This is a genomic window from Sulfolobus sp. E5-1-F (assembly GCF_009601705.1).
Classification (GTDB): domain Archaea; phylum Thermoproteota; class Thermoprotei_A; order Sulfolobales; family Sulfolobaceae; genus Saccharolobus.
Genome location: NZ_CP045687.1, coordinates 229,617 through 460,302 on the forward strand (window position 1 = coordinate 229,617; position 230,686 = coordinate 460,302).

Genomic DNA, 230,686 nt, shown 5'->3' on the forward strand with positions numbered 1-230,686 from the left:
ATCTCACTAACCTTAACATTATACCTTATTAATAACGAAATTAGAGATATTACTTCCTCAGCATCCTTCATAAAAGCTTGAGCTCCCACAATCTTATCGTCTTTAACGCAAACCTTGAGGAACCCATCAGTCTCTTTTTCTGTAATCGCGCGACCTACTTCAGCTAAATTAATTTTAATACATTTTCCCTCCATGTTACCAACATACGCTATTGTTGGATAAGTGTATACGACTTTAGGTATACCTTGTTTATTAAATACTTTCTTACCACCCGTAATGTTGAGTGCAGCTATTTTCCCTGCATACATTGCCTCATGAGCAGTATGAGTACCAATTATATCACCAGCAGCAAAAATGTTACTTACACTAGTCCTTAAATACTCATCAACAATCACAAAAGGATTATGATTAACTTCCTCAAATCCTTGGATAGATGGTTTCCTACCGAAAGTCATATATACAACATCTGCAGTCAGTTTCTCCCCGTTCTCTAGAACTACTTCTTTTTCTTTCATCTCCTTAACTGAACGATTTAGATACAATTTCACACCTATCTTGGAGAAGTAGTTGGTAATAGCACTACTAACCTCATTATCCAGATATGGTAGTAATGATGGCTGCTTATCAATTAAAACTACTTCCTTACCAAGCTTTCTTAGCATCCATCCAAATTCGACTCCTCCCACATCTCCTCCTACGATAATAACGCTTTGAAAGTCCTTATTTAAGTAAGGTAAATCCTCTGAATATATTATACCTTTAACCACTTCTCTATAAGTTCCAGTAGCTAAAACAATATAATCTGTCTTAATGGTCTCATTATTTACGTTCAACAATCCAGATCTGAGTGATGCAACCCCATGAATAACTTCTACTCCATTATCTTCCAACATGTATTCAACTCCCTTAGATAACCTAAATGAGGCCTCTTGGCCTAGCTTTCTTAACTCTTCTAAATCAAATATTACTTTTTTACCTATCTTTTCGAGCTCTGAAGCCAAATGTATGGGATGTAACATAGCCTTAGATGGAATACAGCCATATAATACGCATGTTCCTCCGAGTCTTTCCTCTTTTTCGACTAATATTACCTTATTATTACTTTTAGCTAATTCTAATGAAGCATATACTCCAGCTGGGCCGGAACCTATAACTGCGACTTTCATAAGAAAAAATAAGTGACTCGGCATTTAAAAACAAATTATCGTTCTAGACTTATCTTATATGTTTCTGGTCCGGCAATAAGTCCAATTATGGCTATAGCAAAGCCAATGAGTGCTATAGTTGTAGCTGCGTTAAATGGGCTCATGAAAGTCGAAAGAATGGAAACATAAATTGGAGCGAAGCCCGCTATTATATATGCTCCATTGTATGCAGTACCAACTCCCAAAGCTCTTGCGAACGTCTTAAATCTCTCCGATAGAAATGCAGGGGTTATAGAAAAGGGTAAGTTTACCAGAAAACCGAAAAGTAATATAGGATATAATAGGTTAATATTATGTATTTGAATAAAGTGGTAAAAAGTAAATGAGCCTATTGCAGCAATTATTGAACCTATTATACCCACCATTCTTCTCCCTATATAATCTGAGAGTAATCCTGCAATTATCATTGATGGTATTCCTATTAGATTCATATAGAGAACTAGGGGGCCATAGTATGAGGGGGGCAACTTCATAACCTGGCCAAATAGTGTAGGTACTAATTGAGGTCCAGCATATATTGCTAACCAGAAGCCTACCATAACCAGAAAAGGTTGCGGAAGTTCTCTTAAACCTTTCAAGGGATTTGCTGAATGCCTCAGTTTGATCCAAATACTTGGCTCTGCCATCTTAAATCTGATTAATACTGCTAACACTGCTGGTATTACTCCGATTGCGAAAATGAGTCTCCAATAAAATGATATAAACTCCGCTCCAGTAACAGAAGCCAGATAAGTGAATAGGGAGTCTACTCCAACAAAACCCACTAGTACTCCAGATTGCATTATACCAGAAAATATACCTCTATAATTGTTTAGGCTCTCCATAACTATTGTAAAACTTCCAGCAACATCTCCACCAATAAAAATGCCCTGTATGAATCTGAGTATCGAAATTGTAATAGCTGCCAAGATTCCTATCTGAGCGTAAGTAGGTAATATAGAAGTTAGGCCTACGGACAGAGAATAACCTAAGACTGTAATTAACAAGCTAACTCTTCTACCGTATTTATCTCCAACATAACCAAATACGAAACCACCTAAGGGCCTTGAGATTACAGTGAATACTATAGGCAATACTGCACCTAGTAAACCTATTCCGGGATAGAATAATTTACCTAGTATAGTTGACGTAATAACAACAGCACCTAAATCGTAACCATCCATTATCCACGAAATATAACCTCCAACTACATTACTCCAATTTTCAGCCTTCATGGACTCTAACTCTTAAAATCATACTAAAAAATTATCTTCTAAAACTAGAAACAGCTAAACATAAACAGTATTGACTAAATATGTTTATCGAATCCAACTGTTATGCTTGAAAATAGTATATAGCAACTAATATCTTTTTTTAAAAAATCTGAAGAACAAATCTATCTCATCGTTATTAAGTATTTTTTTATTAATAAAATGACTTAATACTTGGCTCTTACTTTCTCCCCATTATATACAAAGATTAAGTTCTTTTTTAAGCCAATGATTTTCCTATCCGTTATCACAACCAATGGAAATCTCTTCAGATCTCTCTCTAATCTTATCACACTAGTAACTCTTAATCTATTAGATTTAACTTCTGAAAGTTTCTTTAATACCCTATAGGTTTCTAACAAATCATTCACAGTATAGAATGTTAAAACTAAATTTCCATCTAATTCCACTATACTATCGTCATCTATGATGAAAACTACGTCTAAAGCCCCAAATGTTTCAAAGAGCTTTTTGACTGAGCTTTCTAATTGAGAAATAGTCATATTGGAATTTAGATCTATGGCTATTAAAGGTTCCATAGTCACACACTTTTAATTATACTTATAAACTTTTTGCCTAATCACTTGGATAATCTTTTATTAATTTTTGCCAAAAAATACTAATATCCTCGAGAGAGTGTCCCGATTGCAAATAATTCAATAAAGCTTGAAGGGGAGAAATATAATATTATATAAAATAAAGCGTTAAATACAATTATATCTTTCAATACAGCAGAAGATTAATTTTATATTGTAATAGAAAATAATAGGTTGTGGAGAAAAACAGAATTTCAAACATAGCCTACACTACTCTCGTTTCTCAACGTCTTAACTCTCTGGAACTCGTGACAATACAGACGTGTAGATCATGGCGTTGTAGATCAACGCTATTACATAAACGAAGAGTTCAGCCATCTCCCGGTTTGTCGCGTAGGGTCTCCAATACCTCCTCAAGAAGATCCCGAAAAACTCCACGTACCTTCTGAAACTTGGGAAACCGATCAACCAAGTTGACGACTTACCTAGAAACCCCCTATCAACCACCTTGTAACCGCTGACAGAGAAGCCGACCTTGTTGTCGGGGAAGTTAGCCATTTCCACTTGAATCTCGTGAACGATCATTGTTGGTGACATGAGAGTGAATACCTTGAAGCCGAAGTAACTTCTGTTCCTCTTCTTAGCGAATTCTCCCTTAAACCTCCTCCTCACCTTACTATTCAGGTAATGGTAAAGCAGTTTAGCAGCTTGCTTGTAGTTCCTCCTCCTTAATTCAAGTTCGAATTTCTTCTTAAAAGTCTCCTTGTTAGTCTTGCCGAACGGCACTTCAATGAGGAAGGAGTCTACGGCCCAAAGCTTCCCTACCCTACCGTATAGTGCGCTGCTGGGTAAGTAATTGTTCAGCATGTTCATTCTTGTCTCCAACTCCTTTACGTACTTCTTGAACACGTCCTTTATCTCCATCCTGAGCCTTTTGGCTCTTCTATGGATTTCTGATTTCGATTTTGGTTCTCCTAGGAACCATCTGACTACGATATCGGTATGGTAGTAGCACCATACGTCCCTGTAGGAGCACGTCCATACTACCATTACTATTAATGCTCTCAGTACGTAGAGGTCGGAGAGACCAGAGAAGGCAGTGAACGTGGTAAGCACGTAGTTCATTTTCACAAGAGTTTTATGCTTTGCCGATAAGTATTCTTTGGGAACCGGGACGGTGCAATAATTTATCCGTTCGATCATGGGAATCAGTATTACACCCTCCCGGTTCCCTTTAAGTATTACTCTACTTTTAGCTTCAAGAGAAAATTCAGAATTTCTCAGCAGTTTATCTTGTCTTTTGAATAATTCTCTAAAAACTTGTACATAGATTTATTGAATTATTTGCGTTTGGGACACTCTCTCGATGTCACGATTTATCACATCTATCTTAAAGACTTAACTTAAGTTTCTTCCTCGACCATGTTCCCCAGATGAGGGAGTACTATTCCCCTAAGCTAACTAACCTAATAGGGTTTATATTGAGGTTAAACCAAATAACTATTATGACAGTAACTAAGGAACAACTACTGAATAGGGCGATAGAAGTAATAGATAAGGCTGATAATGAAGGAATAACTTTAAGAGCTATTGGAGGTGCAGCAATCGCGTTAATAGCCAAAAACGGATCAGAATTATATCCAAGAGTATACAAGGATATAGATTATTTTGGACTTTCGTCTCAAAGTAATAAGATATCTAAATTCTTAGAAGGCATGGGATTAATCCCAAATAAGAGGTTTAATGCATTGCATGGACATACTAGATTAATGTTCTTTGACCCCATAATTAACTCAACTGTAGATGTCTTTTTGGACGAATTCGTGATGTGTCACAAACTTGTATTAAAGGATAGATTAAGAATAATGAAATATACTATTCCGACTTCAGACCTATATCTGACAAAAATGCAAATAATACAACTTACCGAAAATGATAAGAAGGATATAGCTGCACTACTTTACGATATCGAGTTAGGAGAAAGAGATAACGAGAAGACTATGGACTATAATTATATTGCGAAAATCCTATCTGAGGATTGGGGATTCTATAAAACTTATACAATAAATCATGATAAAATATTAGACTTCATAAAAAACGATAAAAACAGGGAAATAATAGAACCCAAACTATTAAAATTAAGGGAAATAATAGAGAAACATCCTAAGAGTATTAAATGGAAAATGAGGGCAAAAATTGGAGAAAAAGTAAAGTGGTATGAAGAACCAGAAGAAGTAAATACTAACTTCACTCAACAATAATAATTAATAACCTAGTAAGTTTATTTTATCATTAAATGAACATAGAAAAAGAACTTAGAGAAAAGGGTGTGGAAATTTTAAGATTCACTTGGGTAGGGTTAGATGGTTATATTAGAGCAAAGGGAGCATATATTGACCACATAGATGAGTTATTAAAAACGGGTATAGGCTTAACAATGGCAATGATGAGCTTTACCCCAATGGATTATATAAGTCCCCATGGGACATTTGGACCACAAGATGAGGACGTATTCCTTACTCCAGACCTTAGCACACTCTCAATTTTTCCACCATCGGCCATTGTATTATGTAACTTATATAAGAGTGGGAGTCCATGGAATTATGATCCTAGAAGTACATTAATTAGAGCAATAGAAAAGGCGAAAGAACAATACGATTTCGACTTCAAGTCAGCCTTCGAAATAGAGTTCTATTTGACAAAGGATAGAAAACCAGTAGATGACGCTAGGTGTTTCGATCCTTCTGCATTTTATAATAATCAAATAATCCCAGAAATTGCTAAAACGTTAAGACAAATTAACATAGAACCAATAAGAATAATAAAGGAATATGGACCAGGGCAGTATGAATTTGATATATTGCACAAGGATGCGTTAAGAAGCGCTGATGAGGTTGTTATATTTAAGGAAGTGGCAAGACAAGTAGCAAGTAAACATGGGGTTGAGGCAAACTTTATGCCAAAACCATTTAATAAAATGGCTGGATCTGGTTTACATTTGAACATTAGCGTATGGAAAGATAATCAGAATTTGTTTTATAGCCCAAATGATAAGTATGGACTCAGTGACTTAGCTTATAACTTCATAGCTGGTTTATTGGAACATGCTAAAGCGTTAACTGCAATAGCAGCGCCTACTATCAACTCCTACAAGAGACTAGTTCCAGGCTCTTGGGCGCCAACTAAAATAACCTATGGATATAACAATAAGTCTGCCATGATAAGAATACCAACACCATATCCCGGAATGTCACAATTAGATAGAAGAATAGAATATAGAGTTCCAGATCCCTCAACAAATCCGTATCTTCTCTTAGTCGCGGTAATAGAGGCAGGATTAGATGGGATAGAAAAAGGATTAAAGCCTTCAGAAGCTGTTAATGAAAATGCGTACTATAGAAAAGATATTGATGACATACCAAGAAATCTTAGAGAGGCACTGAATGAACTAAGAAAAGATACCAGATTAGTGGAAAGAATAGGCAAAGAGATTATTGATGAATTCATAAAGGTTAAGCTAGCCGAAGTAGAGGAATATGAAAGCTTAGTAACTGATTGGGAATACGAGGTGTATAGAAGATTATAATAGATTCCCATGCCCACTGGTTCTCTGCTGAGGTAATGAGTGAAAAGGAGTTTATAATGGCTTCAGCTGAATCTTGGCTCGAAAACGAAATAAGTGCAGATACGTTTACGATGAATCAATTGAGGCCATTCTACCTATATTTAAGGAATGAACTTAAAGTATTATTAGGTAAGAATTTCATAGAAGAAAGAAATAAGTTGATCAAGAATGATCCAGTAAGCTACATGCGATTTCTATTTGATGATGCTGGAATTGAGGGATTTGTAATAGATACTGGATTTGGAAATAAGGAAATGGAAATACCTGCAAAATTAAAGTTACTATTCAGAATAGAGAGTATTATTAACGATAGCATCTTCCAAATGCCGTTCGATAAAGCCTTAGAGTACTTTGAGGAAACCTTAAGGGAAAAAATAAGAAAAGAAGGATATAATGGTTTTAAGAGTATAATAGCTTATAGAACTGGATTACAAGTGAACTGCAATATAGAACAAGCTAGAAGAGATTTTTATAGTAACGAGAGGGAGTGGTTTGGCAAGGTCGCAAAGGGATTTAGAGATTATCTACTTTGCGAAACCTTGAGAATAGCTAGAGAGTTAAAAGTTCCCGTACAAATTCACACAGGAGCTGGAGATAGAGATATTAAGCTAGAACTATCAAGACCTTCATACCTAACTAATGTTGTTAGGAAGTATGAAGGAAAGGTGATTTTCGTGCACGCTGGTTATCCTTATCACAGGGAGGCAGCTTGGATGTCCTATCTTTTTCCCTCAGTTTACCTAGACACCTCGCAAGTAATACCATTTGCACCCTTAGCAGCTTATACTATACTAAATGAAATTTTTGAGGTAGCCCCATTAAACAAGGTGATGCATGGCTCTGACGCGTTTCATATTCCAGAAATAGCTTGGCTTGCAGCTAAACTAGCTAAAAAGGCTATACATAAAACCACAGAAATTATGATTGAAAAAAATATATTAAATGAAAAAGAGGGTAAAGAAATGGTTGAGAGATTCTTATACTATAATCCTAAGGAAATGTTTGGGTTCGATTAAAAACTCGCTGTGGGCATTAGGAGGATCGGCATTGGTGATTGGAATAAATTGGACTTTGTAATATACATAATATCCTGCAAAGTAAGAAGTGGAATTCTGCAGACCCTCAGCAGAAAATATCTCCTTGTAACCATTCCCATTAAGGAGTATATAATTAATTAAGTTCTTAGCAGTTACAGCATTGTTAGAAGTTGTTGAGACGAGAACTGCACCACCATAACGATTTATAACCTCTATGATTCCACTAGACCCCCCAACTGCACTAACGTTTTCCATAGTCCTAATAGTCAAATTCTGCTTATCAAATATGTTAGTATAGTTATAGTATATCCATAAATCTAAAGTACCATTCTCGGCATAAGATAAGTTGAAAGGTATAACGTGAGGATTAGATATAGGAGCCTCAAATACAGACAATTGCATAAATATAGGATAATATACATCATAATATAGCGTGGCATTATATAGAGAACCACTTTCACTTGCGTATTCGATGAATTTCTCACCTAAATATGCCTTTTCGTAAAGCTGGTTAAATGTTTGATAAGCGTAAAATCTTCCTTCTTGAACAACATCACAGTATTCGATTCCATCTTTAAACTGTAATATCGCAGAGTAGTTAAGTAAATATGATCCTCCTTCTTGATAATATTCTCCAACAAAACCTGGATTGAAAATCGGTGAAGAATCCATAAATCTACTATATGCCGTTAGCAATTTAACTGAAATTAATGGATTTGACACATTAACCCATAACATTAATACTCCTGCTATATCCCAATCATAAGCTGTAGTACCAGTTAATTGCAAAGCTGTCTCTAGGTTAGTTACTGTAACTGCTATAGTATTATTTAGCGAACTTATTGCTAATAGTGGCGTTAGGTCTATAATATAAGGAGTATGGAAAGATAAGGTATTTATTGACGTTACTGGCTTCCACCAGAGTGGATCTATCCCACCAGTATATATTGTCTGATAAGGATTAACAATACCAACTAGTCTATTATTGTAAAATACTTGAGTCTCCCTAGTTGCTGGCTCATTGGCATACCATAACTCATCTAGTCCTCCACCCTCTTCATATAATAATAAGGCCATTCTATAAGTACCATTTGGTATTGTTAAATTTTGTGAAATATAATCGTTCAATGGATTCAATATTACGTAAGAGTAATTGTACTTATTTAAAAATAGTGGTATAAAGTAATTAGGTAACCCTTTAGGCGGATTACCGGGATATAAGTAAAGTGTTACATTCATCTTATATATTCCAGTTATCCCAATCTTAGCGTCGTAGAAGTTCTCTAAAACTAATTGAAAAGTCACATTACCGCTCAATAAATTTTCAAACATTGTGAGATCAGCCTCTGCCGTTGAATTTAGAAACTCTTGAGTCGAACCCCAGAATATGGGAACACCATTTGCAAATATATAAACTGGCCTATCATACTGAGCTCCGTTAGACTCGTTTATGCTAACATTTAAAATTAACATGCTATAATTACCCTTCGGTATATTGACGTGCACAATATAAGGGGTTAAGCCACTGTTGTTAAAAATAGCGTTAGTTGCTATTCTTATCACTACTGGAGTAACGTTAGGAGGATGAATCTGATAAGCCTCGAATGAATAATATGGAGGATCATACGGTATTTTTCCACTGTTTAAGATAGTAATATTCCCTAATATTAATGGACGTGCATTACCATAGGTTATTTGCGAACTAGCTATAGGCATTATAATAGTTATAGCTAAAATTGAAAATAATAGAATTAGAGCAACACTCTTCCTCATTATTTTCACCTCCTCCTCATGAATACAAACAATAGAATAATAGCTATTATTGCTATTATTAAGGAAATTATTGCTACTACAGTTAATAAATTCACTGTTCCTTGTAATGTTGTAATACGGCCTTGTACAGTTATGAGATGGTAATTATTTAAGATGTTAAACGTCAAATTGTATGGCAACCCATCAGATACGCTTACCGTAAATACGTATTGACCATCAGAAAGTTGAGAAGCATTAAATGGTATGCTTAGACTTATTGATGAAGGTGTAGATGAAACTATACTATAACCTACTGGCTTGTTATTCATCAAAACTCCTAGAAGTCTTAGATATTCCCCAGTTATGTTAACAATTATTGATTCTTTAGATACAGTAACATTTGTTGTTGATAAGTACGTTATCTTAGGGGCAGGTGTTGCAGATAAGTCAGTTACGTTATACATACTAACACCACTTAGGCTAATTACTGAATTTGGTTGCAAGAATGCATACTTTGAATTCTGTATTACCGATGAGGTTATTGTGACATTGGAATCATTAGCAACTATCGCAATATCATTCCCTCCTATTTTAGATCCTATAATTGAGACTGAAGAGTTCTTTAGCACTAACTGGTTAATATTCGATGATGTTATCATCACGTTTGAGTTCTTAACAGTTATCGTATTAGCTATAACGTTATCTAGAATAACATTCATTCCGTTAATTGTTATATTATTTGACTTAACATTAGATAGCAGATATGTTGTGGAGTTGATTCTTGACAATAATAGTGAATCAAGAGATTTACTGCTTATTACAATATTATTGATGAAAGTATAAGGCATTACATTAATGAAGTTAAAGGAACTTGGAGTAGAATATAAATTGTAACCATTCCAAGATACGCCAGAAACTATGACATTCCAAGGACCAGCTAACGAATATACAGAAGATCCTTGAAAAATAGAACCATAAAATATGGATGGAACATTATAAATACCAACCCATTCTCCCAAAGTAGAATTATATTGTAATGGTATCCCAGCCTCAGATCCTATGATTAACTGTTCATAATTAAGGGAAGTCGGTAATATTGTCGCAGTGAACATTCCATATCTAACCGGAGTACCATTAGGATAAGTTATGTTGGCGTAGATTTTCAGAATTTCACCTTCATAGACTACGCTATCCACCTTTACATTTAGTGTCAAGTTAGCTGGGGAAACGTAAAATGATGTAACAAAGTTGGCTTTGACTAACCCAGTAGAAGTGTTACTCACAGATTGTATTACGACATTATAGAATCCAGGAGAAGCATCAAAAGGTATTGTAAAGTTAGCGTAATAGAGCAAGAAGAGTAAGTAAACGCCGAATTGTATTATATCTGGAGCTGGATTGAGTTTAACCTGCCCTACAAGGTTACCATGTTGATTATAAATATATGCAGTGACGTTAGACGTAAATATACCTGTAAGTTCTGGTGTCAGCACTTCATCAATTATAGTTATGTTTTGCCCAGGAGAAGCTGCTGGAAAACCATCGTTAATTGGAGTTAAAATTGCACCAAAACTATACTCACCAAAGTATATATAAGAGAAAGCACTACCGTATGAGTTATTTACTATTAGTAAATAAGTACCTTGTGGTAATGGAGGAAGTAGGGCGTAACTACCCTCATATAATCCTGGAGCCATCATCATTAAGGGTACAGAAGCCAATAGCTTACCACTACTACTAACTAGATATGCTGTAACGCTTTGATTAACAACTGGACTACCATTAGGATAGTATATCCAAGCCTCAATGCCGAATGGTGAGTTATATGGAATAGGAAAGCTATAAGGATAAGGAATTGGAGATATAATATTGATCGACTCGCCAACATCAACTTCTACAGTTCCTACTCCAGTAAACTGATCAGAACTACCGTTAACTACTATTTCCCAGACATTTGGTGGATCATTAGAAGTTATAGTATAATTTCCAACCCAATAGGTACCATTAAAGGATAAGGGTACTGTTCCCAGATATCCCTCACTAGTATAGATATAAGCGTTAAAACTACCTTGACTAACAATTGTGTTATTAGGATAAGTTATATACGCAGTTATTGTAAAAGTAGAGCCATAGAAGTACCAAGGTTGAAAAACTCCAGGCTCAAAAGTACTTACTGATATCGCTAAACTCTTGGATAGTAAATGCTTTATGATAAATCCTAACATCCCGGCATTTGGACTTCCCAAGCCAGTAACTAGATTGTATGAGGAATTAGCATAATAATAACCATTATATCCCAAACTTATTTGATGGAAGGCCTCATGATATAAAGTAGCATTTTGATAGATCTCATAAAGTATTGGATTTACCAAACCTAATGGATGACCAATAATTCCATCTATATCAGCAATAATTCCAGCCCACAATGGAGCAGATAAACTTGTTCCTCCAATTACCGCCTCTTGACCTAAGGCATAGATTGTAAACCCAGTATATGGATTGGCGTCTGCTGCAACGTCTGGAATAGCCCTATAGTTTGAGTGGGTAATATAGCGCTGATACCAAGGAGCTGGGAATAACTGACTATATCCACCTCCAGAGCTCACGCTACCTTGGACTACACCAAAATACAATGGATTAACACTCCATGCGATCTCAGCACCATAATTCCCTGAAGCATTATAAGTGGAAATATATCCGCTAGTAATATTAGCAAATAGTGTAGTACCACCTACAGCTGTAACGAAAGGAGATGATGCAGGATAATTAGCTGAAGCGTAAACAGTTGGTAAATCATTGTATGCACCTAAATCTCCCGATGAAGCTAAAAATGTAATTCCCTCTGCCGACCCCAACTCAAAGTAATAGTCGTAATAAGGATAGTTAGGAAATAGTATACCATTGAATACTGCATAAAAGCCTGAAGCACCAAATAGTATCCCGGGAAGGCCCCAACTCATTGAAACTACTTGCGCTAGATCCTCGCTTACTACAACATCAATTGCTGAAAACAATCCTTCTAAGGTTTCCGATGGGGCAACTACTAGTAAAATATTTGCATATGGAGCAGCCGTATGAGCTGCTTCAACATCTAACGCAACTTCTTCGTACCAACCAGTAAACAACCCATTTTCTGGATTATAAGGACCTACTGGTAATACGGTCAAGTTTATCGATGGCAAACCGAATTTAGCATCAAACAGATTTATATCTTGATATATTTCTGGGTCACCATAGGCATCTATTATCGCAATTGTAACTTTTTTATCAGCAGTCGAGTTTAGTAGCGGAGTTATATTGTAAGCCCCCTCAATGACTTTTGGAGTGTACCAGCTTGCTGAGAATTGGAAAGTATAGACAAATGATGAATAAACTTGTTTATTAGGTATTAAATTGCCATTTTCAAATTTACCTAACTGAATTAAAGGTAGTGATACGTTAGTGAAGTTTGTTAAACCACCTATTAGTATGTTATCAAGAACAGATGGTATTTTAACGTTACTAGCAGGCTTATAGTATATCTGGCCACTAGCTGATTTGGCTAATACGAAACTAGTCCCAAAAATTGATGAAACAAGGGAAACTGGTGCCTCAGCCATAATTTCAAAAGGACTCTTGTACACTATTGCGAAACCCTTACTCTCAAGATATCTTATAGTTTCGTTAACCTTCTCTTGATTACTAAACATCGAGATAAGCTGAGCGTTACTTAGTGGCTTAATTTGATGGTTAGCAACTTCTTGTGCTACAAGATAAAGTTCATTAAGATTCTTTGGAGGGATAAAGAAGTAAAGAATAATGTTAGTATTTGACGGTAGAGATGAGATAATGTTAGACTGGGGATAGCTAGGGTTTATAGAGGTTGTGGAATATGCTATAGATATTAAGGGGAATAAAACGGATATTAACAAAAAAGTAGATATAACTATAACTTGTATTATTCTACTTTCCATATAATTAATAAACCTTCACGCATATAAAAGAATTACTTCAAAGTAAAATCATAAAAAGATTCTTTCACAAAAAAGGAATTATCCAATGAAGAGAAAAACAAAAATAAAAAGCTTCTCACTTTCTATTTTAACCTTGTCCGTTTATTTCTTTTGTTTCTCTAACATTTGTAATAGCTCTTTTGGAGCGTCTTTCTCGCTTACTGCTCCTCTACCAGTCTTTCCTCCACCCTCATCATAGGTGAAGCTTATCATCTTGCCGACTCTCCACACCTTCTTTATCTTACTTATATCTACTTCCTTCTCTTCTCCCTTATATTTGAACTTTACTGTTACCATTGCTATCTCCAAGCTATTCTTAAAGGTTTCACATAAATAAGCTTTACGCTATTAACAAGAGTAAGACTTAAAGGAAATCCTTAGCGCAATCTAAAGTTATTACCTTAGCCCATACAAAAAACAAAGCTATCTTTGACGTTAAGCATACTCCGCATAAACATAATATATTTACTTACCATTTTATAGCGAAATCATTTATATTATCTAAATCTAAAAGATTGTGTCCTAAGAAAACATTACATGTCATTTTGTAGAAAAAAATATAAGTCATTTAAAAAACACTTATTCTAGTGAAAAATATGACAATGGCAGAAGCACTAAACAAGATTATGAAAAACAGAACAACTACTCTAAAACTATCCTATTATCCCTTCCTATTAGCAGTAAAGGACAATATACCAGAACTAGATATAATGCTGAAAAGAAAAAGAGAACTAAACTATTACTTAGACAAATTATATAACGAAAGCAAAAAATACTTACTAAAATACGCTAAAGATAAGTACTATTGCGTGTGCGGAAGAACATTCCCTTCAGCGTATGACTTTTACACTCACGTTTTCAGAGAGCATAAATTAAGCATTAGGAATTAATCCGGTGGTATCTCCTTATATACTAACCTTAAATCTATACCCTTACTCTTCCTATAAAGATAAGATGATATATAAATAATAGCGCCTAAGCCTATTAAGCTAACTATGTAAGCTATTCCCGGCCAATAGGGTGCGCCGTTATCAGTTATAACGCCAAAGTAAGGATTAGTAAATGCCTCATAACCCATAAAACCCAAAAACGCAATCGAAAGTACAGCCGATATTATCATACCTAAATTTCTCTCACTTAAAGCTTGTCTAACACCAGCAATCGATACTAATATTAAGTAAGCAATAGCTAAAGGAGTATAACTGTATAAAGCCTCATATCCGTTAGGACTTATTATCGGAAATGCTAAAAATACTAAGGTCACTGCAAAATCCAAGAGATGAGCATAAGCAGGAGAACCTTGCTTATTCAGTCTTGAAAATATCTCTGGAAATAACCTATCGAAAGAGAAGGCAAAAACATATCTAGCGAAAACCACAACACCAAAAGCCATAACAAAGAACTCCCAAGCTATTAAGCTTATCCCTATAAACCACTCCAAAGCATAGTTATTAGCTAAAGCAATACTGACTGTCCAGAAATTATAAGTATACGTTGGATATAAGGAAAAGTTGAACCCATAGCCTCCTGCAAAATCCATCAAAAAGAATGGAATTGTTATAAAGATAAGCGTTAATAAGCTGCCCAAAATTAGATTATATCTTATCCCATTCTTACTCCTTATTTCCGAGGCAACAGCTGGTCCAGCATATAACCAAATATAGGCAAATGATGCGAAATAAGGAATCATGTAAAACGTAGCAGGCAAACTAAATGTTGGGCCAGAATAAGGTTGAGCAGTTAAATTAAAGTCCTTTAAGAAAGGTTGAATTGCAACGTGAAAGTTTGAAATGTTGAAAACTAATACTAAGATTGCAACGAATATACCTAAAAGTGAAAACACACCTAGGGCAGAAGTCAAAGTATAGCCCCACTTAGGTCTAAGAATATTAATAAGAATTATTATTAGAAATGCAAATGCAGCCAAACCATAAGCCAAGAACGCATTATTCGTAGTAAACACGCTATTTGCGAGACCAATTAAATAGGGCTGAGAATTTAAAGTACCTATAGTTAATAATACAGCATTAATTGCTGATACAGAAAAGAAAGCTGATAGTGCGAAGTATGGAGGCATATTGAACGCTAATGCAATACCCATTATCGCACCTAAAGGACCATTAAGCTTTCTAGATAACCATACGTAATCACCACCAGTCCTAGGAATCTTGGAAATAAAGTACGTATAAAGGAAGACTAAGGGAAGAGTAAATAAGAAAGTTAATATGGAAGCTATCCATAATACAGCACCCTTAACTATGTAAGGACTTATCCCAATGAAAGTAGCTAATCCTGCACCCATGTTAGCAACATTCAACATTGTAGCGTCCAACAAGGAGACCTTCTTAACAAGGCCAGAAGTTTCCCTAACGAACAGCTTTGCCATAATCTTACTTATGTCGAAATATTTTTAAATTTATCTTACGAAAATATGTTCGGTCATGTTTCAGAGAAACAAATAAAATTATAAAGATTAGAAGAGTAACTAAATTGATTATTATCGAAAAATACACAACATCAGCATCATTATAAGCATAACCGAAACTCCTGCCTAGTTGCGGAGAAGGATAAGAGGAAATACTATCTCCATTAAATTCATGCAAAGTCGTCATATTGTAAGGAATGAACATTACAGCTAAAAGATAAGACAAAGAATCTCCATTAAAGAATAACTTTGTACTATTATTAGATACTAGGATATTACCTAAATAGGAAAATTCTACAGAAATATTTGGAGAGGAGGTAGAAACTGAAAGCGAGTAAGACCCATTGCTAATGCCGAAAACGCCTCCGCCTGGTATAGAAATATAAATCAGAATCACCTTGTAAAGACCAGATTTTACATTTAAGTTTAAAGAAGAGGTATTGCTAACTGAAATAAATGAAATATCAGGAAATTCTGATAAAATCTCTTCATCATATACATTCACGTTTATTGTATTTGTAAAATTGGTAGGATATGGTAAGTGTTTCAAATTAAGTTCAACTGGGTAAATACCTTGTTTATATGAGGATAAGGCTAAGAGCTCAGCATATGTGACATTACCTACATAACCACCTATATACCTTGGAGGAATCTCAAACATCAAATACGAGGGAATTACATTAAGAGAACGGTTAGTTAAAGGTACTTCCGGGTATTCGAAATTCACGTAAATTGGAGAATATATATTATAAGTAAAGTCATTATTTCTAAATACTAAAAAGTAAGAATTATTATAAACTAAACTAAAGACGTCCCTATGAGAGTTAATTATGCTTAAAGTGTAATTATCGTTAACACTTGTAACAACATATTGTACCCCAAAATCGTTCAAAATAATCCCTATATTAGATGTATTTAGTAAGGGAACAGAAGTGACATTGGGTAATACTCCAATAAACGTAGACCAATTTGCAGGAACTACAGCACTAACTACAACATTACCAATAGTGTGATTCTCTAAAAATTGAGCTAAACTTAGCAATAATGGAGTAGGATTCACAGGATTGTATTCCCCCAGATAGTTTCCACTAATAACCATAGAAGACGAAAAAGCAAATTGAGATAGCACTATGAGAATAACTAATGGAATTAAGTAGTGTTTAGACAGAAGAATCTTAGCCATCACGAGAGATACGAGAAGAAATAGTGGTGCTATTATCATCTCAGTTAAATAAGTTGGCAAGAAAATCCATAAATAATTGTACACAAAAGTTTGAGCCAAGAAATTTAGCAAAGGATAGGTTAAGTTTAATGTAAAGCTATACCCTAATATGTTTACATTTGAAGATACTAGTAATACTAAAAACACGTAAATTGCTAAGAAATAATTAGCCACTGAACCTTTTTTCTTTAGAAAAATATAACCCAAAATTCCAGTTTCGACAAATGCGAAAGACATCACGTATATAAGAAAGGGATTTCCAAATGACAAATAAGATACTAAGGGCCTAAATAACGATAAGCCCCTCAACGAATCTAATAGTGGAAACGTTAAGTAATTTAACCATAGTTGTTGATTAGATATTGAGAAACTTATTGAAGAGTATGAGTGAAAGTTATAAAATAAAATTATAAAAAGCCTAGAATTTAATAGGAGATAAAGAGATATCGAGTAGAGGAAAACCTTTAAATCACTTAATTTATGCCTATAAATAAGAACTGAAAATATTATGAAAAGTGTGTAAACAAAACCCCTAGGGTCGGTTGTAGTTAGAGAAGCAAAAACTGAAAGAAGCAAAGCACCGAGAAATTCACCTTTTTCAAACGCATAAAAAGCACCAGCAATTAAAGCTGGTAAAAGCGCGTAAAAAGCAGCATAATCAGACCAATGACTATAGTAATAAGCAGTTGGGGTTATCGCGTAAAGGAAAGCAATTACAGCTGAAACACCAATCCTCACTTCATTTTTGGTCTCTTTAGCGTATCTATTAAGAAAATATCTAGAGGCAAAGTACATTGATGGAATAGATAAGGCGAATGGGTATAGGAAATAAGATACACAATCAGCAATAACTGGCGATATTAAATTAAAATATAACATAACCACTATAGGCATCCAAACATTATCCATTATTGCAGGGAAACCAAGGGAAAGTATTGCTGATTGTCTAGAATCAAGATAGAAATAGGGATAGGAGTCTCTCTGATAAATATAGCCTACGTGAGGGAAAACCTTCCATAAAGCTATAATAGGCGTTGCTATCGATAGAACCAATACTAATACTAGCTCAATTAGCAAACCTCTTTTTACGTCTATTCTCATACATTCCCACACCTATCAAAAGTGGGATTATAATCAAATCCGCAAAAAGTATGTACCCACCCGCACTGTTATTAAAGGAATCATTTAAGTTTTCTGAAATAGGTGCTTGAGAACCTTTAGCTAGTTTGAAATCTTTAGGAATAATTGGGATTTCTTCACTATTTACAATATTTGATTTGATAAGCGTATAAGTGGAAACTGAAACAATTTCACCGTATTCATTTTTCTGAACCAATATAATCTTATAAGGAATACCAGAAGAATTGACGAAGTAATACCAATCAAATTCATTATAGCCTATATAAGAAATACCATTATATATATATAATAACCATTACTGTAATTAACTAATACTAGAACTACTTGTCTATCAATAACAGGTTTACTAACGTTAGGAATATAGAAGAATGTTTTAGGGTAAGATAAGTTATCGTAATTCACTCCAGGCGGAAACATCTCACTGAAATTCATAACGTAGACAATTACACTATATTGAAAAGTTCCATTTGGATATGTATCATTCACTTCCTCCAAAAGAATCTCGTTTAGAAACTGGTTAGAAGAAAGTATATGAACATTTACACTATATTCTACAAAAGCGTGAGGAAATAGTAAGAGTAATAATACTAAGCTAAACATTATGAAGCTCCCCTCTTCCTAAACAGTAATATAACGATTATTGAAATAGCACCTATTCCTATAGTTACCTCTATTAACCTTCCAGCACTACTGAAGATAAATATATCACCAACATATAAAGGAACAGATCTACCTTGTTCTAAAGTAACATTCGAAGGAAAGTAAATAGATGCATGAGGATTTATCAAATTTGAAGATAACAGTACATAAGTTGTGTTACTAATCAACTCTTCTCCTATATATTGATACAAGAAAATCCTAGAAGGAACGCCAGATGAATTAACGTAGATAATCCAAACTATATAGTCACCAACTGTTAAATTCTGAACACCCCTATAGACGTATACCCCATTGGTAATATTGTAAAGCTCTAGTTCCACAGACCTATTCAAACTCGCAGAACCCACATTTGGAATATAAAGAAAGTCCTTAGGGAATTCTATGGAGTCGTAATTTATGCCAGGTGGATAATAATATGAGTAATTTAAATTTATATACCATACCAAATATTCAAACGTGTCGTTCTCAAAAATTTTAGTAACATTCTCTATCTCTAAAGCAGTAAGTGAAGAATTTGACTGATAATTAACATAATGCACTTTATACTCTACAAACAGACCTAAGAATATTGAAGACTGCACAAGCATTGTAATTATGGAAAAAGAAAAAATCGCTAGAAGAACGGAATAGACAAAAAATTTCTTCACTTAATTCCCCATCAGCTGCTTAGTACTGTTGCTACACCAGTAACTGATTCACCAGTATTAGTAACAACTTGAAAAGTAACTTGTTCACCAGGGGTCAGGCTCGAAATACCATTACTACCCGTTATAGTCACTGATATTGTTGTAGTGCTACCTGCAGTAATAGTAACTGTTGTACCTATGGAAGACACGCTACCTCCCGCTTGCACTATTACTCCTAGTATTTGTCCATTTGCTGAACCAGTATTACTTAGCGTAATATATAACACACCACCTTTTATGTATGCGCTTACTAGGTGTATGTTTGGTGATGATGAGAAGGCTCCGAATAGTCCGAAGGCAAATCCCACAACTACTAGTGCTATTATTACTGATGCTATTACAAGTATTAGTGCAGTTACAGCACCAGATAAAGCCTTAGTGTTTTTCCTCTTACTAACCATTGAACCTCTGATAACTTTATAAAAATAATTCTATATAAATCTTTCGGTGACATTTGCGAGTGTGGTCAACAATTTCATGCATTTGAAATATTTGCATTTATTATCACTCCCCTATCCACTAAATATACTTGAGTGTAAAGAATGTTGTAGATTAGGAAGAAGGTAGAGAGCCAACTCGTAATCGTTAACCTATTTGAACTTTAGGTGAAGCGAAAGCCCATAGAGGAGAGCCTATGCTTTAATGTCCTAAACCCTTGCTCAGCGTAATCCCTCCTACCAAACGTAACCCACTTGTGCCCAACATTAAACCAGTCAAAAGCACTATAAGCTGGTAGCCCGTCATGCAAGTAAACTACTCGATCAATCCTCTTAAAGTACCTACTCGCAATTCCCTCAATCCCCCTCATGTTAACTAGGACAATTAACACGTGAAAACCACTCCTCAAGCTAGTGACCATGAAGAAAGGAATAGCCTTAGTCACAACATCCCTAACGATCCAAACGTAATAATAATTACCCCTAACGCAAACAACCTTAGTCTCGTCAATAGCGTAAAGACCACTCAAGGACACAACGTACTTAACCCTACCAAGCCTCTTGTAATAGTAAAGCAAGGTGGAGTGTGGTAACGTAGTCCTCCAAGAGGATAAGCCAGCTAGATAGCTCGCTAAGCCTAACGCGACCTCCTCCCTAACGTGAAATCTTGGCTTAAGATTAATATACTCCATTAGGATTAAAATAACTTGGGTGAGCACGGGAATACTCCACTTGTTAGGCATGTGCTCACCAATAAAAATCCCGTGCTCACCCAAAAAGGTATTACGCTAAATAAAAACAATTTATTTCTATAATAGAAATAACTTATACGATTAATTTCAAATTAATTAAATTGTTGACCACACTCATGTTTAACATAGTAATTGTGATATTCAATATAATCAAACCTAAATAATCCTTATATTTATTTGTGATATTTTATTTAAAAGATAGATAATTAAGTTTTTAACTCCGTTGAGCGAAGAGACTAAATTCCATCTTCCTAAAAACAGATACTCTCTCTACGGGAAGTTTTTTGTAATTTACTTGAAATAGAAACGATTATTCAATACAAATCGAACACAGAATCACATATCGCTTACGCGGGAGTGTTCTCATGCAGTCATCTTATTCGATATATTATTGTAAAAATATATCAGATTAGAAATTTTTATAATTACTCAACTTGATCTAGAGGTAACCGCGAAACTAGAACGTACAAAATAGTCTAAGAAGCTTTATGTGCGAGAGCCGCGAGTTTTTTGAGCGGGCGAATAGCATGAACCTCACGGCTCTCGCACAACTAATACTTTTGATTTTAAGAAATTTAAATCTTAAAAGAAAGTACGAGCTAAAGGATATTGCACTAGCATTAGCCTACTCCTTGGGAGTTCAGATCACGAAAATAGGAATCCCGCCATCAACACTATACTACTACGTGAAGAAAGTGGGAATAAGGAGGAGAAGGGAGAAGAGACCAACATGCCCATCATGCAACTCCAACAGAGTAGTCAAGAACGGCTCATCTAGAGGGAAGGCAAAGTATAGATGCAAAGTGTGTGGAAGAACGTTTTACAACACGTTGAAGCACAGAATGAATAAGGAACAAAGGGAGAGAATCTTAAAGGAGTACTTGAACAGGATGAGCATGAGGGCAATATCAAGAGTTGAGGGAAAGCCATTAACTACGATCTACAGCCTAATGAAGAGGATTGGAGCAAAGGCCTTCACGAGCTTGGTAATATTGAGGGGTCAACTCAAGGGTTTCATGGCTAAGTCTACAGTGTTTGACGAGTTCTGGACTTATCTTCGTGTTAGGCATGGGAAGGTTAGAGCGGATCTCTGGATTTGGACTGCTCTTTCTGATGGGATACCTTTCTACGAGTCTGGGGACAGAAGTTATGGAACTTTCCGTCTCCTCTTGAGCTGGTTACCTAGGAGTGGGGTAAATTATACTGATCACTACTGTGTTTATCAAGTTCTTGATAAACGCGTAGCTAGTAAGAAGTACACTTACATTGTGGAGAGCCATAATTCTTGGTGTAGGTCTCATCTTGCTAGGTTAGCTAGGGATACTAGGGCTGTTAATAGGAGTCAGAGGATGGTGGATTACAGTTTAGCCTTGTTGAACGTTATGTATCCTCACGTGTTCTCAAGGGAGATAACTCCCTTAAACGAGACTTACTTGAGGACAGTACAGTATATTAGAGACTGTCTGATATAATTTTACTAACAGTTCTCGAATAAGATGACTGCATGAGAACACTCCCGCTATGTTTAGTATTAACTTTGCTTCTTTTACTATTAATGGAAATTCTTTGATATTAGTCTCACTCATCATTTGCAGACTATCTCAACTTAATGCGGTTTATATCAAAAGATAGTTAGTGGTATGAAATCCACTGCGTAGGGCCCGAAGTTGTCCCACGATTAGCAGTTGAGGTTAAGTCCTATTACCTAATATAGAGATTAAATGAGAGTATAGTAACAAACGGTAATCAACTATTGCGTAAAATATTTTAGAAATAGTTAGACTATTCTACATTGGCTATTTATACAACTCTTTTTTACTTTTAAAATTTTAATTATCATATATGGAAATAGATATAAAAACTCCCTTTTCATCTGTCAAAATTAATAATTATAGGAAGGAGATTGAGATAATTAGTGTAAAGGACAGGATAATTATAGGAAGGATTTACTATTATCTGACAAAGACAATTTTCTTACTCCCAAGACTTTACGGAATAATGGCAAAGGATCCGTTATTGGATTGGAAGAGGGAGCTGGAAATGCAATTCACACAAATTTTGACAAATGAGCTATCATTAGCTAGATTAGTTAATGTTAATGCGAACTTTAAAATGTATACCCCAAAATTATTAATTGAAGGAAACCTTAATGACGGTAAGGTAGATGCAAGAGTTGAATTAAAGGTTCTACCTGAATTAGGACAAGAAAACATTGTTAGAAGTTTAGTTAAGATAGATTCGTTTTATTTCTCAGATATTAACAAAAAGAGGCCATATATCATACCGGCAATTAGGGCTGGTTTAGTTGCTTCATTTTACAGATTTCTTCCAATTAAGTTTGAACAATCACCCGGTATTCCGAAAACTCTAGGAATAATATCAGACTTCATAAATTCTTTAGTTTTACCCCAGGGATATTCTGAGGTGATTTTAGGACATAAAATCTACATTAAAGACGATGACGTTTATTGTGATAATGATATAATATATAATGCAAATCCGGAAATATTGAGCTTATTCCCGATTATGTTTTTTATTAAGAATACAAGTGATAATGATATAATAATAATCGAGGAACCAGAGGCTCATCTAAAGGAATTTAAGGATACTTTAAAAGAATTAATAAGCAAATCTAAGGCAAAGATAGTACTAGTTAATAGTGAAGGTCTCTAGAGAGAGTGTCCCAAACGCAAATAATTCAATAAATCTATGTACAGATTTATAGAGAATTATTCAAAAGACAAGATAAACTGCTGAGAAATTATGAATTTTCTCTTGAAGCTAAAAGTGGAGTAATACTTAAAGGGAACCGGGAGGGTGTAATACTGATTCCCATGATCCAACAGGAAAGGTCCTACACCCCACCGGTTCCCAAAGAATACTTATCGGCAAAGCATAAAACTCTTGTGAAAATGAACTACGTACTAACCACGTTCACTGCATTCTCTGGTCTCTCCGACCTCTACGTACTAAGAGCATTAATAGTAATGGTAGTATGGACATGCTCCTACAGGGACGTATGGTGCTACTACCATACCGATATCGTAGTCAGATGGTTCCTAGGAGAACCTAAATCGAAATCAGAAATCCATAGGAGAGCTAAGAGGCTAAAGATGGAGATAAAGGACGTGTTCAAGAAGTACGTAAAGGAATTGGAGACAAGAATGAACATGCTGAACAATTACCTACCGAGCAGCGCACTATACGGTAGAGTAGGGAAGCTCTGGGCCGTAGACTCCTTCCTCATTGAAGTCCCCTTCGGCAAGACTAACAAGGAGACTTTTAAGAAGAAATTCGAACTTGAATTGAGGAGGAGGAACTACAAGCAAGCTGCTAAACTGCTTTACCATTACTTGAATAGTAAGGTGAGGAGGAGGTTCAAGGGGGAGTTCGCTAAGAAGAGGAACAGAAGTTACTTCGGCTTCAAGGTATTCACTCTCATGTCACCAACAATGATCGTTCACGAGATTCAAGTCAGTATGGGGATTTCTTTTATCTTGATATAAACTAAAAAATACTAAGATAGTATTAAACTAACATTAACCCCATTAAAATATATTATATTGTGCTAAAGTAGAAGAAAAATAGCACTTTTCCTAATCAAGTGAAGAGGAATATAGAATTTATTGCACGTGAGATAAAGGGAAAGCGAGAGTGAGTCAATTCAAGTAAACAAGTAAACGAGTATACAAACAAACTGGGTAGTCCAAGTAAGATTTAGAACTCGTTTGAGATCCCTCTCCCCTCATCTCAGTCGAGGAAAGAGAGATCATCTCGTCTGCAAACTCCCTCAACTTGATCCTCCGACGAGATGAGAGAATAAACCAAGCATTAACTATGAGATACGAGATGAGGACGATAACCAACTCCTTCCTCACGTCACAAGTCCTCGTCCTTATCCTAAAGCTCTCAAGGGAACGAAATGCAGTCTCTATTCCCCACCTCCTCCTATACATCTCAGCCAAGAAAATGGCCTCGTACTCCGAAACCCTACTCCTCACCAAAAACGAGACTAACCTATCTCCCTCCCTCAAGATAACCAAATAAGCTCCAGAACGATGCCTCTTAACCAAGAAACCCGTATAGGTTACCCCAGCGTAGGTTACATTAATCTCCTCCAACTCCTTGAGGTAATTCTTATACATGTTCAACCTAGCTGCTATGACGAAGTCAACTCCCCTCTCCACGAGGAACGAGAGTACCTCGTTCACGGCGAACTCCCTATCGGCGAAGATAATTGTTAGCTTGAATCCCAGCTCCTTGACTTGTCTCTCGAGGTTTGTGAAGATTTCCTTGAAGTTCTTTGTTACGTTCTTCTCGGTAACGGGTTGGACGCTTATGAATCCCTTAACTCTTCCCATGAGGTAGATCGCTATTTGGACTAGTCCATAGGTTGTGCCCTTGGTTGGTTTTATTCTCGCTAGTAAGTTCTTTGATTTGTGGTATTGTGGTATTGCGTGGAAGTCCACTGCTACCCTCTTGTCCCTGACCTTGAGGAGTTTTTTAGCCTGTTCCTCTATTGCGCTTATCACGTTTTCAGCTTTCACCGAGTTTAGGGCGTTGAGCGCGTATTTTCCCTCGTTTCCAAGCTCGCTTAAGTATCTTCCTCTAGCTTTCAAGAGTGCTCTCAAGATCTTTTTTACCTTCTCATCTGGGAGAGAAAGGAATATTAGGGAGAAAAGGGATAATAAATTCTTGAAGGCGGACCTAACGTAAGTTCTATTATGGTCTGTTGTACTGGTCATACGTTAGGTTCGCCTTCCTTATATACAAACTTTTCTCCTATTTTACATTTTGAAATTTAGCCTTATTGTATTTTATTTAATGCGTAATTTTCGCTAAAAACGAAATCCCCATACTGAAGTGGAAATGGCTAACTTCCCCGACAACAAGGTTTTCTCGGTCAGCGGTTACAAGGTGGTGGATAGGGGGTTTCTAGGCAAATCGTCGACTTGGTTGATCGGTTTTCCAAGTTTCAGAAGGTACGTGGAGTTTTTCGGGATCTTCTTGAGGAGGTATTGGAGACCCTACGCGACAAACCGGGAGATGAACTCTTCGTTTATGTAATAGCGTTGATCTACAACGCCATGATCTACACGTCTGTATTGTCACGAGTTCCAGAGAGTTAAGACGTTGAGAAACGAGAGCAGTGTAGGCTATGTTTGAAATTCTGTTTTTCTCCACAACCTATTATTTTCTATTACAATATAAAATTAATCTTCTGCTGTATTGAAAGATATAATTGTATTTAACGCTTTATTTTATATAATATTATATTTCTCCCCTTCAAGCTTTATTGAATTATTTGTAATCGGGACACTCTCTCTAGGCCAAAAATTGTTATAGTGAGAAAATAAACGTTAAGATTCATTGTGAAATTATAAAGAATTTATGTTTGATACTAAATTGCGATAAATTTCATTTTTACTTAGAATAGAAACATTCAAAATATTTCTTTTTATCTCAAGGTATTAGTGGATTGTTAAGTTTTTTAAGACAAAATTAGTATAGAGATAAGCTAATTTATTACCAGTATTATTATATATCTCTTTATTAAATCTAAAAGTCCTACTTCCGTGAATGACAGAGAAGATAATTTTATTTTCCTATAACTAAAATATTACTAGAATTTATTGTTTAAAGACCGAATGTCACCGAAAGATTTATATAGAATTATTTTTATAAAGTTATCAGAGGTTCAATGGTTAGTAAGAGGAAAAACACTAAGGCTTTATCTGGTGCTGTAACTGCACTAATACTTGTAATAGCATCAGTAATAATAGCACTAGTAGTTGTGGGATTTGCCTTCGGACTATTCGGAGCCTTCTCATCATCACCAAACATACACCTAGTAAGCGCATACATAAAAGGTGGTGTGTTATATATTACGCTAAGTAATACTGGTTCAGCAAGCGGTCAAGTACTTGGAGTAATAGCGCAAGCAGGAGGTAGCGTGGCTTCCATATCTACAACAATTATTATTCCTGCAGGTGGCATTACAAATATATCAGTGACTATAACGGGTAGTAATGGTATTTCGAGCCTGACTCCTGGTGAGACAGTAACTTTTCAAGTTGTTACTAATACTGGTGAATCAGTTTCTGGTGTAGCAACAGTACTAAGCAGCTGATGGGGAATTAAGTGAAGAAATTTTTTGTCTATTCCGTTCTTCTAGCGATTTTTCTCTTATCCTATACCCTCTTAGCCCCCATATAAACATTATTATTTAAACTTTCGTACTTACTTATAATTGTGGAATATCCCTACTTTGACTTGGAGACTGCTAGAGAACTATTACCATGGCTTAGAAATCGCTTGATACAGCTAAGGAAGATAAAGAACGAGATTGAACTTCTATTAGTTAATGGCGATAAGTACGCTTTGCAACAATATGCAAGCGAGACAAAAAAGATTATTGATGAAATTATCTCTAAAGGTATTATATTAAGGGATATTGATTTAGGCTTGGTGGATTTTCCTGCAATTATAAACAATAAACCCGCATTTTTCTGCTGGAAACTGGATGAGGATGACATATTATATTGGCATTACGTTGATGAAGGATTTAGGGGAAGGAAGCGACTGAGTGGTTATGAAGATGTTCTTAGTTTACGTTAATTTTATTTATTTTAACTTATTAACAATCCCTAATGTTCGTTGGACAAAGTATCAAAAGAAAGGAGGATTTAAAGTTCATAACTGGTTCTGGTAGATATATTGACGACATTGAGTATCCGGGATCCTTATATCTTTATATAGTTAGAAGTCAAATTGCACATGCTAGGATTAAGAAGATTGATGTTAGCGATGCGTTAAAAGTTAGTGGGGTTATCGGGGTCATTACCGGCTTAACTATTCCTTTTGAAAATAGACCTAATAATTGGCCAATGGCAAAGGATGAGATATTATATGTTGGACATCCTATTGCTGCAATTTTAGCTACTGATAAATACGTTGCGGCTGATGCTTCTGATTTGATTCAAGTAGATTACGAGGAATTACCAGCAGTTATTGATCCTGAGAAGGCTTTGAAGGATGATATTAAGGCAGTTGAAGGTAGGAGTAATATTGCTTATAAGAAGGTTTATAGTGCTGGTGACCCAGAAAAGGCACTTTCCAATTCAGATATTGTATTAGAGGAGAGGTTTGAGATATCCAGGGTTTATCCCTCACCGATGGAAACTAGAGGTTTACTTTCAGTGTATCAAGAAGGTAGTTTATTAGTTTATGCCTCTACCCAATCCGCTCACTATATGAGGAGGTATTTGTTGTCGGTTTTTGGCAATAAGGTTAGGGATATAAGAGTTATTCAGGCTGATGTTGGAGGTGCCTTTGGGGCTAAGCTATTTCCATATGCGGAGGATTTCATAACCGTTTATGCTAGTTTACAATACAAGAGGCCCGTAAAGTGGTTTGCTTTAAGGAGTGAGGATATAAGGAGTATGTATCATGGTAGGGGGCAGATACATAAGGTTAAGTTTGGAGCTAAAAAGGATGGTACTTTAACTGGGATAATAGATGATGCGATTATTGACTTAGGCGCTGCTTCTCATGGAACTTACCTAGTGGATATAGCAGCCACAATGTTACCTGGGCCTTATAGGGTTAGAGATTTGAGAGTTAACGCTTATGGTGTTTACACTAATAAGACTCCTTTAGATCAATATAGGGGTGCTGGCAGACCGGAAGCAGCTTTCGTATACGAAAGAATAATGGATATTATTGCTGACGAACTGAAATTAGACCCCATAGCGGTTAGGAAAAGGAACATAATAACTGAATTACCTTATATTAATCCTCTTGGTTTAAAGTATGATTCTGGTAATTACTTAAAATTGCTGGAAAGAGCTGAGAAGGTCTATAGGGAGTTTGAGGAAAGAGCTAATGAATTAAGAAAACAAGGTAGGAGAGTTGGCGCCGGTTTATCGTTCTATCTAGAGCAGAATAACTTTGGTCCTTGGGAGAGCGCTTCAGTTAGAATTAAGGCTGATGGTAAGGTTCAAGTGATTATAGGTGCTAGCCCACATGGTCAAGGTGCTGAAACTGGTATTGCTCAAATCGTTGCTGACGAATTGGGAGTAAGCGTTGACGATGTTGAAGTAATCTGGGGGGATACTGCTCTAATAGGTGAGGGTTTTGGTACTTACGGTAGTAGGAGTTTAACCTTAGCTGGTAATGCTGCGTTATTAGCTGCTAGAAGGGTAAAAGACAAGGCTTTAAGGTTAGCTGCACAATTTATGAAGTCTGATGTTCAAGAGCTCGAATATAAGGATGGTAAGGTTATTAATCCTAAAAGCGGTAAGGCAATGAGCTTGAAGGAAATTGCTGCTCGTAATATGGCTAGTTTAGGTGGTATTTGGGAGTATAAGGAAGAACCTGGACTAGAAGCTACTGGATATTTCGGATTCGATAATCTAACTTACCCCTATGGTTCACATGTTGTTTTAGCAGAGGTCGATGAATCTGGAAAGGTAAAGGTAATAGATTATTACGCTATTGATGATATAGGTACTGTTGTGAATCCAATGTTAGCTGAGGCTCAAGTTATAGGAGGAGTAATTCAAGGATTTGGCGAGAGCGTATTGGAGGAGATTGTGTATGACGAGAATGGCAATTTGATAACTGGTAATTTATCTGATTACGCTATACCTACTGCAGTTGAAGCGTTCAATATTAAATGGGAGTACATGGAAGAGGGGAAGTCTGAGGCTCCATTGCCAGCAAAGGGAATTGGTGAGGGAGCAACTATTGGTACTCCACCAGCATTAATAAGGGCTATAGAGAAGGCAATAGGTAAGAGGTTGACTAGATTACCAAGTAGGTTAGAAGATTTGATATGAAATTTTTCTTTTTTATAAAATAACTTAAAATTCTTTTGACAATAGTATAGATAGAAAGCTATTTAAGTAAAAATAAACACTGTTAAAGTAGTATGACTCAGGTAATAGAATCCTATTCCTCACCATTTTATAAGAATATAATTGATCTACCTCCATCAGTAGTGAGAAAACTTTGGAAAAGTAAAAAGATAATGATACTCGATGTCAGAACGCCACAAGAATATGAGGATCATCATATACCTGGAGCAATTTTAGCACCCTTAGACTATTTGGAACATCTAACTGAACTTTTCGAAGATAAGGAGGTAGCGGTAGTATGTGAGCATGGAAATAGGGCGAGATACGCTACATATGGATTACCTCATCTCTACAAGAAAAGAGCTTACTACATGATCGGAGGAATGGCATTATGGATGGCGATGGGTTATGAGGTGGAAAGTGGAGTTGATAAGAATGGAGTACTATGGCAAAAGATCATAGAAAAGAAGTTTAACTATTAACTACTTGAGCAGTTACTGGAACGTAAATAGTGTTTTGGTTAGTTACTACTACTAAAGTTAAGCTAACCGTTTGTATTCCGTTAGGAAAGACAAATCGAGTGTTTATACTATAGATATGTTGACCTACTAACAATTCGTAGCTAACATTATGCAAAGTAGTGTTGTAAATTACTCCTACTATCTTAGCATTACTAAAGGAGTTTTCAAGTGTTATATTAAGTATCCCATAACTTGTTATAAGAGCTGGGCCAAACTGTCTTACTTCTCCATAACTACTCCCAAAATACCCTAAATATGAAAATAATATTGAAACTAATGCTATTGCTAAGATCACTGAGGCTAATAGTACTATCATCATAGTCACGGAATCACTTAAACCTCTTCTCATATACGTATTTTGATTCTTGATATATATAAATTAAACTGTTTTATATAGATTTTTATAGCGATTTTTATATACATTTATACGTGTTCAGTTAAAAAGGTTTATATAGAATTGAAGACGTTTATTGTCTGTCCTTCAGTATACAATAACGCATTAGGCATAAAGATATAGCACAACGTATTCGAAATCTATGAATCAAGTTTTAATAGAAAACACTTTAAGCTTCATTATATCATAAAAACACATGATAAAGGTTAGTAGGTACGAGATTTTTCTTGATTTTAACTTTCAAGGTGGAGATTATAAAGGATATGAGAAAATTGAAATAGAAACCAATGAAGATACAGTAACGTTAGATGCCGTGGGTTTGAAAATAACCAAGGTGAAAGTGAACGGAAAAGAGACAGAATTCTCGCAAGATGAGAATAAGGTGATCATAAAGAGTGGAGCGTTTTCTGGAAATTTAGAAGTAGAGTTTGATGGAAGGATTACGGAAAAGAAATTAGTTGGTATTTACAAAGCTTCCTATAAAGATGGATACGTTATTAGTACGCAGTTTGAGGCTACTCACGCTAGAGACTTTATACCTTGCTTTGATCATCCTGCCATGAAGGCTAAGTTTAAGTTAACTGTTAGAGTTGATAAAGGGCTAAAGGTAATATCCAATATGCCAATAGTGAGAGAAAAGGAAGATAATGGGAAAGTAATATACGAATTTGACGAAACTCCTAAAATGTCAACTTATTTGTTATACCTAGGAATAGGGAACTTTGAGGAAATTAGAGATGAAACCAAAACTCCCACAATTATAGTAGCCACAATACCGGGTAAAGTACAAAAAGGAAGATTCCCCATGGCGATCTCAAGAAATGTAATAGAGTTTTATGGAAAGTATTTTGAGATTCCTTACCAATTGCCTAAACTACATTTAATAGCAATACCAGAATTCGCATATGGCGCTATGGAGAATTGGGGTGCTATTACTTTTAGGGAGACTGCTTTGCTGGCTGACGATTCTTCTTCAATTTCTCAAAAGTTCAGGGTTGCTGAGGTTGTTGCTCATGAATTGGCTCATCAGTGGTTGGTAATTTGGTAACTTTGAAGTGGTGGGATGATTTATGGCTAAACGAGAGCTTCGCAACATTCATGAGTCATAAGGCTATTTCACAATTATTCCCTTCATGGAAATTCTGGGACTATTTCGTTTTAAACCAGACTTCTAAAGCCTTAGAAAAGGACTCTGTATCGACTACACATCCAATAGAGGCACATGTAAAAGACCCTAATGAAGTAGAACAAATGTTTGACGATATTAGTTATGGTAAGGGGGCTAGTATTTTGAGGATGATCGAGGCTTATGTTGGTGAGGAGAATTTTAGGAGAGGGGTTGTTAATTACTTAAAGAAGTTCTCGTATTCGAACGCTCAAGGTTCTGATTTATGGAATTCGATTTCTGAAGTTTATGGTTCCGATATTTCCCCAATAATGGCTGATTGGATAACTAAACCTGGTTATCCAATGGTTAGAGTTAGCGTCTCTGGAAAACACGTGAGCCTGGAGCAAGAGAGATTTTCATTAACAAGTAATGTCGAGAACCTAATTTATAAGATCCCTCTTACTATGGAGGTTAACGGCAAGGTTGTAACTCATTTATTAGATAAGGAGAGAGATACTATAGTATTTGAGGAAGATGTAAGGAGCTTAAAGGTTAATGTAAATAGGACTGGGTTTTACAGAGTGTTTTATTATAACAACTCCGATCTAGTATTTAATAGTAATTTATCAGAACTTGACAAGTGGGGTATTATAAACGATTATTGGGCTTTCCTATTGGCTGGTAAAATAGGTTTCAAGGAATATGATAAGGTAATATCTAGATTCTTTAACGATAAGGATTTCTTACCGGTTAATGAGCTTTCTAATGAATTATTTACACTTTACGCAATAAATCCAGATAAATATCAAGATATTGCAAAGGAATTTCATAGAATTCAGCTAAAAAACTGGAGAAATTCAAAGGATGAATTAGGAAGATTGACGTACTCAAACATTCTCTATAGACTTGCCGCAATGGATGATGAGTTCTCTTTAGGCCTTTCAGAGCTATTCAGATTTTACGATTCTCTAGATTCTGATACTAAACAAGGAGTGGCTGTAGCATATGCTATAACCTATGAAGATAATTCCGTTGACGAGTTGTTAGAGAGGTTTAGGAAGGAAACCTTTGATGAGGAGAAGCTTAGATATTTAACCGCAATGTTACTTTTCAAGAAGCCTTACCTTGTGGGAAACACCTTAAGTTTAATACTAAGTGGTGAGATTAAGAAGCAAGATATTCCTTTAACTTTAAGCACAGCTGCTTACAATCCTTACGCTAAGAGCGCAGTACGAAGCTGGATTAAGATGCATATTAACTTCATGAGAGAGGCCTATAAGGGTACTGGAATACTTGGGAGAAGACTTGCTGAGGTTATTCCATTGATAGGAATAGGGGCGGAAAAAGAAATTGAGCAGTTCTTTAGCAATCTTAATATGCCAGAAGCGGAGAGGGGAATAAGGACAGGATTAGAGCTACTTAAAGCGTATTCGAGGTTAAAGTAATAAAGGTTTTTTAACATCTACCTTTTAACTTTTAACAGAAGTAGACGATATGGATAAGTATAAACTAGCTCTATTAGGCGAAGCTGGTGCAGCTGGATTAGATAGGGGATTTTCAATCAGATATAAGATATTTTGTGAGTCCTACTCAAATGAGGTATCCCACTGGAAGTATTTTCAGAAATATAGGAGATCATTCCTAGAGAAACCAGTATATTATGCTTTTTCAGTCTTAGGTTTTATAATCTCGTTATTTGGGATAAAGGCTGTTAAAAAGGTTAATGAGATTGTGGAAAGAAACGCTATTGAGTTTTACAAGAATAACTTTAATCAGAATGACGAGGATATAAAGAGAATTTTGGAGGATGAGGAAAAACACTTCGTAATGTCGACTGATACTTAAATAAGCTTTTGTATAAGAAGTTTAAATTGATGGCAAAAATATATTTAGGTCCAGCTGGGGTTCCTCATTCAGCTAAAAAGAAGAATACAATTGAGGGTATAAGGACTGTTAAGGAGTTAGGTTTAAACGCAATGGAAGTTGAGTTCGTTCAAGGCGTGAGAATGAGTAGGGAAACTGCAGAGGAAACTGGGCAGGTTGCGAAGGAATTGGGAGTTAGGTTATCAGTTCACGCTCCTTATTTCATCAATTTATGTTCAGAAGAAAAGGAAAAAATTGAGTCTTCGAAGCAGAGAATTTTAGATACTGCAGATAGGGCTGAGTTGATGGGGGCTGACGCTATAGCTATTCATATTGCATTTTATGGAAAGATGACTCCTGAGGAATGCTATCAGAAAGTTAAAGAAGGATTAGGAGAGGTAATAGATAAGGCTAGAGAAATGGGAATAAAGAACGTTAAGTTTGGTGTTGAAACTATGGCTAAGGAAACTGCCTTTGGTACTTTAGATGAGGTTATTTCGATATCTAAGGAACTAAAGGGTGTGATACCTTACATAGATTGGGCTCATACTTTTGCTAGACAAGGTGGAGAAATAGATTATGGGAAGATCATAGATAGGTTAGTTAAGGAATTGAGTTTAACCCACATAAATTCCCACTTCGAATCACTGGTTTCCAGAAAAGGAAAATATGTAGATGAGCATATCCCTATAGATGCTAACGCTCCGCCGTTTGAACCATTAGCAAAGGAGTTGCTTAAAAGGGACATTTCAATAACATTAATATGTGAAAGTCCGGAATTAGAAAGAGATGCGTTAAAAATGAAGGAGGTATTGGAGAGACTTGGATACAGACTCGACTGAAATATTAATAGCTTCAGATTACGATAGAACACTAGCCAATGAAGAGAATAATTTTGTAATATCACCAATTGTTGCACAAAAGATAAATGAATTTTCAAAAAAATATAAGTTTGTTGTAGTGACTGGTAGAGAAAAGAAATTTATAGAGAAATTAGCTCTTGGTTTAAGACCTACTGCGTGGATATTGGAGAATGGTTCCCTAATACTTTTCAATAATAAGGAGTTTATACTTTGTGAAAAGAGTTGGTTTGAAAGAGATAGGAAGAAGATAATTGAAATATTAGATAGTCTCAAGATTAGGTATTCTATAGGTAGGGTTATAATATATGTTGATGGTTATGGATCTAAATTAGATATGCTGAGTGAAATAGAAAAGTATGGAAGAATAGAAGTGAACAGAAACGACGCTATGATTTTACCTAAAGGTGTGGACAAGGGTACAGGAGTTTTAAAGTTTAAGGAATTAATTGGGTTTAAGGGAAAGATAATAGCCTTAGGAGATAGTGAAAACGATTATGCGTTATTTAGAGTTGCAGACATTAAAGTAGCAGTTGCAAATGCAATACCTAAAATAAAGGAAATTGCTGATATAGTAACTAAAAATCCTAATGGTTTAGGAGTATTGGAGATTTTAGATAAGATATTATCTGAGAATTTTAGAAAAGAAATAGATATCTACTAAGAACTCGTGAACTCTTTTAACATGCCAAGGATAATACGGTTTTAATCTATATTTCTCAGATAATATTTCAGCAGAAAATCCGTACTCTTTAGCAGTATTGAGGATAATTTCCCTTGATTTTTCATTAGACTTATGTATAGAGTAGACTACATCAGCAATGTTAAATGCTGTTCGCAAAAACTTAATATCAATTCCTTTATTAACTACTCCGAATGGCGGATTTTGAATTACAGTATTGAATCTACCATAAAACTGAGTTACATCAGCGTTTAATAATTCTATATCTAGGTTTAATTCCCTTTTTGTACTTCTTGTGATCTCTAATGATTCCAGATCAATCTCCACACAAGTGCAATACGCACCTAAAAGTGAAGCCGCATAGCAGAAAACGCCAGTTCCACAACCTAAATCAGCAACCTTCTTATTGCTTATATGCCCAGATATATATGCGTGCCAAACTATTTGAGCTACTATTGGTGAAGGTGTCACGTACTGTTCTAGTTCGTATTTAGGATTTGGATGCGGTCTTGAATACTTTTCTAGGAATTTTTCAATTTCCCTTTTACTAATTCTAATGCTTCCAATAAATTGGTCACCTTATTTTCCTTTATTTCGGGGTAGAACCCCAATCTATCCAAAAGTATTGCCTCAAGACCAGCTCTTTTCGCACCAACTACATCTATTTCATAAATGTCACCTATATGAATTCCGTTACTTTTGGCTATTTCCATGGCATAGGAAAAGATCTTTGGATGAGGTTTCATAACGTTCAAATCACAAGAGGCCACTATACCATCAAAGTACTTCTTAATCCCCAGATCTTCTACTATTTTATAAATACTCCTAGTTGCATTACTTACTAAGACCAGTTTGAATCCTAGTTTTTTAGCTTCTTCTAGAAACGTAATTGAATCGTCATAGAGCTCATATTCCCCAGATAATAGATTTTTTTTATTTAATCTGGCTATTAATTCTTGATCTGGATATATATTAAGTTCATAAAATAGTTCCCTAAAATCAAAAGCTGAAAGACCTCCATATTCTGGACTAGGATAGTGATGTTTTCCTAGAATCTTCGCAACTGCCTTAAAAACCCTCTTTTCGTCAACATTATAGCCCATTTCTTGAAGAGCATAAGCAATATTCTCGTGATATCTTGGTTTAAAGTGCACTAGCGTTTCTCCTAAGTCTACGAATATTGCCTTCATATATACTCGCTTTACTTGTTCCTAATTAAAAATTTTGGCATTTCAATTTTCTCAGACTTGCAAATTGGGCATCTGCTAGGCCTTTTAATTTTCTCAGAATTAAATATGTAACCACAGCTCTTGCACCTAGCCGGTATCATTATGAGTATATAACCTTTCCTTTTACTTGACCTTGCTAGATGCTCTAGATGATCGTAAATCTCTTTTTCCTTCCTAATATCTAATCTTCTCATTATCTCCTTAGCAGTTAACGGTTCATCTGAATAAGATAGCAAGAGGAATATTTTTTCTCTAGTTGTTAAGAAGTCTGTATTCAATTAAGCTCAATATACTCTCTTTTGCATCAATTTTAATATTATATGCTCTTAAAAGCCAATCATCTAGTGAAAAATCTCTCTGTCGATTATCAATTTCAATAACTTGATTTCCAAAGATATCCGAAAGATAACTACATATGTCAAAAAGAGATACTCTATTACTCCCTACGTTTATTACTCCTTATATAGGTTAATTAGCTGGGGAGAGTAATACTTTCCTCAGCTGGGGAAATATGGTCGATTTTACTCCTGAAGCCAAGTCTTCGGGCAAGGGCGTGACAAGCCCCTACCATCGGACTGAACATTGTGAAAACATTCACGAATATAGGAGTGATAATAAGGTAGGGGTAATTGGAATAGACGTATCAAAAGAACACTTGATAACAAGTAAGGGGAGGGTGAGAAAATTCACGAACAACGAGGAAGGTTACGAGAAAATACTAAGCATGAAACCAAACATCATCATAATAGAACCAACTGGAGTATACTCAACAAGACCTTCTCAATACTTCAAGGAGAGAGGAGTAAAGGTATTACAAGTAAGCCCAAACTTGTTGTGGAAGCAAAAGGACGTAAGGGGGAAGAAAACAGATTTTTACGACGCCGAGAAACTTGAAAACATGGTTAATAATGCTAGAGAATACACCCACAACCCATTGAAGGAGCTAGTCTCACTCTACCTCTTCATGAAAGATATACAGATAAAACAAGAGAACAGATTGAAGAGAACACTCTTCCTCGTTACAGACGATGAGAAGATAAGTGAGGAGAGGTTGGAGAAGTTCTCAAAGGGTGACTTCTCAGACGTAAAGCTGTACCAACTAGAATACACTAACACGGTACTGCGAGAGATCCAAGTATTAGCTAAAACATTACTTCAAACTAGAGAAGAGTTAGAAAGGGTGAGGGGAATGATCGAGGAACAAGTGCCTGAAGACCACGTTCTACTCACAATTCCAGGGGTAGGGAGACTAGCAGCTGGGATAATAATTGGGGTTGTGGGGGATATTAAGCGTTTTCCAAGTCCAGAGTCCTTCGTAGCATATTGTGGTCTTGATCCAGTGGTGGAGAGGAGTGGTAGGGTTGAGATCAGAAAGGGGATTTCTAAGAGGGGTAATAAGTACTTGCGTAGCTTGTTCTACTTCCTTGCCTTGACTCAGTACTCTCGTAATCCAACGCTTCTCAAGTTTCACGAGTCGCATAAGGATAGGCTTAAGGGTAGGAAGTTGTATACTGCTTTGGCTAGGAAGTTGGCTAGGATAGTGTGGAGTGTTTGGTATAATAATAAGCCTTATGAGGTGAAGTGATCCTCCCCTAATCACCACGCGGATTGAAAGAAGTCCGCGTGGCAATCGTAGCTGACACTATGCTTAGAATTCAACCGAAATGTTTATTACTGAACTGCCCTTGCCTCCTTTTCAATAAGTGATTTAATTACTTTAGCTAATGTATTCAGATCTATAATTGAGATATAAAAGTTTTTATTACACTTTAGTACTTTTCCCATCATGGAAGCTTTAATAAACGGAAATAGAAAACCCTTGTACGATAACGAAAATAGTGCTCCAACTCTTAAAACTAAGTAATTACCTAACGATATAATACTACTCTCTCCTACTAGTTTAGTTAATCCGTAATAATTTAGTGGATTAGGAGTATTATGTTCCTTGTAGAAACCTTTCTTCCCATCGTAAATTAAAAAAGAAGAAAGAAATACATTTAAGCTTCCCACTTTAGACCCAGCTCTAGCTATGTTAATTGCGTACCAAGTGTTAAATGACCAGGCTAAAGGAGGATTTGCGTTGCTTTCGAAAATTGGTATTTCAAAAGTATGTATTATGACATCTGGTTTTTCTCTTAAAACCTTTGAGGAACTATCAACTATTACAATCTCATTATCTTTACTACCGAGAAATTTAGCAATTGCTTTAGCAATATCTCCTTCATCAGTAACTCCAATTTTCAATATCTACCATCATGCAGAACTACAATTAAAAAGTTTTCCGATAATTAGATAACATTAATACGAGAGTGTTAAAAATTACCCTAACTTAAAGTTTTGCTTATCTCAGTTGTAATAACGCTTTTCAATTGATCAGTATGATCCCTTAATAACTGTATGATAGCTGAGATAACTACATTCTCATCATATTCCTCCGTTACCCTACTTTTCAATAATGAGGCAAACGGCTGTATAATCTTGTCTAATTCAATGGATGATAAAGTGTTAGATATTTCTTTCACATACTCAGCTAATATAATTGCTTTATCTATAGAAGATTCGGAAGACTTTTGCTTTATATTACCAGATAATTTAGATGCAATCGTCTTACCTACATTATCAACTACTTGAACTATAATAGGTTCAATAATCTTCTTATACTCATCAACACCAGAAGTGGAAAATGCTGCTGTATCGGCTATTAGGTTTACTTGAGAGTTAAGAGACGATAATATACTCGCAACTAGCTCTCTCTTTATGTATTCTTTACTATTCTCATCTAGCTGGAAAGATACTACTTGATATTGCACACTTTGTATTCCTAGTTTCTCCGCTAAGAATTCTATTAACGTTACGGCATTTATCCCAACACTTCTGAACTTAGCCGCAGCTAATGGGCATAGTGTAACTACTTTCCCATATCTTTCTCCTATAGCTCTAGCCATTAGGTCAGCTCTCTTCCCCAAACTCTTTTCTAAGATTGCACCGGAACAACCTTCGATCTTCTTAACTCTAAATCCTTTCTCGCTCAACCTTTTAATTACCTCATCGGAATACTCAGAGGAGAAACAAGCTACATGTAAGTTTATATTCTCATTACTCCCATCGATAACTATAGACTTTAGTAGTCTAAGTTCTAAAGGCACTACTTCGAAATATACTTCTGCTCCTGCTAATTTAGAGTAGTCTTTATATGCAGTTGAAAATGTTCTATAATCTTCAGGAGTAATAGTAATTATTTCTAATGAGTTGTTAACTGTATCCAAATTTTGCTTCATTTTCTCTAAGAACCTATTTCCATTTCCGCTTATATAATCTAGAAATCCACTATCTGCAGATGTACCTACTACTTTAACCTTTAGTCCCATCTTTTTAAGTATTTTTAATGCTGTGATGGCTACTGCAGGATTACTTACAGCATTCTTACCAATCCATAACACAAATTGACTACCTGGATCATTTACTGAGGCTAACTCTGGATCAGAAAAGAGAGATAGCTCAACTGTTGGTTCCTCTGGTAATTTCTTTGCAACTAGACTGTTTAATTTGATCAATAGTGTGGAAATCGGAATTCGTGCTGGGCATACTCCATCACAAAGACCACACTTATGACAGCCTGAAATCTCAGCTATTACACTGTCTGGTATGTCAATGGAACCGTTTAATTCATAATAAGCTATTGCACCCCTAACGAAATCAAACATACCCTTTGGAGCGTAAGGCCATTGAGGAATCAGCCTATATTGTGGACAGACAGTAACACACATAGAACAATCTATACACATAAGACTATAGTCAGCAAAATCCTCCAAATATCTCCTCACATGCTTGAAACCCTCAACTTCACCACCTGGAGATAATCTTTTAACAAAGCCAATCGCAAACCTAAAGTTTAAGGCTTCTTGCTGCCTTCTTGGAATTTCTAGAACAGCCTTAGCCCTAATCTTAGGATCAAAAAGCTTACCGGGATTAAAAATTTCATCCGGATCAGTCTCTTCCTTATACTTACTTATAACTTCGTATCTATCAACTCCTAAATCACTAAATGTTTTCCCCATGCTGTTCAATCTATTTTTAGTATATTTGTGAGCAAAGATACCTACCGATAAAAGAGAACCATCAACTTTTACGAATTCATCCATCATTAGTGTGTTCTTAGCTAAATCATACAATATCTTCCTATCGACTGGACTCACTGAAATCTGAGTGAACGCATTAACTAAAAGAACTTCCCTTCTCTCTAAAGCTATATCTACATCAAATCCGCCATCAGGAGATAGCTCACCTAATTTACCTATAGATTTTTCTAGATTCTTTAACAAATCTAAAAGTCTAGTATAATGTATTAAGCCATGTTGGTGTATCAGAAGACCTTGTGTCCTCAATGCTGCTGCAACACCATGATTAAATGACCACCAGCCAGTCCATTCCCCTTCAAAGACCTTACCGCCATAGGCTTGAGCAATCTTATAGATTTTAGGTTCGACTAGAGAGAGTGTCCCAAACGCAAATAATTCAATAAATCTATGTACAAGTTTTTAGAGAATTATTCAAAAGACAAGATAAACTGCTGAGAAATTCTGAATTTTCTCTTGAAGCTAAAAGTAGAGTAATACTTAAAGGGAACCGGGAGGGTGTAATACTGATTCCCATGATCGAACGGATAAATTATTGCACCGTCCCGGTTCCCAAAGAATACTTATCGGCAAAGCATAAAACTCTTGTGAAAATGAACTACGTACTAACCACGTTCACTGCATTCTCTGGTCTCTCCGACCTCTACGTACTGAGAGCATTAATAGTAATGGTAGTATGGACATGCTCCTACAGGGACGTATGGTGTTACTATCATACCGATATCGTAGTCAGATGGTTCCTAGGAGAACCAAAATCGAAATCAGAAATCCATAGAAGAGCCAAAAGGCTCAGGATGGAGATAAAGGACGTGTTCAAGAAGTACGTAAAGGAGTTGGAGACAAGAATGAACATGCTGAACAATTACTTACCCAGCAGCGCACTATACGGTAGGGTAGGGAAGCTTTGGGCCGTAGACTCCTTCCTCATTGAAGTGCCGTTCGGCAAGACTAACAAGGAGACTTTTAAGAAGAAATTCGAACTTGAATTAAGGAGGAGGAACTACAAGCAAGCAGCTAAACTGCTTTACCATTACCTGAATAGTAAGGTGAGGAGGAGGTTCAAGGGAGAGTTCGCTAAGAAGAGGAACAGGAGTTACTTCGGCTTCAAGGTATTCACTCTCATGTCACCAACAATGATCGTTCACGAGATTCAAGTGGAAATGGCTAACTTCCCCGACAACAAGGTCGGCTTCTCTGTCAGCGGTTACAAGGTGGTTGATAGGGGGTTTCTAGGTAAGTCGTCAACTTGGTTGATCGGTTTCCCAAGTTTCAGAAGGTACGTGGAGTTTTTCGGGATCTTCTTGAGGAGGTATTGGAGACCCTACGCGACAAACCGGGAGATGAACTCTTCGTTTATGTAATAGCGTTAATCTACAACGCCATGATCTACACGTCTGTATTGTCACGAGTTCCAGAGAGTTAAGACGTTGGGAAACGAGAGTAGTGTAGGCTATGTTTGAAATTCTGTTTTTCTCTATAACCTATTATTTTCTATTACAATATAAAATTAATCTTCTGCTGTATTGAAAGATATAATTGTATTTAACGCTTTATTTTATATAATATTATATTTCTCCCCTTCAAGCTTTATTGAATTATTTGCAATCGGGACACTCTCTAGAGGTGATCTAGGAGATGGGTATAATATTACCATATTCCATTTTTGAGGTTCTAATGGTGCCTTATACTTCTCAGCCATGTATGTGGAAATATATGGACCTCTAACTTGAACGTGCCAGGCCGGAATCACTTCCCTATAAAATTCTCCAACAGCGTGCATCATCTGGTCCAAATTATCAAAGGAAATGACCATAGCTTCGGTTGGAGCGAAATTCCTGAGCTTTAACCCAGCTTTAACTATTATACCAGTAGTACCTTCTGCTCCACAAACCAATGCTAAATCCTTGCCCTCTAGTCTAACTAAGTCCCCTTTTGGATTTACCATTTCGACGAAACTAACAGTATCAGAAATAAAACCGTATTCATATGAACCTATTCCTAAAGAGTCACTGGCAATCCCTCCTCCTACAGTTGAATCGTATGAAGATGGAAAAGTCCTTAATTGCAGTCCTTTCTGCTGGGCATAAATATCAACAAGTTTCCATGTAGCACCGGGCTCAACTATTGCCATCTTATTAGCCTCATCTATAGTCACGTTCGTCATCTTTGAAAAGTCTAGTAATATTCCTCCATCCGCTGGTATTGCATTACCATATCTATTTGTACCTCTACCATAAGGCACTATTGGTATTTTATATTTGAGTGCTAATCTAACTACGTTAATAACATCTTCAACCGACTTAGGATAAACGACGTAATCTGGCACAATGTTAATCCTTATCCCAGACCAGACTAGTTCTGGAACGAAGCCGAAATCTACTGAATGAGATAATCTCTCTACTAATTCATCATGGAAATTTTCGCCAAGTAAACTTTTCAATTCCTCCGCCAAACCCATATTACTACCCTTAAATGTTATATATCATTCTAGCATTTATATATTCTTTAAAGTCTCTATTATTGCTTTCTGTACGTAATCGTAATACTCTCTTGACTGCTCTTTTCTTGGCACGAAATTTTTCATTATATCCGGATCTCGGGACCATGTCGGAACTACATGAAAATGAGAGTGAAATACTACTTGTCCTGCACTCTTTCCAATATTGGTTAATATTCTTATACCATCAGCGTTCAAAGCTTTCTTTACTGCAATAGAAATCTTTCTTACAGCCGTACATAAATATGGTATGACATCTTCAGAAATCTCTAAAAAATTCTCATAGTGAGTTTTAGGTACTACCAAAGTATGTCCAGGCGTAATAGGAAACTTATCTAAAAACGCAACTACCTTATCATCACTATATACAATATATCCATGATCTCTTCCTTCAATAATATTACAGAAGATACACATCTGTATTTACCCTCATTATCACAGAATTATAAATTTATTTGCAAAAAATCCCTTACTATCCAACTGAATTCTTTATAGTGAAGTTTCAATTTCTGATTTAAGTTTTTGTCAATTGCTTTAGAACATATTATGAATATCCCTTAATAAATTACGTAGGCTTCAAGGTTTAAAAACAAAGATATCTCTGATTTACCTTAAGTCTTTATATAAAATTAAAAACGAGTTAAATGCTAAACTTCGCTTTAATATAATCGCCTTTTTCAGTTATTAATTCTATAATATGATCTCCCTTTATAGGGATAAAATCGCTTATCTCTATAGCTATATTTTTAACTCCATAGGGTATGTACTCTGGATTATATTTATATGCCATCTTACCGTCAATTCTAATTGCCACAATTTTACCTGAAATCTTATCAGTTTGCAACCAAACTTTCATATCTATAAACTTCATTGCACAATGTTTAAAAATAATAGAGCTATGATATAGAGTAATGTTAACAACCCAAGAACTAATAGTAATATTCGTCATCTCGTTCATAACAAATGCAACTCCATTCTTTGGAGCTCCTTACACCCTAATAACTACATCAATATTAATAAAGAGTGGAGTCTCACCCTTATCGCTAATATTGGCCATAATACTAAGCGGGCTTGGAGCTTCATTATCTAAGTTAGTAATGTACGCATTGGGAATAGCCATAAGAAAACCTCTAAAAAACAATAAGAATATCCTCTTTATAGAAAAGATTAGCAAGAGTTATGGATTTTATGTTGCGTTATTAATACTATCCATATTACCAATTTTACCATTAGACGACTATATATTCCTCGCGGGGGGAATAGCTAAGCTTTCGGTTTTTAAGATGGTAATGGTTTCAATAATAAGTAAGATTATAAAAAGTGGAATTGAAATAGGCATAGAACTAACTGGAATATCTTTAGTAGCCTCACTACTTGACATAAACGCATTTGAACTTTCCATAATTTCGGCCGTAGTATTCGCTTTGTTAGGAGTCTTATTCTTCAAATTAGATTGGGAGAAACTTCTGAAGAAAGGAGAAAAATTCTTAAGAGAAAAACTAAAAAATAATTTATGAAAATTTTTAGCGGTAAAAAATTTGAAGTATTTATAGATAAGGTGAAGTTGCCTAATGGATATGAAAGGGAATTAGAATTCGTAAAACATAGGGGTTCTGTCGTAATAATACCTAGAATAAACAATAATGAAATAATAATGATAAGGCAATTTAGACCTGTAATAGGTAAATGGATATATGAGTTACCAGCAGGGACGATCGAGGAAGGAGAAGATCCATTAAATACTGCTAAAAGGGAATTAGTTGAGGAAATAGGATATGAAGCTGGGAAGATGACAGAAATAATAAGTTTCTACGCCTCCCCTGGCATAACTACTGAATATATGAGGTTATACCTAGCTGAAGATCTTAAATACGTTGGAGCTAAACCGGAACCATATGAGATCATAGAACCCATTAGAGTAAGTATAGATGAGGCTATAAAAATGGTAAGAGAAAGAAAAATAGAAGATGCAAAAACGATAATAGGAGTATTTGCGTTAAATGAACTCTTGGAATAAAAAAGATGAATATAGATAAATCTAAAATTGTTTAATATTGCAAAATATTATAATAAAGTTCCTAATTGTTGTTAAATCCCAAGATGAGTTAAACATAAATACTGAATCTAACCTGGCAAATGAACTATAGATGATGAGCGTACAGAATGCGAAGATTGTTTCTAGAATGAAATATAAATTGAACTCAATAGTAAAAAATATTCTTAGGAGATGGTTTAGGGGAAAGTATTAATTCTTTTAGGAAAAATTCTATCAAAGTTTTTACATGTAAAATTAGCATTGAAAAATTCAATGTAAGTAAAGATACTCTATTACATGTAGATAGGGTAAGTATGGGTGTTGATGTTATAATAAAAATGGCTATCGAAGAATATGAAATACTAAACATTTTAAATTAGAAATAGATCTAGGCCCTTTAGCTCTCCCACAAGTATTGGTTCTTCTTTTGTTATCCATTTTCTTGCCTTGACTTCTCTAAGAGCCTCTACAACTTCAACCCAACTCTCTATATCTGGAATCTCATAAACTACAACGAACTCGTAATCGCCAACCCCAAAAGAGTAAGTAGTATATGACCTAATTCCCTTGTTTTTTGGATGAGTTCGAGCAGTTTCAATATGCTCTTTCATTATTTTTTCCCTTTCTTCAAATGGAAGAAGATACCATTCTACATCCTTTTTCATGGGATATGCTACAAAATACCTTAAAGGCTCTAATGAGAGAACCTTCTTAATGTCAAAATTTCCTCTTGTATATGGAGACGACCTATAAATGGAAAACAAAGATAATGATTCATAACCTAAATCCCTTAGTTTGGAAAGTAAAGTATATTTAAATTCTATCAATTTTGACGTTTCGGAGGAAGTTACCCAATAGATAATATCACTATCATTCCTAAGAGAAATGTATTTTTTTAGTGAAATTAGATTATTCTTAAACTGCGATTCCACAGATTCTATCTCATTTATTATATTTCTTCTCTCCTCTCTACTACTACTCCACCATCTATTTGAAAGTTTTATTGATGAAATGTAAAAGTAAGCTGAACTACTTTGGCTCATTATCCTCTAAGTCTTGAATAATGTCATTATACAATATTAATACTTCTTCCAAATTTGCCAAATAAGCTATTAAGTTGTTAGATAAATTCTGTCTAATGTATTCGTCAAGTAAATCTAATCCATCTGCTGTAGGACCATTCATTATTCTTTCAACATACTCTTCGAATTTTTTCTTTGAATCGGCAAGTATTATAAAAGCTATAGGTATAATACTCAATATATCCTTGGATGTAGAATTAACATCCTTAACTACATCAGAACTTACTCCGCTATAATGAATAGAACTCAATCCATATTTCTTAGTTACTCTACTTTCAACTTTATTTTTTAACTTATCCATAGATAAAGCTAGGTTAAAAATAGAAGACGGATTGCCAATAATAATATCTACCCCAACACTATTGGAAATTCTATCCAAGTACATTATTGCCCTAAGTAATCTAGCTAATTTGTGTTTTTTGACTGAAGTAGGCTTCTTTCCTACGTTAAATCCTATCAAGTACTTGAAGATACATCCTGCGTAAATAGTTTTACCATTTTGTATAGGATTTTCGGCTGGTAATAGATTATATTCTACAAATTCTCTATAAATCAAAGTATATTCCTCTTCATTTATCAAAGACTTTAAGTAGTCCTCAAAATTCTCTATGTTTTCTCTCCTCGATTCAACAACTTGACCCAACTCATTGTATTTCTTAATTATTGGGGGATTGTACGACATATCAATAAATATTTGAAGTATAGGAAAGGAATCCTCACTCCTTAATACAGTTGCTGCATAAGCATTATTAGGAAATTTAACAACACCCACTATTACTCTAGAATTTACATCACTAGATAGCGCTACGTGTTTTGAAGAAGCTAAGGCTAATCTTTCCATATCAAACCATTCTTTGCTTAATCGTAGAGTCTCTGAATTAGTATCGATATTTCCGTAATTGTAAACTATCGAATCTACCTTTAATTCTTCTGCTACTTCCTCTATCACGTCCTTAATAAGAGAATCTATTTGAGGTACAGGCGGCAATATATAGTGCTCCTCAGTCTTATATATATGTACTCCATTATCTTGAAGCTTTATTAACATTATCTCCTTTCTGTTACCCTTATCGTCAATTAAAGAGCATAGAATCTCTGGTTTTTCAGGGTTTGAGTATACTTCTAATAATCCCACTTATCCCATCCTACTTAAATTTGTTAATACAGATACTTTTATTAGGGTTATGGTAGAAAAACCTTTTCCAAGCTCAATAGAAATAACTGCCCCCACAATTATTTACAAGTTCTTCCTATCCCTTAAGTAAGTTTTACTCTAAACTTCAATTATAATAGCGATATCGTTCGAAAGCCGTTCTCTGGTATATACGGAGAGGAATTTAATTCAGATTTCCTCCATTTCCTTAAGGGATTTCGAGCATAAATTCTGTCTCATAGAATTGAGAGCGTTATATGCTAGAATTCGTCTAGATCTAAATTTTTATTGTATTACCTAGTTATAACTAGTTCTGGATTACGAATGTCCAAAATAAGTGATAAATAAAGATAAATCAGTAGAGTCATTGATATACTTAATGTCAGCAGAATCAAATAAGGCCTTAAGAATATTTATAACTGGTAATCCTGGTGTCGGAAAAACTACAATATTACTCTTTTTAATTAATAAATTAATTGAAAGCAATTATAAGGTTGCAGGATTCTATTGCCCAGAGGTGAGAGAAAATGGAAGAAGAATAGGTTTTAGAATAGTAGATATATCCACTAATGAAGGAGACTGGTTAGCTAAGGAAAATGCAATTGGGAGAATAAAAATAGGGAAGTATACCGTGTTAGAAGATAATGCTAAAAGAATAGCTGAAATTACACTATCTAACATTAGCAAGGCAGACATTTTGGCAATAGACGAAATTGGACCAATGGAGCTAAAAATACCTATAGTAAAGAAACTAATTGAGACTACCCTAAATAGTCAAAAGCCTTTAATTGCAGTATTGCATAAAACACAAAAACCCATGGGAGGAAGAACATACGTAATTACTGTTGAAAATAGAGATTCTATAAAGTATGAGATTTTGAATTATATATTAAGTAGTCTAGATTAACTTCCTCCACGACTTTTTCTGAATTCTTTAATATCAGATTTCATTATACGTTAAATATTGCCTCAACAAATATTCTCATCATGGTGATGCACGAATACATTAGAAGATCACTTACAATAGATTGTGAAGCTGTAACTAATTATATTGTAGAAAGGATAAGAGAGTATCTTGAATTTAGCAAGAAGAAAGGTGGGGTGATAGGAGTAAGTGGAGGAATAGATTCAGCAGTAACAGCAACGTTACTTGCTAAAGCTACCGATAATTTCTTTATACTTCTCATGCCTTCATCTTCAACGCCAAAGATAGATTTGGAAGACTCTTTCGAAATGATAAGACTCCTCAACGCACAAAATAAGTATAAATTGATTAATATAGATGAAATTGTGAACTTATTCTCAAATAAAATAGAAACAGATAACAAATACATAATAGGTAACATAAAAGCTAGAGTTAGGATGATAATACTTTACGCGTATGCGCAAATGTTAGATTACCTAGTAGTAGGAACCGGGGATAAGAGTGAGCTACTATTGGGATATTTCACAAAGTATGGAGATGGAGGTGCTGATATTTTACCAATAGGTGATTTGTATAAGACACAAGTTAGGATGCTAGGAAAATGTTTAGGAATACCGGAAAGGATAATTACAAAACCAAGCTCCCCAGCCTTATGGGAAGGACAAACTGCTGAAGGCGAATTAGGAATCGATTACGAAACAATAGATTCAATATTATACTTAAGATTTGACGAAATGAGAAGTGAAGATGAGATAGTGAAAATGCTAGGAATCCCTTTAGATACTATTAAAAAAGTTGATAGACTAGTTAAAATCTCTCAGCACAAAAGACTACCTCCAGAGATATTTAGATTAAGTGGTAGAGCCATAAACTCAGATTGGAGGTTTCCTAGAAGATGGGCATAAAAGTCGAATTAGCTCAAATAAGATCTTATCCTGGAGATGTATATAGAAACTATAAGAAACATTTAGAGATCATAGAGACCAGCACTGCAGACTGTGTAATCTTTCCTGAACTCTCCTTAACTGGTTACATTATTAAAGATCTGACATATGAGATATATAAGGATGCAGAGGAGGCTACACATAAAATAGCAGAGAGAGTTAATAAGTGTGTAGTATTTGGAACAATAAAGGAAGTTAGGAAAGGAATATTAAGGAATTCAGCGGCAGTTATCATTAATGGGAAATTAGATTATATATTTAAGTTTTATCTCCCAACATATGGATTATTTGAAGAAAGAAGGTACTTCCAAAGAGGAGATCCACTAAAGGATTTGAAAATCTTTGAGTATAGGGATTTAAAATTCGGAGTAGTAATTTGTGAAGATGCATGGCACCCAGAGCCAATAGAGGCTCTATCACTTATGGGAGCTGACGCAATTTTCGTACCTTCTGCTTCGCCAATGCGAAAACTAAGTGAAAAGTTGGCAATAGAAGAGAGTTGGGATTCACTTTTGAAGGCTCACTCATTAATGAATACTGTTTGGACTGTTTTCACAAACGTTGTAGGTAGTCAAGAGGAAGAGTACTTTTGGGGAGGATCTAGAGTGGTTTCACCATTAGGAGATGTAAAACTTAAACTAAAACTATTTTATGAGGATAGGGGAGTTACGGAGCTTACTGAGAATGAGTTGCTTAGGGCTAGGTTCTTTAGTAGCTATAGAGATCATATAAGGGAGTTTCATTCAATTCTTGATAAGCTATAACTTTTATAACTGTATAAATGATATACATAATTGGGTATGATTTCTCAAAGATTTAACTTAAATCTCTTACTCTTACTTATAATTATAATTCTACTCATTGTAGCTATATTCTATCCAGTAGCGCTTATTCCCGCAGCCATAGCAGGTGTGTTCATAGATGGATATCCTTTTGCAAGAATTTTTATACCGATACCATTACTAATATTATTTCTTTTAGGTATTCATAGTGATTTTTATGCATTTGGTGCGTTAGCAATGATACTATTATTAGTTCTATTATTTATTAGAAGTATTACCAGGCATCTTAGTTTTAAATTTTAAATTTATTAATCACTATGACGCTATTTTACATATGAACAGTTTAATAAAGGCCTTACTTATATTAAATCTAATATTATCTATCACTTTATCAGAACTTTTTGTAATTCCTCTCGTTTTACTTACAGCAAAATTCATTTTATCTGGTGTAAAAAGAGATTAGAACAGCTGTTCTAAGGCGTAGGGTTTTATCACTCCCTTCAATTTTTAATTTATGCTACTAAGATTGGATGAGATCTTCCAAAACAAGGGATGGGATACAAGAAAAAAGATATTAAATGAATTGAAAAATAAACCGCAGACAGCTTATGAATTGTCTAAAAAGTTAGGATTGAATTATTCTACAGTGAAGTATCATTTAGAAATTTTAGAAAAAGTTGGACTAATAAACGTAAATAGATACAAGACAAAATATTTTTATGTAATTTCAAAGAACTATAAAATAGTTGAAAAGTATTTAGAGGAGGAAATAGCAAAAAGATAGCTGAAAAACTTGAACAGTATCTCAATATTTTTCATAATACTATATCTAATATTTTTAGTTATAGGTAAGATAAAATATGTAAAAAGAGTTGAGAAAATCGTAGACATTGTAGTTATCCTTCTCATACTATCAATCTCGTATTGGGCAGGGGAAGAAATTGCGAGTAATCAAATATTTGGTTTGCTTATAAACTCATTAATACTAGGCACATTATCAATAATTATTACATACTTTTCCGGAGTGGCAATAAGGCACTTCAGTAATACGAAACCATTAATGAAGGCTAAAAGAGAAAAGATGATTATCAGCAACAGTAATAAACAGACGATAATAAAATACATGCTACCTTTTGTGATTGGATGGATACTCGGATTATTGTTTCATATTAGCAACACTATTATCGTGAGCTTAGTAGATTACGAGTTATATGCTTTAGCCTCAGTATTGGGCTATATTATGGGAAAGGACGTTAGCCGTAAAGTAATCCTAAGGAGTAGCAAAGATTCCTTAATCTCATTATTTATAACAATTCTTGGTGATATAATACTAGCTTTAGTTATGTACATGCTACACGTAACTACCTTTACAATTTCGCTTGCTATTGCATTGGCTAGTGGATGGTACAGCTATGTTGGACCACTGGTAGCAGTAAACTCTGATCCATACTTAGGTACCTTAGCTTTTCTTGTAAATTTCCTAAGAGAACAACTAACTTATGTTTTAGTTCCTCTTCTTCTTAAATTGAAATTTGAACCTAGATCTGCAATTGCAGTGGGAGGTGCAACATCAATGGATACTACGCTCCCACTTTATGTAGAAGTTTTGGGAAAAGATTATGCCTTGTCTGCAATGATCTCAGGGGTAATATTAACGATCGTAATACCAATTATTTTACCACTAATAGTCTAAATCTTTCCTATTTTTATCAAAATGAGTACTGCAATAACTATTACAATAAAAAGGATAATTAGTGGCAAGTAACTATATATTGTTGGAGATTGTGATACATTATCAGAATTTGTCTGAAAGATATATATTTGTACATTTTGACTCGTACCATTAGCCTGATAAAGAATATTATCATGATATGTGAGAGTCAATGTAATTTCTTCTCCAAATAGTTTTAAAAATCCCTTATATACGGAGACATTGACATTATTTTGTATTTTACTCATATATAAGCTCATATTCTCAATTGTGTTCCCATTTATGAGAAATTGTGGAGGAAATAGGGAATAATTATAGATTGTGAAGATCTTATTATAAACTATGCTTCCATTAGAATTATAGATTGTAAAATTATAGGTTAAAGGAGATACTGATAATATAGTATAATTATATGTGTATACATATAAAGTGTTATTATAAATTATTTGGACATTATAAGAGAAGGATTGATGAGGGGAAAGAGGTATTGAAATTAATAATATAAGAAATATGAATACCAGTTGATAAACCATACATTAATAACTCTCTTTTAACTTTATAAAAACTATGAGCGATGAATGGATTAAGATCTTTGAGTCTGATTTTTACGTTCGTGAAATGATAAAGGTATGGGACGAGGGAGAAAAGTGGGCCAACTGGATAGATGAAGTAGTAAGTAAATACAAGCTTGAAAAGAAGGTTCTTGATGTACCTTGTGGAATTGGTAGGGTTTCATATTTCCTCGCAAATAGGGGCTATAAGATTACTGGAATAGATATTTCAGAAAAAATGATATCGATGGCGAGAACTAATATTCAAAACGGAAAATTCATAATAGGTGATATGAGAAAAATAAAGGAAATAATTGGTGACGAAAAATATGATCTTGTCATAAATATCTATAATAGTCTTGGATATTATTCCGAAGAAGATGACCTAAAAATTTTAGAATCTTTAAGAAATAGTACAAAGAAGATATTAGTAATTAACCTAGATAATAGAGACTATATAATATATAATAGACCAAATGAGTACTATACTTATATACCACCGTATTTAGTGTACTCTAAAGTGGACTTTGAGCAAGAAACTTCCAGGCTAATAATATATAGAAAATACTACATAAATGACAAGGAAGTAGGAGAGATAACTTACAAGCAAAGGTTATATAGCATCCATGAGATTTTAGCCCTACTCAAAAAGGCTGGATTAAATCCAGTGGAAGTGGTATCAGGATATTCTTGGAAAAAATTCAGCATAATGGATCCGGAAATGACAATAATAGCTACGCCAGCTTAGACAACTGATTTCCTTTGAAAAGTGAAGCTTTCAGCTCTAATTACCTTCATGATTCAATATTTTTAACTAGATGTAGGGACAATTTGAAGTATTCTTGATTCCACTTATCTACATGGTTATATGCATAAAATGAAAATAATATTTGAAGCTACCTTACTCAGACAATAGGAATAATAAAATATCGGAAAGGAGTGAAAAAGCTGGATATTTGCGACTTTCTAATTATTTGAATGTACAACGGTTAATGATCTTAAGATATATACAATATTTCTTAAAAAACAAAAGCAAAAATGAATGTCTCAAAACCTTAAAAATAATGTAATTTTACAAGAACTTCTGAACTCTCTCCAGATTCCTTGAGTGGTTTAAAAACGTGACACATCATATAGATTAAGGGGGAGTTAGACGAGGTTAAGGGTTTAAATACAATTTAATCTGTAGTGTTATAAATCCTTTTCATTAATTTTTAATAGCTTATACTTTTAGTACTTTAAGTATACTACTCAATCACTTCGATAAAATTTGGAATTTATCCCCTGAATTCACTATCGAAGTTATATAGTTGTTTTAGATCAGCATTTATTTTATTATATAATTAGCTACAAAATCCTATGGCTTATACTTTTAAAATACGCTTATATTCCAGTAACTCTATATTTCATATGAGTAAAGAGTGTGGTCAACAATTTTATGCATTTGAGATATTTGCATTTATTATCACTCCCCTATCCACTAAATATACTTGAGTGTAAAGAATGTTGTAGATTAGGAAGAAGGTCGAGAGCCAACTCGTAATCGTTAACCTATTGGAACTCCAGGGGGAATGGAGGTCCATAGAGGAGAGCCTATGCTTCAATGTCCTTGCTCAGCGTAATCCCTCCTACCAAACGTAACCCTTTTGTGCTTAACATTAAACCAGTCAAATGCATTATAAGCTGGTAGCCCGTCATGAAAGTAAATCACTCGATCAACCCTCTTAAAGTACCTACTCGCAATTTCCTCAATCCCCCTCATGTTAACTATTAACACGTGAAACCACTCCTCAAGCCATGAAGAAGGGAATAGCCTTAGTCACAACATCCCTAACGATCCAAACGTAATAATAATTACCCCCTAACGCAAACAACCTTAGTCTCGTCAATAGCGTAAAGACTCAAGGACACAACGTACTTAACCCTACCAAGCCTCTTATAATAGTAAAGCAAGGTGGAGTGTGGTATACTCCAAGAGGATAAGCCAGCTAGATAACTCGCTAAGCCTAACGCGATCTCCTCCCTAACGTGAAATCTTGGCTTAAGATTAATATTATACTCCATTAGGATTAAAATAACTTGGGTTAGACGGGGATATTCCATCTATTAGGCATGTGCTCACCAATAAAAATCCCGTGCTCACCCAAAAAGGTATTACGCTAAATAAAAACAATTTATTTCTATAATAGAAGCAACTTATACGATTAATTTCAAATTAATTAAATTGTTGACCACACTCTGAGTAAAAATGAGAAGAACACTTAAGGCAGCAATCTTGGGGTCAACCGGGTTAGTTGGGATAGAATACGTTAGAATGTTAACGAATCATCCATATATTAAAGTGGGATATCTAGCCGGAAAAGGTTCGGTAGGTAAACCTTATGAAGAAGTTGTAAGATGGCAAACTGTAGGTCAAGTTCCAAAGGAAATAGCTGACATGGAAGTAAAACCAACTGACCCTAAATTAATGGATGATGTGGATATTGTATTCTCCCCCTTGCCGCAAGGTGCTGCTGGTCCAGTAGAAGAGGAATTCGCTAAACATGGATTCCCCGTAATTAGCAATTCTCCAGATCATAGATTTGATCCTGACGTACCATTGCTGATACCAGAAATAAATCCACACACGATATCGCTTATTGATAAGCAAAGGGAAAGTCGTGATTGGAGGGGTTTTATAGTCACTACACCATTATGTACTGCTCAAGGAGCTGCGATTCCGTTAGCACCGATATACATGAACTTTAGAATAGATAGTAGCTTGATAACAACCATTCAATCGTTGTCAGGAGCAGGTTATCCTGGAATACCTTCACTAGATGTCGTAGATAATGTATTGCCCCTTGGTGACAATTACGATAATAAAACGGTTAAGGAGATTAGTAGGATATTAAGTGAGGCGAGAAGGATGGTCAATGATGATAATGATCTGTCATTAGGTGCGACAACTCATAGAATAGCAACCATTCATGGTCACTATGAGGTAATTTACGTCACTTTTAAAGAAGATATTAGTGTAGAAAAGATCAGAGAGACCCTAGATTCTTTTAGAGGAGAACCGCAGAAATTAAAATTACCCACGGCCCCAGAAAAACCCATCCTTTTAACTAATCAAGATGCGAGACCTCAAGTGTATTTCGATAGATGGGCAGGAGATCCACCTGGAATGAGCGTAGTTGTAGGGAGATTAAGCCAGATAAATAGGAGAACTATTAGATTAGTCTCAGTAATTCATAACACTGTAAGAGGTGCTGCTGGAGGAGGTATATTAACAGCCGAACTCTTGGTCGAGAAAGGTTATATTGATAAGAGGTAACTCTTTTTACTTATCCTTTCCTATTCTACTATATGAATTTTATTACATTTGCTGAGAAGTTAGGAATTGATCGTGAAGCTGCGATAAAAGTTTATAGGCTATTTAATGGTGGTTACTTTGAAAGTTTATACTATTCGAAGCCTCCTATTCTTCATAAGCTTAGAGAATGGCCTAGAAAATATCTAAGTAAAAAACTTGTATTGATAAGAAATATTCAATTAAATCAGGCGTTTGAAGCCTTAATATGGGGAGACATAATAGCAATCTATGGGATGTCTTCGACATTAATCAATAAGCCAATTAAATATGATATTTTGGAGAAAAACGTGGAGTACGTATATGAAGAAATTAAAAAGTTCTCCCTCTCCAACAATTTTACAGACTATCCAACCGCGTTAAGTTTAGATTTTGTTAAGGTAGATTTTTCGCCATTCGTAAATGACTTAACTAGTAAGAGAAAAGAGGAAATAGAAGCTAGTGATTCAGAAATAATTAATGATATTGCATATGATAGTAAATTAATGGAAGAGATAAAAGTTAGATATCCCTGGGCTAAGAACGTTAAAAGAGAGAACGCTATAAGGGCTTTTCAGTTATCTGAAAGAGTGAATGAATTCGTAGACTATGTTATACCATTTATATATTATTTAGCAGCATCGAAAACACTTCATTTCGATTATACTCTAATAAGCAATACAATTTCAGATACAGTAAAAATAGTCGAAGAAGAAGGAAGTAAGGCAATAAAAGAACAGGAAGTAAGTAGTGAATACCAACGAAAAGTAAAAGAACTTTTTCAACTTATTATTACTACCCTTAATTACTTTTAGGTTTATATACCATTTCGGCATAAAGATAATACGTGACAACAAGAGGAAAAGAACAACAGAAAAAAAGAAGATATAGTGAAAGCATCACTGCATTTAAAAAAGAATTAAAAGCGTTAAGCTTTGAGCCAATTTATGGAGAGTCCATAAAAGATATTATAACTAGATTAACGGTAAAAATTGAGGAGATTGCTAACCAATATAAATATACAGTTGAATTTCCAGAGAAAGCCGAAATAGAGGCTGAAGGAGATATTTACTATTTCATATATCCTATAACCTTAAAGACTAAGACAGGGAAGAAAAAAATCTATCTTCACGTTCAATATCTAATGTATGATCAAAGTCAATGGGCCGGAATGATAACTGGAGTTAAATAAATTTCTTTCTTCTTATCCTTATGAGAATTAAAATGATAATTGTTACAATGTCTAACGCCACACCTATAATAATCAAAATTGGATTGCCCACGCTTAAATATCCTGATTTGATATAATTACTACCAATTGTTGTGATATAATTTACATTATTACCTATAGTACTATTTATCTTTATTATTTGAGAATTAATTAAACTCACATTCAATGCCCTAGAATTTATCAAGGTTACTGAACCGTTTTCAACTATTAGATTACGTATTATACTATTAACAAACGTAGCGTTATGACCAACTATTATAGCATTATCTATAAATTCATTGAAGGCTATAGTACCATTGAATGCACGCACATACACATATGGTAAGACTACGAATTGGCTCGAAGGCGATAGTGGATTTATGGATAAGGTATTCACGTCTAGCGTAGCAGGGAAACTCGTAGGAATTCCATCCGCTGATATCCCTTCCACGTAAACATACCAATAACCAGATATACCATAAGTAGAATATCCTAAGGAGTTAGAAGATGATCCACTGGGGATTTGTAATTTACCGATCCAACTGCCGTTAAAGTATGTTAGAGGTACACTATATTGTAGTTGTAAGTTGTCAAACTGGCTAGAAAGATAAGAAGGAACAATAATAGCGGAAAATGAGCCACATTTGACCTCAGTACCATTAGGATAAGTAATATTAGCTATTATGTAAATCTGTTGGTTTTGGTATACGATACTGGTATTGGGTATTATTCTAACCTTAACATTAAGTGAATAAGGAGACACGTAAATTTGAGTTACACCTATGCCTTTCGCAGTAAAGTTAGAAGCGTTGTAAATTGCCTTAGCTACAACATAATAGTATCCGGGCTTCAATTTTGGCAAGGTAATTTGGGTTATATATATTAAAGTATTTTGATAAGTGATTGCATTTACGGGTATAGAGTAAACTTCGGCACCGGATATGTTATAGAAACTTACCGTAACGTTTGGCGATCCCGTTGCTAAGGCTTCGGCAAGTATAGTAACGTTTTGACCAGGAGAGACTACAACTGGGTTTGTGAAGATTGGAGGATATACTGCATCAAGAATATATATTCCGCTAACGAATTCATCGAAACCAAATACATTCGGTATTTTAATAAAGTAGACACCACTTACAATAGTACTTGGCAACTGATAGACCCCAGTAAGGTAACCAAATTGTATTTGTATACCTAAAACGGAAAGGTTTATCACTGGAGTTCTTTGCAATAGAACACTTGAAACAATTGACATCTTGTTGTCTATCTGATCATATTTATATATTATAGCTGTAAGATTTGGAGGATTCTTTACCAGAGAACCGTTAGGATATATAAGTTGAACCACTATAGGAACGGATTCAGGTTGTGGGAATAATGCAATAGGGGGAAAGATGAATTGGGCCTGATAGCCAATAGTAACGTAAGTATCACCTTCCAAATTATCAGCTTTTACTATTACCTCTTGTATACCACTTCCACTTGCAATAAACTTGCCAACCCAATAAGTTCCATTAAATGATAATGGGAACTGCTGAATAACAGAACTGCCATTAAAAACCATTCCAATTACGCTTGATGGCATTATTCCGGAAATATTAGCGACTACTTTTACGACTTGTCCATCTAAATATGTACTATTATAGACTGCAACAGCAATAGTAGGGGAATGCATTACTTTAGGTAGTAATTGATACAGATATCCAGCATTTATTGACCCTAAACCAGTTACAGGATTTAACTCAGAGGAGTTAACATAATAAGGTGTATTATATCCAAACCTTATAGGCGTTAATGCGCTTGTATTTCTCAGCTCATAAAGGTAAGGATTTACAAATCCCAACCTACCATATTCTTGAGTCATTAAGTCAATAATCCCGCTAACTACTGGTGTAGCTAACGATGTACCTCCAACTAGGTAAGTTTGATTGTAGTAATATAAGATAAAAACACCAGTATATGGATTGGCATCAGCTACAACATCCGGAACTAATCTAAAACCATTACTGCCTTGATACGAAGGTGCTGGGAACAGTGTACTATATCCTCCAGTGGTAGCCCCTAGAACACTTTCCCCGCTCCACGCTGTCTCAATAGTCTTATTTCCTGAGATGTAAACAGATGAACCACCTACTGCTAAAACATAAGGTATCGAAGCTGGGAATATTACGGAACCTTGTGGAGCTAAGAAGTAATTATAACCATTTCCGCCTGCGTCACCAGATGCTGCGGTGAAAGTAATTCCCTCTACTTCACCTAGCCAGTATTCATACATTAACGAGTTGACATATGAAAGAGGAATTAGCCCTAAATCTACGTAAAGTTCAGGGATACCAAAGCTCTGTGATAGGACATTTACCTCATTTTGCTGAACTATATATGCTATAATTGCAGGAAGAGGAATATTTGGATTAGCGACGTATAAAACAATTCCAGCATCGGGAGCTATAATATGTGCATACTCGATATCTAACGAGATCTCCATTGCCCAGCCTGTTGTTATACCATCATTAGGATTATAAGCCCCTATAGGAACGATTTTAAAGAACGGAGGATTAGAAATATTGTATTGTTTATCAAATTCTTCTAATTGTTGCTGAATGTATGGGTCACCGTAAAAATCCAATACTCCTATAACAGTGCCTTTTCCAGTTATATTATGGGCATGTAGCCAAGTAATATTATAGGCATCAAGTAATTGACTAGGCGCTAAAGCATTATATGCTACTGCTTGTGTAATGTTATAGAGCGTCGTAGGTTTATTTAGAATTAATGAAGTAATATTGGTACCTATTACAATAGCGTTTGGAATAACTGGAGATCCGGAAAACTCATAGAATTTCTTCCCATCAAATTCATAAACATAGAATTTTCCATTTAACACTTTTTCTAACTTGGAAACGGTTCCGCTAGCTAATATCACATTCATATAGCTAGCTGCAGATATATTTAATTGCCTTAACTGAGATAAGGTTCTTGAAATTTCCTCAGTTGGAATGAAAAGCTTCTCCACTTGACTCTGATTTAATACAATATGTTGCTGAACATACTGTTGTAAAAGTGTTAAATTATTAGGTGGAAAAACTATAGCTACAGTTAAGTAATAGTTTGGAGATAATGTAGAGATGGATTGGTTATTTATATTTGTCATAATCAATGGTAGAACGATACCACTTAAGGTTAAAATCAATAAAAATGTACTCCATATCATTAAAGTAAGATGTATTTTCTGAGTGTATATAATTTTTCCCAAGCTTCTTATGCTATTTAACTCCCCAGTTAAAACCAAGAATGAGGAAAGGACCTCATAAACCTACACATTTGGTAATACATCTAATAAATTCAATGTCAGTATGGGGATTTCTTTTATCTTGATATAAACTAAAAAATACTAAGATAGTATTAAACTAACATTAACCCCATTAAAATATATTATATTGTGCTAAAGTAGAAGAAAAATAGCACTTTTCCTAATCAAGTGAAGAGGAATATAGAATTTATTGCACGTGAGATAAAGGGAAAGCGAGAGTGAGTCAATTCAAGTAAACAAGTAAACGAGTATACAAACAAACTGGGTAGTCCAAGTAAGATTTAGAACTCGTTTGAGATCCCTCTCCCCTCATCTCAGTCGAGGAAAGAGAGATCATCTCGTCTGCAAACTCCCTCAACTTGATCCTCCGACGAGATGAGAGAATAAACCAAGCATTAACTATGAGATACGAGATGAGGACGATAACCAACTCCTTCCTCACGTCACAAGTCCTCGTCCTTATCCTAAAGCTCTCAAGGGAACGAAATGCAGTCTCTATTCCCCACCTCCTCCTATACATCTCAGCCAAGAAAATGGCCTCGTACTCCGAAACCCTACTCCTCACCAAAAACGAGACTAACCTATCTCCCTCCCTCAAGATAACCAAATAAGCTCCAGAACGATGCCTCTTAACCAAGAAACCCGTATAGGTTACCCCAGCGTAGGTTACATTAATCTCCTCCAACTCCTTGAGGTAATTCTTATACATGTTCAACCTAGCTGCTATGACGAAGTCAACTCCCCTCTCCACGAGGAACGAGAGTACCTCGTTCACGGCGAACTCCCTATCGGCGAAGATAATTGTTAGCTTGAATCCCAGCTCCTTGACTTGTCTCTCGAGGTTTGTGAAGATTTCCTTGAAGTTCTTTGTTACGTTCTTCTCGGTAACGGGTTGGACGCTTATGAATCCCTTAACTCTTCCCATGAGGTAGATCGCTATTTGGACTAGTCCATAGGTTGTGCCCTTGGTTGGTTTTATTCTCGCTAGTAAGTTCTTTGATTTGTGGTATTGTGGTATTGCGTGGAAGTCCACTGCTACCCTCTTGTCCCTGACCTTGAGGAGTTTTTTAGCCTGTTCCTCTATTGCGCTTATCACGTTTTCAGCTTTCACCGAGTTTAGGGCGTTGAGCGCGTATTTTCCCTCGTTTCCAAGCTCGCTTAAGTATCTTCCTCTAGCTTTCAAGAGTGCTCTCAAGATCTTTTTTACCTTCTCATCTGGGAGAGAAAGGAATATTAGGGAGAAAAGGGATAATAAATTCTTGAAGGCGGACCTAACGTAAGTTCTATTATGGTCTGTTGTACTGGTCATACGTTAGGTTCGCCTTCCTTATATACAAACTTTTCTCCTATTTTACATTTTGAAATTTAGCCTTATTGTATTTTATTTAATGCGTAATTTTCGCTAAAAACGAAATCCCCATACTGATGTAACGACTTAATATAACTTAATAAGTTATGTGAAGCACTTGTCCACTAAAGTAAATTATCGTTTTAGGAAGCTCGGTAACTGTTTATAAAAGATCATCAACAAAATAAACTTCATTTTTTAATGCTAAAATGTGAACAGTGATTTTAAAACTCCATATTAGAGATAGATTTTATGCAAAAGATACCAGAAGATGGAGAAGTAATTAAATTTGAAAATGGAAAATGGATTGTACCTAACAACCCAATAATTCTATACGTTGAAGGGGATGGGATAGGACCAGAAATAACACACGCTGCAATGAAGGTCATAGATAAAGCAGTTGAAAAAGCTTATGGATCTAGTAGAAAAATTAAATGGGTAGAAGCTCTAGCTGGAGACAAGGCAGAAAAACTAACCGGAAATAGATTCCCTAAAGAGACAGAGGAATTGATAGAGAAGTATAGGGTCTTATTAAAAGGACCTTTGGAAACACCAATAGGCAAAGGATGGAAATCTATTAACGTTGCAATCAGATTAATGTTGGATCTTTACGCAAATATTAGGCCAGTAAAATACATTCCGGGTATAGAGAGTCCCATTAAGAACGCTGATAAGATTGATATGATAATATTTAGGGAAAATACTGATGATTTATACAGAGGAATAGAGTATCCTTATGATAGTGAACAAGCTAAAAAAATTAGAGATTTCCTCGAAAAAGAGTTAGGGGTGGAGATAGAGGACGACACTGGCATTGGTATAAAAGTTATTAGTAAGTTTAAGACGCAAAGGATTGCAAGAATGGCCATAAAATACGCTATAGAACATAAACGAAAGAAAGTTACGATAATGCACAAAGGTAATGTGATGAAATACACTGAAGGGGCATTTAGAGAATGGTCATATGAGGTTGCAACAAAAGAGTTCAGAGATTACGTTGTTACTGAAGAAGAGATTACGAAGAACTACAATGGAGTACCTCCATCTGGGAAAGTTATAATAAATGATAGAATAGCCGATAATATGTTCCAACAGATAATTACTAGACCAGACGAATATGATATAATATTAGCGCCTAATGTAAATGGGGATTACATATCAGATGCAGCAGGCGCATTGGTAGGAAATATTGGAATGTTAGGTGGTGCAAACATAGGTGATACTGGAGGCATGTTCGAGGCGATACATGGTACCGCACCTAAATACGCTGGTAAGAATGTTGCAAATCCTACGGGAATAATAAAAGGTGGAGAGTTAATGTTAAGGTTTATGGGATGGGATAAGGCAGCTGATTTAATAGATTCAGCAATTATGGAGTCCATAAAGCAAAAGAAGGTTACCCAAGATCTCGCTAGGTTTATGGGTGTAAGAGCATTATCGACCACTGAATATACTGATGAATTAATATCAATAATCGATACGATATCTTAATTTTTACAGTAAATTTCCTCTGTTACTACAGCATCAATATACCCTAAATTGTTTTTTGTCTCTCAGTGAATTTCCTCTGTTTCCGATGAAAGCTGTTCTTTTTTACTTGGTCTAAATTATACAAACAATTTTCTTTTTTAATTTACTAATATAATGTTTCAGAGGAAATTAGCTGTGTGTTCCTTTAAAAATAATATTACTTTATACAAAGGTATTACTTTAGGTTAATGATAGGGTATTTTAACCTTCAACAACGTCAGAAATTTACTGTATAACTGGGGAGTTAAAAGCTATCTATTCTGAAAATTTTACAAAAAACTACTCAATAATTATGCTAATAATGTCTATACGGTCATGTTACCTATTTGTAAGGGCAAATTATTTTTAGATTTTATACAGTTAAGAGTCTAACAATTTTGAAAAGATTAATAAGTAACTTTTTTAACCTAGCTATGTGGCAATGGTTATTAGGCGTACGTTTATAAAGTCTACCTTAGCGGTGTCTTTTTCAATATCTTATTTATTGTACCTTATTGCTAGGGTCTCTTTCGGATCTGGTAAACTCGCCTTTATTATAGCATTATTGCAATTGTATCCCTATTTCCTAATCGAATATTTACCTACAGTACAAGTTGTTTCGTTATTCTTTCAGTCGCTTTTATTACTTCTTTTTGCTATTTTGATTTTACTGATTACTTACATGTTATTTTCATTCTATAAATTATACAAAATTGTTAAAACCTCAATTTTGAAGTAATATTGATATAACCTGTGGTCTAGATATTACCAACAGAGTCATAGGAAACAGGTTTAACAGTAGAAACATTAGAAGCTAGTGTGATAAGGGAGACATTGAAAGGTGGTAAGGGTGAAGTCATAAAAAACCCTAAGGTCTTTATCGATCCGTTATCTGTATTTAAGGAGATACCGTTCAGAGAGGATATATTAAGGGACGCTGCAATAGCTATTAGGTATTTTGTCAAGAATGAGGTCAAGTTTTCGAACTTATTTCTTGGATTAACCGGTACTGGAAAGACTTTCGTGAGTAAATACATCTATAACGAGATTGAGGAGGTTAAGAATGAGGATGAGGAATATAAGGATGTAAAACAAGCTTATGTTAATTGCAGAGAAGTTGGTGGAACACCACAAGCAGTGTTGTCATCATTAGCTGGTAAGCTGACTGGTTTTTCAGTGCCTAAGCACGGTATTAATCTAGGCGAGTACATTGATAAGATAAAGAATGGTACTAAGAACACAAAGGCCATAATATATCTTGATGAAGTTGACACATTGGTTAAGAGGAGAGGGGGAGATATAGTACTTTATCAACTGCTAAGGTCAGATGCTAATATATCAGTTATTATGATTAGCAATGACATAAATGTTCGTGACTATATGGAACCTAGAGTTTTATCATCCTTAGGTCCTTCAGTTATTTTTAAACCTTATGATGCAGAGCAACTTAAATTTATCCTTTCAAAGTATGCAGAATATGGTTTAATAAAAGGTACCTATGATGATGAAATACTAAGTTATATTGCAGCTATCTCTGCTAAAGAACACGGTGATGCAAGAAAGGCAGTCAATTTGCTTTTCAGAGCAGCTCAGCTAGCTTCTGGTGGGGGCATGATTAAAAAGGAGCATGTAGATAAGGCGATAGTGGATTATGAACAAGAGAGACTCATAGAGGCCGTCAAAGCCCTTCCTTTTCACTATAAATTGGCTTTAAGGAGTCTAATAGAATCAGAGGATGTGATGTCTGCTCATAAAATGTATACTGATCTTTGTAATAAATTCAAGCAAAAGCCTTTATCGTATAGAAGATTTTCAGATATAATATCGGAACTGGATATGTTTGGGATAGTTAAGATAAGGATAGTTAATAGGGGTAGAGCCGGTGGAGTTAAGAAGTATGCTTTAGTGGAAGATAAGGAGAAGGTGTTGAGGGCACTTAATGAGACTTTTGAAGATAGTATTGGTATTGGTGATTTTGATGATGTGGGAGAAAATTAAGAGGCTAGAAGAGAGACTATATGAACTAAGAAGGGAAATTGAGGAAGTTGAAAAGGAATTAGAAGGATTACCAAGCGGACATCTTGAGGTAAAGGTAATTAATGGAAACATTTACTATTACTTAAGGTATTGGGAAGATGGTAAATTAAAGAGCAAATATGTTGGCAAATTTGCTAGTGATATTAAAGAAAAACTTACAAGAAGCGAGCAATTAAGAAGAAGATTAACACAATTAAAAGAGGAAGAAAAGAAGTTATCCAATATTATTAACAAAGTAGAAAAGATTATTACTGATTATTAAACATGTCTCTATATGTATGTTTTACTTTAAGATAGTCTTAAATAACCTATTCTCTATAGATATAGAATAGTGATGCCTGTGATAATAGTATCGGCTCAGACATCGATTTCCCAAGCGTTATCTGGTATAGCTACTAGTATTATCGATGCAATACCTTCTATAATACTATTTGTAATAATACTATTAATAGGTTATATAATAGGTAATATAGTAGCGTATTCTATTAGGGCGTTCTTAGGTAGGATTTTTAGAGAGGAACACGTTAGAGCTAGTGTTGACATAATAGCAGGTACGGTAAAGGCGTTAATCATATTAATTGCATTGTCAATAGCTCTTTCTTTTCTACAGTTGGGAGCAGCTTCTGGATATGTTCAACAGATAGCTAATTATTTACCTAAATTAGCTGGGGCTATAGTACTCCTTACCATAGGCTTAACTCTAGTCAATATTCTGGTTGATTACATGCAGAGGCAAATAGGAGCTAGATCTCAAGATGACTTGATAACTGCGATATTTAACGTTCTGAGGTTTGGTCTTTATGCTGCTATCTTAACTGTTGCCGCATCCTTAGCAATTTTCAGTGTTATACCATATGTTGATCCTTATGTATTTTATGCGATAATATTAGGTGCCGTAATACTATATGCCGCATATGCCTTAATTGATAAAGTACTAGTTCCTTTTGCGAACTCTAATCCAGATTTAGCCTATGTCGCAAATTACGGTAGATTAATATTATATATTATTGTACTATTAATTGCAATCGCTATAATAGTTGAACCCTTCGGAAATGTTACATCAATAATATACGCTATATCGTGGGGTCTGGCAATAGCTTTTGCCATAGCATTAATTCCTCTGGTTATAAGTTTGGTAAAGAAATTCTTGGCAGAAATTAAATAAGTCTTTATAACAAGCCTTTTTTAAACTCTAGTTACCCTATTATTTTTATGAGTGGAATTTCCTCGAAGGAATTAGAGGAACTTAAAAATAGTGGTTGGCTGATATTAGAAGATGGAAAGAAGGTTAAAAAGGAATTTAAGTTTAAGGATTTTAAGCAATCAATAGATTTCTTGAAAGATATTCAACCGTCAGCAGATGCTTTGGATCATCATCCTGATGTTTGTGTTTATTATAATAGAGTAATAGTGGAATTAACAACTCATGATGTAGGCGGATTAACAGATCTTGACTACAAATTAGCTATAAAAATTGATGAACTTTACAAATTGAAAACTAGCAATTTGCAATAAGAATTGACGTGTAAAATAATGATAGTGTTTTTGTAAGTTAAGTCTAGTACTCCGTTTATTAAAATTTTAAGAAGTTAGAAGGAACTCAATACGTTCTCTTCCACCAACTTTAATTCCTTTATTTACTTTAATTTTTAGGAAGTTTTCTAATATAGTGATCTCTCCTTTCATTTTAACGTTCAGTATTTTTCCGGGAAATCTCCATATTGCCTCATATGGATATTCTGTGATCTCCTCCTCGTAGAAGTTTTCGTAGACGTTTACTCCTTTCCTTAATTTTCCCCTAAACACTATTATAAATTCAATAACGGGATGGGTAATATCTAAAAGGAAAATGTCTGTACTAACTACTTTAGCTCTTGTAGATCTATCATTTATTATTATCTTCTCCTCATCTAAAAAATTCTGCATGTTTCCCTTAACTATCTCCATTTCTTTATCTAGCATTTCTCTTGTTAGACTTGCATAGTAATTTTCAGGATCATAATAATAGAAAAAAGTGTATTGTGTAACGTTACCCACTTTATCCATAACGAAATTTCCTAAGCCGAATATTGGAGTTACTTTTTCACTCATCTTTTCCTCCTTTTCTTTCCTATCTCTGCTTGTAAATAGGGCTGTAACACTTCTTTTAGTGCTGGACATTCATTTAACTTTCGTTTTAACTCAGTTAGGAAACAACATAGTGCTCCTAATCTCTCCATACTTGTAAACTTTATCGAGTTTTGTGGCCTTTCAGTGGATATCGTTAAGAATCTGGCTTGGCCAGATAATGCCTTTAAATAGAGTCTGTCAGTTGAAGCTAATTCCGTAGTTGTCCACTTTCCCTCAGTGGATTCTGGTAATTTTATTTCATTCCAAGATACGTTATTACATTCAGTTTGACATTCAAATTCCTCATCTGTACTAATTAAGTCTACGACCTCCGCCTCTGTAATCTGTGCTGTAGGTGATAAAAAGTTTGACATTGAAGTTTTTAATTCCTCCCTTTGATATGCACAACACGCTAGAGTTTGTAATTCGTCCACCATTTCGAAATCTCTTAGATTTATGTTATTTGTCCCTCTTACAGTAGATATTGTAAGCAATGTAAGTGAATTAGGAAGCATGAGTACTTCGAATTTAAAATAATTTGAATCAGCTATTCTTATAATATAGGTTTTATTTTCTTCATTAGATAATTTTCTAAAACTTTCAAATTTTTCCCGAAGGAGATTAGAATCGCAGTTAGGTACAAGAAATGAGAAACCTCTTATTTCCCTTATTGACTTCGTTGAACACTTCATCGTATATATTATACACTATTAAGGTATTTAACTTTAAGAGCTATTAAGTTCGTTTGCTTTTTGAATATCAGTATAGGCTTCATCTTCTCTCCCTAATTTCATTAGAGATTTAGCTCTCCTTACGTACGCATTTCTATATAATGGGTTGGCATTGATAGCTTTCGTATACATATTTACTGCTTCCTCTAATAATCCCCTACCTTCCTTTAATTCTCCTAAACTGAAGTATACTTCTGCATAATATGGGTTTAGATTAATTGCTATTTCCAAATCACTTTCAGCTTCCTTATAGTTTCCTAATTCTTTTTGAGCCATAGCTCTATAAAAGTACAACTCAGCGTCAGTAGGATATTTCTCGATTGCAATACTTAAGTCAATTATAGCATCATTATATCTGCCTAATTTAAATTCTGAGATACCCCTTATCTTATATACTAAAGGATCCTCATCTTCTATAATCTTAATCTCATTTAGGGCGTTCTCGTAATTTTCCAATTTTAAATAAATCAATCCTCTTAGTTTACTAGACTCCTTAGAATTATCATCTAAATACGCTAGTGCGTCTCTATAAAGTCCTTGAATTATAAGTACTTTAGCCATTCCAATTTTATCTTGAGCTTTCTGAAAATTCTCGTAAGCTTCTTGTAGTTTTCCTAGCTCAAAGAGTATTTTTCCTTTAAGGGAGTAGGCTTCCTTGAGGTCTGGATTCTGAGCGATTATTTCATCTAATAATCTTAATGCGTAATTTAAGTTCTTGTTCTTATATTGAGTATAAGCTTCTTTCAGGCTCAAACTCTCACTTAATATATCAATTAATCTTTTTGGTAAAATAAGCATTTTATATGATCTACACTTTGTTAAGGTTAGTCATTTATGAAAAATCGTGTGATAAGATAAGTTTAGTTTATTTTAATAAAACTGAATTTTCTCTTGAGTTAGAGAGAATCAAAGGTATTATGTGTATTCACTCTCACGTCTGCGTTTTACTTAAGAAGTTGAATAAAAAGGTCAACGTATTAGTGACTTACATATTGTAAAGTTTCGGTATTGAATTCAAGATTTAGCCTTTGTACGAAAATGTTTTGAATTCAGATATTTCCCTCCATTACATGCATCACATGAGGCAATAAGAATATTCAAGTCAACACATTATTAGAGTTTTGAAGGAAAACATTTTTTGATCATTTTGAGTTATGTGGGCATTTAATCTTCTCTACTTCATCTTGAGTCAAGGGAAAACCATTTTGTCTGAAAGTAATCATCAGAACCGAGTTCGTTCTTCATCAATCAAGGCATGCCAGGTTCATCATATAATCCAGTGCTTATACACTCATTTCCCCATCCTCTCATTAGCCCTTCTCTAATTATTTTTAGATACTCTTCGCTTGGTTTCATTCTATCCTCTTTATGGCTAGAGACGTAGGCATACGCAAAATATTCTTTTCCATTTTTATCATAAACTTTCACAACTTCTCTAATATACTTTATTAAGTGTTGCTCAGCCTTATCTAACGAGTTTAAAGTATGAAGGAAAACCTTTTGCAAATATCCACATATTATGCCGTTTTCATCTTCTATTAGATTTGCGCAATAACCGTATTTGCAGGGTATGTTAAATATCAGCTTATAGCCTTTCATATAGGCTGGAATTTCACTTAACATTATATCAACTCCACGCTGATGTAAAATCTTCTCATTAGTATTTTCAGCATATGCGAAATAGTTTACAATTATGGGCATTCCGCTCCACGCTGAGTAGTCGCCCTCTTCTATCTTATCCATATCTTTTGCTATTTCTCTGTTGTATCTGTAGAAATATACGTTATCCAAGTAATATTTTCTTTTTTGATCAAAATATACCCTTGTTTTTTCCCTCACGTACAAATCATCTGGGGATCCTTTGTAATCCTCTACCTCATCAAGTAATTTAATTAGGTTCTCATCTATCTCATAAACTTCTCCCCAAACTATACCATCACCCTTAATTATACCTGGATAATTGCCTAAATCGTACATTTCATAACCTTCTATGTAACCTAGGCCTATAAACCTTGATTTAGCTACTAGGTGATTTAACTCGAAACCATATCTTAGACTACCATACACAAAAAGGTACATATTTACTCACCTAAAAATGACTCTAGCCAAAGTTCAACTTCATCTATGTTTAAAGCTTTTATAGGTTTATCGTTTTCCATAAGCGTTGTAGAATCATAGTACGCTAATCCATCTCTTATCTTAAATTTTATAACGTAGTATCGTTGATTTGGTATCTCTCCTTCCCCTCCTGCTTCTTCAATCGTTGGAGGGTAAAATATTGCTAGTAACTCTTCTCCGTTTTCCCTAACGTCAAGACCCCTCCTAGTAAGTATATCTATCAATTTTTTATACTCTACTGGTTTCAATATCACTCACCTTCTTTCTGACTATTAATTTCATCCCCTCTCTTCTTATAACTATTATATCTTCGTTTTTCTTTATATCCTCTAGAGCTAAGGCTCGCCAATATTCGCCCTCTACTATTACATACCCTTCTTGTCCAGATTTTATATCATCAACTGCTTTTCCAATTTTTCCCTCATAGGAGTATAAGTTTCTCCCTCTAGTTTTTATAACAACATTAATAACCCTATATGTTAAGAAACCTAGTAGGGCCAAAGTAGGAATATCTATAATAGGGTCGGATATGTAACCAGTAATGACTAAAATTGCGATTAAAATTGCGATAATTATCAAGGTGATTGCTACTGGGTGTGCCACAGATTTTTTATTAGTTTAATTAGTATATATTCGTGATGTATAAGGTTCTGCTTATACTAATTCTATTGTTACCATTATCAATGCCATTGACAATACATACTATTTCGCAACCTTCTTCCTTGGCTTTTCCCTCTGGAGTAACCAGTTATCCTTTGAATACAGTAATCTATACAAATTTCGTTGTGGGTAAGATCAATATTTCATATTTAAATATAGGTAGATCATACTTGCCTGGAGGAGAATATTTTACTACGGGGAATGCGTCTCTTCAGCTAAACGCTATGGTATTAGGAAAATATTGGGCACAAAATGTAATCCTATTTCATCAAATATCAAATAATACCTTTTATGCTACACTGATAGTAAATCTTTGGAATCTCTCTGGCCCCTTTAGCAATTCAACAGGGAATTCGTTAGTATACCAAGGCCTTGGCGTAATTTGTTATCAAGGTCCAACGTTAAAGGTAAACTTACCCCTCTCCATTAGTCTATTTATGGAGATAGTTAATTCTACACTAGACTTCGGATACGATATAAATGGGGAAAGAGGGATTTACTTCCGATATCCCTTAATAGGATTATTCCAGTTAGGCGGTCTTTCATTGTTAGGATTGCCAAATGATCTAGAATTAGTTTGGGGAGGACCAGGTGGTGGAAGTGTAGTTTTTATGAACGTGACTAGCGTAGCCAATTTGTATTATTTCAATGGCAATAGTTTAAGTATTGTACCCAATGCTTACTCTATTGGATTTGATACTGCAGAGTCAGCATTTGGGGTTAAGGTATACTCCACTTTTCCTACTGTATTCTCACCTATAGCAATAGAAACAAGTGGGGTTAACGTTCCTTCAATATTATGGCCAATACCTCCTCACGTTTTAGTTAATCAGACTAGTGATAGAATAACTGTGAAATTATCCATAAGTAATAAGTCATTGCCTGGGCAAGAGGTCTATTTAGAAACTGGGTTTCCTCCTTCAATTGTATCTTCTGCAGTAACGAACTCTTCTGGGATTGCAGTATTTCCTAATAACAATTATTCGTTTTACGTAGTTTATTTTCCAGGTAACTTTACGCTATCTTCTGCATATTATTTTTCCTCACCTATCCTTAATTCGCTTTCCAATAAGTTTCATTCTTACTATCAAGATTTATTGAACTTCCTTAACTCTGCCCAAAATTCCTTTAAAAAGGGTATAAAGTCTATATTATCTAAGCAGGAGACTTCTATAACTTCTACCACATCAACTTCAACTCCTTTAAGTTCTCCCCAATTTGGGGTCAACTTGTATATTATAGTTTACATCTTGGCTTTTGTAATAGGTATGGTTATTTCAGCAATATTAATAAGGTTCAAATTATAGTTATATATTTGGAGGTAGTAAGATTTGGCAATTAGTATAGGAGACATAGTAGGCATAGTATTTCTGATCATAATAATAATAATTTTTATTGCAATGTCATTCAGAGTAGTGAGAGAATGGGAGAGAGCCGTTGTACTGAGATTAGGGAGATTTTTAAGAATAAAAGGCCCTGGAATTATATTCCTTATACCCTTTGTTGATAGACCATTAATAGTAGATTTAAGAGTAAATACTGTTGAGGTTCCACCTCAAACTATCTTAACTAGAGATAACGTTACTGTAAGTGTAGACGCAGTAGTATACTATAAAGTGGTTGACCCGCAAAAAGCAGTACTAAGTGTTTACAACTATAATGTAGCAGTGCTGAATTTAGCTCAAACGTCATTAAGGGATATTGTTGGACAAATGGAATTGGACGAGCTATTAAGTAAAAGGGAAGAGATCAATAAGAGAATACAAGAAATTTTAGATGTTACGACTGAAGGGTGGGGAATTAAAGTCACCGCTGTAACTATAAGAGATATTAGATTATCTCAAGATTTACTATCTGCTATGGCGAAGCAAGCTGAGGCAGAGAGATTAAGAAGAGCAAAGGTAATACTAAGTGAAGGTGAAAGGCAAGCTGCAAGTATTTTAGCTGATGCATCCACTTATTATAAGGATAATCCATCGGCATTACAATTGAGGTTTTTAGAAACATTATCAGACATTTCACAAAGAGGAGGTTTAATAATAGTAGTTCCTGCAGGAAATGAAATATATCCTACTCTAGGTACTAGTGCTGCTTTGTCAACTCTCTCAAAAAAGTTACAAACTGAAACTAAGTAGTCAGCTGGACTAGGAGTCTTCATCTTTCATTTATGTCTTTCTCATCATTAGTTCTGCTAGCTTATCATTTATATCTAAATAGTTTTCTCTAGCTAAGTTAAATAATAATGCGTATTTTTTTGCATCTTGTGAATTTATTTCAGAAAGTTCGTCAGCTAGTTTATTTAATAACGTAACTTCTCTAACACCTTGCATAGCCCATGTGTTCAGATATTTAATTGGCGTGAGGTCAAGTTCCTTTTCGGTTAACACATCTATTCTAACTATTGGTGATGTTATATTATACTGGTAATATATAGAGTAGATTGAGAGTGAGTCTTTAAACGCCTTTTTATATTGGATATAAGCCTTTGAGATTCCCTTTAGATCATCTGGTATTGTCTGATTATTTATTAACGAATCCCAACTTATCCATCCTAGAAAAATTGGTTTATTAAGCTCAGACCTTTCGAGCCTATATTTATATATGATATTAGATATTATGTAATTCTCCCTTGCCTTTATCAATGCCGGATAACTGTTTAAAAATTCCTTTATCAGTATTCTGTGGGAGAAGTTCTTTACTATTCCCACGATTAGTTTATTCTTATCCTTTAATCTTCTAAGTACTGTAGAACGATATAGTGCTAACTTATCCAAAGATAAGATATTTTCTATCTCAACATCCTCTTCATAATATGTTGGTGGATCTACAATAGGTCCATCGATAAATATCACGTCACACTCTTCACACTTCTCAATTAGACCCGTTTCTAAAGTAAGCATAAATAAGATGGATTTGTTGGATATTACATTCTTGTCGTAGTAATTCTCTATTATCTTGAAATCTTCAGCTATATCAGAGGGAACATTCTTTTTATCCTTCTTTTTACCTAAGATTTTCACAGCTCTAGCCAAGATGAGGGTTACATCACTTAACTCTATTTCATATTTACTTCCGTCTACCGCGCACGCTATGTGATCGGAATCTATAATCTCGTCAAGTAGTCCTATTTTTAGTTCTGTGTTATTTGAAGTAATATCGTCAAAAATTAGGTTAGTTGCCGTGTTTATTTTCTCTTTTTCATCAATATCCTTAATAGCTAGTTCATTTATCTTTTTGATTACCTCATCGATATTCAAACTTTCACCTTTATCGAAATATTTCTCTCTACAAGCATTTCCATAACCTTAATAGCTTCTTGTAAGTTATCTTTACTAATCTTGATTTCGCCTTTTTCCATAAGTGCTATCAGAATATTAATCTCGTTCTGGTTTAGATTTACTTTTCTCAACTCGTTTACTATAATCCCATATACTTCATTGAGGTGTCGTTTAGCTTGTATTTCAACTTCATTCAACTTAAATAGTGATTTCTCATTAGGGATGGTAAAAGTTTTCACATCTTTTGGAATTTTAAGAAAATGATACAAGATTTTCGCATATAATTTTAGTCTATCATTTATTTCCTCGATGTTCTTAATCTTATCTTCTATTATTTTATTTATATCTTGTTCTACGTCCTTTTCTAAGCTGTTAATTTTTCCTTTTATCTTCTCTACGTATCTGATGATCTCTTCAGCGGAATCGAATTTAATTAGTCTTTCTATATCTGCTTTAATTTCCTCAAGCTTATCTTCATACTTATTTAATTCGCTTATTTTCTTCTCTAAGCTCCTTAATTTCTTTAGAGACTCCTTAAGGCTTTGTTTAGATATTTCTAATTCTTCTATTGTCTCAGTAATTTTTCTATCTTCCTCTCTAAGTTTTTCTACGTCTAAGTGCTGTTTATATTGGGTTAGTTTTTCTATAAACTCAGCTAAATCCATATTCTTCTAGAACCTCCTTTATCTCTTGAATTAGTTGTGTTATCTTTTGCTTGTTTCTCTCCACGTTCTCCTTTAACTTAGGTAATTCCGGACTTATCTTTTCTAACTCCCTTACAATCATCTCAATATTATTTAATTGAATACCGACTTTACTTAACGATACAATTTCCTCTATTATTGTTCCTTTTAACTCATCTCCGACTATCGATATTCCATTTAATATATCTTTCAGCAATTTGAATAATATGAAATAAAGGTTTGAGTTATCTTCAACATGAATTGTGGTAAGTAAGTAATCGAGGTATCTTTTGAAAGGTTCCGTTTCTCCCTTTTCATTTATCTCTTGAATTCTCCTCGCTAGCTTATCCATGTGTATTTTGAAGTTTTCTTTGAGTTCTCTAATTATATCGTGTACTCTCTCTATTTCCTCTATTTTCTCGTTTATCTTAATATATCTCTTAGCTTTTTCTACAACTTCTAATTTCTTGTAGATTTCCTCCACGATCATGTCTGTTTCAATAACTGATCTTTCAGTCTCTCTTAATAATTCCAGATAAATATTCGATAAATAGAGGTAATCATAGCATAACCTTATATCTCTATTTTCAGTGCAAGATTTCTCATATGTTTCAATGACCTCTTTCATTTCTTCAAGACTTCTTACCGCAGCTCCCCTCTTTTTAGCTGTTATGAAGTATCCGTAAGCTGTATATGGATTATCTAGTTTTTCCTTTATTTTTCTTATCTGCTCACTTATTTTCATATAAATTGAGTCTTTATTTAAATATTTACTAACTTCACCACTAACTATTGACGAGTAGACTAGGAAGTCTAAGGTAGGGTTTTGCCCAATTTTTTTATCAGGGTTAAAAATTTGGTAAGCGAAGATCAAAGGATTATTTTTATAATCCTTTCTTTTGATATCTTGTGGATTTACATAGTACATTATATAATTAAATACGACATCCTCTGCTTCTTGTTTGAATTTTTGCTTAATAAGTCCCGCAAATAGCTTAGAAAACGACGATAATGAGTCTCCAGCCAGGTCTTCGAAATCTATGTAATTAGCTCTTATCTTTATTATATAATTGTTATGGAAGTAAGTAACTACGTCTTCAATGAATGTGTTTGATGTTTCTATATCCTCTAAATGAAATTGTTTACTTCCATACATTCTAAATTTCTCGTTAATGATTTCATTTACCTTGTCGAATACTTCATTAGCGTTAGCCATCTTTATTGAAGGGTAGAAGATTATCCAATTAAAAGATTGTATTAGTCTCTTATTTTTAGGTATTGGAAGTTGTTTCAAATTAAGATTATCCCTTATTTTTAATAGTAGAGAGGATATCGAATTTTTCAAATCCCCTAGTCTTAGTTCTATAGAATCCAGTCTAATTCTACTTTGTCCATAAATTTTAGAGAATAATAGATATAATAGCTGTCTTTTCTTCGGTGTAGTGATTTTTAGTTCGATCAAAGGTATTGATAGAGCGTCTAAAGTTTTCGACAATTCTTCCTTTCCTATTTGAGGCTCTATTAGAATAACACCGTGAATTATCTCATCGCTTTCTCTAATCTCTTTTATTAGACTCTTAATCTCATCCTCGGTAACAGGATTTGTTAAAATAATTGTAATTTTTTCATTTTTATCTATAATTTTTAAAAACCTTATATAGTCTTTGGTTCTATTCACACTATCTATTTTTATTCCTAAAATCTCCAAAAGATATTCTAGGGATTCGAGTTCCTTCTCTCTATCTGTAATATATGTGTTCACAAACTGTAGAGCCTTATCTCGTATTTCTCTAGATTTGAACTCTACTACTAATCCTCCTATGTTCGTATTCGCTATGCTCTCAAAGAAGTTCCAAGATAATGCGTAGGCTTCAGTTTTACTGAATATTGTTAGTTTTTTGATATCCTCCTTTATTTTACTTATATCTATACTTTCATATACTATATTTTCTATATTATCTGATATAAATATGTAAAAGTCGTCTTGATAATACGTTAAAAGGAAATCTTCTACGTATTCTTGTCCTTTGGGGAATACCTCAATCCATTTTAAGTATGGTATTAGAGCTCCTTTAACAATATGACCTTCTAATTGTTTTATGATTAATTTTTCGTCAGTGAATATTCTACTCATTAGCACCCTATATAACTTGCTTAATTCTTGAGAGTCCATTTCGTTTTCAATTCTTGCCAACGTATCTAGCTTAATTGTTTCTCCTTCTGAATTTAGACTGATCCCTTTATCTGACCTTGCTAGTTCATTGAAAATTCTTTCTACATTAGGAAGATTATCGCAAAGTATATCGTTGAAGAACCTTACATATTTTCTTCTCTCCTGGTCTATTACCCAGTATGGTAAATCCATGTATTGGAGTATTTTGAAGTCCTTTACGTTACCCATATTTAGCATACATTTTAGCATCAGTAGAAACTCTAATTTAGACGGATTTTCTATACTAACTTTCCTTATTCTTTCAAGGAGTGAAGGGTAGGTCTCTGAAAATAGGTTATAAATCAATCCGCCAGTTCCAAATATTTTAGAATATGCGCTTGGAGTCATGGAAAGATATACTATTGAATTTCCGGTTGAGTTGGCTAATTCCTTTACCTTATTCCAAAAATCCTTTATCTCGCTTTGATATTCTGCAAAATAATCTACAGAGCTCTCGACCTCATCAATGAGATACACGTTGTTTCTAAACGTTAATAGATCTTCAGTTTTACTTAAAAGTTCTACAAAAGGTACTTTTATTACATTAATATTTCTGCTTTTAGCGTATTCCTCAATAATGTCGAGAAACGTGCTTTTTCCTTGGCCCCAATCGGCCACAAGGGATATTATTTCTGGGGATTGTTTAGTCGTAGATATTCTGTCTATCTCGTCCTTAACTTGCTTGAAAAATCTCAGTCTATTAATATAAAATGGATTTTCACTAATACAAGAGAAAATTTGATATATGTAAGACGAGTCGGAGGCAGTCTCGCTTATTCTCTTATAACAACTCACATTTTCACCCTTCGCTTAAAATTAAATCAATTCTTTCCACGTTTCCAGTGTATGACCCCAACCTAGCATCCCATGGTATTCTTACCAATGCTGGACTTTTCATTATTGACATAAGCCCACTTACTATTACGTGCCCAGTCTCTAATGACGTTAAATTTCTAGTTAACGATTCTGGTAAACCACCTGAAGCAGACATCACATACTTTACGTCCTCGTGATATATTCTATGAAAGAAGAAGGTGTTAATCATAGATAATACGTATTTATCTATAAATGCTGGTCTTTGACTTACCAGAATTAAAGAAGCTCCAAATTTCCTTCCTTGAGTTGCCAATGTTACCAATACGTCTTTTGTTAAATTGGCGTTTACTGGATAATCAACAGAAGGTATGTAGTTTTGTGCCTCTTCTATTACAAATCCCAAAAATCTTTGATTGCCGTTATATTTGGATTTTGTAAGATAATTGAAGATCAATCTAGTTATGTAACTCACGATGAGTTGTTTTGTAAGGATATCTATACCGGGTGAACCCTCAGCTGAGAAGTCTATGATTGCCAAACCTCTATTTCTCCAAATTACTTCTAGTGTACTTTCAGTTAAAGAGGCAGAAGAGCTAACCAGTTGTAGCTTGCTAATCACCTTGTTTTTGAATATTTCTAATGCACTCGCGATTCCTCTAGCTGTGCTCGTTGTTATTCCGATATCTTTATTTTGAGCCATAGTAAGAATCTCATTTTTTAGGTTCTCGATTCCTATCGTAGTTCCTAAAAGTGTATTATATTCCCTATTCTCGTGATTTGCTAGAACTTGCTCTAGGAAATTTAGCTGTAAGGTATTATATGAAGCCTCTCCATATTTTAGAGACATAATGAATTCAGATAATTCTCTAGGCGTGAACATGGACAAATCTATTGTAAGCTTAATGTCATTTTGTTCCTTAGGATCCTTTAGTATATATCTCTTTATCCAACCCCTTCCCTTAGATACTACGTCAAGATTTGTTGAAGCTAAATCTATGTAGTCTCCGTTTGCGTCAACTACAATCATTGGTAAGGCTGTAATTTTATCTCCTATTTTTATGTTAGATAGGAGCTTGATTAAATATCTCATATTGTAACTCTTTCCACTCCCTGTTTCCCCAAAAACTCCTACATGCATGGTTATCGCATTAAGGTCTAGCAATAAAGGTATTTCAGAACCTGCCAAAGCCCCATACTCAACTAATCCTTTTTTGCTTTTTATACCATAAAACGAAAGTAGGTCTTTCTCATTCTTTATTTCTGGTAATCTTCTTACAAAAGAGCCCGGTTTAGGAGTAGTGTTATGATCATATTTTTTTATTAAGTGCAAAGTAGCCTTTATTATTGTGTTCATGTCTAAAATCTGATATATTGATGGTTCTTTTAGTATTGACTTAGCTATATCTCCCTTTTCGTCAAAGAATTCATTTAGAAATTCATAGTTCTCAACTCTGACTAATGAAAGTTTATCGGAATCATCAATTAATAACAACTGTCCTATGTTTATTTCCTCGTCAGCCCTAATTAGACCTTGCAACTCATTTGCTTCGCTTTTCTGCAGTACTATTCCTATTATCTCTCCCTTTTCCATCACTATTTAGCATTATTTAAGAATGTTTTTAAACGATTAAGCTGCTAGGATTATGACGAAATGCTCGCTATTACATTAGAAATGGTCTTGAAAGCTAACCTACCGTATGGGTAAATTGTTATTTTTAAATTTGAGATTTCAGCTGATCTTTTCACTATTTCGTAGTGATGCTTAGGTAGTATACCTATTAACCTCTTGTGCAACTTACTTATTTTTAAGAGGGGTTTAGTTAGTAATATTATAAATTCTTCTTTCTCCTCTTTACTCATAAGTCTTGGTGGATAATCGTAATTATTGAACGGATAACATTCCTCTAATTCTTTAGGCACTAATAACATTGGTTCCGATACTGAATAGACTTGCACTTTTTCCTCTAAATTATATTTGTTTAATGTAGCATAGGCTATTTTGTGGGTAGGGGAGCGTGAATAAGGCTTAACTACTGTACAAGGTAATAGCAATCCAATTTCCTTATTTGAACTCCAATTTTCAAGGAAATAACTATGCCATCTCATTACTACTGGGTGTTTGAATAAATCATCTATATTATCTTTTTTAGATATTCTAGTAAAATCAGGCTTAAGATATTCATATAGTTGCTCGCATGCAGAGCTCATTTACCTCTTCCTCTATCTCATCTTCTGAAAAGTTATCTAGCTTTTTAGAATATTCTATTAATGGATTGTTAATTTCATATTCTGAATTTAAGAGTACCCATGCATTAATTAAACTTCTGTCTATCCAATTATCAAGTCTAATTGGAAATGGATATTTTGTCCTATCTAAGAATGATAATAGAGTCTCTAATTCTTCTTCACTCGCTCTCTTAGTCCCCCAAACTATTTTTCTTTCACCAACGTATCTTTCTCCTTTACCGGGTATAATTACCATGCCATGTATTCCCTTTATTCTGTAGGTTGAGGTATCTACACTATCAGCGTTAAAGTAGACTTTTCTCATGAACGGTGATCCAGCTCCCAATACGTGGATTTTTCCTTTCCATAATTTTCTCACTAGATGATATATTCCTACTGCAATTTTTTTGTTACCATTTTTATTAAGGGTAGGAGGTATTATTCCACCAAATGCCACCAGATCAGTGTATTGGGAGTAGAAGTCTATAGCTATCTTTATTGATTCTACGTCATAAGCGTGTATAACTGGTACTATCTTCTTATCAAAAACCGAATATAGATATTCAAAGTATTTATAATTTAATTCTGAAGGTTTATGGCAAGGGTTTGACGGTATATCGAGGCTCATGTATTGTGTAGCATTTAGGATTTTATATTTCTCAACAACTTTTTCTATATTAACCTTTATTCCTTTTACCATTATTTGATATCCTCCAGAGTCCACCCATGTCTCATTTTCCCAAGACAGACTATTCCAATTTAATTGGTTTACCATTAATGGTTGTTTAAACGTCCAAACTGGGATTTTCATGTCAGGTATACCTAGTATTATCTTCATCTTTCCTGATATTGGTATTACTACAGGGTTAAAACCCCATCTTATAATAATACTTTATTGTGAGGTTTAGCCTTATACATTTTAGTTAACGAAAATATTACGTAAATGCTATAGCATGTCAGGGAAACAACCCATCATCACCTTTTCAGTTAAGGTTGGTTTCCTCATACATTATGATCATTGTTTTTAGTTACTATTATCAGTTACGCTTCACTGACTGTTAGATATTAGACACGGGCTTATTGTGCTTAAGAGTGCAAAAATCCTTATATATATTACAATATTACTATTTATAGCAAATATTATTGGTAATGCGTATATAGTTAATGTAAAAATCTTAAGTCCTTTTCCGGTCACATTACTGATTTCTGATTCCCATGGTGTTAAATTAGTTTCTTCCAACCAAACTCTAAACGTTAACAGTTCAAATTTAACGATTCTAGCGTATGTTTTAGCCCCTTATTCGTATTCCATATATATTAACGGAAATAGGACTAGTGAATTCAACGTTAATTTGCCCAACTACTCTGAATTCAACCTCACAGTATTCGTTATTCCTAGTTACGCTTTTTTAAGAGTTACTGTAGTCGGAAAAGGCACAGTTTATATTGAATTAGATAATGGTAGTATTATTTCAGTTAGGAACTCCTCTGTGGTCAAACTATATAATGGGTCTAACGTTCTTCTTGAGGCTAGCGGAGATCTTCTAAATTGGTCAAATGGGGCTCATACCATGACGCTTTGGTACGCAGTTAATGGTAACTCAACAATTACAGCTTTTTTTAGTAATTCTAGTATTCTTCTAAGGGCTGGTACTATTAAACCTATAATAAACTACACAGAAATAGGACTTAGTTTATTTGCGATAGGATTTTTTGTATTATATAAAATATATTCTAGAAAGGACCAAGATACTAATGTTTGATAACAACTTTTAAATGTGAACTCGTTACTAAAAATATTAGAATGAATGAGAGATTAAGGAATTCTCAAAGTGGCTATTTGAGGAAAGCAATAAATCATCCAATAAATTGGTATACTTGGTCTAATGAAATATTTGAAATTGCGAAAAAGGAAGATAAGCCGATACTTATTGATGTAGGTGCTGCTTGGTGTCATTGGTGTAATGTTATGGATGAAGATACCTATTCAAACCCAGAAATAGTTAAGATAGTTAACGAGAATTTCATTCCAGTTAAAGTTGATCGAGATGAAATGCCTGATCTGGATAGACTATTACAAAACACAGCCATGGCAATAACAGGTGAGTCTGGGTGGCCTTTAACTATATTCATGACACCAGAGGGAAAGGTTTTCTTTGGCGGAACTTACTTTCCTCCGGAGGATAGGTACGGAAGAATAGGCTTTAAGACATTATTGATAGAGATTTTGAGAATATGGAGAGAAGATAGAAATCAAATATTATCATCTTCAATAGACCCTAATACACTAATTCCTAGAAATAGTGGCGGAGTTCTAAGTTCAAGTATTTTAGATGACGCGTTTTCTTATATAACATCCTACTTTGATATTGAATATGGTGGATTAGGGTTTGGAGCTAAATTTCCACATCCTTTTGTGGACTTACTATTCCTCAACTATAGTGCTACCAGGGGAGATGATTTAGGTAAGAAACTTGGTCTATTTACCTTAAGGAAAATGTATTATGGTGGGATTTTTGATCAAGTTGGTGGGGGATTTCATAGATATACTGTTGACAGAGAATGGAAATTACCTCATTTTGAGAAACTACTTATAGATAATGCTGAATTGATTTATGATTATTTTACTTATTATACTGCAACTAGTGACATAGAAATTCTAGATGCCTTACGAAATTCAGTTGATTTTGTTTTAAGAGAACTGTACATAGATGGGAAAGGTTTTGCTAATAGCTTGGATGCAGATAGTGAAGGCATAGAGGGCAAATATTATACGTGGACTGAGGATGAGCTTAAAGATGCGTTAGGAAGTGATTACAGTATCGCGATTAGAATATTCGACCTTAAAAATACTGTAGAAGTTGAGGGCAGAAAAGTTCTATTGAGAACAACTGAACTTAGGGACCTATCTAGGGTAACTGGTTTTCAAGTAAACGAAACAATAAAGAAGATAAATGAGATAAGGGCTAAATTATTGACATATAGAGAGCAAAATAGAAAAATGCCATATAGAGATGATAATACATACACTTATCCTAACGCAAGACTAGCAGAATCCATGCTGTATTCCTCATTAATTTTAAACGAGGGTATTAAGGAGGCTAAGCTTGTTCTGAGTAAGTTAGGAAAAACTGTTAGTAGAAGATTAGATGGCGGAAGAGCTGGATTACCAGAAGACTATGCCGCAGTACTTTTAGCAATTATTTCCGCATATGAGGTATTAGGTGAAGAAAAGTATTATGATTTAGCAATTGAACTTGGTAGAAATATTGAGAGCATTAAGCCTAACAATTTTACCGATATGCCTAATGAGTCTGCAAATTCAATGTACATTAAGGCATTATTCAAGTTATCTCTATTATCTGACGAGTTTAAAGTTGATGAAGGAAAAATTAAACCTCTAATTCCCTCTACAACAGCTGAAAATTCTCAATTTATTGCCGGTATAATTAATACTATCTCAAGCTATATTAATAATAGTATGGCTCATGTAGTAATTGTTGATGAGAAGGATGGACTAGCGGAAAGATTACATAAAGTTGCTTTACTTACATATTATCCCTTTAAATTAGTTGAAAGGATAGATGATAGCAGAACTGATTACGTTAGTTCAGTAATAAGAGCGATGATTAAATATAATGCGGGAAAGAGTAGGGCATATGTGTGCATAGGCAATACGTGCAGTATGCCGGTAAGTGAAGATGAAAAGGTTAAACAATTACTTAAAACCAAGCTTTAACATTTTTATTTATGGGAAGGTTAGATAATAAGAAAGTAGCTATTATAGGTGTAAGTGAAGGTTTAGGTTATGCAACGGCTTATTTTGCATTAAAAGAGGGTGCACAAGTTTGTATAAATGCGAGAAATGAAAATAAGCTAAAGAGAATGAAAGAGACTCTAAGTAAGTATGGTAATATCCAGTACGTAATTGGTGACGTCTCTAGTGCTGACGGTGCTAGGAATGTAATAGATAAGTGCGCGTCTCTCCTTAACGGAATAGACCATCTAGTGGTTACTGTTGGAGGATATGTTGAGGACACAATAGATAATTTTAGTGGATTAGAAGAGATGTTAACTAATCACATAAAAATTCCCCTTTATGTAATCAATTCATCTCTAAGGTTTCTTAGAGAAGGCTCTAGTGTAGTTTTAGTATCATCAATGAGTGGCATTGCTAAAGCCTCACCCGACCAATTATCCTATGCAGTAGCTAAAGCTGGCTTGGCTAAGGAGGTTGAGGTCCTAGCCTCAGAATTGTTAGGGAGGGGGATTAGGGTTAACGGTATTGCTCCAACTACTATAAGTGGAGAATTCCAACCTGAAAGAAATTGGAAGAAACTTAGAAAATTAGGTGATGATATGGCTCCTCCAGAGGATTTCGCAAGGATTATTATTTGGCTTTTAACTGACGAATCGGAATGGGTAGATGGAGTGGTAATACCAGTTCATGGTGGAGCAAGGTTAAAATAGGTGTCTATAGTGAGTAATATTGAAAATCTTATTGAAAGTGTAGGAGAGTTATGGAACAAGTATGTTAAACATGAATTCGTACTTAAAATGAGAGACGGGTCTCTTCCAGTAGATATTTTTAGATATTACCTTATACAAGATGGGAAATATGTAGAGGATATGCTAAGGGCATTGCTGATTGCCTCTAGCAAAGGTCCAATTGATAAAGTTACCAAGATACTTAATTTGGTTTTTTCTACTCGGGATAAGGGCTTAGAAATTCATAGTAGACTTTATTCTAAACTGAGTATTTCTAGAGATGAGATATTAAAAACTAGATACAATCTAATAAATTATGCGTATACGAGACATTTATACTACTATGCTAGTCTAGATTGGAATGAATTTTTGGTTGCATTGGCTCCATGTATGGTTGGATATAGTTTAATTGGCGATTATGTAGTTGAGTCTACTCACGAACTTTATAAAACATGGGCCTCATTTTATGCTTCAGATGAGTATAAGAAGAGAGTTGAGGCTATTCTTGATGCCTTAAACGAGATAAATATTACTGAAGGTCTTCTAGGTATATTTGTAGATTCTGTAAGGTTCGAGATAAGTTTCTGGGAGGCCTCTTTAAGGAAGGACCCTACGGTGTACTAGAAATGAGTTGGATAAGAGATACTAGTTTTCTTATGGAATGTGCTAAGAGTGGGAACATAAAGATCGAAATCAACGTTTCTAACTATTCAATGTCCTTTAATCTCCTTAACGGAAAATACAATTTATCGTTATTTTCGTCAGATAATATAAGAATATCATATGATGGTAATAGGCTAATTGATATGCATAACTTAAAAGTTTTGAAGGACAACGTTGCCAGAATACATATTTCTAATATGATTAGTAATATAGATAAACAACCTGGCTATAATGTATAATATTCCAGTGAAAATTCTAAATGAGAACCTAGAAGTAGTATTCAATCTTAATTTCTCATTGTTAAGTTGTTTAGATTACGGTTTAGATTATTTTCTAATCCATTTGACTAATGACTTTGCAAAGCAATCATCCCAATTTGATGTAGTAAAGAAGTTAAAATTAATACTAGGAAATGAAAAGGGGTGTATTAAGGCTATTTTAAGCTTATCTAACACCTACGAATCGGATTCTTTTTTGTTTTCTAATGATTGCATAAATTTTCAAGTTGACAAGAACGGATTCTCTAAATTCTTGAGAGATTATAGAATATTTAATGTAAAATATACAGAAGTTATAGATTATCTTAAACAAAGATTATGTCAGTAACTAGAGTACTTTTGTATATCATATCTGATAAACTCAAGACCTAATTTTTGTAATAATTCTCTTGCATGACTAGTTAAATCTGGTGACACGAGTATTCCTCTCACTTTATCTCCTTTTATTTCTCTTATATATAAGTAGTACCTATATAATTGTGAGATCGCACTCAGTTGAGCTTTACTTCTCTTTACTTCAATTATTACAAAATTACCTTTTTTATCTAACCCCACCAGATCTATTTTCCCATAAGGCGTATTATACTCTCTGGTTAACGGTACAAAGCCTTCTTCGATCATACTGGGATTTTGAATAATAGTATTTACCATGTCAATCTCCCTTCCTTTAATTATGAAATCTCCTTCCTTTACTTCAGCTGAAGTTATGTAAAATACCTCTTTCAAATCTATCTCTATTACTTCTTTTGGTCTTTTTCTTTGGGCGACTATCTTTAATGGATAATTGTTCATTATCTCTATTTTAGTTCCTGGTGGTTGCCAGTTTAACGGTTCTCTTTTCACACTTTCATGTATTATCACTGTACCATCTGGTTTCAATATTATTAACCTAGGCGATTCTGAAGCTACTGATTCGGCTCTTCCCTTATAACTCACCTTACATGTAGCGAAGAGTACTACAAGTTCTCTATAAATTCTCTCAGTCAAAAAGGAATAGGTTTCCGTATTGCTAGGATTTAGTAGTACCGAATACACAGTATTACCTATCCCTAATGCTTAAATACCTTACTGTATCACCCGATACTAATGGAATATTATGATTTAATACTTTATTTCCTTGTATTTGGAGTTGATATGCTAATAATTCTGCAAATGTATAATGAAATCAAAATGTGGAAAATGGTGAAAGGAAACTTCACAGGCAAAGTATCCATAATAATCCCGATAAAAGGCCTAGATATCGGACTGGAAAGAAATATAGAATCATTACTTTCGCAAGACTATCCATATCCTTATGAGATAATATACGTTGTAGAAAAGGGGGATAAGGTGGAGAATATTCTAAGAAAGTATAATGTCAAGATTGTTTACTCAGATTTTAATTGTGATTCATGTAGTGGTAAAATCAAGGCACAGATTTCTGGTCTATTAAGAGCCTCATATGATATCATAGTTTTTGCAGATTCGGATACATGGTATCCTAGATATTGGCTTAGAAATTTAATTTCACCATTGGACAAATATTATGCAACAACTACATTTTCTTGGCCATCTCCTTATAGAATCACCTTAAGCAACCTTATAAGAGCTGGGTTTTGGACATTAGGTTTCGAATCTCAATCACTCGAGAGTTCTAGATTTTTATGGGGAGGTTCAATAGCAATAAGAAGGGAATTCTTTGATGAAGAAGTTCTAGACGAACTATCTAAAGAATGGTGTGATGATTGTACATTGACTAGGATAATTAAGAGGAGGGGTGGCAAAATAGGCTTCGTGATGAGTGCAATTCCCCTTAATGTTTATGATGAGGATAGTCTGATAAGCTGGTCATCTCGGCAAATAATTACTATTCTAGCTTACTCGCCTAGAGGAGCAAAGGCGTATTTAATAGCAGGAACGTTCTTTACTTTAATTCTGATTTACTCTCTCGTTTATCTTAATATAATTACCTTTACCCCTTATTTACTATGGATAGTAAAGAATGTAATTAGAGGAATAAGATATCCTAAACAAGCACTAATTGCATCACTTATGACTATAATAGCAATACCTTATGCGTTATTTCTTATGGTGTTTAACTGGAATAGGAGAGAGGTTTATTGGAGAGGTAAAAAGTATATAGTAAAACCTTTAAGGGGGAAATGAAAGATACAAAGATGATGCTGATGTTCTACCCCTAAAGATTGATGATTGGAGGTGTGACGCTGAGATGATGAGGTCGAGTGCTATAGATAGATGATATAAGGACCACTTCTGATAATATAATATATGCAAAGTACTTCAGTAGAAATTTACCTAAACATTTATTCATTCAGACATGAGTTAGAACATTTTACCATAGATGAGAAAAGGGATGAGTGGTTAATTGTTAAAGATAGAGCTAATGAGAAGTATATTCTTAAAGAATTTTCTGATTACGGGATTTTAATATATCCTATTCATGATCTTAAAGATGATATATTATCTTCATTTTCCTTCCAACTCTCTTCAATTAGCAAACTTAAAGAAGTTCTTTATACACCAGAAAAATGGATTGATAGGTTAGACTTAAGAATAAATGATAATAGTATAGAAGTCACTTCATTAGTATTGGATTATTTGACCGGAATAGACATTATAAACTCGTTAATATCAAGCTATGGCTTCCAATATGCTCAATTAGATGATAGTTCCTTGATTATTAAAATACGAATATCTAGACCCTTAAATCACACTTCATTGGATTCCTATATTAGAGCGATTTATGATATGCTGAAATTATACTATAATGTGAAGAATGCACAAGAGGAAATTGCATCTAAGATTACTCTAAATTATATAAAAAGCATATAAAAACGTCTTCACTTTTGGTATACTATGCTATGGCTTGTAATGACTACCGGTAAATGTAACCTTAAATGTGATTACTGTGGAGGTTCTTTTCCATCTAACGTTGTACCTTATGATGTTAAATATGATATCAATATGCTAAAAAGACTGATAGAGAATGATAAGGATTCCACAGTAATATTCTATGGTGGAGAACCATTGCTTAATTATAAATTTATAATGGCCGTTTTAGATAACGTAAGAGCTAAGAGATATGGGATACAAACGAATGGCATTGCGTCAAGACTTCTCCCTGAAAAATATTGGAAGAAAATTAATGTCGTATTGTTATCTATAGATGGTAGAGAAGAAATTACTGACAAGCATAGGGGTAAGGGTATTTACAAAGCGGTATTACGAACAGCAAAATACCTTAAGGATCTGGGTGTTGAAACTATAGCTAGAATGACAGTTACACAAGATACCGACATCTTTGCTGATGTTATGCATTTAATAAATTTAGGGTTATTTGATAAGGTGCATTGGCAATTAGATGTGATATGGAGTGAGGAATGGGATTTTAAAAGTTGGTCTTTTTCATACTTGAATGGGATAAAACGGCTGACTGACTATTTCCTTTCAGAACTAAGAAAGGGAAGGGTCGTTAAAATAATACCCATATTGGGTGTAATTAGTGCTCATTTCTTCGGGGGATATAAGGGTTCTCCTTGTGGTGCAGGATATTCCTCAGTTACCGTCACACCTGATGGGAGAATACTTTCTTGTCCGATAGCGGTCAGGGAGAAATGGGCTGAATTAGGTAACGTAAGTTTAGGGTATAAGCTCTTAGAGGATCCATTACCAGATGATTGCAAGAGATGTGAGTTTAAACAATACTGTGGTGGAAGATGCTTATATGCACAAAAGGAGAGATACTGGGGAGAAGAGGGGTTTAAGGCTGTAGATGAGGTTAATAAGGAATATCTTCGTACGGTACTCTCAATAATACCAGAAATTGAAAGGATTATCAGAGACGGTAAAATAAGGCTTAGCGATTTGTATTATAATCCAATACTTGATTCAACTGAGATCATACCTTAAAAACTCATTGTGTACAATATATTATATGAGTGTTAAGTTTGAGGAAAGCAGTAGATTGTTAGAGACGATAAAAAGTATGATAGCCTCTGCTACTTCTTCTATTTTAATAGTTACATATGGTATTGATCAAGACGCCGCTTCTGAAATACTGAATAAAGCAGCAAGTGGAGTTAATACAGTCCTAGTAACAGCTGATAAGGATTGGGCAAGATGGTTAAAAAACCAATCCGAGGCTTATAAGAAGGATGAAGAGAACAGATTATATAAAGAGCTGAGAAGAAATGAGGCTATTTACGTGCAAATAATTTATTTCACCTTAATTATTTCTATAGCTATCGCCATAATGGATATTGTCCTCTATTTCGTGATAGGTAACCTCATATATTACGATGTTCCTTTGTCTTTAATTGCTATAGGGATCCTAATTTACTATGGAATAAGAAAGAGAAGGGAAGCTCTATCCCAAATTAGCATATTGAGGGAGAGTATTCAGAACTTTGTACAAGAGGTAGGTCAAATCAGAGATAAGATAAAAGAAAAATTGAAAATTATAGAAATTGATAAACAAGTTTCCTTTTCAATTGTTTCTTGTGATGATAAAACCATTCTATTCTCTGCACCTCTTAAGTTTTCAATAGAGAAACCTTCTGTTCATGCAGTTATGGAAATCTCTAAACAACTTGCAGATCAGCTAGTTAATCTTATATCAAAAATAGGCTAGAAAGATTTAGAGCAGCATAATATATAATACGTCTTAGTAATTAATATCATGTTGGACTTTAATGTTTTTATAATATTTATATTTTTAATGCGAATATATGAATAAAATGAAAATCTTATCTAGATATGTGAATTGTTGCCTCCTACTAATTCACTATATAGCTCGTCAATTTTCCTCACTAGTGTATTGTTACTAACTCCTCTCGCGAAAGCCATTATTGTTGATCCTCCAGCTCCTACTCCCTCCTTTACATAACCTTTTTCATACGCTCTTATTCCTTCATAGGCAGAAATTGAAAGATCTAATATGCTTACCAATACTTTAACTCCTACTTGTTTTGCTAAACCTAACATGTCTGCAGATTTATCTTCAACTATCCACTTTGTAGTGCCAATTGTTATATCCTTCACCTTATTCTTATTGAATTCTTTAACTATAGCAGCCGCAGCTGTCATTTGAGTTCCTCCAGCTAGTAAAATCTTTCCTCTAAATCCTAAAGATATTCCTGCTACGCCAAATAGGACAGGGTCTGATACTTTAGCTAATCTTTGTAATGGATCTGTTGGCAAATTCCTCAAAGCTTCTTCAACAACTTTTCTCTTTAATTCCTTCGGATTATCAGGAGATGCAGAACTTACTTTATCCATTGCGTCATAGCCTAATGCTAAAAGGCTAGCCATAGCCGTAGTCGTTCCGGCCGGTATTGATTCTCCTATCATAATAAGTTCATATTCATTAGATAGTTCTTCGCCTAATTTGATACCATTCTCGACTATAGTATTTACTTTCTCTATGGAGAGTGCTTGTTTCCTAATATCCTTTCCGGGCTCACCTTGAAGATCTATATATGGAATCTTAGGTAGTATTCTACTACCTGCATTTACTACAATTTTTAAAGGGTTTATGAAGGATAGTGATGCTCTTGTCAACAAAGCAGGAGTTGGTATTCCAGTAGGACTAACTGGAATAGAATTTATACTTTTACATTTACCCAGAAGTACGTATTCGGCATCAGCTGCAGGGGTAAAGTGAGTTAATTCTGGTGTTGCTCCAGCTATGGTTAATCCTGGGATTAAACTGACGTCAGTAGTTCCTATTACCAATATATAAGCGAAGTCTTTGTTTAAGATAGAGGTTTCCGCTCCATAATATTCCTTAATCATTTTCGGTGCATATAAATAATTTTCACGTATATAAAAATTTGTGAGCTTTTGGGAGTATTATAGAATGATTGAAAAGGGAACATTAGTAAGTCTCGAGGAGTTCAAAAGAGACCAAAAGTTAAAGGAAAGTGTTAAGAATGGAATAAAAGGTTTAGTAGAGTTACTTTTTCAAAAGGCAGGTATGATAATCAAATTTACTTCTAATGATGATTTGATATTTCAATTAATGAAGTTAGGATTAATTTCAGCCACTTTGGCTCAAGAGCTTCTCGATATTCTTAAAATTGTTAATAATCTAGATAATATTGATGACGAAATTTTACACAGTATGCTTGTAAGAATTATGGAAGACGTCGAAGAGGCCATAAATAGTATAGATAAATATATGGCTAAAAATTCTAGTTAATTTTCCTCTCAATTTCTAAAATTTTCTCGATAGTCTTTTGCACTTCTTCCTCAGTATTATAGAAATGGGTAGATATTCTTATGCCTTCTCCTCTTGGAGATACTATTATGTTTTCCTTTAATAGTTCTTTAGCAACTTCTTTAGGTCTTTTAACCTTTACTATCACAATTCCAGCTCTCTTTTCCTCTGGAGTGATTACCTCCATGTTATGGTCCTTCGCTAGTCTTATTGCAAATTGGGAAAGATACGTTACTGAACTCTCAATTAATTCCATATTTTCACTTATTATTTCGCAAGACTTGGCAAGCGATAAGTTTGCAGCTATATCTACTGTACCTATTTCAAACCTTCTGGGACCTTTTTCTAATGTAAACTTATTGGGATTGAAATCCAAGTAATCAGCACTGGTTTTCCATCCATAGAACGGTGGATCTTCTATTAATCCTCTTTTAACGTAAATAAATCCGGATCCTTGTGGGCTCATTAACCACTTATATCCTCCTGCTATAGCGAAATCCACGTCAAGTTCCTTTACATTTATTCTGGTTGCACCAGCACTTTGTATGATATCTAATAGAACTAACGCGTCATTCTCCCTTGCTGCTTTTACTATTTTTTTAACGTCTACTTTTAAGCCAGTATTAAAACTAACATGACTTATTGCAATAAGTTTAGTATTTTTATTAATATTTGATATTATATCTTCCTCAAAGGTGTAAGGATTAGTTTCTATTATATTTACCTTTACTCCCTTCTTTACTAACTTGAAAAATGGATATACTACAGTTGGAAACTCGAGATTATCTGTTATTATATTATCATCTCTCTTCCATTCTAGCCCATGTGCAACTAAGTTTACTCCATAACTAGTATTTGGAATCAATGAAATCTCATCTGGGTATGCTCCTATTAAATTGGCTATTCTAGTCCTTATGTGATACAGTTCGTCTTCTTCCTCTTCATTAACAGCTATACTTCCCCTATTTGCAACTTCATATAAGTATCTGTAAGCCTCAAATAATGATGGTAAAGGTGTAGGGGAAATTGCTGCATGATTTAAATATACATATTTTCTCGTAACAAGCACATTTTCCCTAAATTCCTTCGGATCTCTTAATCTCACTTTTGATCTCCTTTAATATTTCTGGGTCCTCCAATATAGTTTCATCTATTTCTTTATCCAATAATAAATCCCTCAAAACTCTTCTGACTATTTTACCGCTTCGAGACTTAGGTAGCCTTTCCACCTTGTATATTTTGTCAATAATATATATTGGCCCTAACATTTCCCTAACTTTAGTTACTATTGTTTTTTCGTCTATATTTCCCACATAAAAAACTACTAATTTTTCGCCCTTTATCTCATCTGGTATTCCTACAGCAGCTGATTCAACTACTCCTTCCAAGGAATTTATTACACTTTCTACTTCTCCACTAGTTATTCTGTGCCCAGCTATCTTTATCATATCGTCATCTCTACCAACTATTTTCACATAACCTTTCTCATCAATTATCGCTAGATCCCCAGTATCATGAGCTTTAAATTTCTCAAAATAGCTTAAAAATTTGGCTTCGTCTTTCCAAATACCTATAAATTGAGTAGGGAATGGGGCTTTTGCTATTAGGTGGCCAACATGCCCTCTTAAACTTTTACCATATTCATCCACTGTATCCATAACTGCACCAGGGAATGGCAATCCCGCATAGCCTATTTTTGGTTCCACACTATCTAATGCATATGGATAGCCTATTACATAACCCAACTCAGTTTGCCCGTATACATCTGCAATTTTATCGGAGAATCTTAACGCGTATTTCCATGCAGTTTCATCCATCATCTCTCCAGCTGTAGCTATGAACTCTACTCTTGGCAGTTTTACATCTAATTTCTGTAAAGTTCTAAGAAGTGTGGGGGATGTAAATAGTACTTTAGGTTGTAATTCGTCAATTATTTTTGGTAATCTCTCTGGTGGATAATCTGGTGCTCCTTCCATAAATGCTAATGTGGAACCATGCATTAGAGTTCCATACATTATTCTTGAGAACGTTATCCATCCTACATCTGCAGTTGTTAGAACTATATCGTTGCTTTTCAATGAAAACATTAGGTCAAATACCGTATAATCCCCTACCATCCAAGCTCCATGTGGCAAGATCACACCTTTAGGTTTACCTGTTGTCCCGGAAGTATACATTATTTTTAGTGGTTCATTACTTTCTATTTTCTCAAATTCTTTATATTCCCTTGAATAATCAAATTGTGAATCTCTTGGAAGTACTATGTTGGCTAAGCTAGTGTACAGTTTTATTTCCTTTCCTCTTCTGAATGTCTTGTCCGCGGATATTACCAATTTAGGTTCCAGATCTGAAATTCTATTTGTAATGGCGTTTACTCCTAATCCTGCAAAGATAAGCGTGTAAATTACTCCTAGTCTAGCCGCAGCTAATATTGTAGCTATTGTATGTATTGAGTTAGGCATGTAAATTGCGATCCTATCTCCTCTTCTAATCCCTTTATCTAATAATAATCCACTAATCATTGAGCTCATATTGTTTAACTCATCGAAGGACACTTCATCTCCCTTGTATTTACCCTCCTGATAAAATATTAGCGCCTTCCCAGCGTGATTAAGTGAATTATATGCAATATTTGTAGTACCGTTAACGAACCATTTAGCTATGGGTAGTTGTTTATTTTTCTCAATTACTTTTTCCCATTTCTTAAAGAATGATAGTTTATTGGCAAAGGTTTCCCAGTAGTTTTCTGGTTTTTCTAAGGAAAGGTCGTAAAGCGTATAGTAGTCCATATCTTTTACTTATTATAACTTTTTAATTTGTTTTTATGATTATGAGAAGCGTGGTTATATTTACTCCATTATTTTTCTTTTTACCACTTTTCCACCACAATATGGGCATTCTCTGTGGTCTATGTTAAATTCTCTCTTACAGTCAATGCAGATATATTTAAATTTAAAAGATTTTTCTACTTTTTTATTAATCTTTACTGAAGAGAATTGTATTCCAAGATGTTTAAGTGTATTTTGTACTGACAAGTCATCAGTAAGTACGACTGAAGGTTGTAGATCTAGCGCTAGTGCGATAATTGATATATCTGTATTAGATAGTTTTCTCTCTCTAGTAATATTCAATACCTTAATTACCTTTTCCAAACTTTTTGGAGAGGGTTTCATTATTATTACCTTTCCAGACGATATTGCGATTTCTAGGTTAAATCTAGAATATCTATCCTTAACTTCATTTATAACCTCCTGCGTAGTATATATTTTATCTAATGATAATTGAAGTCCAGCTAAAAACGCTGAGGTATCAAATATGATATGCATGTAGTACTTCTCCTATTAAGTCTAGTTTGAAAAATCTTAAGATTTTTGCCTTACGCTTTGAAGCCCTTACCATAATTTCTTGATTAGTTTTTATCAATGTCACTACTTCACCATCTACTACTACTCTTGCTGTTTGTGGATATCCCTTATCCTCTAGTCTTAAGACCAGAGGCTTGGGTGGTATTACAACTGATCTCAAATAGTAAAAAATTGGATTGACGAATATTATCTCTATTGCACTTAAATCTTTATATATTAGGGAGTTAGTTGCGGACATTCCCCATCCACTACTTCCTTGTGGTGTGGAAACTAAAACTCCATCCCCTTCTACTGATACTCTCTCCGTATCAAAACTTATTCCAACTTTTATGGCTTCTGGTCTATCATACAAGATACCTACTTCGTTGAATCCTAATTCTACCTTATCATTATATATCATTTCTAATAGCATGTATTCTTCCTCCTCATAATCTCCCTTTTTTAATCTCAAAAGAGCCTCCTCAACCTTATCTAACGGAACATCCATTAATAACCCTCTTCTACCTGCCTTTACAGCAATCACTGGTTTATTTTGCTTAACTGCTCTTAATAACGTTCCATCTCCACCTACTGCAATAACATAATCGTAATCCTTATCGACTACTTCAAAGCCCAATTTAGTACAAGTATTCTTAATTTTTTCTATGATGTTATCAAGTTGTGAAGTAGGTTTACTCACTATCTTAACTCTCATTTTGTTCACATATATACTTGAAAGTTATAATATTCTTCTCCTTTCCCCTAAGGCTGTATAGGAAAAATTTAATATCGTAATTTTTGAATCTTCCACTACAACAATGAAAGGCATAAGAATCATAGTCGCTAGAGTTATTTACTCTATACATTGGTTTTATCTCGCACCTCTAATACCTTTTCTCGCAAGTAAACTTAGTTTATCATTACAGATTGTTGGTTTAATTCCTTTTTCCTTCTTTTTAGGCTCTGGTATTATGCAAGTACCTTCTGCCTTTTTATCAACCAAAATAGGATTAAGGAACACTTTACTCTTAGGTCTAATTATAATGAGTATATCGCCATTATTAGTATCATTCTCATCTAGTTTTATTGAATTACTGATATTTTACCTAATAGACGGCGTTGGCGCTTCAATGTTCTTTTCAACTGGAGGTGGGATTTTAGCTTCATTAAATAGGGATTCCCCTGGTTTAGCTTTAGGTATATATAACGCCTCTTTTGCAGTTGGGGGACTTATAGGTTTAAATTGGTATACAATGTTTGGGGACTATTGGTCATTTTACATCTTGTCAATTTTAACATTTTTCTCACTTATTATTAATATAGATAACCCTAACCTAAAACCAAGTTGGAAAATAATTAGAGACAATAGAATCGTAATTCTAGGGATTTCAATAGCAGGAATATGGGGAGTTTATTATGTTATAGGCGAATTATATCCGACGTTTGCATATTATTATTTGCATCTAAATTTAGTTGATTCAGGTTTGTTTACATCTCTCTTGCTTATTTCCTCAGTTATAGGCGGAAGTTTAACATTTTTAGCAGATAGAAAGATCAAGAAGTTTAACCTCCTTATAATTTCCTCACTTTTAGGTTCAGTTCCTTCTCTTCTTCTCTATACAAAAATATATTTACTAGGTATAGTAATAACTGGTATTTTTAATGAACTAGCAATATCAGTGCTTTACTCAATAATAGCTAGTTTGCAAAGAGACGCAAATACGACCATGGGATTAGCCGTGGTTAATTCACTAAATATTTTAATTGGAATGAATTTTGAGCCTCTAGCCTCATATTCTGGCTATTACATGTGGATTGTCGTTAATATCATCGGACTAATACTCTTTTCACTTATAATGTTAATTAGACAGAATATCTCAATTTAACTCGTACTTGAAAGACTTTACTCTCATTGATCAACTCCAGATTTCCACTTTCGTTTAATAGGCGTATTTTAAAGACTTTCTGCTTTGGCCCACCATTTATTCTTATTGTTATCCAAGGGTTAACTCCATATACTAAAATGGATACTTTTCCATCTATTTTTACAGTTTTAGTACTTGAAGGTAACAACAATATTTCCTCCTCTCTGTAATTCCCCCCAACATATTTTGTACCCTCTGTTATAATGATATTATAATATCTAAACCATAAATAAGTCAGAATAGGTAACGGCAATGCTAATATTACTAAATCAAGTTGTGTCTGAAGACTCATATATAACTTTACGTTATTTGGTAATAAAAATTTGCACTAAGGTTTAAATAGTATAAATACTACAACCTAATAGGTGGTGTGTAAGTGAACGAATACGATATGGTTGTAATCGGTGGTGGGCCAGTAGGTCTATTTGGAACTTTTTATGCAGGATTAAGAGATATGAAAACGTTATTGATAGATGCTCAAGATGAGTTGGGTGGTCAATTAATCTCATTATATCCGGAGAAAATTGTATATGATGTAGGTGGTTTGCCAGGAATCCAAGCCTATGAATTAGCTCAAAGACTTATTGAGCAAGCTAAAATGTTTGGTCCAGATATAAGGGTTAACGAATGGGCCGATATGATAGAAAAAACCAGCGATAACATGTGGATAGTTAAGACTGATAAAGGTTCATATAAAACTAAGACTATTTTCATTGCAGCTGGTATAGGGAAAATAGTACCTTCAAGGTTAGGAGCTAAAGGAGAGATTGAATATGAGAATAAAGGGGTTTATTATACCGTAAGGAGAAAGAAAGACTTTGAAGGCAAGAGAGTATTAGTAGTAGGTGGTGGAGACTCTGCAGTAGACTGGGCATTGACTTTAGCCCCAGTAGCTAAATCCGTTACATTAATACACAGAAGAGATCAATTTAGAGCTCATGAGAGAAGTGTAAAGGAGCTCTTTAGGGTTGCTAAGGTCTACGTTTGGCACGAACTAAAAGAAGTTAAGGGGGATGGTAACAAGGTTACTCAGGCTATAATATTTGACAATAGGACGAAGGAGGAGAAAGTATTGGATGTGGATAGTGTAATTATAAGTATAGGATACAAAGGTGATCTTGGTAATATTCCTAAATGGGGAGTAAATATGAAAGGAAGAGATATAATTGTTAACGGTAGAATGGAAACCAACTTACCAGGTGTTTATGCTGGAGGAGATATTGTACAGCTGGAAGGTTCTCCCAAATTAGCCCTAATAGCTGTAGGTTTTGCCCATGCTGCAATTGCTATAAGTGTAGCTAAGAAGTATATAGAGCCTAGTGCGTCTTTATTTGCTGGTCATAGTTCAGAAATGGACAAATTTAAACCTAAGTAATCATTCTTTTTTCTAAATAAAATGAAAAGTGAAAGGCTTAACGTATATTTCCCTGGTGTGAGAAGTTATTATATAATAGGCGAGATTGCTATAGTAACTCCTAAGCGTGTTAATGTCGATTATAGTTTAGTTGCTCAGAAAATTATGGAAGCTCACCCTAAGATAAAGGCTGTATATCTTAAAAAGAAGGTAAAAGGCGAATTAAGAACGAACGAATTGGAATTTTTATCTGGAGAAAGAATATCAACTACGATCTATAAGGAGAATGGGGTATTGTTTTATGTAGATATTATGACGGTTTATGTTAATCCTTCTCTTGCTGGAGATAGACTAAAAAATGTAGAACTTGTTGAAGAAGGAAGTGCTATATTAGACGCCTTTACAGGTTATGGAGCTATTGCATTGAATATAGCTCATAAAAAAATGGCTTATGTTGTTGCTGGAGATGTTAATATTCATGGGCTGTATATGCTCAAGAAGTCTTTAGCTCTAAATAAGATAAAGGGCATGATAGATATCGTCCAATATGATGCACATTATCTGCCATTTAGAGACAAGGCCTTTAAGTTGTCTTTCGGAGATAATCCGACTTTGATAATTGATTTCAAAGAAGAGTTGTGCAGAGTTTCCGAAAACGTCGTATTTTACATTTTATGTGAATCTGAAGATAAGGCAAACTCAAGTTTAGGCAAAACTAATTGGGTTAAGATCAACGACTATTCTAAGAATCTCTTTATCTTCAAGGGGCTTGTCAGATGCTAAAATATGAACTTCTCCCTCAACTTCACTTTTAAGTAATTTAATTATTTCTCTATTTATATCTCTTGCAGCCTTATCTGACCTTATCATTATTGTTGATCCTTCTATAAAAGTGGATTTTCTAAATATAATTTTATTTTGATTCTCAAAAGTAAATTTAGATGAACCCCTGCCGTGAATTATATCAAAGAGCTCTTTTACCTTAACTACAGCGTAAATAAAACTTTCATCACTTCTGGCAATCTTTTTGAAGTTTTCGCTTATATCTCTTGCACCTTTATCGGCTAATATTCCTATTATACAATCTCCCCTAGTTGTAAGATAGTTATCTCTTGTTATTTCTAATGTGGTCTTATGTAATCCTCTGATGTTATAATGTCCCTTAATCTTTATCTTGTCTACTGCTATCAACTTTAGCTAATATAAAAGTATATCCTCTTACCTCTATAAGTTTAGCTCCAACCATCTCTGCAACTCTTTTTGCGAATTCTTTTCGATCGTCAATTTCCTTAATTCCTATTTTTACCTTTATAACTTTATGTTCATTTAATCTTCTTTTTATCTCATTTATCATACCTTCGGTTACACCATACTTTCCTATTCTTATATCCGCTCTTTCAGCCCTAATTTTCTTTATTAGATCCTTTATTTCTTGAGAGTACATATCTCCTTTGCCAATTACAAATAAGACATGTTCTAATTAAAATCTTTGACCTAATTCTTCTTCTTTCAGTTACGCCAATAATTAAAGGTGTGTAACATTTTCTACAAAACATGCGTTTGTACTTTAAGGGAATTTTGACTCTACCTTTTCTTGAATACATTTCAGCTAACTTTATGTATTCTCTTGCTATTTCTAAGTCTCCCTTCTTTGCAGTAATGTAAGCTAGCTCTATAAGCTCAATAATTCTTTTCTTAATCTTGTTTTTTATTCTCACGATAACTACTAAACCCCCTTATGTTAAAAATATTCTATGAATTTAAATATTATCTTACTAGAAGCTAGTCTAGAACTAGTCCCAAAAGAAATAGTTAATCATCCAGCTGTTATTAAAAACGCTAAAAGAAGGAATAAAAAACCTGAAGAGACTTTACTGGATATTTCCTTACACTATCATGCAATGAAGAGTTTAGAAAATAGTCATAAAAGAGGCAGACCGGATATTTTACACCAGGCCTTACTTGTAATTTTAACTGATCCATTAATTAAAGGTGACTTATTTATACATACTATACAATCTAAGATAATTAAGGTAAATCCCAACATGAGACCACCTAAAAATTATTTGAGATTTATGGGATTAATGGAGCAATTATTGAAATACGGTAGAATCCCCATTAATGGTAATGAGAGTCTAATGGAAGTTACAAATCTTACGCTAGAGGAAATTGCAACCAAATACAACTTAATATTATTGTCAGAAAAAGGAGAAAAAATAAATCCAGAAGAACTCTGTAAGTTAGATGAAAAATGGATTTTAGGAATAGGAGCTTTTCCTCATGGAGAGTTCTCTGAAAAAATTTTGGGTTTAGCTAAGAAAATTTACTCCATAAGCAAATTTCAACTGGAAACCCAGCAAGTTTTATGCCGAATCTTATCTGCTTGTAACTCTATTTTAGGTTGGCCTTAGCTTTAATGGTAACTATTCCACCAGGTACTACATCTACATCTTGTATCGACAAATTATATGCCTCTGCAATTTTTGAGAATATCTTTCCTGCACATAAGGTAGAGATTAAACTAAATCCTGTTCCAGTTATTCTAAATTCTATTACGTCACCAGCATTTTTAATTGCAACGTTTCTTATTGGCAGGATAATTTTTATTGCATTATAAAAATCAAATAATTCGTCGAGCGTTGAGGCTTTTGATCTTAAGAACGAACCTATTTGCTCTCCTACTTCTTCACACATATTCTCATACTGCTTACTGTCTTTTTCGTAAGCCAACTTGGTTAAGTTCTCAAGGAACCAACTTGTTACTGGAACTATATCTAATGCCTTCGATATTGAGTAATAATCTACTAAACTTTCTAGTGTGCTTGCATCCTCACCCTCTTTCAATAGTTTCAGCAAGGCTTTAAGAGCAGCGTTAGTCAATGAATAAATAGTATAACCTCTCTTCTTTGCCTCGTTTTCCAATTGTTCAATCAAGTCAGCTTCAGCTGCTATATTAACTCTTGGCATAATCTGTCTATAGAAAGTTTGTAAAAAGACTATTTATATTTAGTCATGCTATCGTTTAAACTTATTTTAAAAACTATGAATGAGGTGTGAAAGCGATCAAATCAAAAATTACGAATAGTATTAATAATACTATAAACACTCCTAAATACCAATTATCATCAATAAATAATGCCTTTACCAGATCGGCCCAACTCTTTATTTCGTTTTTCTTTTGACTCAAGTAAATCCACCATTTTAATTTATGTTTTTCCCATTTATAACTTTTGCTCTAATATATATGCGAAATTTTATTTATGAAACAAATTATATATACTAGGAGATAAGACGTAAAGTGAGTTGGATTGTGATACCATACTAGACTATCTTAACATAGCGAATTGCTCGGCTTTCGTGAATGTGGCATCATCTTGAGACGATTTTCTGCTTTTTGGAGTAATCTCAATCCCCTACACTCACATTGAACTTATCTACTTAGTCCTCTTGTGGAAAAGTTGATGAGAATTTGTTCTCCTTAGCCTTTGAAATTTTACCCAAGTGTATGATTTAGCTCCTTCAGCCTAGGCCTGAAACTTCTCATTTTTTCCTCAAAATAAATACCAGCAGTTATCATATTTTCCCTTAGTAGTACCGAGTCTACGGTACTACCTAGAAAGTTTTTAACATTCTAGGTCATTTTATTAAAAGGTATGAAAAACGAGATCAAGGACTTGGCAAGTAGAGCTAAGACAGAACTCGTAAACACCATCAATTTCGTAGTAGGAACACTAAGGATGCAAGGACTAACAAAAAAGGTCGCTATCGCACTAGCCTTAATCGCATTCATAAGCGATAGAGCTAGCGTGAAGAACATCTCACAAACGTTCAACCTAGATTACAACAACCTACTCAAAGCATTAGAGGAAGTGGAAAAAGCGTGGACGAACTACCTAGACAAATTAAGAGAACTAATCAAAGGACCAGTAATAATCATAATCGACGACACGTTCGACCACAAGGAATACGCTAGAGCTAGAAACAGAGCGAGCGGACAAGGAAACTACATCATGTGGTGTCAAGCACACAAGAGATTCGAATCCGGAGTCCAATTACTAACAATCGCAATCTACGATCTTAACACCAAGAAAGCTTACATGATAGGAGCCTTCCCCTACGCCATTAGAGAAATGTACGAGAGGGGAATGGTGAAGGAGTTCCAAACCAAGATCCAGATGGCCTCTGCATTAATGAAGCTGCTGAGAGAGAAGTTTCAAGTGATGAGAGTCGTCTTCGACTCTTGGTATTGGTCGAGTGAGCTCGTCACTGACAAGGTAGTGTCTGAACTGAAGTCCAATAGGAGAGTCCTCAGAGTCAAGTCAATCCAGGGGACCCATGATGAGGTGGAGGGTCACCTTCACGTGGGCGATCTACCCCCTGGAAGTTATTTGGTTGACTTGACCCTGAAGGACAAAGTTATTACAGTTAAGTTGTTCGTCGAGGAATATAAAGATTACGGCAGGAGGAACCTCTATACTACTGACCTATCCCTTAGCAAGGAAGAGGTTGAGGAGACTTGGAGGATAAGGTGGGAGATCGAGAAGTTTCACAGGGACATTAAGGTTCTAGGTCTTCAAGATACCTCTTTCTTCAAGAGGATTAGGCTTCAAGGTTATGTCCTCCTCTTCGTGATGCTCGTTAACGCGGTTAGGGAGCTATTGGCCTCCCTTAACTTAAGGAGCGTTGAGGAGTTGTTGAGGTTCGTTGAAAGGCATTTAGGAGGGATAGTGGGACTAATGAAAATCTTTAAACTACGTTAAAATCTCATAACTGCTGTAAATACTTTTCTATGGGTGATATTTCATATGTCTTTCATTCCTTAATCCTTGAAAATGAAAGGTCTCCGATAATGTGGTTTCTAAATTTATAAGGTACTCTCTTCAAGGAGAAGGCCTGATGTAACTTCTAGCTAGTTAATATATTATCATTCTCACGGTAAGTTATAAATACCCATATAATATAGTAAATATTGTATATATAATATAGAGGCTCTATTTTCCTACAAGTTATTGTGTGGTGATGAGAATTGGTTTCAGTTAAGGTCCTAAGAAGGGTCTCTATCATTTTTCTTTTCAGTAGCATTTTTCTCATTCCAATATTTCTGTTTGAATTGATTATTGGAATACTATTTAAATCGTATATACTAATGGCAGACTCTTACCATACGTTAATAGATTTTTTAATGTCACTTCTTTTTTATTTTACGTTAGTGAAAATAAATACCAGATCGAGAAGATTTCCTTGGGGACTCTACAATCTCGAAAGTCTGGTAATATTAGCTGCATCTATATTTATCGTCTATTTATCAATGAATTTAATACTTAACATGATCGATAGTTCTATAACTTTTTCAATTTCACCTTGGTATTCAATTGTTCTATTTGTAAGTAGCATTTATTCACTCACATTATACTTTATAGAGAGGAGATATGTTGAGATACAAATAGTAAAAAATGACATGATTCACTCTTTTTTGGATAGTATAGCTGAAGTAATCTCTGGCATAACGTTAATCGTACAAAGTGTAGTTTTAATAGATGTAGTGACATTAGTAATTCTCATATTCACCTTGAGCGATGTGATAAGAGAAATTAAAGACTCAATCCTATCAATACTTGGTGCCTCAATAGATTCTCCAATAAAGATTCAACTAGTTAATGAACTTAAGTCAAAGAATATACCTATACTGAACTTGTATTTAAAGAAATGCGGCTCTTTCTATGCAGTATATACTTATATAGGTTTACCTAAAGACATAAGTCTGGAAAAAGCATATAAAATTAAGAGGAAAACCAAGAGAATAATCAAAAAATATGATAATATAGCTTATGTTGACGTAATACTCGTACCTTTAACTGAAATTAAGAAAAAGAAAATATTAGAGCAAGTCAATGCTCTTTACTCTGGGTAATATTCCCCTTTCCTCATTTATCTTAAAGAAGAACTCTAATCCTCTTCTTACCTCATTAACTGGAACATTATACTCTTGTATATCAGCCCAGATTGTCTTTCTTACTATCTCCTCATCAATATCCGCCTTTTGTGATTCCCTCATTATCTGAACGTCTCTTGGTATTATTTCATCTAAGTGTTTTTCTGCATATTTTTTACTTTTCTCGTAAGTCTCTTTAAATTTGAGTGCAAGTTCCTTTCCAACTTCTTTAGAAATCACCACCATACCCATTGGCATCGGCGTATTATTTGAAATCGCTTTCCACATGTCCCACATACTACCTATTCTAACTACATTAATTCCCAACTTCTTTAGAGCATACATCATCTTTATTTCATGAACTGCTACTAACACGTCTCCCTCCTTTCCCAAAGCTTTTATTTCGTCTAATACTCTTCTAATTACGACTAATCTTCCATATTTTCCAATAAGTAACTTATATAACGTAAATGCAGTAGTGTTTGGTCCATGAACTATTAGTCTACTTCTCTTTATTTCGTCCTCATTCATTTCTTTTATTGCTAAAATTGGCATTCCGGTTATACCATCCACTGCAGTTGCTACAGCATTACTTAGAATATAATAATCATCTTGTATATACGGATACATTGCTACAGATGGAACTGAAACATCAACCTCTTTCTTTAATACTGCTTCATTGATATCTTGAACCGTAGGTATTACTTCAAACTCTAAGTTGAACCCTTCTGGTTTAACTTTTCCGTCCATTAACGGTATAAAAGGATAAAGGTCCCCAGAATCTGCAAGCGCGCCTACTCTTATTGTCACCATAGGCTATAATTTGACATAACGATATATAAGTGTGATTTAAAATACGTTCAATAATGTTCTACACTCTGCACTAGAAACTTATTAAATCCTTGTTAGTATTGAGTTTAAAACATGGTAACAATTGCTTTAGGTAGTAGAAACCCTGTAAAAGTCAGTGCTACTAGGGAGGTACTAGATGTTTTAAAATTGAATTGGGAATTGATTGCAGTTGAAGTTGATAGTGGAGTAGGTAATCAACCTTTTTGCGATCAGACATACGTGGGTGCTAGAAACAGGGCACTGAATGCAATAAGGGCTACTAATGCAGATATAGGGTTAGGAATAGAAGGAGGAGTTTGTAATATCTATGGTAAATTTATAGCAAATGCTGTCGTATATGTTATTACTAAGGATGGTTTAGAGAATTTTGCAATTTCCTCATCTTTTACCTTGCCTAATTCTATAGTTTCTTTAATACTTCAAGGAAAGGAACTAGGTGAAGCGTCAGATATTATTTTTAAAACGAATAATAGTAAGATTAAAGAGGGTGCTGTGGGATTATTAACGAACAATATAATTGATAGAAAAATGCTCTATGTTCAACCTATTATCCTTGCACTATATCCAATTTACAATGTAATGATTAATAATACTCCTTTTTAACCAGTTTTATAAATAACTCGCCGATATCTTGCAATTTGATAGTCTCGTGTTCTGAAGGTCTTGGGATTGTTGCTAAAAATACTCCATAATCTTCATGATTTCCATCTTCGTTCTCACTTCTTGGTTCTCCATATATAGAAAATATTATAAAGTCATCAATCTTGTTTAAAATCTTTCTTACTGCTGTATCTACTAATGAATAAATTTTACACTTTTCTGTAGGATCTTTATGGAGAAGTCTATCTATAGCAGTTATAGAGGCTATGACGGGAGTTTCTTCTATAAGTCCTAGAATTGTTTGAGTTACCTTACTAATTTCCTCTTCTGCATTTAGTGATGTGTCGTATGGAAGACTAAGTTTGCCATAAGTTGGATTAGTTATAGGCAAATTTATTGCTACTGCATTGGTTTCTTTAAGAAGTCTAGGTATTTCATTATTTAGATTGACTTCTGAGATGTCTTTTACATTCTTGATCTCTAATACTGACATCCATGAGGTTTGCGGAAATTGTGGCTTTTTATTTAAAACAACTCCCCTATAAGTACTGCTGAAAAGTGTAAATAAAGTTCTCGGATTGCACTTCATAAAACTGGTATAGCTTAATCCATCTATCCCTAATAATAATGGATTCATTCATATCACTTATTACTCTAATAAAGACTTTAGCCTTATCTCTATTTCCTCTCTAGGTACTGCACCTAGTATTTGGTCTACGGGTTCTCCATTCTTAAAGAACATCACAGTTGGAAGGCTCATTATTCCATATCTCATTGCAATATCTTGGTTCTCTTCAGTATTTAATTTCCCAAAAGCTACTTGAGGATAGTCATTTGCAAGTTCCTCTATTATCGGAGCTAATATAAAGCAAGGCGCGCACCATTCCGCCCAAAAGTCAACAACTGCTATTTTGTTTTTAGTTATAAATTCATCAAAGTTTTTTGAGTCAAGATGTTTTACTGGTTCTTTATCTTTCTCTCTTAGACTAGTATATATTTGATTTGCTTTTTTAGAGAGGAGTTTTTGTAATTCTGGATCATTTAGTTCGTCATTCATAAGAGATTATATATAGTATTCATTTAAAAAGTTTTTATCATATAAAGAGATTAGACATGACAAAACTTATAATTGTAGGTAGTGGGATAACGGGGTTAATTACTGCATTAAAATATAATGGAGATGTAACAATTTTAGAGAGGAATAAAATTATAGGAAATAATTCAAAAGCAAGCTTATGGTCAATCATTCCACCATTATGCAGTAACCATAAAGAAGATTGCGAAAAGGGTATAAGATTCTACGAAGATATTTGTGAGAAATATGGTATCTATTGTAAAAAGACTCATATTATTAGAATTTCCAATAAAACGATTGGTGGTAAGATTATTGATAGAAAGGAAATAAGAAGTTTTGAGCCTCAATTAGATATAGGAGAAGCAGAATTTTTTGATAATGGGTTTTTCGTAGAAGGAGATGAGCTTCTTAGTATACTTGGAACAGAGTTTAACATAGAATCGAACTTAGAAGTGACGGATATACTAGTTAAAGATAACGAAATAAAATCTCTCTTAACGTCAAAAGGTGAGGTAAAGGGAGAGTTCTATATTTTCGCTACAGGCTATCTAACTCCCAAATTATTCTCTAGATTGGGAATAGAGGTAAATTTATTTAAAGGACATTTGATTATTACTAAAAAAACTAGTTTAAATGGAATATTGATTGTGAATGATAGAATTGCAGTTGAGGGTAAGAACTTATACCTTAACGGTGACTCCAAGCTAAATTCATCCTCTACAATAGATTATGACGAAATATCTAAGACAATTAATGAAATTGGAAAGGTACTAAAGATAGATACTACAAATTTAGAGATCAGAGTAGGATTTAGAAGTGTAAGTAAAGATGGGGAACCAATTGTAAAGAGGATTTACTCAAATGCAATTTTAATAACTGGTTATAGGTTTGGCTTTGCATTAGCTCCGGTACTTGCTGAAAAAGCTATACAGATGATTAAACATGGACATTAAGGTAGTTTACTCCACCTCAGATCCAGTTGGTATGACAATAAAAAAACTTGGATATCGTTTCGAAGAGATCAGCGAGGACGTGACAGATTTTCGCTACAACAATGGTGATGTTATAGTAATTTTTTCTAGGCATGAAAGTAAGGCAAGTATTCCTTCACTAACCGTACATTATCCTGGTAATCCATCTGAAGAAGTCATGGGTGGAGAGCCTAAAAAACTCGGAATAGCTTATCCTAGGTTGCTTACCTCAATTTTAAGGGAAATTAAAAAGATAGATCTAGACATAGAGAAAACTATTGAGGCCACTCATCATGGACCAACATATCAACATGTTCCGGTTATATTCGTGGAGGTTGGTAGTGATAAGACATATTGGACTAACGAGAGAATAGTAAGAACTCTTGTTGATTCAACCCTAAAAGGTATTGATAAGGTTAACGAGATAGATTGTAGAGATTACATTACAGGTTTCGGTGGACCTCACTATTCTAAACTTTTTACTAAGTTAGCTGACGAGAGTTGTTTAGGTCATGTAATTTCTAAGCATTATGTCGATAAGTTAGATGATAAGGTTATAATTCAAGCTATAACTAATTCTGTAAATAATATTAACAAAGTTGTAATCGATAGCTTAAACTCTAAGCAGAGAGAGCGAATTATAACAGTTCTAAAGAGGTTTGATATTAATATTCAGCTTCGATAGTATTTGTGGAGTCAATAGCGGTGAACCTATACTAATGACTTTGCAACTATCTATGTTAGTTTCACATCTCAAAATAGTTAGGCTAGCATTAGGTATTCTTATTCCCCATCCGCTAATATCGTCCATGTCCAGTATATACGTAACTATTGCTCTTATAGGATCGGAATGTGATACAGCAGCTATAATACTATTATCTTTATTTATAACTGATTCGAGAAAGTTTTTCATTCTTTTTGTCATATCTTCCCAACTTTCTAGACCTTTAATCTCAATTTGTTTTTTAAAAACCTTCAACTTCCAGTGATCATTTGGGTCAAAAGTGGTATTATTCAATTCTCCTAAGGATCTTTCTCTTAATCTTTGATCTACTATTGGAAAAATTCCTAAAGTTTCACCTATAATAAGCGCAGTCTGATATGCCCTTAGAACTGGACTAGTGTAGATCTTTTCAACCTTCAATTTCATAAGTTCCTTCCCAGCATCCTTAGCCTGTGTAATACCTTCTTCAGTGAGAGGATAAGTGTTAATATCATGGCTGAGTATTTTATTAACGTTAGAGGTACTTTGACCATGCCTAATGAAAATTATTATTGTCATCACTTAGTTGTTATATCTCCCCACTTTATTAGTTTAAACTTAAATATCATCGTGAGATAAGAGTATTGTGGTCTCTTTATTTAAAAAGAACAAACATTCAACAAATTCTACTACTAATTTGAGAATTCTCTTTAGTTCAGATCTTCATGCATCGTATACAGTATTCAAGAAGTTTATAAATGCAGGGAAAATTTACAAGGTAAATGCTTTGATAATAGGTGGGGATATAGCTGGTAAAACATTGTTACCTATTATTGATCTTGGAAATAATAATTACAATATTCAAGATAAGATTGTAACATCAAGTGAATTGAATACCTTAATAGACAGATTCAAGAGCGAAGGGATCTATTATGCTATATTAAGCCAAAATGAGTACGAAGAAGCTTCTCAAAATAAAAAAGTCCAGGATGAATTATTTAAGAAGGCAATAATTTCGACCGTTCGCGAATGGATGAAAATTGCAGAGGAGAGATTGAAGGACTATAAAATACCTATCTTTATAAACCTCGGGAATGATGATCCGGAATATCTCTTTGAAGTACTGAAGGAAAGCGAGATATTTAAAGTTGGTGAGGGTGAGGTATTTGATTTTAATGGATATGAAATCGTATCTTATGGCTACGTTAATCCAACACCTTGGCATACGTTTAGAGAGAAGAAAGAAGAGGAAATCTATGATGACTTAAGTAAGATAGTGTCAAAAATTACTAATTATTCAAAAGCTATTTACAACTTTCATGCTCCTCCTTACAATTCCAATTTAGACAATGCTCCTCTTTTAGATGAGAATTTAAAGCCCATAGTTAGAGGAGGTGAGATTGTATATACACATGTGGGCTCTAAATCAATAAGAAGAGTTATTGAGGAAACCAATCCACTACTGGGGTTGCATGGTCATATTCATGAATCGAGAGGCTTTGATAAAGTCAACAATACGCTCGTTATAAATCCAGGTAGCGAATATAGTAGTGGTCTTCTTCACGCAGCTCTAGTAATATTAGAAGGAGAGTCGGTTAAAGCTCATCAATTTATCTTGGGTTAATTAACTAGCTTGTATCAATTAAAATTTTCTAATGGTAATCCAGAAGAAAGAATTAAAAGCTAAGAAGGAAATTAACTCCATCAGAACTTTTTAACTAATGATGCAGAAGTTATATCTAACTCTTTTAGAAACCTGGAGAAGTTAGGTAGATTTTTATCTAAGTGATGACCAATACTTTTTTTAAGGTTCGCACTTTCTTCTATTTATGATTATATTTTATGCGATCGGTGAAAGGGAAAGGGCAAAAGAATTAGTTAGAATTATAACAAAAACGAGATGGAAGACTATATCAAAGCACGCTATAAAGATAGCGAGTTCCTCGATTGGTCCTTCTGTAGTTATATTTAAGCCAACCATGGCAGGTTTGGCTGTGGCATTATGGCTAAAACAACGCGCAGAAGAATTGGGTATGACATCTGCAGTTGGATGGTTCCAGCCTATAAGCCAAATACCTCCACAAGTTGAAGATGCGATAAGGACTGATTTAAATAAGATACTGATGAAAAAATTGGAAGTTCCGTGGTCGCCGTAATTTAACTAGAAATTTCTATTTGTTTAGGTGGTATTGTCTTTATTTCTGTGTTTTCGCTACTTCTAGTCACAATTACGTAGTCAGCAATTTCAGTTAAATACTCTAATAGTCTATTAAATCTTTTCTGATCAAATGTCATTGCAGACTCATCGATTATGAAGTAAGGAGTTTTGAAATACGCTCTTAATGCACTTAATACTAATATTAAAGCTAGCGTAGTTCTCTCTGACGAAGATAACTTCTTTATATCAATTATAGCACCTTTTCTTCTTACAATTAATCTGTAATTACCGTCAATTTCGGCTTCCATGTCAAATTCGAATTTTCTCAGTAATTGGTTAGATATTCTGTTAAATTCTTCCCTAGCCTTTGTTAGTCTTCTTATGTATTCTACTTGCAACTCATCTACTTTCTTCTGTAATTGCTCTATATGTTCCTCCTTTTCTTTTAATTCTTCTAAGATAGAAGATGGTACTCCTAATAGTTGAAGCTCATACTCATATTCTTCTCTTTTCTTTCTTAGCTCTTCTATTCTCTTTAAGATGCTTGCACTATCATCACTAGTTACTATTGCCCCTGATAATGACTCGGATTTATTGAATCTTTCTTCTGTCTCTCTCTTCTGTCTTTCTAAATCATCTATTTGGAACTTAACTGAATCTATCCTATTGATTAGTTCTTCCCTTTTAGCTTTTAGCTTTGCGATTTCATTCTCAAGAGTCTGTAATTCCTTTAATCTAAGGTCAATTTCTTCTTTTCTTTTCTGTAATCCTATTATATCATTACGCAAGCTATCTAGAAGTGAGGTCTTCTCTCTTAATTCTCTTGATATTATTTCAGCTCTTTCTTTCCATATACTGGGATCTACTTTGCTTCCACATACGTTGCAAGTATCTAAATGATGTTTATCACTTTCGTCCACTTCTTCCAATACACGTTCAAGCACCTTAAGTTCTATTTCTAACTCAGATCTATCAGAGGTTTTCAGCTTAAGTTTCTCATTTATTTCTTCTAGCTCTTTCTGGAGTTGAGCCTTTATATCTGGAGATACTTTACTCTCTTTATTCTGGATCTCTTCTTCAATCTTCTTTAATGCAAATTCTAAGTTCGCTAATTCATCTTTCTTAACCTTTATTTTGTTTAATATTTCATTTATCTTATTCTGCCTGGTTAGTGTTATTGTATATGTGGTCTTAGCTACTATATTGCTACTGCTTTCTCTTTCTTTTTCCAGTTTGTCTATCTCCTCATCTATCGCCCTTATTTTAGCTTGTATCTCTCTAATATTATTATATTTCTTCTGTAATTCATCTCTGGCGTTTATCTCAGCGTTTAGGAGTTTCTGTAATTCCTCCTTTTTTGCCTTTATCTCATTTATCTTTGATGTAGCAGATATAAACCACTCTACATTACCGTCTCCAGATAATATTTGGGTTACTAATTTGTTTTCTGGAGAGAAATACGTTAGTAGTAATGCTCTATCATCATCCATAATTAGATTTTTATCTTCGCTCAATCCATTCTTTATTCTTTTTATTCTTCTATAGTAAAGTTTGTTATCCAATTCTACTTCTATATAGCCACTATCTGCAAATACATTAAGTAAATCTTCTGCCTTAATACTAGATGTCAGTAAAGATATTAATGCCCTTACTAGTGATGTTTTACCATAAGCGTTTGGAGCTTCATATGATGTTACTCCTTTCTCTATATCAAGACTATAGTCTTGTGTTATGCCACCTATATTAAATACTTTAACCTTCATCTAGTGGTATTAAATATAAACTGGTATAAAAACTCTCTCCTACTGTCTAGTTCTAGTGTAGTAGAAAAGATTGAATCTACAAATGTTCTTTCTCAATAACTTTAACAGAGAAGACTTTAGATACTTACGGTTTATCATATTTGTAGAGGTGCTAGATTTTTATGAGAAAAGTTATATTGGATTCAGATACTGCAAGCGATGACACTATAGCAATATTGCTCGCATCTAGATATTTCGAGTTATTAGGTGTGACCATAGTTGCTGGAAATGTAAATTATGATCAAGAGGTTAAGAATGCTCTTTTCACTTTAGAGTACATCGGTAAGCAAGACGTACCAGTTTATTTAGGCTCACAAAGACCTATTTTAGGAAATTGGAGGACAGTTGAGGAAGTTCATGGAAGTAATGGAATGGGTAATTGGGAGTACCCTGAACCTACTAAAAGGCCAGAAAAAGAGCATGCAATAGATGCTATACTCAGATTATCAAAAGAATATGACGGAGAATTAGAAATACTTGCAGTTTCTCCTTTAACAAATATTGCCTTGGCCTATCTTAAAGATACATCAATCGTAAAGCGTGTAAAGAAGATTTGGATAATGGGTGGTGCTTTTTCAAAGGGCAATACTACCCCCATAGCAGAGTTCAATTTTTGGGTAGACCCTGAGGCTGCAAAAATAGTTTTAGACGCAGGATTTGATATTACTATTGTTCCTTGGGAAGTTACCGAATCAAGTGGTTCTTTAAATGAGCAAGATTGGGAATTTATCTCCAAACTTAATACTAAGCTCTCAAAATTCTTTATTAACGTAAATAAGACATTAAAGGAGTATACTACCAAGAATCAAGGCATATCTGGTAGTACTCATCCAGATTCTTTAACAGTTTCTATAGCCTATGATAAGTCGATTATCTTAGAGTCTTCCAAAAAGTATGTTGATATAGAATTATGTTCAAAATCAAGAGGAGCGATGTTAATAGATTGGTACAATTTGTATAAAAATAAGCCGAATGCTGAAATTGTATTAAAGGCAGATGGTAACAAGTTTAAAAATCTTCTATTCAGAACTCTTTCCGAGTTTTGAACAATCAGCGTATACTATAATATTAACATTCTTTACGTCTAAGCCAGACTTAACTAACTTATCCATAAAGTTATCCATTTCCATATCCAGGTCAATAATTCTATTAGAATCTGTGCAAAAAACATTGATGTGAGGCTTTCTATTAATTTCAAACCAAGTTATGCCATTTGCTTCGAAGGAATTTAGTATTCCAGATTCCTTTAATGTTTCTAACGTATTATAAACCGTGGAAAGGCTAATACTAGGTTCTGTTTTTTTAAGTTCTTCGTAAATTTGTTCCCCGCTATAATGACCCCCTCTCATTATTAGCTTTAATATTGCTATTCTTTGTGGTGTTACCTTAAGGTTTCTTTGCCTCAACAAGTTTGCAAGATCAACTTCCATACTGTACTCATTTCTATTTTGGAGTAATTTAAAATTTCTCCTATCTGCAACTCTATTAAACCTTAAATCTAGGTTTATAAAGTTAAGTGAGTATTATATAATAATGCAAAACTTTAGGGAGTTATCAATTGATATAGTTCTTTCACATAAAATACGCAATTATGACCAAATAATTCTGGAGGGTAACAGAAAACGTGATTCTTGTGCATTTTTCGTCTATGGTTATTGTAAAAAAATTTCGTCAAAAAGTAAAGTTCTTGCTAGCTGGATATCTAATGGAAGGATTATTCCTCATCCTCTGTTTTGTTATTTATGTCCATTTTACTCGTTAAGAGATGATGACAAAACTATAACTATTGATCTTTTCGATATTTACTTAACATATAAAAATTTGAAGACACAGATTGAAAGGGAATTAGAATTTATAGAGAGTAGACTTTCAGAGTTTTCGTTTTCAACTTCCTTAGCTCTAAGGAGGAGGAGAGAGGACTTGATAGCCTTCCTCGATGATATTTCAACTAAAATTAAAATATTAATGGAAATAATAAGAGTAAGTGAGAGAGAGCATGAGGACAGATGAAATATTTAATAATCCAAAGAGTTATAAAAGATGGTACGAACTTCACAATAAGCTATACGAGAGTGAGAAAAAAGTAGTTAGAAGTTTTAACCTTAAAGATTGTTTAGATTTAGGATCAGGGCCAGATATTTTTCATGAGGAAATTAGAGGAAAGATTGTATCTCTGGACATATCGTTACTTATGCTAAAAGAAAGTAAAAGTGACGAGAAAGTTCTAGCTGACGCTTTACATTTACCCTTCAGAGACAACTCATTTAAATGTATATTTAGTTCCGTTACCGTCTGTTTTATAGAAGATGTAAAGAGATTCATAAAGGAGATAGCTAGGATAACTAAAGAAAGGGCAGTTATTTGTTTTATTGCTAGAGATTCACCATGGGGCGAATATTATGAGAAGCTGGGTAAAAGTGGACATAGGTACTATTCATTTGCTCATTTTATATCGAGGAGAGAGCTTTACGAAATTATAAACGATTTCATGAAAATCTCAAGAATTAGGTCCACGCTAAAAGATATAAGTGAAACTGAAATCGAGGAAACTTATAATGATGATAGTGGGTCATTCATCTGTGTGGAAGCTATCCCTAATAAATCGGAGCCCCTTTCATCGAGTCTTAATAGACACTCGGGGGCTGATCCTGCTGACCCTATCTTTAAGTTTTAAGACTTTAGATTATATTTTTTCCCATCAACTTACCTTTCTTCCATTACAGCTTAGACGCAAAAATGCCTTTTTAATTTTTATAACGGTTCTCTTAGGGTAGACCTTAAAAAGACTTATTTATATTACCCACCTATCTCTTCATTGTGCAAAGAACTTTTATATTAACGTTGTTCACATCTCTTGCTTTTATTGTAGCTTATTATATTTCTTTTAGTCCATTAATTTTAGCAGAGTTTTCTCACGCATTGATTGACTTCTTAACAATTACATTTTCAATCATTGCTCTAAAATTTATAGGGCTTAATGAAGTAAGTGAAGGGAGATTTTCTTACGGATTACATAGACTAGAAGTTGTTGTTGCTATGATTAATATCCTTACGATTATCCTCCTTTCACTCACCGTGGCATATACTTCTATAACATCATTGTTTAAGGAAACTACTAATAGTTCTTTAGTGTTAATTATTTCGTCAGCCTTAGCGTCAATTCTAACTTACTTTGCATCTCCTAAAGAAAAGGATAACTTAGGTAAGAAGGGATTATATATACACATCATATCAGACTTTCTAGGATATATAGTGGGTTTTGTTATAGGTGTTGTTATGCTTATCTCCGGGATACGTGAATTGGATCCAGTAGGAGCTATTACAATAGTAATACTAAATTTTGCGCTTTCCATTCCATTATTGAAGGAATCTTTTCTGGTATTTATGGAAGGTTCTCCAGTGAAAATTGACAGTATCATGAAAGAGCTTACAAAAATTTCCCCAGGTATCCATCATTTACATGTATGGTCAATTTGTGATCATGTAAAGGTTGCAACACTTCACGTTAAGACATCACCAAATTTGACTATAGCTGAGGCTGATAAGATAAGAGGTTCAATTTGTACTCTACTTAGAGAAAAATATGGTATTTCTCATGTAACAGTTCAATTTGAGACGTGTGATGACGATTAATAAAACTGGCTAGGCCACCATTCGATATCTTTATGAAGCTTGCTTCCCATTAACCTTATTATTTTTTCCCTATCCATCCTTGAAAATCTAACGTCTATATGAGCTTTTAATAGTGGAAATGGATATCCCTTAATACTTACTTCACTCAAATGATCCATTATTTCTTTTACTATTTTCTCATCTACTCTTCCAATTATATCTATTCTAAGGACTCTCTTACCATTATCTAATCTAGTATAGAAAGTAGTATATTCCATTTTTCTTAATATCTCAATTTCGGGTAGTTCAGAAATTCTTTCAACATCTATATTTTTGATTATTAATTTTGAAAATCCTCTTTTTTCAGTAAACAGTTCAAAAACAGTTATGTCGGGATAGTCTGTATCAAATAAATCTCTCCCCCTACTGGTTTTAGATATCCACAAAACCTTACCATCATATTCCTCTATAATTCTACTCACAAGAAATTGATTAAGCAACATTAACAAATCTCTCATTTTTCTCTCATCTCTTATGCTAATAATACTATTTAAATCGAGATTCTTAATCAGCTTTAACTCTTCATCAGAAAGTTGTCGAATATTAACTTTATTGCCAATCTTTTTGTTTAAACTTCCATCCATTAGAATATAATCTCCTTTACTTCCATCCCTTAAGGCTAATGATAATTCCAACGCCTCCATTAGTAGTGATATTCTTTCTTGGGCGTCGTTACCTGGCTTGAATATTCCTATTTGACCCTCTTCACTTAATGTCTTTACTCCTTTATTATCTCCAATTACAGATTCAGCTCCTACAGCATAAACTATCCCTATTCTCATTGGTTTGCTAAAAGACCCCCCATCAATAGCTACAAATTTACAATTATCGCTTAATTCATTCTTTGTAACATATTCATTCCAGTATTGATTCACTTTCTCTTGTATTTCTTGCTTAAGATAGCTAGCAATATTGTAAATCTGATTTTTTATCTCACTATGATTTTCAGCTAACTTATCATATATTTTTCTTATCAAGTCTCCTCCCTCACAAAACTTTTATTACCTCTCTTTTCAACACGAATAACATAATCAGCTGCTTGGACTACCTCTTCATCATGAGTAACCACTATTATCTGAGGTACACTTTCCCTCGCAGCTCTGATTATCTCTATTAAATATGCTTTTCTTTGATCATCTAAGTGAATTGTCGGCTCGTCAAGAATGAAGAAGTTAGTATTACTCATTAGCGCTTTAGCCACTGCTAACCTCAAAGCTATAGATAAGGCAATTCTCTCACCACCACTAAGCGATACTACAGGCAAGGTATCGCCATTATTTGTATATATTAGTATATCTGCACTACTCCCCCTTCCTCTGTTAGTTTTCGGTGTAATATTCATCTCTACGTTTTTAATTGAGAGATCAAATTTCGATATTATATCGTTTAGATTATTTTCGATTAATTGTTTCGTTGTCATGATTATATAACTCTGTAATTTTCGTTCTCCTAATGCAGCTCTTATTTTCTCTAACTTATTAATAGCGTTGATTATCTTTTCTCTATCCTTTAGCTGTAATTCATAAGTCTTGATTCTATTACTTATTTCCTCTATTTCTTTCTCTAAACTTTCCAACTCACCCTCTATTTTACTTTTTTTATTTTCTTTTTCCTTAAGACTAACATTATATCTATCTAGACTCGCTTTAAGTTCATTGTATTTATTTTCATCAAATTGTATAATATTTAATTCATATCTCAAATTTTTAACGTCTTCTTGTAGTGTCTTAACTTGTTGTATATAATCTTCTAGTATTCCTTTCTTCTTTTTTATTTCATCTAACATTATTTTTTTCTTTTCCAAATCCGAAATTTTACCCTCAAGAGCTTCTCTATCTAATCCTTTTAATTCACTTTCTAGTTCTCTCATTTCTTTTTCAGTATCTATTTTCTTCTTTTTCATTTCATCTAGCCTTACTCTTTTGTCATTAAGTTCCTTCTCGTTATACTTAAATAGTCTCATGTATTCTTCATAATACTGTTTTAGTTCTTTTATCTCTCTATTTACTCTACTGATTTCCTCTTCTATATCCTTTAAAGAATTAATCTTAATATGAAGATTTTCTATTTCATCGTTCAGCTCTTTAAGCTGTCTTATTATATTATCGTAACTTGCCTTATTATTTGAAAGTTTCTTGTATTCCTTTTCAAGTTTATTTAATTCACTAGTGATTTTCTCTAGTTCCTCATCTAGTTCATTCCTATTTAATTCAAATTGTAAAATGTAACTTTTTGCTTCTTCTATTATTTTTTTCTTATGCTCCTCATCTAGTGGTCTTCCACATACCGGACAAGTTTCCCCCTTAACTTGACTAAGATTATTTATTATCTCATTTTTCTCGGATATTAAGCTTTCAATTTTGGCTAGTTGAGCTTTAAGGTTAAGTTGTTTCTTTCTAGTCTCCTCAAGTTGTTGTTCTAGACTATTAACCTTATCTATATCCTTAGAAAGCTCACTTGCGTTTTTCTCTAAACGTTCTTTTAAATTTAGTTTAGAGTCCAAACTAGATTTCAGTTTAAGATACTCTTCATATTTTGGCTTTAGTTCTTCTAGCTTCCTCTCTAATTCCTTGTATCTTAGGAAATACGGTTCAAGTTCTTTCTTTCTTTTGATAGTTTTTTCATATTCCTCAATTTCTTTTTCTAAATTAAGCACATTATCAGATATTTCCTTATACCTGCTCGACAAAACATCATATTTTTCAAATTTTAATTTGATACTCTTTAAATTATCAAGTTCATTTACTTCTTTTTCAAGTTTTTCCATGCTTTCCGTTTGTTTCCTTAGGTCTTCTATATTTCTGCTTAATTCATTTAATTTACTCTCTTTTAACTTTAAGATAGTGGTCAATTGTAAGTACTGGTTTCTTTTCTTCTCATACTCTTCGAATTGTATCTTTACCTCTGCTATTTGATTCTCCAAGTTCTTTATCTCATCCTCTAGTTTTTTCTTATCTTTTCTTAACTCCAATAATCTACTATTCTTCTCCTCCAAGCTCTTCTTAAAAGTATTATAATCTTGTTCTATTCTATCTAAATCCTTTAACTTGATCTCTAAGTTCTTCCTGAATTCCACTATTGGACCTCTGCTATCAATGAGCTTCTCAATTGATTCCAATTTCAAAATTTTTCCTATAATATCTTGAAAGTTATCTAAAATTTTATCTAATTCTCCTTGTCTAACTATTATTGTTGATAGGGCAATATCTTTATCAATACCTAGAATTTTTTCTATTTCAGTAGATACTACAGTTGCACTGCGTGCAACTGGTATTTGATTCCTTATTAACCTATCTTCCGCAGTGCTTTTTACATCCCTTATTATCTCTATTTTATCTTTCTCATCAGAAAGGTATAAGCTAACGCTCGCTTTATTTGAACCTTTTCTTACTAAGTTATCGTTGTTTCCTCTACTGTGGGCTCTAAATAAACCGAATACAATGCCATCTATTATAGAGCTTTTACCTGCTCCATTTTGTCCCACTATTACATTTATTTCCCCCAGAAACTGTATTTCATTGCGTTCATGACTTAAAAAATTAGTCAAAATAATTTTGTCAATTCTCATAAGCCAACACCTGTTAATCTTTTTAATATCTCATTTATTATCTCGTCAGAATCAACATTTTTTATCATTTGCAAAATTAAATTGGCTTCCTCCTCGTTAAACTTCTCATATTTAGTAAGGTATTCGATTATTATCTTGTCTAATCCCTTATCTTGTGGTAAGGTATACGTTAAATTATTTACACTTTGAATAGTGTTATCCTTATATATTCTATAATAGAGCGTAACATCATTTAAAGGAAGTAACTCTCTAAAAAGTAGATCTTTTCTAATTCTTTCGCCCTCTACAATAATTTGCAATATCGGTTTTTTACTTTCATCTTTATTATTTTTAGCTAATTCGTCCTTTATCTTCAATACATCACCTTTTACATTTTTTGTATTTATAGTTACAATTTTTTGTGGTCTTACTGGAATATTTATTGTGCTTAGAATAGGCAGATCTCTTGAAAAGTCTATTAGGTATGCCCCTTTTCCAAACTTTTCATACCCTTCTATTTCCTCTTCTCTCATTATATCAGGAGATCCAGCTATTGCAACTATTGAACCGTCATCTTGAATAAGTCTCCACCTAGTGTGTATATGTCCTAAGGCATAATATCCAAAACCTTTAGGTAAACTTCCTAATTCCATCTGCCACGAACCATCATATGGTAATATCTGTTTTATTCCTTGATGTAGTAGTAAGATACTCCTACTTGACTTCGGCTTTAAAGAGGATAATGCGTTAGCTAAGATACTTTTTGAAACTGTGGGAATATGGGGAATTCCATATAGTTCTATGTCTTTAATAATATATGGTTTATCGTAATTCAACGTTCTGATTAAATCCATTTCAGTTAGGATATTATGAGGAATAAGGTAACCTTTTCTCTTTGGTGTGTCATGATCACCTGGTATTGACAAGAATGGTATATTTGCATCTTTTAGCTTTTTTAGGATTTTAACAGCAATTACTAATGCATTTGTAGTGGGATTCGAAACGTCAAAAAGATCTCCAGAATGAATTACCGCGTCAACGTGTTCTTTAATTGCAATGTCGATCAGTTGTGAGAAAACCTCGTAAATATCTTTTTCCCTTTCTACTAGGGAGTACTGTCGTTTGCCTAAATGAGTATCGGAAATATGTAGAATTTGTACCATCATTAATCACCAATTTCTGTTCCAAAATCAGCAAAGCCTTTAGCTATTCTTTCATTTTCCTCTGCTCTCTTCCATTCCCCTATCATGTCAGGGTCTGATCCAAGCAATTTTCCTTCAAACATATCTATCTTTACAACTGCAGGTAATTTAACTATTTTACCTATAATTATAGCTTCACCAACATCCAAGGAGGATAATTGCTCAGCTAAATCTTCACTTAGATTATCACTTGACTCTAAGATGTATTTTTTATCAGTTGGTTCAATTATCTTTAAAATAATTTTATTCGTCATTTGGCTTAATATATTTTCATCTAGACCTTTGGGTCTTTGGCTTACTATTGTTAATCCAACTCCAAACTTTCTTCCTTCTCTCGCTATCCTGGACGCCCAGTACTTGGTTAAAGTATTATCGTTTTTAGACAAGAAAACATGAGCTTCTTCTATTACAGCTATTATTGGGAATTTAAGGCCACTATTTCCACTTCTTTTAAAATCTTTCCTCGAATCTAGGATTCTTCTTAAATAATGTGAGACTACTGCATCCATTGAGTCTTCATCTAATTGCGTTAGGTTTACAACATTTACCTTTCCTCTCTTTACCTTCTCAATTATATCTGAAGATGTAAGATCAATAACATTTGAATACCTATCCATAAACTCTTCAAACTTATTCAATACTTCGTCCTTTGCACTACCCTTTTTGTCACTATTTCCTTGATTTTCCAGTTCTTTTTTCATTAGGTCAGAAAACTGACTATTTAGAGTTGAAAATGGTATTTGTCCTTCTTTTAGCTTTTGTCTTATCTCATTAGTTACGTTTATGAAAGCTCTTCTTAAAATCCTATACTGTATAATTGCATTCTCTCTTATTTCTAGTAACGTAGAGAATTCCCTTGGGGTCATATAAAGAGGGTTTAGTTTAGGTTCAATACGGTTTAGATTCTTTATATCACTATCATAGTACTCTCCGTGATAATCAAATATAAGAACAGATCCTCCAAGTTCAGAAATTCTTTGCGAAAGAACTGCTACTGTATTTGATTTACCAGATCCAGTAGCGGCTAAAATAGCTAAGTGCCTAGCAAAGGAATTTATATTTAATTTAACCTCTACGTTTTTACCTATTAAGCTCCCTATTCTGATCTGACCATCTTGAGAATAAATACTTTTTAACTCTTCGTCTTCAGCCTCTCTGACTGGGGTTCCAGCGAACGGAGGTATATCGGGCATTAAAAAGTGATTATTCATATCACATAACAATTTTACTTTTGCCTTTGTATAGACGGGTATACTGTTATTGAATTGTTTTAATCTTTGAACGATTTCTATATCATTCATATTATCATCTAGCATAGGGCTACCTCTAGTTACGTTAGTTATTAGTCCAAGGGCCTTTACATCATCATATTCTAGAACAACATAAGTTCCTAGTCTGACTGGCCTTTCGGCTAATATTAAAGCCTCTTGCGTTGTAGCTTGACCAATTACATAACCAATTATCATGTATAGATAAAATACTATTGGCTTCTTAAAATGGCTTACTCGTCGTAGAAGAGTAATACCTACTAAAAATTAAAAATCAAAAAATAGTTTTACAAGGCTTTGGCAACAGATTTAATTGTTTCAGAGATTTTCGCTTCTTGTTCAGCGAATGCACATAGCATTTTCTCTATGTCTTCGTGTCCTTCTTGTTTTGCTGTCATTGCAACCTTATTATATTCACTTATATGTTGCATGTCCTCTTCTTTAGCCATTTCATTTAAAACTTTAGAAACCTTTGCTATTGTTTCTGCAATCTTAGCCTCTTGATCTGCAAAACTACATAGCATTTTCTCTATGTCTTCGTGTCCTTCTTGTTTTGCTGTCATTGCAACCTTATTATACTCGCTCACGTGTTGCTCTTGCTCTTCTTTAGCCATCTCTCCTACTATTCCACTTAACTCTTGATTCTTTAATAAGGTCTCGAAGATTGCCTTTGCATGTCCTAATTCTACTAATGCCTTCTCTCTTAATGCCTTAGCTTCTTCCTTCTTTCCTAGTTGCTCTAATTTTTCGGCTATTAACATTAATGACATGAAATCTTCTGCATTTGCTTTAAATAATTCCTTTAGACCCATTTCGGTTTCTTTTCCGAGAGCCATATCAAACACCTACATTAATATATTAACCCAAGGTTTATAAACTTTAATTATAGTCTAACTTAATATTGTTATCATTCCATCACACATAATAATACTGTCCTAAATTACTAGAAAGCTTTCATAAAGAAGTACCAATTAAAATAATAATGATATTCCTCCTATTTAAGGTTAGCGTGATGAATAACTCCAATCCTGATTAATGATGTAGTAACTCGCGACTGAATCACATTTATACCCATTTTTTATATTGGAAAGTATATGATTTCGGTAAAAGAAATGAGGGCTTTAGAAATAAACAGCTCTGCCTTAGGCGTATCGACATTATTACTCATGGAAAATGCCGGTAGATCGGTTAAAGATGAAATAATAAAGAGATTTAACGTAAAGGATAAGGTAGTATACGTTTATGTAGGACATGGTGGAAAGGGTGGTGACGGATTAGTTGCGGCGAGGCATTTAGCTGATGAAGGTGCTAAAGTAACCGTAATTTTATTAGGAGAAAATAAACACGAGGATGCAATCCTTAATCTTAATGTTATAGAAGAAATGGACTATTCAATAACGTTAGTTGAGATAAAAGATGTGGATGAACTAAAGCCTGTATCTGGTGATATTTTAATCGATGCTATGTTAGGTACGGGATTCTCTGGAAGGCCAAGAGAACCATTTAGAAGTGCAATAAAAACATTCAATAATAGTAAAGGGTTTAAGGTTTCTATAGACATTCCCTCCGGGATAAATGCTGATACTGGAGAAGCGTATGAGGGTGAGTATGTTAAACCAGATCTAGTAGTCACATTCCATGATATTAAGCTAGGCTTGTTAAAGTATAATTTCAATACTGTAGTTAAGAAAATAGGTATTCCAGTAGAGGCAGAAATATATGTTGGACCAGGAGATTTGCTGGTCAATATGCGCAATAGACCTTATTATTCCAAGAAAGGTGATAGTGGAAGAGTACTGGTAATTGGCGGAAGCTATACTTTTAGCGGCGCTCCTACTCTAGCTGCTATGGGTGCTTTAAGAACTGGAGCTGATCTAGTTTATGTAGCGTCACCAGAGGATACGGCTAGAATTATAGCAAGTTATTCTCCAGACCTAATTACAATAAAATTAAGGGGAAAGAACATTTCCCCAGAAAATTTTGAAGAATTGAAATCATGGATAGATAAGTCAGATGTGGTAGTTATAGGTCCGGGAATGGGACTAGCAGAGGAGAGTATTGAGGCTTCTAAAATAATTGTAAACTATCTCAAAGAGAAGAATAAACTAGCTGTTATTGATGCCGATGCACTTAAGGCAATAAGTGGGTTCGAATTATACGAAAATGCCATAATAACACCTCATGCAGGTGAATTCAAAATATTTTTTGGAGAAGAACCGAGTAAGAACATAAGAGATAGAATAAACCAAGTAATTAGGTATGCTAATAAATGCAAGTGTACAGTTCTACTTAAGGGATATGTTGACATAATAAGTGATGGTAAAAGGTTTAAATTAAATAAAACTGGTAACCCAGGTATGACAGTAGGTGGAAGTGGGGATACGTTAACTGGTATAACAGCAACATTAATGGCTCAAAAAATTGAACCATTCAAAGCCGCATATTTAGGGGTTTTCATAAATAGTCTAGCAGGAACTTTGGCATATAATAGGCTCGGAGCTCATTTAACCCCTACTGATATAATAAATGAAATTCCAAATGTAATAAACAATCCTTTGGATTCGTTCAAAAGAAAATTGTATAAAAGGATTCTAAGTTGAAGTCTGTTTCTTTATTATTTCCAGTGCCTTGTCAGCATGTTCCTCTGCTTTTTTCAGATTTTTCAAGACATCTACTATTTTACCATTTTCGTCTATTATGAAAGTCACTCTTTGTGCACTAGTCCCCTTTTCATTTAACACACTATAAAGTTTTGATATTGTTTTCTGGTCGTCAGCAACTATTGGGAATTTAGCTCCGTATTTTTCTGCGAATTTTTTCTGGGTATCAAGTTTATCTACACTAACCCCTATTACTTCAGCATTTAATTTTTTGAATTCATCATATAGTTCAGTAAATCTTTGTAATTCCCTTGTGCAACCACTAGTAAATGATTTTGGATAGAAGTATAATATTACTTTTTTCCCTCTATAATTAGATAATCTAATTTTTCCGAGAGTAGATTCAGCTTCGAAATCCGGTGCTTCTTCTCCCAAGTTCATACTAAATCAATTCTTGCGTAATTCGAATATAAGAATTTAGACAAAATATTTTTACTTCTTTCCCATAGTCAGTTAGTAAAATGAGAATCATACCTCGTACTATGTCAACACAACATCCCGATAATGCAAAAGTACCAGAGTGGGCAAAAAGTGAAGTTATTGAAGGAGAAGATGAAGTTAAGGAAGCCTTCTTAGCTTATAGTATGTATGGAGTTCACGAGGTAATGTGGGATGCAGAGGGAAAAGATGTAGATACTCATGTAGTGAGAAAGTTATTGTCAAACTATCCAGAATATTTCAAGGAACATATTTTAGGTAAAAATGTGTTTTTAACTTATAGGTTACCTAACCCAAAGGTAGAAGGTGCTGATAGAAAAGTTTTTGCCGAAACTATGGAGAGTATTCCAATAACTTACGACCTGGCAGAAAAATTTTATGGAAATGGTATTACAGTACCAGTTTTTGAGGTAATTTTACCAATGACTACTAGTAGTTTAGAGATAATAAGTGTAGCTAAATACTATGAAAAAGCAGTTGCAAATGAAGACGAACTAGAACTTTATGATGGTGTAAAAGTAAAGGATTTAGTTGGAGAAATTTATCCTAAGGCCATAGAAGTTATACCATTAGTTGAAGATAGGGATTCTCTTCAAAATATTAACGATATAGTAGAGGGATATTTTAAGGTAATTAAACCCAAGTATATAAGAGTCTTTTTAGCGAGGTCAGATCCAGCGATGAATTACGGTATGATATCTGCTGTTCTGTCAGTAAAGATTGCTTTAAGTAAGTTATACAAGCTCTCCCAATCGTTAAACTTACAGATATATCCAATAATTGGTGTTGGTTCACTTCCATTTAGAGGTCATCTATCTCCGGAAAACTATATGAATGTATTGGAAGAGTACAAAGGAGTTTATACATATACTATTCAATCAGCGTTTAAGTATGACTATGATTATGATAAAGTAAAGACTGCAATTTCTTCAATAAATAACTCTAAGATCAGCCCAGCTAAAATATTGGAAAACTATGAGGAGGAGGTTCTGAGAAAGATAACAATTTTATACACTGAGCGCTATCAACCAATTATAGAAAGTTTAGCAAATGCCATAAATGATGTCTCTGTGTTAATTCCTAGAAGAAGAGCTAGAAAACTTCATATTGGCCTTTTTGGATATTCTAGAAATGCTGGTAAGGTTAGCTTACCTAGGGCAATTTCTTTCGTAGCCTCATTGTATTCGATAGGAATACCACCAGAACTAATAGGGATTTCGTCCTTAGGTAATTTAAATGAGAAAGAATGGGACATATTCAAGCAAAATTATGTTAACTTTAAACACGACCTACAAACTGCTGCAAAATTCTTTAATTGGGAGTCATTGGAATTGATTAAAGACATATGGAAAATTAGTGAGAATGTTATAGCAAAGATAAAGGAAGATATCAGTTACGCGGAGAACGTGATAGGGATAAAGTTGGGCGCTGTAGATTATGATAGTAGAAAACACATCCTAATGTCTTCGCTGTTTTTACTTTCATTAAAAGAGAAAATCCTTCAAGAATCTAAGAAGTATTTATATGAGATGGCATTAATTAGAAAATCATTGGGATGAGAATACTAGTAAACGGCTTACTACAATTGGATTCGGGTAAGACAACATTTTCATTATCCATAATTCGACTGTTTAATCAAGTAGGAATCAAATTGTTCCCATTTAAGCCAATTGCTGGACACAATGCGTGGTATAGCTTTAACACTCTAATAAGAAGTGAAGAGTTAGGAACACTAGTTGGAAATGATGCTTTAAAGTATTATGATGAAACTAAATATGATATTAGGAGAATTAATCCATTTGCAGTTCTTTTCGTTCCTATAGATTTAGAAAAGATAAGCTACAACGTGTCTCTATATAATATGATAATGGAATATGGATTTCCATATTTAATAAGGTTAAGTGACTGTACTAGTGGGATGGATCAGTATTTTGTAAACAGTAATGCAGATATATATGTATCGAATTCGATACTGAAATTTACCAGAAATCTCGCCTTAAAATTCAATGCTAAATCATACGACAAAATGAGAGAAATAATAGATGCTTCTCCACAATTAGTTGACAACTGTAGCATAGATATATTTAGAAATTATGAAAACGTGATAATAGAGTCCTATAACGACTCGGCTTCTCCTACTTATAATTCAACTGATGTAGATTATGTATTTACAGTCACCCCTACAAAAGCGTTTTTAATTCAAGGCGAGGAATTTAGGAAGGTCTTATCGTTATTTTCAATACCACCGTGGAATGTTAGAGTCTCTACTCTTATAAAGTATATAAAAATAATGAAAAGTTTTGAGATAGATATAGGAGAAAGAGTAGCTAAAGATGAGATTCTAGATATATTACTTAAATCTTAGAGTTTTTCTCTACCTCGAAAGCTAATCCCTTGTCTGGTACGTATAATTTTCCTATGTGTTTTAGTACAGATGCAGCTACTCCTAATCCTCTTTGAATATCCGGATCTTTTAATAACTTGTAAATTTCCCAAATATTAGTTATGGGTTTTACATTTTCGGTTTTTAACGCTTCTCCAGTCGCAGAAACTAATAAAGTATAATATTTAAAATTAGTTAGATCTATTCTCGAAAGATCGTTAATGATCTCATTCCAATGATTAATTAGACTTAATGTGAAATCGTTTATTAGAGCATTTATTATCTTCCCTAAGCTTTCTTCATCTTCTAATATTCCAATTATGGGGTCTAAGATACCTTTACTTCTAACTTTGTCAATAAGATTTATCAAAAACTGTATATTGTATATTTTATCATCATTAATAAATAGTACAGCGGTCTTTATGATTTTATTCCAATTCATTAACAATTCTAAAACGTCATCGCTAGTAAGTGATTCTATTATTTTTCCTATGGTGTTTTCATCTTCCAATATTCCCTTAATTAAATCAAATATTCCAAGTCTATCAGTAATGTTTATTACGTCTAGGATCTTGCTAAGACTATCGAGTTTTTCATCTTTTAGTAAATTGTCTATCGCATAAAGTTCTCCATTAGTCACTTTAATTCACCAGCTCGCTAGGAACTTTTCTAACGCCATGTCCCCTTTAGTCCAAATGAAATACTTATGGAATAATTCCTTCTTTATATGATTTATTGGTGAAGGTAACGCTATTGAAGTAGTACCTCCATACCATGTATCATCTTTTACAGCTACTCCAAATCCTTCAAAGGGATTATCAGCAACACATATTATAGTAGGATAGTATTGGTCAACTTTTACTTGTACTCCTAATCTTGTAGCTAAATGTTGGGCGGCTACGTTCCCTGTCTTTACTGCTAAATAACCTAATTTAGGTACTGTAAGGGAATTTGCATCACCTACTGCGTAAATGTTATCGTACTTTATTGAGACCATGTTGAGATCGGTTGGGACAAATCCACCATCATCAATCAAATCTGGTGTAGAGTTCTTTAAGGCTGGATTTCCAGTATACGGTGGAATTAATATGGTCAGGTCAGTTTTAATTACTTTTCCAGTTTCATCTACTATCTCATTTTCTCTAATTTCTCTTATCCTAAAGTTGTCAACTAGTTCAATTCCCATCTGTCTATACATTTCTCTAACTATCTTTCTTGACGTTGTAGAGAGATCTGATAAATATTCACCGGGCGAGAATACGACAAGTTTCACCTTATTTAGCATACCTTTCTTCTTAAAGTATCCTGATAACATTAATGACATTTCGAATATTGGTCCTTCGCATGCTGCATCTGCAACAAGTATATAATTTTCTGGGACTTTAGGCTTAGGGGTCTTGCCTTGGTAAAATAACCCAGATCCTATTGCTATCGTTCCACCTTTAAAATTATTTAATTTTTCTCTTAGTTTAAGAGCATAATCTAGTTCACATACACTATAACCATACTTGTCCCATCCCTTGACTAGTTCTGTACCTACATGAGCTCCCAGAGCTATAATTAAATAGTCATAATCTTCTTCTGCGTTGCTCCCATCTGGTTTAGTGTAATATACAAGGCCACCACTAGCATCTATCTTCTCCACTGTAGCTTGCTGAAAGTTTATTCTTTTTTCGGGTAGTACTTTAGTTAGATCTATCTTTACCTCGTCTTCGTCAATAACTCCAGTAGCTACATGAGGTAACGCTGGTCTAAAGTATGAAAATCTAGTATTGTTAATGACTTTGATTTCAGATTTGTTTCCAGCTAGTCTTTTTAGAGTATATGCTGCACTTAAGCCACCAAACCTAGCTCCTAAAACAAGTACTTTTGTCATAAGTATCAATTTCATTAATTTAATTTAAAGTTTATAAAGGTTTGTTTCTATAAACTTTAATGTCTCTCTTTTTCTAAAGTTATCATTAAGTATTTCATTCTGTTAAAAATGTAAAAAAGCTTATAACTTTTTGAACAAGTAATTAGTTATGCAGAAGTTGCTGGATAAATTCGTAGTAGTGAACGGACATAAGATCCATTACATTGAGAGTGGAGATGGTTTCCCCGTTCTTTTATTTCATGGTGCGAGATTTAACGCAGAAACATGGGTAAAGACTAATACGGTTAATGTGATTTCGACTTCGGGGTATAAAGCTATTTCCGTGGACTTTCCAGGATTTGGGTCTTCAGAAAGGATAGAAGGAATTTCTCTCTCAGAGTTTATAAATCTCTTCATGAAGACTCTCGGAATTAATAAAGCAATATTACTTGGTGCATCAATGGGTGGAGAGGCAGTGTTAGAGTTTAGTCTTAAATATACTGAATTTGTTTCTGGGCTAATACTAGTAGGTGCTGTAGGTGTAGAGGAATTCGAGGATCAATTATCAAAACTAAATAATGCCCCCTTATTATTAATTTGGGGCTCTCATGATACTGTCTCTCCAAAAAGGAATTATGAGTTAATATTGAACAAACTGAGAAATGCGAGGCTAGAAATTATAGGTAAGAACCACGCTTGTTACTTAGATGATCCCAACATGTTCAATGACAAACTTATTAGCTTTCTCAAGGGGATGAAATGAGTGGTAAAGAGCAATCAGACGAGAAACTTAGGATAATATTAAGGGACATGAGATACCTTACTATTCTAAAACACTTGAAACTTGCTAATGTAGACTATGGTAAATCGATAATGCTAAATACAAAAATTCCTTTAGATGAGATAATTAAGATATTGGATGAACTTGAAAATTTAGGTTTAATAGAGAGGGTACATGGCGCGACCTTAAAAAATACTGAAGCTAAATTTAAACTTAGTTCGGAAGTACATAAGCATCACACGTATTATAGACTCACCAGAGAAGGAGATCATCTGTTAAGATATTTAGATGATAAGATGTTAATCCATACCTATATAGAGATTATCAGAAATGATAATTTAGCGTTAAATATTCTTAAACTGGCAGATGAACTTAATGCAGATCATGCACTAACATATGCGAAATTGACTCATAAAAGGCTAGAAGAAGTTACACCAAAGATTGAAGAGCTAGTTAGAATGGGATTATTGGAAGAAAAGAATTCGAATAGTAGTTTCCTGAAAATGACGTCAATTTGAAATACCTTAAAAACTTTTTAGGATGATAATACCAAGACTAAACAATGAAAATAACGAGTCTCTTCAACAAGGGATTTACAAGGGTAAGGAAGTACCTAGAGAAAGTGAAGAAGACGCTAGGCAGTAAATCCCTAGTGAAGTTACTGGGTGCATCTCTGATCGAGGATGGATCAATGAGGGCCAAGTGCACCACGGCTGGAATTGACTACGAATACGCCTTGAGGAAGTTAGAGGAGGTCGCTAAGGTCGATCTAATCGAAGTAGTGAAGGAATTAGTAGGGGAACACAAGGTCCAGCTCTCAATAGACGACACACTAAACGAGAAATACTACGCTAAAGCCGCGTGGGTCTCAGCTCACATGACCCAATTCTTCTACTCCAGGAAGGATAAAACCTACATCCCAGCACACCAAATCCTTGTAGCCACAATAAGGGACTTGGAAACCAACGAGGTCTACTTGATCCACCTCGAGATCTACCTACCACAAAAAGTCGTGAATATCTTGAAACAAGAAGGGAAGCCAGTCCAGTTCAGAACGAAGATCGAAATCACGATTGAGCTGATAGAGAAAGTGAGGAGGAGATTTAACGTTAGTTCAATAGCGTTCGATTCGTGGTACGTGAACGAGAGAACTCTTCTGCCCGGTGTTGTTTCGGAACTTAAGGCGAGCGCGCGGGTTACCGAGGGAGGTAGATCCGTGCCGGTCGCCGAGTTCCCCGAGGGAGAGTTCTCCGTCACGTACCTCGGCGTTCCTATTAAATTAATTGTAGTTAATAATTATAAAGGTTGCGGGAGGAGGTACTTCTTCACAACCGACCTAACCATGACCTCTGAGGAGGTAATAACGACTTGGGAGAATAGGTGGGATGTTGAAACTATGATAAGGGATTTGAAGGTCCTAGGCCTTAGGAGCAGTTCGTTCAAGAGCGTAGTCAAGATCCTCGGATACATGAAGCTTGTTGGCCTAGTTGTGAACTTCCTCCACATCTTGAAGTATGAGCTCGGTTCCCACCTTGGTGTAAAGGCTCTCTCAAGGTACTTGAAAAACGTTTATGGATACTTCTTTGACTATAAGAAACTATTCAGACTACGATAAAATCTATAAAGTACTATTCGAAAATAATTAAGTTTGCCGATAGAAAAGCTAAGCCGAAAAAAGAAACAAGGACTCATCATAAATATTATGGTCTGTCAAGGATTGGAGAATTAGTAGTTAGGGAGATGAAAAGAAAAGGTATTCTACCTAAGTAGTTCTTTTACACTATGTATAACTTTAGGGATAGCCTCTGTAAGTTCTTCATTTGTAATTGTGTCATAGTTCTTTTTAACTATTTCACTTATAATTTCATCTATTTTCCTTCTCACTATTAACTCAATTATTTTAGCTCTTCTATTTATTATTCTCTTTTTGAACAACTCTTTTTGTTTCAAGTAATTAAGGTGATCTTCTATATTGTTTACCAATTCGCTAATTCCCTCATTTTTTGTCGCTATAGCTTTAACGATAAGTGGTTTCCATCCATCTCTGTAAGAAATTTCCGCACTATCTATAGCGAATTTTAATGTATTAAACGCTAATTCAGCATCTGGTCTATCAGCCTTATTTAAAACGTATATATCTCCAATTTCCATTATCCCAGCCTTTAACGCTTGTATATCATCTCCCGCACCTGGTATTGATACTACTAGAATTGTGTGAACGCTCTGCTCTACTTCTGTATCTGTTTGACCAGCTCCAACGGTCTCTATTATTATTTTATCATATCCTAATCCATCTAGAGCTTCAGTAAGCATTAATGCCTCTGCTGAAATCCCACCAAGATATCCTCTAGATGCTATGCTTCTTACGAAAACGTTTTTGAGAACCGTCTTATCTTGAAATCTTAACCTATTTCCCATAAATGAACCCATAGTGTATGGACTAGATGGGTCTATTACTATTACACCAACTCGATGTCCTCTAGCTACATACTCTTGGATTAATCCGCCTATTAGAGTGCTCTTCCCTGCTCCAGGAATTCCAGTTATGCCGATTACATGTGCATTCCCCGATCTCTTTGAGAGGGCTCCTAATGCGCTTATTCCTTCATCGGTCATATACTCAATTTTTGTTAATAACCTAGCTATTGCTAGTTCATTTCCATTTAAGGCTTCTTCTATTATTTTTTGTAAATTATTATTCAACATCTATACCTCTTTTTTGCCTTGCTATCTTTTTAACCTTCTCTACTATTTCTCTAAGACTACTTCCAGGTAGAAATACTTCATCCACTCCCATATCTTTCAACTTCTTAATATCCTCTGGAGGTATTACTCCTCCTACTATTAGTCCTACATCATTTAACCCATTTTGTCTCATTGTCTCTATTACTTTTGGTATTAACTCCAAATGAGCTCCACTTAATATACTAATTCCTATGACATCCGCATCCTCTTGCAATGCAGCTTTTACTATCTGTTCTGGTGTTTGCCTTAATCCAGTATATACTACCTCCATTCCCGCATCTTTTAACGCCCTTGCAACCACTTTTGCTCCTCTATCGTGACCATCTAAACCTAGTTTTGCTACGATCACCTTAATTCTTTTTGTCTTACTCATCATTATTACTAATACTTAAAACGTTTAAACTTTTCGCTTATTGTTTTGTCAATTGTTGAGGCCGATAAATATGGGTAAAAGTTTAATAATGTCAACTTGTTAATCATTCATCATATGTTTAAGATGTGGTATCTTCATATCTCTATTGCAATAATTGCACTGATTCTATCTTGCTTGATAGCGTTAGAATTTATAAGGATGAGAAAAGAATTTAGAGGGAAGTTAAATACAGTTCTAGTATTGCTTGGTAGCTTCTTAATTGCCCAATTTGGATCCTTTCTCCTAGACTTTATTATGTGGTCCAGTGATAAGAATCCTATCTATATTTATCCATCTTTGTTTACAATTTCTCTTTCTTTTGTTACTGTCCTTTTGTTCTATTATTACATTACAAAGATTTAAGTTTTTTATATTTTCTAGCTACATCATAAACTGAAATTATGGTGATTATAAAAACTACTACTAACGAAAATATGTCAGCCGAAAAGGGATGGTTTATAATAAGATATATAAGAATTACAAGTGAGGAGACTAGAAAAGAAGTAAGAAAGACAGATCTAGGCACAACCGCACTTCTAAACCTTACGTAATCTTCTAATATTACCTTAGTAACTATATACCCTTCATCAACTTCCTTAACGAGACCATCATCGATTAGTTTCTTAATATGATAACTTACAATGGATGGGGAACTCAAATTAAGATCTTTTTGTATTTTTCTAATTCCAACAGGTCTTTTCTGCCTAAGAAGGTAGAGGTATATTTTCCTAGCAGTCCCTGTCAGCTCCTCTTCCATTAACTACTAATAGTTTAACGTTACAAATAAGGTTTTCGATCTAAAAAATCTAGATTCTACCCATTCTAAATGTACTCTTCAGTTTATTCAAATAACTAAATTGAAAGTTCTCATAAATCGATAAGTGCTAAGAAAGCTTACTAAGATAGGTGTTAGTTCTTATCTTTTTTAGTAATATCTAGTTATAGCGAATAGATATATATACCTTGTGAATATCGTAGTTAATGTGAAACAGTACTTAATGGTTATTGCTGGCGTGTTAGTAAGCTTAGCAATTGCGTCTTTAGTAGTTTATGTCTCTCATATGTTTATAACATATAGTATAAAAGAGCCTAATATTGTAGAGCGACAGTCTGGCTATGCCCCACAAATGTATGAGTTAACTGTGAATGCAAGACCAGCCAATGGAAGCTATATGAATTCCTACCTTATATATTCTCCTCTCCAATCTTCTTTAGTAATTAACAAGGATCCAGTATTTCACGTTTACCCAAGTATAATAAATTTGGGTCCATTTAATAATTCAGCTATAATAACTATTTATTACTCTCCTCACGATAGAGTAAATATAGCTGTAACTCAAGAAACGTTTAATGTTAGTGTGATTAATACTACTGTTATTGATGATCAAATTGTAGCAACTCAAGTGGAAATTACGTTCTATAACGCGTCTCCAAATACGATATATTTGATTCCAATATGGAACCAATATAATGTCACGTATTATGTTCTAATATATTATGAATAAGTCAGTCTATCGACCCTTCTTCACTAGTCTAGACGATGTAGGCGTCATCATGTGCCCCGTTCGGCTGAGGGCCTTCACTCATTTTATAACTTCTCGTCGGGCCCAGATAGGGAACGGGGCTTTCTCAATCTTTTATATAATCTATACAAGAATATAACAATTACTATCTGACCTATATCTAGTTGCAATGTAGCAGCATGATTATAAATTATTTCAACAAGAAAAGGTAGCATTTGTATGTGTGGTCTCCATACATACCATATGAGGTAATAATTAAGATAGTTTAGAAATACAAAACTTATAGCAGATGCATCAATGATCATATTGTAATAATCATTTTTATAACCCGAAACCAATAAAATAGATATTATAAATATAATTAGTGCTATAAATGCAGAAAATGATACTCCTACTGGAATCGTGAGATTATATGTTACTCCACTACTTGCTCTATATACAAGCGGTTCATCTATTGGAACTAAGGGAGCCATGGAGAGTAATATTATTGTTAATATTATTGATCCTACTAGTACCCAAACATAATACTCAGAATTTTTCATAAGCGATAATGGGTATATAATAAATTATAACTTTATTCCTCAGCATTAAGCGTATCTATATAAAATCCTTTAGCAAGTTATTTCATGTAATGTCTACTACAAAAAAATTCTATGAACTTCAAGATCTAATTCTAGCTAAGATGTCATTAGAAAAGGTGAAATTACATATCGAAGAAAGAAAAGATAGAACTATATTCAAATGGGTCAAAAAGGAGCTAACTGGATTTTTCAGAAAATTTTCTAATGCGGAAAGGTTTAGAGATTTGGTAAATAGTATTAATAAGGGTCTAGAGGAGGAAAATTATGAGATAATACTTGAAAGCGTAAAAAGATCATTGGATATTATAGCGGATGAAATTGAAAAATACTATCAAGATTTACAGAAGATGTAATATTTGGATTATTCCTACTCTATTTATATACATAGTATATATGGCAACTAATATAATAATTATTGCAAATAATTTTCTTAAAGTTTGCCTTGGCGTTCTCGATGCAATCGTGGAGCCAGCATATCCGCCTATAACTCCTCCCACTAAGTATAATAAGCTTATTATGATATCCACATAACCATACACCGCGTATGTGATTGCTGCTGTAACTCCAAAAGTACCTACTGCGATTAATGATGTGCCTATAGCCCTAAGCATATCTAACCCAGTACTGAATAATAAGCCTGGTACTACTAGAAATCCTCCACCTATTCCGAAATAACCTGATGCAAACCCTACTAGAAATCCTACTGGGACTACCTTATTTATTTTTATCCTTTCACGGAGAGCCAGTCTATGAAAATCATTGCTTAATAAACTTCTATTAGGATTACATTTTGATCTCCACATTCTAATTGCAACAGCGATCATTAGAAAGCCGAAGAGAAATAATATCAGTGCACCTGACATTAAATGACTTAAATAAGCCCCTAATATATCCCCTACTACACCCGGAATTGTGAATACTATTCCCTCTAGCACTCTGACGTTCCCTCTCCTAAAATGCATATAGGAATTAATATAGGAATTAATACCAACTGCAAGTGCAGTAGTTCCTAAAGTAAGATGTGTTATGTAGCTGTACTCTGGTGTATTTGGTGAAATTCCATTTGCTAGACCAACAAAATACAATAGAAGCGGAATTGCAAGAATTGAACCTCCTCCTCCAATAAGACCCAGACTAAATCCTACTAATATTCCGGAAATAATAGAGAGTAAGTATTGTAATGGTGTAACGGCTATTTGAAATGTTGTGTCTCCAAACATAATAACTTAATCTAGTTTTAACTTTAAAAAGTTTATGAGTATGTAAAACTTTGTTAGTACTTTTAAACTAAACATAGTTAAATTTGCTGGTTTATTTATCCTGAATAAGTTTTAACAGTATATTGTAATATTATTATTTATGAAGAAATTATTAATTATTGACTGGCTGCATTATGTTCTGAGATTTAATATTGAACTTTTGTGTGAAATCAGAGTGGGATCTCGAATCCATGTGGACAGTAAGAGGGCCTTCCCAAGTACTCATATAATTTATCTATAATCTCTTCAGGAACAAGATAGTCGAACTGTTTGGAATATTCACAAGCTGTTTGCTTATCTATCCCAATATTAACTAGTAGTATCTCTATCACTCTATGAGCTTTTATTAGGAAATTTATACTTCTTGTTCCATTATTGGTAATCCACACTCCATCTTCTTTCTTTGCTACTAAACCTTTCTCTTCCAAATGCGACACTTCCTCAAAAACACTTGATGGGGCTATTTTTAGGTCCTTCGCGATTCTATTTATCTTAGCCCCTTCTCCCCCGTCATTATATCTTTTTATGGTAAGCAAATATGAGAGCTCTCTTCGTGATAAGTTAGACATCTATGAATCAACTCTCAATAAAAATAAATAAAGTTTTGTTTAAAATCATATAGTCGTGAAAGACAATATTTCCGCTCTTGTAACACCCTTTGATGATAAGGAAAATCTAAATATTGAAGCATTACAGCAATTATTGGATTTTTTAACTAAAGGTGGAATTAAGGACTTCTGGGTACTAGGGACTAGTGGCGAGTTTAATATGCTTTCTCAAGATGAAAAGATACTGATTGTTAGTAAAATACGTGAGATGACAAAAGGAAAAATCTATGTAGGTATTAATGAGAATTCAATCAAAAATAGTCTAATATTAGCTAAAAAATACTATGATATTGGTGTTGATTATATTTTTTCAGTACCACCTATTTATCATAAACCTTCAGAAAAAGGTTTAGTAATATATTTTAACGAGTTGCGTAATAAGGTAGATTTACCATTGTTCTTGTACAATATACCCTCGTTTACTGGATATAATGTTCCTCTTCATATAGTCGAGAAGCTAGCTGAAGAGTCAGTATTAGATGGTATGAAATACTCAACTACAGATTTTGTCTGTTTCTTAAAGTATCTGAAAAGCTTAAAAGGTATAAACAAGAACTTTAAGGTATTCATTGGAGAGGATAGGATGATCCTATCTGCTCTTATCTATGATGCTGATGGTGCAGTTTCTGGAATCTCTAATTTAGTTCCAGAATTGGTTACCAATTTATACGTGGAATTTGATAGAGGGAATATACAAAGGGCTATAGAAATTCAAAGAATCGTGAATAAATTAGTAGATGTAGTAAGTTTAGGTGATTTTCCGAGTGGAATTAAGATAGGTTTAAGATATAGGGGGATTAATGTTGGGAGTGTTAGGAAACCATTAATGGAGGATAGTAGAGCTGAAGGAGAAATATATAATGCGCTGAAAGAAATAGGTATATAGAGATGATGAAGGTCGATGGGAAATACTGGATAATGAAGAGAATTATCCCCGGCTGAGAGTTATGGATAACTTGGATCGCATTGCAGAAGAGGTAAGAAAATGTCAGAAGTGTAAATTATGGAATTACAGGAAAAATGCTGTACCTGGAGAGGGTAATGCTAAAGCTGAGATCATGTTCGTAGGAGAAGCGCCTGGAGAAAACGAGGACATTGAGGGTAAACCTTTTGTTGGGGCAGCTGGCAAACTTTTAACGAAACTTATAAATGACGTATTAGGTCTAAGCAGAGAGGATGTATTTATAACGAATTTAGTTAAATGTAGGCCTCCAAATAATAGGGATCCAGAAGAAGACGAAATAATTGCTTGTTCGCCGTACTTGCTTAGACAAATTGAATTGATAAGGCCCCGTATTATAATAACCTTAGGTAGGCATTCCACATCTTATCTATTCATGAAAATGAACCTAAAAATGGCATCCATCGGGAAAGTTAGAGGGAAGTTTTACCCTTGGAATGAATATGGATATAAGATTCTGGTATTTCCCACATATCATCCAGCTGCAGCTCTTTATAATCCACCTATTAAAAAAATACTAGAAGAAGATTTCAGAAAAGTTAGAGAAGCATTAAGTTCAAAACCTACTACTTTAGATAATTTCTTGTATGGATCTGGGAATAAAGGGGAAAAAGGTAATAGTGACAGCAGCAAGTAAAGGTATAGGTTTTGCTATCGCAAAACGTTTTTTAGAAGAAGGTGCGAAAATTATTATTTCATCTCATGATGAATCAAACCTAATAAATGCCTACAATAAACTAAAGGAGCTTCATGGTGAAAATGTAAGTTATATAAAAGCGGATTTGATGAATCCGAAAGAAGTTGAGTTTCTCATTCATGAAGGTTATAGAAGGCTTGGGGGATTGGATGTTTTAGCTTATGTTACTGGAAGTCCAAAACCTGGAAATTTATTTTCTTTATCAGATAAGGATTGGTTAGATGCGTTTAACTTACTACTACTCAGTGCAGTTGTTGCAGTTAGAGAAGCTGGTAATTTAATGCAAAATGGAGGTAGGATAATTCTATCTACGTCGATCACATTAAGACAACCTATTGATAATCTCGATTTATCAAATGTAGTTAGGCTTTCATTAGCAGGCTTGATAAAGGTTGCATCAAGGGAACTAGGACCTAAGGGAATTTTAGTAAATGGAGTAATGCCCGGTTGGACAAGGACGGAAAGATTGCTTCAAATAGTAAGAGAAAGAGCAATAAGGGAGAGTAAGAGTGAAGATGAAGTTCTTAAGGCAATTGTTGCGGATGTACCTCTAGGTAGAGCAGGGGAACCAGAAGAGATTGCTAACGTTGTAATATTTTTGGCGTCCAACCTTTCTACTTATGTTAACGGCACCTTAATACCAGTAGACGGAGGGAGCATAAAAGGAGTCTTTTAAGCATTTTTGCAGATAATACTCCGTATTTTCTTTATCAATAGATTAACGTGAAAGAAGCCCGCTAATGATTATATTTTATTCTGCTAAGTATTACCGTAGAGTGATCTGTAGTGAGGATTACTGAATTTTACGTGTCGAATTTTAGAAGTCTCAGTGAGGTGAATTTAAAGGATCTGGGTGGGTTTAACATAGTCGTTGGATATAACGGATATGGAAAGACTAATCTTCTTTCATCTATCTACTTGTTTATCAAAAATTTGTCAGCTGGAATAGAAAAAAGATCTGTAGAAGATAGGAATCAAGAGTTCATATTATTATGGCAAGGTTATGATGTTTCAAAACCTATTATGATAGGAGGAAAAGTGGAATTCTCGCCTGAAGAATCAAACAAAATTGTAGGTAAAAATCAAAAGATAACATTAGAGATAATAAATAAAATGAGATATAATAATAAGTTTGTTGAATGGAATTTGGATACTCTTTATATAAATGGATCTCCTCCAGGAGAGGATGATTTAAAGGTTGCGAGGAAGCTAGCTGAATATGCTTCACAAGCTATCGAATACGTGCCTATCTTTGATCAGACTTACTTTGATGAAACATTGAAGAGGATGACTGATATGAATAAGTCACCGATTAATTTAAGAAAGTACTGGTATGACTTTGTTAATTTGGTAGCTACTACAATCCCAGAAGTTAAAGGAATGGAGTTTTGGGATGGGAGAAGATTAGTACTTAATGTGTACAATTTGCCAATATATATAGATTTGGCGGCTAGTGGTTTCCAGAGAGTCATACTTATGTTATTCATAATCTGGCTTAGTGGGAATAAGATACTATTAATTGAAGAACCAGAAGTGAATATGCACCCAACACTTCAAGCGAAAATTATGAAATTAATTAAGAACTGGACAGATAATAATATATTACAGTCTTTCCTTACTACACATTCTCCATATATTGTGGAAATGTCAGCAGATACTTATATTGTTATGAGAAGAATTAACGGAAATTCAACTGCAATAACAGTAAAACCAACAACAGATCTAAGGGGAACTATAAGTTTACTTAACGCTAGCCTAAGTAGTATTTTGTTTAGTAGGATTATAATACTGACAAGTGAATTAGCTGAACCCTCTGTAATAGTGAACTGGTTAAAGAGGCTAAATATAAATGTAGAAGATAATGGGATATCTGTCTATAAAGTATCTTCCGACTTAGAATTACAGCATTGGCTCAAATTGAAAAATATGTTAAATCTGGACGTGATATTCCTTGGACTATGTGATAAGTTAGATATGACCTTAAAGGATTATTGTGTTCCTTTAAGTCGTGAGGTGGAGAATTTCTATAGCAAACAAGTCTTATTAGAGGTATTAAGGAGACTTGGTATATATCCAGATGAAAAAGAAATAAGAGATTTAGGCAAAGAAGAGAACTTAAGATGGATTGTAAATGTTTTGAGAAAAAGAGGTATAGAGTACGAGAAGCTTAGAATGTCTATAGGGGAACTTATAACTAATGCTGACACTATTGAAATACCTAAAGAAATAGAGATATTAGCAAATAAAATTAAATCCCTCCAAGCAACACTATAAATTATGGATCTTAATATCTTATTTGATATAGGCTTTCTCCTCATATTTATAGGAATAATTATTCTTTTCGTAGGTATGATACGTGAAGCTAATAAGTCTTCTGATAGGGATCAAAAAACACAAGTTGGTGGTGTAATTTTTATAGGTCCAATACCAATAGTGTTTGGTTCATCGAAAGGTATAGCTAAGTGGATGTTAATAGTGGCTATAATTCTATTCATCTTAATGATAATATTTTATATCTTATAGAATAGTTATAATAAAAAATTATTAATCTCTTTTATGTAATATTACGAGTATCGCTACAATGATTATGGTAATTATTATTGAAATAGTAAGTGAAATATTAGGATTAATTACTTTGAATGGTAACGTAGTATTAGTATAATTAAATACGTTAGGATAAGTCTCGAATGGATTTATATAGCTGTTGCCCACAAAATTTAAGCTAAAATATGGGATTTGCGTTGTTGAATTAATTATCTCAACTACTTCTTCTTTAATTAATGTTCCATTAGGAGCAAAATATAGAACTTGTTGCGCTTGGTTTTGCGAAATATTGTGAACATATTTATATGTAAGGAAGTTTCCGATTGGAGTAGAAACTTTGGTTTCTCCAACTAATGTGAATACATTATTATTCCACGTAATGTTTTTTGTACCTGCATTCACTATGAAACTGGTAGGTATTTTTTGTGGTTGATTTATGTATAAAACAAAATTTACTGAATCTCCCAATAATGAAGCAGGTAATACTAGTTGTTGTGCAGATCTTACTTGTATTTGGGTTATTTGTGATGCTATAGTATCATTGCCTAAAATAAGCGGATAACTTATTTGTAAATAGCCTTCAGGAATAAGAGAGTTTGATAACGAGGAGTAGTTGTATACTGCGTATAAATATGATTTATTCAAGAAGTTCATATATTGACTGTTTATTGCAGAATTAAGGGAAATTGTGGAGAGGTTTGAGAAGGACTCTAATATTAATTCTAAAGATCCATTATTTAATTTCGATACTATGCCATTTTCAAGTATATTTAGACTTATTTGTTGATTGTTTAAATTCGCTGAGTAGTTGTATGAGGTGTAATTTACCCCATTTATTAAACTGATGCTCTTACCTTTATAGACTAAGGCAATGGTCTCATTTGGCGTTATTATTCCATAAGAAGTATTATAGATTAGACTTTGTTCTATAAAAGGATAATAAATAGACAAAGGTTGATAAAACAAATTTAGACTGTATTCTCCTTTTTTAATATAAATATTATTTCCTAGTTTTAAAGTACCATTTGCGAAGTTCCCACTTATGTTGACATAAACAATATTTTGAACGAATCTAATCACTTGGTAAGTTAATGTATAATTGTAGATATGTGTTATTGTCTTATTTCCAACAGTAGTACTATTTATTAATTTTACAGCATATGTTAGTGAAGTAGGTATAGTTATACTATTAACCGTAGTGGTGTTGGCTTGCAGAATTACTAATGATCCTAAAATTCCCCACGTAATTATTAAGGCCAAGATTGCTATAGTATATGATCTCATACACAATACACCACAAATTACTTAATATTAACTTTTATCGTTATTTTATGGATAGGCCGCTCGTAGCTGTAGGTTGTCTTATTGTTGAAGAAAATAAGGTTCTACTAGTTAAAAGAAAAAATCCGCCAAATGCTGGGTTATGGGCAATACCAGGTGGCAAGGTAGAGTATGGCGAAACGTTAGAGGATGCATTAAAGAGAGAAATGAGGGAGGAAACTGGACTCGAAATAGCTGTAGGTAATATTTTATCTATCGTACAAGTGATAGATCAAGGTTATCATTATGTTATTCTAGACTTTGAGTGCAAACCAATAGGTGGGAAACTTAATGCTTCTAGTGATGCGTTAGAAGTAGAATATATACCTTTTAATAAACTAGAGAATATACCAACTACAAGAACTACCTATGAGATGTTAATTAAGTACCTTAAAGGAGAAAGGCCACCGTACTTCATCATTCAAATCTCCAGGTAGATTTATCCTTGCTATCGAGTATCCTCACTCCAGCTTTTAATAATTCCTCTCTTATCTTGTCAGAGATTTCGTATAATTTCATTTGTCTCAATTGATTTCTTATATCTACAACTGCGTCTATTATTTTATACATCTTCTCGTAGGTAGGATAGAACTCCTCATCCATTACTCCAAACACTTCATTGAATTGTTTAAGTGCTTCAAAAGCTAACATAGCACCTAGGAAATCTCTACTATACTGTAAAGTGGAGAATACTAATCTTACTATCTCGTGTACATACGATAAGGCAGTAGAAGTGTCAAAGTCGTTACTCATCGCCATATGAAAGCTATCTAAATTATTAAGTATCTCTCTGTATGTTTTGATATCGTCGTCCTTTGCATAGAATTTAGGCCCCTCAGATATTATGCCTCTAATTACTGCCATTGAATCTTTTATTCTCTGCAATGCGGATTTTGCTTGCTCTAAGGCTTCTTCAGAAAAGTCTATCGGTGACCTGTAATGAGAAGTTAAGTACCAATATCTTAAAACCGATGGTCCCCATTTCTTTATAGCCTCATTTAGCGGTATTATGTTTCCTAAAGATTTGCTCATTTTTTCTTTTCTTATAGTTACAAAGGCACTGTGAACCCAATATGAGACCCATTTTCCACCAGTTAATGTCTCAGTTTGTGCTCTTTCGTTTTCGTGATGTGGAAATATTAAATCAGCTCCTCCTCCATGAATGTCAAATCTCTCCCCTAGATATCTTGTTGACATAGTTGAACACTCAATGTGCCATCCAGGTCTTCCTTTACCCCAAGGTGATTCCCAATAAGGTTCACCAGGTTTCCATGCTTTCCATAATGCGAAATCATAAGAATGTTTTTTCTCCTTAACGAATTCTTCTCCTTGATTCCATTCTTCTTTTTTAGTGTTGGAAAGTTCCCCATAATTAGGATAAGTATCAACGTCAAAGTACACACTACCACTAGGTGCTACATATGCATGTCCCTTATCTATGAGTTTCTGTACGAAATCGATGATTTCTTTTATGTGCTGAGTTACGCGAGGGTGTATATCTATTTTTACCTTAAGCTGAGATAACATGTCTAAGTAATCTTTTGTGTAGTAATTAACAATCTCATTCCAATCTTTTCCAGTCTCTTGGGATTTTTTAATTATTTTATCATCAATATCTGTAATATTTTGAACCCTTATGACTGTATAACCTTTTAACCTTAGATATCTCGAAATTGCATCAAATACAACGAAAGTTCTTCCATGACCTATATGAACGTAATCATAGACTGTGGGACCACACACATACATTTTCACAAAATTTGGATCTATTGTATTAAATTCCTCTAACTTTCTACCGAGTGAATTATATATTCTAATTCTAAAATCCATTATTCACTCACACTAGTTCATTTTAAATAGTTTTGAAGTTAATTGCCTAGCTTTTGGTATGTTATAGAGTTTATCTGGTTTTTCATTAAGCTTTTTAGCTATTTCAAGTGACGTAACTCCCGCTAATGCAAGCAAACTAGAAATATTCTTTAAATCATTACTAAAATATGGCTTTATGACTATTGGGTTTAATACATCTTCAGTAATCTTGTCTATTTCTGAGCTTTCAATAATGACTGATACTAGGGAAGGTCCATGAACATAGCTTTCTATCTCATTATGGTTTATCTCTGGTATTTCGCCATAAAATGCAGGATGCTTAGCGTTCTCATTTATTTCTTGTTTGAATCTTTTTGCTATCGCCAAGTATTTTGACGAGTAAATTACAGGAATTCTATTTATTAGTAACTCAGCTAATCTTATGGCATCAGCCTTTATTTTTTCTTTAGCTTCCATTACCCCAAGTTTCAATTCCATCTCATTTATTTTGATACCTCTTCTTTTAGTAGTCATCTTTATTAGGGGTGTGAAAAGATATGGAAAAGCATATCTTGTCTGAAAACCCGAGGGTACCTTAACAAGTTTCAAATTCTTCTCCTTAGCAAACTTCTCAAGTATTCCGCCAGACGTTATTATTATAACTTCAGATCCAGCTTTTACCGCATTTTCCACATCAATTATTGTCTCTGTAGTAGTCCCAGAATAACTTACGGCTATTAATGTCTCTTTCCCCGTGAACTTTCTCCTAAATGAAAGTTCGACTCCTAAGATGTTTGCTATTTCTCCAACAATTCCGCTCCCGCCAATTCCGGAGAATACTATGTTATCGTTCTTAATTTCATGAGTGGAAATTTCAAATGCCTCATCAAACATTTTATCCCAGTTGAGGTAAATTTCATCCACCCTTTATCACCACAGATATAGACATAGATGGAGGATTTGAGGACATATTAACAGTTATCGTATCTATACCGAGCGATTTATTATTTTGTTTTAGAGCTATGATCATTTCCGAAATAGAGAATGCTAATGAATCTATAATATTTTCTATGTTTTCTGAAAGTTTACTTCTAGATACTATTGAGAAAACTGCTGGTTGTACTAAGTAACCGAAGATTGAGTTAACTCGCTGTGATATTTGAAAAGTGTAAGAGAGTACGTCGTCCCATCTCTTTTCATCGATACTTTTAGAGAAGTATTCGAACAAAGATTTGGATTTTGACAGTTGATTTTTTAAGAATCTCAAAAGATCTAACTCATTTATTCCTAGTTCGCTCTCATTTATTTTATTAAGCTCAGCTAAAGTATTATTTAATCTTTCAACAGCTTTCATGTGTTATATTTAGACCGTAAATATAATAAGGTTTCTGTGAATTTAATCAGTTATGGAGAAGCTCATTATTATAGGTGGTGGAGCTGCCGGGATGACTGCTGCCTCATGGGCTAGAAGGCTTAAGCTTAATATGGATATAACAGTCTTTGAATCCACTAAGATGGTCAGCCATGCGCCTTGTGGTATTCCCTATTTTACTGAAGGTCTTTTCGACGACGAAAACTTATTCATGACATATACTCCAGAATATTTTATTGAAAAGAGGAAGATAAACGTCAGAATAAATTCCAAGGTGGAGGAGGTAGATTTAAGATCTAGGACTGTCACAGTAAGAGAGAATCAAGAGATTAAGAAATACGAATTTGATTATCTATTAATTTCAACAGGAGCTAAACCTAGAAAGATAAATGCAGAGGGAGAAAGAATTTTTTACGTTCATCATCCTGCAGAAGCTTCTTACATAAGGCAAAAATTATGGAATGTTAATAAAATTGCGATAATTGGTGGGGGAATATTAGGGATAGAGATGGCGGAAGCATTAAGAGCTAGAGGAAAGAAACTTGTTTTGATTCATAGAGGGAAATATTTGCTCAATAAAATGCTAGATGAAGATATGGGTAGGATAATATCAGATAAGGTTGGAAGTGAAATAGAGCTAAAGTTAAATGAGACTCTGATGAACGTTACAGAAGGAGGAAGGGTCATAGTAACAGATAAAGGAAAATATGAGGTAGATGCTACTGTAGTTGCTATTGGAGTTGAGCCAAATATTGACCTAGTTAAAGATCAGTTAAAAATAGGGGAAACGGGCGCTATATGGACTGATAATCATATGAGAACGAGCATCGAAAATGTTTATGCAGCTGGAGACTCGGCAGAATCAATAAATATTATTACAAAAAAACCTGATTGGGTTCCCTTTGCTCCAGTAGCTAATAAAATGGGTTTCGTAGCTGGAAATAACATTGGTGGTAAAGATATAACGTTCCCTGGAGTAATAGGGACGATGATCACTAAATTTGAGGAATATATTATAGCCAAGACTGGTATTACCGAGAATGAAGCCAAACTGCATAACATTAAAACAGTTTCAGCTACAGTTCATCATAAGACTAGGGCTAGATACTATCCTGGATCAAAAGATATCATAGTGAAGTTAATCGCTGAGGCTAATACTATGCGAATAATAGGTGCACAAATTATAGGAGAAGAGGAGGTTCTAGGAAGATTAAATATGATGGCAGCAATTATTCAAAAAGGGTTTACTGCAGAGGAGTTATTTTTCGTGGAAACTGGGTATGTTCCGCCTGTAAATAGGGTATGGGATGCGGTTACTTTAGCAGCGAGAAAACTATATACTGGCATTAGCGGGGAATAGATCTAAGCTTTTCGAATCTTCTTTGAGTATTACCTCATATTTAAATATTACCATAATAAAATATGATATGAAAGATGGCTAAAAGGTTAGAGCTTCAAGTATTACTAAAGGATATAATCTCAAATTATATTGTGAACTATTTAACCTCTTACAGCAGTATAACTGCTGGGGTAGATAATCTAGTTGGAGAGGAAGATAGTAGTGGTATTTTGATTTCTCCTTTAAATGAGTTTATTAGGGTTGTCAGTGCTAAATCTGGTCAATCTTTAATTTATTCGTTAGATGGAAGTAGTAGAAGTTTTATCTCATCTAAAGGTATTATTAGCGTTGCATCTGTTGTAGTTTCATCAAATATTTCTCCTATTTTTGGAGTATATCCTCCCATTTCTGGTTATCCAGAATTGGATTTGAGAAAGCCCTTTTTGGCGTTAGCCTCTTCAGCGCATCAAAGTCCCTTATTACCCTTCTTTTACACTTCCGAATACGTTACAACCTTATCTTTAGACGGTTCCTTCTTTACTTCAGTAAATTCGCCAGAAGAAATAGAGACTGAAATAAGGACTATTCTTGAAACTGAGGCTCTTAAAAAAATACCAAATGAGGGTTCTATTTTGCTAGATGGTCCCTTAATACCCCCGTTGATTTTCTTGAGAAATAAGGTTAGAGATGATGTATTGAATTTACGTTTAGAAGCTATAAGGGGAAGGAATGTGATAGGTATTGTTAAAAGGTTAGATAAAAGCCGATTGTTAATTTCTAGTCTCTACAAATTATCCTCTAAATTTGTGGAAAAATTTAGAATTGATCCAAGGAGATATTTCAGTGATGAATCGTTTATACTTGATTTAATCAAAGCTAATTTATCACCTCCTTATTCTCCAATATCTTTAGGTCCAATACTAAGAAATATAGGTAGCACACCAGTCTACGTTAATTATCTGATTTATCCTCTTCATCCTTACGTTTATAAATTTGCTGTATTGAGGGTAGAGAGTCTAAATAATGATTCTAGAGTTATAGATCAATTATCTTCATTAAAGTTTACTAAAGACGGTATCCCATTTGTTCTCGCAATCGCCGATAGAACTGCAAAGGAGATAACAAACGCCATATTAAAGATTGTTATGACCTCATTAGAGACAATGGGATTACAGGCTAGTTTTTACAGCAAGATTGAGCAGGTGAGAATTTGAGCTCAGATGTTTCGCTATACAACGATATAAAAGATAAGATATCTAAGGCAAGAGCACTAGCCATAACGTTAGGTGATTTGGTAGGAAAAGTATCTAGGTATGTACCTAGCAGAATTGATGAGGAAAACAATTTAGTTAACGTAACTATAGATCCTCAAACTTACTATAAGTATCCTTTTCTAGGTAAGATAGGTATCTTTTTAGGAGCTATAGATATAAAGACACTGTACTTTGTTTTGTTAAGAGTTATAGGTTATGAAAGAAGCGACGCATCTTCTTTATTTAGTGGGGATTCCAATGTATTGAATAATATAGGATTAAGTGATGATGAACCTGGATCATTAATAACTAATGTTACTCTAAAATGCGAAATGCTTACTAAGGTAGATTTCCTTTCTTCTTCTGAGCCAGATGCTGCGGATATTATATTAGAACCACAATCTCCCGTGATAATTCCTAAGCCGGAAGTTATAGAGAGATCTTTGGGTACTACTAGAGGTTTATTGAGATTAGGATTTTTAGATATTGCGTATAGTAAGGTTAGAGTAAGTACAAGTCTTGATGATCTGAATTTCCACATGCTTATATTAGGCACCACGGGAGCAGGCAAAACTTCTTTCATAAAAGATTTAATAGCTGGACTTAATGTAATTAATGAAGAAGGTAGTAAGATCTTTATCCTTGATGCGACTGGTGATTACTATCATATTTTCCTTCCTCCTGACAAATCTGATAAGATGGTTATGAGGGGCGTAGAGGAATTTAATCAACTTTATAGCGCAATAGTTAAGGGTATCAATCTCGACATTATTTATCCCATCAGTAAATCATGGGTAAAAAAGTATCTTGGTGGTGCTAAATCCGCTGGATCAATAGCGAAAGTATACTTAGATATGTTTGTGAAACCAATTCTCAACTATTTGAGTAATAAGGGTATTTCCTTATATACTTCCATAATAAACAATAAGATTATTATTTCCAATGCAGAATGGACATCTCAAGTTACAATTTATCCATTTTATTTTAGATTTAGAGATGTTAAGACAATTTTACATAGGCTCAATCCTTATTTCACTGAGCAAGCGTCACATTTTATAAAAATTATGATAAGAAAAAAGGGGAAAGATATCAAAAAGCTAGAAGATTTAATAGATTTATTTAACGAGAATAGCCTGGAAGGCGTTGAAATTCATAGAAGCACAAGGGAAAACATTGTTAGAGGTTTATATTTGCTCAAGGAAACCCAACTTTTTGATGTGGGTGTAGAGAGGTTTCCATTAAGCAAGATTCTTAAAGACTCTTTATCATCAACACTAGTTTTTGATCTATACAATAGTGAGCTTGATGATTTCTCTCAGAAAATCTTAACATATTATTTCCTAGACCGCTTATTTGAATTTAGAGAAAGGCAAATGCGAAGTGGAAACGTTAAAGGAAGAAACGTGATAATTATTGATGAAGCTCATAGGTTTTTTCCATCGTCTAAAGGAGGTGAGGAGGATACTAACTATATTAGAAGAGTAGCTGGCAAAATAGCTACCATGATGAGATTGGGTAGGAGGAGGAAAATCGGTTTCGTATTTGCTACTCACAATCCTAATGACTTAAGTGATATAATTATACAGTTAGCAAATACTAAGATTATATTTAGAATTAAGTCAGAAGTAGCTGAAACTCTAGGTCTATCTAAGACTGAGGCTAAAATATTAAACTGGGAGAGAAATGGTGTAGCCTATTTGCTTACGCCTTGGCTTAGAGAAGGTAAAATTAAGATAAAAACTGCGGTACCTCCTCCGTTAGGTCATTACGATTTGTCTAAAACATAAATACTATCGTTATAAGTTAAACTAGTGGAGTCAAACTTAGAAGATCTTGTAAATATGTTAAAGAGAAAGAAAGAGAAGGAAGTTGTTATAGAATTTTTGAAAACTATTAGGAAATACTTACCACCCTCGGACGATTTTTCTATAACGTTATGGAAATCAGGGATTTATGAATATATACTAGATAGGAATGGCGTAGCAATTATGAGAATAGCTGAAGATGAGTATTTACCTTATATGTCAGCATATGAGAAAAGAATGGACTACTCACAACTCCCCGATAATCTTATAAACAACCTTGATTGGAAAGGAATTTTAAGGCAACTAAGGGATATAGCCTTAGAATACGCAAAAAGAGATAAAAGTTTTGACAAGATAGCTGATATGATTAATCATGTCATACTTGAAAATCTCTGATACTGCTGTTGAAACATTTAGATTTATCCATTATGAACAATCCAATTTTTTAAATAGACTACATGGGGGTGATATGCTGTTCTTTCTGGTGGAGGCTGGGATGTTGTCTGCTACGAAGGTTGCGATGGGTACTACTGTTTTAGCCTCACTTGACGATGTAGTATTCAAAAAACCAGTTAAATTAGGTGATATAGTCAAAGTGAGGGCTGAAACGGTATATGTGGGTAATACTTCGCTTGAAGTAGAAATCAGTGCATTTGATAGAGATGAAGAGGTAGTTTCAGCTTACGCTACATATGTCAAAGTTGATGATTTGTTAAGACCTGCTCTAGTTAACGTAAAGATCATAGCAGAAACTGGTGATGATAGGAAGAAAATGGATGAGGCTAAAAGAAGAAGAGAGAATAGGCTATCTAAAATACTAAATAGACAGAATATGAGGTTTTATGTAGAGGATATTACTGATGGATTAAGGTATAGGATAAGTAATGTGGTTCACGTATCGCCAGAGTTAACATATGATGGAAGAATAATGTCGGCAGGTAAATTACTGAAACTTATGGATGATCTTGGAGGGATAATCTGCTTAAATTATATAAACTATAGTAGCAAGGGTCTTTATGATAATTTTAACGCCGTAGTTACAGTAGCAGTAAAGGGATTAGCGTTTTACTCTCCCATAAGACTTAACGATATTGTAACAATAAGAGGGGGGCTCATTTATGTAGGCAATACCTCCGCTGATATTCTCATTAACGTAATTAGAGAAGATGTAAATGGTAAAAAGGAACACGTAACCACTGCTTATTTTACGTATGTCAGAGTTGATAAAGAAGGGAAACCCATTAAAATGCCAGCATATATACCCGTTACGGAAAGAGAAAAAAGACTTTATGAAGAAGCACTAGTACGTAGAGGTTTGCGTAAATAAATATATAGTAGGAATAACGAAAGTGCAAAGGAATAGAATGAAATTTGATACCCAGATACTATATTGTTAGAAGAACCCGATAAAAATCCTCCAACAACATTTGCTATATCTTTACTAACGTTGAATATTCCAATAATAGTTGCCTTATTTCTCTTCAATCCCTTTATTAACAGTGTGAAGAAAGAGATGTTATATATTGGAAATAGAGGACCAAAAACTAAGAACAATAACATTGTCCCTTCATATATTTTCAATCCCATAAGAATTATGTAAACTAATGATAAAACTATCAATGATCTGGCAAACGTCACTAACAGCATAAAGTATTCTTCCCTTCCTTTAACCACACTAATTCCTTTGCTGTAAATCACCTCTTCTATTAAATAAAGGAAAGTATAACTGAGGAATATAATGTAAGATGGATTCAACATTAAATAGTTTAATGGCACGAATAAGGTATAGAATATTTCAGCTGCCATATTAAACCAGAAATAAGAAACAAGTGGAATGAATAAAATTCTAAGCAATTTGTTTCTATCAACCGCATCGTAATTAATCCCTCCATCATATTTAGGAATATGAATTACGTTGAAGATAAGGGAAACTGAGAAGAATATAAGGATGAGGTAATCATTATGATAAAAAGCGGAAAGTAAACTGCCCGTAACGTTTCCAGCTAATGAAATTTGCGATAATCTAGTATTTTCTAAAACTAACTTTTCTTGTGGGGTGGTTTCAAGCAATATTGCAGAGTATATAGGGCCATCTAATGCTGAAACGAATCCGCTTAGTTCATAAGCTATTAATTTATTATAGTGATATATTAGGCCAATAGCTATGCCAAATAACGAGAGCACCACTGCATACTCCTTTCTCAACCTCGTCTTATCGATTAGATAACCCCATACGTAGGATCCTAATGCATTTAACGCATTATAGATCCCTGTAACTACACCCAGTAAGATCAGTGATTTAGTCTCGCTGTAAAACTCTACTGGGAATAGTAGGCCTATCATTGTGAAGCTTGTTATGATAAAGTATTGTCCCATATACTTTCTAATCACAATATCTGAACTTGTGAAGCAAAACGTTAATAAGAGATATGGTAATGTCTTATCATATGAGGTTTAAAGATAAAGTTATCCTTATAACTGGAGGTACTAGAGGGATCGGAAGGGCAATTACGGAAGCGTTTTTAAGAGAGGGTGGATTGCCATTAGTCCTTTATAATTCTGCTGAGAATGAAGCTAAAAAACTAAAAGAAAAAGGAGTTTTCACAATAAAATGTGATATAGGAAACAGAGAAGAAGTTAAAGAGGCTAAAAGGTTAGTTGAGAAGGAATTTGGGAAGGTTAATGTAATAGTTAATAACGCGGGAGTAATGCTTTTGATGTCATTTGAGGAGTTTGATGAGGAGAAATATAACAAGATGTTAAGAATTAATTTAAACGGTGTGATATATATCACTTATGAGTTTCTTCCCTTATTAAAGGTATCAAAAAATGGTGCAATAGTTAATATAGCTTCAAATGCGGGTATTGGAACTGCAGCTGAAGGTACTACATTTTACGCAATAACCAAAGCAGGCGTTATAATTCTTACAAGAAGACTAGCCTTCGAGTTAGGAAAATATGGGATAAGAGTTAACGCTGTAGCACCAGGTTGGGTAGAAACAGATATGACATTGTCTGGAAAAAGCCAAGAAGAGGCTGAGAAATTGAAGGAGTTATTCAGGAATAAGACAGTTCTAAAAACTACTGGAAAGCCAGATGATATAGCAAATATCGTATTGTTCTTAGCGAGTAATGAAGCTAGATATATTACTGGGCAAGTCATAGTTGCCGATGGAGGGAGAATAGATAATTTAACTCATTCGTTATAATCTTCTAGATGTGAGGATAGTTAGTTGGAATATTAATGGTATACGATCAGCTTTAAAGAAGAATTTATTGGATTTCATAGAAAATAATATGTTCGAAATTGTAATGTTTCAAGAAACTAGAGGTGATATAGTTCCCCTTGATTTTATTATGATGGGTTATGAAGTAATTTCATTTCCAGCTAAGAGAAAAGGATATAGTGGGGTAATGACATTAACTAAGATAAAACCCATAAATGTGATTAAAGGTCTCCAAATTAAGGAATTCGATGATGAAGGGAGAACGATTACTTTGGAATTAAAGGACTTCTATGTAGTTAATGCGTATTTTCCTAGGGCCGGAGATAACTTACAAAGGCTTGATTTTAAACTCAGATTTAATAATGAAATTGAGAACTTTGTTCTTAAATTAAGAAAAGTTAAACCGGTGATACTTTGTGGAGATTTCAACATTGCACATCAGAGCATTGATGGGGCTTTTTCTGATCCAACAATTCCCGGACTTACACCACAAGAGAGAGCTTGGTTCTCTCATTTTCTCTCTTTAGGTTTTATAGATACTTTTAGATATCTACATCCAAATGATAGAAAATACAGTTGGTGGAGCTATATTGGAAATGCTAGAGAAAAGAATTTGGGACTAAGATTAGATTATTGTATAGTATCGGAAGACTTAAAAGACAGAATAAAAGCGGCTGATATTTTGATAGATGTGCAAGGTTCAGATCATGCACCTATTATCTTAGAACTAGTGTAAGTTATATTCTATAGTAGTATAGATGGTTCTAGCGTTAGTTCTTTGTAATAACATATCATACAAAAGGTTAACTAACCATGATGGTATATTATTTATTTTAGGCAGTATAATGTACTGCCTAGCGAGTTTTAGATAATTTAAGTAATTTCCTCTGCCCATTTGAAATTCTTCTATTGCTTTTTCTATTATCTCATAATACTCTTTAGGATATACGTAGCTATCGAATAGAAGCTTATAGCCAGTTGCGCCTAAGGCAAATACATCCATACTAGGTAATGCCCCTTTATTCTTTAGCATTGCAGCTTCTATTTGATCAATAGGGCAATAGAATTCTGTAAATTCAGTTACACTTTCACCTATTCTTCTAGCTGATCCTAAGTCTCCTAATTTGACTATAACTTTACCAGTAATTAAGTTACTAAGTATTTCTTTCTCTTCATTACCAGGAAATTTACTGAAATAGATATTTTGTGGCTTTATATCTAAATGAACATAACCAGATGAATGAATAACATCTAATGCCTTTGCAACATCTTTAATTATTATAGCTACTATTTTATACCAATATTTACTTTTCCTTATATTTATAAATTGTAGAGCATTACCGCCCTCCATTAATTCCATTACTATATAAGGCGGTCTAGTGAGGTAAAGATAACTATCCCCTTTCTCCATTTTCATTATATTGCTAATATCTATTTCACTAATCACAAATAATTGTACTACGTTTTGGGTCTTGCTTCCAATCTCTTGTAAATTTATGAATTCTTTACTAAGATAAAATATTACATTATTAGCATCACTCCTAGTCTGTCCAGGAACGCTTTTGCCAATCTTCGGGATTTTCATCGCATATAATGTATTTCCCCTTCTGACTTTTAACACGTACGAGCTTCCGCCTATGGCTATTAAATCAATAACTTCATAATCATTTATCTTGTTTCCTATCCATAATTTTGGATCCCAATTGCTAATATCTGGTATCTTATTAATCTTTGTGAAATAAATTTCTAATAAATTATTACTTATAATTCCACTTCTCGGCTTGGGTATATATGTACTATATCCTTCTAAAACATTATCAACATAGAAACTGGGGTTCTCCTTGTTGACTTTTACTTTCGCTTGAGATCCTGAGAAAGTGTATTTTTGTCCCTCAATGTTAATGTGCCACTTTAAATTATCTGGCAAGCCATAGACTTTTATTAAGACTGTCCTTGGGTTTACCCTCCACACTAATAATTGTGCAATATTACCTAGTTCATAGAATCCTATTAAAACCCAGTTCATTAGAAATTTTGGAATCAATTCTACTAGAAAGAGATCACATGCATACAATATGATATAAGATGTAGATAACGTAATGGCTAAAATTCCATATTTTTTTAGCGTCTTGTATTTATAAGCCTTATAAAGGAATATAGAACCTAATAAATAAGATATTGCAGAAAGTGGTAATAAAGAAGGCTTCAATATAAAAGGAGAGTATAACGTAAATGTATAAAGTATTCCAGCTAATGTAGAATATCCAATTGAAGAAAGTGAGCCTAAGGCTATCCCATATAATATATATCCAAGAACGGGAATGATAGTAGAGACCAATATGCCATATCTAGCAAGGACGAATCTTACTTCATTTCCTTTTATCCCTCGTCTCATTATTTTCGTGTATGAGCTATAAGTTAAAAATCCTTATTATCGTCCTTGAATGAAATTGACAGGAATGAAATATTCCAAATAATTATTTTCCATCAGATGATTAGGTCTTATTATTCTTTAGGTTCATAATGGTAATGGTATATTTATTTGTCCAAGTAAAAATTAACGCAACATATTTCCCTTTAAATTTTTGTGTCTAAGTAAAATTTATTAATCGAAAGTTAAGAGTGGTAATATCGAAAGAAAGCAGGTCTTTGTAAGGGAAACTTCTGGCCTCATAAAGCAAGTATCCCTTACTGATGCGGTAATGCTCAATTTAGCTAACATGTCAATAGGCATAGCCTTGTTCCAATCCATATCTCCATACATAACACAAGGTGGAGTACTATGGATAGCATCATTGATAGGTATGTTTTTAGCGTTATCCCAAGCGCTAGTTTATACCATATTCAATAGGAAAATTGGTAGAACTGGTGGGGATTACGTATGGATTTCAAGGAGTCTAGGTGGGACAATTGGCACAATTTTCGCAGTAGCATATTTTTTGTAGTAGCTTCCTGAAAATGACGCATAGTAGATAATGTTTAGTTTTTTCAATGTAGAATTTAAGGTGTATTTATACTGTATATGCTTAGACTATTTACGATTACTTAAATCTTCTTGAAGAGAATCTATGTTAATATTTAAGGTTTAAGGAATTTGAGGTAAATTTACGTAAAGTACTACTTTTGGAATCCACTGCATTTTATGCTATCATCTCATTCTTCTCAGCATCGTCAATCAACTCTGTATTACTAACAATTGGCTATCTTAATCATCAAAATACATTAATTTATTAGCAGAAAATATAATAGTTAATCCTTATTCTAACCCAACACTTCAGCAAAGGTTAGTATTCTATGTTATTTCAGCACTTGCATTTGGAATAATAGTACTTATAAATATTCTGCACTCTAAATGGGGATATAAGTTAGTAACAAGCCTGGGGATTTTCTCGATCCTTACTGTAATAATTGCAATGATCGTAATTGCAATCAACAGTAATCATTTTAATTCCTCTGTATTACCTCTACTTAAAGACTTTAATGTAACTGTGCCGTCAAACTTGCCTAAGACCATATTACCTTACTCAATATCATTACCAGCTACACTTTCTCTTTTACCTCTATTTGCTCTCTATACGTATCCTTGGATGAACGCAGGTCCCGCTGTAGCTTCTGAGTTTAGAGGAGACAGAGTCTCTAAATTTAATGTGTTCTTCTCTCTATTAATTACTGGAATTTTAGTAACATTAGGATTTCTTGAAATGGATGTTGTTGTGGGGTATTACTTTAATTTAAATGCTTATCCATCTGTAATTTATAACTTTTGGACAGTAGCTATGGCGTTATCCTTAAATCCAATAATACAATGGATATTGGGACTTGGGTTAATACTCTGGAATTACTTCGTCTTATCATATGGCGTCCTAGTATTTTCAAGATACGTATTTGCCTTATCGTTTGATAGAGTATTACCTGAAAAATTCTCGCAACTTAACGCACATGGATCTCCAGTTTACGCTCACATCTTAGACATAACACTAACGCTACTATTCCTCTTAATTCCAGTATTTTCAATAGATGCACCGTATCACTATATGGTGCGTCTATAGTTGGAATGTTATATTTCCTAGCAGTAGGTATTTCAGCCATAACATTTGGGCAAAAGAGTAAAAGTAAGTTAATGAGGATTGCAGGTATTCTAATGACGATCTATTTCATATATCTGACCTATGAAGCTGCAACAAATCCCCTATTCGGTTTCTCAACAACAACTGGTGTTAATATTATTACTTTGTCATTTGTGCTAGGGTCTTTCGTATCCGGCATAATAATATGGAGTATAATGAAGTACATTAATTCCAAGTAAGGAATAGATCTATCATTAACCTTTAAAGAAATTCCTCCAGAGTAGGTCAAATATTTTCTCAGAAAACATTATCAATTTCTCAACATCTTTTCCATCAAGCTCTAAGGGTATTGAATATCCTAACCTAATTTTGATCTCATCTAACAATCTGATGCTATCCCTTTCTTTAATTCTAATTTCTGCAAGTCTATCATTATTCGAATATCTTGATATTACTCTAAAAAGCGCATCAAAATCAAGATACCACGGTATGTCAGCTCCTAACTTGATTAAGGTCGCATTTAATATCAAGTATAGGGACTCTTCGGCAGCAATAGCTGCTATTTCATAAAAGCCTGAATTAAAATTAAATTTTGATGCACGTAAAAGTTCATTTGCTTTTTGCAATAATGGTTCTAGGTTCATAATATTAACAATTAAATTACGCTTTTTAATTTTCTTTACACTTAACCTTTACTTTATGGACATTTTATCAATAATTTCCTTTGGCATCTCAGTTGATTTCCAAATTTTTGGATTAATTGCTATCTGTATTACGTATCCTTCAGTTGTCAGTTCTCCATCCCTTAAAATCCTAAAGTCAAACCTTATTGTTTTGCTAGTTAAGATTTTTTGGCTCAATAAAATAGTAAGCTTATCCCCTAACTTAACTGGTTTATGATAAACTGCATGGGATTCCAATATAACAAACCACAAATTTTCATTGACTATAGGATATGGTATTCCAACTTTTTCTCTAACAAATTTTTCTATAGTATTGGTAAAAAATCTATAATATGCAGCATAGTGTGCTATACCTTGCGCGTCAGTATCATAGATTCTAACTACGTCTTCAAAAACGTATTCTATATTCTCCATACTCTATGCGTTATTTATTATGGTTTTTATCTTTTTACTCAAAAACGTAATCATGATTTAGGAAATATAGCAACTATTGTAAGATCACTGAATTCATAGTTTTCGTTCAATAACGAAACTAAGTCATCATAATCCCTTCTTCTTTCATCATCATAACTAAGTTTCTCAAAGATCACTATTCTACAGTTTAAATTATTATCATAAAGGAATTTAGCTATTTTTTGTGGTCCATCTTTATAAGGTTCTGGTATTACCACAGCTACACGGCCCATTTTCAATATGTTAAGAAGATCATTCAAGGATTTCGATATGTCTCCCCTTACATGTAAGGTTACAAAACCGATAAAACTTATGTCAAGACCTAGTCTAGAAAGTGCAATATTTAGAGATGATACTCCAGAGATTATGTGTACTTTGACATCTTTACTTGCGGCTATATTCTTTATTTTTTCTACGAATTGCCAGTCGGATACAGAAGGATCTCCATGATCAAGTATTGCAACATTCTCAGTTTTTCCCATTTCAATAATCTCTTCTAGTGTTTCTCTCTCTTTTTTATAAGTTAATACTACCGTTCGTTTGCCTTCCAATATTGGCCGAAATCTTTCTAAAACTGATTCCCATCCAGCAACTATTGAGCTATCCTTTATAGCCTTATATCCCTTTAATGTTATGTATTCGGGATCACCGGGACCGACTCCAATTATGTAAACTGGAATTTCACTCACCTTCATAAGTTGCTACTGCAATAGTGGAATTTCTACTTATTGCAATTTTCCTCAATATTAGTTTTGAGTTACTTCCGCCAGCTATTAGGGCCGAAATTTCAGCTACTCCTTTTAAACCAACTTGAGTAAGGGTTTTACTCGGAGGAGTAAGACATGGATTTGTAAAACTGTTTATCTCCTCTTCATTTACTAATCTAAATTTAACGTTAAATTCATCAGCTATTTTCTTGACTTCTTCTCGAATAGACGCAATAATGCCAATCCTCTCTCTTTTCAGATTGAGCCTTTCTAACACATTGAATACTCCATTTTTAATCTCATCTAATTTTACGTCCTTTTTAGACCCTATACCTATGGATATCTTTAACGGCTTAAGCCATACAACTATCTTATCCTTATACTCCTTATTGTTATTCAACGATATTATGTAATTACACTCCTCACTATTTACCTTAATATTGTCAGGGAATTTAACGTTAATATCAACACCATCTAAGCAAACATACTCATCTCTCAGTAATGCTGCGTTTATCTTGACAATATTTTCTGGATTTAATATTTTAGCAACAAGAATGTTCGCTATTCTTTCAACACTTAACTTGCCTTTTAATTCAGCTGCTGTAGTTATTATTGGTGTAGAGTTTAAGATTATAGATAAGTCTCTTGCGACATCATTAGCACCCCAATGTCCACCAAGAAGGGGTATAACGTAATTTATCTTATCGTCAATACATATTATTGCAGGATCTTCAGTCTTAGATTTTGCGTATTTACAAATAATTCTTGTGGCTCCTTCTAGTGCCATTACAAATATAATTGCATCGTAACATCTCCATACTGTTTCGACATTTGCATCTTTATACTTAAAATGTACCACAGGTATCTCAAAATTTTTCAGCTTTTCCTTAATTATCTCACCTGCATTAAAACCATCTTCAGAAGCTGAGATTATGGCAATTCCTCGCCATAAGTTTTCTATCATTATTAATCTTCCTCTACTTTCCAAGGCCTATATGAATGATTATGCTTAGGATCATATACACTAGATCTCACCATATTCTTGATATGCTGTGGGTCTGCAGCAAGTCCTACTATTATCACTGAATCCCTATATATCTTAGCTTCTCTAACCTTACTTACGATATCAGCTAAAGTCCCTTTGATTATCTTTTGCTCAGGCCAAGTTGCACGATAAACCACTATTACTGGAGTATCATCAGTTAATCCTGCTTCCTTTAGATCGTTAACAACTCTATCAATGATATGTATTCCAGTATAGATTACCATAGTAGCTCCGATCTTTACCATTTTGGCAAAATCTTTTATAGAACCTTGCATTGGGACTCTTAATGAGGCTCTTGTTATAATAACAGTTTGGGAAAGCTTAGGGACCGTTAATTCAATCGGTATTACAGAAGCTGCAGCTATTGCTGCTGTAATACCTGGTATAACTTCAAATGGGATCCCAGCAGCTTCTAATGCCCACATCTCTTCAAATAACGCTCCATAAATTGATGAGTCCCCGGATTTGAGTCTAGCAACCAGTTTTCCCTCACTTGCTTTTTTGACCATTATTTCTACTATCTCATTTAAAGTAAGCGATGAACTATCGTATATTTCAGCATCTTTTCGGGACCATTTCAATATTTGTGGATTTACAAGGGAACCCGCATAGACTATTACATCAGCAGTTTCTATATACTTCTTAGCCTTCACTGTAATTAGTTCCGGATCTCCTGGACCAGACCCTATGAAAACTACTTTTCCTACCATTATATCACCTTTTCTTTCTCAAAGCTATTATCATCGAAAAATAATCCTTTTCATTAATAATCTCTTTTTCCATATTAACTAACTTCTCCTCATTCATAAAACATCTTCTAGCATAAATTAAGTCATATTTTTTAGAAAGTACTTGAGTTATTTCCTTAATGTTTTCATTAGCTTTAAGTACTACTATAGTCTCGAATATTTCGCTAGCTTTTTCAATAGAATCTAGTCTTGAAGCTGGTATTATACTTATTGAATCATCAGAATTCGCTAAAGATATCATGGCTTTCGAGGCACATGCAGTTATGGAAGAAACGCCGGGAATAATTTCTACGTTAATATTACATGGCAATTTATCTTTTATCCTAAAGAATGTGCTATATAACGTGGGATCACCTAAGGTGACAAAAGCAGTGTCCCCTTCACTTTCATTACAGATCTTCTCTCCTATCTTTTTCAACTCATTTTCATTAACGTCCTTTGCCATGGGAAAGCCTAATAGAACTATCTTTGAATTGCTGTTAGCATATTTCTTAACTATGTTCTCTGCAATACTTCTATTGGTTCCAGTGGAGTATGGAACGAAGATAGTTTTAACTTCCTTAAGGATTTTAGCTCCTTTTATAGTAATTAACTCTTCATCACCGGGTCCTAAACCAATCACGTAAAGTTTCATTGTTTTTCACCAGAAATTATAAATATTGGATTTCTCGCTAGCATTGCAGTACCTACCTTGGTTTTCATACCTTTTGCAATGATTACTTCTGTTATCTCTATATTAGTGAATCCAATGTTCTCCATTGCAGATACGGCATTATTTACAGTTTCTAATAGTATAGCATCAATAACAATCCTTCCACCCTTCTTTATCATTCCCCATGAGGCTGATACAATTTCCTTAATTTTCTCTGACCCACCTCCAATAAAAATCCTATCAAACTTCTCATTAATCATAAACAATACCTCTGGTGCTTCACCTTTAATGAGAACTATATTGTTTAAGACTCCGAATTTTTCAGCATTTCGTCTAGTTAAGTTAATTGCTTTCTCTTCTTTATCTATACCGTAAACTTTCCCATCACTTCCAACTAGTAATGAAGCCTCTACAGTAACGCTTCCCGTGCCACATCCAATATCTAAGACTGTATCACCTTTTCTTATCCTCAATTTGGATAAAGCCAAAGCTCTTATCTCCTCTTTAGTCATTGGTATTTCCTCATCTCTCTCAAAGAAGTTATCCGGAATTCCCGGTACAATGTAGTTCCATTCCATTTAACATCCCACCCTACTTAAAGATTCTCCATCGTAATCGAAAATAATTACGCAAAAGTTTATATCATCATTAAAACTTTTTATCCTACTCAATATTTTCTCCGCTACAATTTTCATTACCTTTCTCCTCTGCTCCTTTGTCATATACGTGAAAGCCTCTTCAACTGATAAAGCGTTTGATATTTTAATTAGAACATCATAGGGAAGTCCTGCTAGAACTGAAGCGTGAGTTAATGACTCCAGTCTAGCGTCACCTTGTGAATAATGAGTGTTGAAAATACCTGCATATACTTTAAGAAGTTTTGCAGGTAATCCAGCTAGTATTATCTTCTTGAAAAGACTACTCGCTAACTTTATCGAATCTCCTATCCTATCCCCTACTTTTATAATACTGGTACTGTCAAATAACTCTGATGCGTACTTTGCTGCAGAATTTCCTGGGGCAATTACTACGAAGTCATAAGACTGCTTAATTACGTTAAGCTCACATTTAATATGCTCTAAGTAATCCTCATCGCTAATTGGCGTCTCAATACCCGTAGTACCTAGTATTGAGATTCCACCTACTATTCCAACCATTTTATTTAAGGTATTTTCAGCAAGGCTTTCTCCATTTGGTACCTCAATTAATATCTGTATTCCTTTATCTGTAACTTCCCTTATTGCGTTAATTATCATATCCTTTACAGTAGGACTTATAGCCATCTCCCCCATAGTTGCCTTTAATCCACTTCTGGTAACTTTACCAACCCCCTTTCCTCCAACTATAACGATTTCATTATTCTCATTTAATTTAACGCAACATCTAATTACTAATCCATCTAGTATATCTGGATTATCTCCAGAAAATTTCTTAACTTCCGCACATGCAATTTCATTCTGTATCTCAACTTTTTCCACTGGTATTTCAAGTCTTAATCCTATAGGCGTGGGTATTACTACCGTGCTTCTTTTCTCTTTATTAAGTAATCCTATAACGGCTGCCTTTGCGGCTGCAGAAGCTGCTGCTCCAGTGGTTATTCCAAATCTTTTCAAAGAGTTTATTATCATAGTTCATATTTCCTCTCGTAACCTCTTGGCGTTATCATGTAGTTTTTATAGCTATATGTAAGCGAGTTTCCTATTATCATCGTAGTAGTCATACCTATTTCATTCATATGCTCTTTCCATGATGATAAGGTTGTGATTACTATGTTCTCATTATTCCTATATGCACTCTTAACTAACCCTACTGGGGTATTTGGCTTCCTATATTTTGAAACTATATCCATAACTTCAATTAATAAATTCTCATTAATTAAATTATAAAATACTATTACGAAATCACCCTCTGCAGCCTTAGTTACTTTATGTAAAATTTCCTCTCGTGGTATTAACAGATCACTTAAGCTTATTACGACGAAGTCGAGAGAAAGAGGACTTCCCAATCTTGCAGCAGCTGCCAGCGCAGCAGTTACTCCAGGTATTACTTCAACGTCTAAATCCAATTTTCTTCTGGCGATCAAGTCAAAAACCAAACCTGCCATTCCATAGACTTGAGGATCGCCACTAGATACTAAGGCAACTGTATTGTTGGAATCTAAGGCTTTTTCTATTGCAGTATTAGCCCTAAATACTTCCTCTTTCATTCTAGCCCCTATTACTTCCTTTTTGCCATCTAGGACGTCAGATATTAACCTTAAGTACGTATTATATCCAATTATTACGTTTGACTTTTCCAAAACTTCTTGTGCCCTTATAGTTCTTTGATCTTTTGATCCCGGTCCGATTCCAACAATATATAATTTCCCCAATTTCATCCCTCCATTGCCATTTTGATAATTTCATTAATAATTGCCACTGCTATACCGCTCCCACCGTAAGTTCCCGTTAACACTACAGATGGAATTTTACTCTCAACTAATGCTTTCTTGGACTCCTCAGCGTTGGTGAAGCCTGGTGGCGTTGCTACGATAAATGGTATATCAACTCCTTGTTTAATTAATTTAATCGTCTCGATAAGTGCAGTGGGAGCGTTTCCTATGACAACTACCTTACCACCTTGTCCGACTGATAATCTCATAGCAGCTGCAGCTCTAGTTATTCCTAACGTCTTCGATAGTTCCTTTGTCCTTTCGTCATCTATCATACAAGTAACCTTTTTCCATCTAATACCTACAGCTACCATTTTCACATCAGTTACAATTTCACTTCCAGCCCTTATTGCCTCAATTCCCATATCTAAGTTAGTTACCTTTAAATATCTCGCTATTTCTGGGTTTCCAGATGCGAAAATGGCTTTGCCTATTACTCTTTTTTCCCTCTCATCTTTAACGTCCAAATTTGATAGAATATAGTTCATACTTCTCTCTTCGATTTCGTAAGGATCCTCTATATATTCGAGAGTTGGTAAAACGTCTAGTGCTCTTGCCAATCTATAATACAGTGCCAATCCAATTAAGGGTGATGATGAAAGTGGCTCAGTAACGTACAATTCTACTTCCTTTCCACTTACCTTACCTAATTCCCAACTGTTTAATTTTTGAATTCCTAACTCGCCCATTATATCTCTAAAGACGTGATTTCCTCTTCCTAAAAACACTAACCCTATTATTACCCTCCTATACCCTTCTTTAATGATCTCATTTAATAATGATCTCCAATCAGGTTTGGCGAATTCATTGTAAGTTAAATATATGGGTATTGAAATCTTATCTTTTAAGTAATTTATCATACCTTCAATATCATTATTATACGTCTCTCTTCTTGAACCATGGCCTATTAGCATTATTGCAGTATTGGATTGTCTATCCACATATTCATTTCTTTCATCTAGTATTTAAGGATTGTTAATATATGCGTTTATAACTCGTTTATGATCTACCAGATAATATTGCACATCTTAAGTTAAGGCTGTTATAATACCAGTTAACATTAGAACTCAATCCTTATCGTGCTAATAAGTGACATATACTATAATAATAAAAGAGAAAATTGAATAGTAATAACCTAGTTCAATTCTGATAAACTATAATTAGTAGTTGCTACTCTTGTCGATATAGCCAATAGAAGTTCCAGTTATTTATATTATTAATCCTATATATTACACTAAGGTGATAATAAGGTGATAACGAACGGAGATTTATAAAGTACAAATGTGTATAACGTAGATAATACTAAATACTTTATTAATTTATACCGTATATATCATGGTTTTTTGTCCGTATTCATAATATGAGGGATTTGATCTACGTACATATCTAGATATCTTTAATAAAAATCAGTTTCAATACAATGGAGCTTGTTAATGTATTTAAGAACATTTTTGACACCAATTAAGCCAGACTTCTAGTGGGTCTCTGATCTCAATCATAGAACGTAAAGCTTCTGATATTATTAAGTTAATTATTGCACCGTTTCCATCCGAATCTTTCCTCGTACTCTTTTACTTTAGTCATAGAAGTGGACTGGTTTTTGTCTAATGGTATCAATCCAATTATCTTATCTCCATCGTAAATGTACATGAAGTACCTATCATCTACTAGTACTAATCTATAGCAGAACATTTTTAATATATATATTGCTTATCTTGATAATAAAAATCTAACAGGAATAGTGTTATAAAGATAACTTGCCATGTTGTCTATTATTTTCTCTTTTACCATTTTTCCATTTGACCAGCTAAACAGAGAAGGTTCTAAGTAACAAGCAAGAGCACATGCGTTACAATTTTCATATTTCTCCCAAGGATAAGTATTCCATAATTTTACTATATTAACCTCCCAGACTTTCTCAGTTCCACTATACTCATTTAACACGTAGCAAGGGAGGACTATTCTACCTTGTGGGTCAATATTGATGGTTAACCAGGGTTTACATTTCCATGGTATTTCATAATACCAAGATTTAATTATTGCCTCAAAGTAATCTATAGATTCCACTATGGGATAACCCCTCTTTTTTAGCTCAATTATTAGCCTTAGTATATCGTAAAGTTTCCTCTTATCTGGACTTAATTTCTCAGCTGTAGAGTAATCGTATTCAACTTGTATACTAATATTAACATTAAGTTTACGTGCAAGTTCAATTACATCCTTAACTTGATCCATATTTTCATTGGTTATTGTAAAGCTAATTGCCACTGGTATATATTTCCTAGCTTCCTTTATACCTTCAACAGCCCTTTCAAATGCACCCGAGATTCCCCTAATTTTATCATGCACATAGCCTATTCCATCTATGGAGACAAATAAGTAATCTAGGTATTCACCTATACTTTTAGCCCTATCTTTAAGTAACCATCCGTTTGTAACCAATGAAGTATAGAATCTCGTGTAAGACTCTTCCAGAATTTGCTCTAAATCTCTTCTCAGCAGTGGTTCTCCACCCTCGAATCCCATGAAAAGGACTCCTGCTCTTTCTAGTGATTTTAACATCAAAACCTCTTCTTCCAAAGATAGTAATTTTTCATCTTTCCTTCTCCAAAAAGGACACATTTTGCATCTTAAGTTACACGTATATAGCAACTTGTGTCCCGCAATCAGAGGTAATTTTCTAACTCCAAGTCCTAGAAGTGTCCTTTTTACATTCCCTAGTATCATAGGTTTTAAAGTTGACATATTTAATTAATATACAAACACATGTATTAATCTTTTGCGAAAAGTTAAATATCACAAATTTCGTTAGTCAAGTTATGCCAACTGTGAAACTCACAAAGAACGTTATAGTTGTAACTGGTAGTCCAAATACGTTGATTTATGATAATAGAGTTGTGATAGATCTAGGAGGAAAGAACTCCTCCCTAGATATAAACGCAGAAGTTCAATTAGCGACACATGGTCACGCTGATCACATAGCTGGTTTATTGAAAAGGGATGCTAAAATAAGATATCTTCCTAAGGAGGACTATTGGTCATTAACTCTAATGGGAAGAAGAGCTATGATTTATGAATGTAGTTCAAAGGATTCCGAAATCTTTGTATTTGACTACGTTAAAGAAAACCTAGACTCCTTAAATGAGGAAGTTCGAAATTCGGAAATTGAAGTAGTAAAATTGCCAGGGCATACACCAGGCCATAGTGGATACATGGTTGATAATATTCTATACGCAGGAGATGCATTTTTTGGCGAGAAAGTGCTAGAGGGTTTCTCAGTTCCATTTTATACTGATTTCTGGGCTGCATTAGAGTCACTGGATAAAGTTAAAGATTTAGTAAAGACTGTTGATAACATAGTAATAAGTCATGGTCCAGTGTACACTAATAAAAATAAAATGGTCTCAATTTTAGAGAGTAATATCACTTATGCTCAAAAGTTGATTGGAAAAATCTTAGATCTACTATCAAATAGTGAGCTTACAGTTGAGGAGATTGTGGTCAAGTTAAAGCCAGATCTAACACCGGCTAATGTATTGCTAAATTCAGTTGTTGTGAGATCAATACTCCTTGGGTTAGAGAATATTGAATATAACGTATCCCAAAGAGGGTTGGTTTTTAGAAGAAAGGTTCATTAAAGAATGCAAAGGATAGATGTAAGTGCGATGTTTATAATTCTGTATAGTTTCTGTTATAACCAAAGTGGTTTATACGTCACGTTATCGTGAAAATATGCCTGAACAAATTGATTTTAAAGTGTCTCTTTATCAGGTGTCCATCTGAAATTAAATAACTCTCATTGCAAAATATATAACTCTCTAATTACAACATAACTATTATGTCATATGCTTATTATAAAATATAACTTGCGTAATATTCGGTACTATTAAAGTAATTTTAGGTAAATATATGATATGGTTAATACCGATTCGTCACGTTGTTTGTAGTAAACCTGACGGTGAAGTTAATTCCTTAAATATGTTTCCAGTTAGTATGAGAACTACATAATAACTTATTGAGCTTAATATTATTAGTATTCCTATAAAATATAGACTGACATGAAGTGATTTGCCATATGCCAATGTTATAGCTATTCCATTAGCGAAACTCAATATTAATAATATAATTAGAAATATTCGTGATATAACGTCTATATTAACTTCTGAGAAACTAAATACCGTAGATACGTTCTGGGTTGAAAATATATTATTTAGCATATTTACTATTGATATTAATGCAGCAGATACCCCTGCTGAAGCTGTTTGTAATGCATATATTGATGTTTCAAAAGCTCTTCCATTTTGCTCTTTTCTAGATCTTATATTCAAAATTGAATCACCTATCTTACTTAAAATCTCTCCAATTATCATAACATTCCCTCCCATACTTATCGTTTCAAATAATACTTTGCTTAACATGCTCACTAATATGCTTCCACTTTCGTCTCCTATCAATGTAAATATTTTTTCTTTATTAATTCCGAAGTTTAATCTATTTAGCGCTCTTCTGACTAAAGGCTTCACGTCTCCTAAATCCCCCCTTAATACAGCCATCAGAGACTCTTTTAAATTACTTACTATTGCATAATTTCTCGAAAAGTACCTTATAAAGAGTAAGAAATATCTTTCTATTCTATAGATTTTATTTTCATATAATCTATATCTAAGACCAATTCCTAATAGAGCTATACCACTTCCAATTAAAACTATATATGAAGTATATATTACTGAAAATATTATTGAAAGAGATATTGCGAATGTCAGAAGGAGTTTATCTATAATGTTGTACCTAATGTAATTTTCTGGTCTATATAATAGATACATAACTAATGTTAAATTTCCTAGAAGTGCTAAGGATAAGATAGTAAGCTGAGTTATTAGGGTTGTTCCTCCACTATAAATTAAGGATAAAATTGTGATGTCAGCTACTAAAAAGGTAAGGGAGCTATTTAATGTAGCATAAATTGTAAGAAAATTATTCATTGATTCTATTAACCTAGCAGAATAGGCATTGTATTCAGATAATGTAAAATCGATTTCTCTTGACAAGTACTCTATCATGTCATCACCAAAAGTTACTGCTTGTGATAATCGTATTAAGAATTCTTTCAAGTATCTAATGTTGAGGTTCTTAATGCTGTAGGTTATTGCAGATGAGAATTTATATCTATACTCAGAAACTAAATTTCTTATTTTTTTGAACACTTTGGTATATGGTTTAAACGAGTCTTCCTTACTTAAATGCAATATAACGATTTCTGGTGGAACTCCTGAGGAAAATAACGCAAGCATAAAAGCTAGCATAAAAATATATTTAGAGTCTACTTCATTTCTTACATTAAATATTCTTAGCATATTTTATCATCTCTTCTATGCCAACTTGTCTAGCTCTTAATATTTGATTCCAAACTTCAAAATAATTAAAAATTTTTTTACTTATAAGTATTTTTAGAAATTCCGCCCTTAAATTTAATTCATCATAAAGAATTCCTATATTTCTACGTTCTATTCCTCTTCTAACTGCAACCTTATTTTCTATAAGGTATGAAGCTCCTCTTCCGGCGAAAATTATCTTATCTTCTGTAGGATCATAAGTAAATGCTGGTATATAGACTACGTCATTAGTAACGGGGTCTATATCTATTATCTCATCAACCTCCACTACTCTTCTTATCATATTACCCTTTTTGTCATACAATGCAGTCTGAAATAGTGCTATATTAAGGTTATTAATATAACTTTTAGGTACTTCTATAGGATAACCAGTAAGCCTCTGTACAAGTGTTCTTATATTCGCCGCATGAAACGTTGCCATTACTGAATGTCCAGTCTGCATTGCTTGGAATGCGACATTACCTTCCCTATCTCTAATCTCTCCGACCAGAATGTAGTTAGGTCTTTGCCTTAAAGCGGCTTTAAGTAAGTCGAATAGTTTTACGCTTCCCTCACCACCTGTTTCTCTAGTTACTTCTGCTACCCAATTTGAATGAGGTACCGTAAGTTCAGGAGTATCTTCTATTGTTACTATTTTTAAATTGGGAGGGATAAAAGTGGTAATTGCGTTAAGTGTAGTTGTTTTTCCGGATGCAGTCTCTCCGCAAACGAACAAGTTCATTCCTTCGTCTAACATCATCCATATATATGCTGCTAGAAGTGGAGATAAGGTACCGAATGAGATCAACTGAGTTATACTAATCGGTATTTTACTGAATTTTCTTATAGTCAAATTAGAACCTCTTCTACTTATATCAATTCCATAAACGAAATTCACTCTTGATCCATCTGGCAAGCTTGCATCAATTATTGGTCTGTTATGAGACACTGGTCTATATGTTTTCTCACTTAAAGTAATAATTAGAGTATCCAGTTCCTCTTCATTCTCGATCAATAATGATGTCCTCATAGGACCGAATACCTTATGCACAATGTAAATATGACCTAAGCCGGGAATCGACATATCCTCGATATATGGATCTCTAATTAACGGTTCTAATATCCCTGAATATAACTTATCTCTTATAAAGTGATATATTGCGTATTCTTTTGGCACAGATATTTTTACCTTGTTTAGTATTTTATCTAAAACTTTTCTCATAAATATTTCCTTTTCTTCAATAGTAGGTGGCGGTTCAGAGTCACCAACGGTTTTTGCAAATTTCTCTTCTATTTCTTCCATTTCTTTAGGTTTCGGTCTCGGCGGTTCAATTACTGTATATTGGTTATAGCCGTCTTCTGCCTTTGTACTTTGAACATGGATGTAAATATATTTATCTACCTTGTAAATTATATTGTAATTCTTACTACCTTTCAGTCTATTTGGGTCGTCAATCATTACTGGTTTTTCCTGAAACTTAGATAAGTAATCTTCAATGAAACTCATAGTTAAGCCCTCGATAGTGACAGTGGTACGACTTTAATTCCGAGAGCTGGGTCTATATCGAATGAAATAGCGTCACCTCCTTGTATTCCACCGATTGTTTTAATTCTTTCTAGAACCTTTATTCTTCTTCCCCCTATGCTAGTTGCAGAAAGTTTGAAATAAACGTCAACTATGCTTGTGATTCTACTCTTTAGTTCCTCACTAAACACATCTGGGTGGATAGTAAATAATATAAGCTTTCCTAGATCAACTAATACTCTAGCATCTTTCATAAATTGTAAAATTTGCTTTATTTCTGCGAATGTGGCTACTATTGACAAACTATCAATAATAACGAAGTCCATGTTCTTCCTCTTTTTTATGAAGTCTATGATGACTTCAAGTATCCTATTTGCTAATTTTGAATTCCAATTAAATCTATTCGTATTTAACGGAGCAATTCCCAGGATACCTTTTAAGAAAAACGGTATTAGATTAATCTTTACATCTTTCATCTTTTTCAAATAGTCTTTACTAGTTTGTTCTGTAGTTATTACATAACCCTTCTTTCCGCCTATTAGTAGTCCATAACAAAATTGTGCAGATAGAACACTTTTACCGGTTCCATGATCTCCCTCAATCATGATTAGTGCTGGAAACGGTAATCCTGATAATCTTCTATCTAAATCCTCATTTCCAGTTTTTATTATCACAGTATACCCCTCCATATTGCTTTTGGGCCATAATTGGTCACAACAACTATAGTGGCCTCAGTATTAGGATATGGTGAGTACGGTAAATCAGCTATAAAGGTACCTACCATGTTTGGGTTTATTAAAACAGTATTTGAGATCCATTTATATGGGCCTAAGATTGTAGAGTAGTTGTAATTAGAAATTATAAGAGTAGATATGTTACTTATGTTTGCATAATATTTAATAATTATTGTAAAATCCTTAAAATCATATAATACGGTAGATCCATTATTAGTTATTGTTATATATAATAGATTACCATTTACCACTACACTCTTTACAAATATTCTAGTATTAAGTTGATCTAGTTCCATACTTTGTCTCACATCCTCTGCACGTAATAAGAGTTGCTGACTTTTGATATACGCTCCTAAAGCAATCAATCCTAGTGAAATTGTAATGAAAAACAATAGCACGTATGCTACTACTTGTGAAACTCCCATACCTAACTCGCCTCGAATGTATAGCTTACCGAGTAGCCATTAGGGGTAACCAGTTGGATCGTATAATATTGTGTAGTAGACAAAGGTGAGGATAAATAGATGATAATTTTAGCTACAGATCCTGGATATAATGTATTAGTATTAACAACCCAATAGGGTAATGTACTAGCGTTATATCCAATCTGTTGTAGATCTCCTTGTGGACCGAAGTACAATACACTATTTTTCAAGTTAAAAATTGTTGATTCTCCTATATTATGTAAGTATACTATTACAGTTGTAGAACTGACATTTGTAGCATAATCTATTTGAAGATCAGTAACTAATCTTTGCGATTGTAACATACTATACGATACCATGTTAGTGGATATTGATGAAACTACAGAAAAAACCGATCCTGCAAGTACTCCTACTAATGTGACTGCTACGATTAACATTATTGTCTCGCTAATAACTTCACTAGCCATTCTTCCCCACCTCTAAAACTAATAGATACTTTTTCATTTCTGCAGTTACAGAGGAGTAACTTTCAGCTACATTCATAGCAATATTGGCTAAATCTTTTGCTCTTATCTTACCATTATTAGTCCTAATATAAGATTGCACCTTATTTACGATAAACATATCATCAGCAGAAATATAACCTAATTCGTATAAAGCTGTCAACTTAGAATCATTATAATCCAAAATTTCTAGTAATACACAATTTCTGATAAAAGTGCTCAAATCTATGTTGGATGTTCCAACAATTTCCGCTACAGCCTTTAATTCTTTGTTACCTTCTGGTTTCTGTTCGCCTTTAGACTGCTCCGATATGATATTGAAAGGGGATGAAGAGTCAGCTTGGGCAGATTTTAGAGATAAAACGGCATCTTCAATTGAAGAATTTAATTTCTGTAAGGTCTGCTTTAAATCTTCCATAGATGTATTTAGAACATTTACTAGATCACTTTGATATTTATCCATTCTACCTATTAGGTTCTTAAGGAGTTCTTCAATCTCCTTGGTAGAGTTACTCGTAACTCCTTGTTGTTGCTGATTTTGTGTAGTAGTAGTTTGTGTTGTTTGTATATTTTTAGGCCTAGTTATTCTTGGTAATACTATCTTAAAAAAGGATATAAAGAATGCTGCTAAAGGTATGCTTACGCTAATCAGTAAAATAAATAGTGGAGACTCCATTAGTTGTTGCAATTCAGGTAAGTTTATGTTTATCATCCCTCACCTCATGAATGCTACAAATGGGAAAAAAAGATACCTTTTTATTACCTTTTTTAGCACTTTAATCTCACCCTATTACTGATATACTACCCTCTGGCTGGTATACATATTCAGATATTGTGAGAGAAGATCCTATATTGGGTGTAATTTGTATTGTTATTGTCTGATATTGAAATACATAACTTCCTAGATCTGGTCCAAACAAAAGCATTACTCCTATTACTGATCCGGCGGGGGCGATAGCACTCCCTATTAATGGATCTCCTGCCACTGGATATGTAAATGCGAATGTCTGATTAACAAACACATAGTAAGTAATTAGTTGGCCGCTTATGTTGAGAGTGAAAGTGAAACTATTGTCATTCTTTAACCATGGGTAATTGGTAGGGGCAGATTCGGATGTAGTAATAAATATTGGTGATGGTGTTTTTATACTATGATATAGTGTGTAGTTAAGTGCTAGTAACGCATAGTAAGGATTAGGATAATATACATATGTTTGACCTGCACTTGTCTGCTGATTTACGAGATCTAAGTACTGCCCATTCGCGTATACGGCATTCGCTAGTTCAGATGGGGATACTGTTAATAAGGTGTAGTTATATATATTTGAATACGCCACTCCTTCTGCAGATGCAATAAACGAGATGGCTGTAGTAGTGGGCGATAATTCCACGCTAGAAACTCCAGAACTTGGAGATACTGTAAAGTATATCCAGTAGCTTCTAGTATTTGATGGATAGTTGACAGCATATAGGACGGAGCCGGATAGTGTTAATGCTGTTGACGCCGTCTCCTCTCCTTTATTTATAGTGGATTTGGCTTTCTGTGTCACAAATAATCCCATATTTATAGCCACGTAAGCTAATACTGATGCAGTTATTATGAATGCTATTAATATTATTGCAGTGTCTAATCCCGCTAATCCTTTCCTTTTCACTTTTTTGTTGTATTCCTTTAACATTTTTTTGGGGTTCATTTTTTGGTCACTTGCTGAAATGCGTTTCTCAGAACACTTTTAAAAACCTCTCTCTGATTTTCGACTACAAGTCGATATGACTTTAGCTATTTTTTAAGTAACTGTTAGCAAGTAATATTTAATGAATCCCATATTTCTGGAATACAAGGTTATACATGATAATATTACATATTATATTATTTATGTTTTTATATCTAATTTATCACTAAAGTTAGTAACAATGTATGTAATAAATCCTGATTCCCATTCAATTCTTAGTTATAATGTATCTTTGGAGCCTCAACAAATTTTTTCAAATATAACTGGACTATCTACATATTATAGCTTAAATGGAAAAAAGATTCTTGCTTATGAAAGCTACAATGGGAGTATAATAGTAGCATATAACGGGTTAATTCTGAAAAAGGTTAGCAATAACTCCATTCGTTATCTTGTAGCTGCTAACTATCCTGGAATTGATAACAGTAAATTCCCTAGTCTTTATAAACTAGCCAAGATCTCCATTTTTGATTCTAATATAAGGGTTCTAATTTTAGGAGTTTTATTAACTATTTTGTTATTCTTCATTCTAAAAGTTATGGTGGAAAGGTATGATAAGGTTAGATAAAAATAACTTCATTCCGTGGATTTCTGTAGTTCTCTTATTTTTTGCCTACTCCATAGGGACTGGCTTGTATATAACTATACATCGTGTTACGTATTATCCTATTTTTGAATCTAAAATTGTTTCAGTACTTCTCACGATATTCTCATCATCATTAATGACTCTTTACAATTATAAGAGATATGTTTTTCTAGTTCCATTATCTCTATTGTCTTTCCTCTCTGTATCATTAACTCCTCTTATAATCTCTATATTTATTTTACATGAGCTAAGGAAAGTTGACCGGACAGTTAGTATTATATTCCTAGTAATAGATGCATCCATGTTATCATGGCTCATTCTACGTATACTATTGGGCGTTAATACTTACTTTTCTTTTCCTCTAATGATTTTAGAAGCGGGAGCGCCTATGGTGATTCCATTTATATGGTTTGGTGGAGTAATATTCTCCATTTATAAAAGAGATTTAAGTAGTAAGAGTCAACTATTAATTAGTCCCTTAATCCCATTTATTGTAGTACTACTTATTTCTCTAATCCCTTACTTTCCTTTTGTAAATCCTTATAAATTTCCAGAAACTGTTGATTTTAAGTATTATTACTCATGGCTCTTAACACCTACCTTCAGTGGGTGGTTCTTTTACTCCAGGCCTTTGTATTTAATGCTTTTATATATATTATCACTTATTTTTAAGCCGTATACAGTAGCATATTATGAATTTGTATTTCTTTCTGTCTTCTATGTATATTCTGCATATAAGCTAGCCTCAGCTTTGGATAAATCTATAGCTTCTTTATCTGCCTTATTGGCTTCAGTATCTCCTATGCTAATTACCTTTCTATATTCTGGTCTGGAAGCTAACTTATTTTCAATTTCACTAATGTATATCTCAATGTCATATCTTATCAAAAGGGAAAAATTAGGTTTAGCAATACTTTTTTCTTTACTATCAATGTTCTCTCACATATACGCTTGGGCTCAATTATCAGCCGCTATATCTCTATACTATATCCTTAAATCAATTATACGTAAATCTAGACCAGACAACTATACGCTAACCTATTTGTCCTTTTCAATTCCCTTTATAGCTATTGGATTCTTTTTAATTTTAAGTGGTGTTTTCCCAGTACCTATGGGACTATTAAACTATAATCAACTTGTATACCAAATAGCTGTGGTAAGTTGGGGATCAAATAATGCTTTGCTATACTTTTTGTTATCATCATTTGGAAATAAGTATGTTAAAGAAGGCGTTCTGAATTTTGTCTATTCAATCTCGGTATTTGGTATTATCTTTTTGTCCCCGGCTACCAATTTAATTATTGACTTACCTCTTTTTATTCCCGCTGCTTATGCCATAAGAAATATTGATAGGCAAAGTGTTTCGGTATTATTACTCTTAGGTTTAATATTATGGGGTATTTATATGAGTATTAATAGCGTTCCTATGCTATCATAGTAAGATTTTTATTTTCCCTTCGAGATTTATTAATGATGAGGGAAATATACCAGTTATTATTAGTTGGTATTATCTCTTTTTTAGTGATTATGACTGCAGTATCTAGGCTTTATGTTCTCCTCGTTCCTATTGTTTTGTTTTCGACATACTTGATTGTTAAGTCTAGAATACCAGAAATAAAAGATTTAAAATCATTTTATAAATACGTAGAAAAAGTCTATGGAAGAGATTTCGCAGCTATTATCAGGAACAAATATAATGTAATTCAAGGTGATTTTACGTTGGCTTATTTCCCGTCATCAATTAAAGACAATACTGTAGTTATAAGCGATAATCATCTAATCTTGAAACTAAATTCTTCTAAAGTATTAGTATTAAGTAAATATGAAGGTGTTGATTACTTAATAGACATGATTAAAGGTAATAGATCTAGTTAATGAACGCATTCTTACTTAGTAGAGATAATATGGTTTGGCTAATTATAATCAACACTTAAATAGATCCATTGGCTAAATAATTAATGAGATGTCTTATAATATGTTTGATATCTTGAGGGAGCTAGATTCTATAGTAGATTTTGCTAGAGCTAAATTACAGTGGGATATTTTATTTTTCATAAATTCTAAGGGGCCTTCATCTGTTTCAGAAATAGCAGAGGGTACTAGTAACAGCAAAAAGGCGGTAATTGATGCTATAAGGAAACTGATAGAGAAGGAACTGATTATTAAGGTTAAGTATGACGTTTACGATTTATCTGATAAGGGAAAGCAAGTATTAAATAAACTCAATTCCTTTACATCTCATACAATACCTAGTCAAAATGATGTTGATTATAACAATAAGGCATTAGTAAATATAGAAAATCCTTCGCAAAACTTCTATTTGTTAGAATTGATAAAGATATCTCTGCTTAATAATGACATTTTACCTGTAGACAAAGCGTATAAAGAATTGGGAATATCAAAACAGACGCTTAAGTACTATCTAGAATTATTTATAAAAAAGAAGATTTTTAAAAAAGTGAACAAGAAGAACTTGTTAGGAAAGAATACTCAATGTATTGTGCTAACTAATGAGGGAAGGAAAATGGCGTATAAGGTACCTAGCCTAATTAAAATAAAAAATAATTTATTTCTAAGATTATTATTAAAAATGACTTTTAGTATAAGTTATGAATCAGCCTTAGTGAAACTTATGGTTTTCTTCGCATTATCTTCACCCATAATAATATATTATGATGGCGATGAACCAATTCGTGAACTTGGCATTTTATGGTTATATATGTTGGTCTTCACCTCATTATTGAGTATATTCGCTTATTTAACAATGAGATAGGTGATGGTTATATATGGAGTTAGTTAATGTTAGTCTTCTATATTTAGTAACAGGAAATTATACTCATTATCTTATGTTAGTTACTATACTTAATGTGAGCGATAATTTTGCTATTATAAACATGACAGAGATAAGTCATAACATTACATTATCATATATCGTAGCCTATCCAATTTTCCTTATTTATGTACCAAACGAAACACAACAAAGTATAGTCACTCAGTTTAATGGATTAAACACCACGATTGTTAATATACGGAATTTTACGATCTATGTTGATGTATATAATGGCATAGTGGTACATTATATAGGACATGGAATTAATGTAACTCTAATTGGAGCTACAATTCCCCTAGGGCCAGGGGTCTACAAATCAATTCCTTCATATATACTGGGTCATCAAAGAAGTAATAATAATATAGAAGAATATGAGACATTTCTTCTTACGATTGTACTAGTAGTTTCATTTTATATTATATTTGAGAGGATGAATAAAAAATGAAAATATATAATCTTGGAAGGGCTTTAATTTTAACTGGTATAGTGGAGCTAATATTGGCTTCTCTTTTTTATTCTGACAAGAAGGCTATTTTGTCGATATTATTGGGGGATTATTCGTATTTTTGCCTTCTTATTGGTGTTATAGTTATAGCCGTATATGGAGCAATAACTAAGAATTGATGTTTGGAATGAGTGTGGTCAACAATTTAATTAATTTGAAATTAATCGTATAAGTTGCTTTTGTTATGAAAATAAATCCTTTTATTTAGCGTAATACCTTTTTGGGTGAGCACGGGATTTTTATTGGTGAGCACATGCCTAATAGATGGAATATCCCCGTCTAGACCAAGTTATTTTAATCCTATGGAGTATAATATTAATCTTAAGCCTAGATTTCACGTTAGGGAGGAGATCGCGTTAGGCTTAGCGAGTTATCTAGCTGGCTTATCCTCTTGGAGGACTACATTACCACACTCCACCTTGCTTTACTATTACAAGAGGCTTGGTAGGGTTAAGTATGTTGTGTCCTTGAGTGGTCTTTACGCTATTGACGAGACTAAGGTTGTTTGCGTTAGGGGGTAATTATTATTACGTTTGGATTATTAGGGATGTTGTAACTAAGGCTATTCCTTTCTTCATGGTCACTAGCTTGAGGAGTGGTTTTCACGTATTAATAGTTAACATGAGGGGGATTGATGAGATTGCTGGTAAGTACTTTAAGAGGGTTGATCGAGTGATTTAATTGCATGATGGTTTACCAGCTTATAATGCCTTTGACTGGTTTAATGTTAAGCACAAGAGGGTTTGGTAGGAGGGATTATGCTGAGCAAGGACATTGAATAGGCTCTCCTCGATGGACCTCCATTTCCCTCGGAGTTCAAATAGGTTAAAGAGTTGGCTCTCTACCTTCTTCCTAATCTACAACATTCTTTACACTCAAGTGTATTTAGTGGATAGGAGAGTGATAATAAATGCAAATATTTTAAATGCATGAAATTGTTGTTCATGCTCATTCAAAGATCTGTTAAAATTACAAGAATAATTAATGACAGTTAATATAGGTTTCTAGTTGTAGAATAACTATATTTAATTTATTTTTAATATATTCTTGAGATCGTGTATCACAAGTAATCATGAAGATTTATAACCTATAACTAGTAATATCTATAGGCGGTAATTTGTGGAAAAGATAGTGAAAGTTAATGATACCACTTATATACTAGAAGATGAACGATCGGTTGTTATAACATTCAAACTGGAAGAGAACTTTTTGAATACAGTCGATGAAATTGTGAAGAAATTAGGCTATGAACGTAGGAGTGATTTCATTAGGGATGCCATAGAGAAATATATAAAGTATCTTAAGTCAAGCAGTAGTAATAATAACGAGAATTATTGATGAATAATTAAGTTTAAGTAAATATAAATTAAATTTAGCAAGATATATAATAAGAACATAGATAGATTGAGAGCTAGAAAGCTCCGCATGACTAATATGAGATTCTGAAAAAAGAAATACTCCATAAAATTTTTATTTTGCTACAGAGAAGTTTTATGAGGTTTAGAAATATGGAAGTCATTTATGTACTTGGAGTAAAAGGCGGTATAGGTAAAACAACCTTCTCTCTTTATTTTGCTAATCGGCTATCCTCAACCGGTAAAAAAGTATTGTATATTGATCATGATTATTTTTCCTTTGGATCCTTAATATTGGGACATAATGATCTTGGACTTCTTGAGGAGATCGAAAACAATTTACCAATATTTTCAAGAAGTTTGAAAAATATTGATAATCTTTTAATTTTAAAACTTTTTTCAAACCCTTTAAATGCCAATAAGGATTATTCTTTATTGAATAACAATATACCTCATATTGCAAGCACCATTGCTAAGATGGGACTTAATTATATTATTTTAGATTCTTCAGTGGGTATACTTCCAGATAATGATATTGTAATTGCATTACTAGAAAATCTAAATGCAGAGAAAAAAGGAGTATTCATAACTGATATGTTATCAGTGAATTCTACTATAAAATATGCTAAATTATGGGAAAATGTGATAAAATATAAGATATTGGCTATAAATATGGTTCCACCAATACCAGAGGACTTATCTGAAGCTATGGAAATTGCAAATGGAGTCTACTATAATAATAAAGAGTTATTCAACAATGTGATAGTTGTTCCATTTGACGAAAAAATGTATAACTATAAACCTATAGGCACTGAGTATGAAAACGAGAAACTTAACATTATACTATCATGTATTGTTAAAGGATGTAATACTCCATTAATAAACTAGATATTGTTAAGTTATATATGTCAAATATATATGAAAATCATTTTATTTACAATAAAATAGAAGACATAAGATCAGATGCAAAGATTTTCAATCTTAGTCATTATATATACTTGGGTTTAATTATGTTTAGTGATCGTACAAAATTGAACTTAGTCTCGGAATATACATAATATATTGTAAAGAGACAAGAATATTTTCTAGAGTAGATTTATAAGGTTGTTTACGATAGTAAAAATAGATGATAAGGATAAACGTTGTCGGATTTAAAGGTGGTTCTGGAAAATCTACTATAGCATATTATATGGCCAGACAGTTAACTGAGTATTATAATGTAGCACTTGTAGATAAGACATTTTCTGGAACTATAAGTCGTATATATAACATAAATAATAATATTTTCTCATTTCTAAAAGGAAGGAACGAAGTGTTCTATATTAATAGAAATAATCTTTCGGTAATAAATATGTCGTTTTTAAGTGAGGATGATCTGAATGGTCTTGACTTTAATGCATTCAAATACTTATATGGAAAATTGATAAAGGATAGTGATATAGTCATTGTAGATCATTCATCTATACCTCATGATTTCGCAACTGAGATAGAGTTGAAGGCATTTATGGAAAATTTTAGAAACTTTGCATATAACACAGTGCTTGTTCTTAGTGGAGACGAAATTCCAATAAAAAGATATTTAAACTATACCGTGCTGTTAAACGAGTTTGTAAAGAACTATGCTGAGAATGTCTTAGGTATTTCTTTACCAAGTAGTGTTAAATTTCTAAAAATCATAGCGGTGATTATAAACAAAATTCTTAAAGGTCAAGAAAGTAGGTTAGAGGAATTTATAAAAGGAGACGAAATACTGCAGAGATCTGCTAGATTTGTCATTCCCTTTTATATTTCTCTCACACAAAGACATTTCAAGGATATTGAACCTCCTAAGGAGATAAATGATATCATAAGATACATATTAGACTTCTTAAGAGAGCCAACTTCGATTTTATGATATTTGTAGCATTATTCGTCCATCTCTATTTTCGCTCATAATTTCTTTCACAGCTTCTACCCCTTCATCTAGTTTGTAAGTTTTATGAACCTTCATCTTGCAATCCCTACATAGATTAATTAATTCCACCAGCTCCTTTCTAGATCCACCTGTAGTTCCAAGTACCTTTATATGCTTTCCATATAAGGGGCTAAGATTCACTTTCACTTCACTTCCAGTTAAAGTTCCGAAGAATGCCAATTTGCCACCTACACCTAGAACTTGTAAGCTTTGTTCCCACATAGAGGAGCCTAAGGAGTTTATTACTATATCAGCCATTTTCCCATTGGTTATTTCTTTAACCTTTTGCACTACATTATCATATCCTATTACATAATCTGCTCCAAATTCCCTTAGCCAGTTCTTTCTTGATACAGCAATTACCGTGGATCCGAACTTCTTAGCTAATTGAACTGCAAAGAGACCAGTGTTACCGCTTGCACCAAATACTACTACAATATCGTTTGGGCTTACTTCTAATTCTTTTAGAGAGTGGTACGAAGTTAAAGCAGCTACTGGTAAACTAGCTGCAAGATCCCAACTTATATTTTCCGGAATTTTGAAAACATTTTTATCTAGAACCGAAAAATATTCTGACCATCCACCATTCGTTATAACGCTCATTATCCCTCCATTTCTACACAACATCTCCCTTCCAGATAGGCATAAATCGCAAGTCCCATCAAAAACTCTGTTATATACCACTACCTTATCTCCCTTAGCTATTCCCTTTACATGGTCACCTACTTTTTCGACTATTCCAGCTACTTCCGCTCCGGGTATATGGGGCATTGGAGTAACTGGAATTGCGTTAATCACGAAGTAATCTATAGGGTTTAAACCAGATTTAACTACTCTTATCAAAACGTCATGTGGACCTAATTGTGGTTCTTGGACTTCTTTTACCTTGAGATTTTCTAAACCACTCTTGTCGAAAACTAGGGCTTTCATAAAATGAAGTTGTTCTCTGCAGTATAAATCGGTTACTTAACTTTAGGTAACTATTGTCTTATTCCTATCTTTGCCTTATTCTTAAAGCTAATATATTCATACGCTAAGCTTACGAAGTCTTCATCAGCCTCTTCCCCCTTCTTCTTTATTGTAATATATCTCAAGGTCTCTAGTTCCAGTGACGTCAGATTAGTTATGTATAAAAATATATTTGTGGGCTTGTGCAGTAAGATGGCTTCAGCTCCTTTAAGTACAAATAGGTGCAGTTTTTCTCCATACTCTTCTTCAACAACTTGTAGATTAGTTGGAAAATTAGTTATTTTTCTCATCCATAGGTTCTCGAGCATTCGTACTTCTTCATCGTCGTTTACCTTTTCGATATCTTTAACAAATTTCTCAATCACATTCATAAGCATTATAAAATAGTTTTTTTAATGGTTTTAAGTTTGAAGCGAAAAAATTATTAGATAAGATGTGTAGTATTATGTAGAGAATTATTGGCAACCAATATTGTCAGAGTTTTGAGTATCAAAGGTGGCGTTGGCAAAACCTCTATAGCTTATGCATTAGCGAGAACCATCTCTAGTTCTGGCTACAAGGTACTGCTTTTAGATATGGATAATCTTCATACTATTTCAAGAGTATTGGGAGTTAAGAATTGTGAGTTAACATATGTAAAAAATATTTTCGTATTTGCATGTAACGATTTCAGTAAAATTTCGTTTAGCAATTATGAGTATGTGATAATTGATACTTATTCTGGGATATCTAATGGAACGCTTTCTGTTATCATGGGGGATCGTATTTACAATATTTTCGTTTCGGATTTTTCTTCTGTCGATACTACTCTAAATTATGTAAGAGAGTGGAATAGTGAGGAGAATACTAATTTTTTAGTTGTAAATATGGTTATAAGAGAAAATAACGAGTATGACGTTATGTTAAGAAAGTTTTTTAATTCCTTGCCTCTTAAAAGTAATGTGAAGATAAATAAAGTATTTTTATTTTTCTTTGATGAAAATTATTATGGATCATATAAAGTAGATCTAAATAATATAGAACTCTTAACTAGTTATGTATTAAGTGGAGTGACGGAATCTGATTTTTAGAAATGCTTAGTAGTGAAATTTCAATATTCTCTTAAAGATATCTCATAAAGAATAAGCTAGAAAACGTTAAGACTAGAAAGTCTGAATGATAAGTGAATAATAGTTTTCCAAATAAAGTGAGCGGATTTGAACTTAAAATAACTACTGATGCTCAAGATTTGCTAAATTACGGCTTTCGTTACAATAAAGATTATAGTTATAATTTAAATAAGTGGAAATTAAATTCAGAAGATATTTAATACCAGATTATATGAGAAAATTACGACGAAGTAATTTTATGCGGGGGACGGGATTTGAACCCGTGCAGGCCTTCGCCAGCGGAGCCTCAGTCCGCCCCCTTTGCCCTGGCTCGGGCACCCCCGCACACCAATACTTTATATTAACTAGGTATAAAGTTTTACCATAGAATATGAGAGAGGGAGTTTATGAAGGAGGTAAATGTTCCAAACTTTTAAAATGTAATTCGGGTACGAGACCCAGGTTAAGAAGTTCTTCTTTTGGAGTTAGAATAGCTTATGTTAGTATGAAGGGATACTCTATGGTTTTGATTTATTTTAAAGTATAAGTAATATAAAAAGAGATTTGTCCTACATAAATATATGAGCATAGGAGAAATTCAATAAATTGAGAGTCTAGACAAATACTCAATATTGCTTATGTTATTAATTTGGATTAAAATACGTTAGGGGAAGCTTCATTATCTTGGTGAGGACAGTTTATTATCTCTACTTTAGTTTAAATTCAGAATCTACAGAAATGTAAAATTAGATAAAGCTAGTTTTGGCTACGTAAAAAGTTTTAGAGTGGTCTCTCGCTTAGTTGTTCTTTAAACTTAAGTTGAAAGTGCAATGTCTTTGTTTGGCAATAAAGTAAAATCCTTTACGTTACCTATTATTTCGTATGCCGTTCCTACATTTGTATTAGTTTATCCATCATTCTTTGTAAACTGGCTAAGTGATTCTATGCATTTAGCGTATTGGCAAGTGTTCGCAATAGTCGCTTTACCATTTCTGGGCAGGATAATAGGGTCTTTCGTATATCAGTTATTCAAAAGTAGTGTAATACCTTACTGTTTTCCATTGCTTGGCTTTTTGGTAATTCTTCAAAACTTTTTAGGAGAATTAATTTTTGTGAGATTTTTAGTAGGGATAATATTTGGTTTGTTAACGAGCTATGCCGTAGAAAGTGCAGTAAGAAGTGGTAGAAATGTATTAGTAGGATTTACAACTGCTGGTTGGTCTATAGGTTGGGTGATTAGCTATCTAGCTTATTCCTTCCTTAAAAATTGGAATGTAATTACTATAAGTGGAATTGCAATAATGCTGTTAGCATTATTTGAATTGAATAAGAAGGAGTTCAGAAGAGATTTAAGTTCTGTATCTTTCCCTAAGCTTTCCTCAATATTGATTTATATATCAGCGTTAACACCAGCTTTCATTTTGCAAGTCATGCCAAGCTTTTTGGAGGCAATAAAGCTTACATGGTTAATTCTTCCATCCTATTTATTATCAATTCCAACCTATGTGCTTTTACCTATAATTAGTGAGAAAGTAGGAATTAGAAAGGTTTTAGTTATTAGTTCAATTATTGTAATACTTAGTTGTATTATTACTTTTCTTCTATTGCCCATGGTTGTAATTGTTTTTACTAGTGTAGGTCTTGGTATTTTAGGGATAACGCCAAAATATCTTGCAATGAGAGGGGAAGATCCAAAGAGGATGGGTTTAGCTTTGAATATTGGTTCAGTAATGGGTCTCATAGTACCGGTATTATATGGGTTAATGCCACTTTCATCAGAGTTTTTATTATCAATTTTAGTGGTTTTGATGTTATTAATATGAAGTTAAATCGGCAGATTTTTAAGATATGAGATTAGTAAATGATAATGATTAGGGATGAGTCTTTGATGAATATGCCTTAAATAAACAAGAATTGAAGGCATTAATTAAGGAATTAAAGAAGTGGAAGGCGCCAGCTACTGTACTTCTATCCTTATATATACCTCCTGGTAGGCCTATTCCCGATGTAGTCAATCTTCTTAGGCAAGAGTACTCAATAGCCCAGAACATAAAGCTTAAGAGGACTAGAGATGCTGTACTTTCTGCTATAGGTGCAGCAATAGATAGGCTGAATAAGATACCGAAGGTAGATGGTAATGGTTTAGTGCTGTTTTGCGGTGAAAATTTCGATACTGAGGACTTCAAGTGTTTTATGTTTTCTCCTCCAGATAAAGTTCCATTATTCTTTTATAGAACTGACAAGGAGTTTCATGTAGAATTTTTAGAGGATATGGTGGAAGATACTGCAGTATATGGTCTTATAATTGTAGAAAGGGATGAAGCCACTATAGGTTTACTTAAGGGAACTAGAATAGAAATTTTAGAGGAAATTGAAGGTTTTGTGCCAGGTAAACATATGATGGGAGGGCAATCTCAGAGAAGAATTGATAGAATAATAGACGAGATGTATCATAATTTCTTAAAAGAGGTTGGTGAGAAAGTTAATTCGTATTTTATGCCCTTTATTCAGACGGGCAAGATGAAAGGTATACTACTAGGCGGTCCGGGATATGCTAAGGAGGATTTCTATAAAGAAGACTATGTAGACTACAGGATAAAGAATTTAATTTTGCAACCTTTAATTGATGTTTCCGATCAAGGTGAGGTTGGTTTAAGGGAAATTGTAATGAAGGCTGAGGATTTATTAAAGAATCAACAATACGTTGAGGTGGAGAAATTACTAGAGGAATTAAAATATCATTTGGCTAAGGATGATGGATTAATAATATATGGAAAGGAGCAAATTAAGAAAGCTATGGAGATGGGAGCTGTAGAGGCTTTAGTAATTCATGAGGATTCTAGTGATAAGGAGTTAGAGAAAATAGCTCAAGATGCGGAAAATTACGGTGTTAAGGTTTTTGTGGTAAGTGATAAGGTACCAGAGGCTGAATGGGTTAAAAAAACGTTTAATGGTATAGTAGGTAAGTTAAGGTATAGGATATACTAAATTATTATATTATTTTTCTTCTTTTCATTTCCATCAATATTTTATCTAATGAGATTGGTGGGTCATCTATACCATAACTTTCAGCGAAATTCTTTTTCAGTTCATTTACGTCAATATCCTTTGTTTTCATTTCCGCTAATATTTTGTTAACTAAGTTAATTTCGTCCTCCCAGTAATTCCAAGGGTACATGAACCAGGCCCAGTTTACAATTTCTTCCGCATAGTAATCTGGCATAATCTTTGCCGCTGGTTTTATATATTGTAAAGTCGCTGTTTTAACTTCTTTTGGGCTGAAATTTTCAGTTACATACTTTCGAGCCAATTCTATACTGTCGCCCGTATCTGTTATGTCATCTACTATAATTACGTTCTTACCTGAAAGGTCAACTTTAAATGGATATTTCACCTTAGCCTCAGGGGTATGGGATGCTGTTACTATCCAGTGCTCTATCTTTATTGATAATATATCAAAGACGCCTAAGACGTCAGCTACTAATCTAGCTGGTACTAAACCTCCTCTGGCTATTGCAACTATCACATCCACATTATAATCATTATCTTTAATTTTCTCAGCCAATTTAGTTGAAAGATTTACTATTTCGTCCCATGTGACCACTTTCACTGGTATTTTGGGCAAAATTAACTCCCTAAAAAATCTCTGTTAAAACTTTATCAAGTTTTTGGTTTATACTTTATAAGGTACGTTAATGTATTTCACTTATGATTGAGCAAAATGAAAAAGCCTCGATAGGAATTATTGGTGGTTCTGGATTATATGATCCGGGTATTTTTTCAGAAAGTAAAGAAATAAAAATATATACCCCATACGGGGAACCAAGTGATTTAATAACGATAGGTAAAATTGGAAATAAGACTGTAGCATTCCTACCTAGACACGGGAGGAGACATAGAATTCCTCCTCACAAAATAAACTATAGGGCTAATATTTGGGCATTAAAAGAACTTGGGGTTAGATGGGTCATTTCAGTTTCTGCAGTAGGTAGTTTGAGAATGGATTATAAGCCTGGTGACTTTGTAATACCAGATCAATTTATAGATATGACGAAGAAAAGAGATTACACTTTTTTTGATGGTCCTGTAGTAGCTCATGTCTCAATGGCTGATCCATTTTGTAACAGCTTGAGGAAATTGGTATTAGAGACTGCTAAAGAATTAAACATTAGGGCACATGAAAGTGGTACCTATATATGTATTGAAGGTCCTAGGTTTTCTACAAGGGCTGAGAGTAAGATATGGAGAGAAGTTTATAAGGCTGATATAATCGGCATGACGTTAGTACCAGAGGTTAATCTAGCCTGTGAGGCACAAATGTGTTATGCTACCATTGCTATGGTAACTGACTACGATGTTTTCGCTGAGATTCCAGTTACAGCAGAAGAGGTCACTAGAGTTATGGCAGAAAATACGGAAAAGGCTAAGAAACTTTTATATGCGTTAATTCAAAAGTTACCGGAAAAACCAGAACAGGGGTCGTGTTCCTGTTGCAACAGTCTGAAGACGGCACTAGTATAAGGAAACTAGTGAAGTTTTTAAATATAAATTTTCCTCAAACAGATTTAATAGTATATGGTCGTGGTCTTGAACTTCCTGCATTTACTTTTGCAAGAGCTCTTTCTTCCTTGAAGAATAAAATAATCAACATATTAAATATCTACGATTTTCTATTTATTTACAATCCGTATGTTGAAGTTTCAAACGTGGTAGTATTTACTGCGGATGAAAGTGAATTGCGGGAGCTTTTGGATAGTTTAGAGAGTCTAAGAATAAAAGGAAATATTTATTATTGTGGTAAGTCAGAGATAAAACCCAGATATAATTTTATTTCAATTATTAATTTGGATAGAACCTTCTGTGAGATTAATCTATCTCTATCCATTTTAAAGATATTGTGTAATGATAATACAATAAGAGAAAAAAGGATTTTGGATCAATTAAACGATCTTTCGGATTTAGATGATTATGTTAAGAATTATGCAAAAGTTTTCAAGCCAGATTTGCCTATTTTCCTGTCTCCGATCATGTTTCCAGCTAAGTCTTTCTTAGAGAGTCTTGGAGTAAATGTTTCAAGTTATTTTGATACTAAAATATTAGATGGTGCGCAGATAGTTTATACTGGTGTCGATATGCATATTATTAGAAGAATGATTTTTTCCTTAAAATCTAAGGGGGTAATGGTTACTGACGTTTTAATAGACGCAGACCCTCTATTAGCACCCATATATTTAAGTATGATTATGTTTTACTTAAAAAAGAAATGAAGGAGGTTCTGCTGATTGGGCATCATAGAATTTTGGTTAGAAGCTAAGACTACTATAGACAAATTAATAGAAGAGTTTCTAAATTCTAATAGAGATTGGGATCTAGTTGATATAAGTAGCTATATTCTTAAGGATGGTAAGAGATTTAGGGGAACTTTAAACATGTTCTTTACTGTTGCTTTAGGGGGAGATATTAAGGACTCTTATGGTGGTGCTTTGGCTATTGAAATTTTGCATTCTGCTTCTTTAGCTTTGGATGATATAGTTGATCTAGATACAACTAGGAGAGGTGATAAAGCAGCATGGGTTGTATATGGAAATAGGAAAGTAATATTCATAACCAATTATCTTATTCCCACTGCTCTTAGGATAATTCAGACCTCTTATGGTGACGATGCGTTAAATATTAGCATTGAGTTATGGAAGGATACTTCAGTTGGTGCTTTAAGGGATATGTATGATAACAGTGACTACATACGAACAATCGAGTTAAAAACTGGTAGTTTATTTAAGCTTTCCACAGTATTATCTGCATATGCTTCTAAACATTATAATACGAAACAACAGATGTTGGATGTTGGTAAGTATTTAGGAATAATTTATCAAGTAATAGATGATTTTGTTGACTATAAAACTAAGAAAGTAGAGGAAATAAATGGTAGTGCAAAGCAATTATTTAAGTATTATCGAGAAGGAAAGTTGGAAGAGTATGTTAGGTCAGTATATTTAGAATATAAGCAAAAATATGATGAGCTAATAAGTAACATTCCCTTCCAATCTAAATATATTAGTGAGATAAGGTCTCTTCCAGAGTTCTTAGCTAACGGTCTTCTAAAGGAGGCTAATATAGATAAGATTTAAGAAATTTAAATTCAAGGTCTTTTTGGTGGATTATTATTAGATTAGCAGTAATTCATGAATCTGAGAAAGTAACTAAAGCTTCTAAGCAGCTTTTATTAGAGATAAAAAATAGGAATCATAGTGCCTATTATATAAGAATTTCTAAATTAAACGCGGAAATAACTGAAAATGGTATAGAATTCACATATAGTGGAAAGAAGGTTGATATAGATGGTGGATTAATAAGGAACTTAGGCTTCATCTCTACTACTGAACAATTCATAAAAAGGTTTGATGTATTAAGGGAACTAGAAAGAAGCGGAGTGGTGTTGATCAATAGACCAGATTCTATGTTATTGGCCAGGGATAAATTTGCAAGTTTAATGCGAATGAAGAGAATGGGTATTCCAGTTCCGAATACTGCACTAGTAGAAGATCCCTTCGAAGTTATGAGACTAGTCGAAAGGTGGGGTGAAGTCGTAATAAAACCCGTAGTAGGAAGTCTTGGTTTAGGATCTGTTAAAGTTTCAGATCCAGATATAGCATTTAGAGTAGCAAAGGCTATCTTATCAGTAAACCAGCCAGTTTATGTTCAAAAATATGTTAAGAAACCGGATAGGGATATTAGAGTAATCGTAATTGGTGATAAGGTTTTAGGGAGCATATATAGAATATCTAAGGGCGGATGGAAGACTAATATAGCTCAAGGGGCTACGGCGCAAGTCTTAATTCCAGATGCAGAATTGGAGGAAATAAGTTTAAAGAGTGCTAAAGTGCTTGGTTTGGATTATGCTGGGATAGATATTATAGAAGACGTAGAGGATGGTGGTTATAAGATAATTGAAGTTAACGCTGCACCTTTGTGGGATGGATTTGAAGCAGCTACAAACATTAATCCGGCTAAATATATTGTGACACATTTAATAGAAAAGATTAGGAGATGAGGAATAGAAAACCGTCTGAAAAATGTGATGAGGAGCTCTCGCACCTGATTTATAGATCAAGATCTTTCTTATCCTTTATTGATCTAAGTACAAGCATCGTGTAAGTTGATGTAACTCCATCCATATTTCCTATCTTATCTAATACTTTTGCTAAATCTTCTCTAGTTGGAACTCTTACTTTCAGCACTGCATAATATTCTCCAGTTACATCATAAATTTCATAAATTTCTTTCATTTCCACTAATTGTTTTAGTATATTATCATATTTCTTAGGATCCGCTTTTATTAACACAAAAGCTACAACGCTGAGCCCAATCTTATCGAAATCTATTTCAGTATAAAAACCCTTAATGACACCATTTTCTTTTAATCTCTTTATTCTTACATATATTGTAGCCTCGCTTAAATTAAGCATCTTAGCTAGTCTAGAGAAAGGTATTCGTGAATCTTGTTGTAGTATATTAAGTATCTTTTTATCAATATCATCAAGATAATAAAATGACGAATTCAAATAAGAGACCTCCCAAAGATCTTTATCAAGTCAACTCTATTAAAGTCGCCTATTGCAAATTTTAAAATTATTTGGGGATCATTATTAAGTAAGGCTTTCGAAAGTCTTACAGTACCTGGGTCTCTTTCCTTCGTCATTTTTATAATTTTTGCATGCCAGTTTAACGACCAATATAGCTTACTCCTTTTAAATTCCTTTTTGAAGTTTTTTCCAGTTAATATGGAATCAGCTAAAATTTTTGAAGAAATAATCGATGGTCTTATCCCCTCTCCAGTTATTGCATATACAGTACCCAAAGCCTCACCCGTGTAACTACCGTCTAATCTGTCTTCTATCACTCCATAATCTGTAACCCTAGCTCCATGAAACATTTTAATTCTCCCCTTGAGGATCTGTTTTAATCTTTCCTTTAACTCCGGCACCTCAGCGTATCCTCCAATCCCAATTTTAGATCCCTCTCTATCTGGAAATACCCAAGCATAGCCCAAAAAGCCTGAGTAAAAATAGAATTCCACAACTTCTTTATCTATTTCGTAATCTGTAATGTACTGGATGGCGGGAATTGACATAGACTTAGTTACACTATAATGCCCTGTTGCAAATATTATCTTATTATGATCTAATGGTTTATCATTAACGTAGTACTTATCACCCTTTTTTATAACTTTTGAATTAAATTCTACATTTACTTCATCTGAAAGTCTTTTTAAGAAGAGAGGTTTATCGATAATGTATCCTAGCTTGTTATTTGTTTTTATATCAAAAACAAGTTTATTATCAAGATATATTCTAAAACCCTTTATTTCACTAATTATAGTTTCATTGGGTATTGGTATTATATTTTCTATTCCAGTAATTAATCCCCATGCACAAGGTTTGAGTCCAGGTTCTTCCATACTCTCGTAGACTGTTGCCTCAACTTTTTTACTCCCTTTTAAAAAATAAGCTAGAGATAGCCCTGCGGGACCTGCCCCTACTATTGCTATTCTCGTCATATATTGTTCACTTTTTTCTGAAGTAAAATAAAGCTATAATGGCCAAAATTAAAAATCCAGCATATAAGGGTAAGAGCGCGTAAAAGTTTGTTATAAACGCTCTTCCTATTATTGATCCAATAATTAAGACTAATATAAATGCAAATAATCCATTTCCTACATACAATATATCTCTCTTTATTATATTAGGTAATACCGATTTTAACACTAGAAACAAGTTATATATAAATGGAATAGAAAAGGCTAGTGTAACTATTGCGAATTTGTACTCATCTTGATATGCCATAACAAAGAAAACTCCAGCTACATCCGCAAATGTTGATAGAGCGGTGAAGTAAAGAGTGCTAATAGCGGTTTTTATGTCATTTGCCCAAGGTTTCTCAGAAATTAAGATATAGATTGCAATAATGAAGTCTATTGTAGCTCCTGCTAGAAATGCTATAAAAGAGTCTACTAAACCTGGAACTATTGGTAAAACTATCATCAATATGGAAAGGGGTAACGTGTAGCTGGCTTTCATCTTATTCTTAAAGACTATTAATTAGAAAATAAAAATATCTATTCCTAATAGAAGAGTGTGAGATATAATTTACCAGTACTTGTAATACACGGTGGAGCAGGAAGTTGGCAAATAGCTGATCAAGATAAGGCTAAATTGACAATAAGTGAAGCGTTAGAAAGAGGATATTATGAGTTTAGGAAAGGTTCTGCGCTCGAAGCAGTAGTAGAGGCTATATATTATATGGAGGAGTCTGGGGTTTTTGATGCTGGTAAAGGAAGTGTGAGAAACTCGGCTGGATATATTGAAATGGATGCTGGAATAATGATAGGTAATACACTTCAGGCAGGAGGTATCATGGGATTAAGGGAAGGTAGTGCAATAAAAAAGGCTTTAGAGATCTTACTTCAAAATAAGCATGTGTTAATGATAGGCAATAGTGGTAATAATAACTCTAATAATAATAATATTATTTCAGAGAGCAAAGTTTTTGGAGATACTGTAGGTGCTGTAGCCTTAGACCAGCATGGTAATTTAGTAGCTGGGACTAGCACTGGTGGGATAAAAGGAAAATTACCTGGAAGAGTTGGGGATTCTCCTATACCGGGTGCTGGTTATTATGCAACGTCCAATGTAGCTGTTTCTAGTACAGGGATTGGTGAGATAATTTTAAGGATGTTACCCGCTAAAGAAGTGGATATTTTAGTCTCATTGGGTTATACTATTGATGATGCTCTAAGAGCCGTGATAAACAAAATAACTAAAATTTTTGGAAAAGATAATATAGGAATGATAGGATTAGATAAATATGGGAATGCCTCCGCATACTATAATACAAGAGGGATGGCTAGAGGTGTTATTTCCTCAGATGGGGTTAAGAGAGTATATGTCTTCGAGGGTGAGATCTAAATGAAGATATTAGTAATGAGTAATATTAGATTCCCCGAACCTCATGTTGAAAGTACGTTATCAAGTATTATAAAGAAGGAGGAGCCAGAGGTTATAGTATTAAATGGTGATACCACCCAATGTTATTGGGATTATGAGTGTCCTAGAGTTATTGATGTACTCTATGTCATTAGGAGTATAGCTCCTTGGGCCCAGATAATTTACGTTCAAGGAGATATGGATCCTCATGCAATTAAGTGCATAACTGCAGAGCCCAGATATAGGGAGGAGATAATTGGCACAACTATGTACATTGCGGAAGCAGCTTCTGTTAAATATCATATTATTCATGGACATCAAGGAGAAATAGATCAGTTAAGGAAAAGTATTGGTGCCGGTCCATGGGATTGGTTAGTAATAGGTCAATATAAGAGACTAGAAATCGATAAACTAGCAAGGGTATTATATAGTGGGGGTATAACTAGGGAATTCCCACCTGAGGCAAGAGGTTATGTAGTTATAACTGACTCCAATTTTTACATTAGGAATCTAAGAACTTAACCACATGTTGGAAAATATGTTCTTCTTGCGAGTTCCAGTATTTTCACGTCATATATTTCTTCTACGGGATTCAAATCAGATCCCTCTTCCCAAATTTTATAGTCATTTGCAAATATGCTATTCTTTTCTCCTCTATAGAATAATATTTCGTTTATAAATGGTATTTTTCTGAGAGAGTTGATAATGTTTCTTATGTTGTTATCAATTATCCTATACTTGATTACTATAATCACATATTATAATTCTCTCTATATTCTCTTAAGATAATTGATAATAATAAGTGGTATTTTCATAAACCATTTAAATTTGAGTCTTACTAATAGCTTATGCAACTTGAAAATAAGCCCATTGTAGTAATCTCTTCAACTAACGCTGAAGAAATACCAAATTTCGTTAGGACGATGTTTAAGGATTGTAGGTTGAATGGGAGTAAGAAATTAATAATAAATTTCATTTCATCGATTCCTTACCCAGAGTTCATACAAAATGCCAGGGAGGCTCTTTTAGATAATATAGATTTAGGTACTTATATTTACATTTGGAAGCCCGAAGAGGTTGATCAAATGATGCGAAAGATCTTAGAAAATAGTCAAGATATGAAAGGTATAATAATATATTGTGATAATGATAATAAACGTTTTATCGAAAAAATACTACCCAAGATTCCTAATTCAATAAAGGCGAATATTATAAAGGATTATTGTAAATAATTTTTTATTCTAAGGAGGAAAGTAGATAGTGGTGCTAAATTGAAAAGAGCGGAATATGATGTTTTAATTATTGGCTTAGGTATAGCTGGTGCATCACTTGCCTGGAAATTATCTCAATCTAACCTTAAGGTATTAGCAATAGATAGTAAACCATGGAACAGATTTGGCGATAAACCTTGTGGAGACGCAATAAGCAAAGAACATTTCGATAACCTAGGAATGCCTTATCCTCAAGGTAAAGAATTAGAGGAGAAGGTAGAGGGTATAAAACTGTATAGCCCTGATATGAAAACCGTATGGACTGTAAAAGGAGAAGGTTTTGAAATTGATTCTCCCAGTTATGTGCAGAGACTAACCAAAGAGGCTAGAGAAAGGGGAGTTGAAATTTTAGATCTAACTACAGCAATGAAACCGATAATAGTTGGCAATAAAGTTGAAGGAGCGGTCTTGGTTAATAGAAGGACTAATGAAACTATAGAGGCAAAAGCTAAAATTACAGTCGACGCTACTGGATATTCAACTAGCTTCAGAAGTAAGCTTCCATTTGAATTTCCGGTGACTGAAACATTAGATGATAAAGATGCCGATGTTGCATATAGAGAAGTGTTAAATACTAAGGACGAAATTGAAGAATATCCCTATTTAAGAATATTCATAACACAGAAGGCCTCCCCAGGAGGTTATTGGTGGTACTTTCCAAAAGGGCCAAATAAGGTTAATGTTGGTCTAGGTATACAAGGAGGTATGGGATATCCTAGTATTCATGAGTTCTATAATAAATACGTTGACTATTATGCTCCAGACATAGATAAGAATAGACTATTAGTTAAAGGTGGAGCGTTAGTGCCTACTAGAAGGCCACTTGCAACTATTGTATGGGATGGTATAGCAGTAATAGGCGATTCAGCATTTACAGTTAATCCGGTACACGGAGGAGGAAAAGGTTCTGCAATGATTTCAGCTTATTGCGTTGGTAAAGCTATACTTAATGCATTTGAGAATAGCGATTTCTCTGCAAAAGGACTATGGAATGCTAACGAGTGCTATATAGAGAGATATGGCGCTAAGCAAGCTAGTCTTGACTTGTTTAGGAGATTTCTACAGAGGTTAAGTGATGATGAGATAAATTATGGAATGAATAAAAAAGTGATAAGAGAAGAGGACTTATTGGAGGCAAGTGCAAATGGTGATCTTCAACTTTCCACAGCCGAAAAGGCGATGAGAATTATTATGGCCCTTGGAAAACCATCATTACTATTTAAGCTAAAAACTGTTGCCGAGTATATGAGGAAGATTAAAGATGTTTATAAACACTTTCCAGCGGAGCCTAAGGATTTAATGAAATGGAAATATAATGTGGACTCGATAATTTTAGAATTTAATAAAGCTTTGGAAAAGTAGTATAACTATAAGTAGAACATATGGTGCTACTAATGGAATCCAAAACGTTTTTGAAGTATAGTTCCCTACGTCTTCTAATGCCTTTAACATAATGGAAATTATTCTTCCGAGTATCTTTACACCTTTTATCTTAATCACTTTATATTCTATGTTATTTACCTCTTTCATATTCTTTGTGGATATTTTAATTAGTTCAGATGCCTTATTCACAAGATCTTCGCAAAAAGTGGCTGGAGAGTATGTAATCCCTAAGCTTATCCCAGTACAAGAATGATCATCTGGTGTGACTAAAATTACCTTATCAACGACTTGCCTTACTGCATTGGATATAGCGTTATTAAGTTCTTTAGTTGAGTTATTAGCGTAAATATAAACGATAGATACTCTCTTTACTCCATCATCAAATGTGAAGACTCGTATTCGGCTATCACATAATCCCTCACATGTTTTATCTAATTTTCCTTCCGCATATCCTACCAAAAGTTTCCTTACGTTTTTAATCCCTCTTTGATCCATAATGAAGTCCTTTAAGCTGTTTATTTCATGAGCATCATATTCCTTTACCAAAAAAGAGTTATGGCAATCTATAAGGTAGTTATTTGAGGATAACATATACTTCCATAGGGAGGATGGTAAATCATCAATTCCAAACTCTGGTCTCTCCATAAATGAGACTCTAAACTTGTCGAATTCTAATGATGTGACATCAAAAGTAGAGCGTTTTTCAATTGAAATACCGTAAAAAGATGCTTTGTTCCAGTCGTTACGTTCTAGCGTACTTTTTGAGATTACCTCTATTACTTTATTTACTTCGGCTGATGAGGGTAAATCTAATTCATGACTACCTGGTCCATGAAATATTGTTACTATGTTATTTTTTAAGGTCTTTTCAATATCATATACGAATCTAGAACTACCAACACTATCAAAAACTCCGAAATGTATTTGTGGTATCATAAAAAGAAAATCGTCTAATCTATACATAAATATACTCAGATTAGTTTTCACAGATATTAGATTTAGAAAATTCTCCAGTGGTACTTTATTTTTTTCAGTTATTGCTGTAATGAAGGGAACAGCTACTTGAGTTGATTTGAACCCAAGTATTTTTATGCCCTTTCTATTAACCGTATATATATAGAAATGAAATATTAAACCTATCGTAATTATATAGATTAAAAATATAATTGAGTATTTAAGATAAAATATTATAGGAAGATACGATGTAATTCCAGACAATATTATAGAAGGGATTTCCTTATAACTACCTAGAAGAATATACGCCATAAGTGGCATGAAAAACCCGAATGCATAAAATGGACCTACAGGTAATAGAGAAAGCAGAAGGTAAGGTATCGCAGTTAGATCCATAATAAATAAGGCTATTTTTATCTTGTTCCTAAAAATTATTGTTAGGAGAATAGAGTAAAGTGTAAATGAAAACAGATAATCAAAAGTTAGTTGGAAACTCCTCAGCACTATAAATAATGATTCTGCTGAAAAGGTTGTTGCAAATATTTTTATACTTGGCAGAGTTTTAAGATATCCATAGTATTTCCTTGTTAAGTTTTCAGTATCCATGTCCATGATAAGTTGATGGGGTGAAATAAAATAGTTTTGTCAATCAATAAGGAAAAGCTAGGTGTAGACAAAGTTATAAAGAATTCATTAGACTATTGTGACTTGTATATCCTACAAAAAGGTGATAAAGTGTTTCTCCTATATCTATTTGATAGACAAAAGTATTATTATTTCAAAATAATGCCGGAGATAATTGGAAAGTGGGAAAATTGTGAAAACATATTCTATACAGCATTCGGACTTTTCGGCTTTGTAAATAAACTAGAAGAATTAGAACAAAAAATTAAGGAGAAGATGGAGGTGTTAATTAGAAATGTCAACGCTCAATGACTACCAATTAATAATAAGTGATATAGACGGGGTAATATTGCGAGAAGGAGAACCGATATGGGAAAATATACAGGCGCTAAGGAATATCCAAAATAATGGAGTTAAGATCATATTTGTAACTAATAACTCTGGATTTAGTAGGATCCTATTATCTAGACAGTTGTCTTATCTAGGCCTTAAAGTCACTCCGGATATGATAATTACAAGTGGATTGGCTGCTGCAATTTACATGAAAGAAAAGCTTAATGTAAAATCTGTATTTGCAGTAGGTGAGGAAGGCCTTATTGAAGAATTGAAAAATCATGGTTTCTCAGTATATTCTAGTACTGAATCAGAGAGAAGTTTACCAGATGCCGTAGTAATGGGCCTAGATAGGTTAAGTACGTATGATAAACTATCGTTAGCTATGAGGTGTATAAGCAAGGGATCAAAATTCATAGTAACAAATATGGATAGACTTTGGCCAGCTAAAGATGGGTTAAAGTTGGGTGCTGGAGCATTAGCTAGTTCTATAATTTATGCTTTGAAAAGGGATCCAGACTTTATAGCGGGGAAACCTAACACATGGATAATAGAAATAGCCATGCGAATTTCAAGTGTAAAGAAGTTAGATAAGATTCTAGTTATAGGGGATCAAATAGAGACTGATATCCAAATGGGATACAATATAGGTGCTGATACTGCATTAGTCTTAACGGGTATATCAACTATTAACGATGTTGATAAAAGTAGTGTTAAGCCGAAATATGTAGTAAATAGCTTATTAGACCTTATGTGAAATTGTAGAAAGAATACTTAAAAACTATTATGCAAATATAAACTTGTATGGAAAAGATAGAATACGATGCAGTTGTAGTTGGAGGAGGACTAGCTGGTTTAATGACTGCACATGAGATAGCTTCTGCTGGTTTTAAGGTTGCTGTTATCTCAAAGGTATTCCCTACAAGATCTCATTCCGCTGCAGCTGAAGGTGGAATAGCAGCTTATATTCCCGGGAATTCGGATCCAAATGATAACCCAGATTATATGACATATGATACAGTTAAAGGTGGTGATTATTTAGTAGATCAAGACGCGGCGGAATTACTTTCTAACAAATCCGGAGAAATAGTAATGCTAATTGAAAGATGGGGTGCGCTATTCAATAGACAACCGGATGGCAGGGTTGCAGTTAGATATTTCGGAGGGCAAACCTATCCGAGGACCAGATTTGTTGGAGACAAAACAGGAATGGCGCTTTTACATACGCTTTTTGAAAGAACTTCTGGTTTAAACGTCGATTTTTACAACGAGTGGTTTTCCTTAGATCTAGTTATCGACGATAAGAAGGTAGTTGGTATAGTAGCAATGCAAATGAAGACACTAACTCCATTCTTCTTTAAGACAAGGGCTGTTGTATTAGCGACTGGAGGAATGGGAATGTTGTATAGGCATACAACGAATAGTTACATCAATACTGGGGATGGATTCGGAATTGCATTAAGAGCAGGGGCAGCACTAAAAGATCCAGAATTTGTCCAATTTCATCCAACTGCACTATATCCATCAGACGTTTTAATTAGTGAGGCCGCTAGAGGAGAAGGTGCAATATTGAGAAATATAAAGGGAGAAAGATTTATGACGAGATATGCTCCCAAAAAGCTAGACTTAGCACCTAGGGATATAGTTTCAAGGGCAATTATCACAGAGATAAAGGAGGGAAGAGGATATCCTGGTGGATATGTTGGTCTAGATCTAACCCATTTAGGTGAAGAATATATTAAAGAAAGGCTTGCTTTAGCTGTAGAAGCTGCAAAAAGCTTTGCTGGTGTAGATGCGTTTACTGAACCCATCCCAGTTAGGCCTGCTCAGCATTATTATATGGGAGGAATAGATGTGGATATAGAGGGTAGGAATCCAGATATTGTAGGACTATTCTCTGCGGGTGAAGCAGCTTGTGTGTCAGTACACGGTGCTAATAGATTAGGCTCTAATTCACTTCTAGACACTTTAGTATTTGGCCAAGTTACTGGTAGAACTGTCGTACAATTTCTAAAGTCTAATCCAAGCAATCCCACATCAAATTATGAGAAAGAAGCTGAGAAAGTTGTTGATGAGGCTTATAAGTTCGTAAAGAGTGAGAGTGGTGTACATTTTGGTCAAATATTGGAGAAGCTAAGGGATACGATGTGGGATTATGTGGGAATATATAGAGATGAAGGTGGTCTACTTAATGCAATGTCCGAGATAAATAAACTAAGAGGTATGATTAGTAATATGTATGTTACAGATAAGAGTAAAGTCTATAATACAGAATTCTTTAACGCTCTAGAATTGAGGAATATGTTGGATTTAGCATTGGTAATAGCTAAATCAGCTTTAGAGAGGAAAGAATCAAGAGGAGCACATTACAGAACGGATTATCCTGAAAGGGATGATAATAATTGGTTGAAACATACTATCGCGTATTTGAGGGGTAATACGGTTGAAGTTACATTTAAACCAGTTAAGATAACCAGATGGAAGCCAGAACCTAGGGTGTATTGAAATGGCCCAAGTGCAAGAGGAAGAAGTTATATTAAAGGTAAAAAGGTTTAACCCAGAAAGGGGATTCTGGTGGTCAGAATATAAACTAAAGGTTGATAGGTTTACACAATTCACTGAGGCTCTTAGGAGAATAAAGAGTGAGCAAGATCCTACATTATCCTATAGAGCATCATGCCACATGGCAGTATGTGGAAGTTGTGGAATGAAGATTAATGGTGAACCTAGACTAGCTTGTAAGACGTTAGTTTTAGATACTGTCAAAAAATATAACAATAATGTAATAACAATCGAACCAATGGATTACTTTAAACCAATCAAAGACTTAATAGTTGACTGGGATGAGTTTTACGAAAGGATGTTCAAGGTGAAACCAAGACTATATCAAGCTAAAGAAGTATTAGAGGGCAAAGCTGAACATAGACTTAAGCCTGAAGATCAAAAAGAGTTATGGAAATTCGCTCAATGCATATGGTGTGGGTTGTGTGTTTCAGCTTGTCCAGCTGTTGTAATAGATCAGCAATTTTTAGGACCAGCAGCTCATGCCAAGGGTTATAGATTCTTAGCAGATCCAAGGGATACAATAACTGAAGAGAGAATGAAAATATTAATAGATAGTGCATGGCGGTGTACTTATTGCTACCAATGCTTTAATGTATGTCCCAGAGATATAGAGCCAGTTACTGCAATAAAGAAAACTAGAAGTTTTACTAAACTATACAAGGACAAGTCAGAAGTAGCAGAAAGAGGTGAAAAACATGTTGAGGCTATTCATGAATCGATACTAAAGACTGGAAAACTTGCAGAAGCACCAGTATATTTGAAGACTTATGGAGTATTGCAGTCCCTTATAGATCTAGTATATATGTCAAGGACAGGAAAGCTTAAATATGCATTAGTACAAGAGAAACCAGTACAAAATATAAATGAAATCAAAAAGATTATAGGTGAGTGATAAAAATGAAAATAGCTTATTATCCTGGATGTGCTACGCATGGTTTATCTAAAGATGTAGATATAGCAACAAGAAGAGTTGCAGAAGTACTTGGAATAGAGCTAGTTGAAGTACCAGATTGGAACTGCTGTGGTGGAGGATTTTATGACGAATATGACGAGGTTGGTCATGTTGCTCTAAACTTAAGGAATTTATCGCAAGTGGAGAAGTTAGGATTAGGGAAAATGGTAACACCCTGTAGTGTATGTCTTCATAGCCATAGATTGGCTACATACAAATACAAGGAAGATAAAGATATTAAAAGAAAGACAGACAAACGATTAGAAGGTACTTCAGTTAAATATGAGGGAAAGGCTGATGCTGAACATATTGTTTGGGTTCTAATAAGAGATGTGGGTTTAGAGAATATCAAGAAACACGTTAAAAAACCTTTAACTGGACTTAAAGTAGGCACTTATTACGGATGTCAAATGTTAAGACCAGAGCAAATTATGGGATTTGAAAAAGCATACAATCCAACTAGTTTATCCGAGTTGGTTGCAGTTACTGGGGCTATACCAGTTCCTTTTCCTACAATGACCTCATGTTGCGGATTTCCTTTAGTCGGAAGTAATCCTAAAGGTGCTTTAAAGTTAGCGTTTAATGTTCTTAATGGTGCTAAACAAGCTGGAGCTGATTTAGTCATACATCCATGTAGTTTATGCCATCTCCAGTTGGACTCTCTACAGCTGAAGGTCAAAGCAGAATTCAACGTAAATTGGACTATGCCGGCAATCTATATAACGCAACTATTGGGTTTATCGTTTGGTTTCACCCCCGAGGAATTGGGAATAGGAAGACTTGCTATTGAGATATTACGAAGTAAGGGAGTGATATGAATGAGTGAGGAAATTAAAAAAATAATTCAAGATATTGGTGGTAAATCGGAGGAGTGGATTAGCGTTTCTGAAAGACCTGGAAAGGATCCATTTGCGAAGGAACTCAATTATAGTTTTAGTGATTATTTCTGGGGTAAGGTTCATGTTAGGAACGAAGGAGAGATTTACGTCCTAGTAATCTCAAAGGACGTATTCAATTGGAAAGATAGAATAAAGGATTTGAAACTTAGTGGAGAAGTTGTGGACGCAGCTGGAGGTTTAATATGGATTCAAGAGTTTGATATCCAAGGATTAAAAAGAGACTTCGAGTTCTTAAAGACTTTCATAGAAAACATAAGAAAGCAGAAACAACAGAAAACTTCATAATATGTTTTTATTATATATTAAAATGGCCATACTCAGCAGACACCCACGTGTCCCGTGGGAGAGTGAAGTTGAGGCCTCCTCTTTTTAACTTTCCACAACTCTTAATAGATCTTCGTGGTCTAATTTGTACGTTATCAGGTACTCATCAGATACTCTTCTAAGGTCTGCATTATCTCCCCTAATCATGACACTTATTAATTGAGAGTTAGCCTCTTTTAACGATCTTCTCACGGTCGTTTCGGCAATTTTATCTTCTCCATCTGTTAATAATATTATTTCGCTAACTCCCTTAACATGACCTTCCTTAATGTCCTCACAAGCAGATATTATTGATCTGCTTATATCTGTACCTCCTCCCCCTCTTATTTTCCCTATGTACTCTATCATCTTTATCACGTCCTTGCTTTTGGCATTCTTCTGAACTTTTATCAATGGATATGGTATATTATCGAAAAATCTTAGGTAGAAATCTCTATTTTCTCTTTTTGCTCTACTATACAGTGCTAATGCCACAGCTTTAGCCCATAATATTTTCTCCCCATCCATACTTCCCGATTTATCAAGTAATAGGTATATAGGACCTAATGTTTCTTTAATTTGTTTCTGATATAATAATAATTGACCTTCTGCTAGTTTTAAGTAAAAGAGTATATCTGGTAAGGCTAATTCGGAGTAGACTATCCTCTCAATATCACTTCCCTCTTCGTATCCGTAAAGTTCACCTTTTGAGAACCTAGTAGTTCTTCTCTTGGTAATGCTACCTAACTTTGGAATCCCACTTAAAAACTCTAATATCTTCTTAATTTCAGTATTTCTAGCAAGTCTTAACACTTCATGAATTTCTCCTTCAAATGTTAAGACACTTCCTGTACCTGCTCCGTTACCTCCAACAATCTTTTGCATATTTCTAACTGAATTGGCATCCTCTATAGCCTTAGACATCGCCTTCTCATGAGCCTGTCTAAGGACCTTTTCCATGGACTGCTGATTCGTGTTCCTTTGTTCTTTCCCTTCTTTTGAAGAACTACCTTTCATTAAACCGTTTAATATTTCTTCAGCTGCTTCTCTCTCCTCCATAGACTGAGAAGTTTTCTTTATTCTTTCTAACTCCTCAATCAAATTTTGGACGTAACTTACTGTCAAAGCTAAACTTACGGCTGAATTCACAATTGAGTATTCCCTATTTTTCAGAACCACATCAGAAGATAGAGTGGAATTTACCAATGAATACGCTATTTCTTGGCTCTTTCCTATTTCACTCTTTCCTTTGGTTATTGGTAAGGGTAGATAGTGAACATAATAGGTATCAACTAAAAATGTTTCATTTAATTGAACATCTCTTCCCAGTAATTTTTTCAAAGTATAGGAGATTCTCTCTCCTCTATATTTAACCAGAGGATCTTTGTAATCTATTCCTCTTAATACACCTTCCTCTTCAGTCATGGGTAAATCCCTAATTTCCTAGCAACTTTTTCTATTAATTTGTCTATTTCGCTTAAAACTTCTTTGGAAAACTCTTCGACCTTTTCGTCACCGCTTTCTTTACCTAAAGCCACTATTCTATCTCTGGTTGCCCTTAAACTTCTAATTAGTTCGATAAGTCTAGGATCAGACTCATTTGCTGCTTCAACGTATTTTGCTGCTTCCTTGATGTTATTATATATTTCATTTAATTCCTTCATGTATTTGATTGGTGTCTTTAACTCTTCAGATAATAATGCAGCTACTTTTTCAAAGTCATCTATCTCTCTTGGAGCTATATATTTTAAAACTATTAGATCTTCTTCAGTAGCCTTTAGTCTACTATTTAATATCGCATGTGCAGAAACCACTTTCAGAACCTTACCCTTTCTTCTATCTGATAAGTGTATCCCCTTTTCCTCTAGCATTGCATATAGTTTTAATAATTTGTTTTTAACTCCAGAGAGATCAACTTGGGATAGATACGAGTATAGCTTATCTAGATGCTCTACGTTCATTATAGGCTCTTTAACTGCCCATTTATTAGTAAATTCTATTTCCCATGTAGCATCCAATAACTGTTTCCATAATTCCTCTCCTACCGGTCTGGCATAATGTCTTAAGAGTAACCTATCGTAAAGTGCTTCTAATTCTGGTTCATCTGGCACTCTATTGCTTGCTGATATTAGTGTCCTTAAAGGTACCTTTATCACGTTGTAACCATCATAGATTACTCTTTCGTTTAACAATGACAACAAAGCGTTAAGTATTGCAGAGTTTGCATTAAATATCTCATCTAGAAATGCTATTTGGCTCTCCGGTAATCGATCTTTTGTAATTCTCCTATACTGTCCCTCCTTTAATGCATTTATATCAAGTGCGCCGAATAATTCTGCAGGTTCAGTGTATTTTGTTAGTAAATACATAAAGAATTTAGCATTTAACAATTCAGCAGCTCTTCTAGCCAAGGCTGACTTTGCGGTACCGGGCTCACCTATTAATATTACATGCTCTTTACTAAGTAAGGCTAATGTAATCACTTTTGCCTCTTCTTCTCTACCTATAAATGGTGCCATTAACGATTCCATGAATTTCTTGGGTAACTCAAGTAATGTCTTTTCACTCAATTTTATCCCATTCTTTACTTCTCAATTTTAGCTTATAAACAAAAATTAAGAACGGCTCTCTTACAAGAAAGAGACAACTATCATCTTTTAGTATGAAAAGGAAATAAGATATAATGTGATATCATTGGTGTAACTTTCGATTCTCATAAATTTTATCTCGTCATACTAAAAATAATGAGAATTTTTATTTGATCTACAGTATATAACAAAAAGAATACATCATAATAAAAAAGTGATTCTTAGTGTTACTCATGTCCACCCAACGTATAACTCTTCAGTCGAAATGATTTGTCATCTAGAGTTTTTTACCTAATAGAAGTTAATTTACATATGTCTTCTTAATCCTTCATATTCGCTTCTTTCTAACGTTCTTTCATTAACACATAGATTTATAAATGGATAAAACGATATTAGAAATAACAAATCTGTGAGTCGAGTCGAATGGAAGAAAAAGTAGGTAATCTAAAACCAAATATGGAAAGCGTGGATGTAACCGTGAGAGTTTTGGAAGCAAGTGAAGCAAGACAAATACAGACAAAGAATGGTGTTAGAACTATAAGTGAGGCTATTGTCGGAGATGAAACGGGAAGAGTAAAATTAACATTATGGGGAAAACATGCGGGTAGTATAAAGGAAGGTCAAGTAGTAAAAATAGAAAACGCATGGACTACTGCTTTTAAAGGTCAAGTGCAGTTAAATGCTGGAAGTAAGACTAAGATAGCTGAAGCTTCAGAAGATGGATTTCCCGATTCATCTCAAATACCAGAGAACACACCAACAGCTCCTCAGCAAATGCGTGGAGGGGGTGGAAGAGGCTTCCGCGGTGGCGGGAGAAGATATGGAAGAAGAGGCGGAAGAAGACAAGAAAACGAGGAAGGTGAAGAAGAGTGAATTTTGAGGAAGTAAAGGACAAAAAACCAAAGAAGATAGGAGAATTAATTGATAGAAGCGAGGAAAGTGATAACTATATAGTAAAAGTAGCTGAAGATAAAGTATATGAGCTTGCTCCCATAGCTTATTATATTTGGGCTATGTGTGATGGTAATAGAAGTGTAGACGAGATAGTTAATGAGTTAAGTAGAGAGGCGAATTTAGATATATCACAAGTTCGTGATCCCGTAGTAATGGTATTAGACGAGTTAGAAAAAGCGTCTCTCATAACTTTTTAATCGTATAAGATATTGTTTTTTTTATATGAGAGTGTTTGTAAAGGACGAATCATTATATTCAATAGAGGAAGCAATAAAGATCTACTTATCATCATTAAATTTTAATCCTAAAATCGTAGAAGTAGGAGTGAAGGACTCTTTTGGCTACGTATCTGCAGAAGATCTTAAGTCGCCTATTGATTACCCCCCATTTTCAAGATCGAATGTAGATGGTTACGCCTTAAAATCTTCATGCACTCCTGGAGAGTTAAAGGTAATAGATAGAATAGGAATTGGAGAATTTAAAGAAATTCGTATAGATGAATGTGTAGCAGTTGAAGTAGATACTGGTGCAATGATTCCAATTGGTGCAGATACTGTAATAAAAGTTGAAGATATCAAAGAAATTAATGGGAATTCCATAAGAACAGACAGAAAGATGAGTTTTGGCCAGAATATTGGCTGGATAGGGAGCGATATTCCTAAAAGCTCAATCGTATTAAGAAAGGGTGAAGTAATTTCCCATGAAAAGATTGCTTTGCTAGCGTCATTAGGGATAAGTAGTGTAAAGGTTTATGAAAAGCTAAAGATATATTTAATTGCAACAGGAGATGAGCTAGTTGAACCTGGCAGCCCATTATCTGCGGGTAAAATTTACGAGTCAAATTTACACTACTTATATTCTAAGCTTAAAGAAAATTACAAAATAGTCGGTCTTTCATTACTTAGAGATGATCTAGAGACCATCAAGAGTGAGATAAAGAGGGCTATCTCAGTGGCTGATGTTTTGATACTTACTGGTGGCACTAGTGCAGGAGAAAAAGATTTCGTCCATAGAGCTATAAGAGAGTTAGGGAGCATAATAATTCATGGTATAAAGATCAAGCCTGGAAAGCCTACCATTTTAGGAATAGTTGATGGCAAGCCAGTAATTGGGTTACCTGGGAACATAGTATCTTCGATTGTCGTATTTGATACTATTATTTCAGAAATTCTGAAAAATCTTTATCCTTCTCGTAAAGAAATAATTGAATTAGGTAGAATTAAAGCTAGATTAGCACTAAGTGTTAGAGCCGATAAATATAGAAGTACTCTAATTCCAGTTTACTTATTTAAGAGTGTTGATAATTCCTACTATGCTCTTCCAGTGAAGTTTGATAGCTATATGGTGGGTACTTTTTCCCTGACTGAGGGCTATATAATGCTTGAACCTAACGAAGAAATTGAAGAAGGGAAGGAAGTTGAGGTCAATGTGAAGAAGTATGATAATTCGATATCTATCATAGGAGAGGAAGATATAAAACTCCTTAATTTAGATACAAAAAATGTTTTGTTGGGTTCCTTGCCCGCAAGTAAAGCTGTTGAATATAAATTTGGAGATGTTGCAGTTATTAGTTCATTATTTAATGGGTCTATAGAGAATTATGATAAAGTACTATGTAGACAAATTCTAGTTAATGGTGAGGGAGAAGAAATAGGCTATGATGATTGGGTTGGGATGTCTAAAATTATTAAAAATCCGGTAGTGAAGCTAAAATCTCCTTCAACAATTTACTCGTTGTTAGGAAAGGCCAAGGTTTATGCTCCAGAAGGCTATATAGTAGGTGATAAGGTAGCAGAGGAATGTCTGTATATAATAGGAATCAGCGAGAGGGGTAAGAGGTATCTAAATGCAATAAACATAGTATAATACTTGACTAATAATAGTGTCAAAGTATTAGTCATAATTGGAATAATACTCTCCACTCCTTAAAGATTTAACATATAATGTGCTCTTAATCTAATGTAAGTTAAATTCCATCCATAAACTTATGATGAATGATCCAGAAAACTTCGTTATTTTTTGGTAATACAAGACAAGTTTGAATGGTATATCGTTGCTTTATTATGGGAGAGCCATAACGATAAGATAATTTAAGAATTTTATGGAACAACAGAATTTGATTTGCTACATCAAAAATTCATGTTACATAGGGTCTTGTAAGATAATAAGAAATTTATAAGTATTATTATTATTTAGGTTGTGGAGTGTACAAAAGCTAGGGCATATTCGAGTTCAGCTAATTTAGGATCTGGCTTTGATATATTATCAATGGCGCATACTGCGTTTTTTGACACTGTTGAAATATGTTTTGAGAATAATAATTCGGAAGGTATCGTGATCGAAAGTAATTCAAAAATTCCACTTGAGCCAAATAAGAACTCTGCTACTTATCCAATACTTAGAATAATGGAAGAAAAAGGGATAAAGGCTAGTCTTAGGGTTAGGGTAATAAAAGGTATTCCTGAGGGTTTAGGATTGGGTAGTAGCGGAGCTTCGGCAGCAGCATCTGTTATGGCGTTTGATAATTTATTTAATCTAAACTTATCTAAAGAAGACTTAGTTAGGTATGCGATGTATGGCGAGATCGCTTCTTCTGGTTCTCCTCATCCAGATAATGTCGCGGCTAGTGTTTTTGGTGGAGTTGTATCTGTAGTTTCCGTTAGTCCGGTTAAGGTTATTAAAATACCTTTAAATTATTCGTTTGATATTTTGCTTTTCGTCCCATTAAATATACATATTGAAGAGAAAACTAAGAAGGCCAGAGAAATGTTACCCAGAACGGTTAAGCTTTCTGATTATATAAATAATTCAAGATATATATCCTCTTTACTTGTTGGTTTCATTAAAGGAGAGAGGGATCTGATAAGACTAGGTTTAAATGACGAGATTGTGGAGAAAGCTCGCCTTCCTTTATTCCCTTACTATCCTAAAATTAAAGAGATTGCGATAAAATACGATGCTATAGGATCTTGTGTAAGTGGTGCTGGTCCTTCAATCTTGGTTTTGACCGATAAAATGACCGATGAAAATAAAATTGTAGAAGAGGGAACTAAAACTTGTAATGAATTTAATGTTGAATGTAAAGTTATTAAAGCTAAAATTGCTGGAGGTGTAGAGATTGAAAGACGCAACTAAAGCAGTAAGAGAAGATATAGAGGAAACAACTGGTGCTATAACTACTCCCATATATCAGACAACTGCATATCACTATCCTGAAGGAGAAAAATATAGATATTCTAGAGAGGCAAATCCTACGGTTCTAGAACTTACAAAGAAAATTGTGGAGCTTGAAAATGCTGAGATGGGTGTTGCATTTTCTTCAGGTATGGGAGCTATATCCACATCTGCCCTAGCGTTGCTAAAGCCTGGTAATAATGTGTTAGTTCATCGTGATATGTTTGGTAGGTCCTATCGTTTCTTTACAGATTATCTTAAAAGCTGGGGTGTTAACGTAGATGCATCAAACCCAGGGAGTGATAACATTATAGAGAAAGCGAAATCTAAGAAGTATGATCTAATATTTGTAGAAAATATTACAAACCCTTTATTAAGGGTCGTGGATATTATGGAATTATCCAAGGTGGCGAAGGAAAAAGGAAGCATATTAATTGTAGATGCTACTTTTTCCACGCCAATAAATCAAAAGCCGTTAGAATTAGGTGCTGATATAGTAGTACATAGCGCTTCAAAGTTTTTGGCTGGTCATAATGATGTAATAGCTGGATTAGCTGCTGGTTATAGTAAATACTTGAATACTATAGATCAGATGAGAAGAACACTAGGTACTTCTTTAGATCCCCATGCGGCATATCTCACTTTGAGGGGCATTAAAACCCTTAAAATAAGGATGGATGTTATTAATAGGAATGCTGAGCAAATAGCTGAATTTTTAGAAGGACATCCTAAAGTTGTAAAGGTTTATTATCCTGGTCTTAAGTCTCATGTAGATTATGAAATAGCCAAAAAGGTTCTTAAAGGATTTGGAGGTGTTTTAAGTTTCGAAGTGAATGGAGGTCAAGAAAGTGCATTAAAAGTAATGAAATCACTTAAGTTGATAATCCCTGCACAAACGCTTGGTGGAGTGAATTCCGTCATATCACACCCAGCTACCATGTCACATAGGACATTGAGTTTAGAAGAAAGGAAGATAGTTGGGATAACTGATAGTCTTCTCAGACTATCTGTTGGAATAGAAGATGTAAATGACTTGATAGAGGATTTAGATAGAGCATTAAGCACCTTATATTAGATTATTGTTCTTATTTCATGTCTTAATTCTTCCTCTAGCATTTCTCTTATCTCTCTTCTATGAACTCTACTTAAATGCAAATAAAGCCCTTTTTTAGTGAAAGGTCCTCTGTTACATAATTTACAATACAACAGATTGTTATTCTCATAGACTAACCAAAAAGACACTTTATCTATAACATTTAAGGCTAATTTCTTCGACGAAATTCCAACTAATTTAATTATCTCATCATCTTTGACCACCATTTTGCATGCTTTCTTAACACTAGGGTCAATTAATTTTTCTGCGATTATTGTAATTCCACTGTCCATTTTTCATCCCATACTGACGCAATACCTATTGAAACTGTTGCCAATGCTATTAGCCTGCTAGCCCTTTTCTCTGTGCTGGTGAAGTCAAAGAACTGTCTTACATCATTTATATCTATCCCCAAAACCCTAAGAACTTTTTCTACTCTAACTTCCAACTCTAATATTTCAGTTTCAAATGTGCCCATATCTAGCTTTCTCTTAACTTCTATGATGAAATCTAATATATCTCCTAGTTCATTTTCACTTATTTCATTAAAGATACTTGTTATCTTCCTCTTAATCTTAGAACCTATTACTTCTGCCATCCCTGGAGAATAATCAATCGGTGATAATTTTGAAATCCACAAGTCAACATATTTCATTATGATATTTCTCACTTCCTCACTCTCTCCTTCCAATTCAATTACTATAGATGCAGCTGCTAAAATATGAGACAATGCTTCTCCTACTCTTAACTCCTCCTCATAAGTAGTAAACATGTCCGTTAATACGTTTTTATTATCAATTTCTGTGCTCAAGTTATATTCCCTATCAATTTTGGTTTGTGGATGAAAATATGAGAGAGAGATCAGATAATACTAAATCGCCGGATGGTATAACACTGTAGTGGTATTATTAGGATAGCTTAAAGTATAAAGTAGGAAAAGGTTTAAATATGAAAGCATTTGTTTTCGGCATAGGCGGAGGAGGCGACATAGTATCTGCAATAGTTGCCTATAATTACTTAAGAAAGTTAGGCTATGACGTTTTACTAGGTGCAGTAGTTTGGGAGAGATATGTAGAAGATCCTATACCAGGACCCATATGTTTTGATGATTTAAGAGGCGCTATTCTAGTAAATCGAGGTTTATATAAAGTTAATAAAAATACCTATGCGATTAGAGGTGGTAAGAAAGTAGTGCCTCAACTAGTAAGAGCAATTAGAGCGTTAAAAATAGATGAAGCTTACGGAATTTGCAATAAAAGTGGAGCCATAGGCCTTTATTCATCACTAAAAGAGTTTGTAAATAAAGAGAAAATTGACTTAATAGTTGGAGTAGATGCCGGGGGTGACGTATTAGCTAAGGGTTGTGAGGAAACTTTGGGTAGTCCACTTATTGACTTTATCTCCTTAGCCTCTCTTGTAAAGCTAGAGGAGGATGGCTATAATGTTATGTTAGGTGTCATAGGTAGTGGTAGTGATGGAGAATTACAATATGATTACTTTCTTAAGCGGATTAGCGAAATAGCTTCGTTAAACGGTTTACTAGATATTAAAGGTTACGATAGGGAGACAGCAAATCTAGTGGAGAAAGTTCTAAATGAAGTAAATACTGAGGCATCTAAAATACCTTTTGATGCATTTAAGGGGTTATACGGAGAGGTACACATTAGAAATGGTACAAGAAATGTTTTTGTTACACCTGTCTCCGCTGTTATGTTCTTTCTTGATCCCATCAAAGTAGCCGAGACTAGCCCTCTTTACAGCTTAGTAAAAGATTCCTTTTCAATTGATGATGCTAACAAGAATCTTAATGAAGTTGGTATATATACTGAATATAACTTTGAAATAGATTTGTATAGTCAATTTGGTTTAAACGCTTCCCACGTTTCGGCGTATGATGTAAATAGTATTAGAGTTGAAGGTAAGAGGAAATTAGGAGGCGTCAAAATAAAGTGCTAGATTTTTATTATTGCATATTTATATTGCTATGTGGATCTGATTCATGAGCTGAAGTCCGAATATGGATTTGATGAAGATGAGATAAATTACGCGTTATCTAGAGCTAGGGGGATAATTTTTGGCTTTGCTATGGAGTATAGGGCTAGGCGAATTTTGCAAGAAATGCATTTTGAAAACATAAAGTCTGTAGATATGCCTACACATGATATAGAAGCGGAAAAGGATGGTATAAAATATTACGTAGAAGTAAAGGCTAGTAAAAAATCTCCTACAAGGGAATATAGTGCCTACAAGGTAGCGATGATAGCATTATTAGATGGGGTTCATTTAACCTTATCTATGATACCTAGACCAAATCTTCTTTTAACTGAGGAAATTCTTAGTGAGCCAAAAAGAATATTGTATAGATTCTTTAAACTCGCTTACACGAAACAATCAGAAGAGCTAAAAGTATTTTTAGAAAACGAAAAAAATAGAGAAGTTTTAGATTCGTATTCTAATGTGATAAAGACAATTAGTAATAGGTATCACTTACCGATTACTCTTGATCTCGTTAATCTCTTTTCTTCCTAACCTAGAGATTTTGTACATCATCAGATTCCTTTCTGCCTTATCTAGAAATTTATATACCGAGGAATGCTCTTTTCCATCAATTAGGAGCTCTATGGCCTTCCTTGCTACTTGAACTTGATCGTAAGGTCCTATTATTCCTATGTAATGCTCGTAAATTGATATATCAACCCCGGTATACTCTTGTATTATTCTTTTAGCTTTTCCACCTTCTCCTATTATTCTTCCCTTTACTCTTCTTATCGCTTCTGGATTACTTCCTATAAGAGCTTTCAAATCGATCTCATCTAAAATATATTCATCGCTAAGTAATCTGAAGGCAGATTGCTCATCGAATCCTAAACCTATAGCTCTTATTACTGAGGCTGCCTTAAGGGCATCATACTGATTTTGACCTTTAGGGAGTATATTGAAAGTCTTAGTTCTTTCATCATATATAATCTTAGTGTCTGTAAACTGCTCTAGTTTCTCAATTATTTTTCTAACTACTTCTAATCTTTCATCTTCTACCGTGATGAACAAGATTATCAATCCCCGTTAATTCCAAATTCTGCAATTAACTCTTCTGTTGGCTTTATATTTATTCCTTTATCCTCAAAAAATCTATTTATGTTATCGAGATCTCTTCTCAGTAATGTAATTGCATCCTCGTGATCTATGGGAACTGCTTGACTTACATCAATTATATAGCATTTATTATCATAAACCATAACATTATACTCACTTAAGTCTCCGTGAACTAATTTAGCTTTTTTAGTCATAATTTTCACTTGTTCAATTAGATCCTCATATAATTCTTGGGTAATTTCCTCGTCACTTAATTCCTTTAAAAGGGGAGCTCTTAGGCCATTTTCACCAATGAATTCCATGACGAGAATGTTTTCATAAACCAGAATAGGTTTTGGTACTCTAGTTCCAGCCTCATATAGCCTACTAAGGTTTTTGAATTCTTTTTTTGCCCAAGTATTAATAAGTTGCTTAGTGTTGGTTATCTTTATGTCTTCAAATCTTATATCGCCAACAGTATACTTCTTAATTGCTCTTTTACTTTGGGCTGTAGATGTATAGTATATCTTTACTGCATAATACTTATTATCAAAAGTCTTTGCAGGATATATTCTAGCTTCTTTCCCAGACGATATTGCTCCCAGATACTCTTCAATGTTTAATCGTCTAGCTATTTGAATTAGATTCAGATAAGTCCTATAATCTATCGTGGAATCTACCACTTTAAAAAGATCTTCATCTTTATGTCTTTTTTCATCCTTGGTTCTCTTAGGTAATTCTGTCAAATCTATCCTCTTAACTGATCAATTACTTCTCTACTTATGATATTCTCGTTTACAAGTCTCTTTATTTCATCATTTCCGTATTTATACAATATATCGCAACGATTAGGTTGAAAATCCCAAATACCAACAAGCACTACATCTCCTTCTCTCATCCACATTTTCTTCCTTATTTTGCCAGGTATTCTTGCTAATCTCTCCTTTCCATCCATACACAATACTGTTAAATGATCTCCACCTAACATTTTCTTAACTACACATATAGTCTGTCCCTCTTCGGGCTTTGGAACATCCTTACTAGGCGCTTCCTGGGCCCTATCTTTCTTAGGCAACTTATTTATTCACCTACAATAGTCTATTGTTATAAATGCATAAAAAATTACTTCATCTCTTTCAAGAGCTCGATAGCAATTGCAGTTGATCCTCCAATTCCATGGCAAATACTAGCAATTCCTCTCGTTCCGCGCATTCTAGATAGCACATTTAAAAGCGTTACTATAATCCTTGCACCGCTTGTACCTATTGGATGGCCTAACGCTATAGCCCCTCCAAATACGTTAAGTCTATCATAAGGTATTCCTAGGTACCTATTTACTAGAACATTATTTACAGCAAATGCCTCATTATTCTCAAAATAATCGAAACGATTTATATTAGTATCTAATTTGCTTAACAATTTTTTAATAGCAAAAATCGGTGCCTCAGTGAACCTCCAACTCTCTATACCCACCCAACTATATCCTAGAATTCGGGCCAAAGGTTCTATTTTAAGTTCCTTAACTGCTTTTTCACTCATTAATACCAAAGCTGAAGCACCATCTGATATCTGTGACGAATTCCCAGCGGTATGTAGACCATCATTAGTAAATGCTGGAGGTAAAGTAGAAAGCTTATCTAAGGTGGTGTCAGCTCTTATTCCCTCATCAGCGTTAATTACTTTTGCATCAGTTTTAATCTCGACGATTTCTGACTTAAAGTACCCATTGACCGTAGCCTTATGAGCCCTTTGATGACTTTGATAAGCGACTTCATCTAACTCTTTTCTTGAAATATTATGAGCTTTTGCAACCATATCCGCCTCTTGTCCCATTACTTTCAGCAAGAAGGGATCAGTTAATCCATCATATAGCATAGTATCAATAAGCTCAATGTTTCTATTCATTAACATTTTCACACCCCATCTAATATCAGATTTTATTGCGAACATTGCTTGGCTCATACTTTCTGTTCCTCCCGCGACTATTATGTCGGCATCTCCAGATTTGATCATCTGTGAAGCAGTGATTATACTTATCATCCCTGAAGAGCAAACCATATCTACGGAAAATCCATCTATTTCGTATGGAATTCCGGCTCTAATTGCACACTGTCTAGCTATATCTTGGCCATGCCCAGCTCTCAACACGTTTCCCATAATTGCAATGTCTACTTTACTTGGTTCTACATTAGCTCTTCTTAACGCTTCTTTAATTACTATTGAACCCAAATCCACTGCTGAGAAATTTTTTAAAGCACCACCAAACTTTCCAATAGGCGTTCTAACAGCTGATACAATATATACACTTTCTGGCATACCAAATATACACTCATTTATTAGGTTTAAATTTTTTAAGCAGTGACTCCACGCAGGTCATAAAATGATGCTTCGGTTATTTTAACATCGTACCACTTTCCCAGTTCTACATTTTCAGATCTAATTACAACCGGAATGTAATTGATTAATCTTCCTATTACTGATCCTTTACGACCCAATTCTGTGGTAATAGCTCTGCAAGTACTTCCCACATAATCTAAATGAATAGACAATGCGATATCCTCATATAGTTTGTTAGCTATTTGAATTCTCTTTTTCTTTATACTATCTGGAACTTGAGGCATTGATGCACTTCTAGTATTTGGCCTTATAGAGTACATTGCTAGGTGTATTCTCTCAAACCTTAGTTCTTTCATAAGCAATAAGGTATTATTAAACGCCTCGTCATCTTCTCCAGGATGACCTATAATTATATCAGTAGTTATATTAACAAATGGTATTTTACTTCTTATTTCTCTAACCAACTCCTTATATTCGTCTATTGTATATTTCCTATTCATTAGCTTTAATACCCTATCATCTCCACTTTGGACTGGTAAATGTATAAACTTAAACACTTTAGGGTTTCTCATAACTTCTATTAAGTCATCTATTATCCTCATAGCTTGTTCTGGTGTCATCATACCTATCCTTATCATATAGTCTCCATCTATTTCCGTTACCTTATTTACCACATCAACTAAACTTATAGATCCCCCTAAATCTAACCCATAAGCTGCAGTATCTTGACCAGTTAATTCTATTTCTTTAGCACCAGCTTGTATGGCATCCCTTGCAGCATTAACTATTTCTCTTAATGGATAGCTCCTCAATTTTCTTCTTGCTAGCTTAGTTATGCAGAAGCTACAATTGCCCGCACATCCATCAGCTACTGGAATTATCGCTATTTTTCCTTCGAAAGTTCTAGGAGTTATAAGCGCTCTTTCACCTTCAAGGATAATTTTACGTTCTTCTGATTTTATTACATCTACTATTCTTTCAACAGATTGCGGACCTATTAATGACGCGTTTGGAGCTATGGAAAGGACTGTTGCTGGTTCTGCGCTACTCATACATCCTGCTACTACTAATTTTTTTGATAACGTGTTTAATTCCTTAATTCTTTGTTTCATCCTCTCTTCAGTTTCTAGTCTCACAGCGCAGGTATTGAGTATAATTATATCCGCGTTCTCAGGTTTCTCTACAAAAGTATAACCCTCACTTTTAAGCAGTGTCATCATTACGTAAGTATCTGCTTTATTTAATGCGCATCCATATGTCTCAACGTAAATGCTTTTCATATTCTTCAGTAGTATTTTAAACCCTATGTGCTTATAGATTTAATGTGAGTTCAGAAAAAGAATACGTAGAAATGCTTGATAGGCTATACTCAAAATTACCAGAAAAAGATCGTAAGCAAGGTACACAAACATTACCTAATTTGATAATACTTAATATAGGAAATACTACAATGATCAGAAACTTTTCTGAATATTGTGATAGAATTAGAAGAGAAGATAAAATATGTATGAAATACTTACTAAAGGAATTGGCTGCACCTGGTAATATAGACGATAAAGGTGAACTTATAATTCAAGGAAAATTCTCCTCACAAGTAATAAATACCTTAATGGAAAGATTCTTGAAGGCATACGTCGAGTGTAGTACTTGTAAAAGTCTAGACACGATTCTAAAGAAAGAGAAGAAAAGCTGGTATATAGTCTGCCTAGCTTGTGGAGCGCAAACGCCAGTGAAACCATTATGAAAGTACTTCTAAATATAATTCGAGCGCAAGGCATGACACTAATAAATATATGTCAAGAGGAATTATTAGGAAAAGTCTTTAGAGATGGAGAAATAATACTTGATATTAGTGAGAAATTTTACGGAGGAGATTCTGTAGAATTAGATTATGCATTTTCATTAATCGATGAGGCTACAGTGATGAGCATTGTGGGGAATTATGTGGTAGAAGAGGCAATAAAGAGAGGACTAGTTCATAAGGACTCTGTAATCAGTGTAGCTGGTATAAAATTTGCCCAAGTTTATAATGTGTGAAATTTATGTCAGGGAAATTCTGTGTATTATGCGGAAAACAAAATGTCGAGCTATTAGACTCACTATGCGTGGATTGTTATATAAAATCTAAAAAATTGATAGAAGTACCTAAAAGAATAAGCGGAAAGTATTGCAAAATCTGTGGTGCACAATGGATTAAAGGTAAATGGATAAGAACTTCAGCAACGTCGCTAGCCACTGTTGTGGAGGATATTATAGTAAGAGAATTGGGGAGTAAGATAGATATTGACAAAAACGTGGAAGAGTTTGCGTTCGATATAAAGAGCATATGGAAGGATCCGAGTGGTAATTCTTTTGCAACTATTGAGTTTAGAGGGAAGGTAAGAGGTAAACCCTTTTCTCAAGAAGCTATAATTAGTTTAGAAATGGAAAGGGAATTATGTGATTCGTGTTTTAGGAAAAAGACAAAATACTATGAGGCTATAATTCAATTAAGAAGTAAAGGTAAAATTAGGATTGACGATAAGAAAAGAGCGTTCTTTGAATCCTTTTTCTCTACAGATATAGTGGATAATATTTCTGATATTATTGAGGGTAGAGAGGGTGTAGATTATTATTTCATGAGTAAAAGTGTAGCAAGAAAGTTAGTATCGATGGTATCTTCTATTGTTGACGTTGAAGTCAATGAGAGTTATCAGAATGAAAAGATGAAAAACGGTAAAAGGGAGGCAAAACTAGTTATTTCATTGAGGATATGAGAATAGGTATAGATGAGGCAGGTCGTGGAGCATTAATAGGTCCAATGGTTGTTGCAGGCGTAGCTATAAGTAATACAAAACTAAAATTCCTTAAAGGTATTGGAGTAAAGGATAGTAAGCAACTAACTAGGGAAAGAAGGGAGAAATTGTTTGATATTATTACCAGTACCGTGGACGCTTTCACAGTAGTTAAAGTATTTCCTTACGAAATAGATAATTACAACTTGAATGATCTAACATATGATGCAGTATCTAAGATTATTTTATCACTTTCGGTTTTTAACCCTGAGATAGTAACAGTTGATAAAGTGGGAGAAGAAAAGCCTGTTATAGAACTTATCAAAAAGTTAGGTTATAAGTCTAATGTAGTTCACAAAGCAGACGTCCTATTTGTCGAAGCAAGCGCAGCAAGTATTATTGCTAAAGTAATAAGAGATAATTATATTGAGGAGTTGAAACAAGTTTACGGTGATTTTGGAAGTGGATATCCGGCTGACCCTAGAACAATAAAGTGGCTTAAGTCCTTTTATGAGAAAAATACAAATCCACCTCCTATTATCAGAAGATCATGGAAAATTTTACGTTCTATTGCTCCATTATATTATATTAGTAAAGAGGGTAGAAGACTATGGTAACGAATTTACCTGCTGAAGCTAAGGCTAAGTGGCTAAAGGTAATGGATGCAAAGACGCCAGAGGAGAAGTATCTAGCCTTGCAAGAATTTCTTAAGGAAGTTCCTAAACACAAGGGAACCGAAAATTTGGTATATTGGGCTAAGAGGCGAATGGCTGAGTTAAGAGAAGAAATGGAGGTAAGAAAGAGTAAGAAAAGCGGAGGTTTTTCATTATTTGTTGAGAAAGAGGGCGCTGGTCAAGCGATTTTGATAGGAGATATACTCCTAAGATCCTTAATAATGAGAAAACTTACCAATGTAAAACAAGAATTCAATGAGTTACCGGTCCCTGGTATGGTTAAATATGAGGATGTTCAAATACAGTTAGTAAATCCACCCAAGAGCATACCACTTACTAAGACAATAGGTCTAATAAGGAATGCTGATGAGGTAATTATTGTTGTAAATAACAAGGAAGAACTCTCCTTTATAAGGAACCTTTTAGAAGATAATAATGTCTTATTGAGAAGACCTAAGGGAAGGGTTATAATAGAGAGAACTAGGTATGGAATTTCTGGAATTAGGATAGTAAATTTAGGTAAACTGGTAGACGTTGATGAAAAAACCGTAAGGGAGTATATAGAGAGTTTTGGGATTAAATCAGCAATAGTGAAGATTATAGGTGAGGTTACCTTAGATGATATAGAGAAATCTATGTTCGAAGCAGTTAGCTACAAGCCTACAATAGTTGTCTCTAAGGAGACGTTCGATACTGGTGAGTTGCCGATATTGACTATCGATCAAATAGATAGGTTACCTAAACTTCTGTTTGAAATGTTAGAGGTGATTAGAATTTACACTAAGGAACCTGGAGAAGAACCAACTAAGGATCCTTTGATACTAAAAAAAGGCTCTACTGTTTTGGACGTAGCAAGGAAACTACATTCATCATTGGCTGAAAATTTTAGATATGCTAGGGTTTGGGGGAAGTCAGTGAAGTTCCAAGGACAAAAAGTAGGACCGTCACATATTCTTGAAGATAAAGACATAGTTGAGATACATGTAAAGTAGATTTTTCTATATAAATTTAAGTATAGGTTTATGAGAAAGTAATAATAGAATGAGCATATTTAATAGTAGGAAAAATAACAAACAGTCTGTAAACAATCAAGGTCCATCTAAAATTGAATTACTATTTTACAATTCTAGTATAATCAATGGCTTAGTTAAAAGCATAGATATGAAGATAAAGAAAGCAGGTATAAGTCAAGATCCTCGTTTATTCGCATCTAGGCTGTTTCTTACTATGATACTTTCGATTGCCATTTCCATAATATTAATAGTGTTTTCTATAAGGTTCTTTGAACTATATAGATTAACATTGCTTACAAAATATTTGGCAGGATTTTTAACAATGATAATATTTGGCATAATAATACCACCTGTTATTTATTTATTGCAAATTCTCCAATTATCACAATCAACCGAAAATAGAAGGATAGGTCTAGATAGTGAAGCCCCAGCATTCGCTGCAGTATTTAATGTTTTCTTAAGATCTGGTCTAAGTGCAAGATATGTTTTCGATTACTTGTCTAAATCTACAGCAATGCAATATGCTAGTCAAATCGCCTCATATGTTAATAAGAGAGTTAAGTACTTAGGAGAGAGTGTAGAAAGCGCAATTGTCGAATCATTAAATTACTCGCCTTCTAAAATATTCAATGAGTTTTTAATAACTTACGTTACTGCTGTAAGAACTGGAGCGCCAGTATTAGATACAATGGAGGCTATGACTAAAGATATCCTTAAGAATATAGAAACTTTAGCGTCTACTGCTGCAGATAACTTGTCCGGAATAGCTGAGGGTTTCGTAATTTGGCTTTCCTCCGGTTTCATAACATTCTTTCTCGTTCTGTTGTTACAAGCAATATTTCCATCTCTCTTTGGTTCAGTCCCATTTCCAATAATGGCGCTTTTCGCAATGGTTATGATACCATTAATAAATCTATTATTTATATGGGTTGTTGATCAGACTCAATTTAGATTTCCAGAGAAGTCATTAAAAGCGTACAAGGTATTTTATATTACATTCCCCTTAGGGTTAGTTATATCATTTATCATACTGTATTTGATAAAGGAACCAATTCCTCTTCTTTTATACCTACTATTCCTAAATGCGGGTGTACAGCAAATACCATTATCTGTATTAGCATTTACAGTAGGTCTATTAATAGCCGTTATACCTCCAGCAATAGTTGCCGTGAGGGAATTAAGGGAAGGTACGGGATATGATGTGTATGTTGTCTCTTTTCTAAGAGCAGTTGCTGAGGGACTTAGAGCTGGGCTCAATCCAGCTACAGTAGTTAAAAACCTAAAGGATTCACCAGAAATGGGAAAGTTTAGAGATATACTGAATACTATTTACGCTTATTCTCTGTTAGGTGTTCCTATAAAGGATGCTTTTAAAATAGCTTCAGAAAGAATATTGGACTTTTCTAGTAAGGTTTCCTTAATTTCATTAGCGGATATGATAGAAATCGGTAGCTTAACTCCAGAAACAGTTGAATCGTTGGCAGAACAAGTTGATGCTCAAATAAGAATAAGGAGAAACTATAATGCTAAAATAAAGGTATTACTATATGCTCCTTATATCGGTATTATTTTGGCATTAGTGGCTTCTATTCTATTAGGTAACGCTATGTTTACTTTAATTTCGCATCAATCATATTCTCTATCTTATGGACCATTGTCAAATGCTACTATAATCTTACCTAAATCCCTCTACGTAATCTCGATTTCTGCACTCTTTAATTCATTTTTGGCCGGATTACTAGTAGGGAAGATAGGTTATGGTAAAACAGCAGCTGGTTTCGTTCACTCAGCAATTTTAGTAGTTATAACTGCTATCTTAGTTGTTATATCATTACATATATCACTAATACCTTCTATATCTCCTTCGTCAACATCTTTATAATCTAAATGGAGAAGTGATATATAATGAGTAAAGTTTTCAGATCTCTTTTGCCAAAAGGCAAACCTAGCGTTAAGCAATTATCTATCTCAGAGTTACCTATAACACTCTATCCAGTTAGCCCTTTTCCAGAAGAGGTAACTACTATAGTAGCTGACTATGAAGTAAATATACTGAATTTAACTCCAGAGGACGTTAGGTCCAACATAACCAAAAATAATATCGAGTTAGTATTACCAAATCCTCATGTCTTCATTACCTTTGATGAAAGGAAGGGTATATATAAATACGTTTTGTTAGAACCACCAGTTAATGAAACAATTTACAATATGTATAATATATTCATAGAAGAAGTAGAGAGAGAATTACTTTCTAAAACACCCACACTTGACCTTGCAAAAATTATATTTGAGCTTAATAAGAAAAGATCTAATCTTAATATTATTCAAGAGAAAAGAGGAGACATATATGTTTTAAGTACGAACGCAAGAGTTACGTTATATTACCTATTAAGGAACATGTTCGGATACAATGTATTAACTCCATTAGTTGCTGATAAGAACATAGAAGATATTTCTGTTTCTGGTTTGAATAATCCAGTTTATGTATATCATAGAAGTTATGAATACGTTCCAACTAATATTATGTTTAGTAAGAATATGCAAATATCTCCGCAACTTAATATTACGATAGATGGCGAGGAGTTGCTAGATCAATTAGTTCTAAGAATGCTATCATCTACTGGTAAGTCTATTTCAGTCGCTGAACCGATACAAGATGGTATGTTACCGAATGGTGATAGGATTGCTGCAACATTTAGACGTGAAGTATCAGCCAGTGGTTCTTCAGTAGTGATAAGAAGATTTAGTGAAAGGCCTATCACAATTCTAGATTTAATCAATTCCGGCACATTATCTCCAGAGTTAGCTGCATATCTATGGTACGGAATGGATCTGAGAATGAGCATCATGTCGATAGGAGTTACTGGTGCTGGAAAGACCACTTTACTTAATGCAGTTCTGAATCTAGTAAAAGAAAGTATGAAGATTGTCTCCATAGAAGATATTCCGGAAATTAGATTAGCACATACTAATTGGGTCCAATTGTACGCTAGGCCAGCATACGCAGGTGTAGGCAAAGAGATTTCATTGATGGACCTGCTAAAATTATCCCTTAGATATAGGCCAGATATAATAGTAGTAGGTGAGATAAGAGGACAAGAGGCTTACGTACTATTCCAAGCAATATCAACTGGACATGGAGGTGCTACGACATTCCACGCTTATAATACTGACTCTGCAATAAAGAGGCTTATGAATGAGCCCCTTAACATTCCACAAGAGTGGATACCTATGATGAACATAATGATGACAATTAGGAGGTTACCGGTATATATAGGTGAGAAGATAGTTCTAAGGAGACGTGTTGTGGCAGTCGATGAAATAGTCAGTTGGAACGATTATAGAAGGGTCGCGAGTTGGGATCCGAAAAGTGACGCATTTACAATTAATCTTGATTCTGCAAGAGTATTAAGAAATAGAATAGAAGAGGCTGGCCTTAATATAGATGATGTTAAGAGAGAAATTGAGAGGAGAGCATTATTCCTAAAGCTGTTAGCATCTTCCAGAGAGATAATACAGAGTGAAGAGAGCTATAAGCTCGTGAAGAACTATATAATAAAATATAGTTTAAAGCCAGAAGAAGCCTTGAAAGAAGCTCAAGCAATGGCCAAGATAAAATCTATAGAATTAAAAGAATAGTTGAAATCAAAATTAACAATAAAGATGAAACAGTGTTATAGAAAAGACTATTAATATATGCTATAATTCCGAGAATAACTCCCAATATTTTTATACTCAAGATTTCTTCTTCTCTTACAATGAGATTCTTTGGCGTTATCTTCCATTTAAACTTGAGTTTTAATAATCCTTGTATATAACCTATAATAGAAGCTATTATTGTTACAATACCACTTCTATAATCATCCTTTGGTTTTATTAGAGTTATATAAATTCCATTTGAGACTAGTATGGGGATTAGTGAACCAAAGATGTAAAAATAGTTTATATTCAATATAAACTGTAATGAGAGGACAATCAAAAATATTAATAAATATAAGGGATATATTCCCCATTGTTGGGAATAAATGAATCCCTCAACTCCCTTTACTCCTAATTTAAACAGTCTCATACTGAAGGCAAGTAATTCAGCAGAACCATAGGCCCATCTTTTAATTTGGTTATATAAATCAGTTAAGGTATAAGGGGCTAAGGTATAAACTATAATATCATCAATATATTTCACTCTAATACCATTTAGAGCAAGTCTAATACCTAGCTCTAAATCTTCTGCTACACTATTTTCTTTCCATCCGCCGACCTTCCTTAGGATATCTCTCCTTATTGCAAATGCCGAACCATTTGCAAAAATTATTAGGCCTAACCTCTCTCTAGCTTTAAATAGGGTATTCATTACGAATTCATTGGTGTGAGAGTATATCTTTTGGACTGATGTCTTAGGATCTCTAACTTTTAGCCTAAACGCAACTGCATCATAATTAAGTTGAGAAATTTTACGTAAAAAGTCTCTTTCTACTCTGGCTTCGGCGTCTAGAAACACTAACAATTCCCCATCAGAGAGGTTCAAGGCGAAGTTTAGTGCTCCAGCTTTCCTCCCCCTATTTTGTGGTCTCCTTATTATTGTGAAATTCGCTGGAATTTTGTCTGTAATTTTCATAATTTTCTCAAAATTTTCCGCTGTATCATCTGAGATTATTATAACTCTATAGGATCTGTAATCCAATTCTGATAAATTATCGATTAACTCTTTTATGGTTCTCTCGTTTTCGTCCTTTATAGCTACTATTATATCTATTCTCTTATTATTACTATTATTGTTATCATGATTCGTGAATTGGATCACTTTTTTATCGGAAATTTTATAGTAGAATGCTTGAAGGAGTATCCATAAAGACGTAATAAATGAGGATATAAAAAGCAGAATTTCAAAAATTTCCCTTATCATCCTTGTTTCTTTCTCTCAATTGCTTTTTTAATTCTTTCCTTAGCCTCAGCTACCCCTCCCCATCCACTTATTTTTACCCACTTATTTGGTTCTAATTCTTTGTAGTGTTCAAAGAAATGTACAATCTTATTCCTTATAGCCTCTGGAAGATCTTTAACATCGTTGATATTAGAAAATGTAGGATCTGTCTTATTCCTTGGCACTGCTATTACCTTTGCGTCTTCCCCTTCCTCATCTCTCATATAAATCATTCCTATAGGTCTTGCCTCTATTACTGTACCAGGCAATAATGAGTAATTTCCTAGAACTAATACGTCTAACGGATCTCCATCTTCTTCTAAAGTCTCTGGAATAAAGCCATAATTAAACGGATATACCATTGACGTATATAATACTCTATCTACTTTAATAACCTCTTCCTCTTCATCGTATTCATATTTAATGTTTGAACCCATAGGTATTTCTATGAATACATTTACTTCATCTGGGGCTTTTTTCCCCGGACCTAATTTCATATCCTTTCACTACTTATTATTTTGGATTCACCTTATTTAAACTATTCATTATTTTAGTAACCAGTTCTTTTATCTGATTCAAAGGCTCTATGGAAAGTAATTTATCTATTTCCTCCGCATAGCTTGAGATTATCTCATCAACGTTAAATCCTAATCTCTTGTATCTTAATCCTTGTAGATATGTTGAGAGCCTATCTGATAGCTTAGCTACTTTAGCTTCATTAGTCTTTAACTCCTTAAGTTCTAGGAAAAGTTCTTTTCCTACTCCTAATTCATCAAATGCCTCAATCTCAGCATCCCTTTTATTAATTCTATTAGTAGTCCACTTTGGCAAATCTCCCAGTAAAGTCTCCCCTGCGTCATGAAATAAGGCAATAACTGCACTATGTTCCGGATCAATTTCTACTCCTTTTTTCTTAAGTTCAGTAGAAAGTACGTACGCTAAGATTGATGCTTCGAAACTGTGTGAAGCTACTGTTTCTCCTATTGCTGATGGTATTCCATTCTGCATCCAACCAGTTCTAACTAAATTTTTAGCACCCTCTAACAATCTCTCGAGTTTCATCTTAAATTTAAATAAGGTTATAGCATTTTTAATAAATTATCTAAAGCTTCTATCATCTCCTCCATACTTTTTGTCCAAAATCTAATCATTGCCTCTTTTCCTTTCGCTCCTTTATCATAAATTACATTAGGTATCTTGCCGTATTCACTACTTATGTACTCAATGATCCACTGCATTGTCTTTCCCTCCCCATGACTAGGTTCTAATTCCCTATTAACCTCAATTGTCTCATACCCAATTTTCTTCAAACTCTCAACTAGCTTCTCATCATATCTAATATTCATTAAGCAAGAACTATTCGTTCCCTTGAGAATAATCGATAACAGCATTCTGGCTGTGTGGGTCGGATTTCCAAATACAACTGGATGACCGACAATTACCTTTCTATCCCATCTCCTTATTATTCTACCTCTAAATGTAGCAATATCGCTTAGATCCCTAACGTATTCCGGTTTTATGCTATGTGCTAAATTCGATTGCACTTCGGGTATTAAAATCCAGAATTTCTCATTATTTTCAGCAAAATCTGCAAATCTTCTCATTTCCTCAATCACCTCATACTTCATAGACTTCTTCATGATATCAACGCTTACGTTAACTGGTCCCACACCTTTCCCTATACTGAGTCCATATTCTATTGAGAATTGAACAAAATCTCTTGCTTTCCTAAAGGCTAATTTCACATCTTTAGTCTTTATATACTCTGCAGTAAATGCAGTCGCAAATACGCTCCCAGTACCATGTGTATCTTTTGCTTGTATCCTCTGATAACCTATCTTGTGTATTCCCTCTTCATTACACATGTAATCAAAGCTATAATCTCCTTTACTATGACCTCCTTTGATTATCACATGGGCAATATTGTAAGTCTCTCTTAGCTTTTTACATACAACAACCACATCGCTTTCCTTTTCTATTTTAATACCGCTAATTGCAGATGCTTCTATTATATTTGGTGTTATTACCTTAGCAATAGGTAAAATTATCTTCTTGTAATCTTCAATATCTTTTATTAATTGAGTTCCATCTTTTGCGTACAATACTGGGTCTACTACTAAAAAATAGTTGTGTAATAATTCATTAACAATTTGAAACTGTTCTTTAGTATATATCATTCCTATCTTTACAGCTTCTATATTGAAATCGTCAACCAATGTTTCTATCTGTTTTTTAAGGAATTCAGGACTAACAACGTTGATATCTTTTATACCTCTCGTAGTTTGAGCTGTTATTGCAGTAAGTGCAAAAACTCCGTGAATTCCTAATACTTCAAAAACTCTTAGATCAGTTTCTCCTCCAGCCCCATTTCCAGTGTCTAATCCAGCCACTGTCATTCCAACTGGTTTAATCATTTCTTTTCACTCTCGTATTTCCAGCTACTACCCAATATTCTCCATCATCTCTTATTTCTAATTTCCAAATTCCAGTGCTATGTTTAACTAATTCCAATGTTTCTTTTACAGCATCGATGGCATCTTTTCTTCCCTTACCTATAGCCATTATAAGTAAGACATTCTCTCCAGGTTTCATGGACTCTATTACATGTATTATCTCAAGGTCAATTAGGTCATTATATTTTCTCTTCATTTCTTCTTTTATCTCTAGAAACCTTTTTCTAGTATACTCTTCATATGCTTCATATCTTAGTTCCAAGACTCTATGATTGTCTACTATACCTTTAACAAAACCTACATAAACAACTAAAGAACCCGCTTCCGGAGGGGCTTTTTCCCTAAATTTTCTGATTTCCTCGAGTAAGTCAAACCTTTTCCCTATTATTAAATCTCCACCCGAAGGTGGTGGTAATAGTGCTATCTCATCTCCGTCTTTAATATTCTTTGTTGACGCCGAACCATTTACTAAAATTGAAACTTTTATCCCATTTATTCCGTTCTTTAAAATATTTACTAATTCATTTCCGTAAATTTTATCAAGTTGTGAAATAAGGCAGTCAACGTTTTCACACTCAGTTTCCACAATTTCATTCGACTTATGGGTTATGTCTTTAATGAACGCGAAATAGAGGACTTTCACTTTTTTCATACACTCACCATTATTAATTTTTAGCCTTTAGATAGTATGAGTGAAGACGAGATAATAGATTTAATATTTAATAATCAACGTGATATAAGGCAAGGTACGACATTAAGAAAGGAAAGTAATGAAGTCCTAAATAAATTAAATGAGATTGAAAAGCTTCTTCAATATCTAATTAAGAGTAAGGAAAGAGTAGTCCAGGCAAACGGTAGTTTATGCGATCAAGTTCTTTCATCATCCTATCTTATTATTGATGAAAATATAAGGAACATAAGTAAAAATTACTTTGTAGTTGAGCTGGATAGCTCACGAAAATTTATCACTTTTAAGGATACAATAGAACTTCTTAACTTTTACTTTTCTCAAACTATAAATGAGCAAGATTTAGATGATAAGCTTCCTAAAAGGCTTGTCCCACTATTTAGATTCATGAGAAGAAATGGTTTAATATATTTCGACTACGATAAGAAACGATATTTTATTATCGACTATAAATAAATAATGCTATTTATTGTACTTTCTATCAAATTTTCATTTATAGACCTTTTTAAAGCTTCCTTTAATACACTTAGAAATTCATTAGTCTTAACTAAATCTTTTACCGAATAATCTAATTTATATGATTTTGCAATTTCATCACGTAAAACATTTATCTCATTATTAAAATTATAGTTTGAAAGATAATCTGTGTATGTTAAAATTTTCTGCTTAAGTAGCGATCGATCTTGTGATAGTTTGGATAAGAATTCCTTTACTTTAGGATTGGAGGCCAGTTTACGTATAAGTTCACTACTAATATGTTTGGAGATAATTGGAATACTCAACAGTAAGAAATATTGACTACCTCCTAAACTCCACATAACCACTTTCTCAGCAACTTCATCTTTAGAAGCTATTAACCCATCTGCAACAGCTCTCACTAACAGATCAAATACTACGTTTTCGTTTATCATCTCTTTTTCTTCCTTAAGCTCTTTTACCTCTTTCTTCTCAAGGAAGGTACTATATACTGATATTGTTCCAAATTTCCAAGTAGAAAATGGACACACAGTTAAGAATGTTTTTCTAATAGATTTAAGTGGACTACCTTTATAAGATGTTAAGAATAAGCCAGCACATTCATTATATTGCGAATTATATCCAAGCTTCTTTGCCCAACACCCTAAATGTACCTCCTTATCTTTTAGTTCATTTCTTATAACTTCATATGCGAATACTCCTTTCTGTTCACTAAATTTGTTATAAACGTACAATCCCTCGGGGCATAAGAAATATATTCCAGCAGCGTTTTGCTCAAGTCTTAATCGATTTATCTTTTCAACATTATTTTTTACACCTTCCAAGTTACCAGATAAGTAATCGTTAAAACCACAACAAATTCCAGTAACTAGTTTTACCCTAGGAGACAACTCAAGAGGTAACTTATCTCCATTAGTTAATAGGTAATTTAGAAATCCCTCTAGTCCTAATGGATCATATTTTGCTGAACATCCTACAAATAATAAGAAGACTGGTCTATTTCTATATTTAGAGACTAAACTCTTTTCCAACTCATAGATATCTCTCGGCACGTCAGTTATTTCTAGTTCTACCGTTTCCTTATTTTCATTAAATTGTGGTAAAGTTTCCATTAGGTTTGAAATGTTAATTCCTACTGGGCAAGCTTCGGTGCAAGAAGCACAGCCAAAACAGTATTCAAAATTTGTCTCACCACTCAATAATCTATTAAATCTTCCTAGAGGTGAATAAACGATGTTATTGGTAGTGTTATATGCAAGGCAATTATCTAAACATAATGAGCAATTTATACATTTAGATGCCTCAATTACTATGTTTCTATTTATTCTCTTGGATCTTACCTTTATTTCATATCTTTTAAAGTTTTTTAATATATCTTTATGTATTTCGTCGTATTCTTTCAAATAGGGAAACGGAAGTACATCTGGATTCCTTCTCAAATATTCGAAGATTTCTGGTAATCTGGTTTCTTCTATACTTCCTATTAGAACTTTATATCTCTTTGGAGAGTTATAGTTGATTATATATCCTATTTTAAAATCAAAATTAAATTCCACATTTTTGTCATAATTACTCATCAATACT

General features: G+C 34.0%; 238 protein-coding genes, 1 tRNA gene and 16 pseudogenes (2 of these 255 only partly in view). 131 read left to right on the forward strand and 124 right to left on the reverse strand.

Annotated features, from left to right (window positions below):
• From GFS03_RS01235 to GFS03_RS01250, 4 genes are all read right to left on the reverse strand, one after another.
• Positions 1–1,166, reverse strand: the 5' portion of a protein-coding gene (locus tag GFS03_RS01235; RefSeq protein WP_153422131.1) for a dihydrolipoyl dehydrogenase family protein. Its footprint begins 67 nt before the window's first position; only the first 1,166 of its 1,233 coding nucleotides appear in the window; the start codon lies at positions 1,164–1,166; the stop codon falls past the left edge of the window.
• A gap of 35 nt (positions 1,167–1,201) precedes the next feature.
• A complete protein-coding gene (locus tag GFS03_RS01240) occupies positions 1,202–2,419 on the reverse strand; it encodes an MFS transporter (protein WP_153422132.1) in 1,218 nt (405 codons plus the stop codon).
• Positions 2,420–2,622: 203 nt separating this feature from the next.
• Positions 2,623–2,994, reverse strand: a complete 372-nt coding sequence (locus GFS03_RS01245) for a hypothetical protein (protein ID WP_153422133.1) — start codon at positions 2,992–2,994, stop codon at positions 2,623–2,625.
• Between the two features lie 288 nt (positions 2,995–3,282).
• Positions 3,283–4,194, reverse strand: coding sequence for an IS5/IS1182 family transposase (locus GFS03_RS01250; RefSeq protein ID WP_153422134.1), 912 nt, complete (start codon positions 4,192–4,194; stop codon positions 3,283–3,285).
• Positions 4,195–4,496: 302 nt separating this feature from the next.
• On the opposite strand from GFS03_RS01250, the gene GFS03_RS01255 reads away from it, so the two are divergent.
• Genes GFS03_RS01255 through GFS03_RS01265 form a run of 3 tightly spaced genes read left to right on the forward strand, consistent with a single transcriptional unit; the run spans position 4,497 to position 7,632 of the window.
• Positions 4,497–5,252 carry a hypothetical protein gene (locus GFS03_RS01255; RefSeq protein WP_153422135.1) on the forward strand — a complete coding sequence of 252 codons (756 nt, stop codon included), beginning with the start codon at positions 4,497–4,499 and terminating at the stop codon, positions 5,250–5,252.
• Positions 5,253–5,287: 35 nt separating this feature from the next.
• Complete coding sequence (locus GFS03_RS01260) at positions 5,288–6,577, forward strand: glutamine synthetase family protein (protein ID WP_153422136.1); 1,290 nt, start codon at positions 5,288–5,290, stop codon at positions 6,575–6,577.
• Positions 6,578–6,612: 35 nt separating this feature from the next.
• Positions 6,613–7,632 carry an amidohydrolase family protein gene (locus GFS03_RS01265; RefSeq protein WP_153422137.1) on the forward strand — a complete coding sequence of 340 codons (1,020 nt, stop codon included), beginning with the start codon at positions 6,613–6,615 and terminating at the stop codon, positions 7,630–7,632.
• Here the strand turns inward: GFS03_RS01265 and GFS03_RS01270 are convergent.
• The 3 genes from GFS03_RS01270 to sso7d all read right to left on the reverse strand — a co-directional run bounded on the left by GFS03_RS01270 (position 7,594) and on the right by sso7d (position 13,694).
• Positions 7,594–9,426, reverse strand: a complete 1,833-nt coding sequence (locus GFS03_RS01270; RefSeq protein WP_153422138.1) for a peptide-N4-asparagine amidase — start codon at positions 9,424–9,426, stop codon at positions 7,594–7,596. The two genes, GFS03_RS01265 and GFS03_RS01270, sit on opposite strands and share 39 nt — an antisense overlap.
• Positions 9,427–9,431: 5 nt before the next feature.
• Entirely contained in the window at positions 9,432–13,358 is a 3,927-nt protein-coding gene (locus GFS03_RS01275) for a S53 family peptidase (protein WP_153422139.1), read from the reverse strand.
• Positions 13,359–13,499: 141 nt separating this feature from the next.
• Positions 13,500–13,694, reverse strand: a complete 195-nt coding sequence (gene sso7d, locus GFS03_RS01280; protein ID WP_153424526.1) for a chromatin protein Sso7d — start codon at positions 13,692–13,694, stop codon at positions 13,500–13,502.
• A 290-nt stretch (positions 13,695–13,984) separates the two neighbouring features.
• On the opposite strand from sso7d, the gene GFS03_RS01285 reads away from it, so the two are divergent.
• A complete protein-coding gene (locus tag GFS03_RS01285; protein WP_181443769.1) occupies positions 13,985–14,287 on the forward strand; it encodes a hypothetical protein in 303 nt (100 codons plus the stop codon).
• On the opposite strand, the gene GFS03_RS01290 is transcribed toward GFS03_RS01285, so the two are convergent.
• The 7 genes and pseudogenes from GFS03_RS01290 to GFS03_RS01315 form a co-directional block, all read right to left on the reverse strand.
• Positions 14,284–15,783: an APC family permease gene (locus GFS03_RS01290; RefSeq protein WP_153422141.1), complete on the reverse strand. Its 1,500-nt coding sequence runs from the start codon at positions 15,781–15,783 to the stop codon at positions 14,284–14,286. The genes GFS03_RS01285 and GFS03_RS01290 overlap by 4 nt on opposite strands.
• A 4-nt stretch (positions 15,784–15,787) precedes the next feature.
• Complete coding sequence (locus tag GFS03_RS01295) at positions 15,788–18,145, reverse strand: hypothetical protein (RefSeq protein WP_153422142.1); 2,358 nt, start codon at positions 18,143–18,145, stop codon at positions 15,788–15,790.
• Positions 18,111–18,380, reverse strand: coding sequence for a hypothetical protein (locus GFS03_RS13435; RefSeq protein ID WP_238699152.1), 270 nt, complete (start codon positions 18,378–18,380; stop codon positions 18,111–18,113). Before GFS03_RS13435 ends, GFS03_RS01295 begins: the two co-directional genes overlap by 35 nt.
• 62 nt (positions 18,381–18,442) lie before the next feature.
• On the reverse strand, positions 18,443–18,784 hold the full coding sequence (locus GFS03_RS13440) for a hypothetical protein (RefSeq protein ID WP_238699154.1): 342 nt from the start codon (positions 18,782–18,784) through the stop codon (positions 18,443–18,445).
• Positions 18,784–19,431 carry a hypothetical protein gene (locus GFS03_RS01305; protein ID WP_153424527.1) on the reverse strand — a complete coding sequence of 216 codons (648 nt, stop codon included), beginning with the start codon at positions 19,429–19,431 and terminating at the stop codon, positions 18,784–18,786. Before GFS03_RS01305 ends, GFS03_RS13440 begins: the two co-directional genes overlap by 1 nt.
• Before the next feature lie 71 nt (positions 19,432–19,502).
• Complete coding sequence (locus tag GFS03_RS01310) at positions 19,503–19,931, reverse strand: hypothetical protein (protein ID WP_153422143.1); 429 nt, start codon at positions 19,929–19,931, stop codon at positions 19,503–19,505.
• Between the two features lie 74 nt (positions 19,932–20,005).
• Positions 20,006–20,769, reverse strand: a pseudogene (locus GFS03_RS01315) (IS6 family transposase).
• Between the two features lie 477 nt (positions 20,770–21,246).
• Between GFS03_RS01315 and GFS03_RS01320 the strand changes: the two are divergent.
• The 3 genes and pseudogenes from GFS03_RS01320 to GFS03_RS01330 all read left to right on the forward strand — a co-directional run.
• On the forward strand, positions 21,247–22,191 hold the full coding sequence (locus GFS03_RS01320; protein WP_153422144.1) for an IS1 family transposase: 945 nt from the start codon (positions 21,247–21,249) through the stop codon (positions 22,189–22,191).
• A 370-nt stretch (positions 22,192–22,561) separates the two neighbouring features.
• Positions 22,562–23,392, forward strand: coding sequence for a hypothetical protein (locus tag GFS03_RS01325; RefSeq protein WP_153422145.1), 831 nt, complete (start codon positions 22,562–22,564; stop codon positions 23,390–23,392).
• A gap of 161 nt (positions 23,393–23,553) precedes the next feature.
• Positions 23,554–24,201, forward strand: a pseudogene (locus GFS03_RS01330) (IS5/IS1182 family transposase); the annotation flags it as partial.
• Between the two features lie 177 nt (positions 24,202–24,378).
• Here GFS03_RS01330 and GFS03_RS01335 read toward each other — a convergent pair.
• Complete coding sequence (locus GFS03_RS01335) at positions 24,379–25,464, reverse strand: transposase (protein ID WP_238699150.1); 1,086 nt, start codon at positions 25,462–25,464, stop codon at positions 24,379–24,381.
• A gap of 115 nt (positions 25,465–25,579) precedes the next feature.
• On the opposite strand from GFS03_RS01335, the pseudogene GFS03_RS01340 reads away from it, so the two are divergent.
• The 5 genes and pseudogenes from GFS03_RS01340 to GFS03_RS01360 all read left to right on the forward strand — a co-directional run.
• Positions 25,580–25,848: pseudogene (locus GFS03_RS01340) on the forward strand (IS5/IS1182 family transposase); the annotation flags it as partial.
• 572 nt (positions 25,849–26,420) lie between these two features.
• A complete protein-coding gene (locus GFS03_RS01345) occupies positions 26,421–26,849 on the forward strand; it encodes a hypothetical protein (protein ID WP_153422146.1) in 429 nt (142 codons plus the stop codon).
• 122 nt (positions 26,850–26,971) lie between these two features.
• Complete coding sequence (locus GFS03_RS01350; protein ID WP_153422147.1) at positions 26,972–27,337, forward strand: DUF2203 domain-containing protein; 366 nt, start codon at positions 26,972–26,974, stop codon at positions 27,335–27,337.
• 32 nt (positions 27,338–27,369) lie between these two features.
• Positions 27,370–29,559 carry a glyceraldehyde dehydrogenase subunit alpha gene (cutA, locus tag GFS03_RS01355; protein WP_153422148.1) on the forward strand — a complete coding sequence of 730 codons (2,190 nt, stop codon included), beginning with the start codon at positions 27,370–27,372 and terminating at the stop codon, positions 29,557–29,559.
• Positions 29,560–29,651: 92 nt separating this feature from the next.
• Positions 29,652–30,059, forward strand: coding sequence for a rhodanese-like domain-containing protein (locus GFS03_RS01360; protein ID WP_153422149.1), 408 nt, complete (start codon positions 29,652–29,654; stop codon positions 30,057–30,059).
• On the opposite strand, the gene GFS03_RS01365 is transcribed toward GFS03_RS01360, so the two are convergent.
• The gene (locus tag GFS03_RS01365) at positions 30,049–30,447 is read right to left on the reverse strand and encodes a hypothetical protein (protein ID WP_153422150.1); all 399 of its coding nucleotides are present in this window, start codon (positions 30,445–30,447) and stop codon (positions 30,049–30,051) included. The two genes, GFS03_RS01360 and GFS03_RS01365, sit on opposite strands and share 11 nt — an antisense overlap.
• A gap of 241 nt (positions 30,448–30,688) precedes the next feature.
• Between GFS03_RS01365 and GFS03_RS01370 the strand changes: the two are divergent.
• The 4 genes and pseudogenes from GFS03_RS01370 to GFS03_RS01385 all read left to right on the forward strand — a co-directional run bounded on the left by GFS03_RS01370 (position 30,689) and on the right by GFS03_RS01385 (position 34,987).
• A pseudogene (locus tag GFS03_RS01370) lies at positions 30,689–33,045 on the forward strand (M1 family metallopeptidase).
• Between the two features lie 49 nt (positions 33,046–33,094).
• Positions 33,095–33,445 carry a hypothetical protein gene (locus GFS03_RS01375; RefSeq protein ID WP_153422151.1) on the forward strand — a complete coding sequence of 117 codons (351 nt, stop codon included), beginning with the start codon at positions 33,095–33,097 and terminating at the stop codon, positions 33,443–33,445.
• A 29-nt stretch (positions 33,446–33,474) separates the two neighbouring features.
• Positions 33,475–34,305 carry a deoxyribonuclease IV gene (locus tag GFS03_RS01380; protein ID WP_153422152.1) on the forward strand — a complete coding sequence of 277 codons (831 nt, stop codon included), beginning with the start codon at positions 33,475–33,477 and terminating at the stop codon, positions 34,303–34,305.
• Complete coding sequence (locus GFS03_RS01385; RefSeq protein ID WP_153422153.1) at positions 34,286–34,987, forward strand: phosphoglycolate phosphatase; 702 nt, start codon at positions 34,286–34,288, stop codon at positions 34,985–34,987. Before GFS03_RS01380 ends, GFS03_RS01385 begins: the two co-directional genes overlap by 20 nt.
• Here GFS03_RS01385 and GFS03_RS01390 read toward each other — a convergent pair.
• From GFS03_RS01390 to GFS03_RS01405, 4 genes and pseudogenes are all read right to left on the reverse strand, one after another.
• Complete coding sequence (locus GFS03_RS01390) at positions 34,949–35,476, reverse strand: methyltransferase (RefSeq protein ID WP_181443770.1); 528 nt, start codon at positions 35,474–35,476, stop codon at positions 34,949–34,951. The two genes, GFS03_RS01385 and GFS03_RS01390, sit on opposite strands and share 39 nt — an antisense overlap.
• A 50-nt stretch (positions 35,477–35,526) precedes the next feature.
• Complete coding sequence (locus GFS03_RS01395) at positions 35,527–36,195, reverse strand: HAD family hydrolase (RefSeq protein ID WP_153422154.1); 669 nt, start codon at positions 36,193–36,195, stop codon at positions 35,527–35,529.
• An 11-nt stretch (positions 36,196–36,206) separates the two neighbouring features.
• Positions 36,207–36,512: a transcriptional regulator gene (locus GFS03_RS01400; protein WP_153422155.1), complete on the reverse strand. Its 306-nt coding sequence runs from the start codon at positions 36,510–36,512 to the stop codon at positions 36,207–36,209.
• Positions 36,487–36,693 (reverse strand): annotated as a pseudogene (locus GFS03_RS01405) (NAD(P)-dependent oxidoreductase); the annotation flags it as partial. The pseudogene GFS03_RS01405 and the gene GFS03_RS01400, both read right to left, overlap by 26 nt.
• Positions 36,694–36,745: 52 nt before the next feature.
• On the opposite strand from GFS03_RS01405, the gene GFS03_RS01410 reads away from it, so the two are divergent.
• A complete protein-coding gene (locus tag GFS03_RS01410) occupies positions 36,746–37,819 on the forward strand; it encodes an IS110 family transposase (protein ID WP_153422156.1) in 1,074 nt (357 codons plus the stop codon).
• 92 nt (positions 37,820–37,911) lie between these two features.
• On the opposite strand, the pseudogene GFS03_RS01415 reads toward GFS03_RS01410, so the two are convergent.
• Both GFS03_RS01415 and GFS03_RS01420 read right to left on the reverse strand, forming a co-directional pair.
• A pseudogene (locus tag GFS03_RS01415) lies at positions 37,912–38,478 on the reverse strand (sugar nucleotide-binding protein); the annotation flags it as partial.
• An 80-nt stretch (positions 38,479–38,558) separates the two neighbouring features.
• Positions 38,559–40,724, reverse strand: a pseudogene (locus tag GFS03_RS01420) ((Fe-S)-binding protein); the annotation flags it as partial.
• Positions 40,725–40,885: 161 nt separating this feature from the next.
• Here GFS03_RS01420 and GFS03_RS01425 point away from each other — a divergent pair.
• Positions 40,886–41,793 (forward strand): annotated as a pseudogene (locus GFS03_RS01425) (IS5/IS1182 family transposase).
• Positions 41,794–41,988: 195 nt separating this feature from the next.
• Here GFS03_RS01425 and GFS03_RS01430 read toward each other — a convergent pair.
• The 3 genes and pseudogenes from GFS03_RS01430 to GFS03_RS01440 all read right to left on the reverse strand — a co-directional run.
• Positions 41,989–42,828, reverse strand: a pseudogene (locus GFS03_RS01430) (FAD-binding oxidoreductase); the annotation flags it as partial.
• 36 nt (positions 42,829–42,864) lie between these two features.
• Positions 42,865–43,284 (reverse strand): HIT family protein, encoded by a 420-nt coding sequence (locus GFS03_RS01435; RefSeq protein WP_153422157.1) that lies wholly within the window; start codon positions 43,282–43,284, stop codon positions 42,865–42,867.
• Between the two features lie 223 nt (positions 43,285–43,507).
• A complete protein-coding gene (locus GFS03_RS01440) occupies positions 43,508–43,723 on the reverse strand; it encodes a hypothetical protein (protein ID WP_153422158.1) in 216 nt (71 codons plus the stop codon).
• 55 nt (positions 43,724–43,778) lie between these two features.
• On the opposite strand from GFS03_RS01440, the gene GFS03_RS01445 reads away from it, so the two are divergent.
• Together GFS03_RS01445 and GFS03_RS01450 are read left to right on the forward strand one after the other, a co-directional pair.
• Complete coding sequence (locus GFS03_RS01445; RefSeq protein ID WP_153422159.1) at positions 43,779–44,384, forward strand: hypothetical protein; 606 nt, start codon at positions 43,779–43,781, stop codon at positions 44,382–44,384.
• Positions 44,381–44,884 carry an NUDIX hydrolase gene (locus GFS03_RS01450; RefSeq protein WP_153422160.1) on the forward strand — a complete coding sequence of 168 codons (504 nt, stop codon included), beginning with the start codon at positions 44,381–44,383 and terminating at the stop codon, positions 44,882–44,884. The genes GFS03_RS01445 and GFS03_RS01450 overlap by 4 nt, the downstream gene beginning before the upstream one ends.
• Before the next feature lie 389 nt (positions 44,885–45,273).
• Here the strand turns inward: GFS03_RS01450 and GFS03_RS01455 are convergent, their stop codons facing one another.
• Both GFS03_RS01455 and GFS03_RS01460 read right to left on the reverse strand, forming a co-directional pair.
• Complete coding sequence (locus tag GFS03_RS01455; RefSeq protein ID WP_153422161.1) at positions 45,274–45,945, reverse strand: chlorite dismutase family protein; 672 nt, start codon at positions 45,943–45,945, stop codon at positions 45,274–45,276.
• Positions 45,932–47,119, reverse strand: a complete 1,188-nt coding sequence (locus GFS03_RS01460) for a hypothetical protein (RefSeq protein ID WP_153422162.1) — start codon at positions 47,117–47,119, stop codon at positions 45,932–45,934. The genes GFS03_RS01455 and GFS03_RS01460 overlap by 14 nt, the downstream gene beginning before the upstream one ends.
• A gap of 385 nt (positions 47,120–47,504) precedes the next feature.
• Here GFS03_RS01460 and GFS03_RS01465 point away from each other — a divergent pair, with 385 nt between their 5' ends.
• From GFS03_RS01465 to GFS03_RS01490, 6 genes are all read left to right on the forward strand, one after another.
• A complete protein-coding gene (locus tag GFS03_RS01465) occupies positions 47,505–48,044 on the forward strand; it encodes an NTPase (protein WP_256365652.1) in 540 nt (179 codons plus the stop codon).
• Between the two features lie 86 nt (positions 48,045–48,130).
• On the forward strand, positions 48,131–48,967 hold the full coding sequence (locus tag GFS03_RS01470; RefSeq protein WP_181443789.1) for an NAD+ synthase: 837 nt from the start codon (positions 48,131–48,133) through the stop codon (positions 48,965–48,967).
• Entirely contained in the window at positions 48,958–49,770 is an 813-nt protein-coding gene (locus GFS03_RS01475) for a nitrilase-related carbon-nitrogen hydrolase (RefSeq protein WP_153422165.1), read from the forward strand. Before GFS03_RS01470 ends, GFS03_RS01475 begins: the two co-directional genes overlap by 10 nt.
• A 30-nt stretch (positions 49,771–49,800) precedes the next feature.
• The gene (locus GFS03_RS01480) at positions 49,801–50,091 is read left to right on the forward strand and encodes a hypothetical protein (protein WP_181443771.1); all 291 of its coding nucleotides are present in this window, start codon (positions 49,801–49,803) and stop codon (positions 50,089–50,091) included.
• A 211-nt stretch (positions 50,092–50,302) separates the two neighbouring features.
• Positions 50,303–50,572 carry an ArsR/SmtB family transcription factor gene (locus GFS03_RS01485; protein WP_153422167.1) on the forward strand — a complete coding sequence of 90 codons (270 nt, stop codon included), beginning with the start codon at positions 50,303–50,305 and terminating at the stop codon, positions 50,570–50,572.
• A gap of 9 nt (positions 50,573–50,581) precedes the next feature.
• The gene (locus GFS03_RS01490) at positions 50,582–51,481 is read left to right on the forward strand and encodes a lysine exporter LysO family protein (RefSeq protein WP_153422168.1); all 900 of its coding nucleotides are present in this window, start codon (positions 50,582–50,584) and stop codon (positions 51,479–51,481) included.
• Here the strand turns inward: GFS03_RS01490 and GFS03_RS01495 are convergent.
• Entirely contained in the window at positions 51,478–52,032 is a 555-nt protein-coding gene (locus tag GFS03_RS01495) for a hypothetical protein (RefSeq protein WP_153422169.1), read from the reverse strand. The genes GFS03_RS01490 and GFS03_RS01495 overlap by 4 nt on opposite strands.
• 34 nt (positions 52,033–52,066) lie before the next feature.
• On the opposite strand from GFS03_RS01495, the gene GFS03_RS01500 reads away from it, so the two are divergent.
• Positions 52,067–52,798: a class I SAM-dependent methyltransferase gene (locus tag GFS03_RS01500; protein WP_153422170.1), complete on the forward strand. Its 732-nt coding sequence runs from the start codon at positions 52,067–52,069 to the stop codon at positions 52,796–52,798.
• Between the two features lie 688 nt (positions 52,799–53,486).
• On the opposite strand, the pseudogene GFS03_RS01505 reads toward GFS03_RS01500, so the two are convergent.
• Positions 53,487–54,223 (reverse strand): annotated as a pseudogene (locus tag GFS03_RS01505) (IS6 family transposase).
• Between the two features lie 75 nt (positions 54,224–54,298).
• On the opposite strand from GFS03_RS01505, the gene asd reads away from it, so the two are divergent.
• Genes asd through GFS03_RS01520 form a run of 3 tightly spaced genes read left to right on the forward strand, consistent with a single transcriptional unit; the run spans position 54,299 to position 56,573 of the window.
• A complete protein-coding gene (gene asd / locus GFS03_RS01510; RefSeq protein WP_153422171.1) occupies positions 54,299–55,366 on the forward strand; it encodes an aspartate-semialdehyde dehydrogenase in 1,068 nt (355 codons plus the stop codon).
• Between the two features lie 32 nt (positions 55,367–55,398).
• Positions 55,399–56,196: a hypothetical protein gene (locus GFS03_RS01515; RefSeq protein ID WP_153422172.1), complete on the forward strand. Its 798-nt coding sequence runs from the start codon at positions 55,399–55,401 to the stop codon at positions 56,194–56,196.
• 32 nt (positions 56,197–56,228) lie between these two features.
• On the forward strand, positions 56,229–56,573 hold the full coding sequence (locus GFS03_RS01520) for a hypothetical protein (protein ID WP_153422173.1): 345 nt from the start codon (positions 56,229–56,231) through the stop codon (positions 56,571–56,573).
• On the opposite strand, the gene GFS03_RS01525 is transcribed toward GFS03_RS01520, so the two are convergent.
• On the reverse strand, positions 56,566–59,802 hold the full coding sequence (locus tag GFS03_RS01525) for a S53 family peptidase (RefSeq protein ID WP_153422174.1): 3,237 nt from the start codon (positions 59,800–59,802) through the stop codon (positions 56,566–56,568). The genes GFS03_RS01520 and GFS03_RS01525 overlap by 8 nt on opposite strands.
• 322 nt (positions 59,803–60,124) lie before the next feature.
• Positions 60,125–61,210: a transposase gene (locus tag GFS03_RS01530; protein ID WP_238699150.1), complete on the reverse strand. Its 1,086-nt coding sequence runs from the start codon at positions 61,208–61,210 to the stop codon at positions 60,125–60,127.
• A gap of 291 nt (positions 61,211–61,501) precedes the next feature.
• On the opposite strand from GFS03_RS01530, the gene GFS03_RS01535 reads away from it, so the two are divergent.
• The 6 genes from GFS03_RS01535 to GFS03_RS01560 all read left to right on the forward strand — a co-directional run bounded on the left by GFS03_RS01535 (position 61,502) and on the right by GFS03_RS01560 (position 66,310).
• Positions 61,502–62,740 carry an NADP-dependent isocitrate dehydrogenase gene (locus tag GFS03_RS01535; protein WP_153422175.1) on the forward strand — a complete coding sequence of 413 codons (1,239 nt, stop codon included), beginning with the start codon at positions 61,502–61,504 and terminating at the stop codon, positions 62,738–62,740.
• Positions 62,741–63,200: 460 nt separating this feature from the next.
• Positions 63,201–63,497, forward strand: a complete 297-nt coding sequence (locus GFS03_RS13445) for a hypothetical protein (RefSeq protein WP_153424529.1) — start codon at positions 63,201–63,203, stop codon at positions 63,495–63,497.
• An 80-nt stretch (positions 63,498–63,577) separates the two neighbouring features.
• A complete protein-coding gene (locus GFS03_RS01545) occupies positions 63,578–64,756 on the forward strand; it encodes a Cdc6/Cdc18 family protein (RefSeq protein ID WP_153422176.1) in 1,179 nt (392 codons plus the stop codon).
• Entirely contained in the window at positions 64,737–65,057 is a 321-nt protein-coding gene (locus tag GFS03_RS01550) for a hypothetical protein (protein ID WP_153422177.1), read from the forward strand. Before GFS03_RS01545 ends, GFS03_RS01550 begins: the two co-directional genes overlap by 20 nt.
• A 69-nt stretch (positions 65,058–65,126) precedes the next feature.
• Positions 65,127–65,960, forward strand: a complete 834-nt coding sequence (locus GFS03_RS01555) for a mechanosensitive ion channel family protein (protein ID WP_153422178.1) — start codon at positions 65,127–65,129, stop codon at positions 65,958–65,960.
• A gap of 47 nt (positions 65,961–66,007) precedes the next feature.
• Positions 66,008–66,310 (forward strand): 4a-hydroxytetrahydrobiopterin dehydratase, encoded by a 303-nt coding sequence (locus tag GFS03_RS01560; RefSeq protein ID WP_153422179.1) that lies wholly within the window; start codon positions 66,008–66,010, stop codon positions 66,308–66,310.
• Positions 66,311–66,376: 66 nt separating this feature from the next.
• Here GFS03_RS01560 and GFS03_RS01565 read toward each other — a convergent pair whose 3' ends face one another.
• The 6 genes from GFS03_RS01565 to GFS03_RS01590 form a co-directional block, all read right to left on the reverse strand.
• Positions 66,377–66,886 carry a hypothetical protein gene (locus GFS03_RS01565; protein ID WP_153422180.1) on the reverse strand — a complete coding sequence of 170 codons (510 nt, stop codon included), beginning with the start codon at positions 66,884–66,886 and terminating at the stop codon, positions 66,377–66,379.
• Positions 66,883–67,596, reverse strand: a complete 714-nt coding sequence (locus GFS03_RS01570; RefSeq protein WP_153422181.1) for a hypothetical protein — start codon at positions 67,594–67,596, stop codon at positions 66,883–66,885. Before GFS03_RS01570 ends, GFS03_RS01565 begins: the two co-directional genes overlap by 4 nt.
• A 33-nt stretch (positions 67,597–67,629) precedes the next feature.
• A complete protein-coding gene (locus GFS03_RS01575; protein ID WP_153422182.1) occupies positions 67,630–68,433 on the reverse strand; it encodes a tetratricopeptide repeat protein in 804 nt (267 codons plus the stop codon).
• Between the two features lie 450 nt (positions 68,434–68,883).
• Entirely contained in the window at positions 68,884–69,714 is an 831-nt protein-coding gene (locus tag GFS03_RS01580; RefSeq protein ID WP_153422183.1) for a gamma-glutamylcyclotransferase, read from the reverse strand.
• A gap of 2 nt (positions 69,715–69,716) precedes the next feature.
• A complete protein-coding gene (locus GFS03_RS01585) occupies positions 69,717–70,001 on the reverse strand; it encodes a hypothetical protein (RefSeq protein WP_153422184.1) in 285 nt (94 codons plus the stop codon).
• Positions 69,982–70,356: an NfeD family protein gene (locus GFS03_RS01590; protein ID WP_153422185.1), complete on the reverse strand. Its 375-nt coding sequence runs from the start codon at positions 70,354–70,356 to the stop codon at positions 69,982–69,984. The genes GFS03_RS01585 and GFS03_RS01590 overlap by 20 nt, the downstream gene beginning before the upstream one ends.
• A 35-nt stretch (positions 70,357–70,391) precedes the next feature.
• Here GFS03_RS01590 and GFS03_RS01595 point away from each other — a divergent pair, with 35 nt between their 5' ends.
• Together GFS03_RS01595 and GFS03_RS01600 are read left to right on the forward strand one after the other, a co-directional pair.
• Positions 70,392–71,720: a thermopsin family protease gene (locus GFS03_RS01595; RefSeq protein ID WP_153422186.1), complete on the forward strand. Its 1,329-nt coding sequence runs from the start codon at positions 70,392–70,394 to the stop codon at positions 71,718–71,720.
• Positions 71,721–71,744: 24 nt separating this feature from the next.
• Complete coding sequence (locus tag GFS03_RS01600; RefSeq protein WP_153422187.1) at positions 71,745–72,548, forward strand: slipin family protein; 804 nt, start codon at positions 71,745–71,747, stop codon at positions 72,546–72,548.
• Between the two features lie 30 nt (positions 72,549–72,578).
• Here the strand turns inward: GFS03_RS01600 and GFS03_RS01605 are convergent, their stop codons facing one another.
• The 6 genes from GFS03_RS01605 to GFS03_RS01630 are packed head-to-tail and all read right to left on the reverse strand — an operon-like array spanning position 72,579 to position 80,466.
• On the reverse strand, positions 72,579–73,670 hold the full coding sequence (locus GFS03_RS01605; protein ID WP_153422188.1) for a DNA double-strand break repair nuclease NurA: 1,092 nt from the start codon (positions 73,668–73,670) through the stop codon (positions 72,579–72,581).
• The gene (locus GFS03_RS01610; RefSeq protein WP_153422189.1) at positions 73,667–74,356 is read right to left on the reverse strand and encodes a hypothetical protein; all 690 of its coding nucleotides are present in this window, start codon (positions 74,354–74,356) and stop codon (positions 73,667–73,669) included. Before GFS03_RS01610 ends, GFS03_RS01605 begins: the two co-directional genes overlap by 4 nt.
• On the reverse strand, positions 74,343–77,381 hold the full coding sequence (locus GFS03_RS01615) for a P-loop NTPase fold protein (protein WP_153422190.1): 3,039 nt from the start codon (positions 77,379–77,381) through the stop codon (positions 74,343–74,345). The genes GFS03_RS01610 and GFS03_RS01615 overlap by 14 nt, the downstream gene beginning before the upstream one ends.
• A gap of 4 nt (positions 77,382–77,385) precedes the next feature.
• A complete protein-coding gene (locus tag GFS03_RS01620) occupies positions 77,386–78,999 on the reverse strand; it encodes an ATP-binding protein (protein ID WP_153422191.1) in 1,614 nt (537 codons plus the stop codon).
• 44 nt (positions 79,000–79,043) lie between these two features.
• Entirely contained in the window at positions 79,044–79,610 is a 567-nt protein-coding gene (locus GFS03_RS01625; RefSeq protein ID WP_153422192.1) for a DUF5591 domain-containing protein, read from the reverse strand.
• Positions 79,582–80,466, reverse strand: a complete 885-nt coding sequence (locus tag GFS03_RS01630; RefSeq protein ID WP_153422193.1) for a hypothetical protein — start codon at positions 80,464–80,466, stop codon at positions 79,582–79,584. The genes GFS03_RS01625 and GFS03_RS01630 overlap by 29 nt, the downstream gene beginning before the upstream one ends.
• Positions 80,467–80,710: 244 nt before the next feature.
• Here GFS03_RS01630 and GFS03_RS01635 point away from each other — a divergent pair, with 244 nt between their 5' ends.
• From GFS03_RS01635 to GFS03_RS01655, 5 genes and pseudogenes are all read left to right on the forward strand, one after another.
• A complete protein-coding gene (locus tag GFS03_RS01635; RefSeq protein WP_153422194.1) occupies positions 80,711–81,391 on the forward strand; it encodes a hypothetical protein in 681 nt (226 codons plus the stop codon).
• Positions 81,392–81,432: 41 nt separating this feature from the next.
• The gene (locus GFS03_RS01640; RefSeq protein WP_153422195.1) at positions 81,433–83,367 is read left to right on the forward strand and encodes a thioredoxin domain-containing protein; all 1,935 of its coding nucleotides are present in this window, start codon (positions 81,433–81,435) and stop codon (positions 83,365–83,367) included.
• Positions 83,368–83,378: 11 nt separating this feature from the next.
• Positions 83,379–84,098: an SDR family NAD(P)-dependent oxidoreductase gene (locus GFS03_RS01645; RefSeq protein WP_153422196.1), complete on the forward strand. Its 720-nt coding sequence runs from the start codon at positions 83,379–83,381 to the stop codon at positions 84,096–84,098.
• Complete coding sequence (locus GFS03_RS01650) at positions 84,099–84,740, forward strand: TenA family protein (RefSeq protein WP_153422197.1); 642 nt, start codon at positions 84,099–84,101, stop codon at positions 84,738–84,740.
• Between the two features lie 2 nt (positions 84,741–84,742).
• Positions 84,743–85,385 (forward strand): annotated as a pseudogene (locus GFS03_RS01655) (hypothetical protein).
• Here GFS03_RS01655 and nucS read toward each other — a convergent pair.
• Positions 85,379–86,092: an endonuclease NucS gene (gene nucS, locus GFS03_RS01660; protein WP_153422198.1), complete on the reverse strand. Its 714-nt coding sequence runs from the start codon at positions 86,090–86,092 to the stop codon at positions 85,379–85,381. The pseudogene GFS03_RS01655 and the gene nucS sit on opposite strands and share 7 nt — an antisense overlap.
• A 51-nt stretch (positions 86,093–86,143) precedes the next feature.
• On the opposite strand from nucS, the gene GFS03_RS01665 reads away from it, so the two are divergent.
• From GFS03_RS01665 to GFS03_RS01680, 4 genes are all read left to right on the forward strand, one after another.
• Positions 86,144–87,202, forward strand: a complete 1,059-nt coding sequence (locus GFS03_RS01665) for a glycosyltransferase (RefSeq protein WP_153422199.1) — start codon at positions 86,144–86,146, stop codon at positions 87,200–87,202.
• A gap of 123 nt (positions 87,203–87,325) precedes the next feature.
• Positions 87,326–87,889: a hypothetical protein gene (locus tag GFS03_RS01670; protein ID WP_153422200.1), complete on the forward strand. Its 564-nt coding sequence runs from the start codon at positions 87,326–87,328 to the stop codon at positions 87,887–87,889.
• Between the two features lie 24 nt (positions 87,890–87,913).
• Positions 87,914–88,966, forward strand: a complete 1,053-nt coding sequence (locus tag GFS03_RS01675) for a radical SAM/SPASM domain-containing protein (protein WP_153422201.1) — start codon at positions 87,914–87,916, stop codon at positions 88,964–88,966.
• 25 nt (positions 88,967–88,991) lie between these two features.
• Entirely contained in the window at positions 88,992–89,687 is a 696-nt protein-coding gene (locus GFS03_RS01680; protein ID WP_153422202.1) for a hypothetical protein, read from the forward strand.
• A 119-nt stretch (positions 89,688–89,806) separates the two neighbouring features.
• Here the strand turns inward: GFS03_RS01680 and cobT are convergent, their stop codons facing one another.
• A complete protein-coding gene (gene cobT / locus GFS03_RS01685; RefSeq protein WP_153422203.1) occupies positions 89,807–90,850 on the reverse strand; it encodes a nicotinate mononucleotide-dependent phosphoribosyltransferase CobT in 1,044 nt (347 codons plus the stop codon).
• Between the two features lie 64 nt (positions 90,851–90,914).
• Here cobT and GFS03_RS01690 point away from each other — a divergent pair, with 64 nt between their 5' ends.
• Positions 90,915–91,256, forward strand: coding sequence for a hypothetical protein (locus tag GFS03_RS01690; protein WP_153422204.1), 342 nt, complete (start codon positions 90,915–90,917; stop codon positions 91,254–91,256).
• Here GFS03_RS01690 and GFS03_RS01695 read toward each other — a convergent pair.
• Genes GFS03_RS01695 through GFS03_RS01710 form a run of 4 tightly spaced genes read right to left on the reverse strand, consistent with a single transcriptional unit; the run spans position 91,249 to position 95,333 of the window.
• On the reverse strand, positions 91,249–92,379 hold the full coding sequence (locus GFS03_RS01695; protein ID WP_153422205.1) for an aminotransferase class V-fold PLP-dependent enzyme: 1,131 nt from the start codon (positions 92,377–92,379) through the stop codon (positions 91,249–91,251). The genes GFS03_RS01690 and GFS03_RS01695 overlap by 8 nt on opposite strands.
• A complete protein-coding gene (locus GFS03_RS01700) occupies positions 92,351–94,063 on the reverse strand; it encodes an AMP-binding protein (protein ID WP_153422206.1) in 1,713 nt (570 codons plus the stop codon). The genes GFS03_RS01695 and GFS03_RS01700 overlap by 29 nt, the downstream gene beginning before the upstream one ends.
• 60 nt (positions 94,064–94,123) lie before the next feature.
• Positions 94,124–94,600: an NOB1 family endonuclease gene (locus GFS03_RS01705; RefSeq protein WP_153422207.1), complete on the reverse strand. Its 477-nt coding sequence runs from the start codon at positions 94,598–94,600 to the stop codon at positions 94,124–94,126.
• Positions 94,584–95,333 (reverse strand): NAD(+)/NADH kinase, encoded by a 750-nt coding sequence (locus tag GFS03_RS01710; protein ID WP_153422208.1) that lies wholly within the window; start codon positions 95,331–95,333, stop codon positions 94,584–94,586. Before GFS03_RS01710 ends, GFS03_RS01705 begins: the two co-directional genes overlap by 17 nt.
• 103 nt (positions 95,334–95,436) lie before the next feature.
• Here GFS03_RS01710 and GFS03_RS01715 point away from each other — a divergent pair, with 103 nt between their 5' ends.
• The gene (locus GFS03_RS01715; RefSeq protein ID WP_153422209.1) at positions 95,437–96,504 is read left to right on the forward strand and encodes an MFS transporter; all 1,068 of its coding nucleotides are present in this window, start codon (positions 95,437–95,439) and stop codon (positions 96,502–96,504) included.
• Here GFS03_RS01715 and GFS03_RS01720 read toward each other — a convergent pair.
• Positions 96,482–96,835, reverse strand: a complete 354-nt coding sequence (locus tag GFS03_RS01720; protein WP_153422210.1) for a hypothetical protein — start codon at positions 96,833–96,835, stop codon at positions 96,482–96,484. The genes GFS03_RS01715 and GFS03_RS01720 overlap by 23 nt on opposite strands.
• Positions 96,836–96,919: 84 nt before the next feature.
• On the opposite strand from GFS03_RS01720, the gene GFS03_RS01725 reads away from it, so the two are divergent.
• Both GFS03_RS01725 and GFS03_RS01730 read left to right on the forward strand, forming a co-directional pair.
• Positions 96,920–97,918, forward strand: a complete 999-nt coding sequence (locus GFS03_RS01725) for an NAD(P)/FAD-dependent oxidoreductase (RefSeq protein WP_153422211.1) — start codon at positions 96,920–96,922, stop codon at positions 97,916–97,918.
• 21 nt (positions 97,919–97,939) lie between these two features.
• Complete coding sequence (locus GFS03_RS01730) at positions 97,940–98,680, forward strand: methyltransferase (RefSeq protein WP_153422212.1); 741 nt, start codon at positions 97,940–97,942, stop codon at positions 98,678–98,680.
• On the opposite strand, the gene GFS03_RS01735 is transcribed toward GFS03_RS01730, so the two are convergent.
• From GFS03_RS01735 to GFS03_RS01745, 3 genes are read right to left on the reverse strand one after another with little or no spacing between them, the layout of a single operon-like run.
• Positions 98,603–99,088 carry a DUF371 domain-containing protein gene (locus tag GFS03_RS01735; RefSeq protein WP_153422213.1) on the reverse strand — a complete coding sequence of 162 codons (486 nt, stop codon included), beginning with the start codon at positions 99,086–99,088 and terminating at the stop codon, positions 98,603–98,605. The genes GFS03_RS01730 and GFS03_RS01735 overlap by 78 nt on opposite strands.
• On the reverse strand, positions 99,060–99,341 hold the full coding sequence (locus GFS03_RS01740; RefSeq protein ID WP_153422214.1) for a YhbY family RNA-binding protein: 282 nt from the start codon (positions 99,339–99,341) through the stop codon (positions 99,060–99,062). Before GFS03_RS01740 ends, GFS03_RS01735 begins: the two co-directional genes overlap by 29 nt.
• On the reverse strand, positions 99,301–99,615 hold the full coding sequence (locus GFS03_RS01745) for a ribonuclease P protein component 4 (RefSeq protein ID WP_153422215.1): 315 nt from the start codon (positions 99,613–99,615) through the stop codon (positions 99,301–99,303). Before GFS03_RS01745 ends, GFS03_RS01740 begins: the two co-directional genes overlap by 41 nt.
• A gap of 36 nt (positions 99,616–99,651) precedes the next feature.
• On the opposite strand from GFS03_RS01745, the gene GFS03_RS01750 reads away from it, so the two are divergent.
• On the forward strand, positions 99,652–100,308 hold the full coding sequence (locus GFS03_RS01750; protein WP_153422216.1) for a 16S rRNA methyltransferase: 657 nt from the start codon (positions 99,652–99,654) through the stop codon (positions 100,306–100,308).
• On the opposite strand, the gene GFS03_RS01755 is transcribed toward GFS03_RS01750, so the two are convergent.
• Both GFS03_RS01755 and GFS03_RS13310 read right to left on the reverse strand, forming a co-directional pair.
• Positions 100,289–100,864 carry a hypothetical protein gene (locus tag GFS03_RS01755; protein WP_153422217.1) on the reverse strand — a complete coding sequence of 192 codons (576 nt, stop codon included), beginning with the start codon at positions 100,862–100,864 and terminating at the stop codon, positions 100,289–100,291. The genes GFS03_RS01750 and GFS03_RS01755 overlap by 20 nt on opposite strands.
• A 73-nt stretch (positions 100,865–100,937) precedes the next feature.
• Entirely contained in the window at positions 100,938–101,084 is a 147-nt protein-coding gene (locus GFS03_RS13310) for a hypothetical protein (protein WP_167738473.1), read from the reverse strand.
• Between the two features lie 466 nt (positions 101,085–101,550).
• On the opposite strand from GFS03_RS13310, the gene GFS03_RS01760 reads away from it, so the two are divergent.
• Both GFS03_RS01760 and GFS03_RS01765 read left to right on the forward strand, forming a co-directional pair.
• On the forward strand, positions 101,551–102,657 hold the full coding sequence (locus GFS03_RS01760) for an ISNCY family transposase (protein ID WP_153422218.1): 1,107 nt from the start codon (positions 101,551–101,553) through the stop codon (positions 102,655–102,657).
• A 266-nt stretch (positions 102,658–102,923) separates the two neighbouring features.
• Positions 102,924–103,808: a cation transporter gene (locus GFS03_RS01765; RefSeq protein ID WP_153422219.1), complete on the forward strand. Its 885-nt coding sequence runs from the start codon at positions 102,924–102,926 to the stop codon at positions 103,806–103,808.
• Here the strand turns inward: GFS03_RS01765 and GFS03_RS01770 are convergent.
• Complete coding sequence (locus tag GFS03_RS01770) at positions 103,776–104,642, reverse strand: menaquinone biosynthesis family protein (RefSeq protein WP_153422220.1); 867 nt, start codon at positions 104,640–104,642, stop codon at positions 103,776–103,778. The two genes, GFS03_RS01765 and GFS03_RS01770, sit on opposite strands and share 33 nt — an antisense overlap.
• A 111-nt stretch (positions 104,643–104,753) precedes the next feature.
• On the opposite strand from GFS03_RS01770, the gene GFS03_RS01775 reads away from it, so the two are divergent.
• Positions 104,754–105,284 carry a DUF84 family protein gene (locus GFS03_RS01775; protein WP_153422221.1) on the forward strand — a complete coding sequence of 177 codons (531 nt, stop codon included), beginning with the start codon at positions 104,754–104,756 and terminating at the stop codon, positions 105,282–105,284.
• Here GFS03_RS01775 and GFS03_RS01780 read toward each other — a convergent pair.
• On the reverse strand, positions 105,265–105,918 hold the full coding sequence (locus GFS03_RS01780) for a hypothetical protein (RefSeq protein ID WP_153422222.1): 654 nt from the start codon (positions 105,916–105,918) through the stop codon (positions 105,265–105,267). The genes GFS03_RS01775 and GFS03_RS01780 overlap by 20 nt on opposite strands.
• 12 nt (positions 105,919–105,930) lie before the next feature.
• On the reverse strand, positions 105,931–106,338 hold the full coding sequence (trxA, locus tag GFS03_RS01785) for a thioredoxin (protein WP_153422223.1): 408 nt from the start codon (positions 106,336–106,338) through the stop codon (positions 105,931–105,933).
• Positions 106,339–106,394: 56 nt separating this feature from the next.
• Here trxA and GFS03_RS01790 point away from each other — a divergent pair, with 56 nt between their 5' ends.
• Entirely contained in the window at positions 106,395–107,309 is a 915-nt protein-coding gene (locus tag GFS03_RS01790; RefSeq protein ID WP_153422224.1) for an NAD(P)/FAD-dependent oxidoreductase, read from the forward strand.
• Positions 107,299–108,012 (forward strand): D-aminoacyl-tRNA deacylase, encoded by a 714-nt coding sequence (locus tag GFS03_RS01795; RefSeq protein ID WP_153422225.1) that lies wholly within the window; start codon positions 107,299–107,301, stop codon positions 108,010–108,012. The genes GFS03_RS01790 and GFS03_RS01795 overlap by 11 nt, the downstream gene beginning before the upstream one ends.
• Here GFS03_RS01795 and GFS03_RS01800 read toward each other — a convergent pair.
• A complete protein-coding gene (locus GFS03_RS01800) occupies positions 107,977–108,609 on the reverse strand; it encodes a 2,3-diphosphoglycerate-dependent phosphoglycerate mutase (RefSeq protein WP_153422226.1) in 633 nt (210 codons plus the stop codon). The two genes, GFS03_RS01795 and GFS03_RS01800, sit on opposite strands and share 36 nt — an antisense overlap.
• Positions 108,610–108,676: 67 nt before the next feature.
• Between GFS03_RS01800 and GFS03_RS01805 the strand changes: the two genes are divergently transcribed.
• Complete coding sequence (locus GFS03_RS01805; RefSeq protein WP_153422227.1) at positions 108,677–109,654, forward strand: metallophosphoesterase family protein; 978 nt, start codon at positions 108,677–108,679, stop codon at positions 109,652–109,654.
• 205 nt (positions 109,655–109,859) lie between these two features.
• Complete coding sequence (locus GFS03_RS01810; protein WP_153422228.1) at positions 109,860–110,186, forward strand: hypothetical protein; 327 nt, start codon at positions 109,860–109,862, stop codon at positions 110,184–110,186.
• Between the two features lies 1 nt (position 110,187).
• Here GFS03_RS01810 and clsN read toward each other — a convergent pair whose 3' ends face one another.
• Positions 110,188–111,951, reverse strand: coding sequence for an SMC-like protein coalescin (gene clsN, locus GFS03_RS01815; protein ID WP_153422229.1), 1,764 nt, complete (start codon positions 111,949–111,951; stop codon positions 110,188–110,190).
• Positions 111,952–112,112: 161 nt separating this feature from the next.
• On the opposite strand from clsN, the gene GFS03_RS01820 reads away from it, so the two are divergent.
• Positions 112,113–113,036 carry a nucleoside hydrolase gene (locus GFS03_RS01820; RefSeq protein WP_153422230.1) on the forward strand — a complete coding sequence of 308 codons (924 nt, stop codon included), beginning with the start codon at positions 112,113–112,115 and terminating at the stop codon, positions 113,034–113,036.
• Here the strand turns inward: GFS03_RS01820 and GFS03_RS01825 are convergent.
• Complete coding sequence (locus tag GFS03_RS01825; protein ID WP_153422231.1) at positions 113,010–113,420, reverse strand: Fur family transcriptional regulator; 411 nt, start codon at positions 113,418–113,420, stop codon at positions 113,010–113,012. The genes GFS03_RS01820 and GFS03_RS01825 overlap by 27 nt on opposite strands.
• A 103-nt stretch (positions 113,421–113,523) precedes the next feature.
• On the opposite strand from GFS03_RS01825, the gene GFS03_RS01830 reads away from it, so the two are divergent.
• From GFS03_RS01830 to GFS03_RS01840, 3 genes are all read left to right on the forward strand, one after another.
• On the forward strand, positions 113,524–114,000 hold the full coding sequence (locus GFS03_RS01830; RefSeq protein ID WP_153422232.1) for a hypothetical protein: 477 nt from the start codon (positions 113,524–113,526) through the stop codon (positions 113,998–114,000).
• On the forward strand, positions 113,987–114,664 hold the full coding sequence (locus GFS03_RS01835) for a class I SAM-dependent methyltransferase (protein WP_153422233.1): 678 nt from the start codon (positions 113,987–113,989) through the stop codon (positions 114,662–114,664). The genes GFS03_RS01830 and GFS03_RS01835 overlap by 14 nt, the downstream gene beginning before the upstream one ends.
• Positions 114,665–114,807: 143 nt before the next feature.
• Positions 114,808–115,623: a cation diffusion facilitator family transporter gene (locus GFS03_RS01840; RefSeq protein WP_153422234.1), complete on the forward strand. Its 816-nt coding sequence runs from the start codon at positions 114,808–114,810 to the stop codon at positions 115,621–115,623.
• On the opposite strand, the gene nurA is transcribed toward GFS03_RS01840, so the two are convergent.
• The 5 genes from nurA to GFS03_RS01865 form a co-directional block, all read right to left on the reverse strand.
• The gene (nurA, locus tag GFS03_RS01845; RefSeq protein ID WP_153422235.1) at positions 115,620–116,639 is read right to left on the reverse strand and encodes a DNA double-strand break repair nuclease NurA; all 1,020 of its coding nucleotides are present in this window, start codon (positions 116,637–116,639) and stop codon (positions 115,620–115,622) included. The two genes, GFS03_RS01840 and nurA, sit on opposite strands and share 4 nt — an antisense overlap.
• Positions 116,636–119,230: an AAA family ATPase gene (locus GFS03_RS01850; RefSeq protein ID WP_153422236.1), complete on the reverse strand. Its 2,595-nt coding sequence runs from the start codon at positions 119,228–119,230 to the stop codon at positions 116,636–116,638. The genes nurA and GFS03_RS01850 overlap by 4 nt, the downstream gene beginning before the upstream one ends.
• The gene (gene mre11, locus GFS03_RS01855) at positions 119,227–120,375 is read right to left on the reverse strand and encodes a DNA double-strand break repair protein Mre11 (protein WP_181443772.1); all 1,149 of its coding nucleotides are present in this window, start codon (positions 120,373–120,375) and stop codon (positions 119,227–119,229) included. The genes GFS03_RS01850 and mre11 overlap by 4 nt, the downstream gene beginning before the upstream one ends.
• Positions 120,375–121,877, reverse strand: a complete 1,503-nt coding sequence (gene herA, locus GFS03_RS01860; RefSeq protein ID WP_153422238.1) for a DNA double-strand break repair helicase HerA — start codon at positions 121,875–121,877, stop codon at positions 120,375–120,377. Before herA ends, mre11 begins: the two co-directional genes overlap by 1 nt.
• Before the next feature lie 89 nt (positions 121,878–121,966).
• Positions 121,967–122,515, reverse strand: coding sequence for a rubrerythrin (locus GFS03_RS01865; protein ID WP_153422239.1), 549 nt, complete (start codon positions 122,513–122,515; stop codon positions 121,967–121,969).
• 258 nt (positions 122,516–122,773) lie between these two features.
• Here GFS03_RS01865 and GFS03_RS01870 point away from each other — a divergent pair, with 258 nt between their 5' ends.
• On the forward strand, positions 122,774–124,279 hold the full coding sequence (locus tag GFS03_RS01870; protein ID WP_153422240.1) for an NAD(P)H-hydrate dehydratase: 1,506 nt from the start codon (positions 122,774–122,776) through the stop codon (positions 124,277–124,279).
• Here the strand turns inward: GFS03_RS01870 and GFS03_RS01875 are convergent.
• Entirely contained in the window at positions 124,271–124,720 is a 450-nt protein-coding gene (locus GFS03_RS01875; RefSeq protein ID WP_153422241.1) for a peroxiredoxin, read from the reverse strand. The genes GFS03_RS01870 and GFS03_RS01875 overlap by 9 nt on opposite strands.
• Before the next feature lie 80 nt (positions 124,721–124,800).
• Here GFS03_RS01875 and ppcA point away from each other — a divergent pair, with 80 nt between their 5' ends.
• Both ppcA and GFS03_RS01885 read left to right on the forward strand, forming a co-directional pair.
• Positions 124,801–126,336 carry a phosphoenolpyruvate carboxylase gene (gene ppcA, locus GFS03_RS01880; RefSeq protein WP_153422242.1) on the forward strand — a complete coding sequence of 512 codons (1,536 nt, stop codon included), beginning with the start codon at positions 124,801–124,803 and terminating at the stop codon, positions 126,334–126,336.
• Positions 126,333–127,142 (forward strand): ATPase, encoded by an 810-nt coding sequence (locus GFS03_RS01885; RefSeq protein ID WP_153422243.1) that lies wholly within the window; start codon positions 126,333–126,335, stop codon positions 127,140–127,142. Before ppcA ends, GFS03_RS01885 begins: the two co-directional genes overlap by 4 nt.
• On the opposite strand, the gene GFS03_RS01890 is transcribed toward GFS03_RS01885, so the two are convergent.
• Together GFS03_RS01890 and GFS03_RS01895 are read right to left on the reverse strand one after the other, a co-directional pair.
• Positions 127,132–127,800, reverse strand: a complete 669-nt coding sequence (locus GFS03_RS01890; protein WP_153422244.1) for a DUF1641 domain-containing protein — start codon at positions 127,798–127,800, stop codon at positions 127,132–127,134. The genes GFS03_RS01885 and GFS03_RS01890 overlap by 11 nt on opposite strands.
• A gap of 6 nt (positions 127,801–127,806) precedes the next feature.
• Positions 127,807–129,051: an NAD(P)/FAD-dependent oxidoreductase gene (locus GFS03_RS01895; protein ID WP_153422245.1), complete on the reverse strand. Its 1,245-nt coding sequence runs from the start codon at positions 129,049–129,051 to the stop codon at positions 127,807–127,809.
• A 133-nt stretch (positions 129,052–129,184) separates the two neighbouring features.
• On the opposite strand from GFS03_RS01895, the gene GFS03_RS01900 reads away from it, so the two are divergent.
• The 4 genes and pseudogenes from GFS03_RS01900 to GFS03_RS01915 form a co-directional block, all read left to right on the forward strand.
• Positions 129,185–129,778 (forward strand): alpha/beta fold hydrolase, encoded by a 594-nt coding sequence (locus GFS03_RS01900; protein ID WP_153422246.1) that lies wholly within the window; start codon positions 129,185–129,187, stop codon positions 129,776–129,778.
• Positions 129,775–130,281, forward strand: a pseudogene (locus GFS03_RS01905) (DUF2250 domain-containing protein); the annotation flags it as partial. The gene GFS03_RS01900 and the pseudogene GFS03_RS01905, both read left to right, overlap by 4 nt.
• Positions 130,282–130,358: 77 nt before the next feature.
• Entirely contained in the window at positions 130,359–131,411 is a 1,053-nt protein-coding gene (locus GFS03_RS01910; protein WP_153422248.1) for an ISNCY family transposase, read from the forward strand.
• A gap of 17 nt (positions 131,412–131,428) precedes the next feature.
• A pseudogene (locus tag GFS03_RS01915) lies at positions 131,429–131,566 on the forward strand (DUF2250 domain-containing protein); the annotation flags it as partial.
• Here the strand turns inward: GFS03_RS01915 and meaB are convergent.
• Together meaB and GFS03_RS01925 are read right to left on the reverse strand one after the other, a co-directional pair.
• Positions 131,555–132,502, reverse strand: coding sequence for a methylmalonyl Co-A mutase-associated GTPase MeaB (gene meaB / locus GFS03_RS01920; RefSeq protein WP_153422249.1), 948 nt, complete (start codon positions 132,500–132,502; stop codon positions 131,555–131,557). The pseudogene GFS03_RS01915 and the gene meaB sit on opposite strands and share 12 nt — an antisense overlap.
• Complete coding sequence (locus GFS03_RS01925; RefSeq protein ID WP_153422250.1) at positions 132,492–132,917, reverse strand: cobalamin B12-binding domain-containing protein; 426 nt, start codon at positions 132,915–132,917, stop codon at positions 132,492–132,494. Before GFS03_RS01925 ends, meaB begins: the two co-directional genes overlap by 11 nt.
• Positions 132,918–133,028: 111 nt before the next feature.
• Here GFS03_RS01925 and GFS03_RS13735 point away from each other — a divergent pair, with 111 nt between their 5' ends.
• Positions 133,029–133,316 (forward strand): hypothetical protein, encoded by a 288-nt coding sequence (locus GFS03_RS13735; RefSeq protein WP_153422251.1) that lies wholly within the window; start codon positions 133,029–133,031, stop codon positions 133,314–133,316.
• On the opposite strand, the gene GFS03_RS01935 is transcribed toward GFS03_RS13735, so the two are convergent.
• Positions 133,303–133,710, reverse strand: a complete 408-nt coding sequence (locus tag GFS03_RS01935; protein ID WP_153422252.1) for a winged helix-turn-helix domain-containing protein — start codon at positions 133,708–133,710, stop codon at positions 133,303–133,305. The genes GFS03_RS13735 and GFS03_RS01935 overlap by 14 nt on opposite strands.
• A 208-nt stretch (positions 133,711–133,918) precedes the next feature.
• Between GFS03_RS01935 and GFS03_RS01940 the strand changes: the two genes are divergently transcribed.
• The gene (locus tag GFS03_RS01940) at positions 133,919–134,458 is read left to right on the forward strand and encodes a hypothetical protein (RefSeq protein ID WP_153422253.1); all 540 of its coding nucleotides are present in this window, start codon (positions 133,919–133,921) and stop codon (positions 134,456–134,458) included.
• Between the two features lie 83 nt (positions 134,459–134,541).
• Here the strand turns inward: GFS03_RS01940 and GFS03_RS01945 are convergent, their stop codons facing one another.
• Positions 134,542–135,018, reverse strand: coding sequence for a hypothetical protein (locus GFS03_RS01945; protein ID WP_153422254.1), 477 nt, complete (start codon positions 135,016–135,018; stop codon positions 134,542–134,544).
• Between the two features lie 89 nt (positions 135,019–135,107).
• Between GFS03_RS01945 and GFS03_RS01950 the strand changes: the two genes are divergently transcribed.
• Positions 135,108–135,410: a hypothetical protein gene (locus GFS03_RS01950; RefSeq protein ID WP_153422255.1), complete on the forward strand. Its 303-nt coding sequence runs from the start codon at positions 135,108–135,110 to the stop codon at positions 135,408–135,410.
• On the opposite strand, the gene GFS03_RS01955 is transcribed toward GFS03_RS01950, so the two are convergent.
• Positions 135,396–136,277, reverse strand: a complete 882-nt coding sequence (locus GFS03_RS01955) for a sulfite exporter TauE/SafE family protein (protein ID WP_153422256.1) — start codon at positions 136,275–136,277, stop codon at positions 135,396–135,398. The genes GFS03_RS01950 and GFS03_RS01955 overlap by 15 nt on opposite strands.
• A gap of 209 nt (positions 136,278–136,486) precedes the next feature.
• Positions 136,487–136,885: a metal-dependent transcriptional regulator gene (locus tag GFS03_RS01960; RefSeq protein WP_153422257.1), complete on the reverse strand. Its 399-nt coding sequence runs from the start codon at positions 136,883–136,885 to the stop codon at positions 136,487–136,489.
• A 55-nt stretch (positions 136,886–136,940) separates the two neighbouring features.
• Between GFS03_RS01960 and GFS03_RS01965 the strand changes: the two genes are divergently transcribed.
• The 5 genes from GFS03_RS01965 to GFS03_RS01985 all read left to right on the forward strand — a co-directional run bounded on the left by GFS03_RS01965 (position 136,941) and on the right by GFS03_RS01985 (position 141,105).
• On the forward strand, positions 136,941–137,810 hold the full coding sequence (locus tag GFS03_RS01965; RefSeq protein ID WP_153422258.1) for a dihydrodipicolinate synthase family protein: 870 nt from the start codon (positions 136,941–136,943) through the stop codon (positions 137,808–137,810).
• 61 nt (positions 137,811–137,871) lie between these two features.
• Positions 137,872–138,522, forward strand: a complete 651-nt coding sequence (gene udg, locus GFS03_RS01970; RefSeq protein ID WP_153422259.1) for a type-4 uracil-DNA glycosylase — start codon at positions 137,872–137,874, stop codon at positions 138,520–138,522.
• Entirely contained in the window at positions 138,473–139,258 is a 786-nt protein-coding gene (locus GFS03_RS01975; protein ID WP_153422260.1) for an SDR family oxidoreductase, read from the forward strand. Before udg ends, GFS03_RS01975 begins: the two co-directional genes overlap by 50 nt.
• A gap of 110 nt (positions 139,259–139,368) precedes the next feature.
• The gene (locus tag GFS03_RS01980; protein WP_153422261.1) at positions 139,369–140,856 is read left to right on the forward strand and encodes an ATP-dependent nuclease; all 1,488 of its coding nucleotides are present in this window, start codon (positions 139,369–139,371) and stop codon (positions 140,854–140,856) included.
• 3 nt (positions 140,857–140,859) lie between these two features.
• Positions 140,860–141,105 (forward strand): TIGR00304 family membrane protein, encoded by a 246-nt coding sequence (locus GFS03_RS01985; RefSeq protein WP_153422262.1) that lies wholly within the window; start codon positions 140,860–140,862, stop codon positions 141,103–141,105.
• 21 nt (positions 141,106–141,126) lie between these two features.
• On the opposite strand, the gene GFS03_RS01990 is transcribed toward GFS03_RS01985, so the two are convergent.
• Positions 141,127–142,410, reverse strand: a complete 1,284-nt coding sequence (locus GFS03_RS01990) for a hypothetical protein (protein ID WP_153422263.1) — start codon at positions 142,408–142,410, stop codon at positions 141,127–141,129.
• A gap of 47 nt (positions 142,411–142,457) precedes the next feature.
• On the opposite strand from GFS03_RS01990, the gene GFS03_RS01995 reads away from it, so the two are divergent.
• Positions 142,458–142,883, forward strand: coding sequence for an NUDIX hydrolase (locus tag GFS03_RS01995; protein WP_153422264.1), 426 nt, complete (start codon positions 142,458–142,460; stop codon positions 142,881–142,883).
• Here the strand turns inward: GFS03_RS01995 and cysS are convergent.
• From cysS to GFS03_RS02010, 3 genes are read right to left on the reverse strand one after another with little or no spacing between them, the layout of a single operon-like run.
• Positions 142,864–144,276, reverse strand: coding sequence for a cysteine--tRNA ligase (cysS, locus tag GFS03_RS02000; protein WP_153422265.1), 1,413 nt, complete (start codon positions 144,274–144,276; stop codon positions 142,864–142,866). The genes GFS03_RS01995 and cysS overlap by 20 nt on opposite strands.
• Before the next feature lie 12 nt (positions 144,277–144,288).
• Entirely contained in the window at positions 144,289–145,179 is an 891-nt protein-coding gene (locus tag GFS03_RS02005) for a bifunctional phosphoglucose/phosphomannose isomerase (protein WP_153422266.1), read from the reverse strand.
• Complete coding sequence (locus GFS03_RS02010; protein ID WP_153422267.1) at positions 145,172–145,609, reverse strand: hypothetical protein; 438 nt, start codon at positions 145,607–145,609, stop codon at positions 145,172–145,174. The genes GFS03_RS02005 and GFS03_RS02010 overlap by 8 nt, the downstream gene beginning before the upstream one ends.
• A 52-nt stretch (positions 145,610–145,661) precedes the next feature.
• Here GFS03_RS02010 and cdr point away from each other — a divergent pair, with 52 nt between their 5' ends.
• The 5 genes from cdr (at position 145,662) to GFS03_RS02035 (ending at position 151,351) form a co-directional block, all read left to right on the forward strand.
• Complete coding sequence (cdr, locus tag GFS03_RS02015) at positions 145,662–146,987, forward strand: CoA-disulfide reductase (RefSeq protein WP_153422268.1); 1,326 nt, start codon at positions 145,662–145,664, stop codon at positions 146,985–146,987.
• A gap of 74 nt (positions 146,988–147,061) precedes the next feature.
• A complete protein-coding gene (locus tag GFS03_RS02020) occupies positions 147,062–148,180 on the forward strand; it encodes a DNA double-strand break repair nuclease NurA (RefSeq protein WP_153422269.1) in 1,119 nt (372 codons plus the stop codon).
• Positions 148,177–150,006: an ATP-binding protein gene (locus tag GFS03_RS02025; protein ID WP_153422270.1), complete on the forward strand. Its 1,830-nt coding sequence runs from the start codon at positions 148,177–148,179 to the stop codon at positions 150,004–150,006. The genes GFS03_RS02020 and GFS03_RS02025 overlap by 4 nt, the downstream gene beginning before the upstream one ends.
• 24 nt (positions 150,007–150,030) lie before the next feature.
• A complete protein-coding gene (locus GFS03_RS02030) occupies positions 150,031–150,420 on the forward strand; it encodes a hypothetical protein (RefSeq protein ID WP_153422271.1) in 390 nt (129 codons plus the stop codon).
• Positions 150,398–151,351 carry an acyl-CoA thioesterase gene (locus GFS03_RS02035; protein ID WP_153422272.1) on the forward strand — a complete coding sequence of 318 codons (954 nt, stop codon included), beginning with the start codon at positions 150,398–150,400 and terminating at the stop codon, positions 151,349–151,351. Before GFS03_RS02030 ends, GFS03_RS02035 begins: the two co-directional genes overlap by 23 nt.
• Here the strand turns inward: GFS03_RS02035 and GFS03_RS02040 are convergent.
• Positions 151,312–152,400 carry an MFS transporter gene (locus tag GFS03_RS02040; protein WP_181443790.1) on the reverse strand — a complete coding sequence of 363 codons (1,089 nt, stop codon included), beginning with the start codon at positions 152,398–152,400 and terminating at the stop codon, positions 151,312–151,314. The two genes, GFS03_RS02035 and GFS03_RS02040, sit on opposite strands and share 40 nt — an antisense overlap.
• A 53-nt stretch (positions 152,401–152,453) precedes the next feature.
• On the opposite strand from GFS03_RS02040, the gene GFS03_RS02045 reads away from it, so the two are divergent.
• Both GFS03_RS02045 and GFS03_RS02050 read left to right on the forward strand, forming a co-directional pair.
• The gene (locus tag GFS03_RS02045; RefSeq protein WP_153422274.1) at positions 152,454–153,233 is read left to right on the forward strand and encodes an SDR family oxidoreductase; all 780 of its coding nucleotides are present in this window, start codon (positions 152,454–152,456) and stop codon (positions 153,231–153,233) included.
• Between the two features lie 10 nt (positions 153,234–153,243).
• Positions 153,244–153,987: an exodeoxyribonuclease III gene (locus GFS03_RS02050; protein WP_153422275.1), complete on the forward strand. Its 744-nt coding sequence runs from the start codon at positions 153,244–153,246 to the stop codon at positions 153,985–153,987.
• On the opposite strand, the gene GFS03_RS02055 is transcribed toward GFS03_RS02050, so the two are convergent.
• The gene (locus GFS03_RS02055; protein ID WP_153422276.1) at positions 153,979–155,646 is read right to left on the reverse strand and encodes a protein kinase domain-containing protein; all 1,668 of its coding nucleotides are present in this window, start codon (positions 155,644–155,646) and stop codon (positions 153,979–153,981) included. The genes GFS03_RS02050 and GFS03_RS02055 overlap by 9 nt on opposite strands.
• A gap of 235 nt (positions 155,647–155,881) precedes the next feature.
• On the opposite strand from GFS03_RS02055, the pseudogene GFS03_RS02060 reads away from it, so the two are divergent.
• Together GFS03_RS02060 and GFS03_RS02065 are read left to right on the forward strand one after the other, a co-directional pair.
• A pseudogene (locus tag GFS03_RS02060) lies at positions 155,882–156,187 on the forward strand (amino acid permease); the annotation flags it as partial.
• A 184-nt stretch (positions 156,188–156,371) separates the two neighbouring features.
• Positions 156,372–157,557, forward strand: a pseudogene (locus tag GFS03_RS02065) (amino acid permease); the annotation flags it as partial.
• A gap of 15 nt (positions 157,558–157,572) precedes the next feature.
• Here the strand turns inward: GFS03_RS02065 and GFS03_RS02070 are convergent.
• From GFS03_RS02070 to GFS03_RS02120, 12 genes are all read right to left on the reverse strand, one after another.
• Positions 157,573–157,962, reverse strand: a complete 390-nt coding sequence (locus GFS03_RS02070; RefSeq protein ID WP_153422277.1) for a HEPN domain-containing protein — start codon at positions 157,960–157,962, stop codon at positions 157,573–157,575.
• A 48-nt stretch (positions 157,963–158,010) separates the two neighbouring features.
• Positions 158,011–158,415 (reverse strand): acyl-CoA thioesterase, encoded by a 405-nt coding sequence (locus GFS03_RS02075; RefSeq protein ID WP_153422278.1) that lies wholly within the window; start codon positions 158,413–158,415, stop codon positions 158,011–158,013.
• 50 nt (positions 158,416–158,465) lie between these two features.
• Positions 158,466–159,149 carry a cobalt-precorrin-7 (C(5))-methyltransferase gene (locus GFS03_RS02080; RefSeq protein WP_153422279.1) on the reverse strand — a complete coding sequence of 228 codons (684 nt, stop codon included), beginning with the start codon at positions 159,147–159,149 and terminating at the stop codon, positions 158,466–158,468.
• Positions 159,136–160,125 (reverse strand): cobalt-precorrin 5A hydrolase, encoded by a 990-nt coding sequence (cbiG, locus tag GFS03_RS02085; protein ID WP_153422280.1) that lies wholly within the window; start codon positions 160,123–160,125, stop codon positions 159,136–159,138. Before cbiG ends, GFS03_RS02080 begins: the two co-directional genes overlap by 14 nt.
• Positions 160,126–160,127: 2 nt before the next feature.
• Positions 160,128–160,916: a precorrin-4 C(11)-methyltransferase gene (gene cobM, locus GFS03_RS02090; protein WP_153422281.1), complete on the reverse strand. Its 789-nt coding sequence runs from the start codon at positions 160,914–160,916 to the stop codon at positions 160,128–160,130.
• Positions 160,917–160,920: 4 nt separating this feature from the next.
• On the reverse strand, positions 160,921–161,589 hold the full coding sequence (locus tag GFS03_RS02095; RefSeq protein ID WP_153422282.1) for a cobalt-factor II C(20)-methyltransferase: 669 nt from the start codon (positions 161,587–161,589) through the stop codon (positions 160,921–160,923).
• Positions 161,586–162,185 carry a precorrin-6Y C5,15-methyltransferase (decarboxylating) subunit CbiT gene (gene cbiT / locus GFS03_RS02100; protein ID WP_153422283.1) on the reverse strand — a complete coding sequence of 200 codons (600 nt, stop codon included), beginning with the start codon at positions 162,183–162,185 and terminating at the stop codon, positions 161,586–161,588. The genes GFS03_RS02095 and cbiT overlap by 4 nt, the downstream gene beginning before the upstream one ends.
• A complete protein-coding gene (cbiD, locus tag GFS03_RS02105) occupies positions 162,186–163,235 on the reverse strand; it encodes a cobalt-precorrin-5B (C(1))-methyltransferase CbiD (RefSeq protein WP_153422284.1) in 1,050 nt (349 codons plus the stop codon).
• Positions 163,232–163,984, reverse strand: coding sequence for a precorrin-3B C(17)-methyltransferase (locus tag GFS03_RS02110; RefSeq protein WP_153422285.1), 753 nt, complete (start codon positions 163,982–163,984; stop codon positions 163,232–163,234). The genes cbiD and GFS03_RS02110 overlap by 4 nt, the downstream gene beginning before the upstream one ends.
• Positions 163,981–164,979: a precorrin-8X methylmutase gene (locus GFS03_RS02115; protein WP_153422286.1), complete on the reverse strand. Its 999-nt coding sequence runs from the start codon at positions 164,977–164,979 to the stop codon at positions 163,981–163,983. The genes GFS03_RS02110 and GFS03_RS02115 overlap by 4 nt, the downstream gene beginning before the upstream one ends.
• A 586-nt stretch (positions 164,980–165,565) precedes the next feature.
• Entirely contained in the window at positions 165,566–165,730 is a 165-nt protein-coding gene (locus GFS03_RS13315; RefSeq protein ID WP_167738474.1) for a hypothetical protein, read from the reverse strand.
• Positions 165,731–165,748: 18 nt separating this feature from the next.
• Positions 165,749–166,783, reverse strand: a complete 1,035-nt coding sequence (locus GFS03_RS02120; RefSeq protein ID WP_153422287.1) for a PTO1314 family radical SAM protein — start codon at positions 166,781–166,783, stop codon at positions 165,749–165,751.
• 74 nt (positions 166,784–166,857) lie between these two features.
• On the opposite strand from GFS03_RS02120, the gene GFS03_RS02125 reads away from it, so the two are divergent.
• The gene (locus GFS03_RS02125; protein WP_153422288.1) at positions 166,858–167,676 is read left to right on the forward strand and encodes an MBL fold metallo-hydrolase; all 819 of its coding nucleotides are present in this window, start codon (positions 166,858–166,860) and stop codon (positions 167,674–167,676) included.
• A gap of 294 nt (positions 167,677–167,970) precedes the next feature.
• Here GFS03_RS02125 and GFS03_RS02130 read toward each other — a convergent pair whose 3' ends face one another.
• The 7 genes from GFS03_RS02130 to GFS03_RS02160 form a co-directional block, all read right to left on the reverse strand.
• Positions 167,971–169,392, reverse strand: coding sequence for a type II secretion system F family protein (locus GFS03_RS02130; RefSeq protein ID WP_153422289.1), 1,422 nt, complete (start codon positions 169,390–169,392; stop codon positions 167,971–167,973).
• Entirely contained in the window at positions 169,376–170,917 is a 1,542-nt protein-coding gene (locus GFS03_RS02135; protein WP_153422290.1) for a type II/IV secretion system ATPase subunit, read from the reverse strand. The genes GFS03_RS02130 and GFS03_RS02135 overlap by 17 nt, the downstream gene beginning before the upstream one ends.
• A 2-nt stretch (positions 170,918–170,919) precedes the next feature.
• Positions 170,920–171,624 (reverse strand): ATPase domain-containing protein, encoded by a 705-nt coding sequence (locus GFS03_RS02140; RefSeq protein WP_153422291.1) that lies wholly within the window; start codon positions 171,622–171,624, stop codon positions 170,920–170,922.
• Positions 171,606–172,094, reverse strand: a complete 489-nt coding sequence (locus GFS03_RS02145) for a flagellar protein F (protein WP_153422292.1) — start codon at positions 172,092–172,094, stop codon at positions 171,606–171,608. The genes GFS03_RS02140 and GFS03_RS02145 overlap by 19 nt, the downstream gene beginning before the upstream one ends.
• A gap of 2 nt (positions 172,095–172,096) precedes the next feature.
• On the reverse strand, positions 172,097–172,561 hold the full coding sequence (locus GFS03_RS02150) for a flagellar biosynthesis protein FlaG (protein WP_153422293.1): 465 nt from the start codon (positions 172,559–172,561) through the stop codon (positions 172,097–172,099).
• The gene (locus tag GFS03_RS02155; protein ID WP_153422294.1) at positions 172,554–173,309 is read right to left on the reverse strand and encodes a hypothetical protein; all 756 of its coding nucleotides are present in this window, start codon (positions 173,307–173,309) and stop codon (positions 172,554–172,556) included. The genes GFS03_RS02150 and GFS03_RS02155 overlap by 8 nt, the downstream gene beginning before the upstream one ends.
• 70 nt (positions 173,310–173,379) lie before the next feature.
• Positions 173,380–174,276, reverse strand: a complete 897-nt coding sequence (locus tag GFS03_RS02160) for an archaellin/type IV pilin N-terminal domain-containing protein (RefSeq protein WP_274596255.1) — start codon at positions 174,274–174,276, stop codon at positions 173,380–173,382.
• Between the two features lie 136 nt (positions 174,277–174,412).
• On the opposite strand from GFS03_RS02160, the gene GFS03_RS02165 reads away from it, so the two are divergent.
• The 10 genes and pseudogenes from GFS03_RS02165 to GFS03_RS02210 all read left to right on the forward strand — a co-directional run bounded on the left by GFS03_RS02165 (position 174,413) and on the right by GFS03_RS02210 (position 181,500).
• Positions 174,413–174,898 carry a hypothetical protein gene (locus GFS03_RS02165; protein ID WP_153422296.1) on the forward strand — a complete coding sequence of 162 codons (486 nt, stop codon included), beginning with the start codon at positions 174,413–174,415 and terminating at the stop codon, positions 174,896–174,898.
• The gene (locus GFS03_RS02170) at positions 174,882–176,354 is read left to right on the forward strand and encodes a hypothetical protein (protein WP_153422297.1); all 1,473 of its coding nucleotides are present in this window, start codon (positions 174,882–174,884) and stop codon (positions 176,352–176,354) included. The genes GFS03_RS02165 and GFS03_RS02170 overlap by 17 nt, the downstream gene beginning before the upstream one ends.
• Positions 176,348–176,791 (forward strand): hypothetical protein, encoded by a 444-nt coding sequence (locus GFS03_RS02175; protein WP_153422298.1) that lies wholly within the window; start codon positions 176,348–176,350, stop codon positions 176,789–176,791. The genes GFS03_RS02170 and GFS03_RS02175 overlap by 7 nt, the downstream gene beginning before the upstream one ends.
• An 88-nt stretch (positions 176,792–176,879) precedes the next feature.
• A complete protein-coding gene (gene arnR / locus GFS03_RS02180) occupies positions 176,880–177,689 on the forward strand; it encodes an HTH-type transcriptional activator ArnR (RefSeq protein WP_153422299.1) in 810 nt (269 codons plus the stop codon).
• Positions 177,690–177,702: 13 nt separating this feature from the next.
• The gene (locus GFS03_RS02185; RefSeq protein WP_153422300.1) at positions 177,703–178,191 is read left to right on the forward strand and encodes a hypothetical protein; all 489 of its coding nucleotides are present in this window, start codon (positions 177,703–177,705) and stop codon (positions 178,189–178,191) included.
• On the forward strand, positions 178,188–178,370 hold the full coding sequence (locus tag GFS03_RS02190; RefSeq protein WP_153422301.1) for a hypothetical protein: 183 nt from the start codon (positions 178,188–178,190) through the stop codon (positions 178,368–178,370). Before GFS03_RS02185 ends, GFS03_RS02190 begins: the two co-directional genes overlap by 4 nt.
• A 183-nt stretch (positions 178,371–178,553) precedes the next feature.
• Positions 178,554–179,184 (forward strand): annotated as a pseudogene (locus GFS03_RS02195) (IS6 family transposase).
• Between the two features lie 186 nt (positions 179,185–179,370).
• On the forward strand, positions 179,371–179,589 hold the full coding sequence (locus tag GFS03_RS02200; protein WP_153422302.1) for a ribbon-helix-helix domain-containing protein: 219 nt from the start codon (positions 179,371–179,373) through the stop codon (positions 179,587–179,589).
• A gap of 170 nt (positions 179,590–179,759) precedes the next feature.
• The gene (locus tag GFS03_RS02205; protein ID WP_153422303.1) at positions 179,760–180,494 is read left to right on the forward strand and encodes a ParA family protein; all 735 of its coding nucleotides are present in this window, start codon (positions 179,760–179,762) and stop codon (positions 180,492–180,494) included.
• A 238-nt stretch (positions 180,495–180,732) separates the two neighbouring features.
• Positions 180,733–181,500, forward strand: a complete 768-nt coding sequence (locus GFS03_RS02210) for a ParA family protein (RefSeq protein WP_153422304.1) — start codon at positions 180,733–180,735, stop codon at positions 181,498–181,500.
• On the opposite strand, the gene GFS03_RS02215 is transcribed toward GFS03_RS02210, so the two are convergent.
• Together GFS03_RS02215 and GFS03_RS02220 are read right to left on the reverse strand one after the other, a co-directional pair.
• Entirely contained in the window at positions 181,495–182,490 is a 996-nt protein-coding gene (locus GFS03_RS02215; protein WP_153422305.1) for a zinc-binding dehydrogenase, read from the reverse strand. The two genes, GFS03_RS02210 and GFS03_RS02215, sit on opposite strands and share 6 nt — an antisense overlap.
• 50 nt (positions 182,491–182,540) lie before the next feature.
• Entirely contained in the window at positions 182,541–182,906 is a 366-nt protein-coding gene (locus GFS03_RS02220; protein ID WP_153422306.1) for a hypothetical protein, read from the reverse strand.
• Positions 182,907–182,987: 81 nt separating this feature from the next.
• Here GFS03_RS02220 and GFS03_RS02225 point away from each other — a divergent pair, with 81 nt between their 5' ends.
• Positions 182,988–183,599, forward strand: coding sequence for a ParA family protein (locus GFS03_RS02225; RefSeq protein WP_153422307.1), 612 nt, complete (start codon positions 182,988–182,990; stop codon positions 183,597–183,599).
• Positions 183,600–183,877: 278 nt separating this feature from the next.
• Here the strand turns inward: GFS03_RS02225 and GFS03_RS02230 are convergent.
• A tRNA-Leu gene (locus tag GFS03_RS02230) sits at positions 183,878–183,962 on the reverse strand.
• A gap of 491 nt (positions 183,963–184,453) precedes the next feature.
• On the opposite strand from GFS03_RS02230, the gene GFS03_RS02235 reads away from it, so the two are divergent.
• Both GFS03_RS02235 and prf1 read left to right on the forward strand, forming a co-directional pair.
• Positions 184,454–185,440: a transporter gene (locus GFS03_RS02235; RefSeq protein WP_153422308.1), complete on the forward strand. Its 987-nt coding sequence runs from the start codon at positions 184,454–184,456 to the stop codon at positions 185,438–185,440.
• Between the two features lie 91 nt (positions 185,441–185,531).
• Positions 185,532–186,605 (forward strand): peptide chain release factor aRF-1, encoded by a 1,074-nt coding sequence (gene prf1, locus GFS03_RS02240; protein ID WP_153422309.1) that lies wholly within the window; start codon positions 185,532–185,534, stop codon positions 186,603–186,605.
• A 4-nt stretch (positions 186,606–186,609) separates the two neighbouring features.
• On the opposite strand, the gene GFS03_RS02245 is transcribed toward prf1, so the two are convergent.
• The gene (locus tag GFS03_RS02245) at positions 186,610–187,242 is read right to left on the reverse strand and encodes a phosphoribosyltransferase (RefSeq protein ID WP_153422310.1); all 633 of its coding nucleotides are present in this window, start codon (positions 187,240–187,242) and stop codon (positions 186,610–186,612) included.
• 83 nt (positions 187,243–187,325) lie between these two features.
• Here GFS03_RS02245 and GFS03_RS02250 point away from each other — a divergent pair, with 83 nt between their 5' ends.
• The 4 genes from GFS03_RS02250 to GFS03_RS02265 are packed head-to-tail and all read left to right on the forward strand — an operon-like array spanning position 187,326 to position 190,668.
• Positions 187,326–188,138 carry an S-methyl-5'-thioadenosine phosphorylase gene (locus GFS03_RS02250; RefSeq protein ID WP_153422311.1) on the forward strand — a complete coding sequence of 271 codons (813 nt, stop codon included), beginning with the start codon at positions 187,326–187,328 and terminating at the stop codon, positions 188,136–188,138.
• A complete protein-coding gene (locus GFS03_RS02255; RefSeq protein ID WP_153422312.1) occupies positions 188,099–188,884 on the forward strand; it encodes a hypothetical protein in 786 nt (261 codons plus the stop codon). Before GFS03_RS02250 ends, GFS03_RS02255 begins: the two co-directional genes overlap by 40 nt.
• A gap of 15 nt (positions 188,885–188,899) precedes the next feature.
• The gene (gene gdS-2 / locus GFS03_RS02260; RefSeq protein ID WP_153422313.1) at positions 188,900–189,745 is read left to right on the forward strand and encodes a hexaprenyl pyrophosphate synthase; all 846 of its coding nucleotides are present in this window, start codon (positions 188,900–188,902) and stop codon (positions 189,743–189,745) included.
• Between the two features lie 50 nt (positions 189,746–189,795).
• Positions 189,796–190,668 carry an ATP-grasp domain-containing protein gene (locus tag GFS03_RS02265; protein WP_153422314.1) on the forward strand — a complete coding sequence of 291 codons (873 nt, stop codon included), beginning with the start codon at positions 189,796–189,798 and terminating at the stop codon, positions 190,666–190,668.
• 49 nt (positions 190,669–190,717) lie between these two features.
• On the opposite strand, the gene GFS03_RS02270 is transcribed toward GFS03_RS02265, so the two are convergent.
• The 3 genes from GFS03_RS02270 to GFS03_RS02280 are packed head-to-tail and all read right to left on the reverse strand — an operon-like array spanning position 190,718 to position 192,694.
• Positions 190,718–191,179, reverse strand: a complete 462-nt coding sequence (locus GFS03_RS02270) for an Lrp/AsnC family transcriptional regulator (RefSeq protein WP_153422315.1) — start codon at positions 191,177–191,179, stop codon at positions 190,718–190,720.
• The gene (locus GFS03_RS02275) at positions 191,176–192,174 is read right to left on the reverse strand and encodes an NAD(P)/FAD-dependent oxidoreductase (protein ID WP_153422316.1); all 999 of its coding nucleotides are present in this window, start codon (positions 192,172–192,174) and stop codon (positions 191,176–191,178) included. The genes GFS03_RS02270 and GFS03_RS02275 overlap by 4 nt, the downstream gene beginning before the upstream one ends.
• A 7-nt stretch (positions 192,175–192,181) precedes the next feature.
• Entirely contained in the window at positions 192,182–192,694 is a 513-nt protein-coding gene (locus tag GFS03_RS02280; protein WP_153422317.1) for a hypothetical protein, read from the reverse strand.
• A 57-nt stretch (positions 192,695–192,751) separates the two neighbouring features.
• On the opposite strand from GFS03_RS02280, the gene GFS03_RS02285 reads away from it, so the two are divergent.
• The gene (locus tag GFS03_RS02285) at positions 192,752–193,582 is read left to right on the forward strand and encodes an isoaspartyl peptidase/L-asparaginase (RefSeq protein ID WP_153422318.1); all 831 of its coding nucleotides are present in this window, start codon (positions 192,752–192,754) and stop codon (positions 193,580–193,582) included.
• Positions 193,583–194,122, forward strand: a complete 540-nt coding sequence (locus GFS03_RS02290) for a phosphoesterase (RefSeq protein ID WP_009989504.1) — start codon at positions 193,583–193,585, stop codon at positions 194,120–194,122.
• Here the strand turns inward: GFS03_RS02290 and GFS03_RS02295 are convergent.
• The gene (locus GFS03_RS02295) at positions 194,119–194,355 is read right to left on the reverse strand and encodes a hypothetical protein (protein WP_153422319.1); all 237 of its coding nucleotides are present in this window, start codon (positions 194,353–194,355) and stop codon (positions 194,119–194,121) included. The genes GFS03_RS02290 and GFS03_RS02295 overlap by 4 nt on opposite strands.
• Before the next feature lie 93 nt (positions 194,356–194,448).
• Here GFS03_RS02295 and GFS03_RS02300 point away from each other — a divergent pair, with 93 nt between their 5' ends.
• Both GFS03_RS02300 and GFS03_RS02305 read left to right on the forward strand, forming a co-directional pair.
• Entirely contained in the window at positions 194,449–194,832 is a 384-nt protein-coding gene (locus GFS03_RS02300; protein ID WP_153422320.1) for a DUF5751 family protein, read from the forward strand.
• 39 nt (positions 194,833–194,871) lie between these two features.
• A complete protein-coding gene (locus GFS03_RS02305) occupies positions 194,872–196,233 on the forward strand; it encodes a digeranylgeranylglycerophospholipid reductase (RefSeq protein ID WP_153422321.1) in 1,362 nt (453 codons plus the stop codon).
• Here GFS03_RS02305 and GFS03_RS02310 read toward each other — a convergent pair.
• Entirely contained in the window at positions 196,204–197,820 is a 1,617-nt protein-coding gene (locus tag GFS03_RS02310) for a DUF2070 family protein (protein ID WP_153422322.1), read from the reverse strand. The genes GFS03_RS02305 and GFS03_RS02310 overlap by 30 nt on opposite strands.
• Before the next feature lie 30 nt (positions 197,821–197,850).
• On the opposite strand from GFS03_RS02310, the gene GFS03_RS02315 reads away from it, so the two are divergent.
• The 6 genes from GFS03_RS02315 to GFS03_RS02340 are packed head-to-tail and all read left to right on the forward strand — an operon-like array spanning position 197,851 to position 202,866.
• Entirely contained in the window at positions 197,851–198,144 is a 294-nt protein-coding gene (locus GFS03_RS02315) for a hypothetical protein (protein ID WP_153422323.1), read from the forward strand.
• Positions 198,128–198,922 (forward strand): HAD-IIA family hydrolase, encoded by a 795-nt coding sequence (locus GFS03_RS02320; RefSeq protein ID WP_153422324.1) that lies wholly within the window; start codon positions 198,128–198,130, stop codon positions 198,920–198,922. The genes GFS03_RS02315 and GFS03_RS02320 overlap by 17 nt, the downstream gene beginning before the upstream one ends.
• A 47-nt stretch (positions 198,923–198,969) precedes the next feature.
• Positions 198,970–200,670, forward strand: a complete 1,701-nt coding sequence (locus GFS03_RS02325; protein ID WP_153422325.1) for a succinate dehydrogenase flavoprotein subunit — start codon at positions 198,970–198,972, stop codon at positions 200,668–200,670.
• Between the two features lies 1 nt (position 200,671).
• Positions 200,672–201,622, forward strand: a complete 951-nt coding sequence (locus tag GFS03_RS02330; RefSeq protein WP_153422326.1) for a succinate dehydrogenase/fumarate reductase iron-sulfur subunit — start codon at positions 200,672–200,674, stop codon at positions 201,620–201,622.
• 5 nt (positions 201,623–201,627) lie between these two features.
• Positions 201,628–202,500: a CoB--CoM heterodisulfide reductase iron-sulfur subunit B family protein gene (locus GFS03_RS02335; RefSeq protein WP_153422327.1), complete on the forward strand. Its 873-nt coding sequence runs from the start codon at positions 201,628–201,630 to the stop codon at positions 202,498–202,500.
• Positions 202,501–202,866 carry a succinate dehydrogenase gene (locus GFS03_RS02340; protein WP_153422328.1) on the forward strand — a complete coding sequence of 122 codons (366 nt, stop codon included), beginning with the start codon at positions 202,501–202,503 and terminating at the stop codon, positions 202,864–202,866.
• Positions 202,867–202,950: 84 nt separating this feature from the next.
• Here GFS03_RS02340 and GFS03_RS02345 read toward each other — a convergent pair whose 3' ends face one another.
• Complete coding sequence (locus GFS03_RS02345) at positions 202,951–204,309, reverse strand: vWA domain-containing protein (protein ID WP_153422329.1); 1,359 nt, start codon at positions 204,307–204,309, stop codon at positions 202,951–202,953.
• On the reverse strand, positions 204,306–205,454 hold the full coding sequence (locus GFS03_RS02350; protein WP_153422330.1) for an AAA family ATPase: 1,149 nt from the start codon (positions 205,452–205,454) through the stop codon (positions 204,306–204,308). The genes GFS03_RS02345 and GFS03_RS02350 overlap by 4 nt, the downstream gene beginning before the upstream one ends.
• 441 nt (positions 205,455–205,895) lie before the next feature.
• Here GFS03_RS02350 and ssb point away from each other — a divergent pair, with 441 nt between their 5' ends.
• From ssb to GFS03_RS02375, 5 genes are all read left to right on the forward strand, one after another.
• Entirely contained in the window at positions 205,896–206,345 is a 450-nt protein-coding gene (gene ssb, locus GFS03_RS02355) for a single-stranded DNA binding protein (RefSeq protein WP_153422331.1), read from the forward strand.
• Positions 206,342–206,623: a PqqD family protein gene (locus tag GFS03_RS02360; protein ID WP_153422332.1), complete on the forward strand. Its 282-nt coding sequence runs from the start codon at positions 206,342–206,344 to the stop codon at positions 206,621–206,623. The genes ssb and GFS03_RS02360 overlap by 4 nt, the downstream gene beginning before the upstream one ends.
• A gap of 25 nt (positions 206,624–206,648) precedes the next feature.
• Positions 206,649–208,292, forward strand: a complete 1,644-nt coding sequence (locus tag GFS03_RS02365) for a molybdopterin molybdotransferase MoeA (protein ID WP_153422333.1) — start codon at positions 206,649–206,651, stop codon at positions 208,290–208,292.
• 333 nt (positions 208,293–208,625) lie between these two features.
• The gene (locus tag GFS03_RS02370; RefSeq protein ID WP_153422334.1) at positions 208,626–209,561 is read left to right on the forward strand and encodes a homoserine kinase; all 936 of its coding nucleotides are present in this window, start codon (positions 208,626–208,628) and stop codon (positions 209,559–209,561) included.
• On the forward strand, positions 209,545–210,675 hold the full coding sequence (locus GFS03_RS02375; RefSeq protein ID WP_153422335.1) for an aminotransferase class I/II-fold pyridoxal phosphate-dependent enzyme: 1,131 nt from the start codon (positions 209,545–209,547) through the stop codon (positions 210,673–210,675). Before GFS03_RS02370 ends, GFS03_RS02375 begins: the two co-directional genes overlap by 17 nt.
• Here the strand turns inward: GFS03_RS02375 and GFS03_RS02380 are convergent.
• Complete coding sequence (locus tag GFS03_RS02380) at positions 210,672–210,986, reverse strand: hypothetical protein (protein WP_012710344.1); 315 nt, start codon at positions 210,984–210,986, stop codon at positions 210,672–210,674. The two genes, GFS03_RS02375 and GFS03_RS02380, sit on opposite strands and share 4 nt — an antisense overlap.
• On the reverse strand, positions 210,965–211,504 hold the full coding sequence (locus tag GFS03_RS02385; RefSeq protein WP_153422336.1) for a hypothetical protein: 540 nt from the start codon (positions 211,502–211,504) through the stop codon (positions 210,965–210,967). Before GFS03_RS02385 ends, GFS03_RS02380 begins: the two co-directional genes overlap by 22 nt.
• A 137-nt stretch (positions 211,505–211,641) precedes the next feature.
• Here GFS03_RS02385 and GFS03_RS02390 point away from each other — a divergent pair, with 137 nt between their 5' ends.
• Both GFS03_RS02390 and GFS03_RS02395 read left to right on the forward strand, forming a co-directional pair.
• On the forward strand, positions 211,642–212,649 hold the full coding sequence (locus GFS03_RS02390) for a DUF1152 domain-containing protein (protein ID WP_153422337.1): 1,008 nt from the start codon (positions 211,642–211,644) through the stop codon (positions 212,647–212,649).
• 30 nt (positions 212,650–212,679) lie between these two features.
• Entirely contained in the window at positions 212,680–213,222 is a 543-nt protein-coding gene (locus GFS03_RS02395) for a hypothetical protein (protein WP_153422338.1), read from the forward strand.
• Here the strand turns inward: GFS03_RS02395 and GFS03_RS02400 are convergent.
• Genes GFS03_RS02400 through GFS03_RS02420 form a run of 5 tightly spaced genes read right to left on the reverse strand, consistent with a single transcriptional unit; the run spans position 213,181 to position 217,382 of the window.
• Positions 213,181–213,750, reverse strand: coding sequence for a KH domain-containing protein (locus GFS03_RS02400; RefSeq protein WP_153422339.1), 570 nt, complete (start codon positions 213,748–213,750; stop codon positions 213,181–213,183). The two genes, GFS03_RS02395 and GFS03_RS02400, sit on opposite strands and share 42 nt — an antisense overlap.
• Complete coding sequence (locus tag GFS03_RS02405) at positions 213,747–214,511, reverse strand: serine protein kinase RIO (RefSeq protein WP_153422340.1); 765 nt, start codon at positions 214,509–214,511, stop codon at positions 213,747–213,749. The genes GFS03_RS02400 and GFS03_RS02405 overlap by 4 nt, the downstream gene beginning before the upstream one ends.
• A gap of 2 nt (positions 214,512–214,513) precedes the next feature.
• The gene (locus GFS03_RS02410) at positions 214,514–214,840 is read right to left on the reverse strand and encodes a translation initiation factor aIF-1A (protein WP_153422341.1); all 327 of its coding nucleotides are present in this window, start codon (positions 214,838–214,840) and stop codon (positions 214,514–214,516) included.
• A 47-nt stretch (positions 214,841–214,887) separates the two neighbouring features.
• Positions 214,888–216,102 (reverse strand): thiolase family protein, encoded by a 1,215-nt coding sequence (locus GFS03_RS02415; protein ID WP_181443792.1) that lies wholly within the window; start codon positions 216,100–216,102, stop codon positions 214,888–214,890.
• A 14-nt stretch (positions 216,103–216,116) separates the two neighbouring features.
• A complete protein-coding gene (locus GFS03_RS02420; protein ID WP_153422343.1) occupies positions 216,117–217,382 on the reverse strand; it encodes a tRNA (N(6)-L-threonylcarbamoyladenosine(37)-C(2))-methylthiotransferase in 1,266 nt (421 codons plus the stop codon).
• A 71-nt stretch (positions 217,383–217,453) separates the two neighbouring features.
• On the opposite strand from GFS03_RS02420, the gene GFS03_RS02425 reads away from it, so the two are divergent.
• From GFS03_RS02425 to GFS03_RS02455, 7 genes are read left to right on the forward strand one after another with little or no spacing between them, the layout of a single operon-like run.
• Positions 217,454–217,846: a translation initiation factor IF-2 subunit beta gene (locus GFS03_RS02425; protein WP_238699253.1), complete on the forward strand. Its 393-nt coding sequence runs from the start codon at positions 217,454–217,456 to the stop codon at positions 217,844–217,846.
• Entirely contained in the window at positions 217,843–218,139 is a 297-nt protein-coding gene (locus GFS03_RS02430) for a DUF424 domain-containing protein (protein WP_153422345.1), read from the forward strand. Before GFS03_RS02425 ends, GFS03_RS02430 begins: the two co-directional genes overlap by 4 nt.
• 5 nt (positions 218,140–218,144) lie before the next feature.
• On the forward strand, positions 218,145–218,858 hold the full coding sequence (locus GFS03_RS02435) for a 60S ribosomal export protein NMD3 (RefSeq protein WP_153422346.1): 714 nt from the start codon (positions 218,145–218,147) through the stop codon (positions 218,856–218,858).
• Positions 218,855–219,493, forward strand: coding sequence for a ribonuclease HII (rnhB, locus tag GFS03_RS02440; RefSeq protein WP_153422347.1), 639 nt, complete (start codon positions 218,855–218,857; stop codon positions 219,491–219,493). Before GFS03_RS02435 ends, rnhB begins: the two co-directional genes overlap by 4 nt.
• Positions 219,487–220,542 (forward strand): TGS domain-containing protein, encoded by a 1,056-nt coding sequence (locus GFS03_RS02445; protein ID WP_153422348.1) that lies wholly within the window; start codon positions 219,487–219,489, stop codon positions 220,540–220,542. Before rnhB ends, GFS03_RS02445 begins: the two co-directional genes overlap by 7 nt.
• A gap of 49 nt (positions 220,543–220,591) precedes the next feature.
• On the forward strand, positions 220,592–222,445 hold the full coding sequence (locus GFS03_RS02450; protein WP_153422349.1) for a type II secretion system F family protein: 1,854 nt from the start codon (positions 220,592–220,594) through the stop codon (positions 222,443–222,445).
• A 23-nt stretch (positions 222,446–222,468) separates the two neighbouring features.
• Complete coding sequence (locus tag GFS03_RS02455) at positions 222,469–224,202, forward strand: type II/IV secretion system ATPase subunit (protein WP_153422350.1); 1,734 nt, start codon at positions 222,469–222,471, stop codon at positions 224,200–224,202.
• On the opposite strand, the gene GFS03_RS02460 is transcribed toward GFS03_RS02455, so the two are convergent.
• From GFS03_RS02460 to GFS03_RS02480, 5 genes are read right to left on the reverse strand one after another with little or no spacing between them, the layout of a single operon-like run.
• The gene (locus GFS03_RS02460; protein WP_153422351.1) at positions 224,183–225,466 is read right to left on the reverse strand and encodes a glycosyltransferase; all 1,284 of its coding nucleotides are present in this window, start codon (positions 225,464–225,466) and stop codon (positions 224,183–224,185) included. The genes GFS03_RS02455 and GFS03_RS02460 overlap by 20 nt on opposite strands.
• Complete coding sequence (gene ppa / locus GFS03_RS02465; RefSeq protein WP_153422352.1) at positions 225,463–225,981, reverse strand: inorganic diphosphatase; 519 nt, start codon at positions 225,979–225,981, stop codon at positions 225,463–225,465. The genes GFS03_RS02460 and ppa overlap by 4 nt, the downstream gene beginning before the upstream one ends.
• Positions 225,982–225,997: 16 nt before the next feature.
• The gene (locus tag GFS03_RS02470) at positions 225,998–226,546 is read right to left on the reverse strand and encodes an HD domain-containing protein (protein ID WP_153422353.1); all 549 of its coding nucleotides are present in this window, start codon (positions 226,544–226,546) and stop codon (positions 225,998–226,000) included.
• A gap of 17 nt (positions 226,547–226,563) precedes the next feature.
• Positions 226,564–227,898, reverse strand: coding sequence for a bifunctional hydroxymethylpyrimidine kinase/phosphomethylpyrimidine kinase (gene thiD / locus GFS03_RS02475; protein ID WP_153422354.1), 1,335 nt, complete (start codon positions 227,896–227,898; stop codon positions 226,564–226,566).
• On the reverse strand, positions 227,891–228,589 hold the full coding sequence (locus GFS03_RS02480; protein WP_153422355.1) for a MoaD family protein: 699 nt from the start codon (positions 228,587–228,589) through the stop codon (positions 227,891–227,893). Before GFS03_RS02480 ends, thiD begins: the two co-directional genes overlap by 8 nt.
• Before the next feature lie 36 nt (positions 228,590–228,625).
• Between GFS03_RS02480 and GFS03_RS02485 the strand changes: the two genes are divergently transcribed.
• Positions 228,626–229,081, forward strand: a complete 456-nt coding sequence (locus tag GFS03_RS02485; protein WP_153422356.1) for a hypothetical protein — start codon at positions 228,626–228,628, stop codon at positions 229,079–229,081.
• Here the strand turns inward: GFS03_RS02485 and GFS03_RS02490 are convergent.
• On the reverse strand, positions 229,072–230,686 hold the 3' portion of the coding sequence (locus GFS03_RS02490; protein ID WP_153422357.1) for a 4Fe-4S dicluster domain-containing protein. 644 nt of this gene lie beyond the right edge of the window; 1,615 of the gene's 2,259 nt are visible here — the last part of the coding sequence; its start codon lies beyond the right edge, outside the window; it ends in the stop codon at positions 229,072–229,074. The two genes, GFS03_RS02485 and GFS03_RS02490, sit on opposite strands and share 10 nt — an antisense overlap.

What these genes read in the sequence shown, in the direction of transcription:
- GFS03_RS01575 (WP_153422182.1), bottom strand. Translation starts at nt 68,433, where the DNA reads ATGCTTATTTTACCAAAAAGATTAATTGATATATTAAGTGAGAGTTTG.
- GFS03_RS01625 (WP_153422192.1), bottom strand. Translation starts at nt 79,610, where the DNA reads ATGAGCTCTGCATGCGAGCAACTATATGAATATCTTAAGCCTGATTTT.
- GFS03_RS01290 (WP_153422141.1), bottom strand. Translation starts at nt 15,783, where the DNA reads ATGGCAAAGCTGTTCGTTAGGGAAACTTCTGGCCTTGTTAAGAAGGTC.
- GFS03_RS01500 (WP_153422170.1), top strand. Translation starts at nt 52,067, where the DNA reads ATGAGCGATGAATGGATTAAGATCTTTGAGTCTGATTTTTACGTTCGT.
- GFS03_RS02220 (WP_153422306.1), bottom strand. Translation starts at nt 182,906, where the DNA reads ATGCTTATGAATGTGATTGAGAAATTTGTTAAAGATATCGAAAAGGTA.
- GFS03_RS01985 (WP_153422262.1), top strand. Translation starts at nt 140,860, where the DNA reads ATGGATCTTAATATCTTATTTGATATAGGCTTTCTCCTCATATTTATA.
- GFS03_RS01865 (WP_153422239.1), bottom strand. Translation starts at nt 122,515, where the DNA reads ATGGCTCTCGGAAAAGAAACCGAAATGGGTCTAAAGGAATTATTTAAA.
- GFS03_RS02280 (WP_153422317.1), bottom strand. Translation starts at nt 192,694, where the DNA reads ATGAAAGCCAGCTACACGTTACCCCTTTCCATATTGATGATAGTTTTA.
- GFS03_RS01515 (WP_153422172.1), top strand. Translation starts at nt 55,399, where the DNA reads ATGAATTTTATTACATTTGCTGAGAAGTTAGGAATTGATCGTGAAGCT.
- GFS03_RS02420 (WP_153422343.1), bottom strand. Translation starts at nt 217,382, where the DNA reads ATGAAAAGCATTTACGTTGAGACATATGGATGCGCATTAAATAAAGCA.
- GFS03_RS01935 (WP_153422252.1), bottom strand. Translation starts at nt 133,710, where the DNA reads ATGGAAGAGGAGCTGACAGGGACTGCTAGGAAAATATACCTCTACCTT.
- GFS03_RS01640 (WP_153422195.1), top strand. Translation starts at nt 81,433, where the DNA reads ATGAATGAGAGATTAAGGAATTCTCAAAGTGGCTATTTGAGGAAAGCA.
- GFS03_RS01320 (WP_153422144.1), top strand. Translation starts at nt 21,247, where the DNA reads ATGAACCTCACGGCTCTCGCACAACTAATACTTTTGATTTTAAGAAAT.
- cysS (WP_153422265.1), bottom strand. Translation starts at nt 144,276, where the DNA reads ATGGATTTTAGAATTAGAATATATAATTCACTCGGTAGAAAGTTAGAG.
- GFS03_RS01485 (WP_153422167.1), top strand. Translation starts at nt 50,303, where the DNA reads ATGCTACTAAGATTGGATGAGATCTTCCAAAACAAGGGATGGGATACA.
- GFS03_RS01440 (WP_153422158.1), bottom strand. Translation starts at nt 43,723, where the DNA reads ATGAAAGTTTGGTTGCAAACTGATAAGATTTCAGGTAAAATTGTGGCA.
- GFS03_RS01395 (WP_153422154.1), bottom strand. Translation starts at nt 36,195, where the DNA reads ATGAAGGCAATATTCGTAGACTTAGGAGAAACGCTAGTGCACTTTAAA.
- ppcA (WP_153422242.1), top strand. Translation starts at nt 124,801, where the DNA reads ATGAGAATCATACCTCGTACTATGTCAACACAACATCCCGATAATGCA.
- GFS03_RS01975 (WP_153422260.1), top strand. Translation starts at nt 138,473, where the DNA reads ATGGATCTGGGAATAAAGGGGAAAAAGGTAATAGTGACAGCAGCAAGT.
- GFS03_RS01750 (WP_153422216.1), top strand. Translation starts at nt 99,652, where the DNA reads ATGAATTTAAATATTATCTTACTAGAAGCTAGTCTAGAACTAGTCCCA.
- GFS03_RS01630 (WP_153422193.1), bottom strand. Translation starts at nt 80,466, where the DNA reads ATGAAGATAATACTAGGTATACCTGACATGAAAATCCCAGTTTGGACG.
- GFS03_RS02075 (WP_153422278.1), bottom strand. Translation starts at nt 158,415, where the DNA reads ATGGAGAATATAGAATACGTTTTTGAAGACGTAGTTAGAATCTATGAT.
- GFS03_RS01820 (WP_153422230.1), top strand. Translation starts at nt 112,113, where the DNA reads ATGAGAAAAGTTATATTGGATTCAGATACTGCAAGCGATGACACTATA.
- GFS03_RS02080 (WP_153422279.1), bottom strand. Translation starts at nt 159,149, where the DNA reads ATGAAGGTGAGTGAAATTCCAGTTTACATAATTGGAGTCGGTCCCGGT.
- GFS03_RS01690 (WP_153422204.1), top strand. Translation starts at nt 90,915, where the DNA reads ATGATTGAAAAGGGAACATTAGTAAGTCTCGAGGAGTTCAAAAGAGAC.
- GFS03_RS01945 (WP_153422254.1), bottom strand. Translation starts at nt 135,018, where the DNA reads ATGAAAAATTCTGAGTATTATGTTTGGGTACTAGTAGGATCAATAATA.
- GFS03_RS01310 (WP_153422143.1), bottom strand. Translation starts at nt 19,931, where the DNA reads ATGGTTAGTAAGAGGAAAAACACTAAGGCTTTATCTGGTGCTGTAACT.
- GFS03_RS02320 (WP_153422324.1), top strand. Translation starts at nt 198,128, where the DNA reads ATGTCAACGCTCAATGACTACCAATTAATAATAAGTGATATAGACGGG.
- GFS03_RS01705 (WP_153422207.1), bottom strand. Translation starts at nt 94,600, where the DNA reads ATGCATATCATATTTGATACCTCAGCGTTTTTAGCTGGACTTCAATTA.
- cobT (WP_153422203.1), bottom strand. Translation starts at nt 90,850, where the DNA reads ATGATTAAGGAATATTATGGAGCGGAAACCTCTATCTTAAACAAAGAC.
- GFS03_RS01475 (WP_153422165.1), top strand. Translation starts at nt 48,958, where the DNA reads ATGGGCATAAAAGTCGAATTAGCTCAAATAAGATCTTATCCTGGAGAT.
- rnhB (WP_153422347.1), top strand. Translation starts at nt 218,855, where the DNA reads ATGAGAATAGGTATAGATGAGGCAGGTCGTGGAGCATTAATAGGTCCA.
- GFS03_RS02380 (WP_012710344.1), bottom strand. Translation starts at nt 210,986, where the DNA reads ATGGACAGTGGAATTACAATAATCGCAGAAAAATTAATTGACCCTAGT.
- GFS03_RS01305 (WP_153424527.1), bottom strand. Translation starts at nt 19,431, where the DNA reads ATGCTTGTGCAGTCTTCAATATTCTTAGGTCTGTTTGTAGAGTATAAA.
- GFS03_RS01770 (WP_153422220.1), bottom strand. Translation starts at nt 104,642, where the DNA reads ATGGTGACAATAAGAGTAGGCGCGCTTGCAGATTCTGGGGACCTTTAT.
- GFS03_RS01345 (WP_153422146.1), top strand. Translation starts at nt 26,421, where the DNA reads ATGGTTAGTAAGAGGAAAAACACTAAGGCTTTATCTGGTGCTGTAACT.
- GFS03_RS01450 (WP_153422160.1), top strand. Translation starts at nt 44,381, where the DNA reads ATGAAAATTTTTAGCGGTAAAAAATTTGAAGTATTTATAGATAAGGTG.
- GFS03_RS01810 (WP_153422228.1), top strand. Translation starts at nt 109,860, where the DNA reads ATGATTATATTTTATGCGATCGGTGAAAGGGAAAGGGCAAAAGAATTA.
- GFS03_RS02365 (WP_153422333.1), top strand. Translation starts at nt 206,649, where the DNA reads ATGAGAGTGTTTGTAAAGGACGAATCATTATATTCAATAGAGGAAGCA.
- GFS03_RS02425 (WP_238699253.1), top strand. Translation starts at nt 217,454, where the DNA reads ATGCTTGATAGGCTATACTCAAAATTACCAGAAAAAGATCGTAAGCAA.
- GFS03_RS02345 (WP_153422329.1), bottom strand. Translation starts at nt 204,309, where the DNA reads ATGACTGAAGAGGAAGGTGTATTAAGAGGAATAGATTACAAAGATCCT.
- GFS03_RS01670 (WP_153422200.1), top strand. Translation starts at nt 87,326, where the DNA reads ATGCAAAGTACTTCAGTAGAAATTTACCTAAACATTTATTCATTCAGA.
- cobM (WP_153422281.1), bottom strand. Translation starts at nt 160,916, where the DNA reads ATGGTAGGAAAAGTAGTTTTCATAGGGTCTGGTCCAGGAGATCCGGAA.
- GFS03_RS02205 (WP_153422303.1), top strand. Translation starts at nt 179,760, where the DNA reads ATGGAAGTCATTTATGTACTTGGAGTAAAAGGCGGTATAGGTAAAACA.
- GFS03_RS02020 (WP_153422269.1), top strand. Translation starts at nt 147,062, where the DNA reads ATGGCTAAAAGGTTAGAGCTTCAAGTATTACTAAAGGATATAATCTCA.
- GFS03_RS01360 (WP_153422149.1), top strand. Translation starts at nt 29,652, where the DNA reads ATGACTCAGGTAATAGAATCCTATTCCTCACCATTTTATAAGAATATA.
- GFS03_RS02275 (WP_153422316.1), bottom strand. Translation starts at nt 192,174, where the DNA reads ATGACGAGAATAGCAATAGTAGGGGCAGGTCCCGCAGGGCTATCTCTA.
- GFS03_RS02045 (WP_153422274.1), top strand. Translation starts at nt 152,454, where the DNA reads ATGGTAATGTCTTATCATATGAGGTTTAAAGATAAAGTTATCCTTATA.
- GFS03_RS02110 (WP_153422285.1), bottom strand. Translation starts at nt 163,984, where the DNA reads ATGAAATTGGGGAAATTATATATTGTTGGAATCGGACCGGGATCAAAA.
- GFS03_RS02290 (WP_009989504.1), top strand. Translation starts at nt 193,583, where the DNA reads ATGAAGATATTAGTAATGAGTAATATTAGATTCCCCGAACCTCATGTT.
- GFS03_RS01645 (WP_153422196.1), top strand. Translation starts at nt 83,379, where the DNA reads ATGGGAAGGTTAGATAATAAGAAAGTAGCTATTATAGGTGTAAGTGAA.
- GFS03_RS02455 (WP_153422350.1), top strand. Translation starts at nt 222,469, where the DNA reads ATGAGTAAAGTTTTCAGATCTCTTTTGCCAAAAGGCAAACCTAGCGTT.
- GFS03_RS13735 (WP_153422251.1), top strand. Translation starts at nt 133,029, where the DNA reads ATGTTTAAGATGTGGTATCTTCATATCTCTATTGCAATAATTGCACTG.
- GFS03_RS01775 (WP_153422221.1), top strand. Translation starts at nt 104,754, where the DNA reads ATGGTAACAATTGCTTTAGGTAGTAGAAACCCTGTAAAAGTCAGTGCT.
- GFS03_RS13445 (WP_153424529.1), top strand. Translation starts at nt 63,201, where the DNA reads ATGGTTATTAGGCGTACGTTTATAAAGTCTACCTTAGCGGTGTCTTTT.
- GFS03_RS02095 (WP_153422282.1), bottom strand. Translation starts at nt 161,589, where the DNA reads ATGAAACTTTACGTGATTGGTTTAGGACCCGGTGATGAAGAGTTAATT.
- GFS03_RS01535 (WP_153422175.1), top strand. Translation starts at nt 61,502, where the DNA reads ATGCAAAAGATACCAGAAGATGGAGAAGTAATTAAATTTGAAAATGGA.
- GFS03_RS01780 (WP_153422222.1), bottom strand. Translation starts at nt 105,918, where the DNA reads ATGAATCCATTATTATTAGGGATAGATGGATTAAGCTATACCAGTTTT.
- GFS03_RS02150 (WP_153422293.1), bottom strand. Translation starts at nt 172,561, where the DNA reads ATGGCTAGTGAAGTTATTAGCGAGACAATAATGTTAATCGTAGCAGTC.
- GFS03_RS02460 (WP_153422351.1), bottom strand. Translation starts at nt 225,466, where the DNA reads ATGATAAGGGAAATTTTTGAAATTCTGCTTTTTATATCCTCATTTATT.
- GFS03_RS01960 (WP_153422257.1), bottom strand. Translation starts at nt 136,885, where the DNA reads ATGTCTAACTTATCACGAAGAGAGCTCTCATATTTGCTTACCATAAAA.
- GFS03_RS02450 (WP_153422349.1), top strand. Translation starts at nt 220,592, where the DNA reads ATGAGCATATTTAATAGTAGGAAAAATAACAAACAGTCTGTAAACAAT.
- GFS03_RS01825 (WP_153422231.1), bottom strand. Translation starts at nt 113,420, where the DNA reads ATGGAAGTTGATCTTGCAAACTTGTTGAGGCAAAGAAACCTTAAGGTA.
- GFS03_RS02155 (WP_153422294.1), bottom strand. Translation starts at nt 173,309, where the DNA reads ATGATAAACATAAACTTACCTGAATTGCAACAACTAATGGAGTCTCCA.
- thiD (WP_153422354.1), bottom strand. Translation starts at nt 227,898, where the DNA reads ATGATTAAACCAGTTGGAATGACAGTGGCTGGATTAGACACTGGAAAT.
- GFS03_RS01525 (WP_153422174.1), bottom strand. Translation starts at nt 59,802, where the DNA reads ATGATATGGAGTACATTTTTATTGATTTTAACCTTAAGTGGTATCGTT.
- GFS03_RS01245 (WP_153422133.1), bottom strand. Translation starts at nt 2,994, where the DNA reads ATGGAACCTTTAATAGCCATAGATCTAAATTCCAATATGACTATTTCT.
- GFS03_RS01910 (WP_153422248.1), top strand. Translation starts at nt 130,359, where the DNA reads ATGAAAATAACGAGTCTCTTCAACAAGGGATTTACAAGGGTAAGGAAG.
- GFS03_RS01250 (WP_153422134.1), bottom strand. Translation starts at nt 4,194, where the DNA reads ATGATCGAACGGATAAATTATTGCACCGTCCCGGTTCCCAAAGAATAC.
- GFS03_RS01760 (WP_153422218.1), top strand. Translation starts at nt 101,551, where the DNA reads ATGAAAAACGAGATCAAGGACTTGGCAAGTAGAGCTAAGACAGAACTC.
- GFS03_RS01675 (WP_153422201.1), top strand. Translation starts at nt 87,914, where the DNA reads ATGCTATGGCTTGTAATGACTACCGGTAAATGTAACCTTAAATGTGAT.
- GFS03_RS02335 (WP_153422327.1), top strand. Translation starts at nt 201,628, where the DNA reads ATGAAAATAGCTTATTATCCTGGATGTGCTACGCATGGTTTATCTAAA.
- GFS03_RS01850 (WP_153422236.1), bottom strand. Translation starts at nt 119,230, where the DNA reads ATGAGAATTGACAAAATTATTTTGACTAATTTTTTAAGTCATGAACGC.
- GFS03_RS01380 (WP_153422152.1), top strand. Translation starts at nt 33,475, where the DNA reads ATGGCAAAAATATATTTAGGTCCAGCTGGGGTTCCTCATTCAGCTAAA.
- GFS03_RS02010 (WP_153422267.1), bottom strand. Translation starts at nt 145,609, where the DNA reads ATGAAAGCTGTTGAAAGATTAAATAATACTTTAGCTGAGCTTAATAAA.
- GFS03_RS01710 (WP_153422208.1), bottom strand. Translation starts at nt 95,333, where the DNA reads ATGAGAGTTAAGATAGTGAGTAAACCTACTTCACAACTTGATAACATC.
- GFS03_RS02485 (WP_153422356.1), top strand. Translation starts at nt 228,626, where the DNA reads ATGAGTGAAGACGAGATAATAGATTTAATATTTAATAATCAACGTGAT.
- GFS03_RS01885 (WP_153422243.1), top strand. Translation starts at nt 126,333, where the DNA reads ATGAGAATACTAGTAAACGGCTTACTACAATTGGATTCGGGTAAGACA.
- GFS03_RS01680 (WP_153422202.1), top strand. Translation starts at nt 88,992, where the DNA reads ATGAGTGTTAAGTTTGAGGAAAGCAGTAGATTGTTAGAGACGATAAAA.
- GFS03_RS01295 (WP_153422142.1), bottom strand. Translation starts at nt 18,145, where the DNA reads ATGAGAATAGACGTAAAAAGAGGTTTGCTAATTGAGCTAGTATTAGTA.
- GFS03_RS01365 (WP_153422150.1), bottom strand. Translation starts at nt 30,447, where the DNA reads ATGAGAAGAGGTTTAAGTGATTCCGTGACTATGATGATAGTACTATTA.
- herA (WP_153422238.1), bottom strand. Translation starts at nt 121,877, where the DNA reads ATGATAATTGGTTATGTAATTGGTCAAGCTACAACGCAAGAGGCTTTA.
- GFS03_RS01900 (WP_153422246.1), top strand. Translation starts at nt 129,185, where the DNA reads ATGCAGAAGTTGCTGGATAAATTCGTAGTAGTGAACGGACATAAGATC.
- asd (WP_153422171.1), top strand. Translation starts at nt 54,299, where the DNA reads ATGAGAAGAACACTTAAGGCAGCAATCTTGGGGTCAACCGGGTTAGTT.
- GFS03_RS02300 (WP_153422320.1), top strand. Translation starts at nt 194,449, where the DNA reads ATGCAACTTGAAAATAAGCCCATTGTAGTAATCTCTTCAACTAACGCT.
- GFS03_RS01580 (WP_153422183.1), bottom strand. Translation starts at nt 69,714, where the DNA reads ATGTACCTTTTTGTGTATGGTAGTCTAAGATATGGTTTCGAGTTAAAT.
- GFS03_RS02130 (WP_153422289.1), bottom strand. Translation starts at nt 169,392, where the DNA reads ATGCTAAGAATATTTAATGTAAGAAATGAAGTAGACTCTAAATATATT.
- GFS03_RS02480 (WP_153422355.1), bottom strand. Translation starts at nt 228,589, where the DNA reads ATGAAAAAAGTGAAAGTCCTCTATTTCGCGTTCATTAAAGACATAACC.
- udg (WP_153422259.1), top strand. Translation starts at nt 137,872, where the DNA reads ATGGATAACTTGGATCGCATTGCAGAAGAGGTAAGAAAATGTCAGAAG.
- GFS03_RS01895 (WP_153422245.1), bottom strand. Translation starts at nt 129,051, where the DNA reads ATGAAATTGATACTTATGACAAAAGTACTTGTTTTAGGAGCTAGGTTT.
- GFS03_RS01565 (WP_153422180.1), bottom strand. Translation starts at nt 66,886, where the DNA reads ATGAGTGAAAAAGTAACTCCAATATTCGGCTTAGGAAATTTCGTTATG.
- GFS03_RS02310 (WP_153422322.1), bottom strand. Translation starts at nt 197,820, where the DNA reads ATGGACATGGATACTGAAAACTTAACAAGGAAATACTATGGATATCTT.
- GFS03_RS01550 (WP_153422177.1), top strand. Translation starts at nt 64,737, where the DNA reads ATGATGTGGGAGAAAATTAAGAGGCTAGAAGAGAGACTATATGAACTA.
- GFS03_RS02430 (WP_153422345.1), top strand. Translation starts at nt 217,843, where the DNA reads ATGAAAGTACTTCTAAATATAATTCGAGCGCAAGGCATGACACTAATA.
- GFS03_RS01990 (WP_153422263.1), bottom strand. Translation starts at nt 142,410, where the DNA reads ATGAGATCATATACTATAGCAATCTTGGCCTTAATAATTACGTGGGGA.
- GFS03_RS02055 (WP_153422276.1), bottom strand. Translation starts at nt 155,646, where the DNA reads ATGAGACGAGGGATAAAAGGAAATGAAGTAAGATTCGTCCTTGCTAGA.
- GFS03_RS02325 (WP_153422325.1), top strand. Translation starts at nt 198,970, where the DNA reads ATGGAAAAGATAGAATACGATGCAGTTGTAGTTGGAGGAGGACTAGCT.
- GFS03_RS01700 (WP_153422206.1), bottom strand. Translation starts at nt 94,063, where the DNA reads ATGGACTACTATACGCTTTACGACCTTTCCTTAGAAAAACCAGAAAAC.
- clsN (WP_153422229.1), bottom strand. Translation starts at nt 111,951, where the DNA reads ATGAAGGTTAAAGTATTTAATATAGGTGGCATAACACAAGACTATAGT.
- mre11 (WP_181443772.1), bottom strand. Translation starts at nt 120,375, where the DNA reads ATGATGGTACAAATTCTACATATTTCCGATACTCATTTAGGCAAACGA.
- GFS03_RS01270 (WP_153422138.1), bottom strand. Translation starts at nt 9,426, where the DNA reads ATGAGGAAGAGTGTTGCTCTAATTCTATTATTTTCAATTTTAGCTATA.
- GFS03_RS01255 (WP_153422135.1), top strand. Translation starts at nt 4,497, where the DNA reads ATGACAGTAACTAAGGAACAACTACTGAATAGGGCGATAGAAGTAATA.
- GFS03_RS01325 (WP_153422145.1), top strand. Translation starts at nt 22,562, where the DNA reads ATGGAAATAGATATAAAAACTCCCTTTTCATCTGTCAAAATTAATAAT.
- GFS03_RS02190 (WP_153422301.1), top strand. Translation starts at nt 178,188, where the DNA reads ATGAAAATATATAATCTTGGAAGGGCTTTAATTTTAACTGGTATAGTG.
- ppa (WP_153422352.1), bottom strand. Translation starts at nt 225,981, where the DNA reads ATGAAATTAGGTCCGGGGAAAAAAGCCCCAGATGAAGTAAATGTATTC.
- GFS03_RS02435 (WP_153422346.1), top strand. Translation starts at nt 218,145, where the DNA reads ATGTCAGGGAAATTCTGTGTATTATGCGGAAAACAAAATGTCGAGCTA.
- sso7d (WP_153424526.1), bottom strand. Translation starts at nt 13,694, where the DNA reads ATGGTAACAGTAAAGTTCAAATATAAGGGAGAAGAGAAGGAAGTAGAT.
- GFS03_RS02035 (WP_153422272.1), top strand. Translation starts at nt 150,398, where the DNA reads ATGTCATACTTGAAAATCTCTGATACTGCTGTTGAAACATTTAGATTT.
- GFS03_RS01995 (WP_153422264.1), top strand. Translation starts at nt 142,458, where the DNA reads ATGGATAGGCCGCTCGTAGCTGTAGGTTGTCTTATTGTTGAAGAAAAT.
- GFS03_RS01610 (WP_153422189.1), bottom strand. Translation starts at nt 74,356, where the DNA reads ATGGATTTAGCTGAGTTTATAGAAAAACTAACCCAATATAAACAGCAC.
- GFS03_RS01435 (WP_153422157.1), bottom strand. Translation starts at nt 43,284, where the DNA reads ATGTGTATCTTCTGTAATATTATTGAAGGAAGAGATCATGGATATATT.
- GFS03_RS01265 (WP_153422137.1), top strand. Translation starts at nt 6,613, where the DNA reads ATGAGTGAAAAGGAGTTTATAATGGCTTCAGCTGAATCTTGGCTCGAA.
- ssb (WP_153422331.1), top strand. Translation starts at nt 205,896, where the DNA reads ATGGAAGAAAAAGTAGGTAATCTAAAACCAAATATGGAAAGCGTGGAT.
- meaB (WP_153422249.1), bottom strand. Translation starts at nt 132,502, where the DNA reads ATGTTGAATAATAATTTACAAAAAATAATAGAAGAAGCCTTAAATGGA.
- cbiD (WP_153422284.1), bottom strand. Translation starts at nt 163,235, where the DNA reads ATGATAATAAACTCTTTGAAAAGATTTGGAATAACCACTGGAGCAGCA.
- GFS03_RS01445 (WP_153422159.1), top strand. Translation starts at nt 43,779, where the DNA reads ATGTTAACAACCCAAGAACTAATAGTAATATTCGTCATCTCGTTCATA.
- GFS03_RS01560 (WP_153422179.1), top strand. Translation starts at nt 66,008, where the DNA reads ATGAGTGGAATTTCCTCGAAGGAATTAGAGGAACTTAAAAATAGTGGT.
- arnR (WP_153422299.1), top strand. Translation starts at nt 176,880, where the DNA reads ATGTCTTATAATATGTTTGATATCTTGAGGGAGCTAGATTCTATAGTA.
- GFS03_RS01955 (WP_153422256.1), bottom strand. Translation starts at nt 136,277, where the DNA reads ATGTTTGGAGACACAACATTTCAAATAGCCGTTACACCATTACAATAC.
- GFS03_RS01925 (WP_153422250.1), bottom strand. Translation starts at nt 132,917, where the DNA reads ATGATGAGTAAGACAAAAAGAATTAAGGTGATCGTAGCAAAACTAGGT.
- GFS03_RS01720 (WP_153422210.1), bottom strand. Translation starts at nt 96,835, where the DNA reads ATGAGTCTTCAGACACAACTTGATTTAGTAATATTAGCATTGCCGTTA.
- GFS03_RS02145 (WP_153422292.1), bottom strand. Translation starts at nt 172,094, where the DNA reads ATGGGAGTTTCACAAGTAGTAGCATACGTGCTATTGTTTTTCATTACA.
- GFS03_RS02170 (WP_153422297.1), top strand. Translation starts at nt 174,882, where the DNA reads ATGATAAGGTTAGATAAAAATAACTTCATTCCGTGGATTTCTGTAGTT.
- GFS03_RS01835 (WP_153422233.1), top strand. Translation starts at nt 113,987, where the DNA reads ATGAGGACAGATGAAATATTTAATAATCCAAAGAGTTATAAAAGATGG.
- cutA (WP_153422148.1), top strand. Translation starts at nt 27,370, where the DNA reads ATGTTCGTTGGACAAAGTATCAAAAGAAAGGAGGATTTAAAGTTCATA.
- GFS03_RS01830 (WP_153422232.1), top strand. Translation starts at nt 113,524, where the DNA reads ATGCAAAACTTTAGGGAGTTATCAATTGATATAGTTCTTTCACATAAA.
- GFS03_RS02165 (WP_153422296.1), top strand. Translation starts at nt 174,413, where the DNA reads ATGAATCCCATATTTCTGGAATACAAGGTTATACATGATAATATTACA.
- GFS03_RS01790 (WP_153422224.1), top strand. Translation starts at nt 106,395, where the DNA reads ATGACAAAACTTATAATTGTAGGTAGTGGGATAACGGGGTTAATTACT.
- GFS03_RS01495 (WP_153422169.1), bottom strand. Translation starts at nt 52,032, where the DNA reads ATGGTTTATCAACTGGTATTCATATTTCTTATATTATTAATTTCAATA.
- GFS03_RS02470 (WP_153422353.1), bottom strand. Translation starts at nt 226,546, where the DNA reads ATGAAACTCGAGAGATTGTTAGAGGGTGCTAAAAATTTAGTTAGAACT.
- GFS03_RS02445 (WP_153422348.1), top strand. Translation starts at nt 219,487, where the DNA reads ATGGTAACGAATTTACCTGCTGAAGCTAAGGCTAAGTGGCTAAAGGTA.
- GFS03_RS01875 (WP_153422241.1), bottom strand. Translation starts at nt 124,720, where the DNA reads ATGAACTTGGGAGAAGAAGCACCGGATTTCGAAGCTGAATCTACTCTC.
- GFS03_RS01795 (WP_153422225.1), top strand. Translation starts at nt 107,299, where the DNA reads ATGGACATTAAGGTAGTTTACTCCACCTCAGATCCAGTTGGTATGACA.
- cbiG (WP_153422280.1), bottom strand. Translation starts at nt 160,125, where the DNA reads ATGATAGAAAACTTATGGCGAGGAATTGCCATAATCTCAGCTTCTGAA.
- GFS03_RS02215 (WP_153422305.1), bottom strand. Translation starts at nt 182,490, where the DNA reads ATGAAAGCCCTAGTTTTCGACAAGAGTGGTTTAGAAAATCTCAAGGTA.
- GFS03_RS01240 (WP_153422132.1), bottom strand. Translation starts at nt 2,419, where the DNA reads ATGAAGGCTGAAAATTGGAGTAATGTAGTTGGAGGTTATATTTCGTGG.
- GFS03_RS01470 (WP_181443789.1), top strand. Translation starts at nt 48,131, where the DNA reads ATGCACGAATACATTAGAAGATCACTTACAATAGATTGTGAAGCTGTA.
- GFS03_RS02135 (WP_153422290.1), bottom strand. Translation starts at nt 170,917, where the DNA reads ATGAGTTTCATTGAAGATTACTTATCTAAGTTTCAGGAAAAACCAGTA.
- GFS03_RS02210 (WP_153422304.1), top strand. Translation starts at nt 180,733, where the DNA reads ATGATAAGGATAAACGTTGTCGGATTTAAAGGTGGTTCTGGAAAATCT.
- GFS03_RS02390 (WP_153422337.1), top strand. Translation starts at nt 211,642, where the DNA reads ATGAAAGCATTTGTTTTCGGCATAGGCGGAGGAGGCGACATAGTATCT.
- GFS03_RS01950 (WP_153422255.1), top strand. Translation starts at nt 135,108, where the DNA reads ATGTCTACTACAAAAAAATTCTATGAACTTCAAGATCTAATTCTAGCT.
- GFS03_RS02330 (WP_153422326.1), top strand. Translation starts at nt 200,672, where the DNA reads ATGGCCCAAGTGCAAGAGGAAGAAGTTATATTAAAGGTAAAAAGGTTT.
- GFS03_RS01730 (WP_153422212.1), top strand. Translation starts at nt 97,940, where the DNA reads ATGAAAAGTGAAAGGCTTAACGTATATTTCCCTGGTGTGAGAAGTTAT.
- cbiT (WP_153422283.1), bottom strand. Translation starts at nt 162,185, where the DNA reads ATGGAATGGAACTACATTGTACCGGGAATTCCGGATAACTTCTTTGAG.
- GFS03_RS02070 (WP_153422277.1), bottom strand. Translation starts at nt 157,962, where the DNA reads ATGAACCTAGAACCATTATTGCAAAAAGCAAATGAACTTTTACGTGCA.
- GFS03_RS02250 (WP_153422311.1), top strand. Translation starts at nt 187,326, where the DNA reads ATGATTGAGCAAAATGAAAAAGCCTCGATAGGAATTATTGGTGGTTCT.
- GFS03_RS02185 (WP_153422300.1), top strand. Translation starts at nt 177,703, where the DNA reads ATGGAGTTAGTTAATGTTAGTCTTCTATATTTAGTAACAGGAAATTAT.
- GFS03_RS02160 (WP_274596255.1), bottom strand. Translation starts at nt 174,276, where the DNA reads ATGTTAAAGGAATACAACAAAAAAGTGAAAAGGAAAGGATTAGCGGGA.
- GFS03_RS01870 (WP_153422240.1), top strand. Translation starts at nt 122,774, where the DNA reads ATGATTTCGGTAAAAGAAATGAGGGCTTTAGAAATAAACAGCTCTGCC.
- GFS03_RS02140 (WP_153422291.1), bottom strand. Translation starts at nt 171,624, where the DNA reads ATGGAGGGGTATACTGTGATAATAAAAACTGGAAATGAGGATTTAGAT.
- GFS03_RS01715 (WP_153422209.1), top strand. Translation starts at nt 95,437, where the DNA reads ATGAAAGGCATAAGAATCATAGTCGCTAGAGTTATTTACTCTATACAT.
- GFS03_RS01740 (WP_153422214.1), bottom strand. Translation starts at nt 99,341, where the DNA reads ATGTACTCTCAAGAAATAAAGGATCTAATAAAGAAAATTAGGGCTGAA.
- GFS03_RS01755 (WP_153422217.1), bottom strand. Translation starts at nt 100,864, where the DNA reads ATGCCAAGAGTTAATATAGCAGCTGAAGCTGACTTGATTGAACAATTG.
- GFS03_RS01455 (WP_153422161.1), bottom strand. Translation starts at nt 45,945, where the DNA reads ATGAGCCAAAGTAGTTCAGCTTACTTTTACATTTCATCAATAAAACTT.
- cdr (WP_153422268.1), top strand. Translation starts at nt 145,662, where the DNA reads ATGGAGAAGCTCATTATTATAGGTGGTGGAGCTGCCGGGATGACTGCT.
- GFS03_RS02040 (WP_181443790.1), bottom strand. Translation starts at nt 152,400, where the DNA reads ATGGGACAATACTTTATCATAACAAGCTTCACAATGATAGGCCTACTA.
- GFS03_RS13440 (WP_238699154.1), bottom strand. Translation starts at nt 18,784, where the DNA reads ATGTTTAGCTTAGTATTATTACTCTTACTATTTCCTCACGCTTTTGTA.
- GFS03_RS01260 (WP_153422136.1), top strand. Translation starts at nt 5,288, where the DNA reads ATGAACATAGAAAAAGAACTTAGAGAAAAGGGTGTGGAAATTTTAAGA.
- GFS03_RS01335 (WP_238699150.1), bottom strand. Translation starts at nt 25,464, where the DNA reads ATGACCAGTACAACAGACCATAATAGAACTTACGTTAGGTCCGCCTTC.
- GFS03_RS01595 (WP_153422186.1), top strand. Translation starts at nt 70,392, where the DNA reads ATGTATAAGGTTCTGCTTATACTAATTCTATTGTTACCATTATCAATG.
- GFS03_RS01275 (WP_153422139.1), bottom strand. Translation starts at nt 13,358, where the DNA reads ATGGAAAGTAGAATAATACAAGTTATAGTTATATCTACTTTTTTGTTA.
- GFS03_RS01800 (WP_153422226.1), bottom strand. Translation starts at nt 108,609, where the DNA reads ATGACAATAATAATTTTCATTAGGCATGGTCAAAGTACCTCTAACGTT.
- GFS03_RS01570 (WP_153422181.1), bottom strand. Translation starts at nt 67,596, where the DNA reads ATGAAGTGTTCAACGAAGTCAATAAGGGAAATAAGAGGTTTCTCATTT.
- GFS03_RS01375 (WP_153422151.1), top strand. Translation starts at nt 33,095, where the DNA reads ATGGATAAGTATAAACTAGCTCTATTAGGCGAAGCTGGTGCAGCTGGA.
- GFS03_RS01530 (WP_238699150.1), bottom strand. Translation starts at nt 61,210, where the DNA reads ATGACCAGTACAACAGACCATAATAGAACTTACGTTAGGTCCGCCTTC.
- GFS03_RS01410 (WP_153422156.1), top strand. Translation starts at nt 36,746, where the DNA reads ATGGTCGATTTTACTCCTGAAGCCAAGTCTTCGGGCAAGGGCGTGACA.
- GFS03_RS02120 (WP_153422287.1), bottom strand. Translation starts at nt 166,783, where the DNA reads ATGTCAACTTTAAAACCTATGATACTAGGGAATGTAAAAAGGACACTT.
- GFS03_RS01665 (WP_153422199.1), top strand. Translation starts at nt 86,144, where the DNA reads ATGGAATATTATGATTTAATACTTTATTTCCTTGTATTTGGAGTTGAT.
- GFS03_RS02125 (WP_153422288.1), top strand. Translation starts at nt 166,858, where the DNA reads ATGCCAACTGTGAAACTCACAAAGAACGTTATAGTTGTAACTGGTAGT.
- GFS03_RS13315 (WP_167738474.1), bottom strand. Translation starts at nt 165,730, where the DNA reads ATGTTCTGCTATAGATTAGTACTAGTAGATGATAGGTACTTCATGTAC.
- GFS03_RS02340 (WP_153422328.1), top strand. Translation starts at nt 202,501, where the DNA reads ATGAGTGAGGAAATTAAAAAAATAATTCAAGATATTGGTGGTAAATCG.
- trxA (WP_153422223.1), bottom strand. Translation starts at nt 106,338, where the DNA reads ATGAATGACGAACTAAATGATCCAGAATTACAAAAACTCCTCTCTAAA.